Origin of the sequence: Cumulibacter soli (assembly GCF_004382795.1) — a bacterium.
In the GTDB taxonomy this organism is placed as follows: Bacteria; Actinomycetota; Actinomycetes; order Mycobacteriales; family Antricoccaceae; genus Cumulibacter; species Cumulibacter soli.
Genome location: NZ_SMSG01000006.1, coordinates 1 through 227,394 on the forward strand (window position 1 = coordinate 1; position 227,394 = coordinate 227,394).

A 227,394-nucleotide genomic window follows, 5' to 3' on the forward strand; every position below is an offset into this window, starting at 1 on the left:
TAACCCACGACTATTTGTGAGTGGGGCCCCGGCCTGCAACCCTCAGGAGCCCTGAGCGGTCACTCCATACCGTCTAGGTCGAGGTCAACCTCGCCCTGACGCACACCGCGCTGCAGGGCTACCCCTGAAACCCGTCGCGGGTCACGCGGATGCCGGCAGCTTCGCGGTCCCAGGTCTGCTCGGTGACCCCTTCGGTACGAAGCATGTGCTTCTGAATCTTCTGGGTCGGCGTACGCGGCAAGGAATCGGCGAGTTGGATGTATCGCGGCACCATGAAGTACGGCATCCGTTCGGCAAGGAACTTCGTCAGTTCGACGAGGTCGATCTGCTCGCCCTCGCGCGCGATGATGACCGCCTTGATCTCGTCTTCGGCGAACTCGGACGGCGCAGCGACGACAGCGCTCTCCAACACTTGCGGGTGCGCGTTGATCGCCTTCTCTACCTCGAAACTCGAGATGTTCTCGCCGCGACGGCGCAGTGCATCCTTCATCCGATCCACGAAGTAGTAATGCCCGTCCTCGTCCTGCCGGAACGCATCTCCGGTATGTACCCAGCCATCGACGATGGTCTCGGCCGTCTTCTGCGGCAGGCCGTGGTAGCCGCGCATCATCATCCGCGGGTCCGCCGAACGCACCCACAACTCCCCCACCTCGTTGGTGGCGACCGCTGAGCCGTCGGGTCGGGCGATTCGCAGTTCGTACCCGGGGCGCGCGGTACCAGCGCCGCCCGGCTTGATCTCGCTCCAATTCGCCCGCATCACCGCACCGATCTCGCTCATCCCGTACGCCGTCCCGATCTCAATTCCGAATCGCTCGGCGAAGGTATACACGTCGGAGGCCAACGGGCTCATCCCAGCCACGCGAAGCGGGTTGTCCGCGTCATCATCACGGCGCGGTTGCTGCTGCAGGATCTCTGCCATAGCGCCCAACAACGACGTGCTGGTGATGCCGTACTCACGTACCTGGGGCCAGAAACCGGACGCCGAAAAGCCCGGTTCGATATAGCAGGCGCACTGATGGATGATCGCGCCATAGCAGCCAGCCCACTGGCCGGCGAGATGGAACATCGGCAGGGTCACCAGGACCCGGTCCTCGGGTGTCAGCGTGTCCGCAGAGTCTTCACGCGAGGAATAGGTGTACGCGTGCACATGCGTTACCTCGACACCTTTCGAGGGCCCGGTAGTACCCGAGGTGTACATGTATGCCATCAGGCTCGCGGGATCGTTCGGCTGGAAGTTAACCGCATCGGAGGCGAGCACGTCCTGCAGCGAGACGACGTTCAGACGCGAACGCAGCCCATCGGCCGCGCGCACATCGCCACGCACCACGAGCGTCCGCAGGTGCTGCAGATCGTCGGCCACGAGTTCATAGCGCTCGACGTACCTGTCCTCCGCGATCGCGATCTTCGCCCCGGAATCGTTGAGCACGTGGCTCAGAAAGTCGCCTCGATGCGCCGTGTTGACCGGCACCTGGATCGCCCCACCGAGGCCTAATCCGATCCAGGCATGCTGCATGTCGGCCGAGTTGTCCAACTGCAGCGCGATCGGTTCTGCCGAGCCTGCGCCAAGGTTGCGCATCCCGCCGTAGAGTCTGGCGGCTTCGTCGTAGGACTGGCGAAAGGTCCATTCTCGTCCGGCGAACACGGTCGAGACCGCATCGGGGCGATCGGCCAACGCCCGCTCGAATGCGAAACTCAACGTCCGGTGGTCGTAGTTCGGCATAGCACTCAAGAGCGACTCCTTGGTTCGGATCCGGACGGGCGAAACACACACAAGTGTGGAGCAGCGCGCCGCTTTCCATACGTGGTTGATATCTAGCCTATCGGGTTGCGGGTTGACTGGAGTGTAAAGTGACGTGTTCGACGGCAAAACTATTCGCGATCATCGAACGCGGAGGTGGTTACGGGCCGTCCATTCGAACCCCTGGAGGTCCTTAATGTTCCGTCGATCGCTGGCGCGTGCCGCCGCGTTGTCGACCAGCCTGTTGCTGCTGGCAGCCTGCGGCAACACCCCTGACCGGGCTGACGGCACTTCGGCCGCGGACGGTCTCGAGTCATCCATCGACCTGGACGACTCATTCGATCCGGCAGCGCATTTCACCTACGGCGGTACTGCTTTCGGGGTCAGTTGGGACCCGGTCGAGAGCGTCGACGGCAACGACCTCACGTTCTACGCACCCGTGTACGACCGGCTTCTGCGCCAGGCCGCCAATGGCGAGATCCAACCGATGCTCGCCGAGAAGTTCACGCCGTCAGAGGACAACACTTCGCTGACGCTGACGCTACGAAGCGACCTGACCTTCGCCGATGGCACGGCGTTCGACGCTGACGCGGTCAAATTCAATCTCGATCGAGCCCGCGGTACAGACAGCAAGGTCAACGGCGAGCTCTACCAGGTCACTGGGGTGGAGGTCGTCGATGACCTCACCGTTCGCATCGACGTGGACGGCGGACTCGGCTCGCTCGCGGTCGTCCTAGCCTCGCGCCCGGGAATCATGGTTTCGCCCACCGCTGCGAAATCCGGAACGCTCACCGAGAAGCCGGTAGGGATCGGGCCCTACACCGCAACCCAGATCTTGCCCGGTGACCGGGTCGAGTTCGAGAAGTCGGCTGACTACTGGGATCCAGATGCGCAACGCGTGGCGAGCATGACTTACCGGCTCATGCTCGATGACCAAACGCGGTACAACGCCCTTATGGCCGGAGAGGTGGACGCCGCCGACCTCAGCGCCGACCAACTCAACACCGCCATCGGTTCGGACATCACCGTCCTGTCCGAACCCAGTGCTCAGTTCGCCTATTTTGCCGTCAACGGTGGCCAGGAACCCTTCGATGACCCCGAAGTTCGCAAAGCCCTGAACATGTCGCTGGACCGTGAGGCGATCGCCGAAGGTCTATACGAAGGCGCGTGCACTCCGCAAATTCAGCCGTTCCCCGAATCAAGCCCGGGTTACAGCAAGAAGATCGGCGACGGACTCGACATCTACGGCTACGACCCCGAGGCCGCGAAGCAGATTCTCACCGACCACGACGCCGACGGGCTGGAGATCACGTCCGTGAATGCCAACTCGACCAGCCTGCAGCAGCTGTCCGAGGTCGTACAGAGCCAACTGGCCAAGGTCGGGATCACGGTGCACGTGAAGTCGCTACCGTCCCTACAGGTCGTCCAGGAGTACGCGATCGACAAGACCGCTGAGGCGATTACCACGCAGTTCACCGGCATCAACGATCCCGATGCATTGCTCGGCCGATATCTAGCCCCGGACGCCCTGATCAATCCCGGTGGTCAGGATTACGGCGTCATGCTCGATTACGCGGCCAAAGCCTCGGCGACCCTGGACCCCGCCGAGCGCGCCACCGAGTACGAGAAGTTCATGGACGAGTGGGTGGCGAACCCGCCGCACATCATCCCGATCTGCGTTCAACACCACTCCGCTGGATTCGCCCCCAACGTCTCAGGGGTAAGCCAATCCTCCAACGGGCTCACCGATCTGCGTGGGGTTGCACTCACCGCCGAATAGCGACGTGGCCCGCCGCCAACTCAGCGCGTCTTGGCGGCGGGCGCGAGCAGCCGACCGAGCGGGATCGCCCGCAGATCAACGAGGGCGTGTACCAGGATCGGCGCCAGCAATGAGCCGGTGAGCAGATACAGAACCCCAAGAATGAACCCGACTAGCAATGTGGTGCTCACCCCCACAGCCCCCTGGTAGGCATGTGCCAAACCGAATACCACCGCGGCGATCAGCACGCATATCCACAGCGGGGCGGCGGGCAGAACAGCGGCGAGAAACGCGATCAAGAAGCCGCGGTAGATCAGTTCTTCGCAGATTCCGGCCGACACTGACACGATCGAAAACAGGCGTCGTTCCACCGGCGATCGCGGCAACATGGCGAGCACTGACTGGCCGGCAGGCAACTGAGTCACGCCATCGGTGCGCACGACGAAACGCACCGTCAACGCGAGCATGACGGCCGCGGCGCCCACTGCGAGCACCGTGACCGAGATGGCCACTGGCCCCTCGGGCAGTCGGAGGCCGATGGTCGCCAGATCGACATCCGTTGCGATAACCACGACCGCCACGCAAAAGGCAGCCAGGACCCACTCGAGCAGCAGGAGTCGCCGGTACAGCCAGCGACGCGCGTCGGAGAATCGTCGAGCGGCGGCCTCGAACCGACGATGCAGCACGAAACCGACGTACGGCTCGGCCATGACCAGATACGCCACGATAATCGCCGCGGCAATCGCGGCATCGCCAAAGTCGGCCAACGCCGTCGGCAACTGGATACGTTCGATCATTTACTCCCCGCGCAACCGGTCCAACGCGTGCTGCAGGTCGTTCGGGTACGGACTCTCGAACGTCACCCACCGTCCGTCGGCGGGGTGCGCGAAGGATAACTGACGCGCATGCAGCCACTGCCGCGACAACTCGAGTCGCGTGGACAACGTGGGATCCGCCCCGTACATCGCATCTCCGACACAGGGGTGACGCAGCGCGGAAAAGTGCACCCGGATCTGGTGAGTACGTCCGGTCTCCAGGTGAATGTGCACCAGGCTCGCCGCCGGAAAAGCCTCAATCACTTCATAGTGCGTAATGGAATCCCGACCACCAGCAAGTACCGCGAACTTCCAGTCGTGCCGAGGATGGCGTCCGATCGGTGCATCGATCGTGCCCTTCGTCGGATCGGGGTGCCCTTGCACGATCGCGTGATACACCTTCTCAACGGTTCGTTCCCGGAAGGCCTGTTTCAGCACGGTGTACGCCCGCTCGGACTTCGCCACCACCATGAGCCCGGTCGTCCCAGCATCCAGGCGATGCACGATGCCGCGACGCTCTTCGGCGCCGCTGGTCGATACCCGATGCCCCATCGCCAGCACTCCGCCGATGACCGTGGGACCTTCCCAACCGGGGCTCGGGTGCGCGGCCACCCCGACCGGCTTGTCGATGACGACGATGTCGTCATCGGAGTAGATCGCACTCATCCCGGCGACTGGCCGCTCGTCGAGGCGATGTTCAACTGCGGCGTCCGGCATGGTGACGTCCAGCAGCCCACCAGCGGTCAACCGGTCAGACTTTCCGACGACCGCACCGTCAAGGAGGACGTCACCGCTGGCGCACAACTCGGCTGCCACGGTGCGCGAAACGCCCAATAGGCGCGCCAACGCTGCATCGACCCGCATACCGTCCAAGCCGTCCGGTACCGGCAAGAAACGCGAGCTCATGCGCGCTCCTGCCCGTCCGGGTGCGTCGAGTGGCCCTCCGCACGCGAATCATCCGGCTCAATTTGCGTTGCTTCGCTCTCCGGCGACTCACTTGCCGACGACGTCTTCTCGTTCGAGGAAGCGGAATTCTCGTCCTTCGTACGCGTCCCGTCGAGTTCGCGACCAGTTAGTGCCAGCAGAGCAGCAAAAATCCCGCCACCGACGATGCAGATATCTGCGACATTGAAGATCGCAAAGAATCCGCCGTACGGATCGAACACGCTGAAGAAGTCAACCACGGCACCGCGAAACGGTCCCGGGTGCCGGAACAATCGATCGACCAGGTTGCCGCACGCGCCGCCGAGTACCAGACCGAGGGCCAACGCCCATGGTGTCGACAGCACTTTGCGGGAGATGACCAGAATTCCGACCACCACCGTCATCATCACGATGGTGATGATGACGGTGAAATCTGTGCCGAGCGAAAACGCCGCTCCGGTGTTGCGCGCCAGCGTCAGATAGAGGGCGCCTCCGAACAGTTTCAGCGGCTCGCGACCGGTCAATGCATCGACCGCCCAGAGCTTCGTACCGAGATCGATCAGGAAAGCGACAAGCGCGACGGAGCCCAATAGCACCGTACGACGGCGCACGCGGGTGGACGGGTTAGCGGTATCGGGTGAAGGCACGCGATGATTATCGCAGGCCGGGCCTAGCGGCGCTCCTCGCGCGACTTGCATTCCACGCACAGCGTCGCCTGCGGGAAGGCCTTGAGTCGCGCCTTGGGGATCATCTTCCCGCAGCTCTCGCAGACGCCGTAGCTGCCCTCCTCCACCCGGCGCAACGCTCGTTCCATCTGCGCTATCAGGTCGAGGCGATTGTTCGCCAGGGACATCTCATGTTCGCGCTCGAACGTCTTCGCGCCGGCGTCAGCCACGTCGTCGCCCGCGGAATCCTGACCGGCCTTCTTCAGGTCATCCAGCGCGGCCATCGAAGAGTCGTACTCCGCACGCACCCGCGCGAGTTCGGTCGTGATCAGCGCGGTGAACTCGGCGCGGTCATCAGCGCTCAGCCGCGAACGCACCGGCTTGGGCGCTGCTTTCGCGGATGCGGCCTTCGTAGGAGTCGCCTTCTTAGCCGAAGAGGTCTTCTTCGCGACCGCCGCTTTCTTTGCCGGCGTCGCCTTCTTGGCGGCCTTACGAGCTGGCTTGGTGACGTCGCCAGATGACTGTGCTGTTCGGATCCGTGCTGCCACATTGACCCCCGCTCAGGTACGCGAACATCCCGCGTACCAGCCGCGGGATGCCCTTTACTGTGTCGCAGGATACGCACGTGAGAAGAATTGTCAATGACCAACTATCGGCGTCAACGCTGTCCGCCTGGACGATCTTCTTCTCCGTCGTCATCGAACCACCGCGCGAGGCGACCGGTGCGGGCTAACGCCCGGACCCGCCTTTCTGTGGCTTCTCGCTGTTCGCTGGCCACCACCACCAACAACTGGTCGCCGCCATGAATCCGAGTCTGCTGATCCGGTACGAAGCGGACCTCGCCGCGCACCACAAGACTCACCGCGCTCGCCGGCGGTAGTCGCAGGTCAGCGATATATAGGCCGCCCAGGCGCGAGTCATCGGGCACGGACACGGTCATCAGGTCGGCGGCCATCTCGTCCAGCACGGCAACCTCGACCTCGACGTCCTGCGTGTGGGACTGCCCCGTCAGCCGTAGCCGACGAGCGATGAACGGCAGTGTGGTGCCCTGCAGCAGGGTGAACACGACCACCAGGATGAAGACAATGTGCAGGATCTCCCACCCACCGCTGAGACCGTTGGAGATGGGGATAGTGGCGAGCACGATCGGCACCGCCCCGCGCAACCCCGCCCAGGAGAAGAAGACTTGCTCGGCCAGCGGGACCTTACGGCCAATCGAGGCAGCGGCAACAGAGAGCGGCCGAGCGACGAACAGCAACACCGCGCCGATCAGCAACGCGGGCAGTATGGCCTGCGGGATCTGCGCCGGGAACACCAGCAGACCGAGCATGACGAACAGGCAGATCTGCGCCAGCCACGCCAACGCTTCGGCGAAGCCGATCACCGCGCGCTGATACGGCAGATTCGAATTACCCAGCACGACACCCGCGACATATACCGCGAGGAAGCCGCTGGTTCCGGCTACGGTGGCGAGTTCGTACGACAGCAGCAATACGGCCAATGCCATCAACGCATAAAGACCGGATGACGGCAGCGATCCGTGCCGCATCAGGGCAACCCCACCAAATCCGACCGCCAAGCCGATCAGCAGGCCGCCAACCAGTTCGTAGGCAATCAGCAGCACGATCTGCCACCAGGAGTGGATCTCATCAATCGGTACGGACAGAAACGTCACCAGCAGGATGACCGGCGCATCGTTGAGCCCCGACTCCAACTCCAACGCGGCAGTGATCCGGGACGGCAATCCCAGCCCACGCAGCACCGAGAAGACGGCTGCCGCGTCAGTCGACGAGATGATCGCACCGGTGACGACGGCGACCTGCCAGCTTGTCCCCAGCACCAGCATCATGAAACCAGCCATGATCAATACGCTGACGGCAACAGCGATCGTGGACAGCGCGATACCCAAGCCGGTGAACGGCTTGACGTCGCGCCAGCGCGTGGTCAGGCCACCCTCGGCGAGAATCACCACCAAAGCCAGCGTGCCGAGGTCCTTGGCAAGATCGACTTCATGCCAGTTTGTGGCGACCCCGAGCAGCACACCAAACGCGAGGTAAAGCAGGAGGGACGGAAGGCCGATTCGGGTGGTCGCACGGACCGCAACGATCCCGACGAGTACGACAACGGTGGCTATGAGTAGCGTCACCGTGAGTCCCATTTGCGAATTATCTGGTATCGATTACCGGTACCGCCAAGCGGGTCGCGCGTTGGAGTATTCTGTGTCCCGAAGTGCGACAGCGTTGACGGGACCAGTACGGGTGCCCCGGCCGATGAGCGACCAGGGTTGGTGCGAGCCTGGCGACCGGACACCCCGAACCATCACCCCCGAGCTGCCGGAAGAACGCCATCACGGCGCGTAGAACCGGCCACTTCGACTTCGAGTGGGCCTGCGCTGCAGGCCAACGAGGGTGGTACCGCGGCCACTGTCGCCAACCGGCGAAGGTCGTCCCTCTCATCACGTAACTCTGATCGACGAGGACCGCCACCGATGGCCAAAGCCACGCCACTCCCGCATAAGGTCGACCTACCCGCGCTCGACCACGAAGTCCTGCAGTTCTGGCAGCAGCAGAACGTCTTCGAACGAAGCATCGAACGCACTGCCGACGGTGAGCCATGGGTGTTCTACGAGGGCCCACCGACTGCTAACGGCCAGCCCGGGGTGCACCACGTCGAGGCGCGCGTGTTCAAGGACCTTTACCCCCGCTACCGGACGATGAAGGGCTACTCCGTACCGCGGCGCGCAGGATGGGACTGTCACGGACTGCCCGTCGAAATCGCAGTGGAGAAGGAACTGGGCTTCTCCGGTAAACCCGATATCGAGAAATACGGCATCGAGGCGTTCAACGCCAAGTGCCGCGAATCGGTGCAGCGGCACGTCGGCGCCTTCACCGAGCTGACGAACCGGATGGGTTACTGGATCAACCTGGACGACGCGTACTGGACGATGAACGCCTCGTACGTCGAATCGGTGTGGTGGTCGCTGAAGCAGATCTTCGACGGTGGCCTGCTGGTGAAGGACCACCGGATCACGCCATACTGCCCACGCTGCGGCACCGGCCTGTCCGATCACGAAGTCTCGCAAGGGTACGAAACGATCACCGACCCCTCGGTGACCGTCCGGTTTGCGCTGATCGACGGCCCGAGTGAAATCGAGGACGCCGATCTACTGGTGTGGACGACGACGCCGTGGACGTTGGTGTCGAACACAGCGGTCGCCGTACATCCCGATGTCGAGTACGTCGTGGCCCGCGGCGCAGATTTCGCCGCGGAGGACCGCTCGGTGATCGTGGCTAAGCCTTTGCTGGAATCCGTGCTTGGCGCGGACGCCGAAGTGCTGTCCTCACTGCCGGGGCGAGACCTCGAACGTGCGCGGTACCAGCGACCGTTCGACCTGCTCGAGTGGCCTGAGGGCGCCGACGGCCATTACGTCGTACTGGCCGATTACGTCACCACCGAGGACGGCACCGGTTTGGTGCACCAGGCGCCCGCATTCGGCGCCGACGATATGGCCGTATGCAAGAGTTACGGACTTCCAGTGATCAACCCGGTGCGCGCCGACGGTACGTTCACGCCCGAGTTGCCGCTGATCGGCGGCGAGTTCTTCAAAACAGCCGACAAACCGTTGGTGCGTGACCTGCGCGAGCGAGGTCTGCTGTTTGCTTTCAAGCAGTACGAGCACTCCTACCCGCACTGCTGGCGCTGCCACACGCCCTTGATGTACTACGCGTTGCCGTCCTGGTACATCCGCACCACGCAGAAGAAGAACGAACTGCTTCGCGAGAACGAACGCACCACCTGGCATCCGCAGACGGTCAAGCACGGTCGGTACGGCGACTGGCTGAACAACAACATCGACTGGGCGCTCTCGCGCGATCGCTATTGGGGCACTCCCCTGCCAATCTGGGTCAACGACACGGATCCGACCAAACTGGTGTGTATCGGATCGCGTGCCGAACTTTCGCAGCGCACCGGCCGCGACCTGTCCGAACTCGACCCGCACCGCCCCTTCATCGACGACATCACGTTCACCGTCGACGGCGAGGAAGGCACCTACCGCCGGGTGCCGCAGGTCATCGATGCCTGGTACGACTCCGGTTCGATGCCGTTCGCCCAGTTGGGCTACCCGCACGTGGCGGGCTCCGAGCAAGAGTTTGCACGCACCTACCCCGCCGATTACATCTGCGAGGCGATCGACCAGACCCGCGGCTGGTTCTACTCGTTGATGGCCGTCGGTACGACGGTCTTCGACCAGTCCTCGTACAAGAACGTCGTCTGCCTGGGACACATTGTCGATCAGGACGGCAAGAAGATGAGCAAGCACCTCGGCAACATCATGCTGCCGGTGCCGCTGATGGACCAGCATGGCGCCGATGGGCTGCGTTGGCTGATGCTGTGCGTCGGTAACCCGTGGGCGACCCGCCGTGTGGGCGATGAGTTGATCGGCGAGGTCGTACGCAAGGTACTGCTGACCTATTGGAATACCGCTTCGTTCCTGACGCTGTACGCCGATGCGAACAACGTTGATCTCGCCGAGGTGCAGCAGGTCGCTCCCGCGGTTACCGAACGTCCCTCGCTGGATCGCTGGCTGCTCTCCGAGCTCAACGACACCATCAAGGTCGTCGACGAAGCCCTACAGGAGTTCGATTCGACCCGCGCCGGGCGTCGAATCACTCAGTTCATCGACGATATGTCGAATTGGTACGTGCGCCGTTCGCGCCGGCGTTTCTGGGACGGCGATCCCAGCGCCCTAGCCACGCTGACCGAGGCGGTCAGCAAGTTGACCGCGATCATGGCCCCGTTCGTACCGTTCATCACCGAGAAGGTGTGGGGCACGATCGTGCGTGCTGCCGATCAGGATGCGCCCGAGTCGGTGCACCTGGCCGAATGGCCCGCGCACGACGAATCGTTGATCGATGCGGAATTGTCGGGTGACATCGCGCAGGTCCGCCGGCTCGTGGACCTCGGACGCTCGGCGCGTACGGCGTCGAAGGTGCGTACGCGGCAGCCGCTGGGTCGCGCCTTGATCGGCGCGAGCGGTTTCGCGCGGCTCTCGGACGAGTTGCGCACGGAGGTCGCCGACGAACTCAACGTGCTGTCTGTGCAACCGTTGGGTGAGGCGTCCGGGGAACTCGTGCACGTCAGCGCGAAGGCAAGTTTCCGCGATCTCGCCAAGCGGCTGGGCGGCAAAGTGCAGGATGCCGCCAAGCAGATCGCGGCCGCTGACGCTGCGCAACTGGCTGCCGACCTACGCGCCGGTACCGCGTCGATCGAGATCGACGGCGCACCGTTCGCCCTGGACGTCGCCGACGTGATCATCACCGAAACCCCGCAGGAGGGTTGGGCGGTGCACACCGAGGCCGGCGAAAGCGTGGCGCTGGACCTAGAGATCACCGACGAACTGCGTGCCGCAGGCGTGGCTCGGGAGGCGATCCGACTGATTCAGGACGCGCGTAAGAACGCTGGCCTGGACGTGTCGGACCGCATCGCCCTGGCGTGGGCGTCCTCGGACGCGGACGTTGCGGCGGCAGTGGCTGCGCACTCTGATCGCATTGCCGACGAGGTTCTGGCGACCGACGTGTCCGAGGGTGCGCTCGAGCGCCCCGAGGACGGCGCTGATGACTCGCTCCGAGTGTGGGTGACGAAGGCTCAGTAGCCGCGCCCTGTGCGTCTCCGTTGGTCGTCGTCTCCGTTGCGCTCGTACCGCGCTCCGGGGCGACAGCCCGTACGAGGCGGCGACAGGTCGGCCCCATTCGGTCAGCGACTGAGGAGCGGTCAGGAAACGCGAACACCCGCCACATAATGTGGCGGGCGTTCAGCGTCGTGTTAGTCGTTTGATCCGACGAAGCCGGATACCTTAGTGCCGCCGCCTTCGGCGTCACCGTCCGGAGCGAGCTGCGGCATGGAATCGATCTCTTTGAGCTGATTCGACAGGTAGCCGTGCATCCGCGTGCGGTACGACGATTCGAACTCGCGTAGGCCTTCGATACGGCGCTCCAACGCGCTCTTGCGCTCATCCAGCGCACGCAAGATGTCGGCCTGCTTGCGTTCGGCGGCGGCGGTGAGCTCCTGGGCACGCTCCTGCGCGGCCTTCTCGGTCGCGGCGGCCTTGGTCTGCGAGTCGCTCAGCAGTGCTGCAGCGTTGGTGCGAACCTCGGTGAGGTGGCGCTCCGCTTCGGACTTCGCCTTGGTCACAGTCTCATCGTGCTGGCGCTGGGCCTCTTCGCGAAGAGTCTTGGCCTTCTCCTCGGCGTCCGCCAGGTCCTTGCCGGCCTTCTCCTTCGCCTCGCTGACGTGGCGGTCTGCGGTCTCCGTGGCGAGGGCGAGTATCCGGGAGGCATGCAGGTGCTCATCGATCGCGGATGGCTGCGCGGCCGGCTCAGCCTGTGCCGCGGCGGCCTCTGGCGCAGCGACGGGAGCCTGCCGCTCGACGACCGGCTCGGGCTGCGGTTCGGCGGGGGCGGTCTGCGCCTCGGATTCCGCCGCGTTGTCGGCCAATACCGAGTAGTGACCGCTGGCGCTCGAAGGCGCCTCGCTGGCGGTCGGCCGTCCACCCAGCTGACCTTCGAGGTCGGCTACCTGCGAGCGGAGGTCGGCATTCTCCTCGATGAGCCTGGCGAGCTCGGCCTCGACGAGGTCGAGAAACGCGTCGACCTCTTCGTCGTCGTATCCGCGCTTGCCAATCGGTGGCTTCTTGAACGCCACATTGTGGACGTCGGCGGGAGTCAGCGGCATTGTTTGTCCTTTTTCCTTCACTCAGTGCGGATCTGCAGGCAGAGCACGCCAGCCGGGACCGGCGCAACCCCACGTGGGCCTGCTCAGGGGGTGAACCTCAGGACCAGACTGAGGACTAATACTAGAACCATAAACCCTAAGTCGACCCTTGCACCCCCGATTGCGATAGGAGGGATTAATCTCCGCACCAACTTCACGGGCGGGTCGGTCACGGTGTAGACGCCATCAATCGCGATCGCGGCGGGCCCGGAGGGCACCCAGCGGCGTGCATAGATCCGCACCCATTCGATCACCATGCGCACCCAGAGCAGCACGACGAGAATGAAAAGCAGCAGGTGCAGCGCATCCAGGAAAACGTTCACCTGTCTATTGTGCGCGTGCTAGCCGCGAGCCGGGTAGCGGCCGTCCGCGATACGAGCCTTTTCCTCGGCCGTGACCTTGACTTTCTGCGGCGACAGCAGGAAGACCTTCGCGGTGATTCGCTCGAATGAACCGCGCAATGCGAACGTGAGACCGGCCGCGAAGTCGACGATGCGCTTCGCGTCGGCGTCGTCCATCTCGGTGAGGTTCATGATCACCGGGTTACCGTCGCGGAACTGCTCACCCAATGTGCGAGCCTCGGTGTAGGTGCGCGGATGCAGCGTCGTAATCCGCTGCGGGGCCGCAGGCGCCGGGACCTCGCGCGCTGCGAGACGCGGTTCGGGCACGGCGCGCTCCGGAACGCTCACCGGCGCGCTGTAACGGGGCTCTGGCGGGAGGTCGTCGATGTCGGCGTCGTCGTAATCGAAGCGATCGTCCTCGCTGATCGCATCTGCGTGAGCGTCGGACTCCCGGCGGTCGTAGGCGCGGGCACGAGGGGACGAATCACGTACGTCGGCCTCGTGCGCATCATCCTCGACGAGGCCGAGGTAGACGCCCATCTTCCGCATGGCTCCGGTCATCTGGCCACCTTCTTGGGTTGAGGACGCGCGCATAAATGCTGCGCGGTGGTTTCGTTTTCGTGCTCGCCCTAGGCTAATCGGCGCTCACCGAAGATCGCTGTTCCGACACGCACGTGCGTGGCTCCGTGCGCGATCGCAGCCGGGTAGTCACCGGACATTCCTGCGGAGATGACCTCCGCTGCGGGGAACTCGACTCGCAACTCGAGGCTGAGTCGATAGAGGCGCGCGAAACACACGTCGGGGTCCTGCCCCAGGGGCGCAATTGCCATGAGTCCGCGAATCCGCAACAACTCGTGTCCGGCGACATCGTTGGCCAACCGCAGGATGTCTGCCGGATGCGCCCCGCCGCGAGCGGCGGCAGAATCCTGCTCACCACGTGGCGCATCAGGGTCCAGATTGACCTGAAGCAATACCGGCAGCGGCGCGTACGCCGACCATCGATCGTCATCTTGCGCGGCTTTCGCCAACGCAGCGCCTAGCGCGGACCGATCGACCGAGTGCACCATATCGGCGTTCGCGACCACCTGCTTCGCCTTGTTGCGCTGCAGTCGTCCGATGAAATGCCACGTGGCACGCTGGCCCAGGTCGTGGTCGACCTCGCCGACGCCGGCCCGTTTCGCGGCTAATTCCTGCGGTTTGTTCTCCCCGAGGTCGAACAGTCCACTCGCCAAAGCGCGCGCCGCGTACTGCGGGGGATGGTTCTTGGTGACCGCGACGAGATTGACCTCACCGGGCGAGCGACCTGCAGAGCGACACGCGTCATCCAGTCGCTGGCGAAACTCCGCGGCACGTGCGGCGACGGCGTCCAGTTCCGCCGCGCTGACCTCGCTCATCTACGCTCCTCAATCCAGATGACGGCAGTCTGCCGCCCGGTCCGCCCATCGCGTCGGTAGCTGAACAACCCGTCGTCCTCAGCGGTGCAGCGATGATCGCGCTGCACCCTACTCACCCCAACGGCAGTGAGCTGCGCCACAACACCGGCTGGTAGGTCAAGTCCAGTCGTCCCGCGTCTCGTGGCGCACGCGCTTCCGGGTGCGGCAGCCTCGACATCCGCCTGCATCGCCGCTGGCACTTCATAGCAGGATCCGCAGATGGCAGGGCCCAGCAGTGCGTCGATTCGCTCTGGGCGCGCGCCGAGCTCACGCATCCGCTCAACGGTCGCCTTCACCACGCCGAGCCGCACACCGTGTCGACCCGCATGAGCAGCACCGATGACGCCGGATTCGTCGTCCCATAGCAAGACCGGCACGCAGTCAGCGGTCAGCACGTTGAGCGCGATACCTGGCGTGTCGCTGACCAACGCATCCACCATCGGTACGGGTTCTTGTTGCGGAGTCGAGACGACCGCAACCCCCCGCCCGTGCACCTGTTCCATCCACACCAGGTTCGGTCCCGGTACACCGATGGCGTCCGCCAGGCGCGCTCGATTCTGGGCCACCGCATCGGCGTCGTCACCGACGTGCGTGCCGAGGTTGAACGAGTTGTAGGGCGCGCGACTGGCTCCCGGTGAACGCGTAGACAGCACCCGTCGAATCCGACGGGTGCTGTCTGGCGCTGTCGAAGGCATGCCCAGCAGGCTAGTCCTTCATGAAATCGGGGATGTCGAGGTCATCGTCGAAATCGTCCATCGGCAGCGGACGACGGGCGGTCGGGCGCGGCGCGGGCGCGGACCTCGGCACATCGCGACGCTCGGCCGGAGCGCCTTGGCGCGGGTGCAGCGTTGGGCGATCCTCGCGCGGAGCCGAACGCTCCGCCGACGGGGGCGTCGCTGCGAACCGGTCACCGCGAGCGGCAGGCGGTTCGCTCGCGACATCGTCCTGACGAGCGGCTGGCGCAGGCGCGGGGCGTGCCGCCGAGCGAGACGCAGCCGCTGATGCCGGCAGGCCCCCGTTTCCACTGTTCCCGTTGCCCTGCGTTTGCGATACCGGTCGTGCGTTCGCGCGACCAGCGGCCACCGGCTCCTCTTCGAACCCTGCCGCGATGACGGTAATCCGCACCTCGTCTCCGAGCGCATCGTCGATCACCGCACCAAAGATGATGTTCGCATCGGGGTGAGCCGCGTCGGAAATTACCGTCGCCGCCTCGTTGACCTCGAACAGCCCGAGGTCGCTCCCACCGCACAGCGACAGGATGACGCCCTGCGCACCGTCCATCGACGCTTCGAGCAACGGACTCGCGATCGCCTGTTGCGCAGCGGTGACCGCGCGGTTCTCCCCTCGCGCCGACCCAATCCCCATCAGGGCCGAGCCAGCTCCCGACATGACCGACTTGACGTCGGCGAAGTCCAGGTTGATCAGGCCGGGGGTCGTGATCAGGTCGGTGATGCCCTGAACGCCCTGCAGCAGCACCTGATCGGCCAGTCGGAACGCATCCATCATGGTGATATTGCGATCGCCGAGCTGCAGCAGCCGCTCGTTCGGAATCACAATGAGCGTGTCGCATTCGTTGCGCAGTTCCTGGATCCCGGCCTCCGCCTGGGTGGAACGACGCTTCCCCTCGAACGCGAATGGGCGCGTGACCACACCGATGGTCAGCGCACCGAGTTTGCGCGCGATGCTGGCGACTACCGGCGCGCCACCGGTGCCGGTACCGCCACCCTCGCCCGCGGTCACGAAGACCATGTCGGATCCCTTGAGGACCTCTTCGATCTCCTCGCGGTGATCCTCGGCAGCGGTACGACCGACCTCGGGATTGGCGCCGGCACCGAGTCCCTTGGTGGCCTCGCGACCGACATCCAGTTTGACGTCGGCATCGGACATCAACAACGCTTGCGCGTCGGTGTTGATCGCGATGAACTCGACGCCCTTGAGCCCCACCTCGATCATTCGGTTGACGGCGTTGACGCCACCGCCGCCGACACCGACGACCTTGATGACGGCAAGATAATTAGGGGAGGTCATTACGACCTTCCTTCCTGCGTTTCGTACGGACTCTGGCAGTTCGACAGCACCGAAGCCGACCGACCTCTTCAGTAGAACCAACCGTAAACCTCAAGTAGAGGTTTATAGTTATGTCAACCTAGCGCTATCTGAAAGGTAGGCCAGCAGCGCCACCGATGTATGCAGGCACGCCATGACACGCCAAAATTCGTGCATATCGATGCGCCATTCTGTGCACTGATGGCCGGGACGGCGCGGGCGCTGCGATGCTGCGTATCAGTAACCGCCGACACCTACTTCTGCCGCGGGGTCCGCCCCATCAGGAAAAACTCCGGGTTGGGCTGCATTCCGCCCCAGTGCGCGAGTCGGTTACTCATCGCGAAGAAGGCCACGATTGAACCAACGTCCATGACATCCTCATCGGTCAAGCCCGCATCGCGCAGCCGCTGCTGGTCACCGTCCGTGACCTCTGCGGGCGTCATCGCCAGCTTCACCGCGACCTCGATGATCACCTTCTGACGATCATCGAGATCGGCCTTGCGCCAGTCAATGGCCAGCTGATCAGAAATGAGCGGGTTCTTGGTCCGAATCCGCGCTATCGCGCCGTGGGCGACCACGCAGTACATGCAGCTGTTCTCGGCGCTAGTGGCGACCACGATCAACTCACGGTCCGCCTTCGTTAAACCAGGCGTGTCGCGATCCATCAACGAATCGTGCATCGACATAAACGCCCGCCACTCATCAGGGCGAGAGGCAACTGCCCGAAACACGTTCGGGGTAAAACCGGACTTCTCGGTCACCTCGTCGATCTTCTGCCGGATGTCCTCCGGGAAGTCCTCGACATCCGGGACGAGCGCCCGGGTCGCGATCGACGGATCTTTGTGCAGCGCCATCGGCAGCTCCTCACCTCAGGACGGGAGCGAACTGTCGGCGCTCCCCCAACGCCCCATATGTACCACGTCGGATTCTGGGCGCCTGCCGCGGCGTAACGACACCGAGCGCCGGTCGCGTTCGGCGTCGGCATACCCCAGCGCGATGACCGCTACGGGGAGCCAGTCGGCCGGTACGCCGAACTGGTCGCGAATCTGATCGACACGTTGCGGAGGCATCCCGAACAGACATGCCCCGAGCCCTTCATCGACCGCCGTTTGCAGAATCAACATCGCCGCCGCGCCCGCATCGACGTACCAGTACGGCGCCGCGAACCCGCGCGCCTCGCTCTTGTCGGCCTCGGCGTACCGCTGCTGGTACAGGTTCTCGCTACACCAGCACAGCACGAGCACGGGCGCCTGCTGCATCCTGCTGAGCCAATCATTGGCGGCACGGGTTTCGGCGCTAGTCCGCCAGAACCGCTCGCGGTCCGCGGCGTTCGTCAGTACGACGTACGCGTTGCCCTGACTGAATCCGGCGCTCGGTCCACGTTGTGCATTGCGCAGGATCCGCCGCACGCTCGCCTCGGGCACCACCCGATCGGGCTGGAACGCCCGCACCATGCGGCGAGCGCCGACCACCCGTTGGAATTCCACGACGCTACTTGATCACGATCGCCGTCGGGCTGGAGATATCCAGCACCGATCCTTCGTGGCTGAGCACCGCCGGCAGCATGGTCAATTTATCGTTCATCCTGGACGAATCGCCCCAGATCACCTCTCGCCCGTCCTTAAGCACGAGCGTCACCTGCGCGGCCGAGGGTGCCGTCACCTTCGCAACAAGCTCCCGGGTCTGCCCGTCCAGACCGTCGATGACCGCCACTGCCTCCCGGGTCGCCAGGCTCTCCGGTCCCGGATCTTCTATCTCCAGCGGCAACAGGCCCTTCGCGGCCTCCGGCGCCTTCGTGGCCGCCGCGTACGCGACACCTTCCAGATCAATCAGCCAGGGTTCATCACCGACCGTCACGGTGGCCACGGGCTGACGCTCGGTGATCGTCACCTGCAACGTGCTCGGCCAGGAACGTGAGACGGTGACGTCGGCGACCGGCGGCAGTTGCCTGATCTGCGCGGCGACCTCATCAGAATCGACCGTCGCCAGCGCGTCGTTCTCGCTCAACGCAACCGCGCTCTGCACTTCCTCGTCACTGAGGACCGTGTTGCCGTCGACAGTGATCTCACGTACGCCGAACAGCGAGGAAGAGAAGACGATCCAGCCGCCGCTGACGAGCACGACGGCCGCGACGAGCGCGATAATCGCCCATCGCGGAAAACCGGGGTTGAGTACCGAGCCACGGTTACCCTTCGCCCGTGTCGGCCCTCGCTGACCTTTGGAACTCTTCGCACTCGTCGAGCGGGTCCGCCGTGGACGATCGGCAGGTCGCACCCGGGAACTGGTGCGTGCTCGTCGTTCACTCATCGGTCAGTCCATCTAGTTCCGCCAGTACCTGCGGACCCAACTCGGTAACGTCCCCGGCCCCGATCGTCAGCACCACATCGCCGGCTCGCGCCGCAGCCGCCAACGCCGGTGCAACTTCGGCCCGGTTGGCGATGAACCGCACCGGGGCACTGACATATCGCGAAATGCTCTCGCCGGTCACGCCAGGGAAATCGGCGGCGCTCTCGCGCGCCGGATACACGTCCATCACCACGACCTCATCGGCCAAGCTCAGAGCCTCGCCGAACTGTCGCGCGAATTCAGCGGTGCGCGAGAACAGGTGCGGCTGGAAACACGCCACGATTCGCCCGTCGCCGACGACCCGACGCGCGGCGCTTAACTGCGCGCGAACCTCCGTGGGATGGTGTGCGTAATCGTCGTACACCCGCACCGCCTTGGTCTCACCGCGCAGCTGCATCCGTCGCTCGACCCCGCCGTAATTGGCCAGGCCGGCCGCGGCGGACGCCAGGGACAGATCTAAGGCCAGGCACACTCCGAGCACGGCGGCTGAATTCATCGCCATGTGCTCCCCGGCCGCGGCAACCCGGACCTCCAACTCGCCCGGTACGCCCTCGCCGGTGAGCGTGTAGGTCGTGTGCTCGGCGGCGACGTCAATATCGCGCAGTCGCAATTGCGCGGCGTCTGCCTGCCCGTAATCGATCACGCGCAGCCCACGGCGAGCTGCCCGCTCGGCGAGGCCAGCCGCATGGGCGTCGTCGGCGCACAGCACCAGGGCTCCAGCCGCGTCAATGGTGTCGACGAAGGTGTCGAAGGCGCTCAGCACGCTCTGAAAGTCACCGTAGTTATCCAGGTGGTCGGCCTCGATATTCGTGACAACCCCGATGTGCGGGGCAAACAACAAGAACGATCCATCGCTCTCGTCCGCCTCGACGGCGAACGCCTCGCCCGAGCCGAGGTGCGCATTGCGTCCGGTCGCGTTCAGTTCGGCACCAACGGCGTACGAAGCGTCGACGCCGCAGCCCAGCAGCGCGGCGACCAACATCGACGTCGTTGACGTCTTGCCGTGCGTCCCGGCGACCGCAATCGGCTTGCGGCCGCGCATGACCGCAGACAGCGCCTGCGCGCGTGGCAGCACACGTCGTCCGCTGCTTAACGCCGCGGCGAGTTCTGGGTTCTGCACCTTGATCGCTGAGGACACCACCACGGTGTCGGCGTCACCGATATTCTCCGCGCGCTGTCCCACGTGTACGACCGCTCCGGCCGCCCTCAGATCATCGAGCACCTTGGACGCCTTGGCGTCGCTCCCACTGACCGTGACACCCAGTTCGAGCATGATGCGGGCGATACCGCTCATCCCCACACCGCCGATGCCGATGAAGTGCACGGCTCCAAGGTCGGCGACATCGAAGAGCCGGCCTTCTTCGGCGTACGCCGGTAGCACCCGCTCAGTCACGACGTGCAACCTCCAACACCTTCGCTGCCAGTACCTGCGCCGCCTCGGCGTGACCAGCGCCGCGCGCAGCACCAGCCATCTGGTTCACCACCGACTCGTCGGTCAGGATCGGCAGCAGATGTTCAATCAGATACTGACCGTCCAGGTCCGCATCATCGACGAGCACGCCGCCGCCGGCAGCCACTACCGGCTCGGCATTCAGTCGCTGCTCGCCGTTACCGTGCGGAAGCGGGACGTACATCGCGGGCAGACCGACGGCCGACACCTCGGCGACCGTACCCATCCCGGAACGACACAGCACGAAGTCGGTGGCTGCGTACGCGAGGTCCATTCGATCGATGTAGGGCAACGCGACGTAGGAGGGACCACCGTCAAAGTGGGGCTCCTCGACGGTGTTCTTCTTCCCGTACGAATGCAGGACGCCGATGCCCGCCTCATGCAACTGCGGAGCCGCTGCGAGAATCGCCGTGTTCAAACGGCGCGCTCCCTGCGAGCCGCCGTACACCAGCAAGGTGCGCGTCGATGGGCGCATGCCGAAATGTTCGAGCGCCTCACCGCGCAGCGCTGAGCGATCCAACGTCGCGAGCGCGGCGCGAATTGGCATACCGACGATGCTCGCGCCATCGAGCCCATTGGTCTTGGCTGCGGTGCCGACGAATGCGGCCCATCGAGCGCCAATCTTGTTGGCGATGCCGGCGGTCGCATTGGCCTCGTGGACGACCACGGGGATGCCGAGACTCTTGGCCGCGAGATACGCCGGCAAAGACGCATAACCACCGAAACCCACCACGGCAGCGGCCTCAGTGTCTTTCAGGATCGCCTTGGCCTGTGCGCGCGCCCGCAGCAGTCGGGCCGGCAACTTCACCAGGTCCGCCGACGGTTTGCGCGGCAGGGGCACTGCAGGGACGGCGCGCAGGGTGAATCCGCGTTGCGGGACCAGGCTGGTCTCCAGCCCGCCAACTGAGCCGATACAGGTGATCTGCAGGCCGGGCTCGGCTTCCTGCAACGCGACCGCAGTGGCGAGCATCGGCTCGATGTGACCGGCGGTGCCTCCCCCGGTCAGCACGATATGGCGGCTCATCTGGTGCGTCGTCCTCTCGAATGATTCTCAGTACGGTTCCGACCGCGATCCGGCGACGCGCGGCGTGCCCCAGTTCCCGTCCGGCCCGCGGGCGGCGTCCGGCCGGTGTCACCTCGTGAGCGCTTGGCCTGCGGTGACCGTTTCGTGGGCGGGTTCGTCGCCGACCTCGCTCGCTTCGCGGGTTCCGCCTTCGCAGTCCGAGGATTCGCGGATGTCCGAGCCTTCGGCGCGGCCGCCGTCTTCGTCTTGGGCGCCCGCTTCTTGGTCGAACCACCGGTCGCCGAAGCCCGCGTGCCACCGCGAGCACGACCGGATGGTGGCTTGCCGACGTCCACCGTCACGCTCGCCGGGACCGGCAGCGACAGCCATCGACCGAATCGGCGTTCTCGCGACTGCAGGTAACGGATCGCGGGGGGCTCGTGTCGGGCGCAACTGGCCAATATCCCCATCGCGAACATCGTGACCACCAGCGACGTGCCACCGGAGGAGATCAGCGGCAGGGTGATGCCGGTGACCGGCAACAGGCCGACGACGTACCCGACGTTGATCAGCGCCTGCGCCACCATCCACACCGCGGTCGTCGCCGAAACCAGACGGATGTACACGTCCCCGGTGCGCCTAGCGATCCGTATCCCGGCGTAGGCCACTCCACCGAACAGGATCAACACGAGTGCGCAACCCAGGAAGCCGAGTTCCTCGCCGATGATCGCGAAGATGTAGTCGGAATGCGCGTTCGGTAGCGCACCCCACTTCGTGCGGCTATTACCCAAGCCGACGCCGAACATCCCACCGGTGCTCAGTGCGTAGAAGCCCTGAATTGCTTGATGGCCCGAGCCGTCCGCATCGGCCCAGGGGTCCAGGAACGACAGCACTCGGCTCATTCGGAAGCCCTGCGTCGCGATTGCGGCAACGCCGACGGCCGCTCCCGCGATCAGCATCAACCCGAACATCCGCATCGGCGCTCCGGCGATCCACAGCAGCGACAGGAAGATCACGATGTACGTCACTGTGGTGTGCAGGTCGGGCTCGATCACCACCAGACCGCACAGCACGATCAAACCTGGCAGCAGTGGCTTGAGCATCCCGCCCCAGGTATTGAGGATTTTGCGCCGCTGGGTCAGCACGTGTGCACCCCAGAGCAGGAAAGCGATCTTGCCGACCTCAGACGGCTGGAACAGCATGATCCCGGCGATATCGAACCAGCGGCGGGCACCGCCGAGTTCCTGGCCGATACCCGGCACGAGCACCAGCGCGAGCAGCATGAGCGCGGCGAGCATCATCATCGGCGATAGCCGCCGCCAGGCACCTAGCGGCACCCGCAACGCTGCGATCATCGCGATGAGTCCGAGTGCGACGAAGATCAACTGGCGATTGAACAGGTAGTACGCCGACCCATAAAGCTGTAATGAATCGACAGCGGACGCGGACGCCATCATGACTAGCCCGAAACTCACCAACGCGAGGGTGAGCACCAGCACCAGATAGAACGAGGTCATTGGCTTGGTCAGGAACGCGCCGATGCTGTTGCGATAGCGGCGCGCGACTTGCCCGGACTCGTAGACCACGCTCCCGCGTGCGGACCGTTCGACGGACTCGGTGCTGACCACCGCTACCTCCTGCCCTCTCCCGATCTGAGTTACTGCGCGTGGATTCCCTCCTGCGCGCGGGCCGCTTCGGTGAAGACGCGTCCGCGCTCGGCATAGTCGACGAACATGTCCATCGACGCGGCCGCGGGCGCCATCAGCACCACAACCTCGTCCCCCGTACGTGCCGCTTCGGTGCGCGCGAGTTCGGTCGCGACGCGCACCGCCTCGGCCATACCTATATGTTCGGCGCTCGGTATGTCGATTGCGTGCACCTCGGGCGCGTGTCGCCGAAGTGCCTCCGTGATCACTGCCCGGTCGCGACCGAGCAGCACCACCGCCGCCAATCGCTCACGCACCTGCTCGATGAGTCCGGCGAAGTCGCCGGCGACGGCGCCCTTCAGCAGACCGCCGGCGATCCACACCACGCGCGGGTATGAGGTGAGCGAGGCGGTCGCCGCGTGCGCGTTCGTGGCCTTGCTGTCGTTCACCAACCGCACCGAGCCGCCCGCGAACTGCCCAACGCCGACGGTGACATTGCGGTGGTCGCCCGGGCGGTACGCGCGTAATCCATCGGCTACCTGCTGGGCGTTGACCCCAACCGTGCGGGCGAGCGCCGCCGCGGCGAGCGCGTTGGCGGCATTGTGCCCTCCGGGCGGGCGGATGTCCGCGGCCGCGATCAGCACCTCGCCGTCCGGATCGACACTGCGATCGATCAGCATGCCGTCGCGGATGCCGAGTTGGCCCGCGGCCGGTTCGGATTGGGTGAACTCAATCCGGCGGGTGGCTTCGGGCAGTGCCGCCGCCAGTTCAACGACGTGCGGGTCATCGGCGTTCAGCACGACCTGGGAGCGCCCACCCGCCCAGATCCGCGACTTATCCGCGGCGTACGCCTCCAGGGAGCCGTGCCAGTCGAGATGGTCGGCCGCGATATTCAGCAACGCCCCGGCCGCCGGGGTGACCGACGGGGCCCAGTGCAACTGGAAACTGGACAACTCCACGGTCAGCACATCGTACGAGCGATCGGCGGCCACGACGGCGTCGATCACCGGCGGGCCCACGTTGCCGACCTCGGCAACGTGGCGATCGGCAGCGCGCAGGATCGCGGTGAGCATGCCCACCGTCGTGGTCTTGCCGTTCGTTCCGGTGACCGCCAGCCACGGCACGGTGGCATCTCGCAGATGCCACGCGATTTCTACCTCGCCGACTACGGGAATGCCGCGGCGAGCGGCGTCCGCCAACAGCGGGTGGGACGGCGGCCATCCTGGTGAGGTGACGACAAGGTCGACGTCCGCCGGCACGACGTCGAGGTCTCCGGCGTACCGCACGCCCAGCGTGGCTAACTCATCGTCAACCGCTGCCGCTCGCCGATCGACGAGGCGGACATCGTCGCCGCGCACAGCCAAGGCGCGCGCGACGGCGGCACCCGACACGCCGCCACCGGCAACCAGCACACGCCTCACTGAATCGTCGCCGTCGCGAGCCAGTCGGCGTAGAAGATGCCCAGGCCGAGCGCCACGCACATCCCGGTGACGATCCAGAACCGCACGACGACAGTCATCTCGGTCCAGCCGGATAACTCGAAGTGATGATGCAGGGGTGCCATTCTGAATAGCCGTTTACCGGTGATCTTGAAGTAGCCGATCTGCAAGATCACGGATGCGGTCACAGCGACGAACAGTGCGCCGAGGACGAACAGCAGTAGCTCGGTGCGGGTAGTGATCGCGAGCCCGGCAATTCCGCCGCCGAGCGCCAGCGAACCGGTATCGCCCATGTAGATGCGGGCAGGATTGGCGTTCCACCACAAGAATCCGATACACGCGCCCATCATCACCGCAGCCAACAGCGCCAGGTCCATCGGATCTCGCACCGTGTAGCAGCCGGCGACCTGCGCGCGCGAACACTGATGGCTGAACTGCCAGAACGAGATGACGACGTACGCGCCGAACACCATCGTCGCGGCGCCGGCGGCGAGTCCGTCGAGTCCGTCGGTGAGGTTCGTAGCGTTGGAGAACCCGGAGATGAACAGGACCGCGAACACCACGAAACCGATGGCACCCAGCCCCAGCATCGAGATATCTCGCACGAAGGAAATGTCGGTCGATGCGGGCGTCACGCCGCCCTGTTTGAACTGCAGCGCCATAACGGCAAAGCTGATCGAGACGAACAATTGACCGAGCAGTTTGGCGGTCTTATTCAGCCCGAGGCTGCGCTGCTTCGCGATCTTGATGTAGTCATCGAGGAATCCGACTAACCCGAGTCCAACGAATAGGTACAGCACCAACAATCCGGACGGCGTCACATCGCGTCCGAAGTCGTTGACCATGATCAGGTGGGCGCCGAAGTATCCAACAATCGTCGCGATGATGATTGCGATACCGCCCATGGTGGGCGTCCCCTGCTTGACCAGGTGAGTTTGCGGGCCGTCATCGCGTACCTGCTGGCCGTACGCGCGGCGCTTGAGCTGGCGAATCAACAGCGGGGTGAGGATCAGCGAGGTCATCAGCGCCAACACCGCGCCGAGCAAGATCGACCTCATTGTTGCGCGCCCTTCCACAGCCGTGATTCTCGTGCCTGACCACGGTAGCGCGTGCGCGTTGCCCAATTGGACAGCCCGCGCCGGTGCGTCACGAGGTCCGCTCCGCGATGGCCGCTCGCAACTGCGCACGATCGTCGAACGGGTGCACAACGGTACCGACGTACTGTCCGGTCTCGTGCCCCTTGCCCGCGACTAGGACAACGTCGTCGGTCCGAGCCAGCTCGACCGCCGCCCGAATCGCTGCGGCGCGGTCGGAGACCTCCAGGATCTGCGCTCGTTCGGGTGCATCGACGCTGTGCGCGCCTCGCAGCATCGCAGCCCGGATCGCGGCCGGGTCCTCGCTGCGCGGATTGTCGTCGGTGATCACCAGCACGTCGGCGCCCCGCGCTGCGACCTCGCCCATGATCGGTCGCTTGGACGCGTCGCGGTCGCCACCGCACCCGAGCACGATCAGCACGCGCCCGCGCGCCTGCTGACGCACCGACTGTAAGGCGGCCTCCACCGCGGCAGGCTTGTGCGAATAGTCCACGACGGCCAGGTAATCCTGGCCGGCCTCGATGCGTTCCATCCGGCCCGGCACACGTACATCGGCCAGCGCTGCGGCCGCGAGTTCAGAATCGACGCCGACCTCGGCGGCCATCGCCGCGGCCATCGCGGCATTCGCGACGTTGAACGCGCCGGGAAGGCTCAGGTTCACGTTGAGGTTTACCGATTCCGGACCGACGAGAGTGAAGGCGCCGGGCGCACCGCCCGGGCGAACTGACCAGTCCGCCGCCGCGCCCGATGGCGATAACGTCACCGTGCGCTGCGGCCGATCGACCAGCGTGGCGCCGTACGGGTCGTCAATATTCAGCACGTGTACGGCGGCACGTCCGTCGAACAGCGCAGCCTTCGCCTGGAAGTACTCCTCCATCGTGTGATGGAAGTCAAGGTGATCCTGCGAGAGATTGTTGAAGCCGGCCACCGCGAACTCGATCCCACTGACGCGGCCGAGTTGCAGCGCGTGGCTGGAGACCTCCATCACCACGTGCGTGACTGAGCGCTCGACCATCACCGCCAGCAGCGCCTGCAGGTCCGGCGCCTCGGGCGTGGTGAACGAAGCGCCCGGGGTGTGCTCGAAACGTTCGTCGGCGATCAAGGTCTCGACGGTGCCCAGCAGCCCACTGCGGATGCCCGCGGCGTCAAGAATCGCGCGCAGCAAGTAGGCGGTGGTCGTCTTCCCGCTCGTCCCGGTGATGCCTAGCAGTTTCAGCGAACGCGATGGGTCGCCGTACACCTGCGCGGCTGCGGCGCCGATCACCGCCCGCACATCGTCGACCACGAGCACCGGTACCTCTAGGGGTCCGGCGACATCCACTCCCTGCTGGTCGGTGAGCACTGCTACGGCGCCTGCGGCCACGGCGTCAGCGGCGAACCGCGCGCCGTGTGCCCGCGAACCGGGAACACCAACGAACAGGTCGCCGGCGCGGACCTCGGCCGAGCGGTTGGTGATACCGCTGACCTGCACCTCGGCGCCCTGATGTTGCGCGGAGATGCGCTGCGCAATAGCGGTCGTGCGCACCATCGGACGGTTCGTGGGGCGAAGTTGAGAACTGGATGTCACGGCTGAATCCTACGTGGCCATCGGCCGGCTACTGGCCGGCGATGAGGGTGTACGACGGCGACGCCTCGGTCGACGGCGGAACTCCCTCAGACTGCAGAATCTGCCCCATCACGGTCGAGAACAGGCCCGCGGCGCCGGAGCCGCCGACCGACGCGGTCGGGTCGGTAATCGCGATTGCGACGACGTACTGCGGGTCCTCGATCGGCGCCATACCGACGAACGTGTGGTTATAGCCACCGCCCTCGTAGCATCCGCAATCCGGGTTGGCGCGCTGTGCCGTACCGGTCTTGCCACCGACCCGGTATCCGGGAACCGTCGCCTTGGTACCGGTACCACCTTCACCGGTGACCGCCTCGAGCATGCCGCGCAACTCGGCCGCTGCTTTCGAGCTGATCACCTCAACAGGCTTCGCCGGCGTACTGGGCGTCTGGCTACCGTCCGCACCGATCACTGATTTCACGATCCGCGGCGGAATCCGGGTGCCATCGTTGGCGATGGCTTGGTACGCCGAGGCCATCTGCAATGGCGTCATCGATACGCCCTGCCCGATCGGCACATTGCCGACCTGACTACCGGACCAGGTGTCCCGCGGCGCGAGCAGACCGGGTGACTCGGCCGGCAACTCGATCCCCGTTTCCTCGCCTTCACCGAACTTTTGCAGCATCTCGAAGTAGTCGTTGGGATCCAACTCTTTGTTGATCATCAACGTGCCGACGTTGGAAGACTGGGCCAAGATCCCGGTCGCGGTGAACGGCACCGTGTCGTGCACCCACGCGTCGTTGACCACCACATCGGCCACAGGAATCGACCCTGGCACGTCCAACACTGAATCCGGCGTGATGAGCCCCTGATCGAGCGCGGGCCCCATCGTGGTGACCTTGTTGATCGAACCGGGCTCCAGCACCGAGGACACCGTCGGGTTGCCGATATCGTCCCCGTCGCTGGCGCCCAAATTACCCGGGTCATACCCCGGGGTGCCGTACATCGAGACCACCTGCCCGGTGTTCGCGTCCAGGGCCACGGCCGACACGGCAGCCGCAGCCGGGTTCTTCTTCTGGTACTCGTCTACCGCACTCTGCAGCAGGTACTGCAGATCCGCGTCGATGGTGAGTTGCACAGTCGATCCTGGCACCGCCGGGGTCTCCTCCTGCACACCGGCCGGAATCATGTACCCGCTGGGGCTCGCCTCGTAGGTGAGCTTCCCCTCCTTGCCGGCAAGAACGGCGTCCATCGACTGCTCGACACCCGCCGAGCCGACGGGCTTGTCCCCGTCGCCGCTGCCCTGAGAGATGAACCCGACGAGCTGCCCACCGGTGGTTCCGGCCGGGTAGATGCGCTTCTGGGTGTACTCGTCTCCGATCTTTTCGTACAACGGCTCACCGTTGAGCTCGGAGGTACGAATCTCGTTCGCCTTCGCCGGATCAACGTCCTTGGCGATGACCGCGTAGCGACCCTTGGAGCTGACCGCAGAGAGCACCTTGGCGTACGGCACACCGAGTTTCTTGCTGACGAACACTGCGAGGTCGGCTCGTTCATCGGGGTCGATGTTCTTCGGGTCGGCAAATACCGTTCGAGTTTCAACGCTATAGGCCAGGCGCGTCCCATCGGTATCGGTGATCGCGCCGCGCTGCGCGGTGATCACCTTGCTCTTGAGACGGTCCCCTTCTGCGGTGGCGGCGTACGCCGCGGCGTCGACACCCTGCAACTGCAGCAATCGGCCCCCGATGATGAGCATCAGTGCGGTGAGGACGACGAAGATCCCGGTCGTACGCCGTTCGGGCCGACCAAGCGGGAAACCCCGGACGCGTCGACGCCGGGTGGCACGCCCCCGCGACGCTGCGCCGGAGGTAGATCGGGAGGACGCCGGGCGCCGGGTAGCGCGCTCGGTCGGGGTACGGCGGTTGCCTGCCCCAGGTCGGCTGCCGGCGGGGCGGCGTGAGCGCTCGGACATCAGTCTCCTGCGGTCGCGGACTGGTCGGTGGGCATCGTCGGCGGGTGCTCGGGGTGAGGTGGTGGCGCCTCGTCTTGCTCGGGCTCGGTGGGTTCGATCCACGTCGCGGAGCCGTCCGCGCCTACCACCAGGTTCCCGGGGTTGGCGCCGGGCTCCATCCCGAGTTCGGTCGCCCGCTTCGCGAGTTCTTCGGGTGCCTGCTTACCGGCGACCTGCTGCTGTAGCTGCTGTTCGGTCAATGTGAGCGAGTACAACTCGTCATTGAGCTTCTGCTCGGTGAACGACGTCTGGGCGGTGGCAGTGTTCACCATGAGCATGGTGACCACCGCGATACCGACGATCAGGGCGAACACAATCACGAACGGCCATTGCGACTCCTGCTGACGAACAGCGAGCCGAATAAGGCTGCGGCTCTTGACCAGTTGCGCGCGCAACGACCGATCCGCCGCCGCGCGGCGGGCCGCGCGACGCTGTTCAGTAAAACTGCGGCGGCGCGTCTCGCTCGGACGGTTCTTGACGGACGCGGAATCGCGGGTGCGGGTGGGCGTGGCGAAAGCAGTGCTCATGAAGCTTCCCGTACTCGTTCGACGGCGCGCAGGCGCACCGAGGCGCTGCGCGGGTTTATCTGTTGTTCGGATGCCGGAGCCTTCTCCGCGCCGCGGACCAGCAGCTTCATCTCGGGCTGCTGGGACTCCAGGCTCACCGGCAGGTCCAGCGGGGTGTGATCGGTAGCGGCGTCGGCGAAGGCCTTCTTCACGATCCGGTCCTCCAGCGAGTGATACGACAGCACCACCAGCCGGCCGCCGAGCGCCAACTGATCGAGCGCTGCGCGTACTGCTCGACTCAGTACGGTGAGTTCGTCGTTCACCTCGATCCGCAAGGCCTGAAACGTGCGCTTGGCGGGATGCCCGGTGCTGCGCTGACGCACGGCCGCCGGCAATGCGTCCTGAACCAGGGCCGCGAGTTGTCCCGTCGTGCGCAACTCGCCGCGAGCGCGCACGATCGCGGCGGCGATACGGGGCGCTAGACGCTCCTCGCCGTACTGCGACAGGACGCGCTTCAACTCGGACTCGCTGTAGGTGTCCACCACGTCCTGCGCGGTGCGACCACTGCTGCGGTCCATTCGCATGTCCAGCGGCGCGTCCTGCATGTATGAGAATCCGCGATCGGGCTGATCGATCTGCATCGAGGAGACGCCAAGGTCGAGCAGGACTCCGTCGGCGGCTGCCAGGCCGAGGTCGCTGAGCACCCGCAGAATGTCGTCGTACACCGCGTGTACGAGGCTGAGGCGGTCGGCGTACGGCGCGAGTCGCACGCGACTGAGCTCCAGTGCCGTTTCATCGCGATCGATTCCGACGACGCGCGCCTGCGGAAACGCCCGCAGCACGGCCTCGCTGTGCCCACCGTGACCGAGCGTGCCATCGACGTAGATTGCGCCGGGGCGCTGCAAAGCAGGTGCCAGCAGTTCGAGAGTGCGTTCGAGTAGGACTGGGGTGTGCTGTGCGGCGTCGCTCATCACTGCCCTTCCCACTCGAAGCCGATTGCCGTCTGCTCGTACAGCGCGCCGTACGACGTGGTCCCCTCCCGGCAACCCACCTGGCACCGGGGAAGGTGCGCCAGGGTGGATGCCCGGGCGAGGGCCGCACCGTGCGGTGCGCCATCGTCGCTACTCCGGGAGGACAAAGTCCTCGGAGAAGTCGACGAACCCCTGCTCCTGTTCCGAACTGAACCGTCGCCATGCCTCGGCGTCCCAGATCTCGACCTTGTCGTTGACTCCGACCACAGCGCATTCGCGGGACAGGCCGGCGTACTCGCGTAGGGCGGCTTTGACCACGATGCGTCCCTGCTTGTCGGCCAGTTGATCGTCGGCCGACCCGAACAGGGCACGGGCGTAGTTGCGGACTGCGGCGTTGGTTGATGGGGCTTTGTTGAGGCGGGCAGCGATCCGCTCGAACTCCGACCGTGGGTACACGAACAGGCAGCGGTCCTGCCCCTTGGTGATCACCATGCCGTCGCTGAGCTTGTCGCGGAACTTCGCCGGTAACGCCAGACGACCCTTCTCGTCCATGCGCGGATAGAAGTCACCGAAGAACATCCGGCTTCCCCTCCCCACGCGGCGCGACCGACATGCCCCACTCTACCCCACTACCCACCACTCTGAACCGAAAATCGGCCCTTTATGCCCGTCACGGCAAATTTTCCGGTCGTTACGACAGATCACAGGCAGACAGCGATAGCCAGCTGGCCTCCGCTGACCAGGGATTTTGCGGATTGGTGGATGCGTGGGGGCGCTGGTGGGGAGTTTTGGGGGATGTGACGCTACGGAAATCTCATCTAGTCATCGTTCACAGCGCCGCTACACGATTAGGCTCATTGCAGGCGCACTGCCGTTGCCCCCCACCGGAGGATCAGTGACCGAATCCGCAACACAGCCCCATCGGAGCCGACGTCGTGCCGTACCCACGACGTTGAGCGGCGATGAGGTTCGCAATAGCACGCTCGCGATCGCTGCCGAGGTCGAAAAAGTCATCTCCGGCAAGAGCGAGGTCATCCACACGGCCATCGTGTGCTTGCTGTGCGACGGCCATCTGCTCATCGAGGACGTGCCCGGAGTCGGAAAGACGAAGCTGGCCAAGGCACTCGCTGCGGCTATCGACGGCAGCGTGCAGCGAATCCAGTTCACGCCGGACCTGCTGCCCAGCGACCTCACCGGAGTCTCGGTCTTCAATCAGCGCCAGCGTGCGTTCGAGTTCACCGCCGGGCCGCTTTTCGGAAACATCGTGATCGGCGACGAGATCAACCGGGCCACCCCAAAGACCCAGTCTGCGCTCCTGGAAGCGATGGAGGAACGCCAAGTCACCGTCGACGGTGAGACCCACGATTTACCCCGCCCCTTTATGGTCGTCGCCACGCAGAATCCGATCGAGATGGAGGGCACGTTCATCCTGCCGGAGGCGCAGCGCGATCGATTCATGGCGCAAGTCGAGATGGGTTACCCCGACCAGGACGCCGAGGTTCGGATGCTCGCCGAACACGGACCGAGCGATCCGCTCGACGTCGTCCAGCCGGTCTGCACCGCAGAGGACGTCGCCGCGATGATCCGCACGGTACGGGCTAGCCACGTCGCCGAGTCCATTCACCGCTACGTCGTCCGCCTGGCAGATTTCACGCGGCAGCACACCTCGGTACGCCTCGGCGCATCGCCGCGCGCCGCACTTCAACTGCTGCGCGCGGCCAAGACGGCGGCAGTGCTATCGGGGCGCGACTATGTCACGCCGGACGACGTACAGCGCCTCGCACCCACGGTGTGGTCGCACCGGCTACTGATGGGCGGGCATGATATGCGCACCCGTCACGCAGCCAGCGACATCATCGACGAGGCGATCAGCAGCGTTGGCATCCCGAACTAAACGTCGTAGCCGGCGCCGATGGGCAGGCACGACGTTCACCACCCGAGGCAGCAGTGTGCTCGCTGCAGCGCTCGCCGCTGGCGCAGGATCGTTCGCGCTCGGCGAGACGGATCTATTGCGGGTGGCGATCGTGCTGGTCATCGTCTGCGTGCTGACGTGGTTGTGCGCCTTGCTGCTGCGCGCGAGGATCCGCACCAGGTACTTCCTCGATCCCGCCGAGGCCGCAGTCGACACGTCGGTCAATGTCGCCGTCAACGCCCAGGTCACGCGATTCATGCAACCCGCTGCGCTGGTGTGCCACGCACGCACCGACACCGGGCTCACCAGCACGGCGCACCTGTCGGTCCCCGGCGCGGCGGCTGACGGCGGCGTCCGCCTGGATTTCTCCACCAAGGTCACCGCACGCGGATCACACAAGTTCGGTCCGCTAGAAGTCACGATCCGCGACCCGCTCGGTCTGGTCAGTACGCGTTACAGCGGCACCACTCACGCCACGATCCTGGGCTTGCCGCGGCACCACCGGGTACACCCCGGGTGGCTTCGTTCGATCGGTGCGGTCCCCCGCACTGCGAACACTGCTCTCGAGGAGGGCCTGGCCGGCCAACCCGACGTAGGTATCCGCGACTACCACCCCGAAGACGGGATGCGGCGGATCCACTGGCGCAGCAGCGCACGCACCGGCCGTCTCATGACCCGCCTTGAGCGGCCGGAATCCGAGACCGCGGCGACCATCGCGTTCGAGTCCCGAGCGCAACTCCACGACGAGCGGACGTTCGAACGAACGCTGGAAATAATCGCTTCGCTCGGCGTGGCACTGCTGGAGCATGGCTGGGGGTTGCGGGTGATCGACTCGACCGGGCCCCGCCGTCCACCCACCGGCGCCTGGCACCGGGATTCGCTGCTGCGCTTTCTCGCGCTCGCGCATCCCATTAGCGATGGCGGCGCACCACCGTTGCCGCCGGTGGCGACACCGATGATCCTGGTAACGACCGACCCGCAGCAGCACCGCCCGCAACAGCGCGCGCAGACGTTCATCGTTCCGCTGGGCGCGAGCAAAGCCGAGCCCACGCCCGGGCTGACGATGATGCCCCGCGGCGGCTCGATCGCTGCGGTGCTGGCCGAAGCACCGACCGAGGGAGCGCTCGCGTGAGCGCCGCCGCCGTGTCGCGCATTGCCGCACCCATGATCGCCGGTGTTGCCACCCTGGCAACCCTGGCGACTATTGGCCCCGTCTTCTCCGGCCAGAATTGGCTGTGGACCAGCGTGGCCGTGATCGCCGCCGTCGTGCTGAGCGGTATCGCGCTGCGCAAACTGAACCTCGCGCACGCGTACGTGTGCATTCTGCAGTTGCTGGTCGGGCTATACGCCTTGTTACTGCTGACGTGCCAGCCCACGTTGCTCGCCGGGTTCATCCCGTCCGGCGATACCTTCGAACACTTCTTCGCGCTGTTGAATGAGGGCGCCAACACGGCGCGAACCCAGGTAGCACCGATCGATCCGACCCCAGGCACCGCAGCACTACTGGCTCTGCTCGTGCTCCCCGTCGGCGTACTCGTCGACGATTTCACTGTCACCGGCCGCCCGGCGCTCACCGGGATTCCCCTCCTGACACTCTTCGCCATCTGCGCCGCGATCGTCCGCGAACCGATCTCGATGTGGCTGGTGGCGATCCCGCTGATCGCGTTCTTGCTGTTGTTATGGGTTGCCGATGGTGATCGTCCGGCTACCGCGCGGTTCCGTGGAGCGGCCAACCTGCTCAGCACCGGTCTGATTCTGATCCTCGCGATCAGTGTCGCCGCCGCCGTCACCGTCGTCGTACGGCTGCAGGACGGCGGTATCTTCGCCGTCGCCGGAACTAAGCGAGCACCGAACGAGACGGTCGCGCGCACGACCGATCTGGTCGGCCAACTCTCTCGCGATGAGCCGATTCCGCTGTTCACCCTCACCACCGACGATCCCACGCCCTTCTATCTGCGCACCCTGGTACTGGAAAATTGGGGCCTCGCAGGGTGGAGTTTCGCGAACACTCAGGACGACGATGTCGACCTTTCGGATATCCCGACCGGCGAGATCAGTGATTCAACGGCAACGACCCACACAACGATCACGGTCGAGCAGTACAACGACATCTTCGTGCCGACCTACTACTCGCCGACGTCAGTCGAGTTGTCCGGTGCGCGGTATGACCGCGATATGGGCGTCGTCTTCACCGATGACAAGGGCGACGTCAACGGGCGCACTTACGAGATCACCTCGCAGGTGCCGCGACCGACCCAGGAGGAACTCGCTGCGGTCACTAGCTCCGTGCCTCCCGAGGTCACCAAGAACCTCGTCGTGCCGAATGACGTTGATCCTTCCGTCGTCGAGCTGACCAACTCGATCGTGGGTTCAGCCAATACGCCGTGGACCGTCGCCACCGCGCTCGATGAGTTCTTCAGCGACCCAGCACAGGGGTTCACCTATGACCTGCAGGTGCCCGATCCCGAAGGCGCCGACCCACTCGCCAGCTTCCTGGACAAACGTGTCGGCTTCTGCGAGCAGTATGCCTCCGCGATGGCCAGCATGTTCCGGATCTCAGGAGTGCCCGCACGGGTCGTGGTCGGCTACACCAACGGCGAGCAGAACGACGATGGCGAATTCGAGATCACTACCGATGACGCACATGCCTGGGTCGAGGCTTATTTTGGCGAGTCGGGGTGGATCCCGTTCGACCCGACGCCCATTGGTGACCGATCCGAGCCGCTTTCGTACGCCCCGAGCGATCAGCTCGACGGTGACGATGAAGATCCGTCGACCAGTTCCAGCGAATCGACAGCGACCTCATCTGCTCCGGACACGTCGTCCGCTGCCGAGTCCGTCGACCCGTCCGCGCAGGCGGAGGCAGACGCGGCTGAGGCCGATCAAGGTCTGCCGATCGCGGCCATCCTGCGTTGGGTCCTCATCGCCGTGCTCGGCGTGGCGTTACTGGCACTGCCAGGTGTCCTCAGGCTTGCGCGATGGCGCCGGCGACTGGCGACTGCGGGCTCTGGGGGCGCCGACGGCGCCGCGGCAGCATGGGCAGAACTCGTCGAACTCACCGATGCGCTCGGCGCGCCAGCGGTCGCAACACGCGGGTACCGAGCGCAAGTCGACGTATGGGCGGACTCGTTCGGTATCGATCGGGCCGAGCTCGCAGATTTCGGCGAGGCTGTCGAGCGGGCGCGCTACAGCGCGCATGGATCTGACTCGTTGGCCAGTGAGTTGCGCGGCGCTCGGGACCGGATCCGCGTTGCGGTCGGTCGCCTCCGCTGGTGGGCAGCGATAGCCGTGCCCCGAGCGGTACGCGGATTACTAGGTCGCTAAGCCTTATTGCGTCTTTCGCTAGGACGCCGTCGCACAATCCGGGCTTAATCCCGACGGGCCAATGCGGACGTGTGAGTCGCTGCATATGGCGTTCGCCGGCAGAACCGTGAGGGTTACTGGCCGCCCTCAAAGCGGCGACGCATCCGCTCCTGCGCCTTGTCCGCTACGCCGCCCCCACCCGAGGAACGCTTGCCACTCGAGCCACCACGGTCTTTGCCAGCGCTCTTGCCGTCCTTGTTCTTAGGCGGCGGATTCTGGGTTACGCGCACGCCGATGACACCACCGATCAGCATGATCAAGAAACCGAGCACGCCGACGATGACGTTCTGTAGCCACACACCCCCGACGAGTACGACGAGGCCAAGCACGCCGCATCCGATCGCGAGCTTGAGGCTCCCGATACGGGCTGGTTTATGACTGGATTTCTTGACGGCGGCCCGAAATTTCGGGTCCTCTGCGTACAGGGATCGCTCGATCTGCTCGAGTACCCGCTGCTCATGCTCGGAGAGTGGCACGACATCTCCTCGTAGGTCGTTGCGGTGGGTCGCTCCACCGCGCACCTCCTAGGATACGAGCGTTCTGGGAAGTTAGGAACCCAGACTCGAATTCTCGTGGTCAGAGCGTCCCTGAGACGGCGGTCTACGTAGGCTGGACGCCGGTCGCAACGCGGATCCGCCAAATCGCGCCACCACTTCATCGAGCGCGCGTTCGGCCCCCTCCCACCGCTGCTGGGGCTGATCTTCTTCAGCGTCATCGAAGGTCAATTGCACCGGTTCGCTGTCCTGCTCGATCAGTGCCGACGCACGCACCCCCAATAGACGCACCGGCCGTCCGCCCAACACTGTGCGCTCGATGTCCTGCCACAGCGTTCGAAGATGCGGCAGCATGGCGGCCGCGGTGTGCGTCGGACGCTCTAACGTGAGTTCGCGGGTGTACGTCGTAAAGTCACCGGCCCGCAACTTCACCCCGATCGTCCGTGCTTGAAGCTGCTTACTGCGAAGGCGAGCGGCGACCTTCATCGTCAGCCGATTCAGCTCTGCCTCGATCTGCGGATGAGCGGTCAGCGGCCGGAAATAGGTGTTCTCCGCCGAGATGGACTTATCGACTCGTTCTGGGGTGACGCTACGTGGGTCGCGCCCCGCGGCCAGCGCGAGAATGTGCTCGGCACGACCGCGACCGATATTCGAGTACAACGTCTGCGGCCTACTCGCCGCGATGTCACCGATCGTGAACAAGCCGAGCGCCTGTAACTTCGCGGCCGCTTTGGGACCCACGCCCCACAACGCCGAAATCGGTAGGGGGTGCAGAAAACGCAGCGTGTCCGCGGCCGGGACGACCAGGAGGCCGTCGGGTTTACATCGGGTGCTCGCGATCTTCGATACAAAGAGTCGACTCGCTATGCCCACCGAACACGTCAGTGACAATTCGTCGGCGGTGCGCCGGCGAATCATTTGCCCGATCTCGCGTGGGCTGCCAAGTACTCGCACGGCACCGGAGACGTCCAGGAACGCTTCGTCCAGCGACAGCGGCTGCACGAGCGGCGTCACGTCACGCAGGATCGCCATGACATCGGCCGAGGCAGCGGCGTACTCGTCGTGGTCACCGCCGACAACTATCGCGTGCGGGCACAGCCGCAGCGCTTTGGACATCGGCATCGCGCTGCGGACGCCGTACCGCCTGGCCTCATAACTCGCCGTCGAGACCACTCCGAAACCGCCAGCGCCGCCGACGATGACTGGCTTACCGGCGAGGGCCGGGTTCTTACGCACCTCGACACTGACAAAGAACGCGTCCATGTCGACGTGCAGGTAGTGACAGCCGCTGTCATCGACCTCTCCCTGGTCGCCAACGGCTATCCGCTCCTGATCGGCGCTACGCCCCATTGCCCCGTACGGCGACAATGTGCAACAGGGGTGCTGCCCGCGCCAAGAACGGGTCGGCAGCCACGCGCTGCGCCAATTCTCGCGCACCCGATGCCTCGGCCTCAGCCGGGTTCAGTTCACCGAGCAGGCCGACGCCACGCACATGGGTGACCTGCAGGTCGAGGGACTCTAGGAGCTCGGTCAACTCATCGGCGTCGAACCGGCGTCCAGCGGGTCCGGGTACCGAATCGTCCAGAATCGCATCGGCCTCCTCCAGACGCCCGCTGATGATCCGACTCAGCGCTGCTCCCGGGCGATTCGCCGCCACGACACTCAGCGTTCCGCCGGCCGGTAAAGCCGCGGCCGCGGCCGACAGGATGTCCTGTGGTGACCCGACGAATTCGAGCACGCGGTGGCACAGCACGATGTCGGCGCTATCGACCTCAATCGGCTCCCGGACATTGTCGAGGTCGACGTTCCGGCCGGTAACTCGATCGCCGACACCGGCCGACTCGGCGCGACGCGCGAGGGTCGCCAACGCGTCATTACTGTGGTCGAGGACCTGCACCGTGTGACCGTCAGCAGCGATCGCTACGGCGTACACACCACTCCCACCGCCAAGGTCGAGCACCCGCACCTTACGGTCGCCGACCAGACCCCGGATTAGTCCGAGCACCGCATCGTTATTGGGCAGGGCGCTGGTCGCAGTGGACATCGAGACTCCCGTCGTGCGTTGTGTCATCACGTCTGCATCGATCATCCCTCATGATTCGGCCGCGCGGGAGAGGCCCTCAGTGCGGCGGCGCATCAATAGTGCCCGCACCTCGTGCGTGAACCTGTCGGCGTCACGCAACAGGTCATCGGCTAGTCGCTGCGTCACACCGCCGCCTTCGACCCCACGGCTACGAAGCAGCGTGGTGGTACGCGTGGTTGCCGCGAAAAAATCCGCCCACTCACGCAGCTGAGGCGCGCACCGCACCAATAGCGTCCACACCGACTGCGCACGCGCGCCACGGACCTGTCGAGAACACCCAGCGATCACCGCCGAGGCCGCCCGGACCGCGGCCACCGACGCGCGCTCGAAGCGAACATGTGCCCGATCGGCGGCCTGCGCCTCGGCGATCGCCCGCCACGCCTGCGTCAGCAACTCCGCCGAACTCGCACCCTCCTGGGACATCGCGATCGCCTCCATTTAGTAGCCCCCACGCAGTCGAACATACGTTCGATGACCGGCAAGGTCAAGTGCACCCCACTGAATCCATCCTCCACTCGGCGCCGACAATTTTCGTGCGGCACACCGCCGCGCATACGGAGGACCTCAAGAGGTCAACTCTGGGCCCCCACGTCGGTCCCGAGACGCGAGCGCAAACGCGGCAGCGGACAGCGCAATCAGCGCGGAAATAGCGAAAGCCCACTCGAATCCGGCCTGATCCACGACAAAGTTGATCAACACCGGCCCTACCACGACGCCGACGTCCCCGGCCATCTGATAAGTCGCGAGCACGGAGCCTCGGCGCCCTCGGGCCATATCCCCGGCCACCGCAGCCGGGCCTACTACCTGCATCGATGCGCCCAGCCCACCGAGCACCATCGACGCGAAGAACAGCCACAGTGAGTCGGTAAACGTCAGTACGCCGAGCGACACTGCGGTCAGAGTTGCGCCCAGGATCATCGCCGGACGGCGACCCCAGTTATCGGACAGTTTGCCCGCGGCCGTTAAGAACACACCGTTCGCGATCGCGTACACGGCGAGTCCGTAGCCGGTCATCGACTCCCCCTGCAGCAACACCTCGACTACGAACAACGGCACCGTGGCGTTGCGCACTGCGTTCGACCACATGGCAGAGAAGTTCGCGACTGTTGCCGCGCGGAACAGTCGGTCCCGCAGTGCCTCTCGGGCGCCTTCCATCTTGGGCGGTGTGTCATCAGTGGCCGGCGCTGAACCGTCGGCGGTCGCCCCCTGCGGCGCCGTCGTGCGCGACAGGTGGAAGAAGGTGATGTACGCGGCGACCCCCAACGTGGCGGCGTAGAAGAAGAACGGCAGCCGCAGACTGGCCTCAGTCAGCGGCCCGCCGATTGCCGGGCCGCTAATGCCGCCGAGCAAGAACCCGCCGGAATAGACACTCATCGCCCGGCCACGGATCTGCGAGGGAACCCGCTCGGCGAGCACCTTCGCCGAGGCGATCGTGAACATCGCCGACCCGATGCCGCCTGCGCCACGTAACGCGAGCAACTGCCAGTAATCGCCCGACAGGCCGGCGAGCGCGCTGGAAACCGCGACGATGATCAGTCCGATGCCGAGAATGCTTCGCGCGCCGAACCTATCGACCAGTCGACCGCCGCCCAGCGCAGCCGTGAGTCGAGCCAGCGCGAACATGCTGATCACCAACGCGGCAAGCGTCCGCGAAACCCCGAATTCTCGGGCGAATCCAGGTATTGCCGGCGCCACTATGCCGTAGCCGATCGCGACGCAAAACGCCACCGCAGCGAGAATATAGACTTCGCGGGGCAACTTCATCGTCGTGCCTGCACCGCTCGATCCGCGCGCAGCCACCGGCGCCCCCTCGTATCCACAATGATCCCGATCGGCAAAGATAGCCCTATGCCATCAGCCGCGCTGCATCCCCCGCCTCATCATGCGCACCCGTCGTAGACGACCGGCGCGGGTACGCGCGCTGACAGCGGAGCAGTTCCATGCCGTGCTGCCCGAGGCATTCGCAATCTTCGCCGAGGCAATGGGCTACCCCGAAGCCTTCATCGCACCACGAATCCGACTCGCCCAAAGCCAACTGAATTACCCCGATCTGCGGGCGTTCGGGGCGTTCCACCGCAATCGGCTGGTGGGCTTCGCGTACGGGTACCGAGTACTCGACGGGCAGTGGTGGGGCGCTGAAGTCGCCCGGGCGCTGACGCTGCCGGCTGCCGACGCATCGCGCGACTGGCTCGACGATGCGTTCGAGTTATGCGAGATCCATGTCTCCCCCGCCTGGCAGGGGGCCGGGATCGGCCGTGCGCTGCTACGCGAGATCACCGCAGTACAACCGTGCTCGACAATGGTGCTCTCCACGCCAACCGGACCGACCACGGCTGCTGCGCTGTACGCCGACGAGGGGTATCGGCCACTGGTATCACGCTTCCGCTTCTCCGGTGATCCGCGTGATTTCGAAATTCTCGGAAAGGTCGTCGCCAATGGTTGATCGCGATGTCACCGTCATCGGCTCAGGTCATAACGGGCTGGTCGCGGCGTGCTATCTCGCTCGCGCCGGGCTGGACGTCGAGGTGATCGAACGCGACGAGGTAATCGGCGGTGCCGTCTCGACGGTCGAACGATTCCCCGGGGTGCGCATGGACCGCGGATCCAGTGCGCACATCATGATCCGTCACACCGGCATCATCGAGGACCTCGGCCTACGCGCACACGGCCTGCGGTACGTCGATATGGATCCGTGGGGATTCGTACCGGCGACTGAGCACGGTGATGCGATCACGTTCTGGCACGACACCGAACGCACGTGCGCCTCGATCGCCGCGGCATGTGGCGCGGCGGACGCCGACGCGTATCGCCGCTTCGTGCGGGATTGGCTGCCCCGCAACCGGGTCATTTTCTCGTTCTTTCAAACCGCGCCGACGCCCGGAGCCCTGGCGCGGGCGATGCGTGACCTCGCACGGCTGCCCGGCGTTCGAACCCCACGGATGGTCCGCGAGTTCGTGGGTTCGGCCGACGCCGTCCTCGATGCATATTTCACCGACGAGCGGCTGAAGTCGGGGCTTGCCTGGATGGCCGCGCAATCCGGTCCGGCCAGCCATGAGGTCGGCAGCGCCGACATGGTCGGCTGGTTGACGATGATGCACTCGATCCCGCCGGGGCGGCCGATAGGCGGCAGCGGCGCTCTAACCCAGGCGCTCGCCGATCGACTGCAAGCCGATGGCGGCGCACTCAGCGTCGGCGATGCGGCGCGGAGCATCGAGCGAACCGGTGACGGGTTCACGCTCACCCTCGCGTCCGGGCGCCGGATCACCTGCGCCAGAGTGCTCAGTGCAGCGCACGCCTGGACGACGGCGGAGTTAGTCGCGGGGACCGCCACGGAAGCCGCCGACCGCTTACGCAGCACAACGCGCACCGGAAATGGGATCGGAATGGTGCTGCGGGCATGGACCGACCGCCCGCCGGCGTACGCAGGAGACACTGACGGTGTGGCCCATCGTGCGATGGCGCTGCTGTGCGCGGACCGGAACGAACTGCGCCGCAACCATGGTGAGTTCCTGTCGCATCGCACACCATCACATCCCGCCGCGCTGGTGATGTGCCCGACGGTGGACGATCCGTCACTGGCACCGCGCGGCACACATACCGTCACGATCTGGGGTCAGTGGCATCCGCACCACGTGATCGACGAGCCGTGGTCTGCTATCGGCCAGCGCGAGGCCGACAAACTCCTCGACGTCGTCGAGCGGCACGCGCCAGGGTTTCGATCGTCGATCAAAGATGTGCACATTCAAACGCCGGTCGACCTCGAGGAAGAAATCGGGCTGCATCAAGCGAATGTCATGCACCTGGAGATGACCCTCGACCAGATGTTCAGCCTGCGACCCACCCCCGAAGACTCTGGGTACCGTCTGGCTGGAGTGGACGGCTTCTATCTCGCCGGAGCCTCCACTCATCCCGGCGGTGGGGTGTTCGGTGCCAGTGGGCGCAGTGCCGCCACGGTGCTGCTGAACGACTTGCGCCATCCCAAACGTCAGGAGCTACGTACCTGGTGGGCTAGGAAGCGAGGTTGAGCGAACGCAAGTTCGCGTAGATCTCCTCGGTCGCTTTCGAGCGATTCATCGTGATGAAGTGGATGCCTGGCGCGCCCTCGTTCAGCAAGGTGTCGCACAACTGCGTCGCTCGTTCGATCCCCAATGCGCGCACTGCTGCTGGATCAGTACGTATGGCGTCGAACTGAGTACCCAGAGCCGCCGGGAACGGCGCGCCCGACAGTTTCGGGGCTCGCTCAATGGTCCCCATCGACAGCACCGGCAGCACACCAGGGATGATCGGCACATCGCAGCCGAGCGCGACGATCCGATCGCGCAGCCGCAGGTAATCCTCGGCATCGAAGAACAACTGGGTGATCGCATAGTCCGCGCCCGCGTTGGCCTTCTCGACGAAGTAACGCGCATCGGAGTCGATATCGATCGAACGCGGGTGTTTGTACGGGAATGCCGCCACGCCGACGCTGAAGTCGCCGGTCGCGCGCACCAGGCGCACGAGTTCCGCGGCGTACTCCAGGCCTTCGGGGTGCTTGATCCATTCGCCCTCCGGATCACCGGGCGGATCCCCACGCACGGCCAGAATGTTGTGTACGCCGCCGGCGATGAACTTGCCGAGCAAGGACCGCAACTCATCGACCGAGTGGTTCACTGCGGTCAGATGCGCGAGCGGCAACATCGTGGTCTCGGCCGCGATCCGGTCTGTGATGCGCAAGGTGCCCTCTCGCGTCGTACCGCCCGCTCCATAGGTCACCGATACGAAAGCCGGATGGAGTTTCTCCAGTTGCCTGATCGTGTTCCACAGCTGCGTCTCGGAGGCGTCATCCCGAGGCGGGAAAAACTCGAAGGAGAACGTTCGACCGGCGTCCAGGGCAGCACGCACCGAGCGTTCACGAGGGGGGTTGAGCATGCCCTCCAGGATAGCCGTCGGCCACGACGGGCCGACGACAAGGAATACTGGTCAACCGTGAGCGGTATGTTTCCTTCCCCTATCGACCTCGACGCGATTCGTCGACGCATCGATAGCGCGCTATCTGAACACCTGTCCGAGCGCGCTGAGCATCTCGCCTCGCTCAGCGAGGACTTGCGACCGGTCGCGCATGCGTTGATCGACTTCTGCGCAGACGGCAAACGTATCCGGCCGCTGTTCGCATACTGCGGGTGGCGCGCAGCGGGCGGCGGGAGCGCCGATCAGCACGTCATCGACGCGGTTTCCGGGTTGGAGCTGATTCAGGCCGCGGCGCTGGTGCACGATGACATCATCGACGAGTCGGACTCGCGACGCGGCCGCCCGAGCGCTCATCGCACCTTCGAACACTTACACCTCGAGGGTGGATTTGCCGGTAGCGCTGAAAAGTACGGCGTCGCCGTCGCGATCCTGCTCGGCGACCTTGCATTGATCTGGGCGGACGCCGTCGTGCAGGGTTCACAACTCAGCGACGCAGCGTTATTGCGTGTGCGCAGCGAGTTGGATCTGATGCGGATCGAAGTCATGGCCGGGCAGTTCCTCGACGTACTCGAACAGGCGCGCCCCGCCCCGCCCGAGCTCGCGGTGCAGTCGGCGCTGAAGGTGGCGGCGTTGAAGTCCGCGTCGTACACGGTCGCGCGGCCGCTGTTGATCGGTGCCGCGATCGCCGGCGCGGGCGAGGATGTGCGCTCGACGTACGCCACTTTCGGTCAGCACATCGGAATCGCGTTTCAATTACGCGATGACCTACTTGGGGTCTATGGCGATCCAGCCGTGACCGGCAAACCGGCGGGTGACGATCTTCGCGAGGGCAAACGCACGGCGTTGATCGCCCGCGCCCTCGATCACCTCGGCGACCGTACCGAGCTGACCGAGGCACTCGGTGACCCCGACCTGACCGAGACCGATATCGAACGCGTGCGCGGGCTCATCTCCGATTCCGGAGCGACGGCCGACGTCGAGCAAATCATCGAGGAGCGCACGGCCACCGCGCTCGACGCCCTCGATCGCGTCGATCTCGACCCCGTTGGACGTGATGCTTTACGTTCACTCGCCGCGGCGGCGACCAGCCGATCTCGATGAGAGCGCCGTGCGCACCATGAATCCCGCACCGCGCCGGGTGGTGGTCGTCGGTGCCGGACTGTCGGGCCTGAGCGCCGCGATGCATCTGCGCGGCGCGGGGTGCGATGTCATCGTGCTCGAGCAATCGTCGTATGTCGGCGGGCTCTGTCATGACCTGGTGTTGGACGGCGTACGGCACGAGTCCGGACCGACCGTTCTGACGATGCCCGAGATCCTGGAAGCCGCCTTCGCAGCACTGGGATCTACTATGACGTCGCGATTGCAGCTGAATCGCCTTGATCCGGCATACCGCGCCACTTACGCCGACGGGTCGGTCATTGAGGTGCGCGACTCCATCGCAAAGACCGCGGCGTCCATCGAGGCGGCGTGTGGCTCGGTCGAAGCGGACCGGTTCGTCAAGTTCGCCGACTACTGCGCTCGACTGTATGACGTCACCTTCGAGCCATTCATGCGAAAGAGTTTCGACTCCCCGTTCGATCTGCTGTCGCGGCCTTTGCTAGACCTACTGCGGCTACGGGGGTTTTCGTCCATGGGCGCGCAGGTCGACCGTCGCCTCGGCGATCCGCGCACCCGACGTCTGGTGTCTTTTCAGGCGCTGTACGCCGGGTTGGCCCCAGCCAAGGCTCGCGCGCTGTACAACGTCATCACTTACATGGACGTCATCGCAGGGGTCTACTCCCCTGTCGGGGGCATGGCCGCGATCACCGAAGCAATGTCAGCGGCACTACGCGATTGCGATGTCGAGGTCCGCACCGGCACGCGTGTGACCAACGTCGTGCGCCAAGGCGACCGCGTCACCGGCGTACGCGTCATCGGTAACGAGATCGTGGCTGCGGACGCCATAGTGCTGACCTGCGATCCAGAACGCGCACGTGAGTTGCTTGGCATACGCCCGATCCGGCGTCACCTGCGTCGTTCGCCGTCCTGCGTACTGCTGCATCTGAACGCACCGAGTTCCCTCGCCGGAGTTGACGCACACCACACCATCCACTTCGGCGAGAACTGGGATGAGACGTTCAGCGAGCTCATCGATCAGGCCCGGCCGATGAGCGACCCGAGCGTGCTGGTGTCGGCCGCCGCACATTCCGATCCATCTCGGCAGTCCGCCGGTACCCAACCGCTGTATGTACTGCTGCCGTGTCCGAATGAACAGCGCCGCGCACTAAGCGCTCATGTCGTCGATGACATCGTGCGTACCGGATTGGCGCGGCTCCGCGAGCGCGGACTAGCGCTCGAGGAGTCGATGATTCGTCGCGTAGTTTCGCCGGCTCACTGGCGACACGCCGGCATGCGCGCAGGGACGCCGTTCTCGCTCGCGCATACCTTCGCCCAGACGGGACCGTTCCGCCCGAATAACCGCATTCGCGGCCTGAATCAGATCGCACTCGCGGGCGCCGGCACGGTACCGGGGGTCGGCGTACCGACCTCGATCCTGTCCGGCGAGCTCGCGGCCGAACGGTTGGTCGGGGCTGCGCGATGACCCCCGAATTGGCGCAGTCATACCGATCCTGCCGCGCGCTGCTGGCCGAGCACGGCCGGACCTACCACCTCGCGTCCCGCCTGTTACCTCCGGCGACACGCCCGGCTGTCTGGGCGCTCTACGGATTCGCCCGATATGTCGACGATTTAGCGGATGTGGACATCTCGCAAACTCCGCATCCCGCCGTACTTGATGGCCTACAGGAGGAACTCATAGCCGGCATCGAGGCCGGTTACAGCAACCATCCACTGCTGGCCGCAACGGTCGACACCGTTCTGCGATATGAACTCGATCCGCAGTGGCTGTGCGATTTCCTGGACGCTATGCGGATGGACCTGAGTCCGCGCGAGTTTGCGAACTGGTCGGAACTTCACGAATATACTTGGGGAAGCGCCGCGGTCATCGGACTCCAGATGGCACGCGTCATTGGGGTATCCGATGAAGATTGGGATCGCGCCGCCCCGAGCGCCGCGGCTCTCGGGGAAGCATTCCAGATCACCAACTTCTGCCGCGACTACGATGAGGATCTCAGCCGTGGGCGAATCTATCTTCCGACCGAGCTATTCACTCGGATCGGTGCGGACCCAGGAACCCGCGAGCGCACAGCCGTGCGGTCAGTGGTCGCCGACGCCGCTGATTACGCACGCACGTTGTATGCCAAAGCCGAACCTGGCATCGCGCTGTTGAACCCCGACGGGCAACCGTGTATTCGAGCTGCTTTCGTGCTGTATAAGGGAATTCTAGACAAGATCGAGGCTGCGGACTACGCCGTACTCGGCACGCGGCACCGCGTGAGCGAACTGAACCGGGTGCGAGTCGCGATGCCGCTGTTGGCACGTGCAATCCTCTCGCGCACCCGCGTCAGACTCGGTCATTCCGACACGCGATCTCATCGAGGATGACTCGTTCGAGCCCGAATTACTGCTTCGGTCGGGACGTCCCAGTCTTGCTCCACAGGCTCAGCACCGACAGCACCAACCCGAACCCAAAGCCGATATCTTCGATCGGCGCGTACACAATTCGCGGGCCCCAGTGCACCGCCGGATCGTAGCTGACGATGGGCAAGCCGGTGAGGAACCCGTTCATGATCAGTTGAAAGAACAGGATGATCGCGTAGGCAAGCCAGAACCGGCCGCGCAAGGTGAGGCGCTGACGAGTGACGAACGCGTCGAAAAGTACTGCTGCGAGGATCGCAACGATAGCGCCGATCGTGTACGTCATGAGCGCCGCTCGCGTAGCCGATCCAGCGTTGCACTCACCGCTTCGTACCCGAGAATCGCGCACGTGGGTACGACCAAGAAGAACGCGATCTCCTCGAGCGGCAACCCCCACATCTGCGGACCCAGGGTCAAGTCATCGCTGAACGACCACCAACCTCGCTCTGCGACGACGATGTCCCACAGCAGAAACACGATGCCAGGCAGTAACGCCACGCCCAGCCTTCGCGGGTTTCGCAGCACCCGTACCCCTGGCCACGCCTCCAACCATGCTGCCGCCGCGAAGGTCGCCAGCAAGATGACGAGATAGGTCCACTCGCCCATAGTGGCCTACTAGAAGGCCATCGCTTGCGCGCGGCGGGTGACCTCGCGATGCAGGTCGTGATGCAGCGCCCACGCCGGCGTCCCGCCCATCGATTCGTCCTGTTCCAACAGCCAACGCAGGGCTTCATCGTCGGAGAACCCACCGTCACGCAACACACTGATCACGCCGCGCAGATACTTCGAGATCACACCGCCGGGCAGTAGATCAGCCGGGATGCGCTGTGGGTCGTCTCCCCCGCGAGCCAACAGTCCGCCGTCTCGGACCAATTGGCGGACCATTTTTACCTCGATGCCCAATCGTTCTGCGACCTGCGCGTAGGTCAACCATTCACACGAGGGCCAAGTGCTCTTCAGATCGCTCACCCCTCAACCCTGCCACGATCCGATTCCGGCGCGCCACGCACCCGGCGGCTGCCGCCGGAACTGCCATAACACCAGTAAAATAACGCGTCGTGAGTTCGACCACGCCTGATCAGATGGTCGGCGTGCTGCTCGACGGTCGATACCGAGTCGTACGCCGACTCGCCAGCGGTGGCATGTCCCTGGTGTACGTCGGACATGACGAGCGCCTGGACCGACCGGTCGCGATCAAAATCATGAACGCCGACCTCGCTGCCGACCCGCCGTTCCTCGACCGGTTCACTCGCGAAGCGCGCGCCGCGGCGCGCATCCTGCATCCCAACATCGTCACCGTGCACGACCAAGGCACCGATGAGAAGCACTCCGCGGTGTACCTGGTCATGGAACTCGTCAGCGGCGGCACCTTGCGAGACCTACTGCGCGAACGCGGCACGCTATCGCCGGGTGCGGCGCTGGCCGTCATGGAACCGCTGCTGCGCGGCCTGGGCGCCGCACACGCCGAAGGTCTCGTACACCGGGACGTCAAACCGGAAAACATCCTGATCGACCGCAACGGTCGGGTGTTGGTCGCCGACTTCGGTCTAGCCCGAGCCGTGGCCGAAAGCAGCCACACCACCCATTCCGGCAAGACCGGCGCGGTGTTCGGCACCATCGCCTACCTGTCGCCTGAGCAGGTGACTACCGGGCGCGCCGATGCGCGCAGCGACGTGTACGCGGCCGGCATCATGTTGTACGAGATGCTTACCGGCTCGCCGCCGTACGTCGGAGACAACGCGGTGTCCGTTGCGTACCGTCACGTCAACGACGATGTACCTCCTCCATCGGAGTCCGATTCGGACATACCCGGCGAACTCGACGACCTCGTGATTTCCGCGACCACCCGCGATCCCCTGAAGCGTCCCGCTGATGCCCGGCGAATGCTGGAAATGACGCACGCGGCCCGCGATTCGTTGGCACTGAGCGACGTCGACGCACCGACGATAGAACCACCTGCCGCGTTGCAGACATCGGCGACGGGCGGTACCGGCGCGACCGAGTACGTCGGCGCGACGCCAGCCGACGGGAATCCCCCCGATGCCCGCGACACTCGTGACACTCGCGAACAGGGCGATCCGCAGGCCGACGACGACACCGCCGAGGACGCGGGCGATTCCGGCGGCGGCGCGACCGCCCAACAGCCCGCCGCGATCATGACCAGCTCGGACCGACAACAAACCGACGACGAGCATCTGGATGAGGATGACGACGACCCGCCCCGGCATCGACGCCAGCGCCGCTGGGTCGTGCCCGTCATCGTGTTAGTTACGGTGGCGGCGCTGCTGGCCGGTGCCGGCTTCTGGTGGATGCAGTGGGGTCGTTGGACGACGGTCCCAGATTTCTCTACCGCCAGTTCTCAACAGGACCTGTCCGACCTTGCCGGTGAAGCCGGCGTGGACATCCGTCTGGGTGAGTCGGAGTTTTCCGAAACGGTCGCGGAGGGTAGCCCGATCAGCGTCGATCCGGCGGCCGGGACCAAAGTCACCAGGGGCACCGACGTCGACGTCGTGCTCTCCAAGGGCCCCGAGCGGTACGTCGTCAGCGAAGCATTGATCGGACAGGAGTCGACGACGGCGATGTCCAGCATCACCTCGCTGGTGGGCGACCGGATCGAGATTGAGGTCGTCGCCGAGTACGACGAGGACGTCGCGGCCGATGCTGTCGTCGGTTTCAAGCCACCGGCTGGTACTGAGATGAAACCATCCTCGACGTTGCAGGTCATCATCAGCAAAGGCCGAACTCCGGTGCCGTTACCCGACGTCCACGGTGTCTCCGCCGATGAGGCAATGCAGACGCTGACCGAGGCTGGCTTCTCGCCGTCAGTCAGTGACGAGAAGGTGTTCTCGGACGAAGAGATCGACACCGTCGCCAAAACCGAACCGGCGGCCGGTACGAAGGCGCAGCCGGGCGCCGATGTTCAAGTAACTGTCGTGCTCTCCAAGGGCCCCGATCTCGTCGAGGTGCCCAAGGTTATTGGGAGTTCAACCGACTCTGCGACCGCGACGTTGGAGGAGGCAGGCTTTGTCGTCGACATCAGCACGGTATTCACCACGCTAGGACTCGTGGCTGTGCAGTCTCCGGAGGCCGGCACTATGGCCAAGCGCGGCTCGACGGTGACTATTCAGGTGGTCTGATCGATCACAGCGCGATCGGCTGCCCGTGTGGCGTACGTGCCGCCGCGGCATGCCACGCCTCGGTCAGTTTCCTCAGGCTGCCGGCAGCTACCACGTCCCGCTCGACGAGTAGTTCGGACAGCGCGTCGGCCCACCGCTCGTAGTAGTCCGATCCATCGGCTTCGGCGCCGGCGACATGAGCGCCGAGCTTTCGGGCCCATTCACTCCAGGTAAACACTCCACGTTCGTGCAGCGCCACGGTCATCGCGAACACCTGCGCCTGCCATGGGGCATCGAAGACCTGTTCGTCCCCGCGCGGTGGCAGCGGCATCTCGTCACCACAGGCCGCGGCGATGTGCCGCAACGTCGCGGCCGCGCTCTCGGCACTCATCCGGACACCGCCTGCAGGTACGGTTGCCAAGCGTCGATGGAGACCGTCAGGGTCGGATCGCTGCCCTCACCCCAGAGTTCGGTGCCGGCAAAGTCGACAGTGTACAGCCACTCAGGTGTCTTGTCGGGTCGATCACCGAGAGGCACCGCGTTGCGGTCGGGAAAAACGTGTGCGCCCCGAATCGCGGCGATCGTGCCGATTCGACCGCGGGCGTACCGCGGCAAGCGGGTGTGCCCGGTGGGGTTCTCCCGGCGAGTGAGCACACGCTGGCCGACGGCGAATGCCGGTTCGGTATCAGTGGGGCGCTCGTAGCTCGCCCGCGCCGAAAACGCACCTACCAGTTCCTCGGCAGTGCGCGCCGTGAGGTCGGTGCGCTCGAGCAGGTTGAGCGCATCCAGCGAATTCTGCAGCGCCAGGATCCAAATTCGGTAGTAGCTGCTGGTGAGGTACGTCGCCGGCGGCAGCTTCTCGCGTTCATGCCTGCTCTGATCGATATTCCACACCCCGAGCGCACCGATAGCCAGCGTCATCGCCATCGCCCGGCGTTCCCAGTCGTGATGGAACGCCGGCTCATCGGGTTCGGGAACGACCGGGCCGAAATTCTGGCCGCCGCCAAGGTCCTGCGCGCCGTTCATACCCGTCCTCCCGAAACGGGCACCGATACGACCCCGGTGCCGATCATGCTGTCGCGCGTGACCAATTCGGCAAGCTGCTGTTCGGTCATCCCGTCGGTTCCGTCCGGACGCATCGGAATCACCAGATACCGAATCTCCGCGGTCGAGTCCCAAACCTTGATCCGCACCGAATCGTCGAGCGTGACACCGAAGTCGGCCAGCACTCCCCTCGGGTCGATCACGGCGCGTGAGCGGTACGCCGGCGATTTGTACCAGACCGGAGGTAGGCCGAGCACCGGCCAGGGATAGCAGGAGCACAGCGTGCAGACGACCATGTTGTGCTGCTGCGGCGTGTTCTGCACGGCGACCATGTGCTCGCCTTGACGGCCGATGTATCCCAATGACGCGATAGCCTCGTCGGCATCGCGGAGCAGCCACTCACGGTAGGCGTCATCGCTCCACGCCTTGGCCACGACCGCGGCACCGTTGTGCGGACCGACCTCGGTCTCATATCGCTCGATCACGGCGTCCAACGCGCGCGGGTCAATCAGACCCTTCTGGGTCAACAGGGTCTCCAGGGCACGCACCCGCGCATCCATCTCAGACAACTCGCTGTACTCGGGATGATCAAGGTGGTCCATCAGCCCACCATACCGACATTCGCCAGTACCAAGAACGCGTCCGGCACCCTCGTGGGTGCCGGACGCGGTGGAGTGGCTGTGTGCCGACCTAGACGTGCTCGGCTACCTCGCCGCGGTGGTGCTCCTTGTTCTGACCGGTGTAGAACTCGAAGGTCATTCCGCACACCATGCCGAGGATCGCGACGGCGCCGACGACCATGACCCACGGGTACCAGAACGCGACCCCAATACCGAGGATCACGATCACCGCGGCCAGACCGATCGGGTAGTACGACGCGGGCGCGAAGAAGCCTAGGTCCCCGGCGCCCTCGATGATCTCGCCGTCCTCCCGGTCCTCAGGGCGTTCGTCGATCCGGCGGCGGATAAACCAGAAGTAACCGCCGACGAACAGGCAGAGCCCGCCAGAGAGCACCAGCGCGACAGATCCGGCCGGTTCGAAGTCGGTGGCGAGGATGTACCCGATCGCAGCCAGTTCGAGGAAGAGGCCACAGAGCAGGAAGACGACGGATTCAAGCTTCATCGTGCGGTCCCCTTACCAGTTGTTGTTCGCGGTGCGCGACGGATCGAACGGGTGGGTAGAGGTAGCGAGCGGCTCTTCACCGATCGACTCCAGCGCGTCGGCGTTTGACATTCCCGACTCCCGCGCGTCGATGTAGTCCTCGTACTGCTCGGGGGTAACGACGCGAAGTTCGAAGTTCATCTGCGCGTGGTAGACGCCGCACAACTCGGCGCAGCGGCCGACGTATGCACCTTCGGTGCCTTCCTTGATGTCGACGATGAACTCGTTCGAGCCCTCCATCGGCGGATCCTTCAGCGTGCCGTCCTCATTGATGCCGTGCGGCACGACGTCCAACTTGTACAGGAACTCGGGGATCCAGAACGAGTGGATGACGTCCTGCGAGTGCAGGTTGAAGCCGACACTCGACCCCGACGGCAGCACCAGGACAGGGATCTCGTCGGTGGTCCCGACGGTCGAGATCATCGAGTCGGTTTCGGAATCCGTCGTGTCTTCGTACTCGAATTCCCAGTTCCACTTGAACGCGGTCACCGAGATGTTGTGGTCGGGTTCTCGGTCGAGGTCCGTGACGTCGTTCTGCACGACGACGGTGTAGTAGAACATGACGGCCACGGCGACGAACGGGAACGCGGTGTAGGTGACCTCGAGCGGCAGGTTGTACGCCGTCTGACGGGGCAGTTCGTCGTTCTTCTTGCGATGGAACGCGCACGCCCAGAACGTCAGGCCCCACACCAGCACACCGACAGCGAGAGCAGCCACACACGACCACGACCACAGAATGCGCATCTTCTCGGCCTGATCTGTAATTCCGACCGGCCAACCAAACCGCAGATTGTCCTCGATCTCGGCGCGCGAGCAGCCCGCGAGGATGAGCGTGCTGACGAGCGCCAGTGCTGCTGTGCGCCAAGCGCGCTTCTGTCCGATGCGGGGCACGTGGGTCCTCCCTGTACGCGTGACTGACCGCGGGCGTGGCCCGCCGCAAATCAAACGGCTCCAGATGTACGGCCTTAGCGTAGTAGACCGATCCGCCGATGTGTGCTTTGGGTCAGGCCAGCGGTCCCGGCGCGTCACGCGTCACGAGGTGTGCCCCCGGACAGCCCTTCGAATTCGACTATTCATCGTGCTCAGTCAGGTATTCGCGTCCCACCCAGTCGGCGACTCGCGTGCGTAATTCGAGTGCGCTCAGGCCGCGATCCGCAGGCTCGGGAACGGGGGTCAGCAGTCGTTCTATCCCCGCGCTCAGGATGCCGGCCTCCACGCCGCCACCGCTGAGCGAAAGCAAATCGGCCCCTTGCATCAGCGCGAACACCATCGCACCGACGTCGGCGGCTGATAGAGAGTCGTCATCGGCGCGTTCTGAAGCGAGTGCCCCGGAGTACGCGCGAACCGCGTCGTCCATGCGTTCACGCAGTGACTCACGCAAGGAGTCATCGCGCGCGGCGCTGGCGATGAATTCGAGCGTTGCAAGCCCGAATCCCCTTACAGCTGCGGCGATGTCGGCGCTGGTCTGCAGGTCGTGCTCGGTAGGCGGTCGCTGCGAGTCAGCCTCGGCGACGCTGAGGCGAATGTTCTCGTCGAACACGGCCAGGAACAACTCCGCCTTGTTCTGAAAGTTCGAGTACACCGCCCCTTTGGAGTAGCCGGCCTCTCGCGCAATCTGCTCGAGCGTCGCTCCGTGGTAACCGACCTCCGCGAACACGGGGCGCGCGGCGTGCATCAGCGCACGTCGCGTCTGACGCCGACGCTGCGCGCGAGACAACGGTTCGGGGCGCGGCACGGCCGATTCGGAAGAGGCAGACATTCTCCGGATGCTAGTCGAGTACGCACGCCTCCAACGGTCTTGACGTACCAACGGAATCCAAATACCGTTGGTATTTACATACCGATGGTATTTGAAGGCGATATGAACGACATCCTGGACATTCGAGGGCTCAGCCGACGGTTTGGCGACACCCTCGCGAACGACGACATCACGCTGAGTGTGGCCCGCGGGACCGTGCTCGGACTTCTCGGGCACAACGGTGCGGGCAAAACCACGCTCGTCTCCCAGATCGCAGGTCTGCTGCGTCCCCATAGCGGATCTATCCGGGTAGCCGGTATCGACGCCCTCGCCGCCCCGGCGCGAGCTCGACGGCACCTCGCCCTGCAACCACAGGGCCAAGCCCCGATCGACGGACTGACCGTGCGCACCGCTATCGAACTAAGTGCGCGAGTGCGCGGGGCGCCGCCTGCGGCGGCACGCGCCGCGGCCGATCAACTCGGTGAGGAGTTGGACATCACGCAGTGGCTCGATCAGCGCGCGCTACCCGACGGACGCGGAATCTCCGGAGGTATCCGTCGGCTGACCACATTCGCGATGACCATCGCCTCGCCCACGGCATTACTCATCCTCGATGAGCCCAGCAATGACGTAGACGCAGCGCGGCGCAGCCTGCTGTGGGAAGCAGTTCGGCGCCGCGCTGATGCAGGTGCCGCCGTCCTGCTCGTCACGCACAACGTCTCGGAAGCCGAACGGATCGTTGACGACCTGGCTGTACTGCAGGCCGGGCGTCTGGTTGCTCAAGGGTCGCCAATCGCGCTGCGGGGCACCCAGGGGACGGACCTGCGCCTGGACCTCCAGTTCGCACCGCATGCCACCGACGTCGACGTACTCGCCGTCGCGGGGCCCCCGGACGCCGAGGATCATCCGACGCGCCCGTTCGGCTGCCGCCGCACCGTACGCAGTGGACGGCGCATATTGCTGCAGATCGGCGCAGCTGATGCCGCCGCGGCCGTCAGCTGGGCCTGCGATCTGCGCGCGGCAAAAACGATCGACGGATTCTCCCTCGGTCCGGCAACGCTCGAGGAGTCCTATCTCGCACTGACCGCCACGGAACAACACGCTGAGGAGCCGGTATGAGCACGACCACCGCGTCACCAACCCCGCCGGCGGGTTTGGTAGCCACGTACCGCACGATGCTGCGCTGGAATCTGGCCGGTGTCGGCGGAATGCTGCCGCTGATTATTGTGGTGCAGGCGGTCATCGCCGCCGGCATCATCCTCGGATTCGGATTTCTGATACCCGAATCGGACGTCGAAACGGTGCTGCTGCTGTGCACCGGGGCGCCGGTGATCCTGCTGCTGACCGTCGGGTTTGTCATGGTGCCGCAGAGCATCGCCCGATCGCGCGCGGACGGGACCTACGACTACGTGCGTTCCTTGCCGGTGGCTCGAGGACTCATCCTCGCTGCCGACCTCACCGTGTGGCTGCTGGTCGCGCTGCCAGGAGTAGCGGTCGGGGTCCTCACTGCCCTGTGGCGCTACGACCTCACGCTGTCGATCGATTGGCCCCTACTAGTTCTGGCCTGCTTACTGGTCACGATCATGGCCACCGCGGTCGGCAACGCCATAGCGGTCAGCGTCCCACCGCTGATGGCGCAACTGCTGAGCCAGGTGCTCGTGTTCTTCGTCATGCTCTTCTCTCCCATCACCTTCCCACCCGATCGCTTGCCGAATTGGCTCGAGACGCTGCACTCCTACTTGCCGATCCAGTCCAGCGCCGACCTGATCCGGGCGGGCCTGGCATCGACCTCCTTCGACGCTCAGGGGCGCGATCTGATCGTGGTGGCGCTGTGGTGCATAGCCGGACTCGTCCTCACGACCCGTGCCCTGATGCGCCGAAACTGAACCGCTGAGGGTCGGTCGCCCGGAGGGATGTCAGGATTCAGGCGATGAAACATGTGCTCCTCGACTGCGACCCGGGAATCGACGACGCCTTGGCCCTTGCGCTGCTCAGTGGCCGCGACGACGTCGAGATCGTCGCCGTGACCAGCGTTGCGGGAAACGTGCCACTGGAAGTGACGACCACCAACGCACTGCGGCTACTGGATTTCTACGGTCGAAGCGACATTCGGGTGACCGCTGGTGCCGCGCGGCCACTGGCGCGTCCGAACGTATTCGCAAACCATGTGCACGGCGAGGACGGTCTTGGCGGAGCACAGTTGCCGTTCGCTGACGCGCCGGTAGCCGAAGGGTCCGGCGCAGACGCCATCATCGAGCACCTAGCCGCGCGGCCGGGCGAGATCACCCTCCTTGCCACCGGCCCGATGACGAACGTTGCCCTGGCCCTGCAGCGCGAACCGCGCATCGCGACGTGGGCCAAGGAAGTGGTGCTGATGGGCGGAGCGTGGACTCGCGGCAACATCACCCCCGCCGCTGAGTTCAACTTCTATGCCGATCCGGAGGCGGCGGCCGTCGTACTCGAAGCGGAGTGGCGCCCGGTGCTGACCACCTTGGACCTCACCCTTCAGGCGCGGATCGACGCAGCACGAATGGACCGCTGGCGCACGTTTGGGCGCCTATCTGATGCGCTGCTGGGCCCCGCGGTGGCCGGATACTTCGACAGTCGATCGGCATCCGGCACCATCAGCGCGCCTGCCTCGTACGTCTCGTCCGGCACCGGGCCCGCGGTGCACGACGCGGTGGCGGCCGCGTACGTCGTCGCACCCGAGTTGTTCACCTCACTCGAGGCGATGACGCAGGTGGAAACTCAAGGTGAGCTCACCGCGGGGATGAGCGTTATCGACTTCGGCGCAACGCGGCACAACAGTGAGGTGCTGACCGGACTCGACCTGGGTGGGTTCTGGCAAGTGTTGGAGGACTCTTTCGCGACCCTGGCGCGACGTATGCAACAGCGTTGATTGCGACGTCGCGGCCTCCTTGCGAAGTAGGCTTAACGCTCGCCGTGACCCCTGGAGCAAGGAGCTAGCTGTGTGCGGAATTCTCGGCATGTATTGCCCCGGGCACACCGCCTCGAGCAGCACCGCGGCCATGCGCGCCGCGCTACCGCAAATGCACCATCGAGGCCCCGATGACACCCAGGTGTGGCATGACCAGGATGTCGTCCTGGGGTTCGCCAGACTGTCGATCATCGATATCGAGAAATCTGCCCAGCCGCTGTCCTACGACGACGGCCGCTACCAGATCATCTTCAACGGCGAGATCTACAACTACGTCGAATTGCGCGAACAACTCACCGAGGAGTTCGGCGCAGAGTTCGCCACCGATGGTGATACCGAGGCGATCGTTGCGGCGTACAAATACTACGGCGACGCCTGCGTGAGCAAATTGCGTGGCATGTTCGCGTTCGCGATCTGGGACACGCACCAGAAACGGGTGTTCGGCGCCCGCGACTACTTCGGCATCAAACCGCTGTACTACGCCGAAACCGACGGTCGCGTGATATTCGGATCAGAGAAGAAATGCCTACTGGAGTTGCTGGAATCGACTCCTGGCGCCGATCCGCTCCCGGTCGATACTGAAGCGCTGCAGGATTACCTGGTGTTGCAGTATGTTCCGGAGCCGGCGTCGATGCAGACGAAAGTCCGCCGGCTGGAAAGCGGCTGCACGTTCACCATTATCGATGGAAAGCTGAGTATCCAGCGGTACTTCCATCCCACCTTCCCGATTACACCGGTGCCCTCCGATGCCGCTGCCGGGAGCCTGTATGACCGGATCGCCGACAAGATGGACGAATCGGTTCGGATGCATATGCGCGCCGACGTCACCGTCGGTTCGTTCCTCTCCGGCGGGATCGACTCGACCGCGATCGCCGCGCTGGCCAAGCGCTACAACCCGGATCTGCTCACCTTCACGGTTGGGTTCGAACGTGACGGGTTCAGCGAAATCGATGTCGCCGCCGAATCGGCCGAAGCCATCGGCGTCACGCACATTACGCGGCTGGTGACTCCCCAGGAGTTCATGGACGCCGTACCGCTGATTATCTGGTATCTCGACGATCCCGTCGCTGACCCGGCGCTGGTGCCGCTGTGGTTCATCGCGCGCGAAGCCCGCAAACACGTCAAGGTGGTGCTGTCAGGAGAAGGCGCCGACGAGTTGTTCGGCGGATACACCATCTATCGCGAGCCGATATCGCTCAAGGCGTTCGAGCGGGTGCCTCGAGGGCTGAAGAAGGTACTCGCACAGGTATCACGCAAACTCCCCGATGGCATGCGTGGCAAGGATTTGCTGCGCCGTGGATCGATTCCTCTCTCGGAGCGGTACTACGGAAACGCGCGACTGTTCCGTGACGATGAACTCGGCTTCCTGCGGACCCACAACCCGGATCGCAGGATCTCCGACATCACCCGGGACATCTACGCGCGCGCCACTGACCTCGGTCTCGACCCGGTAACGACCATGCAGTACGTTGACCTGTTCACCTGGCTACGCGGCGACATTCTGGTGAAGGCTGACAAGGTGACCATGGCGAACTCGCTGGAGTTGCGCGTCCCGTTCCTGGACAAGGAACTGTTCACTGTTGCAGGTTCGATCCCGGTTGAGCAGAAGGTACCGCGCGAGACCACGAAGTACGCCTTGCGACAGGCACTCAAGCAGATCGTGCCAGCGCACATCTTCAATCGCCGCAAACTCGGCTTCCCGGTGCCGACGCGGCACTGGCTGAAGGATGAGATGTACGACTGGGCCCTCGATATCCTGCGCCGATCCGGGGCCGGTGCCCTCATCGATCTGAAGGCCATCGAACGCATGCTGGCCGAGCATCGAGTCGGACCTCACGACTACAGTCGCAAGATTTGGACCGTGCTGGTGTTCCTGCTGTGGCACGAGATCTTCATCGAAGGCACGCTGAAGCCCGAAGTGCCCGACGTCCACTACCCCGTACGCCTCTAACTCTCGTTTGCAGTCGGGAGCGCACCCCGCGACCGCGACCACCGCTGCCATGACACGTTCCCATGCAGAAAGATCTGCGGATCGCGCGTGACCTCACAATCCAGGGCGGGCGTACCAATCCAGGGCGGGCCTAGCGAGCCGGGCCGGACCTACCGATCCACAGCGGGCTTACCGATCCACAGCGGGCTTATCGATCCGGCGTGGGCCTACCGATCCACAGTGGGGAACGTTCCCCACTCTCGACACACATCCCCGCCGCCGGCGCACATCCCAACCCCGAACGCGCCCAAGCAACCGCCACCTCCCAAGCCGACCTCACGCCCCAGGGCGGACCTACCGATCCACAGCGGGCCTACCGAACCAGAACGGGGAACATTCCCCACTCTCGACACACATCCCCGCCGTCGACGCACTTTTCCTGTTGGGCCATCCTTCGGTGGTCTGGACTGTCGTCTCCGTTGCGACGTACTTCCCACTAGGGACAGGGATTGTTCCACTGCCGGCCGGTGTTATCCACAAGCCGAGCGGTTTTCCACCTACCCGGGAGTCGACCAGACAGATGCGGTGATGTCAGCGATGCTGCGCGCATGCAACTGTCACACCAACTACGCGGCTTGCTGGATGCCCAACGCGACTACGTCACGCGAAGTCAGCTCAACGACTGTGGAATGACCAAAGAAGACACCGACACGCTGCTGCGGGCTGGCCAACTGCGGAAGGTCTGGCGCGGGATCTACGCACGTACAGCCCGACCGGACTCCGATGCCGCACGGAGTCTGGACCGAGCCAGGGCGATCGCGATCACGTACGGCGGTAATGCGTTGGTCAGCCACGAGATCGCGTTGCTGGCTCACGAACTACCGACGTACGCCACCGGGCTCCGGCAGGCAACGCTGGTGCGCCTCACTAGTGGCGATACGGTGCGCACCCGCGACCTACACATACGTCGTACGAGCCGCGCCCTACCGTCAACGTATATCGACGCGGCTCCCGTCGTCACCGAAGCGATCGCGTTCGCGCAGGTCGGCTGTGCACTAGGCACGGACGCCGCAGTGGTCGCCGCGGATGCAATCTTGCATCGCGGTTCATCGTCCGTCGAGGACCTTCACGCGGCGATTCGTACGTTGAGCCCTACACGTGGCATCGCTCGTGCGCGGGTAGCCATCGACTTGCTCGACCAGAACGCTGAGTCACCTGGTGAGTCGCAGTTGCGCCTCCTCGTCCGGGGCGCCGGAATACCGATACAGTCGCAATTCGTCGTTCGTAATGCCGGCGGCAGATTCGTTGCCCGCGTCGATTTCCTCGTCAAGGGCACACGGATTGCCCTGGAGTACGACGGCTACGAGAAATATGACGCCCGTGAGCAAGACCGCGATGAGAGCGCCCAGCGGCTGTATGACGAGAAACTGCGCCAGGAAGCGGTTGCACGTCAGGGATACGTGGTCATCCGCGCGATAGCCGCCGACCTCCGCGACCCAGGCCCGCTGCTGCACCGCCTGCATCGCGTGATCGCCGAACACACAGCACAATGCCGCGTCAGTTAGCCGACCGGACACCGCGACGCACCTACTTCCCGAGTCGACAGCCCAAGTTGACCGGATGCGCGAAGCCCGGTGCGGTGAGGCGGACGCGGGGTTCTGAGGCCATCCCACGGATCGAGCACGGGCTTCGCGATCGGCGGCAGACCTAAGTGCCCAAGGCGAATCTCCTCATCGAGAGTGGGGATCTTTCCCCGCTCACAGACAACTTCCCCGCCCACGAGCCGCTAACCCGCGCCCGACATACCTCCCCACCGACTGCACCCGGCACCCGCCGTACCTCGCTACCGCCCACGCCCGACATACCTCGCCCCGCCCGGCGCCGGCGTACGCCGCCACAGCCAAGTCGCTTCCTCGCTCACGGCCTGCTTTCCCGCTGTCACAGGAGATCGCGCGACTCAGACGTGATAGAAACGGCGAACCGCCGGTCGCCATGACTGGCGACCGGCGGTTCACTACAACAACTCTCGCGTTAGGCGCTGACGCCCTTGGGAGCCTGCTGCTTCATGTAACCGAACATGTAACCGGCCACGCGACGCATCTGAATCTCCTCCGCGCCCTCGGTGATCCGGTAACGACGGTGGTGACGGTAGATGTGCTCGAACGGCTTGTACCGCGAGTACCCCATACCTCCGTGCACCTGCATCGCACGATCGGCAGCCTCACAGCACAGACGGTTCGCGAAGTAGTTACACATCGACACCTTGTCCGACACCGAGAACGCGCCGTACTTGTCCATCGCCCACGCGGTCTTGTGGATCAGCGCGCGCAGCATCTCCGCCTGCGTCTGCAACTCCACCAGTGGGAACTGAATCCCCTGGTTCGTCGACAACGGCTTACCGAACGGCTTACGCTCTTGCGCGTACTTCACCGATTCGTTGATGCAGTACTGAGCAGCTCCCAGACTCGAGGCCGCCTGACGGATCCGGTTCTCGTTGAAGAAGTGCTGCACGACCTGCAGGCCCTTACCTTCGCCACCAAAGATGGCCGAGTTCGGCACCCGAATGTCCTTGAACGACACGTGCGCGTGATCAGTAGGCATGTTGAAGGTCCACAAGAACTCTTCAATCTTGAACCCCGGTGCATCCGTCGGCGTGAGGAAGCAGGTAATACCGTCACCGTCGCCAGCCTTACCGCTGGTCCGCGCGAAGATCAGGTCGTACGCCGCCGAGTGCATCCCGGTGTTCCAGGTCTTCTCACCGTTGATGATCCACTCATCGCCATCACGCACTGCCGTGGTTTCCATGTGCGTGGCATCCGAGCCATGGTTCGGCTCGGTGATACCGAACGCGAATCCACGCTTACCGGTGGCGAGCTTCTCGACCCACTCTTCCTTCTGCTCGTCCGTGCCGTATTCCAGCATCAGCAGCAGACCGACGTTGTTACCGACGATCGCATGCTCGTTCTGCAGATCGCAGTGCAAACCCAGACCCTTGGATGCAAGGTGCTCGCGGATGACCGCCATGCCTAGGTTCGTGCCATCGCGGCCGCCGTACTCCTTCGGGAACGGGTACCGCAGGTGCCCGGCAGCGTCTGCGCGGCGCTTCGCCTCCTGCAGCAACGCCTCCCACTCGGCGTTCGGCAACCCGTCACGATCCCAATCGGTACGGGCGTCCTCACGACGGTGGTCAAAGAACCGGTTGTTGTCATCCTGCTCCTGAAGCGGCTTGATTTCCTTCTCAATGAAGTCATCAAGCACACCCAGGTAATCCTGCAAATCCTGAGGAATGTCGAAATCCATGTATTGCTCCTGTACTCGTGGGTGTCCTACGTGAGCAGCTCGTTGCAGTGAACATTAGTTCAGCAACGAGGCTTGCACCCACCCTAACGCCTGTATGGGCACCTCAGTCAACGGCACACACCGAACCGGCACTCAAGCAAAATTCGCTGAACGTTTGGTCAGACACGACCGGTCTACGTCGCAGAGGACGACGTCTACTGCGGCACAGCCGAGGCTCCCGGCGTGTCGCGACCGGTGTCATGGGACAGTTGGGCGCATGGAATCAGTCGTTATCTGTAACCCCGTTCGTACCGCAATCGGCGGCTTCAAAGGCGTATTCAGCCCGCTGCAAGCGCCGGACCTCGCCACCCAGGCGCTCAAGGGCCTCATGGCCCGCACCGGACTCAAGGAAGGCCAGGTTGACGACGTCATCCTCGGCCAGTGCTACCCCAACGGCGAAAGCCCCGCGATCGGCCGCATCGCCGCACTCGATGCCGGCCTCGGCATCCTCACCGGTGGCTGGCAGCTCGACCGCCGCTGCGGGTCGGGTCTGCAAGCCGTTCTCAACGCCGTCATGCAGGTGGCGACCGGCGTCGACGAGACCATCGTCGCTGGTGGCGCCGAGTCGATGACCAACGCCGAGTTCTACGCGCTCGGGCTACGCCAGGGCGTCAAGGGCGAGCAGGTTCAGCTCGTCGACCGTCTGATGCGCGGCCGCGTCACCGCCGGTGGCCACTCCTTCCCGGTCGAGGGCGGGATGATCGAGACCGCCGAGAATCTGCGCGCCGAATACAAGATCGGCCGCGAAGAGCAGGACCAGCTCGCCTACCACTCCCAGATGAAGGCGGCCAAGGCGATCGCCGACGGCAAGTTCGCCGACGAGATCGTGCCGATCACGCTGCCGGCGACGCGTAAGGATCCCGAGCGGCAGATCGTCGACGATGAGCACCCGCGTCCCGAGACAACCGTCGAAACGCTGGCGAAGTTGCGCCCGATCCGCGGTAAGTCCGACGCCGAGTCGACGGTCACCGCGGGTAATTCCAGCGGCCAGAACGACGCCGCATCCATGTGCGTGGTCACCACTGAGGCGAAGGCGAAAGAACTCGGCTTGACTCCCATGGTCAAGCTCGTGGGCTGGGCACACGCCGGCGTACAGCCCAAGACGATGGGAATTGGTCCGGTCCCCGCAGTCGCGAAACTGTTCGAGCGCACCGGTTTGTCCTGGAAGGACATCGACCTGATCGAACTCAACGAGGCGTTCGCTTCGCAGGCCCTGGCGTGCCTGCGCGAGTGGGACATCCCGCAGGATGACGAGCGCCTGAACGTCAATGGTTCGGGGATCTCCCTGGGTCACCCGGTCGGCGCGACTGGCACCCGCATCCTGACGACGATGGCGTACGAGATGAAGCGTCGCGGTTCGAAGTACGGTCTGGAGACCATGTGCATCGGCGGCGGCCAGGGACTAGCGGCGATCTTCGAGAACGTCAGCGCGTAACCACGCCATACAGTTCTGCGGGGCTGTGCGTAACGCTACTAATCAATTAGCGTTACGCACAGCCCCGCAGTTCGTGTGGGCCGAAACCTATCTAGCTGAAGCTGTCGCCGCAGGCGCAGGAGCCGGTCGCGTTCGGGTTGTCGATCGTGAAGCCCTGCTTCTCAATCGTGTCGACGAAGTCGACGACCGCCCCACCCAGGTACGGCACGCTCATCCGGTCAACGACGACCTCTACGCCGCCGAAGTCCTGGACCGCGTCACCATCAAGCTGACGCTCGTCGAAGAACAACTGGTACCGAAGTCCGGAGCAGCCACCCGGCTGGACGGCGACGCGCAACCGAAGATCGTCGCGCCCCTCCTGCTGCAGCAGCGACTTGACCTTGCTCGCCGCTGCCTCGGACAACTGGATTCCGCTGGTGGCCTCAGTCGTAGCACTCATGTTCTACCTCTATCTGTCTGCCGAGATGGGATTGGCTCAATAGCACAACCCACATTCGCTTCGATCCATTCCCGCGCTGCCATCGTACGCCGTCGTGATCTATCTGACTGCTCACGCGCCGTACTTCATCTGCCTTACCGCACCCAATGCCGCGCCGTACGATAGGCGACATCCTGCAGTACGACGTCCGCAGCTTCCATCGCGCGCTGCTCGCCGACCGCGTCGACCAACGCGTACGTCTCATCGACGCCGTACGCCGACGCTTGCCGTCGCCCGAGTGAACTCCGGCCGGCGAGTACGACGCACGGCCTACCCGCCGAGCGGGCCAAGTCGGCTACGCTGCCGGTGACTTTGCCGCGCACAGATTGCTCGTCGAACGATCCTTCACCGGTGATCACCAGGTCAGCGCTCGCCACCGCGTCAGCGAGGCCGAGCGCCTCCGCGACCACCTCGAACCCGCTGCGACGGCGCGCCCGCAGCGCATACAGCGCCGCCCCCATCCCGCCCGCAGCGCCGGCGCCCGGTAGGTTCGCCAGGCCCGCCGGTGCCGGGCGATCGCGCTGCAGCACCTCGCCCCAGCGGCTCAGCGCCGCATCTAGCACCCGCACGTCCTGCGGTGAGGCGCCCTTCTGCGGACCGAACACCGCTGACGCGCCCTCTGGGCCGGTGAGCGGATTGTCCACATCGGTGGCAGCCACGATCGACGCCGTGCGCAACGCCGGCGTACCGCTTAGATGGTCAACGCCCAGCAGCGGCAGCGCGCCGGGCTGCAGCGCCACACCGTCCTCATCAAACGCGACGACTCCGATGGCGGCGAGCAGCCCAGCACCGCCGTCATTGGTCGCCGACCCACCCAGGCCGACGGTGATGGTGTGCGCACCTGCCTCGACCGCGGCCAGCAGCAGCGCTCCGACGCCGTATGAGGACGCCCACAGCGGCTCCCGACGTTCAGTTGCCTCAAGCCCGGCGGCCTGCGCGGATTCGACGTACGCTGCACCGCCGCTCGCGATCAGCACTTGCCCGCGAACCTGCTCACCGTGCGGGCCAGTGGTGACCACGTCAATCGTCCGGGCGGAAGTCTCGGCCAATCCGGCACGCAGCGATTCGATGAACCCGGGGCCGCCGTCTGACATCGGCAGCGCGATAACCTCCACCTTCGTGCTGATTTCGCCGAGGCGTCGTTGGAGTCCAGCCGTGATCGCCGCACTCGCCTCAGCAGCGGTCAGCGTTTGACCGAAACTGTCGGTCGCGATCACAATCCTCATGCGCCTCACCTGCTGCCCTCACCGATACGTTTGCGAGAATCAGATGTTCCGGACGACGCCGAACCCATCGCCTGTCATCCATTTCCACGTTGCTGATTGGGCTCTATGAAATCACCGCAGGGAAACCTTGTCCGCCAGATGACCTCGGACGACCTCGGGCGCGTGGTCAAGATCGCTCGACGGGCGTACGACGAGGACATCACCGATCTGCCTGATGTTCGCGGTATCGAGCCGTGGGCCGACCCGAAACAACCGGCGGAACCGTTCGCCGATCGCATCACGGCGCATGACTTGGCGGCGCACATTCTGCGCACCGATCCGGACCTGTGTCTCGTCGTTGAGGACGAGGGCAAGATCCGTGGTGCCAGTATGGCGATCAACCGCGAGGGAACCATCGTGATGGCGATGACGGCCGTCCCACCAAAGCACCAAGGCCAGGGCTATGCGACGGCGCTCGCCGCCTATCTGCGCGACCTGCTCGATAATCACATGCGCGCGATGGCGGTCGTGCGGGCTCAGGAGACCATCAATACCGTCTTTCCGTGGAATTTCGACGTTCACCCGGCGATGCGCGCCGAGGGCCTCGTCGACCGTGCCGCGCTCCCGAAATTGAAGTTCGTACGCGAGGGCACCGCCGACGACCTGGAGCTGGCGATCGCGGTCGACCAACGTCTGCGCGGCGCGTCCCGCGGACGTGACCACGAACTGCTGCTGGCCGGGTCGCAGCTGTTCGTCGCCGAGGACGGCAAGAAGGGCCGCGGCTACGCCTACGCTCACCCGGACGGTTCGGCGATGACCGTAGGCGCGACGACGACCGCGATCGCCCGCGAGTTGTTGTTCGCCTGCTTGGCCTCCGGCGACCCGGAGACTCGCGCTACCGTGCGCAACATCACCGGCGAACAGCGGTGGGCCTTCGATGTGGCACGACAGGCAGGGCTCCGACTCACCATCGCCGGTCCGGTCGCCGTGCGAGGTATGTCGCTACCTAATCCGTACCTGCCGCACGACACCCTCGGCTGACCCCGAGTAGACCCACGTATCCTGGGGGCATCATGAAGATGCCCTGGTCGAAGTCTGCCCCCGTCACGAGTGAGGCGCCTGCGCCTGCGCCGAAGGCTCCAGAGCCGCCGCGCGATCCCACCGCACCCAAGGGCCGCCCGACACCGCGCCAGACGCAGCGACGCGGGCCTGTCGAACCCCCGCCGCAGACCAGCAAGGAAGCTCGCGCACGGATGCGCGAGCAGAACCGCGAGCGCAAGGCGGCGGGCCTGCAGAAAGAGCGGCCGCTGTCGGCGCGTGAAGAACGGATGCAGGCGCGAGACGCCGGACCGGAACGCGAGTTGGTGCGCAATCTCGTCGATACTCGGCGCAGTATCTCCTCGGCCTTTCCGCTGTTTGCGATCTTGATCCTGGTCGCCATGTTCTCCGGACTGCCCAGCAGCAATCCCGAGGTGTACAACTACATCTCGTACGCGTGGTTGGCGTTCTTCGCGGTCATCATTTTCGAGTCGATCTTCCTCGGCCGGGTGATCGGGCGAGAGGTTCGCGCTCGGTTCCCGAAGACAACGATCCGGATGGGTTCGCTGAAGTATTACGGCATCATCCGCGGCCTGATGTTCCGGCGGCTGCGCTTTCCCAAGCCGGTCCTGCGCCCCGGCGACGAGGTCTAGAGAAGCGCGGACGCCGCAGTCAGAAATGACGTGTGGCGTCCGCGCGAACAACATTGGGGGCTTTCGAGCCGGTCACTCCTCCGGCGGATGAAGGCTCATCCCGTCATAGATGACGTCGTCGTCCTCCATCAAGGTCACCGAATCGACGCCTGCCGCCAGCAGGCTCTGCCACTCGTCGCCGACCCATGTTTCGGCGTCCACCTGGCTGTCGAAGGCAGGCACGGTCGGCTCGGTGAGCACAGTGCCGTCATTGCGTTCCAGCCGCCATGTCCAAGTCATCGCTATCTCCCTATCCGGTGCTTCAGCGTACGTGCGAGGGCACGAACGGCGGTTTGACGATCCGCATCACCGACGTGCGCCCGCGTACGTCGACCCGTACTTCGTCCCCCTCGCCCAAGCCGGACGCCCGGTCGATCAGGGCCAGCCCAATCCCCTTGCGCAGGGTCGGCGAGAACGTGCCGCTGGTGACCTCCCCGACGGGGGTGTCAGCGGCTCCGATGACTTGCATATGCGGGCGCGGAATGCCGCGGTCAGTCGATTCCAGTCCCCACAGCAACCGTGCTGCCTTTGCGGCTCGTTCGGCGCTCAGCGGCTCGCGTCCCCAAAATGCTGGCTTCTGCCACCCCACCGCCCAGCCGGACCGCGCCTGGTTCGGGGTGATCTGCAGGGACAGGTCCTGCCCATGCAGTGGGTAACCCATCTCGGTGCGAAGTGTGTCGCGCGCGCCGAGCCCGCACGCGCGTGCCCCCAGTCCAGAGCCACGCTCCAATAACGCATCCCACAGCAGTTCGCTGGAATCCCAATCGACGACGAGTTCGTAGCCCAACTCGCCGGTGTAGCCGGTGCGACACACAGTCAGCTCGGCACCTGAGTACGTGGCGGGTACGAACGCCATGTAGTCCATGTCCGTGGGCAGACCGAGTTCGCGCAGCAGTTCGGCAGAACTGGGTCCCTGCACCGCGATCACGCCGTACTGTTCGTGCTGATCGGTGATCGTTACGCCGGCCGGCACCACGGCGTTCATCCGCCGGACGACTTCGGCGGAGTTGGCGGCGTTCGGCACCAGGAACACGTCATCTGGGCCGTTCAGATAGAGGATCAGATCGTCGACTACGCCGCCACTGCTGTCGTCACAGCACAGTGTGTACTGCGCAGACCCGGGCTCGATCCGACCGATATCGTTACTCAGCACCGAATTGATGAAGTAACTAGCGCCGGCACCGGTCACCGATACCTTGCCGAGGTGCGATACGTCGAAGATTCCTACGCCGTCCCGGACGGCCTTGTGCTCGGCCAGTACACCGCCTCCGGCGTACTCGATCGGCATCAGCCATCCGCCGAAGTCGGCCATCTTGGCACCCAGCACTTCGTGGCGCCCTTGCAGCGGTGAATTCTTGAGATCGTTCGCGCTCATGAAGGCAAGGTAGCGCGCTGTCGGCAGCAGTCGCCAGACGGCTCCGCACCTTCCGCGTAGGCTCGCTGCAGATACATCCCAACTTGGAGAAGCCAGTGACTGATCTTGCCCTGTCCGACCGCCGACTCAGCTCCCTCAAGCTCGACGCCGTAATCGTCGGCACCGCTGTTGAGGACGACGCACTCGTGCTGCTGCCCGGGGCGGACGACCTCGATAGTCAGCGGCTCGTCGACACGCTCGCCCGTCTCGGTGCGACCGGCGCCGCGGGTGAGGTGCTCAAGGTGGCGCTCGACGAGCAGACTCCGCTGGTGATCGCGGTCGGTCTGGGCTCGGCCGGCGACGACGGCTTCGACGCGAATGACCTGCGTAAAGCCGCCGGTGCCGCGATCCGAGCGACGACTGGTCTGAGCAAGGTCGCCACAACCCTCGCTCAGGTGGGCGGGGAGAGTTCGGACGAACTCGTGCAGGCGGTCGGCGAAGGTCTGGTACTCGGCGCGTATCGATTCGATGAGTACCGTAGCGAGCGGCCGGCGGCCGATGACCTGCCGGCGTCGAAGGTCACGCTGCTGGTCGACAAAGCGCGCACCGCATCGACAAAGGCCGCGCTGAGCCGCGCCGAGAAGATCGGCGCCGCCGTCTCGCTCGCGCGGGACTTCGTGAACACTCCGCCTAACGACCTTTACCCGGATTCCTTTGCCAAGCGCGCGAAGGCCCTGGCGACGGCAGCGGGGGTAAAAGCCGAGATCCTGGACGAGCGTCGGCTCACCGCCGGCGGATTCGGCGGCATCCTCGCCGTCGGAGGTGGCAGCGACCGTAAGCCGCGGCTACTGCGCCTGACGTACGCCCCGACCGGCATCAAGCGCGGTACCGCGTCCGTTGCGCTCGTTGGTAAAGGAATCACGTTCGATTCGGGCGGTATTTCGCTCAAGCCCGGGCCGAAGATGGACCTGATGAAGACGGATATGTCGGGTGCGGCCGCCGTCATCGCCACAACGTTGCTCATCGCCGCGCTCGAACTTCCGATCAAGGTCATCGCGACGGTGCCGCTGGCCGAGAACCTGCCGAGCGGGTCGGCGTACCGGCCGGCAGACGTCATCACGCACCGCGGCGGCAAACGTTCGGAGATCCTCAACACCGACGCCGAGGGCCGTGTCGTGCTGGCCGACGCCATTGCGCGCGCGTGCGAAGACAACCCGACCTACCTGATCGAGACCTCCACCCTGACCGGTGCTCAGGTCGTGGCTCTGGGCGATCGCACCGCAGGCGTGATGGGCACCGACGAATTCCGCGATCGCGTGACCGACGCCGCCAACTGCGTCGGCGAGGCGGCCTGGGCGATGCCGCTGCCGCAGGATGTGCGCGACGGGATGAAGTCGAAGACCGCCGATATCGCGAATATCGGAGCCGGTCCGGGCGGCATGCTCGCCGGCGGTCACTACCTCAAGGAGTTCGTCGGCGAAGGCGTTGAGTGGGCGCACATCGACATCGCGGGGCCGTCGTACAACTCCGGTGGCGCGTACGGGTTCATCGCCGAAGGCGCAACGGGTACGCCGGTGCGCACCATGCTGCACGTGATCGAGGACATCCTCGCCGAAGGCTAGAACTGGCGAGTTATGCGGCCGGTTGTTGACGCATCTCGTCAACGACCGGTCGCAGATGAACGGCACGCGCACGGCTTATGTCATGGCTTATTTCTGTCATGGCTTATTTCGCGCGGACCAGTCACGCATGCGTTGCGGATATCCGGTGCGTTGCACGTCGTACACCGGGATCTTCAGGTCGGCGGCGAGTTGTTTCGCCGCCTTCTCGGTCGTACGTCGCCGCGTCCACTCGCCGTCGGCGGCGACCAGCAATACGCTCATCTGAGTGACGTTGGTACGCGGTTCGACATACGCCTCGACGCTACGGCGGCTGCGCGCGAACTCGCGCAGGTGCTCGATATCGGCCTTTGTGGCCGCGCGGTCCATGCTGCCGTCACGGCCGCCAGATGAGCCCTTTCGGCGGCGGTGTAACCGGTCTCGCAGACCCATCCTTCAACTCCCTCATGACCGGGCGCACAACGCGAAGTGGAAAGTGACAAGATGAGACGGTACGTGTTTGGCACGCGCCGCGCTGCGAATGCCCTCACTGAAGGACTGCTGACCCGAAGGAGAAACCGCACATGTCGGTCTCGGTAACCATGCCCGCGCTCGGGGAGAGCGTGACCGAAGGCACCGTCACCCGCTGGCTGAAGGCCGAGGGCGACCAGGTGACCGCGGACGAGCCGTTGCTGGAGGTCTCGACCGACAAGGTCGACACCGAGATTCCGGCACCCGCGTCCGGAATACTGCAGAAGATCATTGTCGGTGAGGACGAGACCGTCGATGTGGGTACTGAGTTGGCGATCCTGGGTGACGGTTCGGCCGAGCCTGCGGCACCTGCCGAGGAGCCCGCGGCACCTGCTGAGGAGCCCGCAGCGCCGGCCGAGGAGCCGGCCGCCCCTGCCCAGGCGGAAGCGCCAACGCCGGCAGAGGAGCCCGCACCTGCTGCGGCAGCGCCGGCCGAGCCCGCTGCGCAAGGTGGCGCCGAAGGCACCGAGGTCGAGATGCCGGCGCTCGGAGAGAGCGTGACCGAAGGCACCGTCACTCGCTGGCTGAAGCAGGTCGGCGAGTCGGTCGCGGTGGACGAACCGCTGCTGGAGGTCTCCACCGACAAGGTCGACACCGAGATCCCCTCCCCCGTCGCGGGAACCGTCCTGGAGATCCGGGTCGCTGAGGATGAGACCGTCGACGTCGGCGCGGTGCTCGCCGTTATCGGCGCTGAAGGCGCGGCACCATCGAGGCCCGCGGCACCTGAGCCCGCACCGAGCGAACCTGCCCCCGCAGCCGCCGCGCCCGCTCCAGCTCCTGCCGCCCCTGCTCCAGCTCCCGCAGCCCCTGCGCCGGCGGCTGCCCCCGCGGCACCAGCGCCCGCACCCGCGGCACCCGCACCCGCGGCACCCGCACCCGCACCCGCTGCCGCTGCACCTGCTGCGGCCAAGAGCGATGACAGCAACGCATACGTCACCCCGCTGGTACGCAAACTCGCCGCCGAGAACGACGTCGACTTGTCGACTCTGACCGGTACCGGCGTCGGCGGACGAATCCGCAAGCAGGACGTGCTCGCTGCCGCAGAGGCCGCGAAGGCGCCCGCACCGGCCCCGGCCCCCGCCGCGGCCGCTCCCGCACCGGCGGCAGCTCAGGCGACCTCGGGCCTTGGCGCCGAGACCTCGAACCTGCGTGGAACTACTGAGAAGCTCAGCCGGCTTCGTCGCCTGATCGCCGATCGGATGGTCGAATCGCTGCGCAACTCGGCCCAGTTGACGACGGTCGTCGAAGTGGACGTCACTCGCGTCGCGCAGCTACGCGACCGCGTCAAGGCCGATTTCCAGGCCCGTGAGGGCGTGAAGTTGTCCTTCATGCCGTTCTTCGCGCTCGCCGCCGTCGAAGCGCTGAAGACGCACCCCGTGGTCAATAGCGAGCTCGACCTCGAAGCCGGCACGATCACGTACCCCGATGCCGAGCACCTCGGCATCGCGGTCGACAGCCACCGCGGTCTGATCGTTCCGGTGATTCACCACGCGAGCGATCTGAACCTGGCGGGACTCGCCCGCAAGATCCACGATCTGGCCGAACGCACCCGCAACCAGACGATCGGCCCGGACGAGTTGACCGGCGGCACATTCACGCTGACCAACACCGGCAGTCGCGGCGCACTGTTCGATACGCCGATCATTAACCAGCCGCAGAGCGCGATCCTCGGCACTGGCGCGGTCGTCAAGCGCCCCGCAGTCATCGACGACCCTGATCTCGGCGAAATCATCGTCGTGCGGTCGTTCGCGCACCTGGCGTTGTCCTACGACCACCGCGTCGTTGACGGTGCCGACGCGGCTCGATTCCTGAGCACCATGAAGGAGCGTCTGGAAGCCGGAAACTTCGAAGCAGACCTCGGCATCTAATTAGTTCACGACAATCCGGTCCACACCGCATTCCGCGGTCTGGGCCGGATTCGTCTATTCAGCCCGACGGCTGACCTCGGCGATCAGCCACTGCCCCGCTTCCTGCTCGAGCGTGAATTCGACCTCGCTCGATGCTCGCCCGGCGACAGGCATCTCGGTGCCGCCGGCGTCAACGATGGTGAACGGCGCAATCTCATCCCGGACAACAAGCACGACACTGTCGGACTCGTGAGTCACCGACAGGACCTCGCTCAGCGTGGGCGCGAACCCGACAACGGATCGGTCCTGCGAGCGCAGAGATTCGATCGTGCCCAGGTCAACGCGCAGTTGGCGGCTGCCCGCTGTGTACACCTCGCTCAGTAACTCGACCTGTCGAGTCGCAAATGCGTCACTACGCAACTCATACAACTGCTCGAGTTGCTCGTACCACGCCGAATCGCCGTCGGTAACGGGCGCGGCGTCTGCCGCACCATCGGCACCAGACTTCCCTTCCGCGCCCGGCCACAAGACAACCCCGAGTAGCACCGCGAGCCCAACCAGCGCGGCAAGGACCACGTTCGTCCGATGATCAACCGACCGCTGTGCAGCGGCGTGTCGCGGTCGTGAGCGCCGCAGCGAGCCCTCTTCGATTCGGAACCTCATGGGGCCAGGCTAGGCCGCGCCGAATCCCCGATCCGAGTTATCCACAGGCGACCACTCAGCCGACGACGAAGTTGACCAACTTGCCTGGCACGACGACGATCTTGCGTTCGGTCTTGCCCTCGATCAGCGCCGCGATCTTCTCGCTGCCGCGGGCTGCGGCCTCCATGGCCTCGCGATCGGCGTCCGAGGCTATCTGCACGGTGTCGCGGACCTTGCCGTTGACCTGCACCGGAATCTCAATCGTCTCGTCAGCAAGCAACGAAGTGTCCGCGACCGGGTACGGGTGCCATACGAGCGACGACTCGTGACCGAGTCGACTCCACAATTCCTCGCTCAGATGCGGGGCCAGCGGTGCCAGCATGAGCACCAGCGGCTCGACGAGCGCACGCGGCGCGCCGTGCGGGTACGTGGCGGTGATGTGATTGTTGAGTTCGGTGATCTTGGCGATCGCGATGTTGAACCGCAGTGTGTCCATACCCTCACGAGCGGCCAGCACCATCTTGTGCAGCGTGCGCACCGACTCCTCGGTCGGCGCCTCATCGGTGACGGTGACGGCCCCCGTCTCCTCGTCGATGACATTGCGCCACACCCGCTGCAACAGCCGCTGGCTACCGACGACATCCTTGGTCTCCCAGGGACGCGATTGGTCCATCGGACCGGTGAACATCTCGTACACGCGCAGCGTGTCCGCGCCGAACAGGGCGTACATCTCATCCGGGCTGACCGAGTTCTTCAGCGACTTGCCCATCTTGCCGTGCTGCCTGCTCACTTCGGCTCCCTGGAAGAACCAGTGCCCGTCCTGCTCAGTGACCTCGGCGGCAGGGACGTACATCCCGCGGTCGTCGGTGTACGACGCAGCGGTGACCATGCCCTGGTTGAACAGCCGTCGGAATGGCTCCTCACTGGTGACGTGGCCCAGATCAAAAAGGACCTTGTGCCAGAACCGCGCATACAACAGGTGCAGCACGGCATGCTCGACGCCGCCGACGTACAGGTCCACCCCACCGGTGTCACCGGCTGATCGCGGACCCATCCAGTACTTCTCGTTCTCCGCGCCGACGAATCGTTCCGAGTTCGTGGGGTCGAGGTAGCGCAATTCGTACCAGCAGGATCCAGCCCACTGCGGCATGGTGTTCAACTCGCGGCGGTATCGCTTCGGTCCGTCGCCGAGGTCCAGGGTGACGTTCGCCCACTCGGCGTTGCGCCCCAGCGGCGGCTCCGGTTCGCTCATCGCGTCGTTCGGATCGCCGGTTCGCGGCGAGAAGTCGTCAACCTCGGGCAGTTCGACGGGCAGCATCGACTCCGGCAGCGCGTGTGGCATACCCGACTCGTCGTACACGATCGGGAACGGCTCGCCCCAGTAACGCTGGCGGCTAAACAGCCAATCGCGCAGTTTGTAGGTGACCGTGGGCTTGCCGAGTCCACGCTCATCCAACCAATCAATGACGGTGCGCTTAGCGTCGACGATGGCCATCCCATTGATGTCCAGCGCCCCGTCCTCGCGGGCGGAGTTGATCGCCGGCCCATCGCCGGTATAGGCCTCGCCGTCGAAGCCATCGCTCGGCTGCACGGTGCGCACGATCGGCAGGTCGTACTTCGCGGCGAAGTCCCAGTCGCGTTGATCCTGCCCTGGCACCGCCATGATCGCGCCGGTGCCATAACCCATCAGCACATAGTCGGCGACAAATATTGGCAACTTCTTACCCGTCAGCGGGTTGGTGGCGTACCCGCCGGTGAAGACGCCCGTCTTCGCCTTGTCGTCGGCCTGCCGGTCAGCGTCGCTCTGCGCCGCTGCGGCCGCTTGGTACTGGCCAACCGCGTCGCGGGGATTGGCCGCGCCGCCTGTCCACGCCGACGGGGTCTGCTCGGGCCAGGCATTAGCGGTCAGGGCCGATACAAACGGGTGCTCGGGTGAGATCGCCACGAACGTCGCGCCGAACAGCGTGTCAGGGCGGGTGGTGAACACCTCGAGGTCCCCCGCGACGGTGGCGAACCGCACGTTCGCCCCCTCGGAGCGTCCGATCCAGTTGCGTTGCATGGTGCGGACCTTGTCCGGCCAGTCCAGCCGGTCCAAGTCGGCCAGGAGCCGATCGGCGTACGAGGTAATCCGCATCATCCACTGCTTGAGCGGCCGCTTGAACACCGGGAAATTGCCACGTTCGCTACGGCCATCCGCAGTGACCTCTTCATTGGCGAGCACGGTGCCCAGTCCGGGACACCAGTTCACCGGCGCTTCGGAGATGTACGCCAGCCGATGGTCATCGATGACGCGCCGCTGCTCGGCATCCGTGAGTTCTGCCCATACGCGGCCCTCCGGCAGACCGTCTGTGCGGGTACCCGCAGCGAACTCACCGATCAACTCATCAATCGGTCGGGCCTTCTGAGCGACGTCGTCGTACCACGAGTTGAAGACTTGCAAGAAGATCCACTGCGTCCACTTGTAATAGTCGACGTCCGTGGTTGACACAGATCGTCGCGGATCGTGGCCCAATCCAAGGCGGCGCAATTGACGGCGGTACGTCGCGATGTTCGCTTCGGTGGTGATCCGCGGATGCTGACCGGTTTCCACGGCGTACTGCTCGGCGGGCAGGCCAAACGCGTCGAAGCCCATCGTGTGCAGCACGTTGTAACCGTTCATCCGCTGGAAGCGAGCGAATACATCGGTGCCGATAAAGCCGAGCGGATGGCCGACGTGCAGACCGGCGCCGGACGGGTACGGGAACATGTCGTTCACGTACAGATGATCACGCTGCGCGACCTGCTCGAACCCATCGGCGAGCGCACCTGCAGGGTTCGGCGTGTGGAAGGTGCCCTCCGACTCCCATCGGTCCTGCCAGCCGAGCTCAATCTGCTCGGCCACCGCAGCGTTATACCGGTGTGCTGGGACGTCGCTGGTCTGGCTCACGTATCTTCCTCTGCTCTTCTGTGACTACTCACCTGACGCGGGTTGGGCACTCGACGGGCACAAAAAATCCCCACGCCGATGAGCGTAGGGACGCCCTGCACGCCGAAACCCGAACGACCGCGGTCCGGTGCGGCTCACGACGGGTCCGCGGCCGCGGACCACACATCGCTCAGCCATCGAACTCAGCATACCGCCGAGGCAAAGTGATTCCCCCTTCGCGGCCAGGTGAGGTTAGATGGGCTGAGTACCAACCGTGCAACCAACCTGTGGAGGTACGTCACCTATGAAGGGCACGACCAGCGGGCTCCAGGATCTCGCCGCCGAGGTATCCGATAAAGCCTCCGACGCCGCCGAGTCGGTCAAGGATCTCGTCGAAGACGGAGCCAAGACGGCCAAACGCGCGCAACGGAAGGTCGCAAAAAAGTCCGCTAAGGCGCAGCAAAAGCTGACGAAGAAGTCCGATAAGGCAGCTAAGAAGGTCAAGCAGGTCAAGATCGACAAGAAGACCCGCAAGGCCATCGAGCGCACCGAAGCAGCGCTCGCGCATTTCACTGCCCGCACCGGCGAATCACTTGCTCCGGTGATCGAAGACGCTCGTGAGCAGTTGGCACGCTCCCGCCGTAGCGCGGCCGCAATCAAGACCTCCTCGCGCGCCAAGGCGAAGGCAGCACGCATCGAGGCCCACGAGCAGTTGATGGCTGCCGCGGCCGGACTCGCCGAGGCCAAGGCCGCCGCCAAACAGGAGGCAAAGGCCGCTGGGCGCAAGGGTAAGAAGGGTTCGAAGAAGGCGGCCCGCGCGCTCGCCGCGGAGGCTCCTGACCTCGAGTCGAACGGCACGCAGAAGAAGAAGCGTCGTAAGTGGCCGCTGTTGCTCGCCGTCGCCGGTGCCGGCGCTGTCGTCGTACGCAAAATGAAGGCCGACGAGGGTGTCGTCTGGCAGCAGCCGGCACCACGTCCAACCCCCTCGGAGGTTCCCGATACCGCCGCCGGGACGGACGCGCCCACTGACGTTTCGTCCGATTCGCCGCGCACTGAGGAAGGCGGCCGGCACAGCCGTCCCGACGAGGACTGATCGACGTACGCCGCCGGCCCTAGCCGTCTGCGGTGATTCTGCGGGGCACTGAGTAACACTGTCGTTCGATAGCGTTACTCAGTGCCCCGCAGATCGTTGGTGCGTCGAGGACGGCGCCAAATCTGGGGACGCATCACAGCCCGTCCCCATCAAGCCCGCGTGAGCACCAACTAGACTTGAAGTCCTTATGGCGAAAAAGACAGCAGACTCCAGCAGCGCGAAGCGCGGGTTGAAGTTATTCAAGCGCGGCTCGCGCAAGTCGGATGATGCTCCGAAGAAGAAGCGGTTTGCGCGCACGCGCGAGCTGTGGCAGGCGTACAAACTCCTGAAGCCCAACGATCCGAAACTGGGGATCTGGATCCTGGGCACGGCCATCCTCGGCTTCCTGATCGGTTTCTGGGGAATGCTTCTGCTCGCGGGAACCGGGATCCTCGGCGTCATCCTGGCCATCGTCGCCGGTCTGCTGCTGGGACTGCTGGGCGGCATGATCGTGTTCGGCATGCGAGCGCGCAAAACGACGTACCGGCAAGCGGAGGGTCGTCCAGGCGCAGCTTCCTGGGCCCTGGATCAGATGCGCGGTGATTGGCGCATCACCCAGGCGGTCAGCGTGTCCGCCACGCAAGACTTGGTGCACCGAGTCATCGGCCGCCCGGGAATCATCCTCGTGGGCGAGGGCGAGAACAAACATCGAATCGGCAGCCTGATCGGCCAGGAGAAGAAGCGCATCGCGCGTGTCGTCGGCGAGACGCCGATCTACACGGTGGTCGTCGGCGATGACGCCGACGCCGGCGAGGTCACGTTGAAAAAGTTGAATAAGCACGTGATGAAGTTGCCGCGGAATATCCAAGGCGCACAGATTCGCGCATTGGAGAAGCGCCTGCAGGCTGTCGCGTCGCCGAAGATGCCGCTGCCCAAGGGCCCGATGCCCGGCGGACGCAAGATGGAAGTCACCAACCGTCAGATGCGTCGTCGCGGTATGGGTCAGTAGCGAACTGACATGGCTGAAGTCGAGTACCCCGGCGCGGATCTGGGGCTGCCGCGCACCGGGATGGCATCGGTAGCGACCATCGGCTCACGTGTCGGTGCGCTCGTCATCGACTGTCTCCTCGCCGGCGCTATTACCTGGGTTTTCACCGCACCCGAATTCCCGCGCAACTGGTCGCTGCTCTCGCTGTTCTTGATCTATACCCTCACCACCGCATTCTTCGGCCGCACGCCGGGGATGACGATGGTGGGCATCGGCTTGGCGAGCGAATTCGAAGGCCAGCGTCTCGGGCTGGTCAAGGCGGCAATACGCACCGTCCTGTTGATGCTGCTGATTCCAGGGATCCTTATGGATCAGAACCGGCGAGGATTGCACGACAAAGCAGCGGGCACAGTCGTCGTGAACGCACGATAGCTGTAACAGGCCCGAAACATTCGAGTCATGGGTGAGCAATGCTCACTCGATAAGGTCGAGGAACCGACCCACCACGGAGGATCAATGTTTCAGTCCAAGGAAGAGCTGGTCTCGTACATCGAGGCGAACGACGTAAAGTTCATCGACGTCCGCTTCTGCGACCTGCCCGGCATCATGCAGCACTTCACCATCCCGGCATCGGGTGTTGAGGAGATGTTCGAGGACGGGCTGGCGTTCGACGGCTCCTCCGTGCGTGGATTCCAGGAAATTCACGAGTCGGACATGCTACTGCTGCCTGACGTCAAGACCGCAACCGTCGACCAGTTCCGTGCCGCGAAGACAGTCATCATCAACTTCTTCGTGCACGACCCGATCACCCGCGAGCCCTACAGCCGTGACCCACGCAACGTGGCACGCAAGGCCGAGGAGTACCTCACCTCGTCGGGAATTGCCGACGGCGCCTTCTTCGGCGCCGAGGCGGAGTTCTACGTCTTCGACTCGGTCCGTTACTCGACCGACAACATGAACGAATCGTTCTACCATGTCGATTCTGACTCCGGCTACTGGAACACCGGCCGCGAGGAAGAAGGCGGCAACAAGGGATACAAGGTCCGCCCGAAGGGCGGCTACTTCCCCGTCGCGCCGTACGACCACTATGGCGACCTGCGCGACACGATGACGCTGAACCTGCAGGAAGCGGGCTTCGAGATCGAGCGCGCGCACCACGAGGTGGGCACCGGCGGTCAGGCCGAAATCAACTACAAGTTCAATTCGCTGCTGCACGCCGGCGACGACATGATGCTGTTCAAGTACATCATCAAGAACACCGCGGCAGCGGCTGGTAAGACTGTCACCTTTATGCCGAAGCCGCTGTACGGCGACAACGGTTCCGGGATGCACACCCACCAGTCGCTGTGGAAGGACGGCAAGCCGCTGTTCCACAGCGAGACCGGGTACGCCGGGCTCTCGGATGAGGCTCGCTGGTACATCGGTGGCCTACTGCACCACGCCCCGTCGCTGCTGGCGTTCACTAACCCGACGCTGAACAGCTTCCACCGCTTGGTGCCCGGCTACGAGGCTCCGGTCAACCTGGTCTACTCGCAGCGCAACCGTTCGGCGTGCATCCGCATCCCGATCACCGGTAACAACCCGAAGGCCAAGCGCGTCGAATTCCGGGTGCCAGACCCGTCCTGCAACCCGTACCTCGCGTTCGCTGCCCAGATGATGGCCGGCCTGGACGGTATTCGTAACCGGATCGAACCGGCCGAGCCGATCGACAAGGACCTCTACGAGCTCCCGCCGGACGAGGCCGCCAACATCCCGCAGGTTCCCGACAGCCTGCCCGGCGTCCTGGATGCGCTCGAAGAGGACCACGACTACCTGCTTGAGGGTGGAGTGTTCACCGAGGACCTGATCGAGACCTGGATCCGCTACAAGCGCGAGAACGAGATCGACCCGGTCCGGCTGCGTCCGCACCCGCACGAGTTCGCGATGTACTTCGACATCTAAGTCGGTTCCGGGCTAGTCGCCTCCGCAAAGCGGGGTTGTCTTGCCACGGCGGCTTGAGTTGCGACGGCGCGGTTGAGTCGCCACGGCGGAATTTTTGTTCCACAGCGGGGTTGTCTTGCCAGAGCGGGGTTATAAGCCCGCTCTGGCAAGACAACCCCGCTTTCGTTGTAGCAATCCCGCTTTGGCGCAGCACCCCCCGCTTGGCTGAGAGGAATCCACCCGCGTAGCGAGGGTGTCTCAGGCGCGGGGCGGCCGGTTCAGTCGGCGTCGTAATGGCAGACCGCTTCCAGCATGAACCCGAACGGGTCGAGCCAGAAGGCGGCGAAGTACGGCGGCGGATATTGCTCGAACTCCTGCGGGTCATGAACGACGGTCCCGCCCCGTTCCAGGACGTGCTGGTGGACTGCGTGCACCGAGGATCGCGTCCTGACCATGAACGCTAGGTGCTGTAAACCGGTCGCCTCCTTCGAGTAGTCCGACGGCTCCGCAGATGGATAGAGGAAGACGAAGGTGCCAGGCTTCCCACCTGCAGGCCGATAGGCAACTTCATCATCGGCAACCAGGAAGGTCGTGAACCCGAGGAGCGGCATCAGGTCGTCGTAGTAAGCCTTGGCCGCAGCCAAGTCCGACACGTTGATTCCGAGATGACCAAGCATTTCCCCAGTCTCGCACCTCGCACAACGATCGACTCCGCGTCTGGCGGATGATGCACGGCTTGCGCGCCGTCGTCACCGGCTGGTCGCCTCCGCAAAGCGGCGCGTACGCCGTCCTGGGAGTACTTCGACAGCGGCATGCGCGATGTCAGACCGACAGTTCGTCGTCATCGATGCGCAGCAAGCGTAGTTTGCGATACAGGGTTGTACGACCGATGCCGAGGATCCGTGCTGCCTCGGCGCGATTACCCTGCGATTCACGCAGGGCGGCGACGATCACCTTCCGCTCGGCATACTCGATCGGCGACAACCGGCGCCCCGTTGGCTCGTCGTCGTCCGGGATGTCGCTGGCGCGTACGACCTCCCCCGGGTGCCGTACGACGAGGTCGTGAATCACCTGCCGCAGTTCTCGGATATTCGACGGCCAGGAGCGTTGCGCCAACGCTTGCATAGCGGCCGCGGATAGTTTGCACCGCTGCTCTGGCGCGTATTGCGCTAGGAAGTGATGCGCGAGCACTGGTACGACCGAACGCATCTGAGACAGTTCCGGTAACCGCACGAGGCTCGCGGCCGACCGCACGAGCGCGAGCAACTCGTCCGATGCCCGCTCCGGGTCAAACGTGAGAACTACGCGCGCGGGCCCGCCGGCTGAATCATCTGCGGCCTCCAGCAGTGCACCTAACCGGGGAAGTTCAGGCGCGCCCAAGCCGTCAACATTGCGCAACAACAGCTGCCGACCGGCCACGACAGCGGCGAATGCTACCTCCGACCAGGGCGCCGCCCGCGGCCCGTGCGACACAGCAATGTCCAACTCGTCGAACCCTGCGTTGCCAAGTACGCGACGTGCCACGTAAGCCCGACCCACTCCGGGCGCGCCCGCGAGCGCCACTACCGCACTGGCGCGCACCACCGCACGCAGCTCGGCGTGCACGCTCGCCAGCGAATGCCACGACGAGCGTAGACCTCGCTGCGACGGCCGCGGACGCGCCGGCGCGAAGGACACCTCGAACGCGACGTCCTCGTCGCTGACGTGTACCCGCTGAGCGCGGACGTCGACCTCTCCCTCAAGTAACTCCAAGCGCATCAGCGCCAGGTGCTCCACTCGCTCACGAACCAATCGATCCCAGATCACGGCATGATTTGCCGGGCTGACATACGACAGTCCGGCGGTATTTGCCAGCACGGTGTTCGGCGTGAGCAGCGCGACAGCCGCATTCCCGCGACTCGTCGCCCGCGCGAATGCTGACGCGATATCCATCAGGCCTCGAGATCGTCCGTCCATCAGGCGCTGTTCGATGTCCCGCGCTGCAGTATGCGCCAGAGTGAGCATCAGCGGGTTAGCAATTGCCGCGGTGCACGTCAGCGACACCGATCCGCGTACCCGCCTCGTGCTGGGGTCAAAGATCGGCACGCCCGCACAAGCGACTTCCTCAAGCGCCTCGATGAAATGCTCCGCACCGCGCACAAAGATCGGTGCGCGCTCCTCAACGACCGAGCCGAGTCCGTTCGTGCCCACTGTGCGTTCAGCGAAATCTGAACCCACGAGTACGCCGAGCCGGTCGAGGTAACTGCGTTGCGGCGCATTGAAGATGTAGCGATCAATGATCACCCCGTCGACGTCGCTGAGCACGACACCAACACACATGTCGGCGACATCGCGAGCAAGTCGGTTCAGTACCGGGCGCGCCGCGCGAATAAGTTCGTCATCCAGTTCGGCGTCCGCTGGCTCGGCTAAATCGGCCCGCCCTGGAGACACGCCCAACGAAATTGATCGGCGCCAACTGCGTTCGATCGGGTCCGGCACTGCCCCGGTACGTGGACCGCGCGAGAGCAGGCCCGCGCTCGCCAGGTCAACCTTGACTGCGCGCAGTACGTCTCGCTCTGCCATGCCCATCACTCCCACGTCGAAACCTTCGGCGTGCATACAAGGTGCTCTACGTGAACCCCGTTGGGGTGTTCCAGATCGGAACACCTCAGCGCTCACACCAGCGCACATAGTGATGAATACCACCGTAGATCGCCGCACGGCGAATTTCCACAAGGAGCACGGAGATGGCACACCGAGACGAACCCGACTGTTTACGTCAGCTGTACCTGGACTGGACCGAACGGATGGCAGCCAATCCTCAGATGTCGATCGCCGATATGCGCGCACTGTTCGACGAATGGCACCAAGCGAGCGGCGAACCAACGGACGTCACCTACGAAGATGGGGAGGTAGGCGGCGTATCCGGTATTTGGTGCAAGCCGCTGGGTGCTGACGAGTCCTCGGTCGTGCTCTACACCCATGGCGGCGGATTCGCTGTCGGCTCCGCAGCCAGTCACCGTAAGCTCGCCGCGCACCTGGCCAAGGCGCTGGGTACACAGGCTTTCGTACTCGACTACCGCCGCTCCCCCGAACACCCGTTCCCGGCGCAGATCGAGGACGCCACGGCCGTCTACCGCGCACTGCTCGCCGACGGGTATGCCGCCAGCAACATAGTCACCGCCGGTGATTCCGCCGGCGGAAACCTGGCCATCGCGAGCGTGCTGCAACTGCGCGCAGATGGCACCGAACTGCCAGGCGCGATCATAGGCTTCTCGCCGTGGCTCGATATGGAACACACACGCCCGACTCTTCAGACCAACGCCGCGACCGATGGCCTGGTCCAGAAGGCGGTTCTGGAGGGCATGTCGGGCATGTTCCTCGGTGAGGACGCCGATACGAAACGCGCCAACCCGCTGGCCAACCCGTTGTACGCCGATCTCTCCGGCATGCCGCGGATGTACCTGAATTCAGGCACGCACGAGACCTTGCAGGACAACGCCGAAGGGCTCGCTGCGAACGCCGAGCGGGACGGTGTCGACGTCACGTTGCACGTCGTCGACGGGCAGCAGCACGTATTCCCATTCATGGCCGGCCGAGCGAAGGTCGCCGACGACGAGATGGCGGCCGTCGCCGCTTGGTACACGGGAGGTAAGTAGCAATGGGGAACACCATCGAACGCCGCGACGCGGTCGTCGTAGGCGCAGGATTCGGCGGGCTATATAGCCTCAAGCGGCTTCGCGACGACGTTGGAATCAACACCGTCCTTCTGGAGAAGGGGTCGGGCGTCGGCGGAACTTGGTTCTGGAATCGCTATCCCGGCGCAATGTCCGACACCGAGAGTTTCGTCTACCGCTACTCCTTCGATCGCGAGTTGCTACAGGAAGCCGAATACAAGAACACCTACCTGCTACAGCCCCAGGTATTGGAGTACTTGCAGCAGGTGGTTGAGCGTTACGACCTCGCCAAGGACATTCGGCTGTCAACGGAGATGACGGCAGCGACCTTCGATGAGGACGCTGCCGAGTGGGTTATCGAGACCGACACCGGCACGACGTACCGCGCGAAGTTCCTGATCACCGGACTCGGATTACTCTCGGCGACGAATTGGCCCGACATCACCGGACTCGACGACTTCGCTGGCGAGCGTTACCACACCGGCTCGTTCCCGAACGACGTCACGTTCGAGGGCAAGCGGGTCGGAGTCATCGGGACGGGTTCGACCGGTGTCCAGGTGATTACCGCTATCGCCTCGAAGGTTGGCCACTTGAGTGTGTTCCAGCGTTCAGCGCAGTACAGCGTGCCCAGCGGTTTCAAGCCCGTGGACGAGCAGTACCTCAGCGACGTTCGCGCGCGATACGACGACATCTGGGACCAGGTGAAGAGCTCGGTCGTCGCGTTCGGTTTTCAGGAGAGCACGGTGCCGGCGATGAGCGTGTCCGCTGAGGAACGTCAGCGGGTGTTCCAGGAGAACTGGGATAAGGGCAACGGCTTCCGATTCATGTTCGGAACCTTCAGCGATATCGCGACCGACCCCGATGCAAACAAAGCTGCGCAGGACTTTATCAAGGGCAAGATCGCCGAGATCGTTGAGGATCCCCAGACGGCGCAGAAACTGATGCCAACCGATATCTATGCCAAGCGGCCCCTATGCGACTCCGGCTACTACCAGGTCTATAACCGCGACAACGTGGAACTCATCGACATCAAGGCAAACCCGATCGAGCGATTCACCGAAAGCGGCATCGTGACCGCGGACGGCGTGCAGCACGAGCTCGACATGGTCATCCTCGCGACCGGGTTCGATGCGGTCGATGGAAACTACACCCGACTTCGGATCAAAGGTAAGAACGATGTCTCACTTCGAGATCATTGGACGAGCGGACCCACCAGCTATCTCGGCGTCACGGTGACCGGGTTCCCGAATATGTTTATGATCCTCGGCCCGAATGGCCCGTTTACCAACCTACCGCCGTCGATCGAGACGCAGGTCGAGTTCATCACCGACACAATCGCTGACCTCGTCAAGACTGGGAGGGAACAGATCGAGCCCACCGCCGACGCGGAGGAGCAATGGACATCGACCTGCCGGGAGATCGCAGATATGACGCTGTTTCCGAAAGCAGAGTCATGGATCTTCGGCGCCAACATTCCCGGCAAGCCCAACACGGTCATGTTCTATATGGCGGGGCTCGGCGCCTACCGAGGGGTGCTTTCGGACGTCCGCGAACGTGACTACGAAGGATTCGCACTGACTTGATCGGGTGTTGCATAGATCTCATGTGACCTGACGTACAGTCTCCGTTGTGTGGCCGGCCGTCTGATCGGCCGGCCACGCAGGAACCCTCGACATACGGAGACGCGATGAAACCCACGTCCACTGCCTGCCTCGGCCTCGGCCTCGCTACCGCTCTCGTACTCACCGGATGTTCGACGAAGGCGAGCGATTCTTCAGCAGACGGCGAAGACGGCGCTTTAGCGACCGATTTCGGTGTGACCGACGACGAAATCACCCTCGGTGTACTCACCGACACCTCGGGTGTGTTCAAGGCCGTCGGATTGAACCTGACGCAGGGAAACCAGTTGTGGGCCGACGAAGTCAACGCCGACGGCGGTATTTGCGGGCGACAGATCGTCCTCGACGTGCAGGACCACGGATATAAACCTGATACCGCGGTTCCGTTGTACGAGCAAGCAAAGGAGTCGATCGCCGGTTACATCCAGTTGCTCGGCTCGCCCATCGTCGCCGCGCTCAAGGGCAAGGTGACCACGGATCAGGTGCTGTCGGTCATCGGCACCAACTCGTCGATTCTGCTGGACAACGATTACCTGATCATTCCAGGCAGCGGGTACGACCTGGAGATGATCAACGGTCTGGCCTGGGCCGCCGAGCAAGGTGAGCTGTCGGACGGCGACAAGATTGCGCACATCTACGCCGACTCCGAGTACGGCCAGAACGGCCTGATGGGCTCGAAGGCGTACGCCGCCGAACACGACATTGAGGTCGTGGAGGTGCCGGTCGGCGCTGCCGACACCGATATGACCTCGACGATCACCAAGCTCAAGGGCCAGGGCATCTCCGTGATCGCGCTGTCGCTGGCACCGGCCGGCGCCGCTTCGGTCGCGCTCCAGAACGAGTCCCAGGGCCTGAATCTTCCGATGATCGGCAACAACCCGAACTTCGCGACGACGCTGCTCGCGGACGATGCCGTGGTCGAGGCGATGCAGGACCTGCACATCGTGCAGGGATTCGAACCGTACGCCGGTGACAGCCCGAAGAGTGAAGAGTTGCGCACCAGCTTCGACGAGACGTTCCCTGATGAGGAGCCCGGCTACGGCGTTCCGCCGGGGTACCTCGCGGGGCTGATGTGGGGCGCGATCTTGGAGAAGGCCTGCGACAACGGCGATATGACTCGCCAAGGATTGGTCGACGCTCGGCTATCGCTGGACGCCGTTGACGGCGCTGGACTCTCGGACACGATGGACCTGACCGACCCGGGCGTGCCGGCCGTGCGCTCCGGTTATGTGTTGCAGATCGACGCCGACGCGATTGGCGGCGAGTCGGTCGTCGAGGGACCGTACCTATCCACGGAGGCCGAGGAGTACAAGACGCCACACCAGGCATAGCTACCTTGCGAGGCCGCACCACGAGCGGGGAGCACGCCGAGCGCGCGCTCCCCGCTCGCTCGATTCTGGCCGATGCTAGATATGGCGAGGATGCAGCCGCACCGCCGGAATTCCGAGGAATGTGACATCCTGGGCATCGTCGCAGCCCTGATCGCGTCATCGACACCGCCGGAGATTCCACGTGACTGTCTCGCCCACCACGTCCCCCGTTCGGATCGGCGTCCTCACCAGCGGCGGTGATGCGCCGGGAATGAACGCTGCTGTCCGCGCGGTGGTCAGGTCAGGTTTGAACTCGGGCGCCGAGGTGTACGCCGTCCGTGAGGGCTGGCTCGGCGCGGTTACCGGCGCCGACCTCATAGAACCATTGGGCTGGGACGACGTCTCCGGCATCCTGCATCGCGGCGGCACAATTATCGGCACGGCCCGCTGCTCGGAGTTCCGCGAGTACGACGGACGCCAACGCGCAGTACACAACCTCGTGCTGGCGGGGATCGACCGACTGGCGGTGATCGGCGGAGACGGTACGCTCACCGGCGCGAACGAACTCAGGGCCGAGTGGCCCGAACATGTCGCCGAGTTGCTCGCCACCGGCGCCATCACGACCGAACAGGCGCAACGACACCCGGCGCTCCTGCTCGCCGGCATCGTCGGTTCGATCGACAACGATCTAGTCGGCACCGACATGACGATCGGGACCGATAGCGCCTTGCATCGCATCACCGGTGCCATCGACGCGATCGTGTCCACTGCCGCCAGCCATCAGCGTGCGTTCATCATTGAGGTCATGGGTCGCCACTGCGGTTACCTCGCGCTGATGGGTGCGCTCGCCGGTGGTGCGGACTACGCCTTTCTTCCTGAGGCCCCGCCGCCGGTCGACTGGCCACAGCGGTTATGTTCGCTCATCCGCCGCACTCGCCACGCCGGCCGACGAGACTCGATCATCGTGGTCGCGGAGGGCGCCATCGACCACACCGGTGCCCCGATCACCTGCGAGAGCGTCCGCGAGGCACTACGCGAGCATCTCGGGCAGGACGCCCGCACCACCCGTCTGGGCCATGTGCAGCGCGGCGGGACGCCGAGCGCCTACGACCGCTGGATGGCCTCCATGGTCGCTGTAGCGGCAACCGACGAACTGCTCGCGGCCGGAGTAGATACCGAACCCGTCGTCATCGGCGTACGGCGTAACGCCATCGTTCGCGAGCCGCTGATGCGTGCGGTTGAGCAGACCCGGCACGTCGGCGCACTGCTGGACGACCGGAAGTTCGGCGAGGCCCGCGCGGCCCGCGGAGCCGGATTTCAACGATCGCTTGACCTGTTCCGGACCGTTTCCGAAGCCGACCCGACGGTGGCACCCACGCCGGCGTCGCGGCGGATCGCGGTGTTGCACTGCGGTGGGCTGGCCCCAGGCATGAACACCGCGGTCTGGGCAGCGTGTCGGCTGGGCATCGACCGCGGCCACGTGATGCTCGGCGTACGTGATGGGTTCACGGGTCTGCTGGCTGGAGACATCGAACCGCTGAACTGGGGTGATGTGGATGGCTGGAACGGGCGCGGGGGCGCCGCACTGGGCACGAACCACCACATCCCCAGCGTCGATGAGCTGCCGCGTCTGGCCGGCGCGATCCGCGATCAGCGCATCGACGGCCTGATCGTGATCGGCGGATTCGACGCATACGAAGCCATCCAGCGAATTCAAGACCACCGCGGCGAACATCGGGACCTGCAGATCCCGATCGCGCTGCTGCCGGCCAGTATCGACAACGACTTGCCCGGCTGGAAAATGTCGATCGGCGCCGACTCCGCGCTGAATGTCACGACCGGCGCATTAGATCGCATCAAGCAGGCCGCCTCAGCGCATCGGAGTTGCGTAGTCGTGGAAACGATGGGACGCGGCAGCGGCTTCTTGGCAGTGCTCGCGGGTCTGGCCGCGGGCGCCGAGCGGGTCTACCTGAACGAGGACAACCTCAAACTGGGTGAGCTGTCTCGTGACGTCGACGCGATGCGCGCGGCGTTCGCCGCAGGTCGTCGTTTCTACCTGGTCGTGCGCAACGAGGCTGTGCACGCGCCGTACCCGACTCAGGTCCTCGCACGACTGTTCGCGTCCGAGAGCGCAGGACAGTACGGCGTCGACTCGGTCATCATCGGGCCGGTGCAGCAAGGTCCGGACCCCACGCCCTTCGATCGCATGAGCGCAACGCGGTTGGCCGGGCGCGCGATCGACTTCCTCACCGAGCAGTTTGCCGCTGGTGACGCACAATGCACGATGCCCGGAGATGAGATCTCAGGGCGGAAGATGCGACCGCTAGCCGAGTTCACCGCGCTGGTCGACACCGCGCACCGCCGCCCGGTCGATCCCTGGTGGCGACACCTGCGCACGACGGCGCGCAAGATCAATGACCGGCAGCGATCGTGATGTTCCTCAGAACACCCTTCCCCTGGCGCCACGAAGTGTGCGCCGATCGCTAGGCTGAGCACATGGCTGACTTTGATGTGGTAGTCCTGGGTGCTGGTCCCGGAGGGTACGTCGCAGCGATCCGCGCGTCGCAGCTCGGCTTGAAGGCCGCGGTCGTCGAGCTTAAGTACTGGGGTGGCGTGTGTCTGAACGTGGGCTGTATTCCTTCCAAAGCGCTGCTGCGCAACGCTGAACTGTCGCACCTGTTGCAGCACGATAAGGACAAGTACGGCATCACCGGTGACGCGACGATGTCATTCGGCCCCACACACGCGCGCTCGCGCAAGGTCTCCGACGAGATCGTCAAGGGCGTGCACTTCCTGATGAAGAAGAACAAGATCACCGAGATCGACGGCTGGGGCACCATCAGCGGCCCGAACTCGATCAGCGTCAAGGGCAACGACGGCTCCAGCAGCGAGGTCACCTTCGACAACCTGATCATCGCTACCGGCGCCACCACCCGCCTCATCCCCGGCACGCAGCTCTCTGAGCGCGTCGTGACGTATGAAGAGCAGATCCTCACCGATGAGTTGCCCGGGTCGATCGTGATTGCTGGCTCCGGAGCGATCGGCGTCGAGTTCGCCTACGTGATGAAGAACTTCGGTGTCGATGTGACCATCGTCGAGTTCCTGGACCGGATGGTGCCCACCGAGGACGCCGAGGTGTCCAAGGAATTGCTCAAGCATTACAAGAAGCTCGGCATCAAGGTCATGCTGTCGACCAAGGTGGAGTCGATCGACGATTCGGGCGACAAGGTCCGCGTCACCGTCTCCCCTGCGGCCGGTGGAGAGCAGCAGGTCATCGAGACCGACAAGGTGCTCCAGGCGATCGGCTTCGCGCCCCGGCTGGAGGGATACGGCCTGGAGTCGATCGGCGTCGAGATCACCGACCGCAAGGCGATCGCGGTGGACGAGCGCGGCCGCACGAACGTGCCAAACGTGTATGCGATCGGCGATGTGACCGGCAAACTGATGCTCGCGCATACCGCGGAGGCTATGGGCGTGGTCGCCGCCGAGACGATCGCCGGTGCTGAGACCATCGAGATCGATTTCGACATGATCCCGCGCGCGACGTACTGCCAGCCGCAGATCGCGTCGTTCGGCCACAGTGAGCAGCAGGCAAAGGATCTCGGATTCGACGTCAAAACGGCGAAGTTCCCGTTCTCCGCGAACGGCAAGGCGAAGGGCCTCGGTGAGACCGCCGGGTTCGTGAAGATCGTCGCCGATGCCAAGCACAACGAGATCCTCGGTGCGCACCTGATCGGCCCGGATGTCACCGAACTATTGCCGGCGCTCACGCTCGCGCAGAAGTGGGACCTCACCGCCGACGAAGTCGCGCGCAACGTGTTCGCTCACCCGACGCTGTCGGAAGCCGTCAAGGAAGCCGTGGAAGGCATCGCCGGCCACATGATCAATCTGTAGCGATCCTCAGCCTTCATCCAGACCAACTCGCCGCGCCTTTCGTACCAGGGCGGCGAGTTGTTCTGTAGTGATGTGTTCGTCGTACTGCTGAATTCCTCGGTCGGCCAACGCCTCAGCCAGCAGTCGGATGTCGTCCGGCTCAATTCCATCGGCGATCCAGAGAACGTCCTCGCCGCCTAGGAACAGGATGAGCTCAGCGCCGCCATCGACGCGGTAACCCACATTCGAGGCATAAATCCCGGCGCGGATATCGTCGAGTCGGATCGTGCGCGTCATCCCACGACGGATCTTCCGGGTCAGACTGTCCGCGCCGAGGGTGACGCTGATGCCAGAAGCCAACAGCAGCGGGAACACCGCTATCAGCACACCGAGCGGCTCTCCCACCGCCAGGGCAACCACCAAGGGCGCAGGTACCAGCGGGCTCGCACCGAGCAGCAGCCGGCCGAGCAGCCACACCAGCGGTGCGACCGCGACAATGAGCGCCAAGACAAGCAACGAGCGGTTCGCGCGCCACGGATGTTCGGTGACATGAAGCGGCGCAGCGTCGGTGTAAGGGTTCGACGACGCGGAGTCTGCGTTACGTCCCGGATCACTCATGCAGTAAACCTATCGGCCTTCACTACGATGATGCGCATGACTGACACCGCGACGTCTGGCCTGGAGTGGCTCATTGACGAGGTCGGCAACGGCGGGGTGGCCGTGCTGTGCGGCGCGGGCCTATCGACCGACAGCGGGATTCCCGATTACCGCGGTCCGAATGCTCGCCCCAGACGGCAGATCACCGTACAGGAATTCGCACGATCGGAATCCTTCCGGCAGCGGTACTGGGCACGTTCGTTCGTCGGATTCGCCAAGTTCACCGGCGCCGAGGTGAACGCCGGACATCGAGCGCTCGCGCGACTGTCGGCTCATGGGTACCTGAGCGGGATCATCACGCAGAACGTCGACGGTTTGCAGCAAGAGGCCGGCACGACGGGCGTGATCGACCTGCATGGACGCATCGATGAGGTCATTTGTATGGACTGCCGATCGCTGAGCCCACGCGTGCTGCTGCAGGACCGCTTAGCCGCAGTGAATCCGGGGTATCTCGATGCGCACGATGGCGTGATCGCGCCGGACGGCGACGCCGACATCGAGGACACCGCAACCTTCGTGATCGTTGACTGTCTGGTCTGCGGTGGACGGCTGAAACCGAACGTGGTGATGTTCGGCGACACCGTCGCACCGGAGATCGTCTCCGCGTGCTTCGGCATCGTTGATGCCGCCGAGATGCTGCTCGTCGTCGGCTCCAGCTTGCAAGTGCAGTCGGGACTGCGGTTCGTACGGCGCGCCCACGGTCACAAACCAATCGCCATTATCAACCGCGGCGCGACCCGTGGCGATGCCATGGCCGACGTACGACTGGAGCGCGGTACGTCGGAAACGCTGAGCGCGATCGCCAGCGGTTTGGGTATCTAGCGCGCGATCCTGACCTCGCCTGCGTTCGTGGCCTCGTCGGCGTCCCTGTCCTCGCTCAGGTTGCCGTCGCATCCGAGCGAAGCGTCCGCCTGCCCTACGCCTCGCCGTAGAAGAGCCGCTCGGCGACGTTACGCGCTCGTCGAGTCGTCCGCGAATAATCGTCCAGGAACTGCTCCGAGGTGACGTCGTCGGGATATCCGATCAGCCGGGCCACCGCCACCAAGTCCTTCGGCAACCGCGGCAGTTCGTCCGAGGCCTTCGCCTTGGCCAGCATGATCGCATCACGGCACTTCGAGACGAGTCGCCACGATTCGGCTAACGCGTGCGCGTCGTCGCTACCGATCAGGTCGGCGTCCACTGCCCCGCGAAGTGCGTTCAGGGTCGAGGGCGTACGCAGCGCCGGATGCTCATTTCCGTGCTGTAGCTGGAAAAGCTGCACGGTCCATTCGACATCTGATAGCCCGCCGCGACCCAGTTTGAGATGCCGATTGGGGTCGGCGCCACGTGGTAGCCGTTCGGCGTCCACGCGAGCCTTGATTCGGCGGATTTCGTACAGTTGCTCGTCGCTGAGGCCGCCCTCGGGATATCGCACTTTGTCGATGAGCTGATCGAATCGAGCGCCGAGAACCACATCGCCGGCGGCCGGACGCGCCCGCAGCAGCGCCTGCGCTTCCCACGGCTGACTCCAGCGCTCGTAATAGGAGGCGTACCCGTCCAGCGAGCGCACCAGAACGCCGTTACGACCCTCCGGCCGCAGGTCGGCGTCCAACCCGACCGCCGGATCCGCACCCGGCTTGGCGAGCAACTTGATCATGAGCTCGATCGTCTGCAGCGCCACCTTGCGTGCGTCGTCCGGATCGGCGTCCGGACGGGGTTCGTAAACATACATGACATCGGCGTCCGAACCGTAGCCCAGTTCGGCGCCACCGTACCGACCCATTCCGATCACGGCTAGATCGCACGGGAAGTCACCCATGCCGATGTCGCGGGTCGAGCCGATCTCCTTGGCGGCAACGGATAGCGCCGAGCGAATCGTCGCATCGTTGAGCGCACTGAGAGCCACCCCGGAGTCGATCACATCAACTTGATGCAGGATGTCGGCCGAGGCGATCCGAACGAGCTCGTGGCGACGAATCGACCGAATCGCCGACACCGCATCCTGCTGGCTCTGCGCACGCCCGGCTGCGGCGAACATCTTCATCTCGATCGCGGTGACCATCCTCGGCTCGAGTTGGGATGACTCCGCGAACATCTGGATCGCCTCAGGGGCACGCCCCAATAGGTCGGCAACATACTTGCTTGAGCCCAGCACGCGAGCCAGCCTGTCGCTCACGGCACCTTCGTCGCGCAATAGCCGCAGGTACCACGGTGTACGGCCGAGTTGTTCGGACACACGCCGGTACGCCAGCACGCCACCGTCCGGGTCCGGGGCATCGGCGAACATCGATAGGATCGCTGGCAGCACGATTCGCTGCAACGCCGCGGTGCGACTGGTGCCCGCGGTAAGTGCCTCGACGTGCTTGAGCACGCCTTCGGGACGCTCGAAGCCAAGCGCGCGCAGTCGCTGCGCCGCGGATTCGGTCGTCAACGTCAGCGCATCGCCGGGAACAGCGGCGACCGCGGTCAGCAGCGGACGGTAGAACACCTTCTCGTGCAGCCGCCGGACCTCGCGGGCATGTGCTTCACGGTCGGCTAGCAGCCCCGCAACCCCGCTGTAGCCGAGAGAGCGCGCGAGGGCGCGTAGCTCGTCCTCATCGTCAGGCAGCAGATGCGTTCGCCGCAGCCCCGTCAGCATCACTCGGTGCTCGAGGGTGCGCAGGAACCGATACGAGTCGGCGAGGGTGCGGCCGTCCTCGCGACCGACGTACCCGGCCGCTGTGAGCGCACCGAGCGCTTCGAGGGTCGCTGCGTAGTGAATCGACTCGTCAGCACGTCCGTGCACCATCTGCAGCAGCTGGACGGAGAACTCGATATCGCGCAGCCCACCTGGGCCCAGTTTAAGTTCGCGGGCGGCGACCTTATCGGGGATGTTGTCCTCGACGCGGCGACGCATCGACTGGACATCCTCGACGAACCCTTCGCGGTCGGCGGCCTGCCAGCACAACGATGCTATATCGGACATGTAGTCAGCGCCGAGCTCGGCGTCACCGGCGATCGGTCGCGCCTTCAGCAACGCCTGAAACTCCCAAGTACGCGCCCATCGGCTGTAATAAGAGCGGTGTCCTTCCAGCGTGCGGACCAGCGCGCCGGCCTTGCCCTCGGGTCGCAGTGCCGGATCGACCTCCCAGGCGACGTCCTTGCAAATCCGCATCAGCGCCGATGCCCAGGACGCGCCATTGCGCATCGCATCGTCCTCCGACGTCGCACCAATCGGCTCGCCGACGAAGATGACGTCGACATCGGAGATGTAGTTGAGCTCGTGCGCACCGCATTTGCCCATTCCGATGACTGACAGCCGTACGCCGTGGGCTCGTTCGCCCAGTTCGGCCGCGGAGACCGCGAGGGCTGTCTGCACCAGCGCCCCGGCGAGGTCTGAGAGCCGGTCGGCGACACTCTCCAGCGGGAGTTCGCCGGATAGGTCCCGCCCGGCGATGTCGAGCAGCGCGCGGCGGTAAGCGATGCGCAGCAGGCGAATAGCCTCCGAGCCCGTCGTACTCGCAATCTGGCCTGAGGCGCCGGTGTACGGCGAAGCAAGATCGGCGCCGACCTCGCTCGCGATCTCGTCCAACAGGTCGGTGAAATCCTCCGGACGCTCGTCCAGTAGCCGCCACTGATTGACGTTGGCGCACAACCACTCACCTAGCGCGCGCGAACAACCGAGCACGGCAATGAGCCGTTCGGCAAAACCGGCGTCGTCCTTCATCCGGTCGATCAGGTCCTCGTGTCCAGCGACCTCGGCGAGCCGAGCCAGCAAGAGTGCTGCCTGGTCGGGGTCTGCGGCATTACCAAGGGCGCGTACGACGCTCTCGGCCGCTGCGTCAGCGAGCTCCCCCTCGGCGGTCGTCAGCCCGATCGGGGTCAAGAATCGAATTGCGCGATCGGCGTCCACGAAGTCGATCCGTGCGACCGGCTTACGACGCTGACGACTGGTATCGACTGCACGCGGCAGCTCGCGCTCGCTCATGCTTGGTCGACGCGGTGCGCGATCTCGACGAACTTGCGCACGAACGGTTCCCAGGTCTCGGCGAGATCGGGGTGTACGACGGCGTACCGCTCGATGAGGAGGTCGGTATCGAAGCCGCGCTTACGCAGGCCCTCCTCGTTATCGCGCATCCAGGCGTTGAAGATCTCGGGGGTCGTCTCGATGTGGAACTGCGTCGCCCACATCCGCTCCCCTACCCGGAAGGCCTGGTGCTCGTACAGCGGTCCGCCCATCAACCAGGCGGCGCCGGGCGGCAGTTGGGTAATCGCGTCGCCGTGGAACTCGATCACGTCAGGTGCCATCGGGAGCGTGTCGAAAAGTTCGTCGCTGTACGAAACATCCTTGCGTCCGGCCTGCATCGGGCCGATCTCCATCCCGAGGTCACCCCGTTCGACGACGCCGCCGAACGCGTGCGCAACCAACTGCGCACCCAGGCACATCGCGTACGTCGGGGTGTTCGATGCGGCGGCCTGCTGCAGCAGGTCGATCGTCGCGGAGCGCCATTCGAACCGCTTATCGGAGTAGGCACTACGCCCGCCCCCGAGCATCACCATTGCGCTGTAACCGCTCAGATCCGCGGGCAGTTCGTCACCAGCGTGCGGGCGGCAGTGCTGCACGGTGGCGCCAGCGTTCTCCAACCATCCGGTCAGGGTGCCCGGCGGTGAGTTCGGATCGTGTTCGACAAGGAGGATCGGTGAGCTCATTTACAGGACTCCCAGGTAGGACTCGATCTCGAACGGTGTGACCCGAGCGCGGTAGTTCACCCATTCTTGCCGCTTATTCTGCAGGAAGTAGTCGAATAGGTGTTCGCCGAGAATCTCCGGCATCACCTCAGACTCTTCCAAACAGGTGATGGCCTCGTACAGGTTGTGCGGCAGGTCCGCGATGCCCATCGCGCGGCGTTCGCGCGAGGTGAGCAACGAAACGTCCTCCTCCGCACCTGGCGGCAGCGTGTATTCCTCCTCGATTCCCTTCAGGCCGGCGCCGATCAGCACCGCGAGCGCGAGATACGGGTTCGCGGACGGGTCCGGTGAGCGCACTTCCAGCCGCGTCGAGGAAGACTTACCCGGGCTGTATTGCGGGACTCGGATCAGTGCCGAGCGGTTCGCGTGCCCCCAGCAGACCCAGGCGGGCGCCTCGGACATTTCCCCTTCACCTTCGAACGCGTAAAGGCGTTTGTACGAGTTGACCCACTGGTTGGTGACCGCGGTCAATTCGCGAGCGTGGTGCAGGATGCCGGCTATGAAGTGCCGCGCCGTCTTCGATAGCGACAGTTCATCGGTGGGGTCGTGGAACGCGTTGTTCTCGCCCTCGAAAAGTGAGAGGTGGGTATGCATGCCGGAGCCGGGGTGCTCGGTAAACGGCTTGGGCATGAACGTCGCGTAGACATTTTCCTCCAGCGCGACCTCTTTCATCAGGTGGCGGAAGGTCATGATGTTGTCGGCGGTGGTCAGCGCGTCGGCGTACCGCAGGTCAATTTCCTGCTGGCCGGGACCGACCTCGTGATGACTGAACTCGACCGAGATGCCCATCGCCTCGAGCGCGCTGACGGCGCGACGACGGAAGTCACGCGCCGACGCATGGGTCGGCATGTCGAAGTATCCGCCGTTGTCGACCGGCCGCGGCGGTTTGCCGGTGGCGGGGTCGTCTTCCAGCAGGAAGAACTCCATCTCCGGGTGGGTATAGCAGCTGAATCCCATGTCTGAGGCCTTCGCCAGCACCCGGCGTAGCACGTGACGGGGGTCCGACCAGGAGGGCTGCCCATCCGGCATCCGGATATCGCAGAACATCCGCGCGGTATCCGAGGGCTGACCGTTGCCTTCGGGGATGACCTGGAACGTAGTGGGATCGGGATGGGCGACCATATCGGCCTCGGTCACGCGAGCAAATCCCTGAATCGCCGAGCCGTCGAAGCCGATGCCCTCCTCGAAGGCGGACTCCAACTCAGCTGGCGCGATCGCGACAGCCTTGAGGAACCCGAGCACATCGGTGAACCACAACCGGACGAAGGTGATGTCGCGCTCTTCGATGGTGCGCAGGACAAACTGCTGCTGACGGTCCACTCTGCTCTCCCTACGACGCCTACCGCGAGACCTCCAGTCTGCCTGGGGTGTGTTTCGCCGAGGTTACCGGAGGTGCGAGTTCGACGAGCCGGTTACTTGTTACCGGCCTTCCAGGTATCCCACGGGATGTTCCAGTCGCCCCAGCCGTCCTCGGGTTTCAAATCAACCTCGGTACCGGTGATCACGACGATATCGCCGTAGGTCGAGTTCTCGTAGAACCAGATGCCGTCGTCCAGGCTGACGTTGATACAGCCATGTGAGACGTTTCGGACGCCTTGATCAGGCACCGACCATGGGGCGGCATGCACGAACTCACCGGACATCGAGATACGAGTCGCGTATGGCACCTTCTCGTAATAGCCGTCCGGGTCATCGGTGGGTAGGCCCCACGTCGATGAGTCCATGATCAGACTCTTGTGTTTCTCCTGGACGACGTGAATGCCGCTTTGCGACGGGTACTTGGCCATGCCGAGCGAGGCGGGCATGGTGCGGACCAGTTCGCCGTTCTTGTAGACGCGCAACTGCTTGTCCGAATTGCTGATCTCCGAGACCATCGAGTCACCGACGACGAAATTGGTGGAGACGTCACCCTGCCCGTAGAGGCCGCCGCCGAGGTCTCGGCCATAGACGTCAACCTTCAGATCAACCTTCGTACCGGGCTCGTAATAGTCCTTGGGACGCCAGTGCGCCTCCATATCGCTGAACCAGTACCACGCGCCCTCGACCTTCGGCGAGGTCGTGACCTTCATGTACCCCTCGGCCTTGTCCTTATCGGTAATCGGTTCATCGAACCGGACGATGAGCGGCATGCCGACACCGAACGTGTCGCCGGGCTCACTCGGAATGGTGCTGACGGCGGTCTGGTTCTTCGGCGTGACGGTCTGTATAGAACCGTTGAACTGGCTGGTAATTCCCTTATCGCTCAGCGTCTTCACGAGGGCCGAGTAGGTGCGCCCGTAGCCCAGCGGCTCAGCGGACTTCCACACTTTCTTGTCCTTGGACAGCGTGCCCTCGACCTCGCCGCCCTCGTTGTTGGTCACCGAAACCGAGGTCATCGTGCCGTCATTGGCGGTTAGTTCCAAGGGGGTCAATGGATTGACATCAGTCGCGCCGTCCGGCGGGTTCATGCTCACCGCGGTCTGTACCGGCGCCTCGGTCTTCTCGGCCTCCGCCGAGGGGCCAGAGTCCGCCTTGTTGTTACCGTCCTCGTCGGGAGAATTGGAGTCGACGGTGCACGCGCTCGCTAGCAGCAACGCGAGGAGCGACATGAGGGCGACGACCAATTTGGCGGTTTTCGCGTGACGATTCATCGACTTCCTGATAGGAACAGAGCCACGGCGCGGTGCGTGACGCAATCTTGTGCCCAATTGTCTACGGGTGTCCCCCATTGTCACACAGGATGTATGCACGCACCGTTATTGCACCGTGAGCCGCTGCTCAATCATCCGCTGCGGATGCGGGCGAACCGCGCGGTGGGGCGCTAGACGGCCGTGATTGGGGCGCGGATCGCGGCGGCGATCACGGTGCGCGCCGACACCAAGGACGGTCCGTACCAGGTGAGGAAACGACCGTCGAACAATGCACATCGCCGTCCCGGGAACGCCTCGGGACCGTCAGTTGCGCTGAATGGGTACGGCTCGTCCGGCAGCAGGATCACGTCCGCCGGCACCGAGGGCGCCGTTTTTGGATAGCGCGGATCGGTCACCACGTTCTGCAGACCAAGACGGTGCAGCAGGTCGCCGGAAAACGTGTTCGACCCGACAGCCATCCACGGTTTGCGCCAGATGAAGCAGGCGACCCGCGTACCCATCAGATCGGGCTCGGGTTCGGCCCAGATACGTTCGGCGGTATCCAACCATCCCGAGCGTGGCAAGTTCAGTGCGGCCACCATCCGAGCGATCGACGTCAGCGAGTCCTCGAGAGTGTCGGGGCTGGTGACATAGACGGGGATCCCGGCTTCCTGAAGTGCTTCGACGTGCTCGCGCTGGTTCTCTTCCTTGTTGGCCAGGACGACGTCCGGACGAAGCGCGACGATGCGCGCTATATCCGGCTTCTTCGTGCCCCCGATGCGCGCCGCGCTCAGGTCGGCCGGGTGTGTGCACCAGTCGGTGACGCCCACGAGCAATTTCGCCCCGTCGTACGCGACAGACTCGGTCAAGGACGGCACCAGACTGACTACCCGGCGAACATCGCCGAGTCTCAGTTCGCGGCCAAGATCGTCAGTGACCGTCCGCATCGCCCACCACATCGAGTCGCAGTTCCGGTAATTGAGGGTCGGCCTTGACGACCCGAACATCGACGTGCGCGCCCAGTTCCGCCAGCCCTTCCGCGCGCGCACGAACGGCCGGCTCATCCAGCACCACCGTGACGCTCTGCTTATTACGGTCCACGACCGTCGCTCCGAAGGTCGTTCCCACCGAGTCCTGCAGTAACAGCGCTTCGAGGGAGCTGATGATCGCGTTTTCCAGCCGACCCTCCAGGCCACTGGTCTTACTCATGATCTCGGGAAGTTCTGCCAACGAATCGCGCACCCAAGCCGGCACCGGCTGACCTGCACAATGCGCGAGACACACCTCGGTGCCGAAGCGGTCAACCAGCCGGCGAACCGGTGCCGTGACATGTGCGTAGGTCGAGCCGATCGCGGCGTGCACGGCGGCTTCAGGCCGCTCGTCGACGAAGGCGAGGTAACCCGCGCCGCGGAGCAATTGTGCAGACTGCTCGATGAACGCAACGTTACGAGCGCTACCGCGATCCAGACCGTCCAGAACCTCCGATACGTGAGCGCCGTCCGGCCACTCAATCCCGAGCCGGCGGGCGGTTTGGGCCACCTCCCGTAACGTGTCCTCGGACGCAGGCGGCAGCGTGCGCAGGATTCCGACGCCAGCGGCCAGCATCATCTCGCTGGCCGCCATACCGGTCAGCAACGAGATCTCCGCGTTCCACAACTCGCACGGAAGCTGGCGGCGATAGCCGAGCTCCCAGCCGTGCTCACCCTTCTCGACGACCTGCTCAGGCAAGTTCAGGTTGATCGCGTTGCGCTCAGCCGCGATCTTCAGCCGCAATGGACCGACCTCGGCCAGCAGCCCTAAGGATGGGTGCGCCGATGCATCGTCAAAGGCCCGTTGCGCGCTCTCGTAATCAAGTTGCGCCGTACTGCGGACCTTCGTACGCCGTACCGACGCTTCGATGAGTTCGCCCTCAGCATCCAGTCGCAACTGCCAGAGGGCCGCCGGGCGGATCTGCTCCGGCAGCAAACTGGCGGCGCCCTCGGACAACACGTCAGGGTGCAAGCCGACTCGTTTGTCGGGGCAGTACATGGTCTGACCACGCAGCCGCGTCTCAGCGTCCAGCGCGCCGCCGGGTTCGACGAACGCGGCGAGATCAGCGATTGCGTAACTCACGAGGTAACCATCACCGTCCGCGGCGATGTGTACTGCTTGGTCGAGATCGCGAGAACCCGGCGGATCGAGCGTTACCAGCGGAATATCGGTATCATCGCTTTCGGGTAGCCGCGGCGCGGCGGCGGCCCGCTCAGCCTCCGCTTGCGCCTCGGCCCCGAAGGCGTCGCGCACGTGCAGATCGTCGCGGACACGCTGAAAGTCGATCCCGGCCGCGATGCGACGAGGATTCACTCGGACGCCCCGCTGCGGTCATCCCCGTCGCGCCATTCGCGGTCCTCCTCGGACAGCCGCTCCTCACGCGAATGCAGCGCCGCCAGGCCGTTCGCGGCCTCCTCCGGGGTGTCGTACGGGCCGAGGCGCTCGCTGGCTTTCGCCTCGTGCGCACGGATCACTTTGCCGTCGGCGACTCGCAGCCACCACTTCTCGTCATACGCATCGACCATGTTCCCTCCCTTAACGAGACCCATGAATCGGACCTCTCCACCCTAACCGGGCGCGGCCTCGAACGTCGCTCGTTCGTCGAGGTCGATGATTGCCAACCCTCCTGCTCGCCGAAGCCCCGTATTCGTCGGCGGCTAGCATGCAGCTGAGAAGAACAAAACGAACTCGCCTGGAGTCCTACGTGAGCGCAGAGCCGTCAGCCACCGCCACCGCGCGGTCCTTCGACAAATTGTCACAGTTTCTCGGAGCTCGGGTGACGCTTCAACCGGACTACTCGACTGAGATCATCATCCCCGCGACCGACCATCTGCTCGACGAGACCGGTCGCCACGGTGACCTCGCGCTCATGTGCGCGATCGATGTCGCCACGGGGATGGCCAGCAGCATGTCGAAAGAGACGACGACCGCGACGCTGACCAGTGACCTGTCGGTCGACATGATCGCGCCGCCGGCACCTGGCCCGCTGCGCACCACCGGACGGGTGGTCAACGTCGGCAAACGGATCATCATGAACCAGGCGATCGTCACCGACAGCACCTCGGCGACGGTCGCGTTCGCGACGGCAGGTTACGCCCCGATCGGTGAGGCCAAGTTCAACGGCGCCGCCCACAGCCTGCTCGGCGAAACCCAGGACCTCGCCGCGCCGGAGTATGCGCAGACGTCGATTGCCGAGTACTACAGCACCGCACCGAGCCTCGAGGTTCCCGACGCGATCGCGTCGATCGAACTGAACGAGATGACCGCGAACCCCTTCGGGTTCTTGCACGGGGCGGTCGGCGCGCACCTGTTCCTGTCGGGCGCGCGCCGTCACGGCATCGTCCGCCCGAACACGTTCACGGTGCGATATCTGCGTCCGGTCACCCAGGGACCCGCCGACGTCCTCGTCGAGGATCGCTTTGAGAACGGCGATGTCCTCGGAATGCGGCTGAGTCTGATCGACCGCGGCACCGACAAGATCGCCTCCATCGCGCACGTCGCCGGACGCACGTCCTGACCTACGACCGGCACATCGGTCTGCGGAGCGCCGGTGACGACGAGATAGTTCGGATCCGAAAAGTCAGAGAACGGCCGATGTGCCGTACGACGGTTATGCCCGGCGCGATCCGGGGTTGAGTGAGAGGCCCTCGTGCAGGTTCGGCCGGCGAATCTTCCGATACTCGCCCACTACTGTCCGCAACTGCTCCGGCGAGGCGCCGTGCATGATGACGCCGTCCACCCCGAGATCGAACTGCCGATCGACAGCGGCGGCGCACTGCGCCGCCGTGCCGATAGCCGCCGGTTCCATCCACGCGGCCGGCAATAGATCGCCAATTTCCCGCAACTGCGCAGGTGTAGCGATCGTGTCGACCGGTCCACGCAGCGAGCGCACTACCGCTGACTCGCGGAAATCCGCAATCGGCTGCTCATCCCAGCCGTTGGTGCGCACCAGCAGTTCGGCGTACCCCTGCATATAACCAGCAAGGCGACCGACAGTCTTGCGCAGAATGACGTCCTCGTCCATTCCGTCCGTGCAGATCGTCGCGTAGCAGGACCAGATCCGGACCTCAGCGGGATCGCGACCGATCCGCTCGCATTCCTCGCGCACCGTATCCACGCATCGCTTCGTCGTCTCGTCCGTGAAGAAGGTGTGCAGTACGACGGCGTCGTATTCGCGAGCGGCCAGCCGAAGCGTCTGCGGGCCGAACGCGGTAATCAGCAACGGCGTCGGTGCGACCGGCGGCGGGTTCAGCATCAACCGAGGCCACGAGCCGGCCGGGCCGACGTGCCCTTCGACGAGTTCACCGTCGAGCAGACGCCGAAAGAGCCGCGCATAGTCCTCAAGCTCGGCGGTCGTGGACATATCCAGCCCCGAGCCCAACAACGACGGGCGTACGCCGCGCCCTACGCCCAGCGTGTATCGACCACCAGTCAGCGCCTGCATGGTGCTGGCATGCCCAGCGAGCGCCATCGGCGTACGGGTGTGGAAGTTCGTCACCCCCGTGGCGATGCCCAAGCGCTCGGACGCCGCACCGATCGCGCCGCAGATCGTGGCGGCTTCCTTGGTGGCGAACCGTTCGGATTCGAACGCCGAGCCGATCCCGATGTCCTCGGCATCACGGGCTTCCTGCACGACGGCCCTGATGTCGGTCGCACCACCCGCGAGCGCGTAGAACCCCAACTCCGGCAGCATGTGTTCGGCACTCACGTCTGATCCACCTCTTTATGCAAGTCAGTACCCGGCAGCGCCGAGTGTGGGTTGATCTGGATCCACTGGCTCCCAGTGCACCACGTTGCACCCGGATTCCTTGTACCGCGCGGCATTAGATGCCGACTTCGCGCAATGCGGCGCGCGCAGATTCGGCCAGTGCATCGGTCGAGGCACGCGCCTTAGAGATCTGCTCGGCATAACCGTCGTCCGCCATCACGCCCGCCGCGTACCGTGCACGGACGCCGACGCCGATGCACGCCGAACGCCACTTGGCGAAGCCGATCCAGTACGGCAGGTTGGATACGTCCCTACCGGACGTCGACGCGTATCGCTCGATGAGTTCCTTGCGGGTCAGGTATCCCTCGACGCTGCTCGGGCCGGGGGTGGTGAACGTGCCGTCTTCGCCGGGCTCCTGCCACGAAGCCATCATCCAGGACAGGTCCGCCAGCGGGTCACCCGTGGTCGCCAGTTCCCAGTCGAATACCGCTACTGCGGTGCCATCGGGTGCATATGAGATATTGCCGGGACGGAAGTCGCCGTGCACGATGCCGTTGCCCTGAGCGGGGATATGAGCGGCGAGCAGGTCGTGCACCTCGTTCATCAGCGGATCGTCGACCCCGTTCGCTTCGAGTTGGCGTTTCCACCGGCGCAGTTGCCGCTCGACGAATCCGGTATTGCGGATCAGTTCGCCCAGGCCGGCGGCTGCCGGATCGATGTCATGCAAGGCAACCATCACGTCGATCGTCTGCTCGGCAGCACGGCGACGCGCCTCGAGATTTAGCTGTGCGCCTTCCTCGGCATCGGCCAGCACGCGGCCATCCACGAACTCCATCACGTAGAAGTCGGCACCGGTGACCGAGGCGTCGTCACAGTACGCGACCGGCGGCGGCACGGGCACCGCGGAGGACTTCAACGCCGAGATGAACTGCCACTCGCGCTTGACATCATGGGCCGTGGACAGCACACCGCCGGTCGGTGGACGACGTAACGCGTAGCGCTTCCCCGCCGCATCAGTGACGCCGTAGGTGAGGTTCGACCGACCACCGGACACCAGTGAGAAATTTACCGGTGCCTGCAGTCCGTCGATGTTGTCCGACAGCCACGCCCGCACCTTGTTTTCCTCGATGCCGACGAGTTCGTCTTGCGCCATTCGCCCTCCAAGCTCATGATCCAGCCGCGTAGTTATCGCTCGTTCAAATGGACACTACCGTGACGCGTGTTGGCTCGTAAGTCCCAACCTGGTCCGCCGTGGCTATGCTTGCGCGATGAATCCGGCCTCCGATGACGCCCGTTCCCGACGCGGCGACGGGTACAGCGCAATCACCAACGCTGCTCGCGAAATCTTCTCTGAACACGGGTACTCAGGAACCTCGATCCGGGACATTGCGCGAAAGGCCGGGCTCAGCCTGTCCGCGCTGTATTACTGGTATCCCAGCAAACAGGCGTTGCTCGCGGCGATCATCGACGACGCCGACCGCGACTACCGCACCCGATACGACGAGGCGTTGGAGGACGCCGGGGACGATCCGGCAGCGCGGCTGGCTGCGCTGGTCCGCGCGACCATCGAGTTCCGAGTGGATCGCCGCATCGACAGCGCGATCACCGCTAGCGAACTACGCAACCTCGACCAAACGCACCACGCTGATCTACGAGCGCTCAACCGCCGCGCCACCGGCGTGTGGAAGGAAATCATCGAGTCGGGCATCGCTGCGGGCGTCTTCACCTGCCAGTACCCGGACGAGGCCAGGCGCACCGTGATCGCCGCCTGCAACGCCGTTGCTCAGTGGTACCGCACGGGCGGCGATGTCAGCCGCGAGCAACTCGTTGAGCGGTACATCAATATCGCGTACCGCGTGGTGCAGTATCAGCCCGCGACCTAACCGGGTTCTTGGTCGATCGTTCGGTACGGCGGTATCGTCGGCACTCAACCGACCTGCCGATACCTAAGGACTGCGTGATGACGACGACGCCGACCCGAATCGACCTGTGGAGTTCAGCGTCTTTTCTGCAGGGGCAGCCGATCGACCAGTACCGCTGGCTGCACGAGAACGCACCGGTGTACTGGCACGACGCACCGGACGAGATCGGCGGCGGATTCTGGGTCGTCTCACCCTTGGACTTGGTCAAACAGGTCAGCTCCGACAACAAATTGTTCTCCAGTTACGCCAACGGAACGATGCTCTACGACCTGCCCGAAGACAGTCTGCGGGCCAGTCGCGCCATGATGCTGAACATGGACCCCCCACAACACAATCGCTATCGCAAACTGGTGGGCCCACAGTTCATCCCGAAGAGTGCGCGCAAATGGGAAGTCGACATCGACGAGTTGGCCTCGCAGATCATCGACGAGGTCTGCGAGGCCGGCGAATGCGACCTCGTCGCCGACATCGCCGGCAAACTCCCCTCGTACGTCGTGGCGAGACTGTTGGGCATTCCGCCGGAGGTTGGCGTCCGCCTGTACGACCTGACCGAGATCATGCACACCGCCCTCGACAGCGTCACGCCTGAACAGCGGGCCAAGGTGGCGGTGGAGTACGCGGAGTTCACCGCGAACCTGCACAAGGAGAAGACGGAGAACCCGACCGCTGATCTCGCCTCGCGGCTGGCGCACGCAGAGGTTGATGGGCACAAACTCACCAGTCAGGAGTACCAAGCCTTCATCACCCTGCTGGTCAACGCCGGCGGCGACACCACCCGTGGGCTGGTCGGCGGTGGCGTGCTCACACTGATCCAGCACCCGGACATCCTGGCCGACTTCCGGGCGCGCACCGATGAATTGATGCCGACGGCGATCGAGGAATTACTGCGTTACCAGAGTCCGGTCGTCCACTTTCGACGTACCGCAACCGAGGACACGATGCTCGGTGACACCGCGATCAAGAAGGGCGAGAAGGTCGCGATCTTCTATGCGGCAGCCAACCGCGACCCCGCGGTGTTCGAGAACCCGGACGAACTCGATCTCGAGCGCGACCCGAACCCGCACGTGGCCTTCGGCGGCGGCGGACCGCACTTCTGCCTGGGGTCGCACTTCGCGCGGATCGAGATCGAGTCGATGTTTCGGCAGATCCTCTCCCGGCTGCACAACCTCGAACTCGTTGACGAACCCGTCTGGGTTCCGTCCAATTTCACCTCGGGACCGCAACGAGCACGGATCCGGTTCACGCCGTCGGCTAAGGCAAACGCGTAGATCAAGCGGATGAGCCGGGCTGTACGCCGGATCCTGTCCACGGGCACCTCGCGGTGCACCGCTGGGCGACCATCCATCTGGGCCTGCCGTTGCCGACAGGCTCTAGCGGCCAACCCGCCAGCTCGGGCGAGCAGCCCTCAAACACTGGCGCAGTACGACGGTTTCCCGTCGTACCTCTTGGCCTTGCTCCGAGTGGGGTTTACCTAGCCGCCCCGGTCACCCGGAGCGCTGGTGGTCTCTTACACCACCGTTTCACCCTTACCTGCACTCGGCAGGCGGTCTGTTCTCTGTGGCACTGTCCCGCGGGTCGCCCCGGGTTGCCGTTAACAACCACCCTGCTCTGTGGAGTCCGGACGTTCCTCGGGCGGCGTACGCCGCCCGCGATCGCCCACCCGGCTCATCCGCGAGATGCAGTGTAGGCCACCTCGGTGCCGTGCGCCGCGCCGAGTACCGTCGAGTCATGGTTGAGAATGCCTACGATGCGCGCCCGTGGCTGGCGCAGTACGACGACGCAATGCCGCACGACCTCGACGTGTCATGGAACTCGATGCTGGAGGTCATCGCGCACAATGCCGCGAACCACCCCGATCACCGGCTGATCAAGTACTTCGACGGCGTACTGACGTATCGGCAGTTCGACGAACTCACCGATGCCCTCGCCTGCGCGTTGGCCGCGCGCGGCATCGCGCCCACCGACCGAGTCGCGGTGATGACGCAGAACAACCCGCAGTTCATGCTCGCCATGGCCGGCATCTGGAAAGCCGGCGCGACGATGGTGTCGGTGAACCCGATGAACCGCGAACGCGAAGTTACGTATATCGCCAATGACTCCGGCGCGAAGGCAATCATCTGCCTGGAGGACATCTACCGTGACGTCATCGAGGGCATCGTCGATGACACTCCCTTCGAGGTACTGATTACCACGAGCGAACTGGCGTATCAGACGCGCAATGACGATCGGGTATTCACCGGCTCCGCGCAGGAGACTCCAGACGGAACGGTGAACCTGGAACAGATCATCGCCGAGCACCACGCCGAGAAGCCGCCACGGCACGAGCTGACGCGGGACGATATCGCGATTCTGACCTACACCTCCGGCACGACCGGTGAGCCGAAGGGCGCGACCAACACGCACGGCAACGTCCTACATAACTCGGAGGTCTATCTTCGCTGGATCGGGCTGGAGGGTGCGGTGATCTTCGCCGTCGCTCCGCTGTTCCACATCACCGGCACGATCGGGCATGCGACTGTGGCGATGTATGGACCGGTCACGGTCGCTCTGAATCACCGCTTCGAGCCGCACGCCGCAGTCGATCTCATCGCCGAGCACGGCTGCACCTTCACCGTCGGCTCGATCACGGTCTTCATTGCGCTGATGAACACCGACGGAATCGACTCGTCGAAGCTGGCGACACTACAGAAGGTGTATTCCGGTGGAGCGCCCATCCCTGCGGCAGTACTTAACCGGTTCCGCGAATTCTCTGGCGGCAGGTACATCCACAATGCGTACGGGCTGACCGAGTCGACCTCTCCTACGCACCTGGTCCCGTTCGGCACCGACGCGCCGATTGATGATGAATCAGGTGCAGTGAGCGTCGGCGTGCCGATCCCCGGCACGGTCGTACGAGTGCTCGATGATGCCGGCGATCCGGTGCCGGTGGGCCAGGTCGGCGAGTTCGAGTCAGCCGGTCCGGGCATCGTGCCGGCGTACTGGGGCAAGCCTGCCGAGACCGCACGGTCGATCCCGGGCGGCGCACTGCGCACCGGGGACGTCGGTTTCATGAATGCCGAGGGCTGGTACTTCCTCGTTGACCGCAAGAAGGACATGATCAATGCGTCCGGCTACAAGGTTTGGCCACGCGAGGTCGAGGACGTGCTGTACACGCACCCGGCGGTCCGCGAAGCCGCCGTCGTCGGCGTCGCCGACGAGTACCGGGGTGAGACCGTGAAGGCGGTCATCTCGCTGAACCCGACCTTCGAGTCGACTCCCGCCGAGATCACGGCGTACTGCAAGGAGCGGATGGCTGCGTACAAGTACCCGCGGATCGTCGAGATTGTTGCGGAGTTGCCGAAGAACGCGTCCGGCAAGATCCTGCGTCGCGAGTTACGAGGTTAACGACACTCCGTGGGCATCTGGGAAATCCTGCTGCTGGCCGTCGCCGGGATCCTCGGCGGATCGATCAACGCGATCGCCGGCGGCGGGTCACTCGTGACCTTTCCGGCGCTGATGGCGGCGGGAATGCCGCCGCTGCAGGCCAACGTCACCAACTCGGTCGGTCAATGGCCGGGGTACGTCGGCGGCGTGGTGGGCTTCCGCGAGGAGCTGCGCCCGCAGCAGCACCGCCTCCGTCAAGTCATCGTCGCCGCCATCATCGGGTCGATCACCGGCACGGTGTTGCTGTTGTCATTGCCGCCGGGGGCATTCGATGCGGTAGTTCCCGTACTTGTCCTCCTGGCCGCCGTACTGACGTTCTTTCAGCCGCGACTGAAGGAGTACGCGAAAGCTCGACAAGCCGCGCGATCCGGTCCGCAGTGGGAACTACCGGTCGCGGTCGGCATCGTCACGGCGTACGGCGGGTACTTCCTCGGTGGGCTCGGCGTGATCCTGCTGGGCGTACTGGCCGCGGTCTCCCCCGACACGCTGCGGCGCAGCAACGCGCTCAAGAGCGCGATCTCGCTCGTCACCGCGACGGTGGCCTTGGTGACCTACTCGCTGTTTGCTCCGGTGAATTGGACTGCGGTCGCGATCACCGCGCCGACGGCACTCATCGGCGGATTGCTCGGAGCGCGACTCGCGACCAAGATCAGCGAAACTCTGCTGCGCTGGGTCGTGATTGTGCTCAGCCTCGGTGTCTCGATCTGGCTGTTCATTCAACTTTTCGTCTGAGCCGGTACGCCGCATTTCCGCCTCGGCACCCTCCGCCCGCTGGTTGCGCAATCCGACTCGACCGACGTTGGTCCCCTGACAACGAGAGCTTCACGCGGCTCAAACATGTCGGCAATGGTTCTCACTTCCTCGTTACAGCGGCGAAAACGCTCAAGCGGGCGCACTATCGAGCGGATGCAGGTGGGGCGCGAGACCGCGGCGATCCCTGAAATGTCCCAGTTCTAACCCAATCCCCACCACATCATTGTGTACCGATTGATCCATATGTTAAACACTGTGTATTCAATCACAGCGCGGGGGTTTCGATGGTGTATGACTTCAACCGACGACAGTTCCTATCCATCACTGCCGGGGCGATTTTCCTCAGCACCGTAGCCGCAGCCTGCGGTGGAACTGCTGGGCCCGATACCGGTTCTGAGGGTAACGAGGTCAGCGGCCGAAGCAGCGATGAGCCAAAGCGCGGCGGGACGCTGAAGATCGGTCTGGAGTCAGACTTCAACAGTTTCGCCCCGCCGACCGGACAATTCGACCCGGCTGGGCTCATTTACGCCAGCACGGTGTTCGACACACTCATGGCCCTCGACGCCGAAGGGAAGGCGCAGCCGAACCTGGCCGAGTCGATGACCCCGAATGATGACCACACCGAGTTCACCATGAAGCTGCGCTCGGGAATCAAGTTCCATGACGGAACGCCACTGACCTCGGCGGAGGCGGTCAACGCCCTGACCGCGGTACAGACCGCCGCACTGACCGGTACCTCCCTGCTCAATCTGGATACCGTCAAGGCCACCGACGACCTCACCATCGTGATGACGACGAAAACATCCTGGCCGGCTTTCCCGACGTACCTGTGCGGCCAACTCGGGTATGTCCCGCACCCGGACACCATCGCCACCCCGGAGGGCGGCCTCGCACCGATCGGCACGGGACCATTCGTGTTCGAAGAGTGGGTTCAGGGCTCGCACTTCTACGCCACGGCCAACGCGGAGTACTGGCAAGAAGGCCTGCCGTACGTCGACCGCGTCGAGTACACCACGATCTCCGATTCCACGAGCCGCGAGAACTCGCTGCTGGCCGGAACGATCGACCTCATGCACTCCAGTGACTCGATCAACCAGCGCAACCTCAAGGGAAACGATCAGGTGCAGTACCTCACCGATCAGGACAATCAGGTCGGCGAGCCGAGCATGAACATGATCATGATCAACTGCAAGGCGCCGGTCGTCAGTGATCTACGTATCCGCCAGGCACTCGCCTATGGTTTCGACAACGCGACGTACCAAGAGGTGCAGAACTTCGGCCTGTACGAACCGGCTTATGGCCTATTCCCAGGCAATCCGGACTACGCCGAGAGTGAGAAACTCTACCCTCGATATGACCCCGAGAAGGCCAAGAGTCTGGTCAAGGAGTACGAGGCGGAGCACGGTAAGGCCTCGATCTCGTACTCCACCACGAACACCGCGCGCCAGGGCCAGGTCGCGCAATTGCTGCAACAGCAGTTCGAGGCCATCGGCATCAGCCTGGAAATCAAGCAAATGGAGCAAGTCCAGCTCATCACCGAAGCACTCATGGGCAACTATCAACTAGCCGGATGGCGTTCCTTCAACGCCCCGGATCCGGACGCCAATTACGTGTGGTGGAGTTCCCACACCTCCGCCCCGATCGGCGAGTCGGCCGTCAACTTCGCCCGGCACGAAGACCCAGAGACGCAGGCTGCGCTGGATAAGGGCCGAACCAGCCTGGACGAGGCCGATCGGCTCGCTGCCTACCAGAAGGTCAATGAGCGCTTTGCTCTCGACCTGCCGTACATATTCACCAGCCGCACGGTGTGGGGACTCTATGCAGCGAAGAAGGTAGAGAATTTCAACGGGAGGAACCTGCCCGACGGTGCGGAGGCCCTGAGCTACTTCGGCGGCACATTCTCCGCGGCGTCAACATGGCTCAACGCGTAAGGGACCGGGCTTAATCAATGCGGTTCCTCCTCAAGCGCTTCCTGATGCTCATCCCGGTGCTGCTGGTCGTCACCTTTGCCTCGTTCTATCTCACGAGCCTGTTGCCGGGCGATCCAGCCGTCGCTGTGCTCGGCCCCGGTGCTACCGAGGAGGCAATCCAGCAGGAACGTGATCGGCAAGGCCTGGACGACAACATCCTCGTTCGTTACGGCAGTTATTTGGGAAACGTCGTACAAGGCGACCTCGGCACTTCGTCAACGACGAAGGAGGACGTCTCCACGATGCTCGGCCAACGGCTTCCGGTGACCTTGGAGCTGCTCGTCCTATCGCAGGTGATCGCGTTCGCGCTGTCGATACCTCTCGCGGCGTTCGCCGCGCGAAGACCCGGGTCACTGCTCGACCGCTTCAGCACCGGCGGGGCCTTCGCGATGCTGGCCATACCCCCCTTCATGCTGGGTGTGCTGTTCGTCTACCTCTTCGCGGTGCAATGGCAAATTTTCCCCGCGACCGGGTACGTCCCGTTCACCACAGATCCAATGCAGAACCTCAAGACGATTGCCCTACCAGCCCTCACCCTCGGCTTAGGGTCCGTGGCGGTCTACCTTCGGGTTCTTCGCAGCGACATGATCAGCACGCTGCAACAGGACTTCATCACGATGGCTCGGGCCAAGGGGATGTCGCAGCGATGGATTCTGCTGCGACATGCCTTGAGACCGTCAACCTTCAGTTTGATCACCGTCGCCGGCCTCAACATCGGCGCGTTGATCGGCGGAGCACTGATCGTGGAATCTGTCTTCGCGCTACCGGGTATCGGCACCCTCATCGTGACCGCCATCGGTCAGCGCGACTTCCTCACCGTCCAGGGCGTGGTCCTTGTTGCCGCAGCCGGGTACGTCCTCGTCAACTTCCTAGTAGATGTGCTGTACGGCATCGTCGATCCTCGAGTGCGGGTGGAACGTGAAGCCTAATGAAACGCAGGCTGGCGGCCTGGAAGATCTAGCGGGCACGTCGACTGCCGTCGTACCGGCAACGGTTGCGGCAGGCGCGCCCGCAGTAGTCCCGGCCGGGCCCCCGAAACGCAAATTGGGCTGGGTGTTCTGGATTTCCGCCACGTGGCTCATTCTGATCACACTCGCCGCGATCTTCGCGCCACTGTTGCCCCTTCATCCGCCGAACTCCACGGTCCCCGGCTCCGTCCCGTTCGAGCTTCCGAGCATCAACCATCTGCTCGGCACCGACACGCTCGGACGGGATCTGCTCTCGCGCGTCATCTACGGCGCCCGAGTCTCCTTGGTCGTCGGATTCGGCTCGATCCTGATCGGCGTACTGATCGGCGGTTTGATGGGGCTTGTGGCGGGGTACGTCCGCGGCACAACTGACACGGTTCTGTCTGCGATAGGAAACGTAGCTCTGGCATTCCCAGCCCTCATCCTGTTGCTTGCCGTCGTAGCTTTCCTCGGTCAGAGCCTGCTCAATATCACCCTCGCGATCGGCGTACTGTCCATCGCGCCGATATTCCGGGTGGTGCGCGGGACGACCGTGTCCTTTGCTGACCGTGAATTCGTCACCGCCGCCAAAGCCCTGGGCGCGAGTCGGTGGCGAGTGCTGTTCCGAGAGATCATGCCGAACGTCGTACCGATCGTCGTGTCGTACTCCTTCGTGTTCGTGGCGGTCTCGATCTTGGCGGAGTCCGGACTGGCATTCCTCGGCCTGTCCGTCCCGCTACCGACGGCGACATGGGGCGGGATCGTCGCCGAAGGCAAGACCTACTTGGCGAACGACCCACTGATCTGTCTGTGGCCGTCCCTCGCTCTGTTCTTCACCGTCCTCGCGCTCAACTTCGTCGGCGACCGACTGCGCGATCTATTCGACATCCGAGAGGCCAACCTATGACCAAGAGCAACGCAGAGACTGCGTCGGATTTCCACGGCCCACTGCTCGAGGTCGAGGACCTGTCGATCGGATTCCAGACCCGCCGCGGATTGTTGCATGCGGTCGACCATGTGTCGTTCACACTCGAGCGCGGCCGGACGCTCGGCGTGGTTGGTGAATCAGGTTCAGGCAAGACCGTGCTGTCGCGCGCGGTGATGAGTCTGCTGCCCAGTGGCCCGGTAGAGCGATCCGGAAGTGTGCGATTCGGCGGCCGCGACCTGACCGAACTGAACCCCAGTCAACTCGAGCACGTCTGGGGACCCGAGATCGCCATGGTCATGCAGGATCCGATGACGTCGCTGAACCCCGTATTGCGGATCGGTCGGCAGATCACCGAATCGGTACGCAAGCACCTCGGTCACAGTCGCCACCAAGCGAACGAGACGGCCGTGGAGCTATTGCGTTCGGTCGGTATTCCCGAGCCGGCCAAGCGGATGCGCGACTATCCGCATCAACTCTCCGGCGGCATGCGTCAACGGATCACGATCGCCGTGGCGCTGGCATGCAACCCCGAGCTGCTGCTCGCTGACGAGCCGACCACTGCCCTCGACGTCACCGTCCAGGCACAAATCCTCGACCTGTTGGGCTCTGCCCAACGTGAGCGGGACATGGCCATGATCCTGGTGACCCATGATCTCGGCGTAGTCGCCGGTCGCACCGACGACATACTCGTGATGTACGCCGGACAGGTAGTCGAACAGGCTTCGACCGAGGCACTTTTCGGGGACGTGCAGATGCCGTACACCGAGGCGCTGCTGAGTTCGATACCGCGCCTGGCGTCGGCCAGTCACACCCGGCTCTCGGCCATTCCCGGGCGCCCGCCAGACCTCGTGCACCCGCCGCAGGGCTGCCGTTTCGCGGCCCGCTGCGCATACGCTCGGGACGAATGTCGGCAGGAGGCACCACCACTGCGCGAATCCACGCCAGGGCACCTGTATCGCTGCTGGTTCCCCGTGGGTAGCGTCAGCGCCGGCAGTCCAGTGGCGCACACCGCCGCGCCACGCGTCGAAGCGTCGCCGTCTACCGGTGCGGACGCCATCAGCAACCAGATGCCCTCGGGCGATTCCCTACTGCAGGTGAAGAACCTCGTAGTGGAGTTCCCGGCAGGTCGAGGCAGGAAAGTCCACGCGGTCTCCGATATCAGTTTCGACTTGGGCCGAGGCGAGACGCTGGGGTTGGTCGGCGAGTCGGGCTGCGGCAAGTCCACAACCGGACGAGCGATCATGGCTCTCCCCCGCCCGACGTCGGGCCAAGTGAGTTTCGAGGGCACCGACCTGAGCACGCTGACGGCCGAACAACTGCGCGAGATCCGGCCGCGGATGCAGATGATCTTCCAGGATCCGATCTCGTCCTTGAATCCTCGCCGTACGGTCGGCGAGATCATCACTGAACCGCTAAAAATCTGGGGAAAGGCGCTCGGCCTGACCGATCCGCGGGCTCAAAGCGCCAAACTCGAGGAGGTCATGACTGCCGTCGGGCTCGACTACGAGACCCATGCCGATCGTCGCCCGCACGAGTTTTCCGGGGGCCAATGCCAGCGCATCTCCATCGCTCGAGCGCTCATGCTGGATCCAGAGCTCATCATTTGCGATGAGCCTGTCTCCGCGCTGGACGTGTCGGTACAAGCGCAGATCCTGAACCTGCTCGAGGACATGAAGGGACGATACGGGCTGACCTTGCTGTTTATCGCGCACGATCTGGCCGTGGTGAAGAACGTCAGCGACCGTGTGGCAGTGATGTATCTCGGCAAGTTGTGCGAACTCGCGAGCCCGGACGTGCTCTACGAGAATCCCGCGCATCCGTACACGGCCGCATTGCTGTCATCGGTGCCGGTGCCCGACCCGTCACATTCGCTGAAGAGTCATGCCGGTCGGATAACGGGCGATCTGCCGTCCCCCATGGACCCGCCGTCGGGATGCCGATTCCGCACCCGCTGCTCGAAAGCACAGGACATCTGCGCGCAGGCCGAGCCGGAGTTGCAGGACATCGGCGCAGGACAGTACGTCGCATGTCACTTCCCGAACCTGCCCACGGTGATCGCCGAGTCCCCACGGGCATCGGCAACGACGGCGTCCTAATCCGGCGCGGCGTTCGGTTGCCGCGCCGTGTTGAAAACACCGGACGCTGCACCCGGACGCGGCTGCTCAGCACGTGCCTTCTCAGCACGTGAGGCGTGCCTAGATGTCGCCGAGGTGGCTAATCTCGTTCACGAGTTTCACCACGGTGCGGCCGCGGTGGTAGTCGATGCGGGACAGCGAGCACAGATCGAGATTGATTCGACTGGCGATCTTCAATCCGCCGAGTGCCTCGCCCAGCAGCGATTTGATCGGCGTTACGTGCGTGACGATCAGAATCCGCTCGTATTTGTGCCGCTCCAGCAATTCATTGCGAAAGGCGGCGACACGCTCGAGGCATTTCGCCTGGCTCTCCCCACCTGGAGGCGCGACATCGGTGTGTTCGCGCCAGCGATCGAACTCGGCTCCGCCGATTCGCTGCGCCTCTGCGAAGGTAAGCCCTTCCCAGTCGCCGAAGTCGATCTCACGTAGCTGAGCCTCGATCGTAACCGGCACGCCGATCACGCTGCTCACAGCCTCGGCGGTCTGCCGCGCTCGCTGTAACGGGGAGGCGTAGATGGCCGCGATCGGCGGTGTACCGGCGATCCGCTGCGCCACCGCGCCCGCCTGTGCCTCGCCTTTGTCGGTCAGCGGCAGGTCGCTGGATCCGGAGAATCTGCGCTGCAGCGATTGTTCGGTCTCACCGTGCCGAAGCAGGATAAGGCTCAACGACGGGGGTGGTCCCGGGTGCGAGGTCACGAGCGTTTCGGGGGTGTTGTCGGCCGGCTCGTCGCGTTGCTCAGGTGGGGCGGCCCGACGCACGTCGCCCTTGCCGCCGCCGTCCATTGCCTCGTTCGCCAGTCGATCGGCGTGACTGTTCTGCGCACGCGGGATCCAGACGTACTCGACACGGTCGAGTTGGTCCGCAAGCCGCTTTGCCTGCAGCGCAAGGGTTTGCATACCCGGGTGCTTGATTTTCCAGCGGCCGGACATCTGCTCGACGACGAGCTTGGAGTCCATTCGGACCTCGAGCTCCTCCACGCCTAATTCGAGGGCCGCTTCAAGCGCCGCGATCAGCCCGCGGTACTCGGCAACGTTGTTGGATTCGATTCCGATGTATTCAGCGCGCTCGGCGAGCACCAACTCCGCCTGGGTATCCACTAGGACCGCGCCGTAGCCGGCAGGACCCGGGTTGCCGCGAGAACCGCCATCGGTCATCGCGACGTACCGTGGTCCGTCGTTCACAGCCCGGACTCCGCGGTGCGGACCATGATGCTTCGGCACGATTCACAGCGGATGATCTCGGCGGGGTCTGCAGCACGTACGGCAGCCAGTTCGGAGCCAGCCAGTTCGATCCGGCAGGCGCCGCAACGGCGCTGGGTCATCACCGCAGCGCCAGGTACGCCGCTCTCGCGAACCTTGTCGTACAGCGCCAGCAACGCGGCGTCAAATGTGTCCGCGAGCGCGGAACGCTGGGTTTCGGTCATCCGGATCTGCTGATCCAGTTCGGTCCACGCCGCATCACGGTCAGCGACGGCGCCGGCGCGGATCTCCTCGACAGACGCTCGGGCCTTGCCGACTTCCTCCAGCTGCGCGTCGAGTTCCTCGGCGCGTTCCATCAACTCGAGTTCCTGGTCCTCCAGGGTGCTTTGGCGGCGAGCCAGCGTGTCCATCTCGTGCTCGAGCGCGCTGACATCCTTGGCCGAGCTCACTGCGCCTGATTCAAGACGTTGCTGATTACGTTCAATTCGCGCCCGCACGCTGTCGATGTCCGATTCGAGTCGGGCCATCTCGCGGCCAAGGTCATTGCGGGCCGTCTGCGTGTCGATAACATCCGCGCGGGTGCCCGCCAATTGAGCGTCGGCGTCCGCGATGATCGTCAGCTGGGGCACCGCGCCGCGTTCATGCCGAAGGCGATTGAGGTTCTTGTCGACGTCGGCGAGGTCGAGCAGTCGAAGCTGCTCCGCTGGTTGAATCTGCACCCGGCCTACCCTACCGGCGCACGCAGCGACCAGGGGTCGGTGCACACGCTAGAGACGGTGCACCGCACCGAGTCGCCGAAGCGCTCGCGTAGCAGTCGAGCGGCCAACGGCAGCCAGGTCGACTCAGTTGCCCAGTGCCCAGCGTCGATGAGCGCCGGGCCTCCCTCGTCCAGGTGCTCGGCTGCGGGGTGGTGCCTGAGGTCCGCAGTGAGGTACACATCGACCCCGGCCCGAGCTGCGTCGCTCAAGTGGGAGTCCCCCGATCCGCCGAGGACGGCGACCCGGCGCACCACTCGATCAGGATCACCGCCGGCGCGGATGCCGGCCGGCGCCGACGGTAGCGCCGCCGCTACCCGGGCGACGTACTCGCGCAGCGTGCACCCCTCGGCGAGATCGCCAACCCGGCCCAGGCCCTGATCGCTGGGCAGCGGCACCATCGCCAGCAGATCGAAGGCGGGCTCCTCGTAGGTATGCGCAGCCCGCAACGCATGGACTACTGCTCGCCGGTCACGCGGCGCAAGCACCATCTCGATGCGGGACTCGCGAACTTCTTCCACGACGCGGCGCTGTCCGATCGCCGGGTGCGCATCCTCGCCAGGGATGAACGTGCCGGTGCCGGTGGTAATGAACGCGCAGCGGGTATAGTCGCCCAGCGCTCCGGCACCCGCTGCCGCGAGCGCGTCGATCACGCGTTGTGCGTCGTCCTCGGGCACAAACGTGATGATCTTTTCCAGTCGTACGTCGTCCGCAGGGACCAGCGGCGTCGTGTTCACGAGCCCGACAGCGTCGGCGAGCGCATCATTGACGCCGTGGCGGGCGCGATCAGCGTTCGTGTGCGCGTTGAACAACGCGCAATCGGCCTTGATCGCGGCACGCAGAACCCGCCCCTTCGCTGTCGTGGCGGGGATCTGGCTGGCTCCGCGCAGCAACAGCGGATGGTGGGTCAGCAGCAGATCGGCACCGGCGTCGACGGCCTCGCCGACGGTGGCCTCGGTCGGGTCCAACGCCAGGTGTATCCGCTGAACGGGCTGCGTCGGGTCGCCGCTGATCAGGCCGACGCTGTCCCAGGGCTCCGCCAAGGACGGCGGGTAGATGTCGTCGAGAAATCCGGTGACGTCGGCGAGCGTGAGCATCGCTTAGCTGGCCGGCGTCTGCACGTAGGACAGCCACGGCGCGCGCTGCAGCAGGTCGTCCGCGGGCGTCAGTGCCGTGTCATGCCGGAGCGCATCCAAGCGGGCGCGGATTTCTTCGGCGGCGGTACCCGCGGCGGCAGCAACATGCTCGGGCGGGAATCCGCGGCTAGCAAGTTCGCAAAGGGCATTCAGCGCGTGCAGGCGACTGACGATGACGCCCAGGTCCACTATCCGTCGTTGGGCGGGGCGTTCACCGATGGTGACGTCGAGTTCGCTGCCGAGCTTGGCGATATCGGCGCCCGCGGCGTACTCCGCACGCAGCCATCCGCCGAGGTCGTTCGTCTTCTTCTTGCGCAACGTCTCGACGATCTTGGCGCCGATCTGGGTGTAGAGAACGTCGTTAGGGCCTTCGAAGATCTCGAAGGGCCTGGCGTCCACAACGCTGCGACCGGCGATGTGGTCGGTGGCGTACCCCTTCGCGCCGACGAGTTGTAGCAGCGACTGGGACGACGAGTGCATGTAGTCGGCGCACAGTGCCTTGGTGGAGTTCGCCGCAATGGCTTCGCGGGATAGGTCCTTCGTCGCCGAGGCGTGTTCGGCGGCGTACAGGCTCAGCGCGCTGATCAGTGCGAGTTGGCCTTGGATACGCGCGACTCTCGCTTGCACCTGGTCGTACTCGATCAGCGTCGCGCCGGAGACGACTCGGCTACGTACGTGCGCGACGGCCTCGTCGGCCATCCGGCGTACGAAGCCGATTGCCATTCCGGAGAATTGCATTCGAGAGCGGTGCAGGACGTCGAGCATCATCCGGACGCCGCCGCGTCCGCCGTTGAGCCGGTGATCGGCCGGAACACGAACGTCGACTTTGTTCTTGCCGTAGGGCAGCATGAACAGGCCGAGGTTCTTGTAGCGCTCGATGACCTCGATGCGCTGCTCCGGGTGATCCTGTTCGCAGATGAACAGGTCGATGCCCTGGCTGAGGGCGCCCTTGTCGTTTTGCTGGCGTGCCATGACCAGCCAGTAGTCGGCCCAGCCGGTCAGTCCGGCCCAATGCTTGGTGCCGCGGATGGCGTAGCCATCATCGGTCGCGCGCCATGCGGTCTGCATCGATAACGCATCGGTGCCGAACTCAGGTTCGGTGATCATCAAACCCCCCATGGCATGCCCGCCGGCCATCTTGGTCAGGATGCGGTCCCCCACCTCCCGGTCGGCGTACTTCGAGACCGGCTGAATGAACAGCGCACCGTTGATGCCCATCATCAAGCCAAGCGACATGGACTGATACGACATCACGTCGAGCATTCCCTGAATCGCTAGCGGTGAGTCGCCGTACCCGCCGACGCGGCCCGGCAAGAAGGCTGCGAGGGGACGCGCCGCGGTGATGTCGCGCAGCACGAACGGTGGCATGCCGCGGTTGCTGCCCATGACGTCAGCATCGATTCGTCCCGAGAAGACCCTCTTGGCAGTCTCCTCCAGGTTGGCGAGATAGGCGTCTATCTCGCGTTTGTGCCCGTCCGCGTTCAGTGCGGCAGCAGCCGAATCGATGGCCATGGACATAAGCGCCTCCGTCAGAGCAAGTGTCAAACCTACGGTTCCGTAAGCGTAAACTACGGTTCCGTAGGTTGCACGGATTCGGCAACGGCCGCGCCATCGCGAGCATCACACGCGCTAGCGTGGATTCATTAACACTGGACCTACCGCCTGGGAGTTATGCCGTGGCTTTGACCCCTGCTGATCGCGGACATCTTGATCGCTGCGTTGAGTTAGCCCGAGAGGCGTTGGACGACGGTGACGAGCCGTTCGGATCGCTGTTGGTCGGGCCCGATGGCGCGGTCCTCTTCGAGGATCGCAACCGCGTGAAGGACGGCGATCTCACCCGGCATCCGGAGTTCGAGATCGCACGGTGGGCCGCCGCTCATGTACCGCCGTCCGAGCGCGCCTCCTGCGTCGTGTACACCTCCGGCGAGCACTGCGCGATGTGCAGCGCGGCGCACGCGTGGGTCGGACTGGGCAAGATCGTGTACGCGACAAGTACGACCCAACTGGGCTCCTGGCTAAGCGAGTGGGGACTGCCTGCCGGACTCGTCGCCGCCTTGTCGATCAACGACGTCGCACCGGGCGTGCAGGTAGCGGGGCCGTGCGACGAGTTGGTTCCGGTGGTGAAATCTCTGCACGGCCGCCTGCACGGCCTCACGTGAGCCCCCGGTCATCGATCGAGGCAGCGTCGACGGGCGATCGAGCGGAGAGGCCGAGGGCCGCCAACGTCAGCGCAGCGACGCCGACTCATGCTGCACCGGAGGGCGCTCGCCCCCTGGCTCGCCCAACTGACGCCGCCGCAGCAGAACTACGAGTAGCAAGCTGAGCCCGAGCGTCAGGATGTACGCAGGGAACAGCCAGGTCGCCAGCGTCCACGCCTGGATCGTCATCAGCGTGATCGCGCCGTTACCGGCGACGAGCGCATAGAAGATCGGTTCCTCGGTCATGGGCGCGCGCCACGCCTTCACCACCGTCGGCACGGCACCCAGCAGATCTGCGAGGACGGCGAACGCGACGGCCAAGGTGGGATTACTGAGCGCGAGCCACACGACCAACGCCGCGACGGCGGCTGCGCCGCATAGCAGGTCGAATCGCGATATCCGCCATGGCGCGGACCTACCGAAGAACGACGCGAGAAACACGAGTCCCGGACCGACTCCGGCCACCAGAGTGAGCACCGCAGGCAGACCGACGCCTTCATCGAGTTGAGCGAAGAATCCGATCAGCGAGGCCGCTGACCATAGGAAGAATGAGACTCGGTTAGGAGCGGACTTTCCTATTATGGTCCGGATCGCGTAGCGAACACTGCCGGCGATACCCAGCAGCGCACCCAGGAAGACGAAACGAGGGTCGAGCACACCTACGCTCCACTCAGACGTCGATTGAACGACCGCGCAGCATCGGTGGCCGCGTCGGCGAAGTCCCGTCCGGACGACGCGTAGAGGATCGCGCGCGAAGAGTTCGGAATCAGGCCGAAGTTCCTGCGGGCTCGACCCACGCGAAGGCATTCGTCTAGATCGCCGCCTTGCGCGCCGAGTCCGAGCAGCAGGATCGGCATATCTGCGACCGTCGCTCGCAGCCGTGCGAGTTTGTCCGGTTCAGTGGCGCCGGCGGTGACAGAGCAGTTGGCCGCGCGGTTCCAGTTCTCGGCGACTGTACGGCCAATGTGCTCGTACATCGCGCGCGGAGGCTCACCAACCATCAGGCCCTGGAACTCCTCGGCACCGGGAGTCGAGTTGGCCGCCATGACGATGACTCCCTTGTCGGCACGTTCCAGAAACGGCCGCAATGACTCGTACCCCATGTACGGGTGCACCGTGACGACGTCCGCGCCGAGCACGTCGAACACCGCTCGAGCGTAGTACCGATTGGTGTTGTCGATATCCCCCCGCTTGGCGTCGAGTATGACGAGGCGGTCAGGCTGGCGATCCTTGATATAGGCGATGAGTTCCTCGAGTAGTCGGGCGCCCGGCACGCCGTACTGCTCAAAGAATGCACTGTTGATCTTGAACGCTGACGCGACCGATTCGGTCGCGTCGACAATGGTTCGACAAAATTCGCCGATACGACGCTCGACCGTGCCGACGATGCAGTCGGGAATCAGCACATTGTCCGGATCAAGTCCCACACACACGTACCGGCCGTCACCCCAGGCGCGGTGCAGGCTTGCGTAAAAGGTTCGTTCGGCCACCGATCGAGTCTGACACGGCGCTACGCCCGCGGCTACCGATGATGGCCACTCGAATCTCACCCATCCGACGAATATGCACAGTCGACGATCGCGTGCTCGCTGGCCGGATCAACGTTCGAGGTTTGGCGCATGCGTCGCTAATGTGGGATACACCCAACCTTGGAGTGACGATGACGAATCCGGTGATTATTGAGGTCGCCCTCAATGGATCGACCACGCCGCGGATCAACCCAACAGTCCCCCGAGCCCCGGAGGACATCGCCCGTCAAGGTCTTGAATGCATGGCCGCAGGCGCAGCGATCGTGCACAGCCACCCGAACGCCGACAATGCCCCCGATGACCTTCAGGAGTACGTCGACGCGTGGACGCCCATCATCGCCGAGCGCCCGGACGCGCTGCTCTACCCCACCGCCCGATTCGGTGCGTTGCACGAGCCCGTCGAACAGAGTTGGGCGCACAATCTCGAGCTCGGCGAACGTGGCCTGATGCGGATGAGCCTGATCGATCCGGGATCAGTGAGTTTGGGAATGCGGCCCGATGGCTCACTCGCGCTCGGGCAATGGGACGGCGTCTACCGTAATTCGCTGCCAGATAGCCGATATAAGTTAGAACAAAGCGCCGCTGCGGGCCTCATGCCGAGCATCTCCATCTTCGATCCAAGCTTTCTGCGCGCCGCGGTCGGCTTCCACACCGCAGGCCTCTTGCCGCCCGGTTCGATGATCAAGATCTTCTTCGGGCAGGACGCGATGTTCGGGCTACCGCCTACGGAGAAAGCGCTCGAGGCCTACCTAGAGCTATTGGAAGGCACTGGCCTGCCGTGGTCAGCCGGGGTCCTGGGAGGGGACGTCTTCGCCGACGGATTCGCCGAACTCGTGGTACGCCGCGGCGGCCATCTACGTGTCGGCCTGGAGGACCTGTCGACTCCTGGCGAGCGCACCAACCTGCAGATGACCGAGCAGGCCGCCGCGCTCCTCGATGAACTCGGATCACGCCCCGCTACCCCCACCGAGACGGTCCGCATTCTCGGTGGCTCGACCGCTTAGTGGGACGCGGTTTAGTGGGGCGCAGTGAATCGACCGCCTAGTGGACGGTGACTGCACCGCCTAGTCGGATGGCCAACGAGGCTCCGCGCCTGCGTCGATACCCAGGGCCGCCTTTCCGATCGTCTCGATCGCCACGTCATTGGACGGCGGGTGAAACTGACCCGCGCGTACGTCTCGGTAGTACCGCTCCAGCGGTAGTTTACGAAATATGCCGTGCCCACCAACCATGCGCACACATCGGTCGACGGCAGCGTTAGCCGCATTGACCGCGGTGTACTTCAGCGCTTGGATATCCGAAGGTTCGAGCAATTCACCGTCGGCTCGCCTACGAATCGCGTCGCGCAGCATTGCCTCTGCCGGGCGCAACGTGAGTTCGATGTCCGCTGCACTGGCAATCTGGGCAGGTTGGCGCGACATCGGTAAGGACGCGCCGGTGACAGTGCGATTACTGACGTAGTCGTACGCGAACGCAGAAGCCGCCCGGGCGATGCCCAGGTAGACCGCGGCGACAGATGTGGAGAACCAGGAGAAAATACGTTCCTGAGCCGAATCCCATACAGGAGGCAGGTTTGGGTCCAGCCCACGTTGCACGGCAGTGGCCGGCACGAAGACGTCCTCGAAGATGACGTCCCACGAGCCGGTTCCTCTCATCGCCATCGTGTCCCACGTGTCTTTGAAGTTGAGACCCTCGGTGTCGCGCGGGAGACCGAACAGCAGTAGTTGGCCGGTTTCGGTGTCCGCCGCCGTCCCCCAGAAGAACTGCAGCACCGGCGCCAGCGAGCAGAACGACTTGCGCCCCGAGATCACGTACCCACCCTCGACCGGGCGCGCCGGAGTGGAAGAACTCCGCACGTTGAGTCCCGTCGCGGCATCGGTCAAGCTACCGCCCACGACGACACCCGACGCGACCATCTGCAGGATCGGTTCGGAGGCTCGATCGCCCATATGCCAGCCTTCCGCGGCTGCGCCGACGCCGAAGAGGTGCATGTTGGTCGCGAGGGCGGTCGATGCACACCCGGCGGCGATGATCTGCTGGCACTCGGCGAAGGTGGCGAGGTCCGCTCCCCCGCCGCCGAGTTCGGTCGGTACGACTGACGTCAGGTACCCGACCTCCTTCATACGTTCGATGTTTTCGACCGGGAAACGACCCTCACGATCGATGTCAGACGCGCGCGTCGCGAATTCCTCGGCAAGGTCGGTGGCAACAGCAGCCCAGTCGGTCATGGTCACGGCTCCACGATGATCTTGCAGTGCTCTTCAGGGTTTCCGAGTGCTTCGAACGCCCACGGCACATCGTCCAGCCCGACTCGGGCGGTGACCAGCGGTGCGACGTCGATATCTCCCTCGGCAATCGAACGCAGCGATGCCGCGAACTCCTCAGGTGTGTAGCCGAGGACGAACTGCAGCGATAGTTCTTTGCTGATCCCGAAGTAAGGGTTGACCGTATCCGCGTTCATACACACGCCGACCACGACAGCGCGCGATTGCGCGGGGGCGTACCGCAGGATCTCGTCAAGGATTCCTGGTACGCCTATGGCCTCGAACACGACGAGGGGTGCTGCCGAGCCGGCACGTGCCCACGCGGTCTCCTCGCGAGGGTCGACCACGTCGGTCGCACCCAACTTCGCGGCGAGCGCACGACGCGCTGGCGAGTAATCGGCGGCGATGATGGTGTCGACTCCCCGAATCTTCAGCGCCCCGATCACCGCCAGCCCGACCGGCCCGCAGCCGAGTACCACCGCCTTTTCGGCCTGCTCGATCTTGGACCGGTTCACCGCGTGCAAACCGACCGCCATCGGTTCGGTCAGCGCCGCGAGATGGGTCAGCAGCCCGTTCGGCACCGGTAGCAGCAGCGGAGCGGACAGCAGCAGCCGCTCGCCGTACCCGCCGGCAACCCTGTTCGAGTAAACGATGGGGTCGACGCCGCCGTCCGATCGCAGCAGTATGGGGAATGCCGTGACCGGCGTGCCCGCTGGCGGCGCTTCGGCGTCCGGTCCGGCCTCGAGTACTTCACCGGCGAACTCATGCCCCATGAAGACGTCCTGGCTCAGGTCGAGCGGCTCGCCGCTGCGCGCCGGCACGCCTTCCATTTGCTGGCCGAGGGCCAGCATGTCTGCGCCGTGCTTGGCGAAGTGTAGGTCTGACCCGCAGATCCCGCAGGCCTTGACCTGCACGAGTACTTGGCCCGGACCGGGCACCGGCTCGGCAACATCGTCGCGAACCAGAAGTTCGCCGTCCCGCAGGACCGCTGCGCGCATTACCGCACCGCCTTCTGGTTCGTTTCTTGGGCGTGGCTCTTGATCGCGTTGACGATCGCTTCGCCGGCGCGGCCGAGCAGCTCGTCTTTCTTCGCCACTGCCCAGTCGTGCGAGGCCCGCGGTGGCGCCAGGCGACCCTTGAAATGCGGGATCACGTGGCGGGCGAATAGCCGATACGACTCAATGGTGGCGGCGGGCGAGGCCCAATCGTGGCCAAGCATCAGAAACGCGCCGAACCCACCGGACTGCTCTAGCAGCCCTTCGATGTACTCGATGGCATCGTCCGGCGTACCGATCATGGCGCGGCCGCTTTCGGCATACTGTTGGATAAACGCCTCGTCCGAAACCGATCCGTCATCGCCGTCGGCCAGTGGCACGAATCCCGCACCACCCCCGCCGAAGTACGCAGCGAAGTCACGCAGTCCGTACTTGCAGTCGTCGATCGCCTGCTCACGTGTGGCCGCGAGATGCATCTGTCCGAGCACACGCCACGTCGAGCGGTCCGGAGCAGGCTGCCCGGCTTTGGCCGCCTGCTCTTCGACCACACCCCATGCGTTTCCGATCGCGGCGAATCCCTCTGCAGCCGCGGACATCGACAGCGAAAGCAGTGAGACGCCGTACTGCCCGGCCAGCCGCGGACCGGACGGCGAAACCATCGCTGCGACGGCGATCTCGGGATGCGGCCACTGATACGGGCGTACCTGCAGGCGCGCATCACGCATCGTGAACCAGTCGGTCTCCCGCGTCACCGGCTCATCGCTGGTGAACAGTGCGATCACCGCTTCCAAGGCCTCCTCGTGCATCCGCCGCTGATTGACCGGGTCGATACCGAGGATGTGCGCGTCCGTGGGTAACGCGCCGGGTCCGGTACCGAAGATGACACGTCCCCGGGTCAGGTGGTCGAGCAGGCTGATCCGGTCGGCCAGCAGCCACGGGTGGTGGTACGGCATCGACACGACACCGGTGCCGAGCTTGATGTGCTTGGTGCGCTGCGCGGCCGCCGCGATCATGATTTCGGGGTTGCCGATGAGTTCGTAACCACCGGAGTGGTGCTCCCCCAGCCAGGCTTCGTCAAATCCGAATCGGTCGAGGGCTTCGATCCGCTCGAGGTCGTACTCCAACGCGAGCGTTGGGTCCTGCCCTACAGGATGGAATGGAGCGTAGAAGACTCCGAAGTTCAATGGACGGCCCACGTTAGTTCTCCCCTGCGTTGTCGCGCGCGTTGTCGGTTGTGTCGTCGTTTGTGATGTCACGCAGCCAGGACAGCAATGCGGCGTTGACCTCGTTCGCCTTCTCTTGCTGGACCCAGTGGCCGGCGTCCTCGATCAGGACGTTGCCGCGGAAGTCGGTCAACCACTGTGCCTGGTTATCCGGTGGTGCCATGAGGAGCACGGGATCAAGTTTTCCGCCGATGAATAGGCTTGGCACGTCGATGGTGGCCCCATCCAACTGCGGGGTCAGCTCCCAGTTGCGGTCGAAGTTCCGGTACCAATTGATGCCACCGCCGAATCCGGTCCGCGCGAACTCGGCGCTGTAGAAGTCGAGTTCTTCCTGCGAGAGCCAATCGGGCAGGTTCTCCGGCTCGGCAAAACGGTCGGCGAAACCTCGACCATCATCAGCATTCGCTTCGATCGAACCGCCACGGTCAGTTCGCGTTCCCGACAGCAGGCGCCGCATGACCTTCGCCGCATCGGCGTCCAGTTCGGCCTCGGCGACGCCGGGCTCCTGGAAATAGAGGATATAGAAGAACTTTCCGGCAAAGACCTGCCGCCATATCTGGGTGGGCGGGACCGGTCCGCGAGGACTGAACGGCACGCTCATCCCACACACGCCGCGTACGCGCTCCGGATGCAACAACGTGGTCTGCCAGACCGCCATCGATCCCCAGTCATGACCCACGAGGACGGCTTTCTGCGCGCCCACGTCGTCGATGAGCCCGATCAGGTCGGCGCTGAGGTGCTCGATGTCGTAGTCGGCGATATGTTCCGGTCGCGAACTGCGGCCGTAGCCACGTTGATCAGGTGCCAGCACGCGGTAACCGGCCCCCGCCAGGGCAGGAATTTGATGCCGCCACGAGTAGGCAAGTTCGGGAAATCCGTGGGCGAGAATCACGAGCGGGCCATCCTTCGGGCCCTCGTCGATGACATTCAGTTCGACACCGTTTACTGCGACTGTGCGCTGATTGGGCACGACACCACCTCCTGGTAACGAGCGTTACCAGGAGGTTAGAGTACGGTAACGCTCGTTGCCAAGAGTTCCCGATCAATCCAGATCAACCCGGTGGGCAGGGGTGCCCGTTGCCGACCGGGTCGCTCAACGCCGCTCTTTGCTGCTTGACGCGGGACTTGAACTCATCGGCAGGCGTGGCCTATCAGGCACCACCGTTCGCGGGGTGTGCGCCGAAGCCCAACTCAACGCGCGCTACTTCTATGAGAGTTTTCCCGACCTGGATGCGCTCGTCCTGGCCGTTTTCGACGAGGCCGTGACCCAATTGCGGGCCTGTGTCAGCGAAGCAGTCGAGGCAGCAGGGTCGCAGCGCGCTGACCGCATCCGCGCAATGATCGCCAGCACCGTGGCGTACGTCGATTCTGATCGACGACGCGCCCGCGTGCTCTACGTCGAGGGTCGCGAACTGGCCAAACTCCAGCACCGTCGATCCGAATCCTCCTCACTGATCGTCGAGCTGGTCGCCGACGCGGCTGCCGGCCATCAGCCGGGCGCAGCCACGCATCGCGCGGTCGCTTCGTTCCTGGTCGGCGGGTTCGGCGAGTTGCTGGTGCGCTGGCTTGATGAGCAGATCCCGCTGGAACGCGACCAGTTCGTCGCGACTGCGACCGAACTCTTTCTCGCCGTGGGACGCGTCGGCGCCCGGCTCTCCTCGGCCCACGACGCCGATACCTGATGTCACAGGCACAACCAACATGGGCGCGTGGTGCGCCATCGCTGCAACACAGCACACTTCGCAAGCAAAGCGCGAAAACATTCGCGCTTTCGGCTATGACCACGCTTCCGCGCTGAGTGACGGCGAAAGCGGGTTGTCGCAACGGGTCCAACGTCATGCTGCTGAGGTCCCGCTGACGTCGCCGACCATTGAGAATCGGCCGCCGGGCCGTTACCCTCGCCACACGCGGTCATTACGCGACCGCGGCCACGGGGAGGGCGAAGGATGCACCGGCGTACTCGAGTTTCCGTCACAGCGGCGATAGCAGTCTTGCTGATCAGCGCATGCGGCGGCGCCCCCGAGTCGCGAGGATCCGGACCAGAAAAAGGCACGCTACCCACGAGCGTCGAATTGAGCGACGAGTACGACGACGGCGCAGAGTTCAACTTCGGATTCTCCGTCTACGCGACAAGTTGGGATCCGCTCATGGGATTGTCGGACTACGACATGACCCTCCTCTATCCCGTGTACGACCGCCTCCTTACCTTCGACGCCGCGGGCGAATTGCAGCCGATGCTCGCCACCGAGTGGGAACTCGCCGAAGACGGTTCTTCGGTCACGCTCACGTTGCGTGAGGGCGTGACGTTCTCCGATGGCGAGCCTTTCAACGCGGACGCCGTCAAAGAGAACCTCGAGCGCGCCAGGGTAGCTCCCAGCAAGATCACTGAGCAGGTCTCCTCGATCACCGATGTCGAAGTTGTCGACGACTACACCGTGCGCATCGATGTCGACGGGCGGATCAACCTCGTGCTCGGCTTACTGGCCCAGCGGGCGGGCATGATGGTGTCGCCGGCAGCGATTGCCGACGGAAACCTCGAGACGATGCCCGTCGGCATCGGACCATACGTCGCAACCGATCTCGACCCCGGAAACGTCGCCAGGTTCGAGAAAACGCCTGACTATTGGGATCCCGACGCTCAGCGGGTCGCGAAGATGAACTACTTTCACATGCCCGACGCCCAGACTCGCTTGAACGCGCTACTGAGCGGCGAACTGACCGTCGCCGACATTCAGGCAAATCAGATCAGTAGTGCGCAGAACGACGACATGACGGTAATTGCCGGTCCGATGTCCTCGCTCACCTACCTTGTCGTCAATAACAGCATTGAGCCGTTCAACGACCCCCAAGTTCGCCTCGCGATGAACCTGGCGATCGACCGCGAGACCATCGGCGAAGGTCTCGGCGAGGGATACTGCGATCCCACGATCCAGCCATGGCCAAGTTCGAGTCTCGCCTACAACTCTGATGTGGGCGACGGTTCAGAGGCATGGCCGTACGACCCGGAGAAAGCGAAGGAGCTTCTCGCGGATGCCGGCTATGCCGACGGATTCGAAATGGACATAGCGACGACCAACATCACGTTCTACACATCTCTCACCGAAATCGTTCAGGACCAGTTCAAGGACATCGGCATTACGGTGAAGATCTTCCCGTCTACCCGCCCCGAAGTCGTCGAGAAGTTCCAGGTACAGAAGTCAGTAGAGGGCGCCGTACAAGCGATGCCCGCAGCCGTCGACCCCGATCAGTCTTCCGAGTTGCTGTACGCCACCGGCACATTCAACAACCCGGGGGACCCACTTCCGGAGGAGAAGCTGACGCTGCTCGAGGAGGCCGGCAACGAGACAGACCCGGACGCGCGTAACGCGTTGTATTCGCAGTTCATCGACCTCACGATCGACGAACCGACGCCCTTCATGCCGATCTGCATCACGCAGACTGTGCTTGCGATGCAGCCGGGCGTGAGCGGCGTCGACGTGTTCAGTACGTCGGTGCGCGACTTCCGGGGCGTTGCCGTCGACCCGGCGTAGAACTAGCACCGCGGGTACCCATCTCGCGGACAATTCGGCCCATTGGGTCGATTCAAATACCGAGCGGTACCCACAACACCAATACGCCGGCCCGAACATCGATCACTTGACTTGTGGGCCAGTCGGGAGGACTCCACGATGCGTCGTCGTACTCAGTTCACCGCCGTCGTCGCGGCCGCCGTGCTGCTATTGAGCGGATGTGGGGATTCGCCTGATAAGGGCGAATCCGGTCCGGAAAAAGGCTCACTCCCCACGAGCGTCGACCTCGTGGAGGGGTACGACGAGGACGCCGAGTTGAACTTCGGCTTCGCGGTCTTCGCGACGAGTTGGGACCCGCTGATGGGCGTCTCAGATTTCGACATGACGCTGCTCTATCCCGTCTACGACCGACTCATCGCCTTCGATTCCGCTGGCGCTATGCAACCCATGCTCGCGACCGACTGGGAACTGGCCGAAGACGGTTCCTCGATCACGCTCACGTTGCGCGAGGGCGTGACGTTCTCGGACGGAGAGCCGTTCAATGCGGACGCCGTCAAGGAGAACCTGGACCGGGCCCGGGTCGCGCCGAGCAAGATTGCCGAGCAGGTCTCCTCTATCACCAATGTCGAGGCGGTCGACGAACACACCGTTCGCATCGACCTCGATGGACACCCCAACCTCGTGCTTGGACTGTTGGCTCAGCGCGCAGGAATGATGGTGTCCCCTGCCGCGATCGCTGGTGGCACTCTCGAGACCATGCCCGTGGGCATCGGGCCGTACGTCGCAACCGAACTCGATCCAGGGAACGTCGCCAGGTTCGAAAAAACGCCTGACTATTGGGATCCCGACGCTCAACGGGTCGCGAAGATGAACTACTTCCACATGCCCGACGCGCAGACGCGCTTGAACGCACTGCTGAGCGGCGAACTGTCGATCGCAGACATCGAAGCCGATCAGATTAGTGGGGCGCAAGGTGGCGGTATGAACGTGATTGCCGGCGGAATGTCATCGCTGAACTACCTCGTGGTGAACAACAGCATCGATCCGTTCGGCGATCCGAAGGTACGTCTAGCCCTGAACCTCGCTATCGATCGCAACACCATCAACGAAGGGCTCAGCAACGGATACTGCGACCCGATCATCCAGCCATGGCCGAGTTCGAGCATCGCCTATAACTCTGATGTGGGCGACGGCTCAGAGGCGTGGCCGTACGACCCGGAGAAGGCCAAACAATTACTAGCGGACGCCGGTTATCCCGACGGATTCGAGATGGACATCGCGACCTCGAACATCACCTTCTACACCACACTCACCGAAATCGTTCAAGACCAGTTCGCCGATATCGGCATCACGGTCAATATCTTCCCGTCGACGCGGCCCGAGGTCGTCGAGAAGTTCATGACACAAGAGTCGGTCGACGGCGCCGTACAAGCGATGCCCGCCGCGGTCGATCCGGACCAGTCCACGGCGCTGCTGTACGCGACCGGAACGTTCAACAATCCCGGCGATCCGTTGCCCGACAACATGATGGCGCCGTTGGAGCAGGCCGGGGACGAAACCGACCCGGACGTGCGCAATGAGTTGTACTCGGAGTTCATCGACCTCACCATTGAGGAGCCGACTCCCTTCATACCGATCTGCATCACCCAAACAGCGCTGGCGATGCAACCGGGTGTGAGCGGTGTGGAGGTGTTCGACACGTCGGTGCGCGACTTCCGCGGCACAGCGGTCGATCCGACCAAGAATTAGTGACGCGCCTCCTGGGGCCGCGCCCAAACCGCCCGCGCTTCGGATCGGCATCATCGCCTAGTTTCGCAATAGCGTCCTGATTGCGCTTGAACGTCTTGGTTGCGCATTAACGTGCGCGCTTATGCTCCGTACTCGGGTCACAACCGCGCCACTAAATGCGCAACATAACTAGACTGAAGCAACCACCCACCTCGGCAGTACCCGATCCAGTGCCTGGGGTGCGAACGGTGGTGCGATCGCTCAGGGGCAACGAGGGCAGCGGCGTAGGCCGGCGAACGCGATGATGGACGCGACCATCCGTGCGACGGCGCACGGATCCAGATCAACACGTCCCCACGAGAGGCGCTCCGTACGTAGTCCGTGCGTTCCGTGCAGGATGTCGAGGGCCTCGTCCGCCGCCTTGTCGTGATAGCGAACGCCGTCCAACTCGATCAGCAGCCCGTGCTCCGCATAGGCACCGTCAGCATCGTGCCCGCTGACCGGAACGGTGTACTGCCGAACCATCGGCGGCAAACCGTGCGCCCTTTCGACGTTCTCTAAGTACAGATGCTCAAAGGCGCTGTGCGCACCCGCGGCGCTATCCCCGATAGCCGTCAACAACAACGTTCGGTGTCGAACTCGTCCGCGTCGCTCGATTGCGTCATAGAGCCGTTCTGGCGTCGTTCGCTGCTCCTGCAGCGCGCGCGACACGAGCGCGAGCGCATCGAAGCGGCTCGCGCAGGCGGCATTGTCGATGACGGCGTCCTCCAGCGCGACACGCGGCGGGTCGACGTCAACGATCCGTCGTAGCCGATGCTCATCTCGGCGCCACCGCAACCAAGGCAACGGCGCTGGACGCCGCTTATTGCTGAGAATCTCGATGCGGTTGCGCCGCTCGCCGAGCCCCCACAGGGCGAGCGCCGTCCCGCCGTACGCCGCTGCGCCACGACCGCCTAACTCGAGTCCGGCGTACACCCGTTGAAGCCAGGCGTCGTGGTTTCCGGGGACCGCGAACACCCCACGAGCGACTACCCGCCAATCGCGTGTCATCCGCGAAATCACATTCGGGCCTAGGCCGGAATCGGTGAGATCGGAGCGGCAAACGATCCCCTCGCGCCGATTCGCAAGTCGGACAATCTCGTCAGGAAGTGGAGTTCGCGCGTACATGCGCACAACATGCCGCGCAGCGGACGTGTTCGCGACTCGGTCAACAACCACTGGGAAAACGCGCTCACCTGTGGATAGGTCGGCGCCCTTTCTTGCGCATTCCCATCCGACGACGTAACGCGACTATCTCTCAGACCAGTTGCGGGTTGCCCGCCGCGAGTCGCGCGGTGCCCGGGGCGGAGCGAGCCACGTACTGCGGTGCGATTCGAGGTGCGTTCTGTGCGCGAGTCCGTGTTGCGCATTAACGAGCGCGCTAATGCCCCGTACTCAGGTTGCAACCGCGCCACTAAATGCGCACCACTGATCTCAACGCATCGCGGACCCGCGCGATGCGTTGACGCCCCGTTTCCAGCTTTACCCGAGAACGCGCGCGTCTCAACACACCGCGCTCGCGCGGCGACGCCGGCTCAGAGCCGCGATTGTCCGGTCCTTGGCGCGGCTTACGCGCGCCGGCGCCGACCGATCAGCATCAACGCGGCTCCACCGATCAGCAGACCGCCCCCGAGCATCGCCATCGGAGCGGCGTCCGCGCCGGTCGCTGCTAGTGGTTCGCCCGATGCTGGCGCCTCGTGGCCCGCGTCGGGCAAGGCGGACGGCGAGTCGGCAGACGACGGATCGACGGCAGGCCCGGCAGGATCATCAGTAGACCCGACAAGATCGTCGTCGGTTGGCAGCGCCTGATTATCCGGGTCGTCTGGGACCGCGGCCGGATCGACCACGGTCAAGGTGAACTCGCGACTGATGCCGGACCCACTGGTGACGACGACAACGAAGCTATATGTGCCAGTCTCGGTAGGCACGCCGGTGAGTTTCCCGTCGAAGTCGAGCGTGAGCCCGGGCGGCAATTGCGAATCCGGCGGGATCGACCACCAGTACTGCCCCAACGGGCCGGCGACAGCCGTGAACGTCGCCTCGTACTCCTCACCCACCACCGCGGTGGGCAGGCTCGGCGTCGTGATCAAGATGTCCTGGTGCACGGCCACCGTCGTGGTGATCACCTCGTCGCCGTGGGTCGCGGTAATCGTTACTTCGATCGTTTCCGTCACGACGGACGTCGTCATTGGCATTGTGACGCTGATGCTCCCTGCCGGGAGCGTCACGGTCGCCGGAAGTACGGCCACGTCACTGGACGTCGACAATGTCCACACAGTGTCGGACTCGCGCGCAGGCACGGTCAGGGTCACCTGGGCATCCCGCCCGCCCGGGATGCTCGGCCAATCGATGCTGATCGCGGGGTGGATGATGCTCGGATCGGCGAATTCGATCACGACCTGAGCAACCATGCCTTCGGTGGCATCGGACGTCGTTCCTTCGTCGCCGCCGTCCGAGTCGTCATCGCCAGCCTTACTTGAACCGCCACCACCGCCGGAGCCAGGCGATCCGACTGGCACGGGGGTGCTGCCGACCAGTGATCCGCCTCCTCCGCCGAATGCGCCTCCGCCGCCACCACCACCGCCGGCTTGATCGCTGCTGGCGCCGTCGCCGCCGCGGCTCCCGGACCCATCGTCCGCGTCCGGGCCGCCGCGCCACCCAGCGCCGTAGTTGACTGGGCCGTATCCCGGCGCGGCACCAGTTCCTGTGGCACCGGATCCGCCGCCGGCGCCACCAGGCTGATCGGTGCTGCCGCCACCGCCGCCGCCACCGCTGGCGACAAGAACTGTTAATGCGTCCGCGCCGACCGAGTCATGGACGGATGAGGCCCCGCCGCCACCACCTCCGCCGCCACCGGCGATTCCGGATCCGCCGTCGCCGCCGCCGTTGTAGCCGCCCGCACCGCCGGGGGCGCCAGCTGCGTTGGGCGCGGCTCCGTCGCCACCGACACCGCCGACCTCGATAGCGAACTCCGCGCCGGAGTACACGGACTCGCTCTGGATCTGCGCAACGCCCGCGAGCCCGCCCGCGCCGCCAGTTTCACCACCGCCAGAGCCGCCGCGCGCGCCGACCGCCAGGATGCTCATTTCATGGACGCGTTCCGGCACGGTGAATGTCTGCGTTGCGCCGGTGTAGAGGTAGACGCATCTGACCGTTTCGGTCTCGGATTGCTGCGTGCATTCGGACGGAAGCTCAGCCGAGGCTGGGCTAGCGCCCGGTCCGGCGGCGACGCCCACGAATGCCATCGCGCCCGCTCCCGCTAACAGAGCTACGTTTCGCCGCCACAGACCCATCGAGACCCTCGCATCACATAGATTTCAGGTTGCACTAACACTGAACCTACACAGGGGTCTGGTTTACACGAAGGCCCGGTCGCGCCTCCAACAGGCCTACCGATCGCACACCGCCCGTTTATGTACCGAAGTCGGTACATAAACAAGCGCCGCGATATGCCCGATCGGCTCGTTGAGTCGCCGTACATCGATCATGTCCGACCGGACCCCAAGATATCTTCGGCGATGAGGTTGTCGACGCGCTCCTTGAAACCCTGCACCGCATCAACGACGCCGCCGTCTCCACCGAGGTTGCCTGATCCCGACGGAGGCCCGCGGTTCGGCGCACTGTCGAGCATCTTGCGCAGTAACCCGCGCGGTTATGCCCCGACTACGGGGCGGAAGTGCGCTACTTAATGCGCGAACAAGGATCCACATGCGAACTTCGACGCTGTACATGACCATTTATGCCGTCTGACCTGCGGTTTTGTGGTGGGCGTAACAGGACTCGAACCTGTGACCACTCGCTTGTAAGGCGAGCGCTCTACCAACTGAGCTATACGCCCGCTGTGCGGCTTGTCGATACTACTCGACCAGCCGCACGCGGCTCATCTAGGGCTGTCACGAACAGGAATTCACTCAGACGGCCGTACTCGTACGATGACCTGCGGAGGATTCGCCCACGGTATCGACCGAAAACGTAGGCAAACCCGCCGCATACCGGAACACCGAACGCGAATCCGCCGCAGAACCCTAAAGCCCGAAACTGAGGGCTACGCCAACGAAGCGATCGCCGACTTCCACTCGCCCTGGTCACGCGCGTCGCCAGGTCCGTTCACCGAGGTGTACTGGACCTTGCCTTCCTTGTCGATCAGGAAGGTGCCGCGCAGCGCGAAGCCGGCCGCGTCGTTGAACACGCCGTACTGCTGGGCGATGCCGCCGTGCGGCCAGAAGTCGGCCAGCAGCGGAAAGTTGTAACCTTCCTTCTCCGCGAACGCCTTGAGCGTGAAGGGGTGATCAACCGAGATCGGCAGCACCTGCACCTTGTCGTTCTGGAACGAGGCGAGGTCGTCGCGGACCGCGCACAGCTCCCCGGTGCAAACACCGGAGAAGGCGAACGGGTAGAAGACGAGCAGCACGTTCTGCTTGCCCTGGAAGTCGCTGAGTTTGACCTCCTGGTTGTGCTGGTCCTTGGTGGTGAAATCCGGGGCCTGGTCACCGACGTTGATGGTGGTCATCCGTACTCCTTTAACTCATCAGGACCGGCGACTAGCGTCACTGGCCGTTTCGCTCCGATCGGTGACGGTCGCCGCCGATCGCTACTTCACTTGCAGTATTCAGTGGTGGAGTTGACTGCCGCGCTGTACGCCGACAGTTCGACTGCGATGCCGGACTGCAGGCCGATCACGATCGAGTTCATCTCGGACACGATTTGCTGCACGTGCGACACGAGGCCATCATCGCTGATCGTCGGCATCTGGGCATTTAGTTCGTCAACGTAGCCCTGGACTTCTTTCGCAAGTTCCTGGCGCTGTTCAGCCGTCGGCGGCGCGGATCCGGTCGCTACGTCTTTCCAGCTCTCGATGAATCCCTTGGCGCTGGTCAAGGCGTCGGCGCACTGCTGCTGCGCCTCCTCGGTGAGGCCATCGGCCTTGGCGCTCTCCGAGGGCGGACTGACCACGGTTCCAGGCGCGTGACCAGCGGTTCCCGGCAACGTCGTGACGCATCCAGCGACGCCAAGCACACCGGCGGCGCACAGGACAGCCGTGGCTGTTCGTCTGGCCAGAGTGGAAGTCACCTACATCGCTTTCGTCCTGGGGTGCCGGGCAGAGTCCAAGCACCAGCCTAGACGACGCCAGAGCCCGAAACCGACCGATGGATGTGACCATCGCGACGCCGAGAATCGGCGCCGTCTCGCATCGTGCCGGTTATTCGATCACGTGACGAATAAGGAATAGATTAGGTCCAACGGGTGCCCTCGCCCACCTCATCGATGGCACCGGATTCCGCCAGAAGCGAAGGAGAACCCATCGTGGCACGAAATCCACATGACATCGCGGACGAGCTTCAGCCCTCCGCCGATCCGCACACCGATGACACATCGGAGCATCTCATCGGTACCGACCCGAAGGATCGCACCCAGGTCATCACCGACGGTATGACCGCCCAGATTTTCGACGCAGACCCGGACGAAACGACCGAATGGCTCGATTCGATCGACGCCGTCGTCGAGAACAACGGCACTCGCCGCGCCCGACACCTCCTGCTCCGCGTCAACGAACGCGCCCGCCACCTGGGCGTCGGCCTACCCGCGCTGCGCTCGACCGACTACATCAACACGATCTCCCCGGCTGAGGAGCCCACGTACCCCGGCGACGAGGACATCGAGCACCGCTTCCGCCAGTATCTGCGCTGGAACGCGGCAATAATGGTGCACCGCGCGCAACGCCCCGGCGTCGGCGTCGGCGGACACATCTCGACCTACGCCTCCTCCGCCGTGCTGTATGAAGTCGGGTTCAATCACTTCTTCCGCGGCCCGGACGCGCCTGGCGGCGGCGACCAGATCTACTTCCAGGGGCACGGCTCGCCCGGCATCTACGCGCGCGCCTTCCTCGAGGGACGCCTCGAGGAGTCCCGCCTCGACGGGTTCCGGCAGGAACTCACCGCGAAGCCCGGCCTGCCCTCGTACCCGCACCCGCGGCTGATGCCCGACTTCTGGCAGTTCCCGACCGTCTCGATGGGGCTCGGCCCGCTGAACGCTGTCTACCAGGCCCGATTCAATCGCTATCTGCACAATCGCGGCATCAAAGACACCAGCGACCAGCATGTATGGGCGTTCCTCGGCGACGGCGAGATGGACGAGCCCGAGTCGGTCTCCGGTCTCGCGCTCGCGGCACGCGAAGAACTCGACAACCTCACCTTCGTGGTCAACTGCAACCTGCAGCGCCTGGACGGTCCGGTCCGCGGTAACGGCAAGATCATTCAGGAACTCGAGTCGCTGTTCACCGGCGCCGGGTGGAACGTGATCAAGGTTGTGTGGGGCCGTGGCTGGGACGACCTGCTCGCGCGGGACACCGAGAACGCGCTACTGCACATCATGAACACGACGCCGGACGGCGATTACCAGACCTACAAGGCGAACAACGGCGCGTTCGTTCGCGAGCACTTCTTCGGTCGCGATCCGCGAGCGCTCAAGATGGTCGAGCACATGAGCGACGATGCGATTTGGCGTCTGCAGCGCGGCGGGCACGATTACCACAAGGTGTATGCGGCGTACGCCCGCGCGGTGGCCCACAACGGCCAGCCAACCGTGATCCTGGCAAAGACCATCAAGGGCTGGACGCTCGGTCGCTCATTCGAGGGCCGTAACGCCACCCATCAGATGAAGAAGCTGTCCAAGGACGACTTGAAGGTCTTCCGCGACCGGATGAACATCCCGATTCCGGACGACCAACTCGACCCGTACCTACCGCCGTACTACAAGCCGAGCGATGACTCCGAGGAGATGCAGTACCTGCTGCAGCGCCGCCGCGATCTCGGCGGAAGTCTGCCCAAACGGCGCACTCAGCACAAGGCACTGCCGACTCCCCCGGATAAGACGTTCGAGGTCATGGCACGCGGGTCCGGCAAACAACCGGTAGCGACCACGATGGCATTCGTGCGGCTCATCCGGGACCTGTTTAAAGACGAAGGTATCGGCCACCGTATTGTGCCGATCATCCCCGACGAAGCCCGCACCTTCGGTATGGACGCGTTCTTCCCCACGCAGATGATCTACTCCCCGCACGGGCAGCATTACACGTCCGTCGACAGCGATCTCATCCTCGCTTACAAGGAGTCGGTCAAGGGCCAACTGCTGCACGAAGGTATCGACGAGGCCGGGTCGGTCGCGTCCTTCACCGCGGTCGGCTCGTCGTACGACACGCACGATGAGCCGATGATCCCTATCTATATCTTCTATTCGATGTTCGGGTTCCAACGCACCGGCGACGGTATTTGGGCAGCCGCCGACCAGATGAGCCGCGGGTTCATGTTGGGCGCCACCGCGGGGCGTACGACGCTCAATGGCGAGGGGTTGCAGCACGAGGACGGGCATTCGCTGCTGCTCGCGGCCTCGAACCCCGCGGTCGTGGCGTACGACGCGGCCTACGCGTTCGAACTGGGCCACATCGCCAAGGACGCGCTCAAGCGGATGTACGGCGACGGGTCGGACGGGCGCGACCAGAACGTCATTTACTACCTGACGATGTACAACGAGCCATACCCGCAGCCGGCTGAACCAGAGGACACCGATGTGGAAGGAATTCTGCGCGGTATCCATCTCTATAGCCCCGGCCACGAAGACACCGGGCGCCCTCGGGTGCAACTACTCGCATCCGGCGTCGCGATCAACGCGGCGCTGAAGGCGCAACACATCCTCGGCGAAAACTTCGGTGTCGACGCAGACGTGTGGTCTGTGACGTCCTGGAACGAGCTGCGTCGCGACGGCCTGGAATCCGACCGACACAACCTGATGAATCCCAATGAGACGCCGCGCGTGCCGTTCGTGACCAGCAAACTCGCCGATAGGCAGGGGCCGGTCGTCGCCGTTAGCGACTACATGCGGGCCGTGCAGGACCAGATCAGGCAGTGGGTTCCGGGGCGGTTCGACTCGTTGGGCACCGACGGATTCGGCCTGTCGGACACTCGTCCGGCGCTGCGTCGGCACTTCGGAGTCGACGCGGAGTCGATCGTGTTGCGTGCGCTGACGTCGTTGACTGAGGAGGGTCAGTACGACCGCTCGCAGTTGCAGTTGGTGATCGATACGTACCACGTGGATGACCCCAGCGCGGTTGAGGAGGACCATTCCGGCGGCCTCACCTAACCCGCCCATACCGAGGGCGCTCGCGCTTCTGGCCACTGGTTCTGATCGCGAGCGCCCCGGACATCGAACCGCATGAACATCGAACCGCCTCGGCATCGAACCGCATGAACATCGAACCGCCTCGGCATCGAACCGCATGAGCATCGAACCGTTGGGCACCGCAGCGCGAGCGCTTCACACCGCGCGCGAATAGATTCGCGTTGCGCCACGCGGCATCTGACGCCGCAGTGTGGCGACACGCACCGCCGGTATCCTGGCATTACCTGTAGGTAACGACGAAAGTGGACTCGTGATCGCGATAGTTGCGCCCGGTCAGGGCTCGCAGACCCCCGGAATGCTCGCTCCCTGGCTCGAGTTGGAGTACGCTCGCGAAACTGTCGCGGCAATGTCCGAACTAAGCGGGATCAACCTGGAGCGCCTCGGCACTACCGCGGACGCCGAAGAAATCAAGGACACGGCCGTCACCCAGCCGCTGGTCGTCTCACTGGCCCTGCTGGCGTACGGCGCACTCGCTCCGACCAGCAGTGACCTGGTCGTGGCCGGGCACAGCATCGGTGAGGTCGCAGCGGCGGCTATGGCCGGTGTCATCGCGCCGGATGCTGCAGTCAAACTCGCCGCCGTCCGCGGCCGCGCCATGGCCGACGCATGCGCGCTCGAGCCGACGTCGATGGCCGCTGTACTCGGCGGAGACGAACAAGACGTGATCGACACGCTCAGCGGCTTCGGCCTGGACCCGGCGAACCGCAACGGAGCCGGACAGATCGTCGCGGCCGGTCCGGCCGGTGCGATCGCCAAGCTGAAGGAGAACCCGCCGGCGAAGGCTCGCGTCATGCCGTTGTCGGTCGCCGGCGCCTTCCACACCCGCTTCATGCAGCCCGCGCAGGACCGCGTAGCCGAACAGCGCGCGTCACTGCAAGCCGCTGATCCCAGCGTCACCCTGCTCTCGAACGCCGACGGCAAACCTGCGGCCTCAGGAGCCGCGTTCCTGGACAGCCTGGTCACCCAGGTCACCAATCCGGTTCGCTGGGACCTGTGCATGTCGCAGATGCTGGAGTTGGGTGTCGAAGCCATCGTCGAGTTGCCACCGGCCGGTGCACTCAGTGGTCTGGCCCGCCGCGGCATGAAGGGCGTAAAGAATGTCGCGGTAAAGACTCCCGACGACCTCGACGCCGTACGCGACTTGCTCACCTGAAATGTCACTGAACATCGACCGCCGCAGCGCCGCGATCCTTGGATTCGGCGCCTACCGGCCGAGCACTGTGGTCACCAACGACGACCTCGCGCAGCGGGTCGACACCGACGACGACTGGATCACGAGCCGAGTCGGAATCAAGGAGCGTCGGTTCGCCGACGAGTCCGAGACCATCGTGTCGATGGCGGTCGAAGCCAGTCGCGACGCGCTCGCCAATGCGGGTATCACCGCCGAGGACCTTGATCTAGTAATCCTGGCGACGTGCACCGCCGTGTCGCAACTACCCTCGGCGGCACCCCAAGTCGCGCACATCCTCGGCGCGAAAGCCCCCGGCGCGTACGACGTGAATGCCGCGTGCGCCGGATTCTGCTACGCGCTTTCGCAGGCCTCTAACGCGATCCAGGTCGGCGATGCGACCACGGCGCTGGTCGTCGGCGTGGAGAAGCTCACCGACTGGGTCGATCCGCAGGACCGTTCGACCTGCATTATCTTCGCCGACGGCGCTGGCGCCGCCATCGTCGGACGCTCGGAGACGCAGCAGATCGGGCCGGCGGTGTGGGGATCGGCCGGCGATCGTCCCGAGGCCATCATCGTGCGCGACCGCGACAGCCTGATGGAGATGGACGGTCGAGCCGTATTCCGGTGGGCGACCACCGAAGTACGCCCGCAAATCGAGAAGATTTGCACCGCCGCTGGTATCACGATGCGCGATATCGACGTCTTCGTCCCCCATCAAGCCAACCTGCGAATCACCACTAACATGCTTCGCGCACTCGACTTCCGCGAGGATGTCGTCGTCGCAAAGGACATCGAGTACTCCGGGAACACGTCGGCTGCGTCAATCCCACTCGCCATACAACGGCTGGTTGCCGACGGTCTGGCCCGCTCCGGAGATAAAGTGCTCACGATCGGTTTCGGCGCGGGGCTCACCTACGCCGGGCAGATCTTCGTGATGCCCTGACCGGCACCGTCTCCCGTCCGCGGGAGGTAACCAGCAACCGCTGGCGGCGACCGCCGCCCGCACCCCGAGAAAGGAACACCACATCGTGGCTACCACCCAGGAAATTCAGGACGGTCTCGCCGAGATCCTCGAAGAGGTTGCCGGCGTTCTGCCTGAGGACGTCGCTCCGGAGAAGTCGTTCACCGATGACCTCGACGTCGACTCGCTGTCGATGGTGGAGATCGCCACCGCCGTTGAGGACAAGTGGGGCGTTGCCATCCCCGACGAGGAGCTCGCCAACATCAAGACCGTCGGCGATGCGATGAAGTACGTCGAGGATCACCAGTAGTCTTCCGCGCATACGCGCACGTGACGCGGGTGCCCGCCGACGGCGAGCGCCCGCGTCTACCCAGCAGCACATCAGCGAGAGAAGGACGTTCGTGACCGACGTAGTGATCACCGGACTCGGTGCAACGACGCCCCTAGGCGGTGACGTCGAGAGCTCCTGGGCCGCACTACTGGCCGGTCGCACGGGAATCGCACCCATCACCGATGAGCAGTACGCCGACGTCCCGTGCCGACTCGCGGCTCCGTTCGCTGACTCGCCCACCAATCACATTCCACGTCCGAAGGCTCGCCGCCTCGACGTATCACAGCACGCCGCGATCGTCGCCGCGCGTGAAGCATGGGAGTCCGCCGGCACCCCGGACGTCGACCCCGAGCGCATCGCGGTCGTCGTCGGCACCGGGATCGGCGGCGCAGTCACCCTGCTGGCGCAGGACGACATCCGCGAACAGCGCGGCGCCAAGCGCGTCTCTCCGCACATGATCCCGATGCTGATGCCCAACGGCCCCGCAGCAGCTGCCGGTCTCGAACTCGGCGCGAAGGGCGGCGTCCACACCGTTGTCTCCGCCTGCGCCTCGGGCGCTGAGGCTATGCAACTCGGTCGCGACCTGATCCGGGCCGGGCGCGTGGACGTCGTCGTCGCCGGCGGCGCCGAGGCCTGCCTGCATCCCACGCCGTACGCCGGGTTCGGTATGGCCCGTGCGATGTCCACCCGCAATGACGATCCCCAGGGCGCGGTCCGCCCATTCGACACTGGTCGCGACGGTTTCGTGATGGGCGAGGGTGCGGCCCTGGTCGTACTGGAGACCGCCGAGCACGCTGCGGCCCGCGGGGCGCGCGCGATCGCGCTGCTCGCCGGTGCCGGCACCACCTCGGACGGGTACGACATGGTGGCCCCCGACCCGACCGGCGGTGGCGCAGCCCGGGCCATCAAGCTCGCGCTGCGCGACAGCGGACTGGAGCCCACCGCCGTCCAACACGTGAATGCGCACGCCACCTCGACTCCGGTCGGCGATATCGCCGAGGCGGCCGCGATCCGTGCCGCGCTCGGCGATCACCCCGCCATCACCGCCACCAAGGGGGCGACCGGACACATGATGGGTGCCTCCGGGGCGGTTGAGGCTCTGTTCACGATCCTGTCGATACGTGACCAGATGGTGCCGCCGATCTTGAACCTGCACGACATTGACCCGGACGAGAACGTCCAGGCGCTGGACCTAGTACGCGGCGACGCGCGTGCGATGAAGATTGACGCCGCCGTGAACGACTCGTTCGGATTCGGTGGCCACAACACTGCCCTGCTGTTCACCACGATCTAAGGAGCACCTTCGTGTCGACGACGACCACCGAGCCAGCTGTTGATCCCCGAGATCCAGTCACCCGGCTGGCCACGCTGTTCGATGCGGACACGCTGGAGTTGGCAAACCGTCGCGACGAAGGCACCGGTGTCGTGTGGGGGCGCGGGAAGATCGACGGTTCGCCGACCGTCGCATTCTGCACGGATGCCACGAAGATGGGCGGCGCGATGGGCTCGGCGGGTTGCGCCAATATCGTCGACGCCATCGACACGGCGAATCGCGAGCGAGTCGCATGCGTCGGTATCTGGCACTCCGGCGGAGCCAGGCTTGCCGAGGGCGTTGAAGCGCTCGACGCTGTGGGGCAGGTATTCGCCGCGATGGTGCATGCCTCGGGCCGGATTCCGCAGATTTCTGTCGTACTCGGCCCGGCTGCGGGCGGTGCGGCGTACGGTCCGGCACTGACCGACGTGGTGATCATGTCGTCGTCCGGTCGGGTATTCGTCACCGGGCCGGAGGTCGTCCGGTCGGTCACCGGTGAACAGGTCGACATGGAGGCTCTCGGCGGCCCCGATACGCACGGCAAGAAGAGCGGCGTCGTCCACATCACGACCGACGACGACGAGTCCGCACTGAACACCGCCCGGGAACTGGCCACGCTGTTGAGCGAACAGGGCAAGTTCGACCTCACCCAACTCAAGGAAAAACCGGCGCTCGAGACGGCACTGCCGGAGTCGGCACGCCGGGCGTACGACGTCCGACCGCTGCTGCGTGAACTACTGGACGGCGACCTGCTGGAGATCCAGCCGAAGTGGGCGCCGAACATCGTCTGCGGCCTCGGCCGAATGGCCGGACGCACGGTCGGCGTTGTCGCGAACAACCCGATCCGGCTCGGTGGTTGCCTGGATTCGCACAGCGCCGAGAAGTCCTCGCGCTTCGTGCGGATGTGCGACGCGCTCGGCGTTCCGCTGGTTGTCGTCGTCGACGTCCCCGGTTACTTGCCGGGCGTCGGTCAGGAGTGGGACGGCGTCGTACGCCGCGGCGCGAAGTTGCTGCACGCGTTCGCTGAGTGCGTGGTGCCGCGAGTCACTCTGGTCACTCGAAAGGTGTACGGCGGGGCCTACATCGCGATGAACTCGAAGTCGCTCGGCGCGACCAAGGTGTTCGCCTGGCCGACCGCAGAGGTCGCCGTTATGGGGGCGAAGGCAGCGGTGGGCATTCTGCACCGCAAGACCCTCGCTGCCACCCCGATCGAGGAGCGCGAGGCGCTGCACGACAAGTTGGCCGCCGAGCACGAGAAGATCGCCGGTGACGTCAACCGTGCCGTCGAATTGGGTGTGGTGGACAGCGTGATTGAGCCCGTACAGACTCAGATCGAACTGGTCACGGCGTTGGCGAGCCGCCCAAGCGGCCGGGGTATGCACGGCAACATCCCCTTGTAGCGCCACCGCCCAGCACCCACCGAATCGTCACGGGCACCGCGACAACCGGCCGTTCCTCATTGCGAGCGACCGATACGTACCGAATCGGTGCCCCCACTGGTCCTCCATCGAGGCGGCCGTACACGGTCGCCAGCCAAAGCGCGGCCACACCCGGTCACCCGCCGAAGCTCGGCCGCCCGGTCAGCGATCGGGGCGGCGGCGCGGGGCGGGAGGGTACTGCAGCGGTGCTAGCCGCCGCGGCGCGGTGATGGCGGAACTAACCGGCGCGGTGCAGCCAGGTCACGGGAGCGCCGTCCCCGCCCTCGCGGTAGATTTCGAGCGCATCGTCGATACTTTGGCCGGTCAACTGGTCCAGTCCATGCCGGAACTCCTCGACCGTGCGGGCCGAGTCGCGTAATGCTCGCAGCTGATTCTCGGAGACGACGATGTCGCCGTTCACGCCGACCTGAGCACGGAAGATTCCGCGTCCCGGAATGTGCGCGATTCGTTCACCGTCAGTGCCTGCGGTCGGCTCTTCGGTAACCTCGAAGACCAACATCGGCCACGCCTTAAGCGCCGAGGCGATTCGGTGCGCCGAGCCGGACGGTCCGGAGAACACCACCTCACCACGCAACTCGCCCTCGGCGGCCGGCTGTGCGGTCCACTGGATACGCACGGGAAGTCCAAGGGTCGACGAAATGGCCCACTCGGCATGCGGCGTTAACGCCGGCGGGGCGGAGTGGACAAACACAACACCACGCGTCTGCATAGCGGCACCTCCAGGTCGATCGGTCGCCTTCCCCAACGGCCGTGACTGAAGTGACGTATGTTGCGCGTGTTCGTGACGTTCCTATTGTTACGTAAACCGCCGCATTGCTCAACCCCGCCGATTCACTGCTGTTCGGGCGTCGACTTCGACCAGCCTCGAACGACCACGCTGGGGCTGAAGTGACCAACACGGCAACGCCTGGCATACACCGAGCGGTTGAGCACTAAACAATCCGTGTAGGCTGAAGGGCGCTTATTTTCCGGTTCGAAGGACACAGCACATGGGCTCGATCAAGGTCGCAATCGTCGGCGTAGGAAACTGCGCCTCCTCGCTTGTGCAGGGTGTGCACTATTACCGTGACACCCCTGCTACGGAGACCGTTCCGGGCCTGATGCACGTGCAATTCGGTGACTACCACGTCGGCGACATCGAATTTGTCGCCGCGTTCGACGTCGATGACCTGAAGGTCGGCAAGGATCTCGCCGAGGCGATCAATGCCAGCCAGAACAACACCATCAAGATCTGCGATGTGCCGACCCTCGGCGTCGAGGTCAGCCGCGGCCACACCTTTGACGGACTCGGCTCGTACTACCGCGACATCATCGACGAGTCCGCTGCCGAACCGGTCGACGTCGTACAGATTCTCAAGGATCGCGAGGTCGACGTCCTCATCTCGTACCTTCCGGTGGGCTCCGAAGAAGCCGATCGCTTCTACGCACAGTGCGCCATCGACGCCAAGGTCGCGTTCGTAAACGCGCTGCCGGTGTTCATCGCAACCGACCCCGTGTGGGCGAAGAAGTTCGCCGATGCTGGCGTGCCGATCGTCGGCGACGACATCAAGTCTCAGGTCGGCGCAACCATCACGCACCGCGTGCTGACCAAATTGTTCGAAGACCGTGGCGTCAAGGTTGACCGCACCTACCAGCTGAACTTCGGCGGCAACATGGACTTCATGAACATGCTCGAGCGTAAGCGCCTCGAGTCGAAGAAGATTTCCAAGACCCAGGCCGTCACTTCGCAGATCGACCGCGAGCTGCCCAGCCGCGACGTACACGTCGGCCCCTCCGACCACGTGCCGTGGCTCGATGACCGTAAGTTCGCGTACGTGCGGATCGAAGGCAGTGGCTTCGGCGACGTCCCAACCTCGCTTGAGTACAAGCTTGAGGTGTGGGACTCCCCCAACTCCGCCGGCGTCATCATCGACGCGCTGCGCGCCGCGAAGATCGCGAAGGACCGCGGCATCGGCGGCCCGATCCTTTCGGCGTCCTCCTACTTCATGAAGTCCCCGCCCGAGCAGTACGACGACTCCACCGCCCGCGACGCGGTCGAGAAGTTCATCCAGGGCGAGTCGTAACAGGCGACAGCAAAATGCCCGCCGGGACCGTTCGGTCCCGGCGGGCATTTTGGTTTCCCGACGCTTTACAACTTCGCGAACGCCTCTTCGAGCCGTTCCAGCAGATCACCCGTCAGCCCCGCGCCCACGTGCACCCACAGCACGGCGCGAATGACGCCCATCGCCTGAAACGCCGGCATCACCACGTCAAGCCCATCGTGTCCGGCCCGCTCAACGGCCACCGCGACAACCGCACGTTCCATCCGCGCTGTCGAACCGAACATCGCATTCGCCAACTCCGGGGCCGTGCCTGCCAGTTCCATGCGCAGTCGCCACGACTCGACGTCCTCGGCCAATACGGCGAGGCGCGCTGCAAACACGGCGTGCACACTGTCAGTGATGCTTTCATCATCCGGCCGCTCATGTAGCGCTGCGGACACCTCCGCAGCCAGATCCGGGCCGAGCCCGACAAACGCCTGCTCCTTCGTAGCGAAGTAGTTGAAGAAGGTCCGCGGTGAGATCCCGACTGACTCAGCGATGTCGTCAATCGTCACCCTGTTCGGCCCGCGCGCGATCGCCAGCTCCAGAGCGGCCCGATGAATACTCCGCCGAGTCTCCAGCTTCTTTCGCTCACGCAGCGACGTTGCAACGTCGGCGTCAGGCGCCATGAAACGTCCCCTCCCCGCCAGCCGCCACGTGTGTGACGCAGGCACAATTATTGCAGTACGTGCAATAATATGCTTCACCGCACGACGGCGGCTGCCCATCAAACCTACGTGCCACTGGGAAGGATCGCATGTCGAAACGCACTGAGCGCAATCACGACGCGGTCGCGGCATATCGACTTTCTCCAGAGCACCGCAAGATCTTCCTCGGTTTGATGCTCGGCATGTTCGTCGCATCGGTGAGCCAAACCATCGTCGGACCGGCAATGCCCCGCATCGTTGCCGAACTCGGCGGTATGGAGTACTACAGCTGGGTCGCCACCGCGGCCATGTTGGTGTCGGCCGTGACGGTCCCGATCGTCGGAAAATTCTCCGACCTCTACGGCCGTCGCGTGTTCTATCTGGCCGGAATCGTCGTGTTCATGATCGGCTCCCTGGTCTGCGGGTTCGCCGAGGACTTCTGGGTGCTGGTCACCGGTCGCGCGATTCAAGGCATCGGCATGGGCACCCTGATGCCGCTGTCTCAAACCATCATCGGAGACATGATTCCGTCGCGCCAACGCGGCAAGTATCAGGGATTAATGGGTTCAGTCTTCGGCGTGACCTCGGTCGCCGGCCCGATCGCCGGCGGCGTCATCACCGACCACTGGGGTTGGCGTTGGCTCTTCTTCGCCGCCGTCCCGATCGGTTTCGTGGCGCTTTTCTTCATCGCTCGCTTCCTACGCCTGGACTTCGAGAAGCGGAAGGCAAAGATCGACTACGGGGGCATCATCACCCTGACGATCGGGCTGGTCGCGATCTTGCTCACCTCATCGCTCGGCGGGGTGACCTATGACTGGACGTCCCCGCAGATCATCACCTTGATCGCGATCGGCGTCGTGTTCCTGGGGGCCTTCATCGTCATCGAGCAGCGCGCCGAGGAGCCATTGCTCCCGCTGCGGTTGTTCTCCAGCAGCATCTTCAGTTGGTCGATCGTGGGCGCGTTCACCGTGACCATGGTGATGTTCGGCGCCATCATTTACATCCCGGTGTACGCACAAGCGGTGATCGGCGTGAACGCGACCAATTCCGGGCTGATCCTGATGCCGCTCATGCTGGGCTTCATCCTGCTCGGCGTCGGTACCGGGGCGTTGATCACGCGTACGGGCCGCTACAAGCCGTTCATGCTCGTCGGCATCGTCTTGATGGGCGTCGGCATCTGGATGATCACGCGACTCGGTTTCGGATCGACAGCCGAAGAGTTGACCTTCGCCATGGTCGTGCTCGGTGTTGGTCTCGGCATGTGCATGCAGCAGTACACCATCGTGGTGCAAAACCAGGTTTCCCAGCGGGATATCGGCGTGGGTACGGCGGCTACTCAGTTCTTCCGCAATGTCGGCTCGACGATCGGCATCGCGGTGTTTGGTACGGCGATGACGCTCGGTCTTCCCCAGGCGATCACCTCGCACATGCCCGAAGGTGCCGAGTCGCAGATACCGCCGGGAGGTTTCGACGCTGCGTCCGTCCTCGACCCCGCACAGCTCGCTGGTCTACCTACTGCTGTGGAGGACGCCGTACGCGCTGGGATGGCGGATCGGTTGCATGTCGTGTTCCTGCTGGCACTGCCGATCCTCGCCGTCGCGTTCATCGCCACGGCGCTGATCAAGGCGGTGCCGCTACGCGAGACACTCGACGACTCGCCGTCCGAGCAAGGCCCCGACCTAGCTCCCGGTATCGCTGATGCCACTGTGATCCCGACTTCTGCGCCGCCCGCGAGCACCCCGTCCGCCACCGCCCAGAACGCGGTACGAAGCGCCCCGGGCAGCCGGTCTTAACCGGCACAGAGGCGGCGCATAGGATCGGGATCATGCCCGAGGATTCTGTAGAACACCTGAGCCTGCGGGGCGGATCTGAAGCGACGCTGCAGCAGTGGCAGGACGCCGTCGCCGGCGTACTGCGCAAGAGCGGCCGGCTCGCCGAGGACGCCGACCCAGCGCAGGCACCCGACAAGCTCACCAAGCGGACGACGGACGGCCTGACGATCCCGCCGCTCGCCGGTACCGAAGTGGCCCGCGGACTGGCCGATGGCCCCAGCGGCGCCGACGCCGTACGCGGCGCTGCCCAAGGGCAGCGTGAGCCCGGCGACGTACCGACTTGGGATCTGCGCGCACACGTCACCAACACCGATGAGTCGATCACCAGCCAGCTCGAAGGTGGCGCTGGCTCGGTGTGGATCGCGACCCGTCCCGGCGCGGTGACTGACCTGGCCAAGGCGTTGGATGGCGTCTTGTTGGACGTCGCCCCTGTCGTACTCGACTCCGCCCAGCCGCTCGCCGACGCTGAGACGCTGGTTTCGCTCAGCGGCGGGAAGTTGCACCCAACCACGAACTTCGGCATCGACCCATCCGGTGAACGACTGCTGACCGGTGCGGCCCTCGATGTCGATCTGGCTGCCGCCGCCCGTCTGGCGCAGCAGCACGGGGTCCGCGCGTTCGTCGTGGACGCCAGCATCGTGCACGACGCCGGCGCCGGTGAGGTGCTGGAACTCGCGTACGCGGCAGCAGCCGGCATCGATCTGCTGCGCCAGTTGGATTCCGCCGGCGTCGCCGCGGCCGAGGCCGTCGGCTTGATCGAGTTCCGGTACGCCGCCACCGACCAACAGTTCACAACCATCTCGAAGCTGCGCGCGGCTCGGGCGATCTGGGCCCGCATCTGCCAGGTGCTTGATGTCGTGGATGACGTTCAGCACCAGCACGTCGTCACCTCCGCGCGGATGCTCACCCAGTTCGACCCGTTCACCAACCTGCTCCGCACGACCATCGCGACGTTCGCGTCCGCGGTCGGCGGCGCAGAATCCATCACCGTGCGCGCGTACGACGACTCCCTCGGACAGACCGACGAGTTCGGCAGCCGGATGGCGCGCAATATCTCCAATCTGCTGGTGCACGAGTCACATATCGGCCAGGTCACCGACCCGGCCGGTGGCGCAGGCAGCATGGAGGCGCTCACCGATAGCCTCGCGCGAGCCGCATGGGAGAAGTTCACCGGCATCGATGCCGAGGGCCTGCAGGCCTTCATCGACGGCCAGCTCACCGACGAGATCGCGAGCTCAGTTCAGTCGCGGGCGGAGGCCATCGCCAAGCGCAAGCAGGCGATCACCGGCGTCAGTGAGTTCCCGCAGTCCAACGAGCAACTGTTGGAGCGGTCTGCGGGGTACTCCCGGTTCACCGATTCGGCGTTACTGCGTCCGGTGCATGACGCCGATGAATTCGAGGCCCTGCGGCACAATCCGGTTTCCGCACCGATCTTCCTGTGGCCCGTCGGCGACCTCGCCTCGACCACGGCGCGCGCGACGTTCGTCAGTAACCTGCTGGCCGCCGGCGGCATCACCGTCGTCAGCGGTACTGCCGGCCGTAGCTTTGACGAGTTGAAGGGCGAGTACGACGCTGCTGGCGCTGGCGCAGCGTGCCTCGTCGGCAGCGACCCCGGATACTCCGCCGAGGGCGCCGCACTCGTCGATCAACTGCACGCCGCCGGGATCGCGCACGTCGCGGTCGCCGGGAAGCCGGTCGCTGAACTCGATGGCAAAGTCGATGATTCTGTCGCGGTCGGACAGAACGTGCTCGACTTCCTCAACCGCACGCGTTCCGCTCTGGAGGCAACACGATGAGCATCCCCAGTTTCGGCGATACGCCGTTTGATGCGGCGCCCGCGCGCCGGGGTGGGCTGTCGGCTCAGCCCGGTAACGAGTGGGAATCACCCGAGGGCATCGCGATCAAGAGTCTGTACACCGAGGACGACCTCGACGGCCTCGACGGCCTCGACACGTTCCCGGGCCTGGCCCCGTTCATCCGCGGCCCCTACCCCACCATGTACAACTCGCAGCCCTGGACGGTCCGGCAGTACGCCGGATTCTCCACCGCTGAGGAGTCCAACGCTTTCTATCGGCGCAACCTGGCCGCCGGCCAGAAGGGTCTGTCGGTTGCGTTCGACTTGGCCACGCACCGTGGCTACGACTCGGACAACCCTCGCGTGGTCGGCGACGTCGGCATGGCCGGTGTCGCGATCGACTCGATCCTGGATATGCGCCAGTTGTTCGACGGGATCCCGCTGGACAAGATGTCGGTCTCGATGACGATGAATGGCGCCGTACTGCCGATCCTGGCGTTGTACGTCGTCGCCGCGGAGGAGCAGGGCGTCGCCCCGGAGCAACTCGCGGGCACCATTCAGAACGACATTCTCAAAGAGTTCATGGTGCGCAACACCTACATCTATCCGCCGCAGCCATCGATGCGCATCATCAGCGACATCTTTGCCTACACGGCATCCCGGATGCCGCGATTCAACTCGATTTCGATTTCCGGGTACCACATCCAGGAGGCCGGAGCGACCGCCGATTTGGAGCTCGCGTACACCCTGGCCGACGGCCTAGAGTACCTGCGTGCCGGAATCGACGCCGGCCTGGATGTCGACAAGTTCGCTCCCCGACTGTCATTCTTCTGGGCGATTGGCATGAACTACTTCATGGAAGTAGCGAAGATGCGCGCGGCACGCGCCCTGTGGTCGCGGATCGTGGGTGAGTTCGGACCGAAGAACCCGAAGTCGCAGTCGCTGCGTACTCACTCGCAGACCTCCGGCTGGTCGCTGACCGCGCAGGACGTGTTCAACAATGTCGCGCGCACCTGCATCGAGGCGATGGCGGCATCGGCCGGGCATACCCAGTCGTTGCACACCAACGCTCTCGACGAGGCTCTGGCGCTCCCCACCGACTTCTCGGCTCGGATCGCTCGCAATACTCAGTTGCTGTTGCAGCAGGAGGCTGGCGCCGCCGACATCATCGACCCATGGGGCGGCTCGTACTACGTCGAGCGACTCACCCAGGAGCTCGCTGAGAAGGCGTGGGCGCACATCCAGGAGGTCGAAGAAGCCGGCGGTATGGCGAAGGCCATCGATGCCGGTATTCCGAAGATGCGCATTGAGGAGGCCGCGGCCCGCACTCAGGCCCGGATCGACTCAGGCAAGCAGGTCGTCGTCGGCGTGAACACCTTCGTGCCAGAGCGTGACCAGGGTGTCGACGTATTGAAGATCGACAACGAGACGGTGCGCAATGCGCAGCTGGCCAAGTTGGAGCGGTTGCGCGCCGATCGCGATGAGGCCGAGGTGCAGCGCACCCTCGACGCGCTGACGAAGGCCGCGGGGACGCAGGCGAAGTCCACCGATATGGACTCCAACCTGCTCGCCCGGGCGATCGACGCGGCACGCGCCAAGGCGACCGTCGGCGAGATCAGCGATGCGATCGAGAAGGTCTTCGGTCGACACACGGCGACCATCCGTACCATTTCTGGTGTGTATCGCCAAGAAGCCGCAGGAGACCGCAACGTCGACGCCGTACTCGCCGCGACCGACCAGTTCGCGGCTGAGGAAGGCCGCCGTCCGCGCATCCTCGTCGCGAAGATGGGTCAGGACGGTCACGACCGAGGTCAGAAGGTGATCGTTTCCGCCTTCGCCGATATGGGATTCGACGTCGACGTCGGCCCGCTGTTCTCCACCCCCGAGGAGGTCGCCCGACAGGCGATCGACGCCGACGTGCACATCGTCGGGGTGTCCTCCTTGGCCGCCGGTCACCTCACGTTGGTGCCGGCACTGCGGGATGAGCTCAAGAAGCAGGGTCGTGAGGACATCATGATCGTGGTCGGCGGCGTCATTCCTCCCGCGGACATTCCCACGCTGCTGGAAATGGGCGCCAAGGCGGTCTTCCCGCCCGGCACCGTCATCGCCAACAGCGCGTTGGGGCTGGTCAATGACCTGGCCAAGTCGCTCGGCCACGAAGCGGCGTAAATGGCGCACTGGCGTCAAGATCCAGAAGCGGTCGCCCAGGCTGTCAGCCAGGGCGACCGCTCCGCTGTTGCCCAAGCGATCACCGCGGTCGAGTCGACGAATCCCAAGCACCAAGCGCTGGCTCGCCGGCTGCTGAGTGCGTTGACCGAGCCCGAGTCACCCACCGTGCGCGTGGGTATTTCGGGCGTGCCCGGGGTCGGTAAATCGACGTTCATCGAATCGTTCGGTCGGATGCTCACCGACAACGGACATCGCGTCGGCGTACTGGCCATCGACCCCTCCAGCGTGCGAACCGGCGGATCGGTGCTGGGCGACAAGACCCGGATGCCCGAGCTGTCGGTAAACCCGTCTGCGTTCGTTCGCCCGTCCCCGTCGTCCGGCACTCTTGGCGGCGTCGCAAAGTCGACGTCCCAGGCAATGCGGATTCTGGAGGCTGCCGGGTACGACGTGATCCTGGTGGAAACCGTCGGTGTCGGGCAGTCAGAGACGACGGTCGCAACGATGGTCGACACGTTCCTGTTTCTCGGGTTGGCGCGCACCGGCGATCAGCTGCAGGGAATCAAGAAGGGCGTGCTAGAGATCGCCGATGTGGTGGCGATCAATAAGGCGGACGGCGAGTTCGAGAAGGCCGCGATGTCAGCGGCGCGCGAGCTGCAAGCTGCGCTACGAATGGTGAACACGGGTCAGTCGGGTTGGCTCCCACCGGTGCTCACCTGCGCCGGATTGACCGGGCTGCGGCTGGACGAGGTGTGGGAGGCCATCGGCTCGCACCGCGAGTTCCTGGGTACGGACGGCCTGTTAGCCAAACGGCACTCGCAGGAATGGGAGTTGACCGAGAAGCTGGTGATTGCCGAACTGGAGGCACGGCTTCAGCGCTCCTCCGCCGTACAGGCGGTTCGGGCTGACCTGCGACGCCAGGTGTTCGATGGCGCACTCGCGGCAGCCACTGCCGCCGACGAGATCCTCCGCGCATTCGACTCGTCTGATTGAGATCCCGACGGCGACCGCCCGCCAGACTTTGTGGTCATGGCTCGCTTTTCTTGGCGCTGAGCCTGGCTCGCTTACTTTGACTGGCTGCTATGGCTCGCTTGTTGTCGCTTGGCCTTCGCGAGGGAGCGGACTCGACTTGATGCCTTTCCCTGCAGCGGCGGTGTTTGCCCGGATTGGCACTGTGGATAACTTGGTTACCACTGTTAAATACCGATAGGCTATCCGCCACAAACATGAAGTCCCGGCTGTTGGAGCCGTGACTCGCTGAGTCGGGAGTGTGGATGGGTCAGAAGCGGCGAGGCGTGACGCTGCTGAGTGCGGGAATCCTCGCATTAGCGCTCGCCGGATGTGGCGATGACCCCGACACGAAGCCGACCGAACTGAGCGCCACCTCAAGCTCCAGCGCGAGCGCATCCCCGAGTGACACACCGCCGCCGAGCGAATCGTCGACGTCGTCCGCACCGGATGTCGATCCCGAGGAACAAGCCGTGATCGACGCCTACAAGGGCTTCTATACGACACTTAATTCGCTGACGGATCTCTCCGAAGCGGCAGTGACAGAGGCCATGTCCCCCTACGCGAAGGATGGTGCACTGCAGCAGGTGATTGCAGCGGCCGCGAATTTCGCGTCTCACGGATATATCCCAGGCGGATCCATCGAATATGCGCAAATTGAGGTGGCGTTCACCGGTGACTCGGAGGCCACCGTCAAAGAATGCAGAGACACGTCGAACGAAACGATCCTGGATGCTGACACGGGCGCTGAGATTTCCAAGGGCGGTCCAGGAACATCGATTCAGGCGTTCGTCGACAAGGACGAGGGTGGATGGCGCGTCAGTGGGTTCTTGGCGAAGGAGGATCAGTGCTGACGAGGCGGTGGAGCCGATCCGTCACGTCCGCCCTGATGTTGACAACCCTCAGTTTCGCCATGCCCGCCTACGCCGAGCCTCAAGGCCCTGCCGCAGGCGCATTGCCTGAGGCACCCATCGGTACCACATTCGGCACGACGACTGGCGGCGATGCCTACTACGAGGCTTTCGCGCAGTACTCCGAGCAATCTTCCACGCCCGGGAAACCGTCTACACCCGAAGCCAGCGGGCAGGCTGGATCATCGGCACCTGCGGCGGCGGATCCTTGCACGTATACGGCGCGGAACGCAGAGACCGTGGGGTGGGTGTCGGCGGCTCGCGCGATCAGCGACCTGACGGAGACAACGGCGTCAACGGGATCGTGGTACGAGCAGTCCTGCCCGGGGCGCGCTGTCGACCTCGTCGGATGGGCACCACCAGCGGAGGACACGGCGGAGGCTGACGCTCCGTTGCCGTCACCGGTGTCGCTGGCAGAGCAGGCGGTGACGTCCGTAACGGTGACCACCCCAGATATCGTCCTGGACCCGTTCTACCTACTCGACGACGGTCGACACGCAACGTTGAAGAATGCCCAGACCTGGATCTGGATCGATCCGGCACAGTGGAAGACCCTGACGCCGAAGGTAGAGGTCGGCCCGGTATGGGTTGAGGCCACGATTACACCGCAAACGATTCACGTGGACCCGAATGACGGCGTCACACCGCCGTACTCCTGCTCGGGTCCGGGGACGACAATACCGGCGAGCACGCCGATCGACGAAGCCTCACCGACCTGCTCGATCCAACTCACCGAACCGACCGACGGCGACACGTGGCCGGTAGAAGTCTGGGTGTCGTATTCGGCGTCGTGGGAAGGTTTCGACGGGACTCAGATGGTCTCAGGCACCCTCGACGATTTGGTGAGTGCGCCGACCACGATCCCGTTGGCCGTGCTGACCGCGAAGACAGAACTGGTCGACCCGAACCTCGACTAACTCCAGTTCGACCTCGAGGAGCCCCCTTGCACGGGCTACAACCGCGCGGCGTCCTCAGACAGGGCAACGCTCTTGAGCCGACGGCCCCATCTCGATGCCGGCGTAGCTAGGCACCAGGGGCCGCTTCCGGTCGGCATGGACGGTGAGAATCTACGACGTCCTCGCGGCTGGGGCTCGCCACATGCCGGTCAGTTCGATCGTGCCGTACGCCGGGATAACACTGCGCTCGACGAAACCGAACCGGCTGTAGTAGCCCACGTTCGCGCGCGACGACGATTCGAGATAGACCCCGACTCTCTGCTCGTCAGCCACACTCAGCCGATGCGTCAACAGCGCCGTGCCCACGCCTCGACCCCGGCCTGCCGTTGCCGTCCCGATGTCCTTGAGATACCAGTGCGGAACGCCCGGGCGATGCGCCTCGCACGAACGATCCGTGCGGTGTGCGTCAAACGCTCGCTTACCAAAGATATGTAGAAACTGAGGAGCGTTGATGACCGTTCGCCAGGTTGGGACATGCGCGCCAGGGGCCTCCCACAACGCCGCACCGAGTGCAGAACGATCGGTCGCGTCAACAGCGAGCCACGCGTTTCCGCCGGAGGCGAAGGTGTCTGCGACGGCGACGTTGAAGAGGCGCCGTAACCGTGCCGAACGATTATCTGTGGGCAGGAGACCGGTGGTGTGCTCGTCCGCGGCGAATGCATCTGCCAGGACGTCGGCCACTGCCCCGCTGTCGGAGCGGGCGGCCGGTATGACTAAAAACTCCTCGGACGAGCGATTCTTCATGCTGTCGATCCTATGCGCAGCGAACGGTCGCGCTCCCTGCCCGCTTGCTACGGTCCACTCGGGACGGAGACAACATGACAATCATTGGGCTCGATCACGTTCAGGTAGCTATCCCGTCGTCTGGGGAGGAGGATGCTCGCGTTTTCTATGGCGTGCTTCTCGGTATGGATGAAATCCAGAAACCGCCGGTTCTCGCGACCCGCGGCGGGTGCTGGTTCCAATCCGGATCTGCTGTCCTGCACCTCGACGTGGAAGAACCATTCGCGCCAGCGAGGAAGGCTCACCCGGCGTTTCTGGTCGACGAACTCGACGCGTTAGCAGCGCAGCTCGTTGCCGCCGGCTATGAATGCATCCGCGCTGACGACCAGATCCCCGGCGTACGACGCTTTCACACGTTCGACCCATGCGGCAATCGAATTGAGTTCCAGCAGGTTTGAGCAGTCAACAGCGCACGTTGACGGCCGCTCGGTTCGTGGGCTGCGCCGTGAACCGTGTAGCACGATCCCTGAGCGGTGGCGTACGCCACGTCGGCTACGGTGAGAAAAACGACCGTCCGCGACAGCGCGGACGCAGAATGCAGCGGAGGCGCGATGAGCGAGGACTTCCGGAGCACCGTACGTGCGTTCCTGGAAACCAACCTGCCCGATGACTGGCGCGGGATCGGGGCACTGACCGAAGAAGAGCGGGCCGAGTTTGCCCCGCAATGGCGCAAGAAGATATTCGATGGTGGCTACCTGGCCTATGAGTTCCCGAAGGAGGTCGGCGGCAGCGGTTACGGCGTCCGCGAGGCCGCGATTATCCAAGAGGAGTTCCTGCGGTACGGCGCCCCACTGACCACGCACCCGAACGATAGCTTCTTCCTGAAGATGTGTGGGCCGACTCTGCTGCATTGGGGCACCGAAAAGCAGAAGGAATTCTTCTTCCCGAAGGCGTTCAGCGGCGAGCACAAATGGTGCCAGGGTTACTCCGAGCCGGGCGCTGGTTCCGACCTCTTCGCGCTGCGTACCCGCGCGACTCGGGATGCGAACGGCGACTTCATCATCAACGGCCAGAAGATCTGGACCACTCAGGCCTTCAGCGCCAACTGGATCTTTGCCCTCGTGCGCACCGATCCGGACGCTCCGAAGGCCAAGGGGATCTCCTTCTTGCTCGTACCGCTGGACCAGCCGGGTGTCGAAGTTCGACCGATCCGCACTATGTCTGGAAAGTCGGAGTTCTGCGAAGTGTTCTTCACCGACGCTCGCACCTCGGCCGACATGCTCGTTGGACCCGAGAACGGAGGCGCGAAGGTCGCGCTGACCCTGCTCGGCTTTGAGCGGGGGTCCGGTGCCGCCGGCACAGCTATGCAGCACAAGATGACCCTTGAGCGTCTCGCCCGACTGATCAATGAACGCGGGCTGGCTGATGACCCATCGGTGCGCCAGCGGTTCGGCTGGTGCGTCGAACGCGTCGACGCCCTTGATGCGATGGCTCGGCAGATCGTCGACACCGCCGCGGAAGGCGCCGAGCTCGGCCCTGAATCCTCGTTCATCAAGCTATACGCGACCGAATTCGACAAGATCATGCTCGAGTTCGCGCTCGACGTGTTGGGTCCAGATGCACTCGAGTACCAGGGCGCACGCTCAAGCGTCGAGGTCGGCTTGGAGCCGAAGGGATCCCCGCTGGATTCCGGAGTATGGATCGACAACTACCACCTGTCGCGCGCTGCAACCATCTACGGCGGATCCAGCCAGGTGCAGCGCACGACCATCGGCGAACGAATCATGGGGTTGCCACGATGACGATGACCGAAGCACCGAACACCGTGAGCCTGGTCCTCGCCGAGGAACAGCGCGATCTACAGAAAGCCGTACGCCGCTTCCTCGAGGAGCGGGCACCGCTGGCACGCGCAGCCGAGATGCTCGAGCCACGCGTCGCGCGCGATGATGCCGTGTGGCAGACGCTGACCAGCGAACTCGGCCTTGCGGCACTCGCGATCCCGGAGGAAAGCGGAGGCGCCGGCGCGAGTGTGATCGAACTTGGCCTCGTCCTGGAGGAGACCGGGAAAGTTCTGCTGGTCTCGCCGTTCTTTGCCACCGCGGCGCTCGCAACTCCCGCGCTACTCGCCTCGAATGCGGAGGTTGCCGCTGCTTTGCTGGAGGCCATCGCCGCTGGCGAAACCACCGCGACATTCGCACTGCCGGCGATCACTGGCGAGGCGTCGTCGCTGAGTGTTGCCGATGCGCGCATCAGCGGCACGGCTCGCTTCGTCATCAACGGCGCGGACGTCGATCAGATCCTGGTGACGACCACCGATGGTGGCGTGTACGCCGTCGCTCGAGATGCCGACGGCGTCTCCATCAGCGAATGCGACTCGACGGATCCGACGCGGCCACTCGCGCACGTTACGTTCGCCAACTCCCCCGCAACCGAACTTGGCACCGGACAGGACGGTGCCCGGATCATCGCGCATGCAACGAATACTGCTCGGGTCATGCTCGCCGCGGAAAGCGCGGGCGCCGCACGCGCCGCGCTCGAGATGGTCGTGGAGTACGCGAAGACCCGTGAGCAGGGCGGCAAGGTGATCGGCTCGCACCAAGGGCTCAAGCACATGCTCGCTGACACTCGGCTCGAGGTGGAAGCCGCCGCCGCGGCGGCGCGCCGTGCTGCCGCGGAATTATCGGTAGCACCCGTCGGCGCCGAACTGCGCTGCTATCTATCGGCGAAGTCGTTCGCTGCCGAGGCCCTGCACCTGGCTGCGGCAACGAATATCCAGGCGCACGGGGCGATCGGCTTCACCTGGGAGCACAACGCGCACCTGTACTTCAAGCGCGCAACCAGCGGCCGCCGGATGCTCGGTACCACCAGCAATATCCGCGATGCACTCGCCGCTGACCTGCTGGCCCAGGTAGCAGGCTAATCGCGATCGAGGTAGTCCAGTACGGCGCTTGGCCCGATGGGTCGGGCGCCGTACTGCGTGACACGCTCCCGCAGCACTCGATCGGCAGTGACCACCACGACGTCAGCGTCGGGTCGTTTCATCACCTCGTCCACGATCGCCGAGTCGCCGTCCTGATCGGCGCGCACGACACTTAACCGGTTGGATTCGGTGGCCTTAGCGGCGGTTGCTTGTCCTTCGATAACGACCAGGACCTCCGGCCAGAGGTGCCATCGTTCGTCGAGCCCGAACCACGCACCCGGGGTTCCGTCGGCTTCGATTCCTTGCAGATTGGCGATCAGTCGCTCAGCAGCACCGACGCGATCGCGCCACCACCCATTCGGACGCGAGCCGACCACGTTCGCCGCGTCGATCACCAGCAGCGGCGGCGATTCCAGTCGCTGCCGTAGCCCCGGCCACGCGTCTCCGAATCCGGAATGCAGCGGCATGTCCGCGATCTCGGCCGGAGGCACCCACCGCAACTCTTCACTCTCCGGGTCGGTGATCTCGGCTTCGAACGGCTTAGTCACCTCAACGTGCACCGTGGTGTAGGACCAGTACCCGACATCAAATGTGAACGTCGCGCGCAGGCTCAACCCGTCGCGGACGACGCCCGCTTCCTCACCGGCTTCGCGTAGTGCACCATCGATCGCGCTCTCGCCAACGTGCCGTGCGCCACCGGGCAGACCCCAGGTTCCGCCCTGATGACTCCACGCAACGCGGTGCTGCAGCAGTACACCGCGGTTCGGATCGTGCGCGAGCAACCCGGCCGCACCGCCGCGTCCCCAGAACCGCCCGGCGGGGCCATCTGCCCAGCCATCATTGGGATCACGCACGATCTATCTCCCGGTTGTCGAGAACTGCACCGCCTCAACCCTACGTGTGGGTCTGGGCAGCGACGAACCCGCCAGATCGCTCACCAGGAGCGACGCGCGCCTTCGCTACCCGATCCTCTTCCTTGGCGTGTCTGCATTCAGCGCCGACACCACATGACGCGTGTACGCATTGACTTCCGTATGTAGCGGTCGTTAGATACATTGACGACCGTAATCCAGATCACAGGAGGACTCTCGATGAGGCGACTACGTACTTGGGCCGCGATGGGCACGGTTGCCGGGTTACTCCTGGCCGGCTGCGGAGACGCACCCGAGAGCACCAGCAAAGAGACCGCCGAGTACCCCAGCATCATCGAGCAGAGCGACGACTACGACCCGGACGCCACGTTCACGTTCGGTTACACCGCGTTCCCGCCCAGCTGGGATCCGACAGAGAGCACGAGTTCGGCAGACCGGATCCCGTACTCCATCGTGTATGACGGGCTATTCATCGAGAAGGCGGACGACTCGAGTTTCGTACCCGGTCTGGCCACCGGGTACGAACCCGCTGAGGACGGGAAGTCCGTCACGCTCACGCTGCGTGAAGGCCTGAAGTTCTCCGACGGCACCGAGTTCGATGCCGAGGCAGTCAAGTTCAACCTCGACCGCAACCGTGCTGAAGGCAGTCGTCTCGCCGGCGAGTTGTATCAGGTGGAGTCTGTTGAGGTCGTCGACCCGTTGACCGTAAAGATCAACGTCAGCGGCGGGATCAAGCCCCTGCTAACCAGCCTCATTGGTCGCGCAGGTCTGGTCGTCTCCCCCAAAGCCGTTGCTGACGGCGTCCTCAAGGACAAGCCGGTCGGCATCGGACCTTACGTCTCCACCGATATCGAGCCAGGCGTAGAGGCTACGTTCGAACGCACGCCAGACTACTGGGAGCCAGAGGCGCAGAAGGTGAAGACTCGCGTCCACCGGTTCATTGCCGACGACCAATCCCGGTACAACGCATTGATCTCCGGCGAGATCGACGGCGCCCAGATCAATCCGGACCAACTCAACGCTGCTGAAGACGCGGGTATCCAGACGCTCGCCAAGCCCAGCACCCTATTCCTGAACTTCGGGATGAACATCAGTGTTGAACCGTTCGACAACGTCGAGGTGCGCAAGGCCCTGAACATGGCGATCGACCGCGAAGGCATCGCGAAGGGTCTGTACGACGGCCACTGCACCCCTCAGGTCCAACCGTTCCCCGAGGGCGGCGTGGGCTACAACGAGGAAGTCGGTGACGGCCTCGATGTGTACCCATTCGATCCCGAGCAGGCCAAAGAAATCCTCGCCGAACAGGGTGTAACGGACCTGGAGTTCGACACGGTCGCACCGAACGTCACGATCTACACGAAGTTCGCCGAGATCGTCCAGGAGAACTTCGCGCAGGCGGGCATCACGGTGACCGTCAAGTCGATTCCCAGCCAGCAGTTGGTTCAGGACTACATCATCGACAAGACGGTGTACACGAGCAGTTCGGTCACGACCGGGATCATCGATCCGGACTTCGTTTGGGGCTCGTTCGTATCGCCCACCGCTTCGTCCAACCCCGGTGGGACGACCGACCCGGATATCACCAAGTACGCGACCGAGGGTGCGAACGCCCTTGAGGACGCCGACCGTACGGCGGCCTACGCAAAGATGGTCGACGCCTGGATGGCCAATCCGCCGCACATCATTCCGGTCTGCATGATTCACCTCGCCGCCGGCTACGCGCCCGGCGTAGCAGGTGCCGCGCAGAACCTCAGCGGGATGAACGACCTGCGCTACGTCTCGGTCGCCCCCGAGGAGTGAGCGTAGCGACCCAGAGTCGCGGCGGTGATCCCGCCGGGATGATGGACAGGTTTGAACCGCTCGGTCCGAGGCCCCTAGACTCGGGCGATGAGCGAGATTCAGACGATCGCACAGTTAGAAGAGTTGTATCCACACCAGCCCTCGAAAGGCGCGATCGGTAAAGAGTGTGACCACCTCACCCCGGCCTACCAGGAGTTGATCCAGGCGTCGCCGTTCATGGTGATCGCCACCGCTCGCGAAGGCGCGCTCGACTGCAGTCCCCGTGGCGACGGCGCCGGGTTCGTCGACGTCCGTGACGAGCGCACTCTCGTGATCCCCGACCGCAACGGCAACAACCGGCTCGACACGCTTCGCAACATCGTCCGTGACCCACGCGTGGGACTCATCTTCCTGATTCCGGGCGTGGGCGAATGCATCCGGGTGCGCGGGACCGCCAAGGTGACTGCCGATCCGGATGAACTCGCGACCTATGCGGTCAAAGGTCGGCTGCCCACGAGTCTGCTTCAGGTCGATGTGCAGCGAGTCTTCTTCCAGTGCTCGCGAGCAATCATGCGCTCTAAGCTCTGGGACCCGGAGAGCGTCGTCGACCGCGGGGACCTGCCGAGTTCGGGGCGGCTCCTCGAGGAGGCCAAGACGATCACGCACGAGCAGGCGGAGGCCTACGACAAGACCGCGTACGAACAACTGGCCGCGCACCTGTACTAGCAGCGGTCGCAGCGGGTTCCGTGAGCAAAACGCGAACGCTTTTCGCGCTTTGTGTTCGCAGAACCTCGCTTCGCGCAGTACGCCGCCATCGCGCAGGACCTACTCAGCACCTGCCGCTCTGTATCCCAGCTATTCCTGGGTGTACGCCAGAACGTCACGAGAGTGGGGCGGGCGGGGCTCGAACCCGCGACCGGCAGATTATGAGTCCGCTGCTCTAACCAGCTGAGCTACCGCCCCACGCGGCGGTCACCGCCAGATCATCTTAGTGGTGGCCTAAAAGGCGGCGTACCCCGCCTGCCGAGCAGGATTCGGCAGAAAGTCCGACGCTACCGGCGATGCGCACGCAAACAGCCATCCGGCAGTTGACAGAATCGGCGCATGGCCGACATCGATCTTGACCTCGACTCCGCAACCGCTTGGCTCGCCCCCGATGAACTGCGCAGTGCCCGCGAGCGCCTACCCATCTTGTACGTCGACGTCGTACCGGTGCGCGCCGATGAGCGCGGGCAGATCGAGTCGGTCGGGATCCTGCTTCGGGCCACCACAGATGGGCAAATCACTCGCGAATTGGTGTCGGGTCGAGTGCTCTATCACGAGCGGATCCGGGACGCGCTGATGCGTAACCTCGAGAAGGACCTCGGCGCGCTCGCTCTGCCGGAAATCCCGCCGTCGCCGGTGCCATTCACCGTCGCGGAGTACTTCCCTACCCCGGGCGTCACACCATTCCACGATCCTCGTCAGCACGCGGTCTCGCTAGCGTTCATCGTGCCCGTTCGCGGAGAGTGCGAGCCGCAGCAGGACACCCTTGACTTGACCTGGTTGACGCCCGAGGACGCGCTGGCGGACGGCGTACTAGCCGATATGGACCGAGGCCATGGCGTGCTGTTACGCCAGGCGCTCAGCCATCTCGGTTATGCCCTCTGACCATCCGCCTACTCGACGCCGGCTAACCCGCCCAGTGCCGCCAGATCGACGCCAACAAACACGAGGCGTAGCCGCCAGGTCATCATGCCCATTGCCGCCAGGGCTCAGTGGCACCGACGTTTGGCCTGCACCAGTTCCAGGGTCATAGGCGCCGCAACAGCCAGTAGTCGGCGCCGCCGTTCTCCAGGTATGGCGCGTTGATCAGTTCGCTGATGATCTCGACGCTCTTCTCGGCCGCTAATTCGGCGATCCGGTCTGGATATCCCGCATCCAACGAATGGGTACGGCGTACGCTGAACGCGATATGACCGCCACGCTGCGTCAGCGACAGCAATGCATCGACACCTTCGATGCCGATATGTCCCAGCGTCAAGGTGCCCGAACAGAGCACCAGATCGAACAGCGGACGCTGGTCGGGTTTGGCGTATTCGAGCAGGTCGACATTGCCAAACACTTCGGCGTACGCCCCGGATTCGCGAGCCTTCTGCGCCATGTCTTCGGTCAGGTCGACTCCGGTGATGACCGCACCCGGCCGTCGCTGTTTGAACGCTCGACCGACCAACCCTGTGCCGCACCCGGCGTCGAGGGTGACGGGGGTCGCGTTCGGCTGTGTCACCATCGCGGCGAGACCAGCGACGATCACCGGCGAGGTGAAGCCCTCGGCGGCCATATCGCCGTCGTAATCTGACGCCCAGTCGCGGTAGTAACTGGCGATCTTGTCATGGTCACCGTTCAGTTGCAGTGCACCATCGGCGTGTGCGGACGAGTCACTCATCGTTGACTACCTTCCGGTCGACATCCTTCGATGGTCTCGACCGTACCGTCTCGCGCGGCGCGTTGTTCTGCTGAAGACGCAGGCCTGGAGGCCGCTCATCTGCTATAGATCGATAAATAGCCGGTCACGCTGCGTCTTCAGCAGAAGCCGCGACGAACGAGTGATGCCCTGACCGCGTCTCCGCAGGTCAGGGCATCATTTCTGGCTCCCCCGGCTGGACTCGAACCAGCAACCGTTCGAGTTACAGGCACGCGATTCTGCTAGTTTCCGTTGGACTTCATTTACGCCCTCTGACCTGGGTAAATGTCGGGAGGTACCGTGGTATTGGTTCCTATAGTTGTCATTGGATTCTGTCGTTTTCGTTGGGTTAACGTTGGATCGGCAACCCCCGCGACATCCGACGAAATACTGTCCGTCCACCCTGTCATTCTGTCTGCGTGATGGTGACTGAGAAGCCCCCGCCGACGTGCCACCCAGGTGAGTAATAGGTACTCACCTGAAACGCAAAATCGGCCCCACACCCTCAAGCGAGAGTGTGGGGCCGGTTGGCGCTTGGCGCGGATCTAATCGTCGGTTCCTCTGTAAGTCGCCGGTAAGAACGCCTCGATTATCCCGTGGTTCGTCCGGTAGCCGCCTTTACCGCGGACTAGTAAGCCCCGTCTTACTAGTTCGTTCAAGTCACGAGTGAGCGTCTTATCGCCAGTCTTGGCGTACTCGCGTGCGATTCGCACCGAAACGTCGGGGATTTTCGCCCGAGCGACAGTCTCGCCTGCCGGGAAGTCCAGTACTAGTAGGCGTTGACGTAGTTTAGCGGGCGTCTCTTCGTTGTGGAAGCGGTCATGTACGTAGTTGATCCACGTGATGTGCCGCTGCTGCTCCTTAATTGTCTCGATTTGATCGACCAACTCATCTACGAAACCGCGCAGCGCGTACTGGATGAACCCCTCGATGGGGAACCCCGGCTCGCGTGAGGTGCGGTCAAGTTCGACCAGGTACGCATCTCGTGTGCGGTTGTAGTGGTCCGACAGGAGGTGTGCCGCGGGGACCGGGGCGCCCGCCTCAATCATTAGTTGAAACTCAACCAATCTTGCTGTTCGACCGTTACCATCCCCGAACGGGTGAATCCACGCGATATATAGGTGCGCGAGTATCGATTTCAGGACTGCTAGAGGGAACGCGAGTTCGGGACAATCGCGGGGAGCCTGGAGGCTATTCAGCCAGTCGACGAGTTTCTCGAGGAGCATTTCGCAGTCTGCGGCAGGAGCGCCGCGATACGAGCTGAGGCCGACCGTAACGCTGTGCTTCCTAATCTGGCCGGGGGTCACGTCCGGCTTGAGTGGCAAGCCTTCAAGGATCGATCGGTTGTACTCCTTGATAACGCCGACGCTGATTCCAGCCTTGTCGTCCGCGATTACGCGTTCAACGACTCGGTTGCATACCTCGACAATGTTGTCGATCTCCTTCCCGAGGTACGCCTGCGACTGCGGCAGTGGTAGGTCGCCACCGATCCGCTTTTGGACCTCCTCCTCCGAAAGCGTGTTGCCTTCGATGCTCGCAGTCCCGTGTATCCCTTTGGAGAGGTATACCTCATGCAGGGTCTTCGCCACCGAGGGCGTAAGAGGGACTCCTGCGACGTGCTCACACTTTGACCCAGCCTCACCTAGCAAGAGCCAGGTCTTGTAGTTCAGGCGGTTCAGGTCAAGCTCAAAGGTGAGCCATGGATGTGTTTCAAGGAAGCGATGGGCGGTCACGTTGTCGATTATGGCATACGTTTTTGTCCATGAACGCTGTCCCTTAGATCCGTCCTCGCTCCCGTCCGTCAGATCGCGCTGACTGCTGGTCAGACGAGGTCGCGGGATTACGTCGTCCCCAGCAGGGTACGGAGATGGTCGCGTTCTGCCTCCGCCGCAGCGCGCGCCGTATTCGCAGCATCGAGTTCGGTCGTGAGGTCATGGACCTTGGTTTCCAGCGCCGCAATATGCAGCTCTAGCCGGCCGATGCGGTCACGCAGTGGCTGCAGCATTTCCAGCGCGGCGCCTTGGATCACGCGCGCGGCCTGCGCCGTGTCAAGGCTGGTCGCTGCGGACTCTCGGCGGCGGCCGAAGATCCAGTTCACGAGTGCGACGAGCGCGCCACCGAGCGGCGCCGATATCACGGTGGCCAGCCACGCCGAACTCATTCGGCATCCGCCAGCGCCGTGGTGAGTTGCATCGCGGCCGCGGCACGGACCACGCGCCGCCGGTCCCGCATCGCGGTCACCGACCGCGTGAGAGACCCTAGCGCGACAGCCGAAAACATCGTGATGCTCGCCCACGGCCGGCCATCGAGCGCCGACCACATCACGACGGCGTAGACGCCGAGTTCGACGCCGACGATCATTGCGCCGAGGGCTTCGAGCGCGAGGCCGTGCAGGAGGTGCCGCGCTGGTACGGCGACACCGACGAGTGCGAGCCCTGACCCGACGAGGAGCGCGACCTGCCACACGACCGCGATAACGCCGCTGGTCTCGTCTGTCAGGCTCGCCGCGGCTGCGACGTCTGTCAGGTACAGGACAGCGAGTATCGCGACACCGAGATAGCAGGCGACCGCTACCGGGTGGTGTCGTGACGTGATCGCGAGGGCGCGGGCAGGCATGGGGGTTAGTCGCTTCCGGTGATCTGCTCGGTGTTGGTGGCGGACGGTCCGCCGCCCATCGCGCCGGACCCGACCGACGTCAGCACGGACACGATCGCGGCCGTGGCGGCGATCCCGAGCGCCTCGCCCCAGGTCTGGTCGAGGACGCTGGTGCCGACGACGATGAGTGCGACGAGCGCCTGCGCGAATGTCTTTACGGCGCGTTCGGTGGTTGCTTTCCAGAATGCGGCGGTGGTCATTCGTTGGCCTCCATGATGTCGAGGATTGCGGGCACGAGCCACAGCAGCGCGGATAGCGCCACGGATGCGATGCCCGCCAGGATTAGGACGGGTGCGGGCAGCCTCATTGCTTCAGTCGTTTCGCGAGTTCGTTCGCGACCTGCCCGGCGATCTCATCCGGGATCGCAGCGGCAAGCGCTTTCGCGTCGATGACGTGCGGATCGCGACCGACGAGGGTCGCCACACCCTTACTGATCGACAGCGTGGAGCGGCGCATCTTGTCGAGCACGGTCCGCATCGACTCTGCGCCGCTGCCGCCGTTCACGTTGAATGCCAGTTTGTCGATTTTCTCCAGCCGGTCCTTGATCGCCATAAGCGCGGCGCGCTCGTCTGCCTTCATGTCGTCCTCCTGGATTGCTCCGCCAGCGAGGATCGCGGCGGCCTGTCTGCGTAGCGTCGGCGCGTATGAGCCGATATCGATTTTTTGATTGGTCCACTCCGAGTGCCCGCACGCGTGTGTGAGCGGACTCGTCTTAGTCAGGTAGTGGTACGCGGCGACGATCTTCGGGTACGCGACGCGCTGCGCGTCCGTGAAATCCGTCCCGTCACGGCCGCCGATCGTGCCCTCGCACTCGGTGCCGAACACCGAATCGTTCCCGCTCATGCCGTTGTATCCGCCCGGACCGGCGTGGTTCGCCATTCCCGCAGCGACCACGATCGCGACACCGTTACGGTCCAGGAACACATTGCACAGCGGCCCATCGAGGTCGGGTCGACCGTAGATGCAGATGCCGAGCGAGGGACGCGGCCCGCCGGGGCTCGCGGTCCAGTGCGACACCGACCCGGTTGGATTGAGTCCGGACCAGCCGCGCGTGCCCCAACCGTCCACGACCTCGACCGTGAGCCCGAAGCGACGCAGTGCGTTCGGTATGCCTAGTTGGTACGGCATTACTCGACCCGCCCGTCACTGTCTACATTCCGGCCCTGTCGGGAATCCGCCGCGGTCCGCGCCGGGACCGATCCAAGAATGCGGAATCCGTCGCGGTCGCGCGGGGTCCAGCCGTCTACAACCTTCGCCCGCACGCCGAGCCGCCGCAGCGCATCAGGCAAACCTGGATGATTTGTCATTACTCGACCCGCCCGTCTGGATCGGTAAGGCCCTTCGCTACTGGGTCCTTGTCGGGGTCGTAGGGCTCGATCGCGACGTCGATCGGCGTATTGGCGTAGTCAGCCATGCGGCTGTCACGCTCCACATCCCAGCCCTGCCGGGTATCCATAACCATCACTCCTAGACGTGGATGCGGGGGAACAGCGCGCTACACGAGATCCAGCCCGTGCCGCTTCCCGCGGTTAACTCGATCTGGCCATTCGTGCGGATACGCAGCCCGGTCACGCCGTTCTGCCCGTGCACGGGTACCCACGAGTCCGCGACCTGCAGAGCGCCGATATGGTCGCCAACATTGCCGATCGGGTTAGTCGTGGAGGACGACGCGACGATCATTCCGTCCGTGACCAGGCCCGCCGAGGTCATGCGCCAGCGCAACCCCGGATATGACTGGGAACCAGCGAATGTTCCCCAGGGCGAGTTGTAGGTGACGGTCTTCCAGTCACCGATCATGACCCGCTTGTCGATGATCTGCGTCGCGGTCTGTGTCTGTGTTGACGGCGGCAACACGAACGTCGCCACGAGCAGTTGATAGTTGCCGGTTGGCGATTGTGTGGGCGATGTATCCACGCACTTAGCCGCGATGATGTTCGTCGTCGGGTTCAACTCGATGACGACGTACATCGTGCGGCTAGTCGCCAGACTGTTCGGGGTGAACGTGACAGCGAGCGAGGTCGTGTTCTCGTACATGTGGCCGTCGACCCACGCGCTACCCGCGGACACGTTGATCGTGTTCACCGGCCCGACGCTGACCGCGAGGCCGGACACGACACCGGGCGGAGACCACAGCCGGCCCATGCGCCGCCATTGGGTCTCGGTCGCGTTGTCGCCGTTGCCGTCGTCGAACGGGTAATACAACTCTGCCATGCGGCTACAGTGACCGCGGGCGTGTCAGTTAGGCGGCGCCCTCGATCTGCTGCAGCCGCCGCGACGTCTCACGCTGCCCATTCACCAGCGACACCGACCCGTCCTCACCCACTACCGGTGAGAACACGACACCGCTAGGCGTCGCCTCCCACTGGACCTGTTGCACGCGGTCCACGATTTCCCGCAGGACGATCGGGCGGCCGTCCCATCGCTGCCCGTCGACCACGACCCTGACCTTGTCCCCGAGCGCGTAATGCTCTCCGTAGGTCAATGCGGGCGTGGCCTCGACGCGGATCGTTTCCCGCGCCCCGTTCTTCGCCAGTTCGGCCTTGTTGTCGGCGTGCATCTGCGTCTTATCCGACTCCGACCGCTGGTCACGGAACAACTCGATGTGGCGGTGGTAGCGGAACTCGTCCGCTTTCGCGTCCTGCGCGATGATCCGCGCCGTCAATTCACCCGTGCCGGCCGCGATCACCTGCGTCGCTGTCGGCGCCGACTTCCGCCACGTCAAGTCACTGACCGTTCCCCGCCCAACACTGAACACGGCCCACATCGAGCGGTCCTTTGGCTGGTATACCTCGAATGTAGGGTGGCCGCTCATCTCACGCGTGATGCGGAAACCGACGCCACCCTTCAACGCGGCGCGTTGCAGCGTGTCCAGCAGCCCAGACCAACGCTCACGCATACTGATCGTTGACCCGGCGACCGGGTCCGGCCCCATCTGCAGGTTGCCGTAGGCGCGGCTCCACGTCCCGAGCACCGGATCACCCATGCGGGTGTGGTCCAGCGCGTACCCCATCATCACGGTCGACGCGGTACCGCTGCGGCGGTCGTGTGACTGCGTGGTCTGGATCTCCGGCCACCGCTGCGGGTCCGGGTAGATGACGCGGTCCTGCAAGATCACTTCCTCCGTGACGCCCCACACCTCACACATGAGTTTCCCGGTTGCGTCCGGGCTGATCTCGTAGTCCTCCATCGGGCCGCTCGTGAACACCGTCCCGCCGGCCGTGAACATAAAGATCGCGTCCTCAGTGGGGATGTCCTGCGAGTCGTACAGCGGGAAACGCGTGTGCCACGCGCCCACGTCGCACCACGTCATCGTGCCGCTCGCTGACGCCGGCGTATGCACATGCCGGTTCACGACAGCATCCGCGTCCGCGTCCGAACCGTTGCGGCGCATCCACCACACGCCCAGCGGCTGCGCCAGACGCGGCGCCGGGATCGCCCCGGCCCAGTCGATCCCGCGCGTGACCGTCACGTTCCCGTGAGTGACGTCCTCAGCCATTTACTCGTCCCCCGTACCCGATACCGCTTGCGGGCCGGTGGACCGCCACGACAACCACCGCGTCCGGTACTCCAGCACGATCCGGCTCGTTGGCCCGGTGCCCGACATGGACGCGCCGATCTCCTGACCGTCCGCGGTGATCGGCCACAGCTGCGACGGCCAGATAACGCCGTCCCACACGTCGACGCCGAGCGCGGGGTTGTCGCCGTACCCGCCGACACCGATCGTGGTCGCGAGCGGATCAAAGTCCACGTTGAACCGCGCGCCGGTCGGCATCGCACGCCCGTACCGGAACGAGTCGCCGGTGCTGCTGTAGAACTCCAGTTCGTCGAACGGGCCGTATGCGGTCCATGACGGCCACGACGGCGCGTCCCCGGTAGTGCCTGGAACGAACGATCCGAACGTCGCGTTGGGGTTCAGTTTGATAGGGAAGATCGGGAAGAATTTCCGCTTGGTGTTCTCGCTGAACGTGACGCTCGTCAGGGCGCTGTCGGACCAGAACGGGTCATGCGCGCGGAACCGCAACTCGCCTAGCCACCACGTATCGCCTTCGCGGTCCCTCGACAAGTCGCCTTCCATACCGCCCACGAACGAACACGTGAGGAACCGGTCGAACCCTTCGGACGTGATCCGCAGTAGCCCGGTGCCGCGTTGCGGCGTCAAATGCTGCAACAGCCGCGCCCACTTGTCGAGGTATTCGCCGCGGCTGCGTGCCCGGATCATGACCGCGAGGGTCACGTCCCGCGGTTCGTACCGCCAGCCGCGGAGCCGTTCACCGTGCACGCCGAGGCCCGTGATCGCGTCGAGGGTGTGCGGTGGCGCGTCGAGGCCAGTCGTCCCGTTTTTCAGGACGCGGATGGACCGGGCACTGTCGCCGTGCAGCGTGATCGAATCCCACGTGGTCCCGATCTGGTGTTGCCACTGGATCGTGGTGGTCATCGGTCGCCCCTTGAGTCGAGGTAGTCCATGAGCTCGAGTTCGCGGCGGATCGCTTTAGCGGTCTCGCGCGGGTCCCCGCCCGCTTGGGTGATCGCGAAGTTATAGGTCTTCGTGTCTCCCCCACGGGTCGTCTGCGGCGCCACCACCGTCACGCTCCCGCCCTGCTGCCCCGGATCAGCAAGCACCTTCCCGCTCGCGCGCGCCGCGTAATCGAGGACGTCCATCGACCGCGCCGACATGTCCAGCGGGATGAACGCCTCCTCCACGTCCATGCGGTCACCGCTCACGATCTGGTTCGTGCCGGGCTGCAGCATCCGCGCCCCGGCAGCAAGCGACAGCGACGGGCGTCGCCCACTGACACGGTGCCCATCGACCACGCTCGGCACACCGCCGCCAGCCATGAACCGATAACCACCCTGGTACACGCCGCCGGCGGCAGCGCCACCCCCGCCCAGCAGGCCGGCCCCCAGGCCTTTCACCACGCGGTACTCGGTGACGGTGTAGCTCTTGTCGTTGACCTGTTTCTGGTTCAGCGTTTCCAGGTTCGCTATCACGTTGCCTGCGTTGTCGGTGATCTTGACCGATCCATCGCTCAGCGTGGTCGTGTTCAGGTCGATGTCATCTAGGTTGCTGATGACCGTGCCGCTGTTATCGGTCACAACGACCGTGCCGTCATCCAGCGTCACCGTCTTCAGGTTCAGTTTCGACAGTTTGTTGATGGTCTCCGGGCTGTTGTCGCTGATCGTGATGACGCCGTTCGGCAGCGTCGTCGTTTTCACGCCCACGCCCTCCAGCGAGATCACGGTGGCGGCGCTGTTCGTCGAAATCTTCACGTTCGGGTCCGTCAGGTCAACGATCCCGGCCTTCTCGATCACCGCGTCCAGGTCGGCCTGGGCCACTTCGTCGCCTTCGACCGCGACCAGCACCTGGGTCCCGTCCTCCAACGTCTCCAGTTGCAGGCCGAGCGCGTTAAGTTGCTCCTCGACTTCCGGGAGCAGCGGTGCCTCGACCGTCACCCCGTAGGTGCCGTCACTCAGCAGAGTCGCTTTGCCGTCGATGGCATCGATCGCGCCCTCGACCGACTGCACCCCGGTCAGGGTTAGTTCGGTGACGATTTCTTCGGGCATTCCGCTGTTGATCATGTCGACGACGGACCCGATCCGGGCCTCGGCTTCGGGGCCGTTGTCGGAGATCTTCAGCATTTTCGTGCCGGGGATCTGTTCGACCTCGAACCCTAGGTCTTTGAATTGCTGGACCGTGTCCGCGGTAAGTGCCGTAGTGACGATCGTTTTTTCGTCGGGAGCGTCGATGATGCTGGAGGCGAGCAGGTCGGCTTGCGCTGTCGCGTCGAGTACGCCCGGCATTGTGACGAGCGTGGTCGAGTAGTCGGGGATGCTGATGACCTGGTCCGCGTAGGCCTTCGCTTCGTCCGCGGTCATCCCGAACGAGATGGCTGTGTCGATCAGTGCCGCGCGGGCGTCTTTCTGCGACGCCGTGACTTCCGTGATCGATGACCCGTTAGCCGCCATCGCCGCTGCAGTGTCGTTCGCGCTCTTCGCGATGTCGTCCAGCGCGGCCTGGTTCGCGCGTCCCGCCTCGGTATCGATGTCGAGTGTCGCTCCGTGCTCGGCCAGAGACGCGTTAGCATCGTCCAACGCCGACTGGTACGACCGCTGCGCGGCCGACAAGTCCAGTGCAGCGGCAGCAGCGTCGTCGGCGGCCTTCTGCGCCGCAGCGATCGCTTCCGCTTGCGCGTTGAATGCATCCGCGGCTAGTTGAGCCTCACCAGCGGCGTCGGACGTTGCCCCGGACAGTTCACCTTGCGCATCGGAGAGCGCGTCACTGTGCCCCTTGGTGGCTTCCATCTCGCTGCCCATGCCCGCGAGTTGTTTGATGTTGGCCTCGATCGCCTCGCCCTCATCGGTGAGGACCGAGTGGAAGTTTCCGCCCTTGTCCGCGACAAGCATCGAGTTCTTCGCTTTGTTCGCGGACAGCATCTTGCTTGCGTAGTCGTCGAGTTGTTTCCCGCCCTGCGCGTAGGCAACGATCAGGTCCGACTCGTTCAGGCCAAGTTTGTTGTTCGCCTCGATCAGCGAGTAGGTGGCGTCTTCACGCTTCTTCAGCAACTGCGTCTGCGCGACCTTAGCCACGTTCGCGTCAAGAACGCCGTTGCTCTGGTCCAACGCATCAGCGAGTTCCCGCGCCGCGTCCGCGTTCGCCTGTTGCGCCGCCGCCGCGTCCTGGTTCGACTCCTGGAATAGCGACAGGAGCGTGATCCCCGCAGTCACCGCGAGACCGAGCGGGCCGCCGAACGCTCCCGTGAGGCCACGCATCGCGCCCTTCATGATGCCCGCAGCACGCGTCGTGCCCGTCGCGGCACTCATCACCGACTTCGTGATGCCCTCACCGCCAGCACGCGCGTACCCGTAGGCCTGCATGAACGCCGGGCCAACATCGCGCGCGTTCGTCGCTATGGTCTTGATCCCGGTTGCCGCACCCGTGCCCATCTTCGCGATTGCGTCGCCGCGACGGGACAGCAGTAGCGCAGCTGCGGCGGCTGCCTGCAGCGGCTCGGGTAAGTCGCTGAATAGATCGGCTAGGGTGCCGACGACGCTGATCAACGGCGACGCGGCCTGCAACAGACTCACGAACCCGTTGAGGCCGACAAGGCCCACGGAAGCGGCAGCCGACGCGATCTCGACAAGCCCGTCCACGAGGTCCGGCACAATGTCCGTCAGTCGACGAATAACGTCCTCAGCCTGCCCACCGGTCTGGGTGAAGATCTCCAGCTGCGCGGTCTCGAACGCGGACTGCAGCGACGCGAGCGCACCCGACAGGCCTTTGCTCTTCGCTTCCGCGAGGGCCTGAGCGTTCCCCGCTTTCGTGACTTTGTCCGCGAGTTCGTCGAACCCGTCCGCGCCCTGCCCCGCCATCGCGACCGCGGCACGCATCGCGTCCGTACCGAACGCCGTGCTAGCTGCAGCGTTGAACTGTTCCCGCGTCAGGCGGCCCTGAGCCGACGCGAGTTGCCCTGACAGTTTCTCCATGCCGACGAACTCGCCCGACGCGTCATACGCCGACACGCCTAACTGTTCGAGCGCGGCGGCCTGCTGCTTCGTTGGAGACGCGAGAGCGAGGAGCATCGATTTGAGCGAGGTGCCGGCGTCACTGCCTTTGATGCCGGCCTGGGCCATCGCCGCCAGCGAGGTGACCGTGTCATCGACGCTGATACCGAATGAGTGCGCGACCGAACCGACCTGCGCGAGGCCCTGCCCGAAGTCGCTGATCTCGCCCGTGGCGGCGTTCGCGGCGCCGGCGAGCGTGTTCGCGACCTTGGACGCCTGATCGCCGGACAAGCCGAAAGCGTTCAGGCTGTCGGCCGTTAATTCGGCGGCGGACGCCGCATCTGTTCCGGCGGCGGCAGCGAGTAAGAGCGTGCCCTCGGCGGCGGCCATGCTGTCGCTAGCGGACAGGCCACCTTTCGCGAGAATCTCCATCGCCGTTCCCGCGTCTTTCGCAGACGCGGCAGGTAGGAGCGTGGAGTTGCCGAGCGCCAGGGCCGACTTCGCGGCCTGGTCCATTTCCTTAGCGGTCGCCCCCGACGCCGCCTGAAACTGGTTCATCGACTGCTGGTACTGAGCCCCAGCAGTGAACGTGTCTTTGACGAACCCGACGATCGCGGCAGCGCTGAACGCCTTTGCCAGGCCGGATCGGAGTTTCGAACCCTGTGTTTCCGCGCGTCCGGTGGTCTGCGCGATGGCCTGGTCTGACTGCTGCAGTTTCGTGAGCAGTTCGCCGTTATCAGCGGTCAGAATGTAGGCGAGGGTCCCGACAGTCGCCACAGCGCGGCCGCTCAGTCGTCGAATAACTCCAGGCCCGTGTCGGGATCAGGCTTGTCGTTTGCTTGGATAGTGGGGTTCTCGGTGTCAACCCGCTTGCGTTGATGCTGTTTCGTGGCGCTCGTGGGCGGCAGGTACAGGTACCGGACGCGGAACCACCGCCACGACCGTTTCTGGATCTCGTCAACGAGGTCCAGGCCGTAATGCTGCTGGAAATCGGACTCGACCAGTGGCCACGCCACCAGCAGTTCCGTGTACGGGTTGAACCGCGGCGCGGCTAGCCGATCGAGGTCGACCGAAGGGTCGATCCAGTCAGGCCCGTCAGGATCTAGGAGTTCTCCGTCTGGGCCAATGTTTCCCCCAGGCTCTCAGTGGCCTGTTCCAGCTTCCCTTCCCAATGCATGGCGGCTACCTCACTGCCGTACATGTAGTGGATGAGGAGGGTTTGTTGCAGGTGCCGGATTTGCCGCAGCGTGCAGCCGTTCTCGGCCATCTGGTCGCGGACCTGTTTCGGTATGAGGCCGCGGGAGACGCGTTCTTCGATGTCGGCTTGCAGCAGGGGGTCGTTGACGGCGGACGCGTCACCGGCCTGGATGCGTTTGCGGAGGTCTTCGAGGCGTAGCCGGTGTTCCACGATCCGCATTCCCAGCAGCGCCGGGAGGTCGTCAGCGCTCGACGGGAATCCGTAGGTGTGGCCGTTGAGCGTGAACGCGACCGGTTCGGACTCGTGCTCGGCCATGAAGTCGCGGACTTCGGTGTAGAGCATGGTTGTTTCCTTGTCGGGTAGGAATGGCCCGGTCCGTGTAGGGCGTCGCTGGAACCCAGAAGGGCGGCGCCCTACGCGGACCGGTTCGTCACGGGGTCTCGGGCTCGGTGGCGGGGATCAGGACCATCTCGCCGTCACCCGACAACTCCAGGTTGAACGGGTTCAGGCTGGCCTTATCAGCGCCGCGCGTGCGGAGGTGAACGTTCGCCCAGCCCATGAATCCGGCTCCGGTGACCCGGTTTGTGCGGCGCACGAGGATCTGCGCCTCGTCACCGATCGCGTTGGCCTTCTCCTCCAGGAGCGCCTGAGCAGCGTTGTAGGTGCGGGACCCGTCCGCGGCCTTGGTGAACGTCTTCGTGCCGTCGCAGGCGATCGCCCAAGCGCGGCCAACAATGAACTTCGAGTCCCAGCCTTCACTGTCCATGTCGGTCGCGTCGACTTCGGTGCCGTCGACGGTGAGCGTGTTGGACTGTAGGCCCGGGACGGCCGCCCACACTGGCGTTTCGGCGTCCCCGGTGTTGATCTCTAGTTTGTATTCGCGGGCCAGTTCCTTGCCGGTCTGCTGAGGAAGCGGTGCGGTCATTGGATTCCCAATCTCTAGGCGCTGTAAGTCACTCGGAGGACGAGGGACCACTCGTGTGCGTTGCCGCTTTCGTCGGGGCCTAGCGGTGTCGGCATGTCTGATAGTGGGAGTGCCTGTGTCAACAGGTAGGTGGTCCCGGTGTCGGGGTCGGTGATGGTGGTGTCGGCGCTTCGGGTGTCGTCGCCGAGCGCGCGTAGCAGGTTCTCGGCTAGTGCGCGGCCGGGTTCGGTCAGGTCGCTTTCGGTCCCTGCGTGGCGGACGACGCCGCGAATGTCAGCGGTGACGACGGTGTCGAGGGACGCGGGTTGGCCGGTCGGCTCGAGCCACCACGTGACACAGTCGACCGGCGCGTGGGGTTGGCGGCCCCAAAATGATTGGATGCCGGGTTGGCCGGCGTCAGTGACGAGGCCGGTCTGTGTGGCGTGCTGCGTCCACGCTCGGAGGAAACTCACGCCCGCAGGGTGCGCTGCTGCGTGTCACCTGACGGCTTTGCGGACCTCGGCGGCGATGATGTCCCGGTATTTCGCTTCGTTCTCTTCCGCGGTCAGCGCGAGCCACTTGTACCGTCCGGCGCCCTGGTACGTGAGCCCTGGTTTTTCGTGGACTATCAGGGCATACGGGGTGTTGTACGAGACAGTGGCTTGGACGTGGCGCGAGTTGGTGCCCGCGAACGTCACGGCGGCACTGTTCCGGAGGGTGCCGGTGTCGAGGGGGCAGGTCGCGCCAGCGTCACGCCGCAGCATCTGCCCGGCGACCTTCACACCCGCGTTCAGGCCGCCCTGCGCTTTGCCGCGGTAGTCGCCGTACTTCCGCCCGCTGATGCGCGTGTACGTCGCCATCTAAGTAACTTTCACTTCGTGGTGGTACACGGTGCCGTCGATCATGACGAGTTCGTCGACCGCGACCACGGTGTGCGTCTCGCCGCGGTACGTGACCGTGTCGTCGAGGCCGGGGGCTGGCGACGCTGGCCAGAACAACAGGCCGCTGTAGGTGCGGGTTCGGCCGTCCTTCCCCACGACGGAACCGGTTTTACGTTCGTACCGGACGCGGACAGTGTCGGCGGGTCCGTACACCGGGCCGCCGCCGCCCATACCTGTCAGCGCGCGGTGCTCGACCTTGTGCGGGCGTAGGAACATCGGGATACCCATTAGTAGGCCCTCGCTCGCGCGACGTTCAGTACGCCAGCGCTGCGCAGAAACGCCCACACGCTCGACGACAACGGGACTGCGCCGCTCTCGCTCGCGTTGCCGCTGCTAATGCTGACGTGCCCGATAGAGATCGAATCGGAGGAGCTGCCTCCGGTGTCCGCTTGCCACTCGATCCAAGCGACTAGCGCGTCTTCGAGGAACATGATCTGTCGCTCGGTCGGGTCGGTGGGGATCGTCGCTATAGCAGCGAACGCGCGTAATGCCCGTCCGAGCGACCATTCGATGTCGTCGGGGCGTTTATCCGGCGCGATGAGGCCGCTGATCGTGGTCGGGCGTACCCATTCTGGTAGCGGCATGTCGTCACCTTCTGCTATGGCGTGTCTGTGAGGACGCGGAGAATGTCGGCTAGGGATTGACCGACGGGTCCAGGGATTGCTTCCACGGTGGGGATTGCGTCCGCCAAGTTCGCTAGTTGCGCGGCGCGTTCGGCCGCGCGTTCTTCGTCCTGGGCGCGGCGCGTGGCGTCGATGACACGGACAGGCCACTCCCCCACGCGGACACCGCTGCTCATGATCGCGACGCTGGAGCGTTGTGGTAGCCAGTCGGCAGTGACGTCCGCAGGCACGTGGACGGTGGTTGTGCCGTCCGGGTTGCTGGTGCAGTCGAGTGCGTCGGTGGTGCCCGCGACGACGGCGATCGTGCCGCCGGTGGTGGTCGCGGGCACCGTGACGTCGGTGGTGACGCCGGCGTCGATCACGGCCTCGTTGTCATTCACCGGCGGGTTCCTCGCTGGTCTCGCTGGCTGCGGGCTTGGCGCGTGGCTCGCGGGGTTTGCGCGGCTTGCGCGGGGCGCGGCGTGGTTTCGGTTCGTCGACGCGTCGCCATCCGTGGCGGGTCATGTCGGCGTCGCTGTCAACGTTGGCGCCTGACAGCGTGATCCATCGCGCCATTACTGTGCCTTCTTCGGGCCGCGGCGAGCAGTAGCCTTCTTCGGCGGGATCACGTCGTCCACGATGTCGGCATCGACAGCGTCATCCTTGTTCGAGTCGTTCTCGACCGGGACAGCGTCAACAACCGCCGACGCTGCCGCTTCTTCACGCATACGTCGCGTGCCTAGTCCCATAACGAGTTCCCTCCAGATAGTTATGGACCTGCCCGTGGGCAGCACCCCGACAGTGCCGCCCACGGGCAGGAGAATCAGCCCTCGGGCTCTGGCTCCGGCTCCGCGTCGGCGCCGAACTTCACGATGCCATCCGGACGCTGCGCGAACGTCGCGTAATGCACGTCCGCAGTCAACAGAGTCGACTTGTTGCGGGTATCGCGCTCGGTCTCAAGCATGATGTTCCGCTTCATCGCGAGCGTCATCGCGTCCTTCTCCAGCAGCAGCGCGCCAGCCTTCGCCTTCGACGTCACCACCACGGGAATGTTCCAGATGAAACCGACCGTGCCGCGGAGCAGCGTGGAACCCTGACCGGACTTCGACGCGTCCGTGAACCGGTCGTCGCGGCGGATGTTCTGGAACGCGGCGTTGCTGATGAACCACGCCGCGAACATGTCGTCCTCGGGCTCGTCGTACAGGTCCAATGCGCCCAGCGCGGCGTCGATCGACCACGGGTCCGTGATCGACTTACCGGCGGCGGTGCGTGCAGTGGTAGCGACGTCGCTGTCCATCTTGAACCGGCACGCGTCCGCGATCTGGGACGCGGCCTGTTGCTGCGGGTTGCCCATCGCGCGCAGGATCGACTCATCCGACAGGATGGCGCCCTTGCCGACCTTCGCGATCGTGACGGACGAGGTCCCGGTGTCCAACTTCTCGATGGGGATGTCGCCGTACTCTGCGACGGTCTCAGCGTCGCCGATGCGGTTCCACTGCCCGTAGTTGATGGTCTCGCCGGGCTGGCCGACGAGCGTGTCGTCGACGGTCACGTAGGGCATGAACTTGACCTTGGCGCGGATCGCGGCCTCGATCACCGGAGCGTAAACCTCGGGGACGATCAGGTCAGTGGCGGTAGTTGCGCCAGTGGGTGCAGCCATGAGCAGTACTCACTTTCCATCCAGGAATCGGTTGTGGTTCCCGGATGACCTGGTCCGGTGCGCCCTCGGTGAGTGGCCGTGGGGTGATTCCTCGGTGGTGCCTGCCCGCTGCTTGCCCGCGCGGTCCGGGTTCGGTTCACATGTTGTGGTGGTGCGTGTCAGCCTGCGGCTTGTTCCTCGGCCGTGAGGCGCTGGAACTCGCCGGGGTGTTCGCGGTAGACCTTGGTGCGGGCGTCGATGCCCATGCCGCGCCATTGCGCGAGGGTGAGTCCGGTCTGCGGTGCGGGCGTCGGTCCCCCGGCGGTACCTGGAACGCTGGTCTGTTTCCATTCCGGGTACTCGTCGAGGACGGCAGCGATGCGAGCCGTTACCTGCTCGGCCTGCTCGGGGCCGGTGAGTGCGTCGAGGCCTTCGCGGTCGACGAGGCGGGCGACAGCATCGCGGCGGTCTTTCCGCGTGTCTGATCCGGCGATCGCCGCGTAAACGCGCGCGTTCAGGATCTCCGCGCGGGCTTCGGTGCGGGCCTGCTCGGCGAGTTGCTGGTACTTCTCGACGTCCAGTTTCGCGGCGTCCAACTCGGACTTGCCTGCGCGTTCCGCGGCTTCGGCGATTTCGGCGTCATGCTTACGCTGCTGCTCAGCGAGACGGTCCTGAACGATCTGGTTCACCTTCGCCTGCTGCGCTTCGCTGAACCGCTCGGTACTGCCTGCGGAGTGGGCGTCGATCGCGGACGGCGCGGCGGCTGCCTGCGGTGGTTCGGTGGGTGCCTGCTGTTCAGTGGCCTGCTGCTGCGGGGCTTCTGCTGCGGGTGCCTGGTCGGTCACGGCGATTGTCTCCCTGGTCGGGTCCGGGTTGCTGTCCGGTGCGGACCGTGACACGCCGCGTGTCAGTACGGGGCGTCGCCGGGGCGCGGTACTTCCCGCCACCGGTTCCGTTTCAGGGTGTCGTTCGCTTTCCAGATATTCACGTGATCTGCGAGCGCTGCGCGGGCGTCCTTCAACCGCTGCGCCCGCGCTGGCGATATGCCGCCGGTCGATGCTTCGACGTCCGCGAGGAGTCGTTCACGGCGCACGCGGCGTTCGAGTGCGCGTTGCTGCTGCGACGCGCGGTACCCGTCTGGGTCCGGTTGACCTGGCGCCGGTAGGTCGTCGTACTCCGCCCACCAGCCGTACACGGCGTGGCGGCAGTTCGGATGCATGAGGCCGGCGGCGCGCGCCTCGTCCAGGGTCGCGCCGGCGACGTCGTCCGTAGCCCCGTCGACGCGGAGTACGCGTCCCTCCCACGGTCGGCACGCCGGGCATTCTCGGTGCGCGTCAGACACGACCACGTAAGGCGTGCCAGCGTCGGCCGCAGCTGCGAGGGAGGACCGCGTGTGCGCTGCTTGTGCTTCGGTCCGTAGCACGGTTTCCGTGTAGGTCGCGGGCTGCCAGCGTCGGCCGCGTTTGTCGTGGAGGACGTGGACGCCGTCGTCGATCATGCGTTTAGCGGCGCTGCGGGTTGCCTGCTCGAGTGTCGCCTCCCCCGCGGCCATTGCGGCGTGCGCGTCGCGGAGTGCGCGGCGCGCGTTGTCGGTGAGGCCTTGGATGCCGTACCGCCACTGTTCTCGTGCGGTACGCACGTTCGGCAGGTCGCCGGGGTCGGGCATGCCGGAGTCGATACCGGCCCGCCGCACTACGTCAGCGAGACCAGCCATGGCGTCGTCCCCGATGACGGCTGCTGCGGCGATCGCGGGCGCGGCGTCGTTGAGGCGTTGCTGCGCGGCCCATTGCCACGTCAGTGTGGTCTCGCCGCGCCTCGGCAGCAGCGCCTCGACCACGACGCGGACGACAGCGTCTTGCGCCCACCACACGACACTCATCAGTTCAACGATAAGTACGTCGATGCGGTGCGCGAAGTCCCGGCCCGCGCGGCGGATGGCTGCGGCGATGCGCCGCGTCAATCCCCGGTCAGCCATGGGTTATCCGATGAGGTCGAGCGGGCTGGTCGTCTTGTTCTCGTCCATGATCCGCCGGACCTCGTCGTCGACCTGGTCCGGGGATAGGTCGGGTTGGGCCATGCGGACGCTGGTTTCGATGCTGATTGCGCGGGCGTCCCGTAGCGCCTGGATCGTCGACGCGGTCTCAGCAGCGTCGCCTAGGTTGTCATCGGACCATTCCAGGTTCAGGCCGTCGACCATGCCTGCGTCGGGCAGCCCCAACTGTTTGTCGATGGCGAGCATCCACTGCGCGGCGCGGAGGACGGCGGGTTCCCACGCCCGCTGTTTTCGGCCGAGAGTGCGGTACGTGCGGCGTTCGCGGAGTTTGTGACTGGTGCCGCTGATCGCGCCCTCGACATGCAGGCCGAATGTTTGCGGCGCGTACCCGCATGAGGTGATGATTCGTTCGGTTTGCGCGAGCGCGGTCGCGGCGAAGTCTTGGACGCGGAGGTCGAAGTGCACTTGCTCGACCGGTAGGCGGCTGCTGGCGGTGCCCTGGTCGAGGCCTTTCAGTTCGGTGAACACTTCGTCGTCGAGGTCGAGTGCGCCGTCAGGGCCGAGTGCGCCCTCAGCGACGAGGATGCGGGCCTGACCGACGCGGATCTCCCGGTCCCACGCGGACAGGGTCTGTGACAGGGAGTCGATGTCGGGGAGGCTGCTGGCGTGGTCGGGTGCGCCGTATTCGCCGCCGCGGTACCGGCGCCAGAATCCGTTACTGACGTAGGACGGCAGCATGCCTTTCACGCCGAAACCGGTGAGGTCGATTCCGCCGTCCTGCTGGACGATGTCGCCTAGCGCGGCCGTGGAGGGGTGGTCAGCGAGCGGGCGTACAGCGCCCAATTCGTTGGGGTTGGTGGCTTCGCGGAGCGCGTGCCACACGCGGCCGTCCTCGTGACGTTCGATGTGCCTCCATGTCGAGGTGTCTGCTTCGGTTTTCGCGGGCAGCGTGACCACGAACGACACCGCCGTCAACACGCCGAGCGTGTACTCGGGGACCGCCTGGTCCTGCCCGATCGCCTGCAACGTGGACCGGTCCGACAGGGTCGTGTTCCAGCGAGGTACGAGCCACGCCCCGCCGGTCCCTGACGCGATGTCAGCACCGGCCTGCAGCGCGGCGGCGACCCGGTCGCTGAGTTCTTCGAGGCGCGTCTGCTGTTGGCCGCTGCCGGGTGCGGTCAGGATCGCGGGCGACCCGAACAGCAGGTCGCTGGCGACGGCGGCGACGTCACCGGCGATAGCGGCCGGGATGAACGACCGGGCTCGGTGCGTGTCCACTTGGTCGGTTGCGCGGCGTTGCCACCACTTCCCGCGGGCCTTCGCCGGGGTCGAGGGGGTCTGCGTGAGGACGTCCCGTTCGTCGCTGGTCCACGCCGCGACTAGCCCGGTGAGGTCCCGGATTTGTGGTTGGTATGCGAGGGGCGGCCAGGGAGTGTTAGCGGGGGCGTCAAGCGGCAGGACCATAACCGGAATCGTTCGGTTATGAATGTCAGCGCGCGACGCTATGGTTCCAGGCAAAGGAAACATCGCAGTGATGTGCCCACAACCTGGAGAGCTTTCATGCCCGACGATGACGACAACGCCACGTGGACACCACAGACCGACCCGGACGGGTACACGAGGGCCGAGTTAAGACCGCGCGATAATCTGCTGAACTCGTTGCTGAGCATCATCTTCGATAGCGAAGCCATCCCTGATGAGGCGTCATTTTCAATGACAGTGGTGACGGGTGGAGCCCTTGTAAGTGGAATCGTCGTTAGCCAAGCTGTATTCGCCCGACGCGTCTCTGATGGACTTCGTCAGGCGAACGGTGGCGATAACTTCGCGTTCATCGTTGACGAGATCGTGAACGCCCAGAGCGAACTAGACGCCGAGATTAAAGCGGGTCGCGATGGGATTGCGCCGGCAATCCCCGTTCGGTATCTGCATATGCGCGATGTGACCGTAATGTCAGGGGGCGGGCCACTTCAGTTCAGCAATTGGCGATGCCGGCTAGAGTCCATCGACGGGTGGACGTTTGGCAGTCTGGGCTAACTGACCGAGCGAGTTAGTCCACGGATGCGGCGGCGGGAGTCCGACACGAACTCGCCGTCACCCTCGGGCACCGGGGCAGGCGCGAGCCACGATCGCCACTGCGACCGGAGCGCCATCACCCCATACCTGAGCGCGTCCACGCCGTGATCGTTCAACTTCACCGGCCGATCCTCGCCATCGTCCGCGGCCTTCTCATCCCACACGTACCCCAACAGTTCGTCCCACAACGCGGACGCATCCGCGCGATGCACAACGAGGTGCTGGTTCTTGAACAGCGCGGCGACGGACCGGATGCCGTCGAGGACGGTGTTGTCTGCCGAGCGGACTGTCCAGCCGTCGCGTCGGAGTTGCTGTCGGAACGACGCAGCCGAGGGGTCGACAACGATCGGGAGGCTGCTGGTCGCGTGGCCGAGGCCCTTCACCCACTCGCCCAACTTCGCGCTGGTCTCGCCGTCCGTGAGTTGGCCGTCATTCCTGCCGTCATGCCGCCACTCACTCGCGGCAGTGATCCGACGCCGCGACTTGTCAACGTGAAGGAGGACGGCATGGGTCGGGTTCAAGGTGCCGTAGTCGAGCGCGATCAAAGCGGGCGCGCCCGTCACCTCACTGGTGGTGTTCGCTTCCTCTGACAGGGCCTCGAAGATCGCGCCCTCGGCAGCGACCCAAAGGCCGTCGATGAACCGCTTATAGAACAACCCCGCGAGGGAGCGTTTGAGGCGCGCTTTCTCCTGCTCGTCAAGGGCCGGGTTGTCGTCGAGGGTGAAATGCCAGGTCCGCATCCCGATCTCTCGGGCCTTGTCGATTTTCTTCCGTTTCAGCCAGTGCGCGGGGCTGTCTGGGTTTGTGGTCGCGAAGATCTTCGCGCCCTGGCTGAACGTCGTGATGTGCCGCGTCTCCAGCATCGACCAGTAAGACTCGTTCGGTAGCAGCGTGGCCTCGTCCACGTATGCCCCGGCCAGGGTCAGGCCGCGGATTCGGGACTCGGCTTTGGCGTCGTTCGCGCCGACCATGTGCACGCGCCGCCCGAACAACCGTCCTTCGTTGGCGCCGGCCGTGTGGGCTAGCGGTGACGCGTCACCGAAGTACGCGTCGATCTCGTCGAGAACGTTCCGGCGGATCGTGTCTTTCGTTTTCCCGATCATGATCAGCGGGCCGGGTGGCGCTAGTGCGTCGACGTAGGCGCACCACGCGAGGACGCTCGCTGTTGTTTTCCCGCTACGGACGGCGCCTTCCCATAGGTGCAGTGGGTCGGGTGATCGGAGCGTGTCCCGGATCGATACTCGCTGCTTCCGGCTCAGCTTCGCGGGTTTCATTCGTCACCGTCGTCGTCGAGGCCAGCGACCAGCCGCTGAATCAACGCGGACGCTTCACCGCTCGTCGCCCGTTCCGCTTCAAGCCGAGCGAGATCATTCGCCGTCTTCACCAACGTCGCCGCCGACGTAACGAGATTCCGAATGTCGCCAGTCGGCGGGCGGTCGAGCGTGTGCTCGGTGTAGGTGTTGTCTTTACCGCCGATGTTGAACACGAGATGCGGACGGCCGAGCTGCTGCAGGAACTCGCCCGCCCGACGCAACGATTCTTCCTGCAGGTTCTCACGCCGCGCCGCGTTCCGTTCACGCGCGGACTCATGCGCCGCAGACACCTTCGACAACGCCGCATCATTCGTAACGCCATAACGCTTGCACGCGTCACGCACCGTCGACCTCGAACACGCGAACCGCTCGGCAACCTCACGCAGCGAATAACCGGCAGCGCGCGCGTCGGCCATCGCTTGACGCTCCTCAGCGGTGAACCGAGGACGACCACCACCGGCCACGGGCAGCCCTCTCTATCGCGCGCGCAAGACACGGCACTGCCTGTGCAGTGCTTGGGGTGTCAGTGTGGTGTGGGTGGTGTTTGTGGACCTATGGGGAGTCGAACCCCAGTCCAGCGTGGTTCCGCGTGCGGCTTTCCTCGCTGTCGATACCTTCTAGGCCCTGCGTTGGGCGGCCCGTGTAGTGGACAGGCAACCCAACGCGTCAAGGTTCTGGCGCCGGGTGTCAGCGTGGCGCGTTCGGTATCCGCTTATTGAACTCGGCGTTGCTCTTGTCGCCCGCGCAGAGCGACGTTGAACTTGGCCACTATGTCTTGTCGCTTCTCGATGTCTTGTCGCTTCTTGCTGTTCTCGTCGATCGCCTGGCCGAATGCCTTGTAATAGCGAGCGATCAGGGGCTCATAGTCGAGGTCGGCGCCGGTCATCCCGGCGACGACGGTTGCTTGCCCTTCTTCATCGTTCTCAACGTTGAGGGAATTGGCCTCAAGGTAGCGTTCTTCGGACGGCGTGATGGGTCGAGTGGTGTGGAATCGGACAGAGACACCGATCAGATGGTCGCCCTCGTCGGTTTCGAGGATCTTCACGTCATCGGTGGTTATCTCATCGGGGCCAGTGATCCCTGGGATTTCGGTCATGTTTGGTCCTTTCGTCGGGAGGGCCGCTTTGTGCGCGTCCATTGTGAATAGGCCGGTCGGGATTTCGTACCGCGTTTATGCGGTTGCGCGACCAGCTTTGCGGCGTGCCCGTGCTTCCTGTTCGTATTTTGCGTGCGCGTCCCGACATTTCCCGCAACGACACCCCGGCCAGCGGCTGCTGCCCATGTACCGGGATCGGGAGCCATGGACGGGCCGCAGGTCGCGGTTCGTGATCGCGAACAGCTCGCCGCGTTTGCGGGCGGGGAGTCCGGCGATGATGCCCATGTCGGGGTCGCGGCCATGTTCGAGGAGGCATTCGAGCGCGACGGGGCACGTGTTGCAGACGAGGATCGCTTCGGCGTTGATGTGCGGAGGTTGGTCGGCGTCCCAGGATTGGACGGGTAGATCGGATTGGGCGCAGGCTGCTTGTTCGGTCCAGGCGCTGGGTCGGCCGATGGGTGGCGAGGTCATGCTGCGTCCTTGCGGTGTTGGGGTTGGCTCGTTAAATGCCACGCGGTGCACCGGCAGCGGTATGCGGCGGTGGGCGGGTGGCCGGCGGGTAGGCCTTGCGCGGTGAGGTGGCCGGTGATGGTGCGGGAGTAGGCGAGGGCGCGGGTGGCGTCGCGTTTGTTGCGGAAGGCCCGTTTTTCGGGGTGTGGGCAGCCCGGCCGCGGGGCGGCTAGAACGCGGGGCCGCATACGGGGTCCTCTTTGATCTGGTTTAGGTAGGTGCCGAACGGCGTCCAGCCGTCGCCATGGTTGACCTTTACCGGGCGGCCTTCGGGGTTGCCGTCGGGGCCGTCGGTCATGTGGAAGATGACGGCGATGTGGTCGTCGGTAGGTCGATGGCTTCGATCAGGTGTCTCATTGGTCCCTCCAGATGAACGGCTGAGTGACAGGTAGCGGATCAGTCATGACATGGCCTCCGGATCGAGCAGGGACGCCTGCCGCATGTCCATGTCGTACTTCTCCGCGTAGCGGTGCATCGCGACGGCGCATCGCCCGCGGCCGACATGCCACGACGGCGCGGGGAACCCAGGGATCTCGGCATGCTCGGTGCCGACGCGTCCCGCTTTCATGCGGCGCGTGATCGGCTCACCGCACGCATAGCAGACTCCTGGCTGCGACCACGCCATTTTGCGGTCGAGGGCTTCGCCGGCTCGTTCGGCCCGCTTGTCGTCCACGGCGGCTTTGCACGGGTACGGGTGGCCGCAGCAGGAGCACAAGGGAATCCGCTCCGACTTGTAGAACCACCAGAACCCGCCGCCGTGTGACGGGTCGATGGTGAGGCCGAGGTCGCCTCGGCTGTTCTCGTGCCTGTTTTTCGGTCCGTGCAGCCGGGTCAGGGTCACGCTGTACGGCAGGCGTCGATCCCGGAACGGCTCGCTATATGCGTTGATCCGAGCGGCTTGCTCTTCGGTGGGGTCGTTGGTGCGGACGTGGGCGACTCGCCAGGCGGCGTAGTTCCACGCGACGAGGTCCCCTTCTTCGGGTCGCCTCGAGTAGGCGATGCGTGCCCCGGATGGCGTCATGCCGAGTTCTATCGCCCATCCCCTCAAGTCGCTCATGGCGTTGGTCCTTCTGGTTGGCGTAGTACCGGCCGACCGTCCGAGTACGCGGATAGGTGGTGGCGTAGGCGATCGTTCTCAGCGGTGAGATTCCATACCTGGGCGAGTAGGTGTTCGGCGTCGTGGTCGCTTTCACTGAGGCGTCGCTTGAGGTCGGCGACCACGGCGCGAAGGGCCTTGATTTCTGCCTTGCCGCGCGTCATCCCTGGTCCTCCTCTACTGGTAGCCACGGCGTGCAGCGGCGCGACACGACAAAGTCATACGGAGACTCTGCATGAATCGGCGGCACATACTGAGCCACATCCTCGTAATCGCGAAACGCGCCATTGTCGTCATCTACGAATAGTTTTCTTTCTCCGCACTCGGTAGTCCAAAATGCTCGGCCCCATTCCTCAGTCATCTCGGCGCGTTCTGCTTCCAGGGCGTCAATGTGCGCGAGCAGCAGTTCCACGTCGCGGCGTTGGTCGGCCATAACGACATAGGGCCGGTTGGCTTGCGCCGTGCGCCTGATCGCGTCGAGCCTCTCGCTAGATAGACGCGTCATCGCTGGACCTCCTCGATTTCGTAGCCGCAACTGCGCCGTGCGACTATGACGGGCATGTCTGTCATGATCGGCATCCTCGGTGGTGTCCTCGGCTCGCTCATCACACTGGCCGCTGGGCATGTGTACCGCCGTATCGATGACCGAAAAGACGGCCCCGATTTCGTCGTCGTGATGACCGATGACGACGAAGGCTCGCACCCGACGGCGGGCAGGTTGCACCTGGTGAACGTAGGGCTCGGAAGAGCGGCGCGACTCCACCTGCGACCCGTGCGGTTCGCGCGGCTCCGCGGTGTCCAGGCGGTCCCCAAAGGCGCCATGGTGGACAGCTGGAAAACACTCTCGTTGGCGCCCCGGGAGTGCGTCGAACTTTTCGTATTCGTGGGCGCCACCCACATGTTCATGGAGACGGGTAAGCCGTGGGCTATCGCTGTCACTTGGCGCTCCTCTCGCCGGTGGCGTCACCGAACGACGGTGCGGATTGAGCCGGTCGGCACAGGTATACAGGTGACTCCTCTGATCGCAGCGAAGCTTCGTGGGCTGCTCGAACATCCGGATGCATGAGTCCGCGGACCTTCGCGTATATCTCAGGCGTAAGCGGCTTGCCATGGACTGTTCCTGGCGGGTCGGGTGGTTCGGGTCGACGCGGTCGGCGTTTCTCTAGGCGTCGTAGCCACTCGCCCGCTACGACGATGGGCGCGCTTCCCGCTATGCCCGCTGCTAGGCCGATCCAGAGCACGTCCCAGTATCCGCTCATGGTTTTGCCTCCTCGGTAGTGGACAGCAGAGCGCGAAGTTGTGCGGCTACGCTCTTCTCGTCGTGTATCCGAGTCGAGTGGTATCCGTCCAAGGCAAGGAACCGCTCGTACACGAACACCCGCTTGCTCTCTAGGGCCTCGGCTGCTTCACTGAGTGCGTCACGGCGGCCAGCCTCGAACCCGGCTCGCACAGCAGAGCCCACGGCGTAGCACTCGTCGCGCTTAACGTCCCAGTCGTCGTGATACATGCACCGCGTCACGTCCGCACCATCTAGGTGATGGACAGTGATTCGCTGGCACACATGCAATGTCATCTCATCCCGTATCGCGGCGTCCAGAGCATCACTCATCGCTGGTCTCCCTTGCTGTCTGAGCGCAGCGAGCGGACGACCGATATGCCTAGCGACGTCAAAACGGCATCCGTAATCGCGTTCGTGAGATCCCGCGTTGCGAGGGTGTGACCGTCGCCTTCGATGTATGCGAGGTCGGCCGCGTGGCTAGCCTGCGACCACTGCACTTCGGTCAACCCGGCCAGGCCTCGATCAGGTACCCACCCCATACCGTGATCCAGTTGCCCGCAGGACGGATGCAATAACCCGTCGTTGTGCCAAGCACTCCCGTGTGACGGGGACGGGCACCATGCGCAAATGTCCGCGCCGATTGCGTAAGCCACCTCGTCCAGCGTCTCGTTGCGGATCGCTGGGCGTGCCACTGCGAGAGCAGCACGAGCCACATCCACATGCACCGGCATCACGCCGGGCACCGTCTGCCCACCGGGACCGCTATACGGCAGGGATGCCGTCAGAATCGCTTCGGCTATGCGCTCGATCAACTCGTCGTCGCCGGTCATGACTCACCGCCCGGCACGTAGACGATGCGGGCGCCCCTCACAACCATGCGCTCCAGCGGAAAGCCCTCGGTAAATCCGGTAGTCACCCACCTGCCCGCGCTCGCTATGTACTGCGACGCCTCGCCATCGCGGTCGACCACGACCACACCGTCCACCAGCCGCGTGCGCTCGGTCAGAAACGCACCAACGACCGGGTCGACAGGTTCGGGCGCTACCGGCATTCCGTGCTCGATCGCGTAATCGATAGCGATCTCGGCGTCCGGCAGATCTAGGACGATGCCGCACTCCCGCTGATGGTCGATCAAATCCCGCACGTGTTCTTCCCTGGTCCTCATACCTGGTTCCTTTCCATAGCGAGCAAATCGAGCTGCAGATCGTCATCCGCCCATTCGAGGCGCTCCACCTCGACCCACTCCTCACGGTCACGAGTGACGATCAGAGCGTCACCGTCCAGTACGACGTCGGCACGGCCGTCACGTAGCCGCGAGAGACGTTCGCGGCGGGCTTCGGCTGCCGTGTAACCGGACCAGTCGATGACGCTGGTCTCGGTCCATTCGATGTCGGGGTACTTGATCGTCCGGGTCACGGTCAGGGTGCTCACGCCGTCGCCTCCCCAGAAGTAGCAGCGGGCCGGATCTCGACCCAGATGCCCGCCGTAGCGCCTTTCTCGATCCGCACACCACCCGACACGTTGCGCCAGTGATCGGGAAAACCGAGAACGTCGCAGACCCCATCGACTAGCGGTTTCCTGGTGAGGACGGGATTGTCTGTATCGCGGTGGCGATTGTCGGTCACGACCCACACGAGGTCGATCACGACCGGCGGCATGACGCGGACACGTCGAGCGCGGGTCTCCTGCCGCGTCAACGTCGCGGCGATCGCGCGGAGCGTCTGCGTGGTCCTGTGCCGCGGCGCCCAATGCCCGCGGCGATCATTCAAGGACAGCGGGGGCCGGATGTAGCCGGGGATCTGGAACCGCACCGTATCGGTCACGCTACGGCCTTCTCGGTGAGGCCGATCATGTCCAGGAGGACGGCGGCGTCAGCATCGTGTCGTTGCGCGTAGGCGTGGACCTGCCGCGTGGCGGCGTCACGGTCACGCTCGGTGATCGGCCGCGTTTTCAGCGTGGTGAGCGCGTCGGCGAGGTAGTTGAATCCGCGTTGGTTCCCGGCTGGTAGCGGGACACGCGTGGTGGTAGTTTGCGTGGTTGCCATCATGCTTCTCCTTTGTCTTGGTGGCCATGCCCCCGGTGTTCCCGCACGCGGGGGCTTCCTCATATCTTGCCGCATTGCGTCTCAAATCTCTACACCGTGAGACATGAACTTCAAGCCGAATAGCGACAGGTCGACTTCGAGACCTCCGACGTTGCCGGCAAAGTCGATCCATCGCAGGTCAGGTACACGCGGCCGTACCACAGCTGCACCGATACGGCGGCGGGGTCACCCCAGGAACGGACGAGGGTGCCGACCTGTTCGGCGGCGTTGGGGTGGGCGTGCTGCCACGCATGACAGTCGTGACAGGCATGCACGATCGAGCACGGGCACCAAGGCGTGATGTTGCGTCGCCTGCGGCGCGCCATGTCGGTAGCGTCTCGACGTCCGCAGACCTCACACTTGCCGCGCGATCGGGCGGCGACGAGCGCCCTGCACGCCGTTTCAGCCTTTGCCGTGAAACCGCTTCTAAGGCGTCGAGAATTCTTCCCCGCCCGATCAACCCCAAGGGGCATGTGAACGGCGTTCTCTGGCGCGTTGGCATGAGCCACGCACCATCGCTACGCGCTTCAACGGCGTCTTTCTTTCCAACATTTGCTGATTTCCTTCGTTCCGGGACTCGCGCGTTACGTTTCGTAACGCTTCATACGAGAAGTAGTCCAAGAAGGTTTGGGTTACGGGTCAGGTTCAGGATCAGGAGAATCCCTCGGAACGCCTAACGCCGTCAGGACATCACGGGGATAGGCTATCCCTCGCAACGACTTTCACCCTGGGGATAGGGCATCCAATAGGCATTCCCTGACATCGTCTGGCATGTCGAGGATGGCCATTTCCTGCGCGATGACGTCGAGCAGGTGTTCCGAATCGACAGCGCGGATTGCCGCGACGATCGCAGGAACCCGCTTCTTGTTCCTGTACCCCTTGTCGTGCTTAATGAACGACCGCACGAGCAACTCGCCGGTGGCCTGGTCGAGCACGACGAACCGGGCCGACTCCAGCACGATCAACGCGCCGCCGATCTTGCCCGGTGTTTGGTCTTCGGCGTACCCGGCCCAACGGCGCTCGGCAAGCGTCAGGACGCCGCACGATGAGATGTCGGGTTGGGTGACGAGGGCGAGATATAGCCATTGAGGATCTGTCGGCATCTTGCGGAACTCTCTATCTCGCCAGATCGCCGACAGGATCTGTCCGTACTCCCGCATTTGTTAGAACGGTGGCTCGTCGGTGGTGTCTTGAGTGCCCCAGGGGTCCGGCTGCGCGCCGCCCCCGAACCCGCCCTGCGTACCCGCATGGCTGCTACGGCTGGCCTTCTGGACCTTCGCCGTCGCGTACTTCAACGACGGCCCGATCTCGTCAACCTCAAGTTCGGTCACGGTCCGCTTCTCACCCTCACGGGTCTCATACGAACGCTGCTTCAACCGGCCCGTCACGATGACGCGGGACCCCTTATCGAGAGACTCCGCCGCGTGCTCGGCCATCTCCCGCCAGCACGAGCAGCGCATGAACAACGGCTCGCCGTCCTCCCACCCGTTCGACTGACGGTTGAACGAACGCGGAGTCGAGGCGACCGTGAAGTTAGCTACCGCCAAACCCGCCGGCGTGAACTTCAACTCCGGTAGAGCGGTCAGGTTTCCGATGATCGTGATGAGTGTTTCGCCTGCCATGACTTCACGCTGCTTTCTGGTTATCGGTGGTAAGTAGGTCGGTTGCGTTAATGCGGGTGCGGCCGGGTGACACTGCCGGGAGCGACGCGGTCCACGCCGGGCCAACGCTGACCAGGCACCGGTCGTTGGTGGCGGAATGCTGCCGCATCCACTCGCCGCGGCGCGCCGCTACCTGGCCACAACGCACTACCCATTCCCCCGCGATAGCGAGAGTCGACGGCGCCTGCGACGGGTCCAGGTGGCCCATGATTGCGTCACTGACCGCACCGATCGGCCAGTCGCCCGGATCAACGGTCGGCTTGATGACGACGTCAGCCGTGGACGGGAACAGCCCGCCGGCCTCCAGAACCTGCAGCGCTCCCCCGCTCGTGACGATGAGTTGTATTTCGTGGGGAGGTTGCCCTTCGGGACGCCTGCACGCACCCGAGAACGCGTTCAGGTGTTTCAGGCCGTCGCGGGTGAGGACGAACTGGTCGTCTCCCCAGCCCGGCCCGTCACCGGCGACGCTCGCCGTCGCGGCCACGGTCGCTTTACTGTCCGTTGTCGCGGTGACGCCGAGCCACCCATCGGTGGTGTGCAGCAGAATCGACGCTTCGGGCGTGAGCGTGTCGCGTGCCGTGAACGCGTTCGTGTCGCGGACGGCAGCGAGCAGGTCAAGTGTCGGGATCGTGATCATCATGCGGTCTCCTTCATGCTTTCCATGAACGCGACCAGGTCGGCCACGTCGAACCGGAGGTGTTTCCCGACGCGTGCCGCGCGCGGGGACGGTTTCCCCAGGCACCGCCACTGCAGCAGAGTCTGTTTCGGGATGCCCATGTAGTCGGCGGCTTCCTGGGTGGTGAGGTACCGCGGGATCTCGTTGGTCATGCCGCTTGCCTTCCTGTGAGTGCGCGGAGCATCGGCGTGACGCCCCACTTGTTGATGTGTTTGCCGTGCGTGCCTTTGTCGCTGGATGCCGTGTATCCCTCGAAAGTGAGCAGTCCCTCGCGGCGCATGCGGTTGAATACGGACCCGATGACGGCGGTGTTGACGTCGGGCGGGAGGAGTGGCCGGACGTCGTTCGCGGTCAACACGTCCCGGCCCGAAGCTGCGCGGACGATCGCGGCGCGTACCGCGTCCCGGTCGGGCTGGTTCGCCGTGTACGTCTGCTGCATTCCCGCGTCTGCGCGGGTCCGTGCTTCCCGTACCGCTTCCGCGTCGGTGCGTTCCGGCATCGGCGGGACCGGGTCACGGTTCGGGTCAGCATGGACCGCGTTGGGTTCGGGGCGTCCGCACAGCCCACCAGCGCCAACCCGGGCGCAGTATTCGGGCGGGTCACCCGGCACGAACCCATGCCCGGGCGTCTTGCGGCGCGTCATGCTGCACGCCCCGCATCGGCGCACCGTTCCCGCCGCATCGCCGCGGTGAGCCTCGCCGCGAGGTCGGTCAGGCCTCGTCGACGCGCTGCGGTCTGCACGGTCGCGAGCAGTACGCCGTTGCGTCGCGCCCACGCGACGAGGTCCCCGCCGAGGTCAACGACTTCCTGCGCCTCGTCAACGGGGCGGCGTGGCGCGGTGCGTAGGCGGCGCGGGAGCGGGTGAGCGATCGACTGGCCTCGGAGCATCCGCCGATGATGTGGCTCGCACAGCCCGTCGCAATGGTGGCGGCGCGCGCATTGCAGGTGTGAGCAGTATTCGCGGCCGGTGATCCACGGTTCGCGGCGCGTCATAGGTCGTCACCGGCGAGGTGGATCGTGTGCGCAGCGTCGGCTAGGAACCGGCTTGCTCCGGCTAGCGCGTCCGCGTCGCCGCCGAGGTACACGGGCTCGTCGAGGCCCGGGGCGTGGAACCACACGCTCTCCGAGTTGTATTCGATGCCCCACGTGCCTTCACCGCTGTCGCGGGTGATCATGTCGCCGTTCTGAAGCGTTGCGCGGTCGCCCATGATGTCGACGGTCTGCGGTGACTGGAGCGCGCCCGCGATCGCTAACAGTGCGTGCACGGTCGCGGGCTGCGCATCGACCAACGCGAGCTCCTGCGCTTTCTGGTAGTGGTCCGTCATTTCGTGTCCTCAATTCGGATCGTCGTGGTGGGTGCGATCCATCGCAGGTCGACACCGGGCGCGGGCTGGTCAATCGCGACACTCGCCGCGTGCGCCAGGGCGTACTCGACGCGGGATGGTTCGTAGTCGCGTTGCCGGACGTGCGGGCCCGCGTCGTAGTCGTGGTGCGTGTCGCTCATGCCGCATCACGATCCGGTGTGACGTCCAACGACGGTTCGTCTTCCGCGGCGTTAGCCGCTTCGCTGGCGTTCTTCATCTGCAGCGCGCGGGAATTGATCGCGGCCTGGACATCCGGGAGCCCCCTCGCTTTACGCCACAGGTCCTGGAGAGCCTCCACGCTCTCGGCGGCGTCAATGAGCGCTTCCCACGTCGCCATGTCTTCGTCGCTCTGCGGTTCCGCCTGCTCGACGCCGGCCGGGCGCGCCGGCGCTGTCTCCTCGGCGGTGACGTCAGCGTGACGGCGCTCGGACACATCACCGTCAAGGACGCCCAGCCACCGCCACAACTGCTCGACCGTGAACTCGCCGCCGAGCGGTTTCGACACGTCCGGCGTGATCTTCAAGGACTTCACCCCGGTCAGGTAAGCGTCCCCGAACGCCCGGAACTCGACGATCGCGGCGACGTCGAACGGCAACGACTTATGGGCCTGGACCTTGCGGTCCTTGTCCTTGGTCGGCTTCCCGTCATCGCCAATCACAGTCACGACGTCCTGCCGCGCGGTAATCAGAACAGGGCCGTGGTGTGCGCGGAGCGCGTCCATGATGTGGGTCCACCGCTGCGCGGCGAGGTTCCACAGATCCATGCTGATGTCGGCGCCGTCCGGGCCGACTTTGCGTTGTTTCCGTTTCGCACGTTCGTCGGCTTCGTTCTGCGCCATGTCGCACAGCAGATTCCACAGGCGTGTCGCGGAGTCGAGCACGATCACATTCGGGGCGCCGTCCGCGGGCTCGGCGGCTGCCGCGTCGACGGCGTTCAGGATGCCGCGGTACGTGCCGTCGTGTTCGACGATTTCGAACCGCGCGCCAGGGATCGCGCCGTACTCGTCGGGATCATCTTCACCGATCCCGATCCAGAAAGTGCGGCCGACATGCTCGCTTGCGGACGCGGCTGCAGCGCTGTAGGACTTGCCGACCTTTTCGCCTCCGGTGAGAAGAATGATCGGCCAGGAGGGTTTGCCGGTTGGCTTACGGGTTTTGATCGCCATGGCTAGGCCGCCTTGTCGGTGGTGAGGGCGTTCTTGATCGGGGTCAGGCGCCGGGACACGCTCGGTCGCCGGTACTCAGCGACCAGGTCCGGGTGCGCGGCCTCGAGTGCTTTCGTGTCGAGGCGGCTGCTGGTGACGGACTGCCACCGAAACAACGGCCGGCCGGACGCGGCGAGGTATTCGCGGTCACCGATCGCGGCTTTGATCTGCTTGTCGATTTCCGCTAGCCGGTCCTTCGTGGCTTTCGCTTCGACCTGCAGCGCGTCACGCTCCGAGTAGAGCGCCTCGAAAGCTTCGGGTATCGCGGCCTCAGCGACCGACTCCGGCGCAACCACGTCAGGGAACCGGGCCCGTAGTTCGTCGTCGGTCGTGTGTAGCGGGTCAATCGGCGGAGCCGTCCCGGTTTCCACGTACCGCCAGAACTTTTCACTCTCATAAGCGATCCGCTCCTGCGCGTTCGCCTCGCGCTCTACCCGCTCAACCCAGAAACCCACGCCGGGAACGAGCGCAGCGAACCACACATGCGACCGGCCGGTCACGAGCAATTGCTGCTGGCCTTGCCACCAGAACTTTTCCGGCACGCGGCCGTCTGCCCACTCGGCACCGGCTTTCGCCCACTGCGTGTGCACCTTGCACTCCAGCACGCCGCCGTCAGCAGTAAGACGGTCGACGCTGGCGAGGAGGTGAGGGAATCGGCGGGAACGCGCAAGCCCATGGCGGCGTACCACGATGCCGGTCTGCTCAGCGAACCGAGCGGCGACTACGTCTTCGATGTCGCGGCCCATCCGCAACAACTCGTCGTCGGATTCCTCGGGGGCCTCCGCGCTGGTCTTCTCTGCCCAGATCCCATAGGGCGTGTCGTAGGCGCCGTCGACATTCAGTACCGAGGCGATCTCGCTCGCGCCGATCCCGGTGCGGCGGTGGGCGAGCCAATCGGCGCGCGAAGCGTCAGCGCCGAGTACCCGGATCGATCCGGGGCAACGCCAGTCATTAGTGGTGGTCATTTCTTGGTCCTTTCGTGGTGGCCTAACGGCCGAAGATTTGTGCGATGACGTGACCGGCCAGGTACAGCACAGTCAGCACCGGAGCCGTGAGGAACACGGCGACAGGCCACACGGGCTCGTCCCCCGTAGTGATCGGGTCGACGCGGTCGGCGGGGTTCATCACGCGGCCCGCTTCCCCATCAGCCAGTTGTCGAGCCATTCGCGGCGGATCCGCCACAGCCCGCCTTTGCGGCGCTGCACGCCCTGCAGTTCGCGGGACTCGCACGCGACACGGATCGTGTACGCGCTGTAGCCGGTGTATTCGGCGGCTTCGGCGGTGTTGAGCCAGATTTTGGGTTCGTTCATCGGGGGCCTCCGATCGTGACGGCGAGACGTGCGCCGTGGGTGTGGATGGTGGTGGTGCCGGCGGTGTTGACCGCGAATGTCCGCCGCATTACGCCACCGCCGGAACGATGGACGGCTCAGAGACGTGCACCACGGACGCCTCGAAAAGCGCGCTTGTGGCGATCCCAAGTGCGCCCGCGATCTTCTGCGCCGATACCAACGAGCACGTGTTTCGCTGCGACTTGCCCGTGGTCGTCAAGAACGACACGAGCTGCACGGAGCAGCAAGCCTCCCGGGCCAAGTCCGAAGTATTCATGCCCTTCACGCGCATCTGGGCGACGAGCAGTGACCGCTCTCGTAAACGCACTATGACCCTCCATGCGGGTAGCGCCATTTCGGTTTCTCCTTTGTGGTTTCGGGGTTCCCGCCCCGGCCTGTTTGACGGTCTCAGTATGTCTCAGTTGTTTGAGCCATGCAATGCGTTGTAGACACTTTTTTCTACAAGGTGCTGGCTGTAGAGCCCGGCACGGCGGGCTGAAGCGAACTACACCGTTGTTTTTTGTAGAAACCGCGTCTACACGGATGCTTGCCAGTTCGTTGGGTTGACCTGCGAGACTGAGACAGTGACCCGACTAAGCGAGCGCCTACAGCAGGCCAACGCCGAACGCCAACTCACGGTGAGACAGATCGCCGATATTGGCGGCGACGGCGTGGACAAAAGCACCATCAGCCGGTACCTGCGAGGGCAGCATCCAGCCAGCCCACGCGACGACGTATTACAGACTTTCAGTAAGGCGCTCGGGGTACCGGTTCAGGAGTTGCGGGAACTCGCTGGTCGACCGGGCGGCGAGGCGGCACCGTATAAGCCGCCGCCAGAGGTCAACCAGCTGACAGCGGTGCAGCGGCGAGCCCTCGACGGGATCATCCGGGCGATGGCTCAGCCACACGAGACCAATACCGAAGTATCGACGGTTGACGAACTCGCCAGCGAGCGTAAAACTCCTGTCAGCAAACCCACCCGTTCCCATCGATCCGCAGCCGCACCTTCGCCGTACAGCGATGACGCCGGCAAACGCATACGACGTCAGCAGGACGCCGACGCCGAAGACTCGCAGGAGTAAGAACCCGCACCAACCTGGAAAGCTCGCGCTAAGGCAGCGGCGCGCCCGCGTCGCCTGCTTCGTCGCGCCTAGAACGCCCGGGAGGGCACCATGACTGCACCCACCACGCCCCCGCCGTCCACCGCCGAGGCGAAGCAGGGAAGCACCCCTAATCCGGGCGGGTTCATCCTGATCGCGCTGGCGGCACTGCTCATTCTCGTCGGATTACTCGTCGGCTCGTCCGACGCCGGCCCAGAGTCCTTCTGCGGCTCGCACTTCGACCCGTCGACGAACGAGATATGCGGGACGCCTTCCGGCACAGCGGGAGTGTTCGCATTTATGCTGATCGGCGCCGGCGCCCTGTCGGCCATCATGTCCATAGTCGTCTTCTCGCTGACACCTCGCCGTCGGTGACGATCACTCCAGGTCCCAGGCAGGTCGCGCAAGGAGAACATGAGGTTGAGCGGGTCGAGCGGGGATTCGACCACTTCCTCCTCACGCACAACGGGGCGTTGACGCTGCACGACGCACACCGGACCGTCGCCTACCCGCTACCGCTGGACCGCGCGCGACTCGGTGACCTGACGATCGCCCGCGGCTATTACCGCACCAGCCATGGCAGCGAGTACGAGTTGCGGTGGCCGTTCGGGTACGACGAGTCTCACGATGGGCCGGTGCTGCCGACTCCGACGCGGGGTCTGGCGCGGGGGCATCACCATATGGACTGGCTGGGCGTGGTGAACGCGCTCCGCGCCGCACGTGAGGACGACGAAGGTTTGGCGTTGCTGTTGGAGATGCTGCATGCCGCGAAAGACGACGGGAGCGTGCTAGCGGCGACGTGGGCCGAACGGGTCTGCGTCATTCTGCGGCGGCAGAAGCGGTACAGCGACGAGCTCGGGGTTATCGAGTCCACGCTGCATTGCGTTCCGGCTCGTCATGGCGAGATACTCGCTGGCAGACTCCCGCGAGCACGCGACCTCGCCGGTCGAGTGCGATCTATCGCGCCTGTCAAGTCGACACGCCGAGACTTGTCCGAGTAGATCTGTACGGTCGATCGCATGACGCACTGGCACCCGTGGCGCGCACTCCGCAACCGCGCCGACATCGACATCGTGTGGACCCGCGGCGAGGGGTCCCGCACGATCTGGCACGACCAGGGCGTCACCATCGAGATCGACACCACCGCACTGCAAGCCACCCGCCGATGCGTCGCCGCGCACGAACTCATCCACATCGAACGCGGCATCCCCACGAACGGTGGAGGCGTGCTGGCGGCGCGAGAGGAACGCCGCGTCGACGCTGAAGCAGCCCGCCGCCTGATCCCCATCGACCGGCTCGCGCATGCCCTCGCCTGGTCCACCAACCCACACGAAGCCGCCGAGGAACTATGGGTACATCCGCACGTCCTGTCAGTGCGGCTCGCTACCTTGACCGACGACGAGCGAGACCACCTCGCCGGAAGGGGCGCGATCCTCGACCTGTTCGACATGTCCGCTGTCCGGTACTACCAGCGGCTCCTCGCGCTCGTGACGACGCGTGAAGCGATCGAGCACGACCCGATGCTGTGCTCGCGAGTGCGGCGACAAGCAGCGCACCGGCAACGCGCCCGGAACCCAGAACGCGTCGGCCTCGGCCGTGGCTAGACCACCGCTCACGATCGGCACCTGGGGCACCATCACCACCACTACCCGCGGCACACGGCGCGTGGCGAAAGCACGGTTCCGCGACTACGACGGCCGGACACGACTCGTCGAAGCATCAGGCCGAAGCGCAGCCGAAGCAGAACGACGCCTCAAAGCCCGACTGATCGAACGCGCCGCGCCCAGTGACGCCGACATCACCGCGGACAGCCGCGTGAGCGTGCTCCTCACCTACTGGGCGCGGGAGATCGAGGAATCAGACCTGGCCCCCGACACAAAGCGCCTATACCTGGGAACGCTGCGCCGCGAGATCACGCCCGCCCTCGGGAACCTCGTGATCCGCGAGGTCACGGTCGCGCGGGTCGAGGCGTTCCTGCGCGCCGTCAAAGCAACCAAGACCGTGCACGTTGCGCGGACTGCGCAGAAAGTCCTGTCCAGCGTGTGGGCTGTCGCTGCGCGGCTCGGCGCGACCGACCGCAACATCGTCAAAGACACGAGTCCGGTAGCGGTCCCGGCGAAGGCGGTGCAGGCTCTCACGGCGCAGGACGTGCGGGCTATCCGCGACGGCCTACGTACCGACAAGAAAGCGCGCGCCGCGGACCTGCCCGACGTCGTCGATATGTTCGCTGCCACCGGCCTGCGGATCAGTGAGGTTCTCGGCGTGCGGTGGGACGACGTCGACCTGGACGCGGGCACGGTGACGCCGCGGATGCGGGTGCAGCGGATCAAAGGCCAGGGCCTGCACCTCACGGACCGGCTCAAGACGAAAGGCAAGCGAGCGACGCTGCAACTGCCCTCATTCGCGCTGGACATGCTGCTGCGGCGCCGAATAGAGCAGTCGGCGCCGAACCCCCACAACGTCGTGTTCCCGTCGCTGAGGGGCACGCTGCGGGACGTGTCAAACATGGAGCGGCAGTGGCGCGACGCGCGGACGCGTCTCGGGTACGGGTGGGTCACGCCGCACACGTTCCGTAAGACGGTGGCGACGATCGTCGCGAACGCACTGGATGCTCGCGCTGCCGCTAGCCAGCTGGGTCATACGACGTCGGCCACGACGGAGCGGCACTACATCGAGCGGTCGGTGACGGGGCCTGATGCGCGGGCGCAGTTGCAGGCGTTGGCCGGCGGTGATTCCGATTCGAATTCGTTGGGTTAACGTTGGATCGGCGCCTGTAACCAGTATTTATAGATGATGCCCTGACCGCGTCTCCGCAGGTCAGGGCATCAATTCTGGCTCCCCCGGCTGGACTCGAACCAGCAACCGTTCGATTAACAGTCGAATGCTCTGCCAATTGAGCTACAGGGGACCGTTGTCATCTGGCGACCGACAAACAGTACCTCACCTCGCTAGACTAGGCCCAGCCACCCCCTCATTAATGGCGGAAGCCACCACGGAAGGTCCCTGGAATGCGAAAGCTGCTCATCATTGCCGCGTTCGGCGTCGGCTACGTAGTCGGCACGAAGGCCGGCCGCCAGCGTTACGAGCAGATCAAACGGCTCTCGCGTCAGGTCGCCGACAATCCCAAGGTTCAGGGTGTCGCGGGTCTATTGGAGGCTCAGGCGGAGGGCGTGGTGGACACGGTCCGCGCGAAGGTTCTTCGTGATCCTGCTGGCGACCTCTAGGCGCGTCGGCACACGCCAACCGCACTCGATAGTGTCCTCGCGAGGTAGTTGACCGCGTGGGCGTTCAGAGGTCGGTCGGCTTATGCCGTATCGCTTCGGACTCGACCACGCCCTCCAATTGGGCGCGTTCCTCCTCGTGGAGCTCACGGTCGTGATCCAAACGGTATTGCCACAACAGGCCGTCCTGCGCCGTGACCTTGCGGGCGACGATGAGCACGCCCCCGGCAATGGAGTACCGAGTGCTGGATACCACGGCCGACGTCACCCGCTCGCGTAATACCGGCGGAACCCCGCCGGGCTCGTCGAACTGCAACCGCCACGGCGACGCGTCCCTAATCTGCGAACCCTGCACGACTTCGGACTCGATGACACTCAGCCAGCGGTCCGCCCAGGTCGCTTTCGAGATCTCATGCCAGGGAACCAGGCGATGCTCGCTTTGGTCAACGACATGCAGGCCGCGCGGTGTCGTGACCACGATCTGACCAGTGACCGCCTCCGCCCAGCCGAGCACTCGCTCGTCCTGCTCCAGGTATTTCCGAGCCGAGGGCGGCACCGGTGGCCGGCGCCGGAACAGTCGCTGTAAAAAACCCATCAGGTACCTCCTGCAGCTTGCTCACGGAGCCCGCGGGCAAGTTGCTCCATCGTCACCAGTTCACCGAACGTCCGCCGGTAGGTCGCGTCGTCCTCGATCGGGTTGATTCGCTGCAGCCGTGATTTGATCTGCGCGATCCGCGCGTGCGCCCGCGGCAACTGCAACGCCGCGAGGATTGAGGTCACGTACCTCGAATCCGGCCCATCACCGGGAACGTTCACCGGCTCGACGGCCAATTCGTGCAGCAGCCGCTTTAGTACGTCCGCATCGTCGCCCTTGATCAGCTCGGCCACCTGCGGAACCCACTCCTGCGGACTGGAGGCGTTGTTCACTCCACCCGCTTCCTCGATATACCGGCGAAGTGCCGCGTACGCCGGAACGCGATAGATATCCTCACTCGCTACGTCGAACGCCGGCCCGACAAGCGTCGGCGACTGGAGCGCCAGCTTCAACGACTCACGCTCGGCCCAGGTATTCGGGTCGTCCGGTTTCGGACGCGCGATGCGGTCGGCATTCGGCTCCACGCGCTGATCCGCGACCTCGGCCGTGGCCGCCCGCCGACCCGTGCGGGGCTGCGCCTCTGGTCGCCAGGACCGCACTCGTGCCACGATCCGGTTCGGGTCGTCCACGCCGACCAGCCCAGCCAACCGGCGCGCATACTCGGTTCGCAGCGCAATATCTTTTATCTGCGCGACGAGCGGAATGGTCTCATCGAGCGCGGCCACTCGCCCCTCGACGGTGTCGAGATTGTGCAACCGCAACCGCGAGGTAATCGCAAACTCGACCAGCGGCTGGCGGCGTGCGATCAGGTCGCGCACCGCGGCATCTCCTGAGTCCTGGCGTAACTCGCACGGATCACGACCGTCCGGCTCGACAGCCACGAACGTCTGCGCGGTGAACTTTTGATCGTCGGAGAATGCTTTGAGAGCAGCCTTCTGGCCCGCTTCGTCGCCGTCGAAAACGAAGATGACCTCCCCGCGGAACACATCACTGTCCATCAGCAATTGGCGGATCACCGCAATATGCTCGGACCCGAACGCCGTACCGCAGGATGCCACCGCGGTGGGTATGCCGGCGAGGTGGCAGGCCATCACGTCCGTGTAGCCCTCGACCACGACGACCTGGCGGCTCTTCGCGATCTCGCGCCGCGCCTTCTCCAACCCGAATAACACCGTGCTTTTCTTGTACAGCGGCGTTTCCGACGTATTGAGATACTTGGCCTCACTGGAGTCATCGTCGAACAACCGGCGCGCACCGAAACCGATGGGGTCACCGTGGCGATCGAAGATCGGCCAAATCAATCGCTTGCGGAACCGATCAATTAGCGTGCCGCGCGAGGATCTGCGCGCGAGATCCGCGGTCAGCAGTTCCTTCTCGGTGAATCCCAGGCCGCGCAAATGGCGCACCAACATATCCCACGAGTCAGGAGCAAACCCGCAGGAAAAGTCCAGTGCCGCTTGTTGCGTGAACCCCCGCTCAGCAAGGAAAGCACGCGCGGTCGAAGCCGCTCCAGGCGCGCCGAGCTGCGCGACGAAGAACTCGACAGCGGCCTTGTTCGCGGCCACCAGTCGTTGCCGCTGTCCCGGTTGGCGCTGGCCTCCGGCAGGGCCGCCGGTTTGTTCGTATCGCAGTTGAAGACCAGCGCGATCCGCCAGCTGTTCGACGGCCTCGGCGAAGCCGACATGCTCCATCTTCTGTACGAAGGAGATAACGTCACCGGACTCGCCGCATCCGAAGCAGTAGAACAATCCGCGGCCCGGCGACACGCTGAACGACGGCGTCTTCTCGTCGTGGAATGGGCACAAGCCCTTCATGTTCCCGCCGCCCGCGTTGCGCAGGGTTACGTACTCTCCGATCACATCGGCGATCGAGGCGCGCTCACGGACCTCGCGTATGTCCTCGTTCTTGATCAGTCCCGCCACCTCGTCACCCGCCCCCGCACAGACGCTTCCACCACGTGATCGCGGCGTTGTCCGTTAACTCAGCGACTTGATCGATGATCGCCCGCAGCCGGTCGGCGTCGCTAGCTGCGTGCTGGTAACTCTCGACGTGCTGATCACGCAACTGGGATGGTTGCTCGCGTAACGCCGCAACGAGTTCGCGAAGTAGTCGCCGTTGCCAAGCCTGCAACGTTGCGGCGCCCTCTCGCTGCATCACATATCGATAGGCGGTTGCTTTCAATAGCGCACATTCGGCCTGCACACGCTCGGGCACCTGCAGATCCGCGGCATACCTGCTCAGCTCGCCCGTGCCGTACTTCTCGCGGGTCGCTCGGATCGCCGCTGTGGAGAACCGGCCGAGCAGTTCGCTGGTGGCTCGCTTCAATGCCACCCGACCGCGACGTGATGATCCGATGGATGCGCCGTACGCCGCGACCTCATCCAGCACCGGCAACCGAAGCAGCCCGCCGAGCACGTCGGCGAGGGCAGACGTGTCAATAGCCAGGTACTCCTGGCTGGCGATCCGGCAGACCTCGGTAACCTCGCGTGCGTCCGTGAGTCGCGACAGGTCGATCAGACCCGTCATCACACCATCTTCGACATCATGCACGGAATACGCGACATCGTCGGACCAGTCCATCACCTGCGCTTCCATGCAGGCACGTTCGCCGAGATCTGCGGACCGGGCCCAGGTGAACTGGGGCAGATCGTCGGCGTACACGCCGAACTTCCGGCGTCCGGCCTGGCGCGCCCAGGGGTACTTACAGGTCGCGTCCAGCGATGCGCGCGTCAGGTTCAAGCCGACACTGGCCTCACCATCAAGCACCTTGGATTCCAGCCGACACACCACGCGCAGCGTCTGCGCGTTGCCCTCGAAACCGCCGCACTCTTGTGACACGTCGTCCAACGCGCTTTCGCCGTTGTGGCCGAACGGCGGGTGGCCCAAATCGTGCGCGAGCCCTGCAGCGTCGGCGATGTCGGGATCGACTCCGAGCGCAGCACCCATCTCACGGGCGATCTGTGCGACCTCGAGCGAGTGGGTCAATCGAGTCCTCGGGAAGTCGTCCTCCCCGGGCACGACGACCTGAGTCTTACCAGCCAAACGCCGGAACGCCGCCGAATGCAGGATCCGGGCTCGGTCGCGGGCAAACTCCGAGCGCGTGCCCGGATCCTCCCCAGCGAAATAGCTGGTCTTGGGCTGTTCGGTAACGAAACGCTGCACGTCGGCGGCCGTGTAACTCACCTACACCGCCATCCCGGTCTCCGGTGAACCGCCGAACAACCCGTAATACAGCAGCGCGCCGGTTTCCCGGACGATGTACTTCAGCTGCGTCTCGCGAGTCTGTACGGCGGGCCCTGCTCGGGTCGGCGAACCGTAGGTGGTGATGCCCTGATCCGAGATCATGGTCATCGCCCGCAATGTGTGCGGCGGATCAGTCACCACGATCGCGTCGTCGAGACCGTGCTCTTCGTAAACCGGCACGAGCGCTTCGGCGCTGGTGAGCGTATTCGTGCCCGACTCCACCGCAATGACCGCGTCCTCGGGGACGCCGCCCTCCTCGACCAGCCATTTCTTACCGGCGCTCGCCTCCGTATAGACGTCGCCAGCTTGATTTCCGCCCACGGTGACGATCGTATCTGCGTAACCGTCGCGCCACAGGTCGAGCGCATGCTGCAGCCGCCATTGGAACACCGGTGAGGGTTCGCCGTCGTATTGCGCCGCGCCAAGCACGACGATGGAGTCGGCGTGATGTGTATCGGTGTCTCGCGCTACTTTCCAGACGGCGAACGCCACACCGAACGTCCCCAACACACACCCGACCAGCAGCCCGGCAAGAATACGGGCGAAGAACCTGCCGATCACGCTGCTACTCCGATCCCGCAGTGGTGTGCCGAGTTCCAGTCTATGGCGAGTGTCTGGCGCGTCGATGAAGGTACGTCAGCCACCAGAAACGTCGATCTCAGCACCGAACGGCACCGCGCAGCTGTCCCGGTCCGCCAACCATCCCTCCGGCAGCGTCACCTTGCGGGTCCCGGTCGAGCGGCCCCTGGCCAGTCCCAGGATGCTTAGCGGATAAGGCTGGTCGCCATGCGCCTGGAGGAGTCCGTCCAGCAGGTCGTCGAGGTCACGCAGACTTCCGATCAGTCCGAGCTTCTGGCGGACCTCCGAACCCGCGCGAAACCCCTTCAGGTACCACGAGACGTGTTTGCGGAAGTCGCGCGTGCCACGAGGCTCGCCCAGATCCTCCACCATGTACGAGGCATGTTCACGCATCGTGTCAGCGACCTCGGACAACGACGGGCGTACCCGTTCACTCGACCCGGCGAAGGCATTCGCGAGGTCGGCGAACAACCACGGCCGACCGAGGCAGCCACGGCCGACTACGACGCCTGCGCAGCCGGTCTGTTCCACCATCGCCAACGCGTCATCGGCCTCCCAAATGTCACCGTTGCCGAGCACCGGCACGTCGAGTTCGTTGACGAGCATGGTGATCGCGTTCCAGTCGGCCGTCCCGCCGTACATCTGCGCGGCGGTCCGCCCATGCAGCGCGACCGCCTGTACGCCCTCCTCCTGCGCGGTACGACCTGCCTCCAGGAAGGTGAGGTGCTCGTGATCAATGCCCATCCGCATTTTCACCGTGACCGGCACCCGACCGTCCGCGGCGTGTACGGCCGCGCCCACGATGGCGCGAAACAGATTGCGCCGCCACGGCAGGGCCGCGCCGCCACCCTTGCGGGTCACCTTCGGAACCGGGCACCCCATGTTGAGGTCGATGTGATCGGCGCGGTCCTCCTCAACAAGGATGCGTACGGCGGTCGCAACGATCGCTGGGTCTGTGGCATACAACTGCACCGATCGCGGCGTTTCGCTGGGGTGGAACCGCAACATGTCCATCGTCAACGGCGTGCGTTCGACCAGTGCGCGAGTCGTGATCATTTCCGATACGTATAACCCGGCACCGTACTGCCGACAGACCCGTCGGTACGCGCTCGTGGTGATCCCGGCCATCGGCGCGAGCACGACGGGAGGATCCACTGGAATCGCGCCGAAACTGAGCGTCTTCATCGCATCCACGTCAACGTGTCCGAACCGTCGCGCCATTGAACTCCGCGCACATCGAGTTCGGTGGCGATGAGGTAGAACATGTGCCCAGCCACCGTCTCTTCGGGCATGACCGCGCCATCGCGAAAACCTGGATGGCTCGCGACTTCAGCGGGAGCTGCCAGATGCACGCCGCCGTCGCTGTCGATCACGCACAATCCACGCGAAGGAACAATCTCCACCGGCTCATTGCCTTTATTCGTGAAAAGCGCTCCGACGACAGCCGATGAGAACCCTTCGGGAATCTGCAGCCCCGCCTCGATGAAGACCTCATCGGCCGGGTATTGCACAGCCAACACGCGCCACCCGGCACGCAAACCGAAACTCCCGTCACCCTCCAGCAGGTCGCCGATCTTGCCCGAGCGAGGCTCTAAGAGTTCGTCTTGGCTCAACGTCCCGCTGGACTCAGGGGCCGCCGGTACCGACTGTTCTGTCCGTGGCTCGCTCGGTGGCGGGGGCGGTGGTGCGCCCTGATAGCCCGGAGGTGGACCCTGCGGCCTCCGCGGCCCCGGTGGCGGATACTGAGGCCTGCCGTACCCCGGCGGCGGGCCCTGCGGCGGGTAAGGCTGCGGACGGTATCCGGGCGGCGGTCCCTGCGGCGGGTACCCCGGGGGCCTACCTGGTGGAGGCCCCTGAGGTGGGTATCCCGGCGGGGGGCCGTAGCCCGGTGGGGGGCCGTAGCCCGGTGGCGGACCGTAGGTCATTGGCACTCCCCTCCATTGCGTATGTGCGTCTACGTGTCGATCTCGGATTCCGTTACGAGCCAATCAGCTTCGGCGCCAGGTATCCCAGCAATGCATCGATGCCGACGCGCTCCTGCTGCATCGTGTCTCGCTCACGCACAGTCACCGCATTGTCGTCCAGCGAATCGAAGTCGACGGTGATGCAGAACGGCGTACCGATCTCGTCCTGACGACGGTACCGGCGTCCGATCGCTCCTGCATCGTCGAAATCAATGTTCCAGTTCTGGCGCAGCAGCGACGCGACGTCCTTTGCTTTAGGCGAAAGGTCAGCGTTGCGCGACAGCGGCAGTACGGCGGCCTTGACCGGCGCGAGCCGAGGATCAAGGCGCAGCACCGTGCGTCGATCCACACCGCCCTTCGTGTTGGGCGCCTCGTCTTCGGCATACGCGTCCACGAGGAACGTCATGATCGAACGGGACAAGCCCGCCGCGGGCTCGATGACGTACGGCGTGTAACGCTCACCCGAGTTTGGATCGTGGAACTCCAGCGTGTTACCCGAGTGCTTGCTGTGGCTGCTGAGGTCAAAATCGGTACGGTTCGCGACACCTTCGAGCTCGCCCCATTCGCTGCCGCTGAATCCGAACCGATACTCGATGTCGACAGTCCGCTTCGAGTAGTGCGACAACTTCTCCTTGGGGTGCTCAAAGTGCCGCAAGTTGTCGGGGTTGATTCCGAGGTCGGTGTACCACTTCGTGCGCTCATCGATCCAGTACTGGTGCCACTGCTCGTCTTCACCGGGCTTGACGAAGAACTCCATCTCCATCTGCTCGAATTCACGAGTGCGGAAGATGAAGTTGCCCGGGGTGATCTCGTTGCGGAACGACTTGCCGGTCTGCGCGATACCGAACGGCGGCTTCTTACGCGAGGCCTGCATGACGTTAGCGAAGTTGACGAAGATGCCCTGGGCGGTCTCCGGGCGCAGATAGTGCAGACCGGACTCGTCCTCGATGACGCCCAGGTAAGTCTTGAGCATCATCTGGAAATCGCGCGGCTCCGTCCACTGGCCCTTAGTGCCGCAGTCAGGACAGGCGATCTCGCTCATCGGAACAGCGTCCGGATCGTCGAGGCCCTTCTTCTCCGCGTACGCCTCTTGTAGGTGGTCCTGGCGGTGCCGCTTGTGGCATTGCAGGCACTCGATCAGCGGATCGGTGAACGTGCCGACGTGCCCCGAGGCGACCCAGGTTTCGCGCGGCAGAATGATCGACGAGTCCAGACCGACTACGTCATCACGACCGTGCACCATGGAACGCCACCACTGGCGACGGATGTTCTCCTTCAACTCCGCACCCAGTGGACCGTAGTCCCAGGCGGACCGGGTGCCGCCGTAGATCTCGCCGCTGGGGAATACGAAACCCCGGCGCTTGCATAGGCTGACGACCTGGTCGATCTTCGAAGGTGCGGGCTTGGCCACGGTGCTGATACTCCATCCGGCTGGCGGTCGGCGGTGATGAGAAATGGGATTGCCTCGACGAACCTAGCGAGGCCAACCTCTCCATCCTACGCGGTGACTTGAGTGCACCGTGTCTGGCTTCAGTGCTCGGCCGCGGCCCTCACGGTCGCGGTGCTTACGGTGCTCGCCAGGTGCCAGGATTGTCGCGGCACGTCAGATGTACCGCCGCGTCTTAATTAGGGCTCGGCGGCGGCACCGCGCCGGTGGGGCTCGCGGGCTCGTCGGGCTCGAAGTTGCAGACCTCGAAGTCGCCTTCGTCGTTCTTCTCGAGCGTGAAGTTGATCTGCATTTCGTCACCGTTCACGGTGACCGCGACGACCGCCGTACCAGTGTCGCCCTCCTCCTGCGCATCCTTGATCTCGTAGGCCATGTCGGACGGGAAACCCGCGCTGTCTGCATCGCCGAACATCTCGTCCACCAGCGGGCACGATACGTCCTTCGCGGCGGCCAAATCACCGTCCGCGACTTCGGCCATCCACACGTCGACGGTCTCCTCGACGCCACGGCCGCCACCGCTGAGCACCAGAAACAAGGTGACGCCTATCGCCGCGAGCAGCACGATCCCGCCCGCCAGGAACCCGAGAACCTTCCCATTGCCGGCCTTGGTCGGCGGTGCGCCCCACTGCTGCTGGGGTTGCCCGTACTGCTGAGGTTGCCCGTACTGCTGCTGGCCATATGGCGCCTGCTGACCAAACGTCGGCGCGCCCTGCCCGTATGGCTGCGAGTAGCCATACGGCTGCCCCTGCCCGTGGGACTGCTGACGGTCGTTCGGCTGCCCCTGCCCGTGGGACTGCTGACGGTCGTTCGGCTGCGCCAGCCCGTGGGGTTGCTGAGGGTCGTTCGGCTGCGTCGGCCCGGGTGGTTGCGTCATCGTTTCCTCGCCAGTAGTCACATTAGTCAAGTCGCGCTAGGCGGTGACCCTACTCCGGCGTGGCCGCTGTACGCGGCGACCTTTCGGTGAAGATTTACCTCACCGAGGCCCCCACGATGCGGGTGGCTCCGGACGCGTACCGAAGTCGCCGATTCCCGTGCCGTGCGCGTCATCAGCGAGGTCTCCGGCGATTCGGCTAACGCCCTCATCGTCGGCGGCAAGCACAGGCTCGAAACCCGTGACCTCATCGCGCGCAAGGTACATGAACGGCGTGGCATGGACCTTCACGTCGTAATCGGACAACGCGCGACGGTAGCTGCCGACGTTCAGCCACCGGGTACTCAGCACCCACGTCTGTGGCTCGTCGGTGCTGCGCGCTAGTTCACCGCCGCGGAATCCGGCGCACCTGCTGAGGGCACCAAGCGCCAGTTCCCCCTGCGCGATGAACGCCCCGCGGTCGTCGGGTCGATCGAACCGAATTATCGCCTGCATCGTCCCCACCCGCCGGATCACGTCGTATGCATTCATGCAACTTTGACAATAAGTATGCCGCTGGAGCAACGTAGACCAGTGCCTCGCTCCCCCTCCACCGACCAGGACGTCGTCGTGCAGACACGTGGCCTGCGTGCGGCGTACGGCTCCCACACGGTGTTGTCCGACATCAACCTCACGGTACGACGCGGCGAGGTGCTCGCCATCATCGGCTCGAACGGCTCGGGTAAGTCGACGCTCATGCGCTCGCTCATCGGCCTCATACCCGATCGAACCGGCACCGTCACTCTGTTCGGTCGAGACCGGATCACCCCCGCTGAGCGCAAACGAATCGGCTATGTCCCACAGCGGGTGAGTGCGGCGTCCGGCGTACCGTCGACGGTCGTCGAAGTCGTGGAGTCCGGCCTGCTGTCAGGTATCTTCCACCGCACTGGCGGCGCGCGTCGTCGCGCCGCAGTGGACGCCGCGCTCGAGGCCACCGCGATCACTGACCTGCGCTCGCGTCCGGTCGCAGCGTTGTCCGGCGGCCAGCAGCAACGCGTGTTGATCGCGCGCGCCCTGGTCCGCGAACCCGAACTCCTGTTGCTCGACGAACCGCTCGCCGGCGTCGACCTCGAGCAACAGGCGGCGTTCGCGACGACCCTGCGCACCATCGCGGCTGCCGACCGCACGATCATTCTCGTGCTGCACGAGTTCGGCCCGATCGCTCCCTTATTGACGCGTGTGATCTCGCTGGACGGCGGCAAGGTGCAGTACGACGCTTCACCGCAGGACGCGCCAACCCACTGTGAAAGTAACGACAAGCCCAGTTGGGTGCACGCGGCACACGACCACGTACACCCGCACGAGGCGCCCGAGCCAGGCGGCGCCGAGTGGGTCCCTGAGGTCCTGTCGATGCGAGGTTCCGAACGGTGACGGTTCTGCTCGCAGACAGCATTCTGAGCATTCCGTTCATGCAAAAGGCGCTCATCGCCGCCGTGCTCGTCGGGATATGTGCGCCGGCAGTAGGCATTTACATCGTGCAGCGGAAGCTGTCGCTGATGGGAGACGGGATCGGGCACATCGCTTTCGCCGGCGTGGGCCTCGGCGTGCTGACCGGAACCTCACCGGTGATCACCGCCGTGATCGTCTCGGTCGTCGGCGCCGTCGTCACCGAACTGGTCCGCTCGAAAGCGAAAACCAGCGGCGATCTCGCGCTGGCGATCCTGTTCTACGGCGGTATCGCGGCCGGCGCGCTCATGATGTCCATGCAGAACTCCGGCGGCGCGACCGTACAGTCATTCCTCTTCGGTTCGATCCTGACGGTGAACGATGAAGATCTCACCGTGATCGCGATCCTGGCGGCTGTCGTTCTCCTGATCACGATTGGCCTACGGAAGGTGCTCTACGCGGTCAGCAACGACGAGGAATTCGCCCGGGTCGGCGGGCTTCCGGTCAATCTGCTGAACATCATGATCGCGGTGACGACCGCGCTCACGGTGTCGGTATCGATGCGGGTGGTTGGCCTTCTACTGATTAGCGCGCTGATGGTGTTGCCGGTCGCCGCATCGTCCCAACTCGCGAAATCGTTTTCAACCACACTGTTTGGCGCGATCGCAATCGGATTGCTCGTGGCAGTCGTCGGCGTCCTGCTGTCGTACCCGCTGGACGTGGGGCCCGGCGCGCTTATCGTCATCCTCGCGATCGCGATGTTCTTCGTCTCGGCACTGCTCGGTAAGGTGGTACGACGCACATGACAATCCATCAGCTGCACGAAAAGTCCCCGGTAGGAGACCCGATGAACGATGAGGCACCGATCCACGACGGCGCCCTCAGCGACGTCACCCCGAAAGTCTCCTCGCGCGGCGGCACCTCCGCGTTCATGGCCGCGGGAGAGTTGCTGAAGGCATTGTCGGCGCCGCTGCGCGCCCACCTGATCTCACTGCTCGACGAGCACGGTCCGATGTGCGTACACGAGTTGGTCGAGTCCTTGGACGTCGCACAACCGCTGGTGTCCCAGCACCTTCGGATCCTGCGCTCAGCCGGGGTCGTCGTCGGCGATCGTCACGGGCGCGAAGTGGTGTACCGGCTCGCCGACGACCACATTGCACACATCGTGGCCGACGCCGTCAGCCACGCCAAGGAGCACCACAACTCCCACGTCGGCTAGTCCGGGCCGGCCTACACCGCGCCGACAGCGGCCGGACTACGCGGTGCCGAAGCGGCGTTCGCGTCCGGCGTACGCCAGGCAGGCATCCCACAAATCCAATCGATCAAAATCCGGCCAAAGCCGATCGACGAACATCAACTCGGCGTACGCCGATTGCCACGGCAAGAAGTTGCTGGTGCGCTGCTCGCCGGACGAACGCAGGAATAGGTCAACGTCCGGCATATCGGGTTCGTCCAGGTAGCGCGCGAACACCTCCTCGGTGACCTTATCCGGATTCACGCGGCCGGCTTGCACATCGCGGGCCAGCGCGGCGGCAGCGTCGGCGATCTCCGCTCGCCCCCCATAATTGACACACATCGTCAACGTGCAGGTCGTGTTGTCTTTGGTCAGTTCCTCGGCAATCTCGAGTTCCTTGATCACCGATCGCCACAAGCGCGGACGCCGCCCGGCCCATCGCACCCGAACACCGAGTTCGTGCATCTCATCGCGACGCCGACGGATCACGTCGCGGTTGAAGCCCATCAGGAATCGAACCTCGTCCGGCGAACGCTTCCAGTTCTCTGTCGAGAACGCGTACGCGGACACCCACTTGACGCCGACCTCGATCGCGCCCTCGACCACGTCGAACAGCGACGACTCCCCCGCCTCATGTCCTTTAGTGCGAGCCAGCCCCCGCGATTTGGCCCAGCGACCGTTACCGTCCATCACGATCGCGACATGATTCGGCACCTTGTCCGATGGCAAGTCGGGCGCGATGGCGCCCGACGGATGCGGGGTGGGCCGGCGCGGCGGCATCAACGAGGCACCTCACTCTCTCGTGCCCCTAGGGGCAGTCCATCAAACAGATCTGGGTCGATGTCGTCGTACGGCGAGGCCGTCAAGGTGGCCGGCCGGTCTCGCTCCACCAGCGGCAGCGAACGCAACGCGCGCTCCAGGTGCCACTGCAGGTGGGCGGCGAGTACCCCGCTGGATTCGCGTTGCACCCTACGTTCGCTGGATTCGGCCAGTTCCCAATCACCGCACAGCAACGCGTTCAGGTGCGCAGGGGTCTCACGTTGGATCGTGACCGCGCGCGGTACGGCGCAGGACGTACACGTTGTTCCCCCGGATTCCACCGAATAACGGCGATGCGGCCCGGGGTCCGCGCACCGCGCGCATTCGTTCAGCGCAGGCTCCCACCCGGCGACAGACATCGCACGGACCAAGAATGCATCCAGCACCAGTTGCGCGGACCTCTCCTTTTGGCCAAGTGAACGCAGGGCGCCAACCAGCAGCAGGTACAACCGCAGCGATGCGGCTCCCTCCTCGCCAGCGAGTCGCTCACTGGCTTCGAGTATTGCCTGCATCGTCGTATAACGCGGGTAGTCATCGACTACCTGCGCTCCGAAATGGTGCAAACTTTCTGCCTGGGTCACGATGCCCAGCGACCTACCGGCGTAGAGCTGCAGATCGACGTGACTACCTGGCTCCAACCGCGCGCCGAACTTCGAACCCGTGCGTCGTACGCCCTTGGCGACAGCGCGTACAACACCGCCACGGCGGGTCAGCAGGGTGACGATGCGGTCAGCCTCCCCTAGCTTGTGCAGCCGCAGGACGACGCCCTCGTCGCGAACGGTGGTCATTCGCTAGATCATCCCACCTACTCGCCTCGCGCGGCGGTAAGTCGACGTTCGATCTCGGCCTGCGCCTCGATTGCGCCTCGCTCGTACCCGGCTTTTCCCACGCCGAGGTACACCAACAGATCGCGCACGTGGCCGTTATTCAGCAGGATGCGCAAACCTTGATTGTGCTGCAGTCGAGTACGCATTTCGCGGCCACCGACTCCTTTAACGTCGCTCCACGGCCACGAATCACGGGAGCCGGTTTTCGTCTCCGCGATCGCGATACCGTCCTCGTCGACGATCAGTAGTCGTTTGACCGTCGGCGAGGTCGCATCCAGGCACGGTGCACTCCAGGTCCCGGAGGGTAGTTGGTCAACGACCTTCTGTTGCCGAGTCCGTTCACGCTTGGCGACGAGTACGGCGATCGCGAGGATGACCACGAGGGCGGCCAACGCCCACGCCCCCGGGTAGTACGCCGCTGCGCCGTCGGCTGCCAGCACCATTTAGAAACCCAGCCGGGTGAGTTTTTTGGGATCGCGCTGCCACTCGGCCAGCACGCTGACGTGCAGATGCAGGTAGATCCGGATACCCAGCCGCTCTTCGATCTGTTTGCGCGCGATGGTGCCGATCTGCTTGATCCGTGAACCGCGCGGGCCAAGCATGATGGGTTTCTGGCTCGACCGCTCGACATACAGGAACGCGTGCACGTCCAGGACGTCGGAGTCCTCGCGCGGCAGGATTTCTTCGACGGCACAAGCGATCGAGTGCGGCAACTCGTCGCGGGCCTCGGCGAGCGCGGCCTCACGGATGAACTCCGCGATCAGCTTTTCGGTGCTCTCGTCGGTCTTTTCATCGTCCAGGAACAGTTTCGGTCCTTCGGGCAGCTGCCTCTCGATGAGTTCGAGCAACAACTCCGTCTGTTCACCGGCCACCGCAGAGATCGGGATGATCTCGGCGAAGTCGCGACCGAGTTCGGCCTGCAGTTCGTTCACCTGCAGCAGCGCCTCCGCGATGCGGCGCGGCGCGGCGATATCGGTCTTCGTAACGATGCCGATCACCGGTGCCTTCGTGTTCTCGCGCAGCATTCGCGCGATGTACTTGTCGCCCGGCCCGACCTTTTCTCCTGCCGGGAGGCAGAAACCGATCACATCCACCTCGGACAGTGTCGCGGTGACGACGTCGTTCAACCGCTCGCCGAGCAGCGTCCGCGGGCGGTGTAGCCCAGGGGTGTCCACGATGACGATCTGCGCGTCAGGTCGGTCGACGATCCCGCGGATCGCGTGCCGGGTCGTCTGCGGCTTATCGCTGGTGATCGCGATCTTCTCCCCCACCAACGCATTGGTGAGCGTGGATTTCCCCGCATTGGGTCGCCCCACGAAGCTGACGAATCCACTGCGATGTGCTGCTTCGCTCATCGTTCCACCTCCTGGTCGCGATACGGGTAATCCCGTTCATCGTGCTGATTCTCCCCGGAGGGGGCCGAACTCGGCAAAGACTCGCGTACGACGCGCACTGACGAGATCCGATTTCGCCGCCCGATGGTGTCCTCGGCCTCCAGGCGCAACCCGGCAACCCGGACGACCGCGCCGGGAATCGGCACCAACCCAAGTTGCTGCGCCATCAGACCGCCAACGGTCTCCACGTCGTCGTTGATCTCGATATCGACGTCGAATTTCTCGGCTAGGTCCTCCACGGTGACCCGCGACTGGATCCGGACGCTACCGTCTTCGAGATCTTCGATCGGCGCGACCTCGTTCGTGTCGTACTCGTCCGCGATCTCGCCGACGATTTCCTCCAGGATGTCCTCGATCGTCAACAGACCAGCCGTACCGCCGTACTCGTCGATCACGATCGCGATGTGGATCCGGTTGATCTGCATCTCGCGCAGCAGGTCGTCAACCGGTTTCGATTCGGGGACGAAACTTGCCGGTCGCATCACCTCGGCGATGGGGGTTTTCCGAGCGGTATCGGCATCCGATCCCTGGGTGCGCCGTACCAGATCTTTCAGGTAGACGACGCCGATGATGTCGTCAACGTTCTCGCCGACGACCGGGATGCGAGAGAAACCGCTGCGTAGCGCGAGGGCGAGTGCCTGCCCGACCCGTTTGGAGCCCTCGATCCACACCATCTCCGGCCGCGGGACCATCACCTCCCGGGCAATGGTGTCGCCGAGGCCGAATACCGCATGAACCATCTCGCGCTCTTCATGCTCAACAACGCCGCGCTGTTCGGCCAGATCAACCAGCTCGCGCAGTTCTACTTCAGTGGCAAACGGACCTTCCCGGAAACCGCGGCCCGGGGTAATCGCGTTGCCAATCACGATCAGTAAGCCGGCGATCGGTCCGAGCACGATCCCTAGCGTGCGCACCAGGACGGCCGTACGCAGCGCCGTAGCGTATGGGTGTTGGCGGCCGAGCGTGCGCGGGCCCACACCGACGATGACGTAACTGATCACGGTCATACCGGCCGCCGCGGTCAATACCTGCACCCAGGTGGCATCGATGTAGTTGGTGATCACGACGGTAGCCATCACCACCGCCGTCATCTCACATGCGAGGCGCAGCAGCAACAGGAGGTTGGTGTGGCGCGGCAGGTCAGCGACGACATCCGCGAGCGCTTTCGCTCCGCGCACACCTTCCTTGCAGAACTCAGATACGCGCGCCTTGCTGACTCGAAGCAGTGCCGCGTCGACCATGGCAAAGACGCCGCCGAGGACGACGAGGACCAGGGCGACGATCAGCAGCGTCAGATCCGAACTAGCCACGCGCTCGTTCGGTCTCCGCTCGCCACTTCTTCAACAGTTGCCCCTGCAGCCCGAACATCTCACGCTCCTCCTCGGGCTCCATATGGTCATAGCCCAGCAGATGCAGAATGCCGTGCGTGGTGAGCATATGTAACTCATCCTCGAACGTGTGCCCGGCGGCCGCGGCCTGCGAGATCGCCACCGCGGGACACAGCACGATGTCGCCGACGATGCCTGGCTCTTCGTCCTCATCGTCGGCGATATCCGCCGGCGCGACGCCGGGTCGAGTGGCCGGGCTGAGCTCGTCCATCGGGAAGGCCAGCACGTCGGTCGCGCCTTCCTCGCCCATCCAGCGCTCGTTCAGTGCGGCCATGTGCGGGACGTCGACGATCAGAATCGAGAGCTCTGCTTGCGGATGGATGCCGAGCTGGCCGAGCATGAAGTCAGCGATCGCGGCCAACCGGATCTCGCCGACCGGGATCGAGGACTCGTTGGTGATCTCAACGCTCATGCCTGACGCCTTCCGCGGTCTTCACGCTGGCCACGCTGATCCTGTCGACCACGGGCGTCATGCCGCGCGTAGGCGTCGACGATTTCTCCGACCAGACGGTGCCGAACGACGTCCTGACTGGTGAGTTCACGGAACCCGATGTCGTCCACGCCATCGAGAATGTCACGCACAATCCGCAAGCCCGACTGTTGCCCGCCGGGAAGATCAACCTGGGTCGTGTCGCCGGTGACCACGATTTTGGAGCCGAACCCGAGTCGGGTGAGGAACATCTTCATCTGCTCGGCGGTGGTGTTCTGCGCCTCGTCCAGAATGATGAACGCATCGTTGAGGCTCCGACCGCGCATATAGGCAAGCGGAGCGACCTCGATGGTTCCGGCCTCCATCAGGCGCGGGATCGACTCGGGGTCGATCATGTCGTGCAGCGCGTCATACAGCGGCCGCAAGTACGGATCGATCTTCTCCGACAATGAGCCGGGAAGGAATCCGAGGCGCTCGCCGGCCTCCACCGCGGGACGCGTCAGGATGATTCGGTTGACCTGCTTGGACTGCAAAGCCTGCACGGCCTTGGCCATCGCCAGGTAAGTCTTTCCGGTGCCCGCCGGTCCGATACCGAACACGATCGTGTGTGCGTCGATCGCATCGACGTATTCTTTCTGCCCGATCGTCTTGGGTCGAATCGAGCGACCGCGGCGACTCAAAATGTTGATGCTGAGCACGTCGGCCGGGCGCTGATGGCGATCCTGACGCATCATGCCAATACTGCGCCGTACGACGTCCGTGCTCAATTCGTGCCCGGACTGCAGCAGGGCCAGCAACTCGTCGAACACCCGCTGGGTGAACGCGACTTCGCCGTGATGGCCGGTGATCGTGATGGATGTGCCACGAACGTCGATCTGAGTGGTGACGCTCGACTCGATGAGCCGGAGGTACTCGTCTCGGACGCCGAGCAACGTCACCATCGGCGTACTCGACGGGACCTCGAACGTGGTGCTGACAGGCTGCGCATCGCCCGAGTCGGCCGCCACTGCGGGAGGCGCGGTATTCGTGTGGGATTGGTTCCTGGTTTCGCCGGTGCTCGACACGAGGAGCGTGTACCTGGCCTTTCACGCGGGGCTGGAATACCCCAAGTCTAGTTGAGTGCCGCGACAGGAACCATGGCATTTGTTTTCGACGACCAATTGCTGGTTCCTCAGCCCGCCCAGCGGTTCAGGGCGACACTTGCCCAGGTGGCTCCGACCAGCCCCGCCGTCGAAGTCCGCAACACCTCCGGACCAAGCCTGATTATCGACGCGCCGGCGGCGCGTAGCGCGTCCAATTCATCGGGCGAGACACCGCCTTCGGGGCCAACCACAAGGACGACGTCGCTACCGCCACGATCCAGATTCAATGCCGTGATCGGCTCGGTCGCCGACTCGTGCAGCACGATCGACTGCGCATCACCGCAGAGGTCGGCGACTGCGGCAGCATGCACCACCGGGCCGATTCGGGGGATGCGAGCGCGCCGCGACTGCTTGGCTGCTTCGCGTGCGACCTGAGCCCATCGCGCGCGGGACTTATCTTCCTTACCGTCCCATTTCGCGACGCTGTGGGTGGCCTGCCAGGGGATGATCTCGTCGACGCCGATCTCGGTCAGCATTTCGACCGCGAGTGTGCCCCGGTCGCCTTTCGCCAGCGCCTGTACGACGATCAGCCGCGGTAGCCGCTCAACCTCGGTGCCCCTGGCGATGACCTGCGCGCGCAGCGATCGCTGCGCCAACTCGATGACCTCGCAGTCGGCGTAGCACCCATTACCGTCGGCGATCCGTATCGCTTCCCCGGTCCGGATCCGGCGCACCCGCACCGCGTGCGCGCCGTCCTCACCGCCGAGTTCAATGATGTCCGCGTCGTCCGGCAGTTCACCAAAAAAGACCGGCGGGTACGCCGAGGCGCGTGCCATCAGCGGCCGTGAAAGGCGTCGCGCATCCGGCTGAACAGGCCACCGGCGGGGTTGGCCTTCGTCGAGGCCTCTCCCTCTTCGCCGCGAGCCGCGGCGAGTTCGGTTAGCAGCCGGGTCTGCTCGGCATCCAGTTTGGTCGGCGTACGAACCTCCAGGTGCACGATCAGGTCACCTCGGGTACTCGATCGCAGCCGCGGGACGCCCTTCTCGCGCACCGTCAGTTTGTCGCCGGATTGAGTGCCTGCCTTGATCTCGATACTTTCGTTCGATTCGTCCAGGTTCGTCAGTTCCAGGGTGGTGCCCAGCGCGGCGGATGTCATCGGCAGCGTGACGCGGCAGTGCAGGTCCTCACCCTCGCGGGTGAAGATGTCGTGGGCCTGCTCGTGGACCTCGATGTACAGGTCGCCCGCCGGCCCGCCGCCCGGCCCGACCTCTCCTTGACTGGCCAACCGAATCCGCATCCCGTCTTCGACACCGGCGGGGATCCGCGCCGAGACCGTACGCCGGGCGCGAACCCGCCCGTCGCCGGCGCACTTCGCGCACGGCGAGGGAATGATGACGCCAGTACCGCGGCACGCGTGGCACTCGCGGGTCACCATCATCTGGCCCAGCAGGGTGCGCTGTACGGCCTGGATCTCACCGCGGCCCCCGCAGGTCCCACACTCGCTGATCGACGTGCCCTCGCTAGTGCCTTCGCCCTGGCAGGTATCGCACAGAATCGCGGTTTCGACCGCAAACTCTTTGGTCACGCCGAACGCGGTCTCCTCGAGCGTCAGTTCGACCGGAAGCAACGCGTCGGCGCCGGGGCGCACGCGACTCTTGGGTTGGCGGGTGGCGCCACTGCCGCCGAAGAACGCGTCCATGATGTCGCTGAACCCGCCGAATCCGGCCGCGCCGAACCCTCCGGCGCCACCACCGCGCGATCCGCCGTTGGTGTCGTAAGGGTCGCCGCCCAGGTCGACGATGCGCCGCTTCTCCGGGTCGGTGAGCACCTCATACGCGCGCGAGACCTCACCGAAACGCTCCTGCGCCTCCGGCGAGGAGTTCACGTCCGGGTGGTAGTCACGGGCAAGTTTGCGGTAGGCCTTCTTGATATCGGACGTCGAGGCGTCCTTCTCCAGGCCCAGTACGGCAAAGTAATCCGTTGGCACAGTGCTCCAGTCGAGTTTTGAGTACGTAGGTCAAGTGCGGGGGTTCAGCCGCCGTGTATCAGGCGGCTGACATATCGGGCGACGGTCATCACCGCGCCCATATTGGCGGCGTAGTCCATCCGCGTCGGGCCGACCACCGCAAGCCCGCCGAGGTGGCGCAACTCGTCGCCGTACGACGTGGATACGACGGAGGTAGACCACAGACCCGGGGTCGGGTTCTCTTCGCCGATGGACACACGGACACCGGCCGAGGCCGATTCGTCGATCAGTTTCAGCAGTATGACGTGCTCTTCGAGCGCGTCCAGGACCTCACCGAGTGAGGAATGGAAATCAGAGGTTTGACGGGTCAGGTTCGCCGCGCCGCCGACCATCACCCGGCCGTCGTCGGGCTCGACGAGAGCGTCCAGCAGCAACGTGCACACCACGGCCATGGCCGCACTCAGCTCGGCGCTCACCGCAACCGGCAACCCAGCCACGAGCGCGGCTGCGTCGGACAGTTCCTGCCCGGCCAGCGAGGAGTTCACCGCGTTCCGCAGGTCGACAACGTCGTCCGGGCTGAGTTCAGCCGGAATATCGGCGCTGCGCTGTTCGACGCGCCCGGACTCGGTAATCAGCACCACCATCACGCGGGTGCTCGCGACGGGGACGATTTCGATATGTCGAACAACGGAGCGCAGCAGGCTCGGGTAGCTGATCACAGCAGCCTGCCTGGTCAGTTGCGACAGCAGCCGCACGCTACGGCGCAGGACGTCGTCCAGATCGACGGCACCTTCGATGAAGCGCTCGATCGCGCGTCGCTCGGCGCCGGACATCGGACGCAGTTCGTCGAGTTCGTCGACGAACAGGCGGTACCCCTTGCCCGTGGGGATCCGCCCGGCGCTGGTGTGCGGATGGGTGATGTACCCCTCCTCCTCCAACGCCGCCATATCGTTGCGGATCGTTGCGGCCGACACGCCGAGATTGTGGCGCTCAACGATGGCCTTGCTGCCGACCGGTTCATTCGTGGAGACGAAGTCGGCGACAACGGCTCGCAATACATCCAGTCGTCGTTGCTGCGTGGACATCCGTCACCTCCTCGTCTCGATTGGCACTCCGGGCCGCAGAGTGCCAGGTCAAGTTTACGTCTCGCTCGGCAGTATGGGCGAGGGTATGCGGGTGTGCCGACCTACACTCTCCTCGAGCGTCACCGACCAATATCAGCGAATAGAACGGTAAGCATCGTGATCTTCAAGGCGATCGGCAACGGCCGCCCGTATCCCGAGCATGGGTTGACCCAGCGCGAATGGTCGACGATTCCACCGCAACAGATCCGGCTGGATGAGTTGACGACGACCAAGCGCGAACTCGCATTGGACGCATTGCTGGACGAGGCGAGCACCTTTTACGGCGACCTGTTCACTCATGTGGTCCGCTGGCGCGGCGAGTCTTACCTCGAGGATGGGCTGCACCGCGCGTTACGCTCCGCGCTGCATCAGCGCACCGCAATTCATGCCAGAGTGCTTGACCTCGATAAACCGTCGGGTGAGTTCGCTCGCCGCCTCAAAGGAGAGCACTCATGAGTACTTCGGGGCAGCGAGGCAAGGTCTTCACTGCGCCGATCCTCGTCGCCTTGGTGGCAGTGGTGGTGCTCGCGGTGGTCACCGTGATCGTCGTGATATCCGGCGAGGACGACGATCCCAATGCAGCGCCGGGCGAGACGAGCGGCAATTCGGCGTCCGCTTCCAGCGAGCAGTCCAGTTCTAGTTCTGCCTCGACGAGCGAGCCGACCGAAATCGTCAACGACGAGTTCGACGTCTCGTACAGCTATCCAACTGACGGATACGAGCCGAGCATGTGGGCTGGTCCGCTCGATATGCCCGCCGGTTCGATGTCGTTGCACTCCGCCACGAGCTACGAGGCGTGCACTCCCGAGGCCGGCGCGGACGTGTTGTTCGCATTCGTGACCAGCGACCAGAGCGACCTCGCTGAGGCGGCGCAGAGCACGGCCGATGAGTGGGCTAACACGGTGTGGTCGCCAGCAGCGACATTGACCGATCCCAGTAGCCCGACGGAGAAGTCCACCGCCGGTGGGGTTACGGGGATGCTGGTGGAGCTCGAGTCGACGCGCGACGGAGGCGGGGACGACTGCGGTACGACAACCGCACACGTCGGCGCCTTCGCATTTGAGAACGACGCCGGTGACGTCGTCGTCTTCGTATCCTCGCACCGCGTCGACGGAGACACGATCAAGAACGACGACGAGTTCCTCGACGATGTCGCGGCGACCTACGACTCCATCGCGCTCGCCGGGAACTGATCTTCGTAGTTGCGCTCAGTCCACGAGGTCGCGGATCACGGCGTCCGCGAGCAACCGTCCGCGAAGGGTCAATACGACCCGCTCGTGAGCCAGCGCGGCGCCGTCCAGCAGGCCATAGGTCACCATCTGCTTGGTCTCACCGATCGCGCGCGCGGATAGGTCGCCGACGTCGATGCCCTCGCGCATCCGGATACCGAGCATGACTCGCTCCATCGCCCGTTGCTGTTCAGTCAGCGTCTCGCGCCCATGCGCCGGACTCAGTCCGGCGCCAATCCGGGCGGCGTACGCCGCAGGGTGCTTCACGTTCCACCAGCGCACCCCGCCAGCGTGACTATGCGCGCCGGGCCCTGCGCCCCACCAACCGCCGCCGCGCCAGTAAATCTCGTTGTGTCGGCACCGCGCATCCTGCCCCCGCGCCCAGTTCGACACCTCGTACCACTCGAACCCAGCCGCACCAAGGATCTCCTCGGCGATCTCGTACCGATCGGCGTGCACGTCGTCGTCAGGTTCGCCGATCTCGCCGCGCGCGATCCGGCGCGCGAGCGCGGTGCCCTCCTCAACGATCAGCGCGTACGCCGATACATGATCGACCGGTGCCTCTAGGACGGCGTCGAGGCTGGCGCGCCAATCATCGTCGGTTTCTCCCGGCGCGCCGTAGATCAAGTCCAGGTTGATGTGCTCGAACCCGGCGTCGGCCGCCTCCTGAGCGGCGGCCCGCGCGCGACCTGGTGAATGGGTGCGATCAAGCACCTGCAGCACGTGCGGCGCCGCCGATTGCATGCCGAGCGAGACGCGGGTGAAACCGCCCGCGCGCAGATTCTCCAGCAGTTGCGGAGACACTGACTCGGGGTTCGCCTCTGTCGTGACCTCCGCGCCAGGCGCCAGCGTGAACTCATCGCTGATAGTGCGCACGATCGCGCTGAGTTCACCAACCGGCAGCAGACTCGGCGTCCCCCCGCCGACAAAGATCGATTCGACCGGCAGATCGGCATCGCCGAGCACTCGCCGGGCCAGACGGATCTCGTTGCGCACGAGTTCGCCGTAACTCTCGCGGCTGACGATCGCCGATCCGTCGCGCGCGGTGAGTTCGCGCGCCGTGTAGGTGTTGAAATCGCAGTAGCCGCACCGCGTCGCGCAGAACGGCACGTGCACATAGAAGCCGAATGGCGCCCGACGAGTCTGCTCGAGCGCCTCGGCCGAAAGTCGCCCGTCCATCGGCACGATCTCGTCTGAATCCAGCTCTACCGAAGGCACGGCGCCGAGTGTAATCCGCGTTGGGGCCGGGAACATCACGCGGCCAAAGTGCGTTGTGATCAGTAACGCCCCGGCGACTTCCTCGGCCGCGGCGGAGGAACCTCGAAGGGATGCAGGAGTCAGCACAGTGCGTGATCCGCAGAGCAAGCCCACCATCATCGACGAACAAGGCGAGTACGTCGCACCCGAAGCGACGGGCACGTCCGGCGCTCGTACCCAGAATCCGTTTCAGGCAGGCGCTGGCGGCCTCGGCGGTGCGATCCCACCGATTCCCGAGCACTTGCTGAACAAGAAGGGCAAGCCGTCCCTGTTCAAGATGATCGGTTGGAAGGGCACCGCCGTACTGGTGCTCGTTGCGGCTGGGATCATCGCGCTCGCGGCTGCGTCGCTCGTCGTGTTGGCGTTCGCCATTCCAATCTTGCTGCTGCTCGCCGTGATTGGCTGGGTGGTGGGCAAGGTCCGTGGGCCGTCGCGGTCAGCTTCGCCAAGACGTGAATCATCCCGATCGGTGATCGTCGTCCGCGGCGGATTTCCCAACGGGCGCTAGCGGGTCGTCCGCGCGTAGCGCTTGTTGAACTTCTCCACCCGCCCCTCGGTGTCCATGATCCGACCTTTCCCGGTCGAGAAGGGGTGACTGGCCGAGGAGGTCTCCACCTGAATAAGCGGATAGGTGTTGCCGTCTTCCCACACGGTGCTCTGTTGGCTTGTAGCGGTCGTACGGGTCAGGATCCGCGTACCGACGGCCATGTCCTCGAACACGACCGGGTGGTAGTCGGGGTGAATATCCTTGCGCATCGCTAGTTTCCTTCTGTTTCGTCAATGTCGGACTCGCTGATGTCGACAGCGAACGGGTCCTCGTAGTCATGCCACGCGCTCGGTCCGGCGTTGTACTCCTCGTCGGTCAGTACGCACGAGTCAAGCAGGCCGCGAATGCTGTGCACGTCCAGTTCTCGGCCTAGGAACGTCAGTCTGCTGATTGCGGTATCGCCATCTCGTGGACCCAGGTCGCCGAGGCTCAGCGACTCGCCGGCACTGTCCCAGCGGGTCCAACGATCCGAGGTCGAAGCGATCACGATGCGCCCCGCGGAGCGGATGACGCGATCAGCGAGCGCTTCCAACGCGTCGCTCAACCGTGCGGCATGCAGTGGCCGTTCGGACTTCCACCGCACGACCTGAAGGCTCGAGCCTGCTCGCGGCACGTCTGCGGACCAATCGAGCAGCCCGTCCCGCTCGAATGCGCCGAGGCATCGCGGCTGGTGGCGGCCGGTGCGGGCCAGCGTGAGCATCGGTAGCGCGAGCAAGTCGGCGCCGAGCAGCAGCGGGGTGCCGGGCGCGAGCGCGCTGAGTGCTGCGAGTTCATCCTCCGAGCAACTTCCCTCGGTCAGCACCAACAGGTCGCAGGAGCTGACTTGCGCGGCGATGATGGTTGCCACGGGTCGGTCGTCCTCGGCTTGGACGCCGATCCCCCGCTCTCCGAGGATGTCGCCGCCGGAGAGATCATCGAGCCAAGCGCCTGCTTTCAGGACGCCGACGACAGTGTCGAGTCGGGCATGCTCGGGATCGAGCGTGGCGCACAGTGACTCCAGCACTGCGTCGGCCTCGACGCTCGGGGCGAGGCGTAACGCCAGCAGATCGTGCCTGCCAAGTCGGACCACTCTCTCGATGCAGACCCGCAGTGCGTTCAGGTAGCTGCAGGTGAGGCAGTCCTGGGCGTCGATCTCCAGTGAGTCCTGCCAGCCCACGCCGTCGCTGATCAGCGCGCTCATCCGGCCGAGGAATGCCGTGGATGGGTCGACCCAGATCGTGGCGCACCGACTATCGCGCAGCACCATCGAAGATGCGAGGAGCCCGGTGTCGGCTTGGTCGATTCCGCACAGCGCGGTAATTTCCAGCATGTTCACCAACTCGACTTCGTCACGCCGGGCAGCTCGCCGGCGTGCGCCATCGCGCGCAGCCGCACGCGCGATACGCCGAACTTGCGCAGATAG

At 64.6% G+C, this 227,394-nt stretch carries 231 protein-coding genes, 3 tRNA genes and 2 other RNA genes (1 of these 236 only partly in view); 78 read left to right on the forward strand and 158 right to left on the reverse strand.

Going from position 1 to position 227,394, the window contains the following annotated elements; translation table 11 throughout:
* Positions 1-118: 118 nt before the first annotated feature.
* Positions 119-1,720 carry an AMP-binding protein gene (locus E1H16_RS13215; RefSeq protein ID WP_134324769.1) on the reverse strand — a complete coding sequence of 534 codons (1,602 nt, stop codon included), beginning with the start codon at positions 1,718-1,720 and terminating at the stop codon, positions 119-121.
* A 214-nt stretch (positions 1,721-1,934) separates the two neighbouring features.
* Between E1H16_RS13215 and E1H16_RS13220 the strand changes: the two genes are divergently transcribed.
* Entirely contained in the window at positions 1,935-3,518 is a 1,584-nt protein-coding gene (locus tag E1H16_RS13220) for an ABC transporter substrate-binding protein (protein WP_134324370.1), read from the forward strand.
* A gap of 20 nt (positions 3,519-3,538) precedes the next feature.
* Here the strand turns inward: E1H16_RS13220 and E1H16_RS13225 are convergent, their stop codons facing one another.
* From E1H16_RS13225 to E1H16_RS13245, 5 genes are all read right to left on the reverse strand, one after another.
* Complete coding sequence (locus E1H16_RS13225) at positions 3,539-4,294, reverse strand: CPBP family intramembrane glutamic endopeptidase (protein ID WP_134324371.1); 756 nt, start codon at positions 4,292-4,294, stop codon at positions 3,539-3,541.
* Positions 4,295-5,218: an RluA family pseudouridine synthase gene (locus E1H16_RS13230; protein ID WP_134324372.1), complete on the reverse strand. Its 924-nt coding sequence runs from the start codon at positions 5,216-5,218 to the stop codon at positions 4,295-4,297.
* Complete coding sequence (gene lspA, locus E1H16_RS13235; RefSeq protein WP_243837854.1) at positions 5,215-5,883, reverse strand: signal peptidase II; 669 nt, start codon at positions 5,881-5,883, stop codon at positions 5,215-5,217. The genes E1H16_RS13230 and lspA overlap by 4 nt, the downstream gene beginning before the upstream one ends.
* Before the next feature lie 23 nt (positions 5,884-5,906).
* Positions 5,907-6,449, reverse strand: a complete 543-nt coding sequence (locus E1H16_RS13240) for a TraR/DksA family transcriptional regulator (RefSeq protein ID WP_208379056.1) — start codon at positions 6,447-6,449, stop codon at positions 5,907-5,909.
* Positions 6,450-6,559: 110 nt separating this feature from the next.
* On the reverse strand, positions 6,560-8,059 hold the full coding sequence (locus tag E1H16_RS13245; RefSeq protein ID WP_134324373.1) for a potassium/proton antiporter: 1,500 nt from the start codon (positions 8,057-8,059) through the stop codon (positions 6,560-6,562).
* 330 nt (positions 8,060-8,389) lie between these two features.
* Between E1H16_RS13245 and ileS the strand changes: the two genes are divergently transcribed.
* Positions 8,390-11,554, forward strand: coding sequence for an isoleucine--tRNA ligase (ileS, locus tag E1H16_RS13250; RefSeq protein ID WP_134324374.1), 3,165 nt, complete (start codon positions 8,390-8,392; stop codon positions 11,552-11,554).
* A gap of 170 nt (positions 11,555-11,724) precedes the next feature.
* On the opposite strand, the gene E1H16_RS18920 is transcribed toward ileS, so the two are convergent.
* The 19 genes from E1H16_RS18920 to mraZ form a co-directional block, all read right to left on the reverse strand.
* Positions 11,725-12,633, reverse strand: a complete 909-nt coding sequence (locus E1H16_RS18920; protein WP_134324375.1) for a DivIVA domain-containing protein — start codon at positions 12,631-12,633, stop codon at positions 11,725-11,727.
* A gap of 83 nt (positions 12,634-12,716) precedes the next feature.
* The gene (locus E1H16_RS13260) at positions 12,717-12,995 is read right to left on the reverse strand and encodes a YggT family protein (protein ID WP_134324376.1); all 279 of its coding nucleotides are present in this window, start codon (positions 12,993-12,995) and stop codon (positions 12,717-12,719) included.
* Between the two features lie 18 nt (positions 12,996-13,013).
* On the reverse strand, positions 13,014-13,574 hold the full coding sequence (locus E1H16_RS18925) for a cell division protein SepF (protein WP_134324377.1): 561 nt from the start codon (positions 13,572-13,574) through the stop codon (positions 13,014-13,016).
* Between the two features lie 68 nt (positions 13,575-13,642).
* Complete coding sequence (locus E1H16_RS13270; protein ID WP_134324378.1) at positions 13,643-14,407, reverse strand: YggS family pyridoxal phosphate-dependent enzyme; 765 nt, start codon at positions 14,405-14,407, stop codon at positions 13,643-13,645.
* Complete coding sequence (gene pgeF, locus E1H16_RS13275; RefSeq protein ID WP_134324379.1) at positions 14,404-15,141, reverse strand: peptidoglycan editing factor PgeF; 738 nt, start codon at positions 15,139-15,141, stop codon at positions 14,404-14,406. Before pgeF ends, E1H16_RS13270 begins: the two co-directional genes overlap by 4 nt.
* Before the next feature lie 10 nt (positions 15,142-15,151).
* Positions 15,152-16,474 (reverse strand): cell division protein FtsZ, encoded by a 1,323-nt coding sequence (gene ftsZ, locus E1H16_RS13280; protein WP_134324380.1) that lies wholly within the window; start codon positions 16,472-16,474, stop codon positions 15,152-15,154.
* 272 nt (positions 16,475-16,746) lie between these two features.
* Positions 16,747-17,346: a peroxidase-related enzyme gene (locus E1H16_RS13285; protein ID WP_134324381.1), complete on the reverse strand. Its 600-nt coding sequence runs from the start codon at positions 17,344-17,346 to the stop codon at positions 16,747-16,749.
* Between the two features lie 15 nt (positions 17,347-17,361).
* Positions 17,362-17,979, reverse strand: a complete 618-nt coding sequence (locus E1H16_RS13290; protein ID WP_134324382.1) for a nitroreductase family protein — start codon at positions 17,977-17,979, stop codon at positions 17,362-17,364.
* Positions 17,980-17,983: 4 nt separating this feature from the next.
* Positions 17,984-18,799 (reverse strand): cell division protein FtsQ/DivIB, encoded by an 816-nt coding sequence (locus tag E1H16_RS13295; protein ID WP_134324383.1) that lies wholly within the window; start codon positions 18,797-18,799, stop codon positions 17,984-17,986.
* The gene (murC, locus tag E1H16_RS13300) at positions 18,792-20,231 is read right to left on the reverse strand and encodes a UDP-N-acetylmuramate--L-alanine ligase (RefSeq protein ID WP_243837855.1); all 1,440 of its coding nucleotides are present in this window, start codon (positions 20,229-20,231) and stop codon (positions 18,792-18,794) included. Before murC ends, E1H16_RS13295 begins: the two co-directional genes overlap by 8 nt.
* Positions 20,224-21,312, reverse strand: coding sequence for an undecaprenyldiphospho-muramoylpentapeptide beta-N-acetylglucosaminyltransferase (murG, locus tag E1H16_RS13305; RefSeq protein WP_134324384.1), 1,089 nt, complete (start codon positions 21,310-21,312; stop codon positions 20,224-20,226). The genes murC and murG overlap by 8 nt, the downstream gene beginning before the upstream one ends.
* The gene (gene ftsW, locus E1H16_RS13310; protein ID WP_134324385.1) at positions 21,309-22,919 is read right to left on the reverse strand and encodes a putative lipid II flippase FtsW; all 1,611 of its coding nucleotides are present in this window, start codon (positions 22,917-22,919) and stop codon (positions 21,309-21,311) included. The genes murG and ftsW overlap by 4 nt, the downstream gene beginning before the upstream one ends.
* A gap of 29 nt (positions 22,920-22,948) precedes the next feature.
* A complete protein-coding gene (gene murD / locus E1H16_RS13315) occupies positions 22,949-24,358 on the reverse strand; it encodes a UDP-N-acetylmuramoyl-L-alanine--D-glutamate ligase (protein ID WP_243837856.1) in 1,410 nt (469 codons plus the stop codon).
* The gene (gene mraY, locus E1H16_RS13320; protein WP_134324387.1) at positions 24,355-25,434 is read right to left on the reverse strand and encodes a phospho-N-acetylmuramoyl-pentapeptide-transferase; all 1,080 of its coding nucleotides are present in this window, start codon (positions 25,432-25,434) and stop codon (positions 24,355-24,357) included. Before mraY ends, murD begins: the two co-directional genes overlap by 4 nt.
* A gap of 88 nt (positions 25,435-25,522) precedes the next feature.
* Positions 25,523-27,037: a UDP-N-acetylmuramoyl-L-alanyl-D-glutamate--2,6-diaminopimelate ligase gene (locus E1H16_RS13325; RefSeq protein WP_243837857.1), complete on the reverse strand. Its 1,515-nt coding sequence runs from the start codon at positions 27,035-27,037 to the stop codon at positions 25,523-25,525.
* Between the two features lie 28 nt (positions 27,038-27,065).
* Positions 27,066-28,988 (reverse strand): peptidoglycan D,D-transpeptidase FtsI family protein, encoded by a 1,923-nt coding sequence (locus tag E1H16_RS13330; RefSeq protein WP_134324388.1) that lies wholly within the window; start codon positions 28,986-28,988, stop codon positions 27,066-27,068.
* Positions 28,988-29,554 carry a cell division protein FtsL gene (gene ftsL, locus E1H16_RS13335; protein WP_134324389.1) on the reverse strand — a complete coding sequence of 189 codons (567 nt, stop codon included), beginning with the start codon at positions 29,552-29,554 and terminating at the stop codon, positions 28,988-28,990. The genes E1H16_RS13330 and ftsL overlap by 1 nt, the downstream gene beginning before the upstream one ends.
* Positions 29,551-30,504 carry a 16S rRNA (cytosine(1402)-N(4))-methyltransferase RsmH gene (gene rsmH / locus E1H16_RS13340; protein ID WP_134324390.1) on the reverse strand — a complete coding sequence of 318 codons (954 nt, stop codon included), beginning with the start codon at positions 30,502-30,504 and terminating at the stop codon, positions 29,551-29,553. Before rsmH ends, ftsL begins: the two co-directional genes overlap by 4 nt.
* Before the next feature lie 150 nt (positions 30,505-30,654).
* The gene (gene mraZ / locus E1H16_RS13345) at positions 30,655-31,083 is read right to left on the reverse strand and encodes a division/cell wall cluster transcriptional repressor MraZ (protein WP_134324391.1); all 429 of its coding nucleotides are present in this window, start codon (positions 31,081-31,083) and stop codon (positions 30,655-30,657) included.
* A 316-nt stretch (positions 31,084-31,399) separates the two neighbouring features.
* On the opposite strand from mraZ, the gene E1H16_RS13350 reads away from it, so the two are divergent.
* Genes E1H16_RS13350 through E1H16_RS13360 form a run of 3 tightly spaced genes read left to right on the forward strand, consistent with a single transcriptional unit; the run spans position 31,400 to position 35,740 of the window.
* Positions 31,400-32,398, forward strand: a complete 999-nt coding sequence (locus E1H16_RS13350) for an AAA family ATPase (protein ID WP_243837859.1) — start codon at positions 31,400-31,402, stop codon at positions 32,396-32,398.
* A 55-nt stretch (positions 32,399-32,453) separates the two neighbouring features.
* Complete coding sequence (locus tag E1H16_RS13355) at positions 32,454-33,548, forward strand: DUF58 domain-containing protein (RefSeq protein ID WP_166741763.1); 1,095 nt, start codon at positions 32,454-32,456, stop codon at positions 33,546-33,548.
* The gene (locus tag E1H16_RS13360) at positions 33,545-35,740 is read left to right on the forward strand and encodes a transglutaminase TgpA family protein (RefSeq protein ID WP_134324393.1); all 2,196 of its coding nucleotides are present in this window, start codon (positions 33,545-33,547) and stop codon (positions 35,738-35,740) included. The genes E1H16_RS13355 and E1H16_RS13360 overlap by 4 nt, the downstream gene beginning before the upstream one ends.
* Before the next feature lie 113 nt (positions 35,741-35,853).
* On the opposite strand, the gene E1H16_RS13365 is transcribed toward E1H16_RS13360, so the two are convergent.
* The 5 genes from E1H16_RS13365 to E1H16_RS13385 form a co-directional block, all read right to left on the reverse strand.
* On the reverse strand, positions 35,854-36,255 hold the full coding sequence (locus E1H16_RS13365) for a DUF3040 domain-containing protein (protein ID WP_166741764.1): 402 nt from the start codon (positions 36,253-36,255) through the stop codon (positions 35,854-35,856).
* 72 nt (positions 36,256-36,327) lie between these two features.
* Complete coding sequence (dinB, locus tag E1H16_RS13370; protein ID WP_134324395.1) at positions 36,328-37,623, reverse strand: DNA polymerase IV; 1,296 nt, start codon at positions 37,621-37,623, stop codon at positions 36,328-36,330.
* Positions 37,613-38,317: a methyltransferase gene (locus tag E1H16_RS13375; RefSeq protein WP_166741765.1), complete on the reverse strand. Its 705-nt coding sequence runs from the start codon at positions 38,315-38,317 to the stop codon at positions 37,613-37,615. Before E1H16_RS13375 ends, dinB begins: the two co-directional genes overlap by 11 nt.
* 48 nt (positions 38,318-38,365) lie before the next feature.
* Positions 38,366-38,779, reverse strand: a complete 414-nt coding sequence (locus E1H16_RS13380) for an SAV_6107 family HEPN domain-containing protein (protein ID WP_134324397.1) — start codon at positions 38,777-38,779, stop codon at positions 38,366-38,368.
* Between the two features lie 141 nt (positions 38,780-38,920).
* Entirely contained in the window at positions 38,921-40,120 is a 1,200-nt protein-coding gene (locus tag E1H16_RS13385; RefSeq protein WP_134324398.1) for an MFS transporter, read from the reverse strand.
* A gap of 118 nt (positions 40,121-40,238) precedes the next feature.
* Here E1H16_RS13385 and E1H16_RS13390 point away from each other — a divergent pair, with 118 nt between their 5' ends.
* Both E1H16_RS13390 and E1H16_RS13395 read left to right on the forward strand, forming a co-directional pair.
* Positions 40,239-40,799 (forward strand): GNAT family N-acetyltransferase, encoded by a 561-nt coding sequence (locus tag E1H16_RS13390; protein ID WP_134324399.1) that lies wholly within the window; start codon positions 40,239-40,241, stop codon positions 40,797-40,799.
* The gene (locus tag E1H16_RS13395) at positions 40,792-42,381 is read left to right on the forward strand and encodes a phytoene desaturase family protein (RefSeq protein WP_134324400.1); all 1,590 of its coding nucleotides are present in this window, start codon (positions 40,792-40,794) and stop codon (positions 42,379-42,381) included. The genes E1H16_RS13390 and E1H16_RS13395 overlap by 8 nt, the downstream gene beginning before the upstream one ends.
* Here the strand turns inward: E1H16_RS13395 and metF are convergent.
* Positions 42,365-43,264 carry a methylenetetrahydrofolate reductase [NAD(P)H] gene (gene metF / locus E1H16_RS13400; protein WP_134324401.1) on the reverse strand — a complete coding sequence of 300 codons (900 nt, stop codon included), beginning with the start codon at positions 43,262-43,264 and terminating at the stop codon, positions 42,365-42,367. The two genes, E1H16_RS13395 and metF, sit on opposite strands and share 17 nt — an antisense overlap.
* A gap of 66 nt (positions 43,265-43,330) precedes the next feature.
* Between metF and E1H16_RS13405 the strand changes: the two genes are divergently transcribed.
* The 3 genes from E1H16_RS13405 to E1H16_RS13415 are packed head-to-tail and all read left to right on the forward strand — an operon-like array spanning position 43,331 to position 46,786.
* Entirely contained in the window at positions 43,331-44,404 is a 1,074-nt protein-coding gene (locus E1H16_RS13405; protein WP_208379057.1) for a polyprenyl synthetase family protein, read from the forward strand.
* 16 nt (positions 44,405-44,420) lie between these two features.
* Positions 44,421-45,884 carry a phytoene desaturase family protein gene (locus E1H16_RS13410; RefSeq protein ID WP_243837870.1) on the forward strand — a complete coding sequence of 488 codons (1,464 nt, stop codon included), beginning with the start codon at positions 44,421-44,423 and terminating at the stop codon, positions 45,882-45,884.
* A complete protein-coding gene (locus E1H16_RS13415) occupies positions 45,881-46,786 on the forward strand; it encodes a phytoene/squalene synthase family protein (RefSeq protein ID WP_134324404.1) in 906 nt (301 codons plus the stop codon). Before E1H16_RS13410 ends, E1H16_RS13415 begins: the two co-directional genes overlap by 4 nt.
* Before the next feature lie 16 nt (positions 46,787-46,802).
* Here the strand turns inward: E1H16_RS13415 and E1H16_RS13420 are convergent, their stop codons facing one another.
* Genes E1H16_RS13420 through E1H16_RS13430 form a run of 3 tightly spaced genes read right to left on the reverse strand, consistent with a single transcriptional unit; the run spans position 46,803 to position 47,788 of the window.
* Complete coding sequence (locus E1H16_RS13420; RefSeq protein WP_134324405.1) at positions 46,803-47,105, reverse strand: lycopene cyclase domain-containing protein; 303 nt, start codon at positions 47,103-47,105, stop codon at positions 46,803-46,805.
* Positions 47,102-47,425: a lycopene cyclase domain-containing protein gene (locus tag E1H16_RS13425; protein WP_134324406.1), complete on the reverse strand. Its 324-nt coding sequence runs from the start codon at positions 47,423-47,425 to the stop codon at positions 47,102-47,104. The genes E1H16_RS13420 and E1H16_RS13425 overlap by 4 nt, the downstream gene beginning before the upstream one ends.
* A gap of 9 nt (positions 47,426-47,434) precedes the next feature.
* A complete protein-coding gene (locus tag E1H16_RS13430; protein ID WP_134324407.1) occupies positions 47,435-47,788 on the reverse strand; it encodes an Rv2175c family DNA-binding protein in 354 nt (117 codons plus the stop codon).
* An 89-nt stretch (positions 47,789-47,877) separates the two neighbouring features.
* On the opposite strand from E1H16_RS13430, the gene E1H16_RS13435 reads away from it, so the two are divergent.
* Positions 47,878-49,956 carry a Stk1 family PASTA domain-containing Ser/Thr kinase gene (locus tag E1H16_RS13435; protein ID WP_134324408.1) on the forward strand — a complete coding sequence of 693 codons (2,079 nt, stop codon included), beginning with the start codon at positions 47,878-47,880 and terminating at the stop codon, positions 49,954-49,956.
* 4 nt (positions 49,957-49,960) lie between these two features.
* Here the strand turns inward: E1H16_RS13435 and E1H16_RS13440 are convergent, their stop codons facing one another.
* From E1H16_RS13440 to E1H16_RS13465, 6 genes are all read right to left on the reverse strand, one after another.
* Positions 49,961-50,326 (reverse strand): nitrile hydratase accessory protein, encoded by a 366-nt coding sequence (locus E1H16_RS13440; RefSeq protein WP_134324409.1) that lies wholly within the window; start codon positions 50,324-50,326, stop codon positions 49,961-49,963.
* Entirely contained in the window at positions 50,323-50,961 is a 639-nt protein-coding gene (gene nthB, locus E1H16_RS13445) for a nitrile hydratase subunit beta (RefSeq protein ID WP_134324411.1), read from the reverse strand. Before nthB ends, E1H16_RS13440 begins: the two co-directional genes overlap by 4 nt.
* Positions 50,958-51,581 (reverse strand): nitrile hydratase subunit alpha, encoded by a 624-nt coding sequence (gene nthA / locus E1H16_RS13450; protein WP_134324413.1) that lies wholly within the window; start codon positions 51,579-51,581, stop codon positions 50,958-50,960. Before nthA ends, nthB begins: the two co-directional genes overlap by 4 nt.
* 88 nt (positions 51,582-51,669) lie before the next feature.
* Positions 51,670-52,101, reverse strand: a complete 432-nt coding sequence (locus tag E1H16_RS13455) for a cytochrome c oxidase subunit 4 (RefSeq protein WP_134324415.1) — start codon at positions 52,099-52,101, stop codon at positions 51,670-51,672.
* Positions 52,102-52,113: 12 nt separating this feature from the next.
* Positions 52,114-53,031 carry an aa3-type cytochrome oxidase subunit II gene (gene ctaC / locus E1H16_RS13460; RefSeq protein WP_243837860.1) on the reverse strand — a complete coding sequence of 306 codons (918 nt, stop codon included), beginning with the start codon at positions 53,029-53,031 and terminating at the stop codon, positions 52,114-52,116.
* 178 nt (positions 53,032-53,209) lie between these two features.
* The gene (locus tag E1H16_RS13465; protein WP_134324417.1) at positions 53,210-53,899 is read right to left on the reverse strand and encodes a TetR/AcrR family transcriptional regulator; all 690 of its coding nucleotides are present in this window, start codon (positions 53,897-53,899) and stop codon (positions 53,210-53,212) included.
* 102 nt (positions 53,900-54,001) lie between these two features.
* Between E1H16_RS13465 and E1H16_RS13470 the strand changes: the two genes are divergently transcribed.
* The 5 genes from E1H16_RS13470 (at position 54,002) to E1H16_RS13490 (ending at position 60,311) form a co-directional block, all read left to right on the forward strand.
* The gene (locus E1H16_RS13470) at positions 54,002-54,997 is read left to right on the forward strand and encodes an ABC transporter ATP-binding protein (RefSeq protein WP_134324418.1); all 996 of its coding nucleotides are present in this window, start codon (positions 54,002-54,004) and stop codon (positions 54,995-54,997) included.
* Positions 54,994-55,764 (forward strand): ABC transporter permease, encoded by a 771-nt coding sequence (locus E1H16_RS13475; protein ID WP_134324419.1) that lies wholly within the window; start codon positions 54,994-54,996, stop codon positions 55,762-55,764. Before E1H16_RS13470 ends, E1H16_RS13475 begins: the two co-directional genes overlap by 4 nt.
* Positions 55,765-55,808: 44 nt before the next feature.
* Positions 55,809-56,777: a nucleoside hydrolase gene (locus E1H16_RS13480; protein WP_134324420.1), complete on the forward strand. Its 969-nt coding sequence runs from the start codon at positions 55,809-55,811 to the stop codon at positions 56,775-56,777.
* Between the two features lie 70 nt (positions 56,778-56,847).
* A complete protein-coding gene (gene asnB / locus E1H16_RS13485) occupies positions 56,848-58,767 on the forward strand; it encodes an asparagine synthase (glutamine-hydrolyzing) (protein ID WP_134324421.1) in 1,920 nt (639 codons plus the stop codon).
* A 587-nt stretch (positions 58,768-59,354) separates the two neighbouring features.
* Entirely contained in the window at positions 59,355-60,311 is a 957-nt protein-coding gene (locus E1H16_RS13490; RefSeq protein ID WP_134324422.1) for a hypothetical protein, read from the forward strand.
* 466 nt (positions 60,312-60,777) lie between these two features.
* Here E1H16_RS13490 and E1H16_RS13495 read toward each other — a convergent pair whose 3' ends face one another.
* Positions 60,778-62,046 carry an acyl-CoA dehydrogenase family protein gene (locus E1H16_RS13495; protein ID WP_134324423.1) on the reverse strand — a complete coding sequence of 423 codons (1,269 nt, stop codon included), beginning with the start codon at positions 62,044-62,046 and terminating at the stop codon, positions 60,778-60,780.
* Between the two features lie 256 nt (positions 62,047-62,302).
* On the opposite strand from E1H16_RS13495, the gene E1H16_RS13500 reads away from it, so the two are divergent.
* Entirely contained in the window at positions 62,303-63,520 is a 1,218-nt protein-coding gene (locus E1H16_RS13500; RefSeq protein ID WP_134324425.1) for an acetyl-CoA C-acetyltransferase, read from the forward strand.
* Between the two features lie 91 nt (positions 63,521-63,611).
* Here the strand turns inward: E1H16_RS13500 and erpA are convergent, their stop codons facing one another.
* Together erpA and E1H16_RS13510 are read right to left on the reverse strand one after the other, a co-directional pair.
* On the reverse strand, positions 63,612-63,959 hold the full coding sequence (gene erpA / locus E1H16_RS13505) for an iron-sulfur cluster insertion protein ErpA (protein WP_134324426.1): 348 nt from the start codon (positions 63,957-63,959) through the stop codon (positions 63,612-63,614).
* 134 nt (positions 63,960-64,093) lie between these two features.
* Positions 64,094-65,224, reverse strand: coding sequence for a glycerate kinase family protein (locus E1H16_RS13510; RefSeq protein ID WP_134324427.1), 1,131 nt, complete (start codon positions 65,222-65,224; stop codon positions 64,094-64,096).
* A 105-nt stretch (positions 65,225-65,329) separates the two neighbouring features.
* Here E1H16_RS13510 and E1H16_RS13515 point away from each other — a divergent pair, with 105 nt between their 5' ends.
* Positions 65,330-66,244 (forward strand): GNAT family N-acetyltransferase, encoded by a 915-nt coding sequence (locus E1H16_RS13515; RefSeq protein WP_134324428.1) that lies wholly within the window; start codon positions 65,330-65,332, stop codon positions 66,242-66,244.
* A gap of 32 nt (positions 66,245-66,276) precedes the next feature.
* Complete coding sequence (locus tag E1H16_RS13520) at positions 66,277-66,894, forward strand: DUF3043 domain-containing protein (protein ID WP_134324429.1); 618 nt, start codon at positions 66,277-66,279, stop codon at positions 66,892-66,894.
* A gap of 72 nt (positions 66,895-66,966) precedes the next feature.
* On the opposite strand, the gene E1H16_RS13525 is transcribed toward E1H16_RS13520, so the two are convergent.
* Positions 66,967-67,173 (reverse strand): hypothetical protein, encoded by a 207-nt coding sequence (locus tag E1H16_RS13525; RefSeq protein WP_134324431.1) that lies wholly within the window; start codon positions 67,171-67,173, stop codon positions 66,967-66,969.
* Between the two features lie 22 nt (positions 67,174-67,195).
* Positions 67,196-68,308 (reverse strand): glycine cleavage system aminomethyltransferase GcvT, encoded by a 1,113-nt coding sequence (gene gcvT / locus E1H16_RS13530; RefSeq protein ID WP_134324433.1) that lies wholly within the window; start codon positions 68,306-68,308, stop codon positions 67,196-67,198.
* 95 nt (positions 68,309-68,403) lie between these two features.
* Between gcvT and E1H16_RS13535 the strand changes: the two genes are divergently transcribed.
* The gene (locus tag E1H16_RS13535) at positions 68,404-69,909 is read left to right on the forward strand and encodes a leucyl aminopeptidase (RefSeq protein ID WP_134324434.1); all 1,506 of its coding nucleotides are present in this window, start codon (positions 68,404-68,406) and stop codon (positions 69,907-69,909) included.
* 96 nt (positions 69,910-70,005) lie between these two features.
* Here E1H16_RS13535 and E1H16_RS13540 read toward each other — a convergent pair whose 3' ends face one another.
* Complete coding sequence (locus E1H16_RS13540) at positions 70,006-70,338, reverse strand: oxidoreductase (RefSeq protein ID WP_134324435.1); 333 nt, start codon at positions 70,336-70,338, stop codon at positions 70,006-70,008.
* A 131-nt stretch (positions 70,339-70,469) separates the two neighbouring features.
* Here E1H16_RS13540 and sucB point away from each other — a divergent pair, with 131 nt between their 5' ends.
* Positions 70,470-72,284: a 2-oxoglutarate dehydrogenase, E2 component, dihydrolipoamide succinyltransferase gene (gene sucB, locus E1H16_RS13545; protein ID WP_134324436.1), complete on the forward strand. Its 1,815-nt coding sequence runs from the start codon at positions 70,470-70,472 to the stop codon at positions 72,282-72,284.
* Positions 72,285-72,338: 54 nt separating this feature from the next.
* Here sucB and E1H16_RS13550 read toward each other — a convergent pair whose 3' ends face one another.
* Both E1H16_RS13550 and leuS read right to left on the reverse strand, forming a co-directional pair.
* Positions 72,339-72,926, reverse strand: a complete 588-nt coding sequence (locus tag E1H16_RS13550) for a hypothetical protein (protein WP_134324437.1) — start codon at positions 72,924-72,926, stop codon at positions 72,339-72,341.
* A 55-nt stretch (positions 72,927-72,981) separates the two neighbouring features.
* A complete protein-coding gene (leuS, locus tag E1H16_RS13555) occupies positions 72,982-75,831 on the reverse strand; it encodes a leucine--tRNA ligase (RefSeq protein WP_134324439.1) in 2,850 nt (949 codons plus the stop codon).
* 283 nt (positions 75,832-76,114) lie between these two features.
* On the opposite strand from leuS, the gene E1H16_RS13560 reads away from it, so the two are divergent.
* From E1H16_RS13560 to glnA (E1H16_RS13575), 4 genes are all read left to right on the forward strand, one after another.
* Positions 76,115-76,903 (forward strand): hypothetical protein, encoded by a 789-nt coding sequence (locus E1H16_RS13560; RefSeq protein WP_134324441.1) that lies wholly within the window; start codon positions 76,115-76,117, stop codon positions 76,901-76,903.
* Positions 76,904-77,090: 187 nt separating this feature from the next.
* Positions 77,091-77,891, forward strand: a complete 801-nt coding sequence (locus tag E1H16_RS13565; RefSeq protein WP_134324442.1) for a DUF4191 domain-containing protein — start codon at positions 77,091-77,093, stop codon at positions 77,889-77,891.
* A 9-nt stretch (positions 77,892-77,900) separates the two neighbouring features.
* On the forward strand, positions 77,901-78,302 hold the full coding sequence (locus E1H16_RS13570; protein ID WP_134324444.1) for an RDD family protein: 402 nt from the start codon (positions 77,901-77,903) through the stop codon (positions 78,300-78,302).
* A gap of 84 nt (positions 78,303-78,386) precedes the next feature.
* The gene (glnA, locus tag E1H16_RS13575) at positions 78,387-79,811 is read left to right on the forward strand and encodes a type I glutamate--ammonia ligase (protein ID WP_134324445.1); all 1,425 of its coding nucleotides are present in this window, start codon (positions 78,387-78,389) and stop codon (positions 79,809-79,811) included.
* Positions 79,812-80,068: 257 nt separating this feature from the next.
* On the opposite strand, the gene E1H16_RS13580 is transcribed toward glnA (E1H16_RS13575), so the two are convergent.
* Together E1H16_RS13580 and E1H16_RS13585 are read right to left on the reverse strand one after the other, a co-directional pair.
* Positions 80,069-80,467, reverse strand: coding sequence for a VOC family protein (locus E1H16_RS13580; RefSeq protein ID WP_134324447.1), 399 nt, complete (start codon positions 80,465-80,467; stop codon positions 80,069-80,071).
* A 145-nt stretch (positions 80,468-80,612) separates the two neighbouring features.
* On the reverse strand, positions 80,613-82,352 hold the full coding sequence (locus E1H16_RS13585) for a sigma-54-dependent Fis family transcriptional regulator (protein WP_208379059.1): 1,740 nt from the start codon (positions 82,350-82,352) through the stop codon (positions 80,613-80,615).
* Between the two features lie 164 nt (positions 82,353-82,516).
* On the opposite strand from E1H16_RS13585, the gene E1H16_RS13590 reads away from it, so the two are divergent.
* The 5 genes from E1H16_RS13590 (at position 82,517) to lpdA (ending at position 90,269) form a co-directional block, all read left to right on the forward strand.
* Positions 82,517-83,428 carry an alpha/beta hydrolase gene (locus tag E1H16_RS13590; protein ID WP_134324451.1) on the forward strand — a complete coding sequence of 304 codons (912 nt, stop codon included), beginning with the start codon at positions 82,517-82,519 and terminating at the stop codon, positions 83,426-83,428.
* Between the two features lie 2 nt (positions 83,429-83,430).
* Positions 83,431-85,029 (forward strand): flavin-containing monooxygenase, encoded by a 1,599-nt coding sequence (locus E1H16_RS13595; RefSeq protein ID WP_134324453.1) that lies wholly within the window; start codon positions 83,431-83,433, stop codon positions 85,027-85,029.
* A 104-nt stretch (positions 85,030-85,133) separates the two neighbouring features.
* Positions 85,134-86,396 carry an ABC transporter substrate-binding protein gene (locus tag E1H16_RS13600; protein WP_134324454.1) on the forward strand — a complete coding sequence of 421 codons (1,263 nt, stop codon included), beginning with the start codon at positions 85,134-85,136 and terminating at the stop codon, positions 86,394-86,396.
* Positions 86,397-86,577: 181 nt separating this feature from the next.
* The gene (locus E1H16_RS13605; protein ID WP_208379060.1) at positions 86,578-88,809 is read left to right on the forward strand and encodes a 6-phosphofructokinase; all 2,232 of its coding nucleotides are present in this window, start codon (positions 86,578-86,580) and stop codon (positions 88,807-88,809) included.
* Positions 88,810-88,871: 62 nt separating this feature from the next.
* Positions 88,872-90,269, forward strand: a complete 1,398-nt coding sequence (gene lpdA / locus E1H16_RS13610; RefSeq protein ID WP_134324456.1) for a dihydrolipoyl dehydrogenase — start codon at positions 88,872-88,874, stop codon at positions 90,267-90,269.
* Between the two features lie 6 nt (positions 90,270-90,275).
* Here lpdA and E1H16_RS13615 read toward each other — a convergent pair whose 3' ends face one another.
* Positions 90,276-90,866 carry a hypothetical protein gene (locus E1H16_RS13615; protein ID WP_134324457.1) on the reverse strand — a complete coding sequence of 197 codons (591 nt, stop codon included), beginning with the start codon at positions 90,864-90,866 and terminating at the stop codon, positions 90,276-90,278.
* 36 nt (positions 90,867-90,902) lie between these two features.
* Here E1H16_RS13615 and E1H16_RS13620 point away from each other — a divergent pair, with 36 nt between their 5' ends.
* Positions 90,903-91,727, forward strand: coding sequence for a Sir2 family NAD-dependent protein deacetylase (locus E1H16_RS13620; protein WP_134324458.1), 825 nt, complete (start codon positions 90,903-90,905; stop codon positions 91,725-91,727).
* 94 nt (positions 91,728-91,821) lie between these two features.
* Here the strand turns inward: E1H16_RS13620 and E1H16_RS13625 are convergent, their stop codons facing one another.
* The 7 genes from E1H16_RS13625 to E1H16_RS13655 form a co-directional block, all read right to left on the reverse strand.
* Positions 91,822-94,851: a bifunctional [glutamine synthetase] adenylyltransferase/[glutamine synthetase]-adenylyl-L-tyrosine phosphorylase gene (locus tag E1H16_RS13625; protein ID WP_134324460.1), complete on the reverse strand. Its 3,030-nt coding sequence runs from the start codon at positions 94,849-94,851 to the stop codon at positions 91,822-91,824.
* A complete protein-coding gene (locus tag E1H16_RS13630) occupies positions 94,848-95,573 on the reverse strand; it encodes a type 1 glutamine amidotransferase (protein WP_134324461.1) in 726 nt (241 codons plus the stop codon). Before E1H16_RS13630 ends, E1H16_RS13625 begins: the two co-directional genes overlap by 4 nt.
* Positions 95,574-96,932 carry a type I glutamate--ammonia ligase gene (gene glnA / locus E1H16_RS13635; protein ID WP_134324463.1) on the reverse strand — a complete coding sequence of 453 codons (1,359 nt, stop codon included), beginning with the start codon at positions 96,930-96,932 and terminating at the stop codon, positions 95,574-95,576.
* A 92-nt stretch (positions 96,933-97,024) separates the two neighbouring features.
* A complete protein-coding gene (locus E1H16_RS13640) occupies positions 97,025-98,242 on the reverse strand; it encodes a L,D-transpeptidase (RefSeq protein WP_166741769.1) in 1,218 nt (405 codons plus the stop codon).
* 170 nt (positions 98,243-98,412) lie between these two features.
* Positions 98,413-99,168, reverse strand: coding sequence for a helical backbone metal receptor (locus E1H16_RS13645; RefSeq protein WP_134324467.1), 756 nt, complete (start codon positions 99,166-99,168; stop codon positions 98,413-98,415).
* Complete coding sequence (locus E1H16_RS13650; protein WP_208379061.1) at positions 99,152-100,564, reverse strand: RNB domain-containing ribonuclease; 1,413 nt, start codon at positions 100,562-100,564, stop codon at positions 99,152-99,154. Before E1H16_RS13650 ends, E1H16_RS13645 begins: the two co-directional genes overlap by 17 nt.
* Positions 100,561-100,800, reverse strand: a complete 240-nt coding sequence (locus tag E1H16_RS13655; protein ID WP_134324469.1) for a hypothetical protein — start codon at positions 100,798-100,800, stop codon at positions 100,561-100,563. The genes E1H16_RS13650 and E1H16_RS13655 overlap by 4 nt, the downstream gene beginning before the upstream one ends.
* 113 nt (positions 100,801-100,913) lie before the next feature.
* On the opposite strand from E1H16_RS13655, the gene E1H16_RS13660 reads away from it, so the two are divergent.
* Positions 100,914-101,768 (forward strand): PaaI family thioesterase, encoded by an 855-nt coding sequence (locus tag E1H16_RS13660; RefSeq protein WP_134324471.1) that lies wholly within the window; start codon positions 100,914-100,916, stop codon positions 101,766-101,768.
* A gap of 93 nt (positions 101,769-101,861) precedes the next feature.
* On the opposite strand, the gene E1H16_RS13665 is transcribed toward E1H16_RS13660, so the two are convergent.
* Together E1H16_RS13665 and E1H16_RS13670 are read right to left on the reverse strand one after the other, a co-directional pair.
* Positions 101,862-102,959: a TIGR03857 family LLM class F420-dependent oxidoreductase gene (locus E1H16_RS13665; RefSeq protein ID WP_208379062.1), complete on the reverse strand. Its 1,098-nt coding sequence runs from the start codon at positions 102,957-102,959 to the stop codon at positions 101,862-101,864.
* A 115-nt stretch (positions 102,960-103,074) separates the two neighbouring features.
* Positions 103,075-104,112: a phosphotransferase family protein gene (locus tag E1H16_RS13670; RefSeq protein WP_134324473.1), complete on the reverse strand. Its 1,038-nt coding sequence runs from the start codon at positions 104,110-104,112 to the stop codon at positions 103,075-103,077.
* A gap of 115 nt (positions 104,113-104,227) precedes the next feature.
* Here E1H16_RS13670 and E1H16_RS13675 point away from each other — a divergent pair, with 115 nt between their 5' ends.
* Together E1H16_RS13675 and E1H16_RS13680 are read left to right on the forward strand one after the other, a co-directional pair.
* Positions 104,228-104,842, forward strand: coding sequence for a TetR/AcrR family transcriptional regulator (locus E1H16_RS13675; RefSeq protein ID WP_134324475.1), 615 nt, complete (start codon positions 104,228-104,230; stop codon positions 104,840-104,842).
* Between the two features lie 77 nt (positions 104,843-104,919).
* Positions 104,920-106,149 carry a cytochrome P450 gene (locus E1H16_RS13680; RefSeq protein WP_134324477.1) on the forward strand — a complete coding sequence of 410 codons (1,230 nt, stop codon included), beginning with the start codon at positions 104,920-104,922 and terminating at the stop codon, positions 106,147-106,149.
* Positions 106,150-106,155: 6 nt separating this feature from the next.
* Here E1H16_RS13680 and rnpB read toward each other — a convergent pair.
* Positions 106,156-106,549, reverse strand: an RNA gene (gene rnpB / locus E1H16_RS13685) — RNase P RNA component class A.
* 60 nt (positions 106,550-106,609) lie between these two features.
* On the opposite strand from rnpB, the gene E1H16_RS13690 reads away from it, so the two are divergent.
* The 6 genes from E1H16_RS13690 (at position 106,610) to E1H16_RS19110 (ending at position 114,998) form a co-directional block, all read left to right on the forward strand.
* On the forward strand, positions 106,610-108,265 hold the full coding sequence (locus E1H16_RS13690; protein ID WP_134324478.1) for a class I adenylate-forming enzyme family protein: 1,656 nt from the start codon (positions 106,610-106,612) through the stop codon (positions 108,263-108,265).
* Positions 108,266-108,274: 9 nt separating this feature from the next.
* Positions 108,275-109,036, forward strand: coding sequence for a sulfite exporter TauE/SafE family protein (locus E1H16_RS13695; protein ID WP_134324479.1), 762 nt, complete (start codon positions 108,275-108,277; stop codon positions 109,034-109,036).
* A gap of 305 nt (positions 109,037-109,341) precedes the next feature.
* A complete protein-coding gene (locus E1H16_RS13700; RefSeq protein ID WP_134324480.1) occupies positions 109,342-110,988 on the forward strand; it encodes an ABC transporter substrate-binding protein in 1,647 nt (548 codons plus the stop codon).
* Between the two features lie 17 nt (positions 110,989-111,005).
* The gene (locus E1H16_RS13705; RefSeq protein WP_134324481.1) at positions 111,006-111,956 is read left to right on the forward strand and encodes an ABC transporter permease; all 951 of its coding nucleotides are present in this window, start codon (positions 111,006-111,008) and stop codon (positions 111,954-111,956) included.
* The gene (locus E1H16_RS13710; RefSeq protein ID WP_208379063.1) at positions 111,946-112,881 is read left to right on the forward strand and encodes an ABC transporter permease; all 936 of its coding nucleotides are present in this window, start codon (positions 111,946-111,948) and stop codon (positions 112,879-112,881) included. Before E1H16_RS13705 ends, E1H16_RS13710 begins: the two co-directional genes overlap by 11 nt.
* Positions 112,878-114,998, forward strand: a complete 2,121-nt coding sequence (locus E1H16_RS19110) for a dipeptide ABC transporter ATP-binding protein (protein WP_134324483.1) — start codon at positions 112,878-112,880, stop codon at positions 114,996-114,998. The genes E1H16_RS13710 and E1H16_RS19110 overlap by 4 nt, the downstream gene beginning before the upstream one ends.
* Positions 114,999-115,097: 99 nt before the next feature.
* Here E1H16_RS19110 and E1H16_RS13720 read toward each other — a convergent pair whose 3' ends face one another.
* The 4 genes from E1H16_RS13720 to E1H16_RS13735 are packed head-to-tail and all read right to left on the reverse strand — an operon-like array spanning position 115,098 to position 119,640.
* Complete coding sequence (locus tag E1H16_RS13720) at positions 115,098-116,219, reverse strand: bifunctional RNase H/acid phosphatase (RefSeq protein ID WP_243837861.1); 1,122 nt, start codon at positions 116,217-116,219, stop codon at positions 115,098-115,100.
* Positions 116,216-116,956 carry a zinc ribbon domain-containing protein gene (locus tag E1H16_RS13725; RefSeq protein ID WP_134324484.1) on the reverse strand — a complete coding sequence of 247 codons (741 nt, stop codon included), beginning with the start codon at positions 116,954-116,956 and terminating at the stop codon, positions 116,216-116,218. The genes E1H16_RS13720 and E1H16_RS13725 overlap by 4 nt, the downstream gene beginning before the upstream one ends.
* Before the next feature lie 5 nt (positions 116,957-116,961).
* Entirely contained in the window at positions 116,962-118,089 is a 1,128-nt protein-coding gene (locus E1H16_RS13730) for a Nif3-like dinuclear metal center hexameric protein (protein ID WP_134324485.1), read from the reverse strand.
* Positions 118,090-118,092: 3 nt separating this feature from the next.
* Entirely contained in the window at positions 118,093-119,640 is a 1,548-nt protein-coding gene (locus E1H16_RS13735; protein ID WP_166741772.1) for an acyl-CoA dehydrogenase family protein, read from the reverse strand.
* A 164-nt stretch (positions 119,641-119,804) separates the two neighbouring features.
* On the opposite strand from E1H16_RS13735, the gene E1H16_RS13740 reads away from it, so the two are divergent.
* On the forward strand, positions 119,805-120,287 hold the full coding sequence (locus E1H16_RS13740) for a nucleoside deaminase (protein ID WP_134324487.1): 483 nt from the start codon (positions 119,805-119,807) through the stop codon (positions 120,285-120,287).
* Positions 120,288-120,353: 66 nt separating this feature from the next.
* On the opposite strand, the gene E1H16_RS13745 is transcribed toward E1H16_RS13740, so the two are convergent.
* Positions 120,354-120,983 carry a hypothetical protein gene (locus E1H16_RS13745; RefSeq protein ID WP_134324488.1) on the reverse strand — a complete coding sequence of 210 codons (630 nt, stop codon included), beginning with the start codon at positions 120,981-120,983 and terminating at the stop codon, positions 120,354-120,356.
* A gap of 2 nt (positions 120,984-120,985) precedes the next feature.
* Complete coding sequence (pyrF, locus tag E1H16_RS13750; protein WP_166741773.1) at positions 120,986-121,816, reverse strand: orotidine-5'-phosphate decarboxylase; 831 nt, start codon at positions 121,814-121,816, stop codon at positions 120,986-120,988.
* A 170-nt stretch (positions 121,817-121,986) separates the two neighbouring features.
* On the opposite strand from pyrF, the gene E1H16_RS13755 reads away from it, so the two are divergent.
* Positions 121,987-122,859: a beta-keto acid cleavage family enzyme gene (locus E1H16_RS13755; RefSeq protein ID WP_208379064.1), complete on the forward strand. Its 873-nt coding sequence runs from the start codon at positions 121,987-121,989 to the stop codon at positions 122,857-122,859.
* A 60-nt stretch (positions 122,860-122,919) separates the two neighbouring features.
* Here E1H16_RS13755 and E1H16_RS13760 read toward each other — a convergent pair whose 3' ends face one another.
* The 4 genes from E1H16_RS13760 to E1H16_RS13775 are packed head-to-tail and all read right to left on the reverse strand — an operon-like array spanning position 122,920 to position 127,307.
* Positions 122,920-124,083 carry an acyl-CoA dehydrogenase family protein gene (locus E1H16_RS13760; RefSeq protein WP_243837871.1) on the reverse strand — a complete coding sequence of 388 codons (1,164 nt, stop codon included), beginning with the start codon at positions 124,081-124,083 and terminating at the stop codon, positions 122,920-122,922.
* A 2-nt stretch (positions 124,084-124,085) separates the two neighbouring features.
* Positions 124,086-125,117, reverse strand: coding sequence for a zinc-binding dehydrogenase (locus E1H16_RS13765; protein ID WP_134324491.1), 1,032 nt, complete (start codon positions 125,115-125,117; stop codon positions 124,086-124,088).
* Positions 125,117-126,310, reverse strand: coding sequence for an LLM class flavin-dependent oxidoreductase (locus E1H16_RS13770; RefSeq protein WP_134324492.1), 1,194 nt, complete (start codon positions 126,308-126,310; stop codon positions 125,117-125,119). The genes E1H16_RS13765 and E1H16_RS13770 overlap by 1 nt, the downstream gene beginning before the upstream one ends.
* A 1-nt stretch (position 126,311) precedes the next feature.
* Positions 126,312-127,307: an alpha/beta fold hydrolase gene (locus tag E1H16_RS13775; protein ID WP_134324493.1), complete on the reverse strand. Its 996-nt coding sequence runs from the start codon at positions 127,305-127,307 to the stop codon at positions 126,312-126,314.
* 100 nt (positions 127,308-127,407) lie between these two features.
* Between E1H16_RS13775 and E1H16_RS13780 the strand changes: the two genes are divergently transcribed.
* From E1H16_RS13780 to E1H16_RS13790, 3 genes are all read left to right on the forward strand, one after another.
* Positions 127,408-128,019: a TetR/AcrR family transcriptional regulator gene (locus E1H16_RS13780; RefSeq protein ID WP_166741774.1), complete on the forward strand. Its 612-nt coding sequence runs from the start codon at positions 127,408-127,410 to the stop codon at positions 128,017-128,019.
* Between the two features lie 390 nt (positions 128,020-128,409).
* Positions 128,410-129,867, forward strand: a complete 1,458-nt coding sequence (locus E1H16_RS13785) for an ABC transporter substrate-binding protein (RefSeq protein ID WP_166741775.1) — start codon at positions 128,410-128,412, stop codon at positions 129,865-129,867.
* 138 nt (positions 129,868-130,005) lie between these two features.
* Entirely contained in the window at positions 130,006-131,595 is a 1,590-nt protein-coding gene (locus E1H16_RS13790) for an ABC transporter substrate-binding protein (protein WP_134324496.1), read from the forward strand.
* 240 nt (positions 131,596-131,835) lie between these two features.
* Here the strand turns inward: E1H16_RS13790 and E1H16_RS13795 are convergent, their stop codons facing one another.
* The 5 genes from E1H16_RS13795 to E1H16_RS13815 all read right to left on the reverse strand — a co-directional run bounded on the left by E1H16_RS13795 (position 131,836) and on the right by E1H16_RS13815 (position 136,683).
* Positions 131,836-132,624 (reverse strand): hypothetical protein, encoded by a 789-nt coding sequence (locus tag E1H16_RS13795; RefSeq protein WP_134324497.1) that lies wholly within the window; start codon positions 132,622-132,624, stop codon positions 131,836-131,838.
* 557 nt (positions 132,625-133,181) lie between these two features.
* Complete coding sequence (locus tag E1H16_RS18450) at positions 133,182-134,858, reverse strand: Ig domain-containing protein (protein ID WP_166741776.1); 1,677 nt, start codon at positions 134,856-134,858, stop codon at positions 133,182-133,184.
* Positions 134,859-135,375: 517 nt separating this feature from the next.
* Positions 135,376-135,451: transfer RNA gene (locus E1H16_RS13805), tRNA-Val, on the reverse strand.
* A gap of 207 nt (positions 135,452-135,658) precedes the next feature.
* Positions 135,659-136,123 carry a peroxiredoxin gene (locus tag E1H16_RS13810; protein ID WP_134324499.1) on the reverse strand — a complete coding sequence of 155 codons (465 nt, stop codon included), beginning with the start codon at positions 136,121-136,123 and terminating at the stop codon, positions 135,659-135,661.
* Between the two features lie 86 nt (positions 136,124-136,209).
* Positions 136,210-136,683: a hypothetical protein gene (locus tag E1H16_RS13815; RefSeq protein WP_134324500.1), complete on the reverse strand. Its 474-nt coding sequence runs from the start codon at positions 136,681-136,683 to the stop codon at positions 136,210-136,212.
* Between the two features lie 234 nt (positions 136,684-136,917).
* On the opposite strand from E1H16_RS13815, the gene aceE reads away from it, so the two are divergent.
* The 6 genes from aceE (at position 136,918) to E1H16_RS13845 (ending at position 144,963) form a co-directional block, all read left to right on the forward strand.
* Complete coding sequence (aceE, locus tag E1H16_RS13820) at positions 136,918-139,749, forward strand: pyruvate dehydrogenase (acetyl-transferring), homodimeric type (RefSeq protein ID WP_243837862.1); 2,832 nt, start codon at positions 136,918-136,920, stop codon at positions 139,747-139,749.
* 289 nt (positions 139,750-140,038) lie between these two features.
* Positions 140,039-140,941: an ACP S-malonyltransferase gene (locus E1H16_RS13825; protein WP_134324501.1), complete on the forward strand. Its 903-nt coding sequence runs from the start codon at positions 140,039-140,041 to the stop codon at positions 140,939-140,941.
* A gap of 1 nt (position 140,942) precedes the next feature.
* Positions 140,943-141,902 carry a beta-ketoacyl-ACP synthase III gene (locus E1H16_RS13830; protein WP_134324502.1) on the forward strand — a complete coding sequence of 320 codons (960 nt, stop codon included), beginning with the start codon at positions 140,943-140,945 and terminating at the stop codon, positions 141,900-141,902.
* An 85-nt stretch (positions 141,903-141,987) separates the two neighbouring features.
* Entirely contained in the window at positions 141,988-142,230 is a 243-nt protein-coding gene (locus tag E1H16_RS13835) for an acyl carrier protein (RefSeq protein ID WP_166741777.1), read from the forward strand.
* 91 nt (positions 142,231-142,321) lie between these two features.
* A complete protein-coding gene (locus tag E1H16_RS13840; RefSeq protein ID WP_134324504.1) occupies positions 142,322-143,545 on the forward strand; it encodes a beta-ketoacyl-[acyl-carrier-protein] synthase family protein in 1,224 nt (407 codons plus the stop codon).
* A gap of 11 nt (positions 143,546-143,556) precedes the next feature.
* Positions 143,557-144,963 (forward strand): acyl-CoA carboxylase subunit beta, encoded by a 1,407-nt coding sequence (locus tag E1H16_RS13845; protein WP_134324505.1) that lies wholly within the window; start codon positions 143,557-143,559, stop codon positions 144,961-144,963.
* A gap of 256 nt (positions 144,964-145,219) precedes the next feature.
* On the opposite strand, the gene E1H16_RS13850 is transcribed toward E1H16_RS13845, so the two are convergent.
* Complete coding sequence (locus E1H16_RS13850) at positions 145,220-145,711, reverse strand: DUF3145 domain-containing protein (protein ID WP_134324506.1); 492 nt, start codon at positions 145,709-145,711, stop codon at positions 145,220-145,222.
* Between the two features lie 280 nt (positions 145,712-145,991).
* Between E1H16_RS13850 and E1H16_RS13855 the strand changes: the two genes are divergently transcribed.
* Positions 145,992-147,065, forward strand: a complete 1,074-nt coding sequence (locus tag E1H16_RS13855) for an inositol-3-phosphate synthase (RefSeq protein WP_134324507.1) — start codon at positions 145,992-145,994, stop codon at positions 147,063-147,065.
* A gap of 65 nt (positions 147,066-147,130) precedes the next feature.
* Here E1H16_RS13855 and E1H16_RS13860 read toward each other — a convergent pair whose 3' ends face one another.
* Entirely contained in the window at positions 147,131-147,712 is a 582-nt protein-coding gene (locus E1H16_RS13860) for a TetR/AcrR family transcriptional regulator (RefSeq protein WP_166741778.1), read from the reverse strand.
* A 128-nt stretch (positions 147,713-147,840) separates the two neighbouring features.
* Here E1H16_RS13860 and E1H16_RS13865 point away from each other — a divergent pair, with 128 nt between their 5' ends.
* From E1H16_RS13865 to E1H16_RS13890, 6 genes are all read left to right on the forward strand, one after another.
* A complete protein-coding gene (locus tag E1H16_RS13865; RefSeq protein ID WP_134324509.1) occupies positions 147,841-149,523 on the forward strand; it encodes an MDR family MFS transporter in 1,683 nt (560 codons plus the stop codon).
* Between the two features lie 32 nt (positions 149,524-149,555).
* Positions 149,556-151,358 (forward strand): methylmalonyl-CoA mutase family protein, encoded by a 1,803-nt coding sequence (locus E1H16_RS13870; RefSeq protein ID WP_134324510.1) that lies wholly within the window; start codon positions 149,556-149,558, stop codon positions 151,356-151,358.
* Positions 151,355-153,526: a methylmalonyl-CoA mutase gene (scpA, locus tag E1H16_RS13875; RefSeq protein WP_134324511.1), complete on the forward strand. Its 2,172-nt coding sequence runs from the start codon at positions 151,355-151,357 to the stop codon at positions 153,524-153,526. The genes E1H16_RS13870 and scpA overlap by 4 nt, the downstream gene beginning before the upstream one ends.
* A complete protein-coding gene (gene meaB / locus E1H16_RS13880; RefSeq protein ID WP_134324512.1) occupies positions 153,527-154,516 on the forward strand; it encodes a methylmalonyl Co-A mutase-associated GTPase MeaB in 990 nt (329 codons plus the stop codon). It abuts the gene before it with no gap.
* 281 nt (positions 154,517-154,797) lie between these two features.
* Positions 154,798-155,385, forward strand: a complete 588-nt coding sequence (locus E1H16_RS13885) for a hypothetical protein (RefSeq protein WP_134324513.1) — start codon at positions 154,798-154,800, stop codon at positions 155,383-155,385.
* The gene (locus E1H16_RS13890; protein ID WP_134324514.1) at positions 155,379-156,359 is read left to right on the forward strand and encodes a hypothetical protein; all 981 of its coding nucleotides are present in this window, start codon (positions 155,379-155,381) and stop codon (positions 156,357-156,359) included. The genes E1H16_RS13885 and E1H16_RS13890 overlap by 7 nt, the downstream gene beginning before the upstream one ends.
* Before the next feature lie 150 nt (positions 156,360-156,509).
* Here the strand turns inward: E1H16_RS13890 and E1H16_RS13895 are convergent, their stop codons facing one another.
* On the reverse strand, positions 156,510-157,142 hold the full coding sequence (locus E1H16_RS13895; protein WP_134324515.1) for a GNAT family N-acetyltransferase: 633 nt from the start codon (positions 157,140-157,142) through the stop codon (positions 156,510-156,512).
* A gap of 74 nt (positions 157,143-157,216) precedes the next feature.
* On the opposite strand from E1H16_RS13895, the gene E1H16_RS13900 reads away from it, so the two are divergent.
* From E1H16_RS13900 to E1H16_RS13910, 3 genes are all read left to right on the forward strand, one after another.
* Positions 157,217-157,579 (forward strand): VOC family protein, encoded by a 363-nt coding sequence (locus E1H16_RS13900; RefSeq protein WP_134324516.1) that lies wholly within the window; start codon positions 157,217-157,219, stop codon positions 157,577-157,579.
* Between the two features lie 153 nt (positions 157,580-157,732).
* The gene (locus E1H16_RS13905) at positions 157,733-158,923 is read left to right on the forward strand and encodes an acyl-CoA dehydrogenase family protein (RefSeq protein ID WP_134324517.1); all 1,191 of its coding nucleotides are present in this window, start codon (positions 157,733-157,735) and stop codon (positions 158,921-158,923) included.
* Positions 158,920-160,041, forward strand: a complete 1,122-nt coding sequence (locus tag E1H16_RS13910; protein WP_166741779.1) for an acyl-CoA dehydrogenase family protein — start codon at positions 158,920-158,922, stop codon at positions 160,039-160,041. Before E1H16_RS13905 ends, E1H16_RS13910 begins: the two co-directional genes overlap by 4 nt.
* On the opposite strand, the gene E1H16_RS18825 is transcribed toward E1H16_RS13910, so the two are convergent.
* Positions 160,038-160,895 carry an NUDIX domain-containing protein gene (locus tag E1H16_RS18825; protein WP_134324519.1) on the reverse strand — a complete coding sequence of 286 codons (858 nt, stop codon included), beginning with the start codon at positions 160,893-160,895 and terminating at the stop codon, positions 160,038-160,040. The two genes, E1H16_RS13910 and E1H16_RS18825, sit on opposite strands and share 4 nt — an antisense overlap.
* A 237-nt stretch (positions 160,896-161,132) precedes the next feature.
* Here E1H16_RS18825 and E1H16_RS13920 point away from each other — a divergent pair, with 237 nt between their 5' ends.
* On the forward strand, positions 161,133-162,713 hold the full coding sequence (locus E1H16_RS13920) for an ABC transporter substrate-binding protein (protein ID WP_134324520.1): 1,581 nt from the start codon (positions 161,133-161,135) through the stop codon (positions 162,711-162,713).
* A gap of 87 nt (positions 162,714-162,800) precedes the next feature.
* On the forward strand, positions 162,801-163,418 hold the full coding sequence (locus E1H16_RS13925; RefSeq protein WP_134324521.1) for an MSMEG_1061 family FMN-dependent PPOX-type flavoprotein: 618 nt from the start codon (positions 162,801-162,803) through the stop codon (positions 163,416-163,418).
* Between the two features lie 163 nt (positions 163,419-163,581).
* Here the strand turns inward: E1H16_RS13925 and E1H16_RS13930 are convergent.
* Positions 163,582-163,655 (reverse strand) — tRNA-Ile (locus E1H16_RS13930).
* Between the two features lie 141 nt (positions 163,656-163,796).
* Between E1H16_RS13930 and E1H16_RS13935 the strand changes: the two genes are divergently transcribed.
* Positions 163,797-164,342 carry an NUDIX hydrolase family protein gene (locus tag E1H16_RS13935; protein WP_134324522.1) on the forward strand — a complete coding sequence of 182 codons (546 nt, stop codon included), beginning with the start codon at positions 163,797-163,799 and terminating at the stop codon, positions 164,340-164,342.
* Positions 164,343-164,484: 142 nt separating this feature from the next.
* Here E1H16_RS13935 and E1H16_RS13940 read toward each other — a convergent pair whose 3' ends face one another.
* The 25 genes from E1H16_RS13940 to E1H16_RS14050 form a co-directional block, all read right to left on the reverse strand.
* Entirely contained in the window at positions 164,485-165,117 is a 633-nt protein-coding gene (locus E1H16_RS13940; protein WP_134324523.1) for a class I SAM-dependent DNA methyltransferase, read from the reverse strand.
* Positions 165,118-165,680: 563 nt separating this feature from the next.
* Entirely contained in the window at positions 165,681-166,868 is a 1,188-nt protein-coding gene (locus E1H16_RS13945; RefSeq protein ID WP_166741780.1) for a Fic family protein, read from the reverse strand.
* A gap of 107 nt (positions 166,869-166,975) precedes the next feature.
* Positions 166,976-167,296, reverse strand: coding sequence for a hypothetical protein (locus tag E1H16_RS13950; RefSeq protein ID WP_134324525.1), 321 nt, complete (start codon positions 167,294-167,296; stop codon positions 166,976-166,978).
* Positions 167,293-167,751, reverse strand: coding sequence for a hypothetical protein (locus tag E1H16_RS13955; protein ID WP_134324526.1), 459 nt, complete (start codon positions 167,749-167,751; stop codon positions 167,293-167,295). The genes E1H16_RS13950 and E1H16_RS13955 overlap by 4 nt, the downstream gene beginning before the upstream one ends.
* A 5-nt stretch (positions 167,752-167,756) precedes the next feature.
* Positions 167,757-167,990, reverse strand: a complete 234-nt coding sequence (locus E1H16_RS13960; protein ID WP_134324527.1) for a holin — start codon at positions 167,988-167,990, stop codon at positions 167,757-167,759.
* A gap of 103 nt (positions 167,991-168,093) precedes the next feature.
* Entirely contained in the window at positions 168,094-168,918 is an 825-nt protein-coding gene (locus E1H16_RS13965; RefSeq protein WP_134324528.1) for a peptidoglycan recognition protein family protein, read from the reverse strand.
* A gap of 178 nt (positions 168,919-169,096) precedes the next feature.
* The gene (locus E1H16_RS18455) at positions 169,097-169,246 is read right to left on the reverse strand and encodes a hypothetical protein (protein ID WP_166741781.1); all 150 of its coding nucleotides are present in this window, start codon (positions 169,244-169,246) and stop codon (positions 169,097-169,099) included.
* Positions 169,247-169,257: 11 nt separating this feature from the next.
* Positions 169,258-170,001, reverse strand: coding sequence for a hypothetical protein (locus tag E1H16_RS13970; protein ID WP_134324529.1), 744 nt, complete (start codon positions 169,999-170,001; stop codon positions 169,258-169,260).
* A 28-nt stretch (positions 170,002-170,029) separates the two neighbouring features.
* Positions 170,030-171,286, reverse strand: a complete 1,257-nt coding sequence (locus E1H16_RS13975; protein WP_134324530.1) for a Gp37-like protein — start codon at positions 171,284-171,286, stop codon at positions 170,030-170,032.
* Positions 171,287-172,225: a phage tail family protein gene (locus E1H16_RS13980; RefSeq protein WP_134324531.1), complete on the reverse strand. Its 939-nt coding sequence runs from the start codon at positions 172,223-172,225 to the stop codon at positions 171,287-171,289.
* Positions 172,222-176,067, reverse strand: coding sequence for a phage tail tape measure protein (locus E1H16_RS13985; RefSeq protein WP_134324532.1), 3,846 nt, complete (start codon positions 176,065-176,067; stop codon positions 172,222-172,224). Before E1H16_RS13985 ends, E1H16_RS13980 begins: the two co-directional genes overlap by 4 nt.
* A gap of 11 nt (positions 176,068-176,078) precedes the next feature.
* Positions 176,079-176,306 carry a hypothetical protein gene (locus E1H16_RS13990; RefSeq protein WP_134324533.1) on the reverse strand — a complete coding sequence of 76 codons (228 nt, stop codon included), beginning with the start codon at positions 176,304-176,306 and terminating at the stop codon, positions 176,079-176,081.
* 86 nt (positions 176,307-176,392) lie between these two features.
* A complete protein-coding gene (locus E1H16_RS13995; protein WP_134324534.1) occupies positions 176,393-176,830 on the reverse strand; it encodes a DUF7426 family protein in 438 nt (145 codons plus the stop codon).
* An 88-nt stretch (positions 176,831-176,918) separates the two neighbouring features.
* The gene (locus E1H16_RS14000; protein WP_134324535.1) at positions 176,919-177,413 is read right to left on the reverse strand and encodes a phage tail tube protein; all 495 of its coding nucleotides are present in this window, start codon (positions 177,411-177,413) and stop codon (positions 176,919-176,921) included.
* 14 nt (positions 177,414-177,427) lie between these two features.
* Positions 177,428-177,865, reverse strand: a complete 438-nt coding sequence (locus E1H16_RS14005) for a heavy-metal-associated domain-containing protein (RefSeq protein WP_134324536.1) — start codon at positions 177,863-177,865, stop codon at positions 177,428-177,430.
* A gap of 24 nt (positions 177,866-177,889) precedes the next feature.
* Entirely contained in the window at positions 177,890-178,252 is a 363-nt protein-coding gene (locus tag E1H16_RS14010) for an HK97 gp10 family phage protein (RefSeq protein ID WP_134324537.1), read from the reverse strand.
* Positions 178,253-178,561 (reverse strand): hypothetical protein, encoded by a 309-nt coding sequence (locus tag E1H16_RS14015; protein WP_134324538.1) that lies wholly within the window; start codon positions 178,559-178,561, stop codon positions 178,253-178,255.
* On the reverse strand, positions 178,561-178,917 hold the full coding sequence (locus E1H16_RS14020; protein WP_134324539.1) for a hypothetical protein: 357 nt from the start codon (positions 178,915-178,917) through the stop codon (positions 178,561-178,563). The genes E1H16_RS14015 and E1H16_RS14020 overlap by 1 nt, the downstream gene beginning before the upstream one ends.
* A 14-nt stretch (positions 178,918-178,931) precedes the next feature.
* A complete protein-coding gene (locus E1H16_RS14025) occupies positions 178,932-179,336 on the reverse strand; it encodes a hypothetical protein (protein ID WP_134324540.1) in 405 nt (134 codons plus the stop codon).
* Positions 179,329-179,511 (reverse strand): hypothetical protein, encoded by a 183-nt coding sequence (locus tag E1H16_RS14030; protein ID WP_134324541.1) that lies wholly within the window; start codon positions 179,509-179,511, stop codon positions 179,329-179,331. The genes E1H16_RS14025 and E1H16_RS14030 overlap by 8 nt, the downstream gene beginning before the upstream one ends.
* Complete coding sequence (locus tag E1H16_RS18460) at positions 179,511-179,684, reverse strand: hypothetical protein (protein ID WP_166741782.1); 174 nt, start codon at positions 179,682-179,684, stop codon at positions 179,511-179,513. Before E1H16_RS18460 ends, E1H16_RS14030 begins: the two co-directional genes overlap by 1 nt.
* Before the next feature lie 74 nt (positions 179,685-179,758).
* Entirely contained in the window at positions 179,759-180,595 is an 837-nt protein-coding gene (locus E1H16_RS14035) for a N4-gp56 family major capsid protein (protein WP_134324542.1), read from the reverse strand.
* 158 nt (positions 180,596-180,753) lie between these two features.
* Entirely contained in the window at positions 180,754-181,419 is a 666-nt protein-coding gene (locus tag E1H16_RS14040) for a hypothetical protein (protein ID WP_134324543.1), read from the reverse strand.
* A 62-nt stretch (positions 181,420-181,481) separates the two neighbouring features.
* Positions 181,482-182,549 (reverse strand): phage minor capsid protein, encoded by a 1,068-nt coding sequence (locus E1H16_RS14045; protein WP_134324544.1) that lies wholly within the window; start codon positions 182,547-182,549, stop codon positions 181,482-181,484.
* Positions 182,550-182,552: 3 nt separating this feature from the next.
* Positions 182,553-184,031 carry a phage portal protein gene (locus tag E1H16_RS14050; RefSeq protein WP_166741783.1) on the reverse strand — a complete coding sequence of 493 codons (1,479 nt, stop codon included), beginning with the start codon at positions 184,029-184,031 and terminating at the stop codon, positions 182,553-182,555.
* A 96-nt stretch (positions 184,032-184,127) separates the two neighbouring features.
* Between E1H16_RS14050 and E1H16_RS14055 the strand changes: the two genes are divergently transcribed.
* Positions 184,128-184,601, forward strand: coding sequence for a hypothetical protein (locus E1H16_RS14055; RefSeq protein ID WP_134324546.1), 474 nt, complete (start codon positions 184,128-184,130; stop codon positions 184,599-184,601).
* Here the strand turns inward: E1H16_RS14055 and E1H16_RS14060 are convergent.
* The 9 genes from E1H16_RS14060 to E1H16_RS14095 form a co-directional block, all read right to left on the reverse strand.
* The gene (locus E1H16_RS14060) at positions 184,598-185,914 is read right to left on the reverse strand and encodes a PBSX family phage terminase large subunit (RefSeq protein WP_134324547.1); all 1,317 of its coding nucleotides are present in this window, start codon (positions 185,912-185,914) and stop codon (positions 184,598-184,600) included. The genes E1H16_RS14055 and E1H16_RS14060 overlap by 4 nt on opposite strands.
* Entirely contained in the window at positions 185,911-186,417 is a 507-nt protein-coding gene (locus tag E1H16_RS14065; RefSeq protein ID WP_279586371.1) for a helix-turn-helix domain-containing protein, read from the reverse strand. The genes E1H16_RS14060 and E1H16_RS14065 overlap by 4 nt, the downstream gene beginning before the upstream one ends.
* An 80-nt stretch (positions 186,418-186,497) precedes the next feature.
* Positions 186,498-186,578, reverse strand: a transfer-messenger RNA (tmRNA) gene (ssrA, locus tag E1H16_RS14070).
* 87 nt (positions 186,579-186,665) lie between these two features.
* Positions 186,666-187,049, reverse strand: a complete 384-nt coding sequence (locus tag E1H16_RS14075) for a hypothetical protein (protein ID WP_134324549.1) — start codon at positions 187,047-187,049, stop codon at positions 186,666-186,668.
* Positions 187,050-187,124: 75 nt separating this feature from the next.
* Positions 187,125-187,520, reverse strand: a complete 396-nt coding sequence (locus E1H16_RS19065) for a WhiB family transcriptional regulator (protein ID WP_134324550.1) — start codon at positions 187,518-187,520, stop codon at positions 187,125-187,127.
* A 208-nt stretch (positions 187,521-187,728) separates the two neighbouring features.
* Complete coding sequence (locus E1H16_RS18930; RefSeq protein ID WP_279586372.1) at positions 187,729-187,857, reverse strand: hypothetical protein; 129 nt, start codon at positions 187,855-187,857, stop codon at positions 187,729-187,731.
* Positions 187,858-187,959: 102 nt separating this feature from the next.
* Positions 187,960-188,616 (reverse strand): hypothetical protein, encoded by a 657-nt coding sequence (locus tag E1H16_RS14085; RefSeq protein WP_134324551.1) that lies wholly within the window; start codon positions 188,614-188,616, stop codon positions 187,960-187,962.
* On the reverse strand, positions 188,613-188,819 hold the full coding sequence (locus E1H16_RS14090) for a hypothetical protein (protein WP_134324552.1): 207 nt from the start codon (positions 188,817-188,819) through the stop codon (positions 188,613-188,615). The genes E1H16_RS14085 and E1H16_RS14090 overlap by 4 nt, the downstream gene beginning before the upstream one ends.
* Complete coding sequence (locus tag E1H16_RS14095; RefSeq protein WP_134324553.1) at positions 188,816-189,160, reverse strand: hypothetical protein; 345 nt, start codon at positions 189,158-189,160, stop codon at positions 188,816-188,818. Before E1H16_RS14095 ends, E1H16_RS14090 begins: the two co-directional genes overlap by 4 nt.
* Positions 189,161-189,214: 54 nt before the next feature.
* Here E1H16_RS14095 and E1H16_RS14100 point away from each other — a divergent pair, with 54 nt between their 5' ends.
* Positions 189,215-189,721: a hypothetical protein gene (locus E1H16_RS14100; protein WP_134324554.1), complete on the forward strand. Its 507-nt coding sequence runs from the start codon at positions 189,215-189,217 to the stop codon at positions 189,719-189,721.
* Between the two features lie 189 nt (positions 189,722-189,910).
* On the opposite strand, the gene E1H16_RS14105 is transcribed toward E1H16_RS14100, so the two are convergent.
* From E1H16_RS14105 to E1H16_RS14190, 19 genes are all read right to left on the reverse strand, one after another.
* Positions 189,911-190,264 carry a hypothetical protein gene (locus E1H16_RS14105; RefSeq protein ID WP_134324555.1) on the reverse strand — a complete coding sequence of 118 codons (354 nt, stop codon included), beginning with the start codon at positions 190,262-190,264 and terminating at the stop codon, positions 189,911-189,913.
* Complete coding sequence (locus E1H16_RS14110; RefSeq protein WP_134324556.1) at positions 190,261-190,764, reverse strand: hypothetical protein; 504 nt, start codon at positions 190,762-190,764, stop codon at positions 190,261-190,263. Before E1H16_RS14110 ends, E1H16_RS14105 begins: the two co-directional genes overlap by 4 nt.
* Positions 190,761-191,099 carry a hypothetical protein gene (locus E1H16_RS14115; RefSeq protein ID WP_134324557.1) on the reverse strand — a complete coding sequence of 113 codons (339 nt, stop codon included), beginning with the start codon at positions 191,097-191,099 and terminating at the stop codon, positions 190,761-190,763. The genes E1H16_RS14110 and E1H16_RS14115 overlap by 4 nt, the downstream gene beginning before the upstream one ends.
* The gene (locus E1H16_RS14120; protein ID WP_134324558.1) at positions 191,096-191,365 is read right to left on the reverse strand and encodes a hypothetical protein; all 270 of its coding nucleotides are present in this window, start codon (positions 191,363-191,365) and stop codon (positions 191,096-191,098) included. The genes E1H16_RS14115 and E1H16_RS14120 overlap by 4 nt, the downstream gene beginning before the upstream one ends.
* Positions 191,362-191,757: a hypothetical protein gene (locus E1H16_RS14125; protein ID WP_134324559.1), complete on the reverse strand. Its 396-nt coding sequence runs from the start codon at positions 191,755-191,757 to the stop codon at positions 191,362-191,364. Before E1H16_RS14125 ends, E1H16_RS14120 begins: the two co-directional genes overlap by 4 nt.
* On the reverse strand, positions 191,754-191,981 hold the full coding sequence (locus E1H16_RS14130; protein WP_134324560.1) for a hypothetical protein: 228 nt from the start codon (positions 191,979-191,981) through the stop codon (positions 191,754-191,756). Before E1H16_RS14130 ends, E1H16_RS14125 begins: the two co-directional genes overlap by 4 nt.
* A gap of 758 nt (positions 191,982-192,739) precedes the next feature.
* Entirely contained in the window at positions 192,740-193,177 is a 438-nt protein-coding gene (locus E1H16_RS14135) for a hypothetical protein (RefSeq protein WP_134324561.1), read from the reverse strand.
* Positions 193,178-193,180: 3 nt separating this feature from the next.
* Complete coding sequence (locus E1H16_RS14140) at positions 193,181-193,639, reverse strand: single-stranded DNA-binding protein (protein ID WP_134324562.1); 459 nt, start codon at positions 193,637-193,639, stop codon at positions 193,181-193,183.
* Positions 193,640-193,643: 4 nt separating this feature from the next.
* Positions 193,644-194,318, reverse strand: coding sequence for a hypothetical protein (locus tag E1H16_RS14145; RefSeq protein ID WP_134324563.1), 675 nt, complete (start codon positions 194,316-194,318; stop codon positions 193,644-193,646).
* On the reverse strand, positions 194,315-194,506 hold the full coding sequence (locus E1H16_RS14150; RefSeq protein ID WP_134324564.1) for a helix-turn-helix domain-containing protein: 192 nt from the start codon (positions 194,504-194,506) through the stop codon (positions 194,315-194,317). Before E1H16_RS14150 ends, E1H16_RS14145 begins: the two co-directional genes overlap by 4 nt.
* Positions 194,503-194,997 carry a hypothetical protein gene (locus E1H16_RS14155; RefSeq protein WP_134324565.1) on the reverse strand — a complete coding sequence of 165 codons (495 nt, stop codon included), beginning with the start codon at positions 194,995-194,997 and terminating at the stop codon, positions 194,503-194,505. The genes E1H16_RS14150 and E1H16_RS14155 overlap by 4 nt, the downstream gene beginning before the upstream one ends.
* The gene (locus E1H16_RS14160) at positions 194,994-195,242 is read right to left on the reverse strand and encodes a hypothetical protein (RefSeq protein ID WP_134324566.1); all 249 of its coding nucleotides are present in this window, start codon (positions 195,240-195,242) and stop codon (positions 194,994-194,996) included. The genes E1H16_RS14155 and E1H16_RS14160 overlap by 4 nt, the downstream gene beginning before the upstream one ends.
* Positions 195,243-195,343: 101 nt before the next feature.
* Positions 195,344-195,679 (reverse strand): hypothetical protein, encoded by a 336-nt coding sequence (locus E1H16_RS14165; RefSeq protein WP_134324567.1) that lies wholly within the window; start codon positions 195,677-195,679, stop codon positions 195,344-195,346.
* Positions 195,676-195,858 (reverse strand): hypothetical protein, encoded by a 183-nt coding sequence (locus E1H16_RS14170; RefSeq protein ID WP_134324568.1) that lies wholly within the window; start codon positions 195,856-195,858, stop codon positions 195,676-195,678. Before E1H16_RS14170 ends, E1H16_RS14165 begins: the two co-directional genes overlap by 4 nt.
* Positions 195,855-196,883, reverse strand: a complete 1,029-nt coding sequence (locus E1H16_RS14175; protein WP_134324569.1) for an AAA family ATPase — start codon at positions 196,881-196,883, stop codon at positions 195,855-195,857. Before E1H16_RS14175 ends, E1H16_RS14170 begins: the two co-directional genes overlap by 4 nt.
* A gap of 2 nt (positions 196,884-196,885) precedes the next feature.
* Positions 196,886-197,887: a YqaJ viral recombinase family nuclease gene (locus E1H16_RS14180; protein ID WP_134324570.1), complete on the reverse strand. Its 1,002-nt coding sequence runs from the start codon at positions 197,885-197,887 to the stop codon at positions 196,886-196,888.
* 22 nt (positions 197,888-197,909) lie between these two features.
* Positions 197,910-198,047: a hypothetical protein gene (locus E1H16_RS18465; protein ID WP_166741784.1), complete on the reverse strand. Its 138-nt coding sequence runs from the start codon at positions 198,045-198,047 to the stop codon at positions 197,910-197,912.
* Positions 198,047-198,232 (reverse strand): helix-turn-helix domain-containing protein, encoded by a 186-nt coding sequence (locus E1H16_RS14185; RefSeq protein WP_134324571.1) that lies wholly within the window; start codon positions 198,230-198,232, stop codon positions 198,047-198,049. The genes E1H16_RS18465 and E1H16_RS14185 overlap by 1 nt, the downstream gene beginning before the upstream one ends.
* An 88-nt stretch (positions 198,233-198,320) precedes the next feature.
* A complete protein-coding gene (locus E1H16_RS14190) occupies positions 198,321-198,578 on the reverse strand; it encodes a hypothetical protein (RefSeq protein ID WP_134324572.1) in 258 nt (85 codons plus the stop codon).
* A 256-nt stretch (positions 198,579-198,834) separates the two neighbouring features.
* On the opposite strand from E1H16_RS14190, the gene E1H16_RS14195 reads away from it, so the two are divergent.
* The 5 genes from E1H16_RS14195 to E1H16_RS14215 all read left to right on the forward strand — a co-directional run bounded on the left by E1H16_RS14195 (position 198,835) and on the right by E1H16_RS14215 (position 202,107).
* Positions 198,835-199,332, forward strand: coding sequence for a helix-turn-helix domain-containing protein (locus E1H16_RS14195; RefSeq protein ID WP_166741785.1), 498 nt, complete (start codon positions 198,835-198,837; stop codon positions 199,330-199,332).
* 90 nt (positions 199,333-199,422) lie between these two features.
* Entirely contained in the window at positions 199,423-199,725 is a 303-nt protein-coding gene (locus E1H16_RS14200; RefSeq protein WP_134324574.1) for a hypothetical protein, read from the forward strand.
* Positions 199,722-200,351 carry a hypothetical protein gene (locus tag E1H16_RS14205; protein WP_134324575.1) on the forward strand — a complete coding sequence of 210 codons (630 nt, stop codon included), beginning with the start codon at positions 199,722-199,724 and terminating at the stop codon, positions 200,349-200,351. The genes E1H16_RS14200 and E1H16_RS14205 overlap by 4 nt, the downstream gene beginning before the upstream one ends.
* Positions 200,352-200,369: 18 nt before the next feature.
* On the forward strand, positions 200,370-200,954 hold the full coding sequence (locus E1H16_RS14210) for a DUF3263 domain-containing protein (protein ID WP_134324576.1): 585 nt from the start codon (positions 200,370-200,372) through the stop codon (positions 200,952-200,954).
* A complete protein-coding gene (locus E1H16_RS14215) occupies positions 200,947-202,107 on the forward strand; it encodes a tyrosine-type recombinase/integrase (protein WP_166741786.1) in 1,161 nt (386 codons plus the stop codon). Before E1H16_RS14210 ends, E1H16_RS14215 begins: the two co-directional genes overlap by 8 nt.
* 75 nt (positions 202,108-202,182) lie before the next feature.
* Here the strand turns inward: E1H16_RS14215 and E1H16_RS14220 are convergent.
* A tRNA-Asn gene (locus E1H16_RS14220) sits at positions 202,183-202,258 on the reverse strand.
* A 100-nt stretch (positions 202,259-202,358) separates the two neighbouring features.
* On the opposite strand from E1H16_RS14220, the gene E1H16_RS14225 reads away from it, so the two are divergent.
* Positions 202,359-202,574 (forward strand): hypothetical protein, encoded by a 216-nt coding sequence (locus tag E1H16_RS14225; RefSeq protein ID WP_134324578.1) that lies wholly within the window; start codon positions 202,359-202,361, stop codon positions 202,572-202,574.
* Positions 202,575-202,638: 64 nt separating this feature from the next.
* On the opposite strand, the gene E1H16_RS14230 is transcribed toward E1H16_RS14225, so the two are convergent.
* The 9 genes from E1H16_RS14230 to E1H16_RS14275 all read right to left on the reverse strand — a co-directional run bounded on the left by E1H16_RS14230 (position 202,639) and on the right by E1H16_RS14275 (position 211,801).
* On the reverse strand, positions 202,639-203,166 hold the full coding sequence (locus E1H16_RS14230) for a hypothetical protein (RefSeq protein WP_134324579.1): 528 nt from the start codon (positions 203,164-203,166) through the stop codon (positions 202,639-202,641).
* On the reverse strand, positions 203,166-205,088 hold the full coding sequence (dnaG, locus tag E1H16_RS14235; RefSeq protein WP_134324580.1) for a DNA primase: 1,923 nt from the start codon (positions 205,086-205,088) through the stop codon (positions 203,166-203,168). Before dnaG ends, E1H16_RS14230 begins: the two co-directional genes overlap by 1 nt.
* A gap of 4 nt (positions 205,089-205,092) precedes the next feature.
* Entirely contained in the window at positions 205,093-206,349 is a 1,257-nt protein-coding gene (locus E1H16_RS14240; RefSeq protein ID WP_134324581.1) for a deoxyguanosinetriphosphate triphosphohydrolase, read from the reverse strand.
* The gene (locus E1H16_RS14245; RefSeq protein WP_208379065.1) at positions 206,350-206,970 is read right to left on the reverse strand and encodes a YdcF family protein; all 621 of its coding nucleotides are present in this window, start codon (positions 206,968-206,970) and stop codon (positions 206,350-206,352) included. It lies immediately after the preceding gene.
* A gap of 75 nt (positions 206,971-207,045) precedes the next feature.
* Positions 207,046-208,209, reverse strand: coding sequence for a tRNA dihydrouridine synthase DusB (gene dusB, locus E1H16_RS14250; RefSeq protein WP_243837864.1), 1,164 nt, complete (start codon positions 208,207-208,209; stop codon positions 207,046-207,048).
* Positions 208,170-208,601 (reverse strand): hypothetical protein, encoded by a 432-nt coding sequence (locus E1H16_RS14255; protein ID WP_134324583.1) that lies wholly within the window; start codon positions 208,599-208,601, stop codon positions 208,170-208,172. Before E1H16_RS14255 ends, dusB begins: the two co-directional genes overlap by 40 nt.
* Before the next feature lie 364 nt (positions 208,602-208,965).
* Complete coding sequence (locus E1H16_RS14265; RefSeq protein WP_134324584.1) at positions 208,966-210,363, reverse strand: glycine--tRNA ligase; 1,398 nt, start codon at positions 210,361-210,363, stop codon at positions 208,966-208,968.
* A 211-nt stretch (positions 210,364-210,574) separates the two neighbouring features.
* Positions 210,575-211,273, reverse strand: a complete 699-nt coding sequence (locus E1H16_RS14270) for a nuclear transport factor 2 family protein (RefSeq protein WP_134324585.1) — start codon at positions 211,271-211,273, stop codon at positions 210,575-210,577.
* Between the two features lie 99 nt (positions 211,274-211,372).
* Entirely contained in the window at positions 211,373-211,801 is a 429-nt protein-coding gene (locus tag E1H16_RS14275) for an antibiotic biosynthesis monooxygenase family protein (protein ID WP_134324586.1), read from the reverse strand.
* A gap of 42 nt (positions 211,802-211,843) precedes the next feature.
* Between E1H16_RS14275 and E1H16_RS14280 the strand changes: the two genes are divergently transcribed.
* The 3 genes from E1H16_RS14280 to E1H16_RS14290 are packed head-to-tail and all read left to right on the forward strand — an operon-like array spanning position 211,844 to position 213,914.
* On the forward strand, positions 211,844-212,680 hold the full coding sequence (locus E1H16_RS14280; protein WP_166741787.1) for a metal ABC transporter ATP-binding protein: 837 nt from the start codon (positions 211,844-211,846) through the stop codon (positions 212,678-212,680).
* A complete protein-coding gene (locus E1H16_RS14285; protein WP_208379066.1) occupies positions 212,677-213,501 on the forward strand; it encodes a metal ABC transporter permease in 825 nt (274 codons plus the stop codon). Before E1H16_RS14280 ends, E1H16_RS14285 begins: the two co-directional genes overlap by 4 nt.
* A 41-nt stretch (positions 213,502-213,542) precedes the next feature.
* Positions 213,543-213,914: an ArsR/SmtB family transcription factor gene (locus tag E1H16_RS14290; protein WP_134324588.1), complete on the forward strand. Its 372-nt coding sequence runs from the start codon at positions 213,543-213,545 to the stop codon at positions 213,912-213,914.
* A gap of 36 nt (positions 213,915-213,950) precedes the next feature.
* Here E1H16_RS14290 and E1H16_RS14295 read toward each other — a convergent pair whose 3' ends face one another.
* The 10 genes from E1H16_RS14295 to hrcA all read right to left on the reverse strand — a co-directional run bounded on the left by E1H16_RS14295 (position 213,951) and on the right by hrcA (position 222,920).
* Entirely contained in the window at positions 213,951-214,709 is a 759-nt protein-coding gene (locus E1H16_RS14295) for an isoprenyl transferase (RefSeq protein WP_134324589.1), read from the reverse strand.
* Positions 214,709-215,536 (reverse strand): DNA repair protein RecO, encoded by an 828-nt coding sequence (gene recO / locus E1H16_RS14300; protein WP_134324590.1) that lies wholly within the window; start codon positions 215,534-215,536, stop codon positions 214,709-214,711. Before recO ends, E1H16_RS14295 begins: the two co-directional genes overlap by 1 nt.
* Positions 215,537-215,553: 17 nt before the next feature.
* Positions 215,554-216,018: a hypothetical protein gene (locus E1H16_RS14305; protein ID WP_134324591.1), complete on the reverse strand. Its 465-nt coding sequence runs from the start codon at positions 216,016-216,018 to the stop codon at positions 215,554-215,556.
* On the reverse strand, positions 216,019-216,930 hold the full coding sequence (gene era / locus E1H16_RS14310) for a GTPase Era (RefSeq protein WP_134324592.1): 912 nt from the start codon (positions 216,928-216,930) through the stop codon (positions 216,019-216,021).
* The gene (locus tag E1H16_RS14315) at positions 216,927-218,279 is read right to left on the reverse strand and encodes a hemolysin family protein (RefSeq protein WP_134324593.1); all 1,353 of its coding nucleotides are present in this window, start codon (positions 218,277-218,279) and stop codon (positions 216,927-216,929) included. The genes era and E1H16_RS14315 overlap by 4 nt, the downstream gene beginning before the upstream one ends.
* Positions 218,272-218,769 carry an rRNA maturation RNase YbeY gene (ybeY, locus tag E1H16_RS14320; protein ID WP_134324594.1) on the reverse strand — a complete coding sequence of 166 codons (498 nt, stop codon included), beginning with the start codon at positions 218,767-218,769 and terminating at the stop codon, positions 218,272-218,274. Before ybeY ends, E1H16_RS14315 begins: the two co-directional genes overlap by 8 nt.
* Positions 218,766-219,794: a PhoH family protein gene (locus tag E1H16_RS14325; protein ID WP_243837865.1), complete on the reverse strand. Its 1,029-nt coding sequence runs from the start codon at positions 219,792-219,794 to the stop codon at positions 218,766-218,768. The genes ybeY and E1H16_RS14325 overlap by 4 nt, the downstream gene beginning before the upstream one ends.
* A gap of 164 nt (positions 219,795-219,958) precedes the next feature.
* Positions 219,959-220,705 (reverse strand): 16S rRNA (uracil(1498)-N(3))-methyltransferase, encoded by a 747-nt coding sequence (locus E1H16_RS14330; protein WP_134324595.1) that lies wholly within the window; start codon positions 220,703-220,705, stop codon positions 219,959-219,961.
* Positions 220,705-221,856 (reverse strand): molecular chaperone DnaJ, encoded by a 1,152-nt coding sequence (gene dnaJ, locus E1H16_RS14335; protein ID WP_134324596.1) that lies wholly within the window; start codon positions 221,854-221,856, stop codon positions 220,705-220,707. The genes E1H16_RS14330 and dnaJ overlap by 1 nt, the downstream gene beginning before the upstream one ends.
* 44 nt (positions 221,857-221,900) lie before the next feature.
* A complete protein-coding gene (gene hrcA / locus E1H16_RS14340; protein WP_134324597.1) occupies positions 221,901-222,920 on the reverse strand; it encodes a heat-inducible transcriptional repressor HrcA in 1,020 nt (339 codons plus the stop codon).
* Positions 222,921-223,076: 156 nt separating this feature from the next.
* On the opposite strand from hrcA, the gene E1H16_RS14345 reads away from it, so the two are divergent.
* Positions 223,077-223,415, forward strand: a complete 339-nt coding sequence (locus E1H16_RS14345) for a type II toxin-antitoxin system VapB family antitoxin (RefSeq protein ID WP_134324598.1) — start codon at positions 223,077-223,079, stop codon at positions 223,413-223,415.
* On the forward strand, positions 223,412-224,152 hold the full coding sequence (locus tag E1H16_RS14350) for a DUF8017 domain-containing protein (protein WP_134324599.1): 741 nt from the start codon (positions 223,412-223,414) through the stop codon (positions 224,150-224,152). Before E1H16_RS14345 ends, E1H16_RS14350 begins: the two co-directional genes overlap by 4 nt.
* A 15-nt stretch (positions 224,153-224,167) precedes the next feature.
* On the opposite strand, the gene hemW is transcribed toward E1H16_RS14350, so the two are convergent.
* On the reverse strand, positions 224,168-225,406 hold the full coding sequence (gene hemW / locus E1H16_RS14355) for a radical SAM family heme chaperone HemW (protein WP_243837866.1): 1,239 nt from the start codon (positions 225,404-225,406) through the stop codon (positions 224,168-224,170).
* Between the two features lie 127 nt (positions 225,407-225,533).
* Here hemW and E1H16_RS14360 point away from each other — a divergent pair, with 127 nt between their 5' ends.
* The gene (locus E1H16_RS14360) at positions 225,534-225,953 is read left to right on the forward strand and encodes a hypothetical protein (RefSeq protein WP_134324600.1); all 420 of its coding nucleotides are present in this window, start codon (positions 225,534-225,536) and stop codon (positions 225,951-225,953) included.
* Here E1H16_RS14360 and E1H16_RS14365 read toward each other — a convergent pair.
* The 3 genes in view from E1H16_RS14365 to rpsN are tightly spaced (at most 2 nt apart) and all read right to left on the reverse strand, a layout consistent with a single transcriptional unit that may run on beyond the window.
* Positions 225,950-226,201, reverse strand: a complete 252-nt coding sequence (locus E1H16_RS14365) for a type B 50S ribosomal protein L31 (RefSeq protein WP_134324601.1) — start codon at positions 226,199-226,201, stop codon at positions 225,950-225,952. The genes E1H16_RS14360 and E1H16_RS14365 overlap by 4 nt on opposite strands.
* Positions 226,202-226,203: 2 nt before the next feature.
* Positions 226,204-227,301, reverse strand: coding sequence for a GTP-binding protein (locus E1H16_RS14370; RefSeq protein ID WP_134324602.1), 1,098 nt, complete (start codon positions 227,299-227,301; stop codon positions 226,204-226,206).
* 2 nt (positions 227,302-227,303) lie between these two features.
* A protein-coding gene (rpsN, locus tag E1H16_RS14375; protein WP_134324603.1) for a 30S ribosomal protein S14 crosses the window boundary here: on the reverse strand, positions 227,304-227,394 show its final stretch. It continues 215 nt past the right edge of the window; 91 of the gene's 306 nt are visible here — the last part of the coding sequence; the start codon falls outside the window, past its right edge; it ends in the stop codon at positions 227,304-227,306.

Bases quoted from the DNA above. Each gene is read 5' to 3' on its own strand.
- E1H16_RS14150 (WP_134324564.1), bottom strand. From the start codon at position 194,506: ATGACCAACGAGATCCCGCGGTACCTCACCACCCAGGAAGCCGCCGAC.
- E1H16_RS19065 (WP_134324550.1), bottom strand. From the start codon at position 187,520: ATGACCTCGCCACCCATCGGCCGACCCAGCGCCTGGACCGAACAAGCA.
- mraZ (WP_134324391.1), bottom strand. From the start codon at position 31,083: ATGTTCTTCGGTGACTTCTATCCGCGCATGGACGAGAAGGGTCGTCTG.
- E1H16_RS14165 (WP_134324567.1), bottom strand. From the start codon at position 195,679: ATGACGGACCACTACCAGAAAGCGCAGGAGCTCGCGTTGGTCGATGCG.
- ileS (WP_134324374.1), top strand. From the start codon at position 8,390: ATGGCCAAAGCCACGCCACTCCCGCATAAGGTCGACCTACCCGCGCTC.
- E1H16_RS13870 (WP_134324510.1), top strand. From the start codon at position 149,556: ATGCCCGAGGATTCTGTAGAACACCTGAGCCTGCGGGGCGGATCTGAA.
- E1H16_RS14050 (WP_166741783.1), bottom strand. From the start codon at position 184,031: ATGGTCCTGCCGCTTGACGCCCCCGCTAACACTCCCTGGCCGCCCCTC.
- E1H16_RS13905 (WP_134324517.1), top strand. From the start codon at position 157,733: ATGAGCGAGGACTTCCGGAGCACCGTACGTGCGTTCCTGGAAACCAAC.
- E1H16_RS13425 (WP_134324406.1), bottom strand. From the start codon at position 47,425: ATGGGCGAGTGGACCTATCTCGTCATCTTGCTGGCGACCTTCGCGGCG.
- E1H16_RS13680 (WP_134324477.1), top strand. From the start codon at position 104,920: ATGACGACGACGCCGACCCGAATCGACCTGTGGAGTTCAGCGTCTTTT.
- E1H16_RS13980 (WP_134324531.1), bottom strand. From the start codon at position 172,225: ATGACCACCACGATCCAGTGGCAACACCAGATCGGGACCACGTGGGAT.
- E1H16_RS13965 (WP_134324528.1), bottom strand. From the start codon at position 168,918: ATGCCGTACCAACTAGGCATACCGAACGCACTGCGTCGCTTCGGGCTC.
- E1H16_RS13910 (WP_166741779.1), top strand. From the start codon at position 158,920: ATGACGATGACCGAAGCACCGAACACCGTGAGCCTGGTCCTCGCCGAG.
- E1H16_RS14060 (WP_134324547.1), bottom strand. From the start codon at position 185,914: ATGAAACCCGCGAAGCTGAGCCGGAAGCAGCGAGTATCGATCCGGGAC.
- E1H16_RS14045 (WP_134324544.1), bottom strand. From the start codon at position 182,549: ATGGCTGACCGGGGATTGACGCGGCGCATCGCCGCAGCCATCCGCCGC.
- dinB (WP_134324395.1), bottom strand. From the start codon at position 37,623: ATGGGGCGTAGCGCCGATCAGGAGCGGATAGCCGTTGGCGACCAGGGA.
- E1H16_RS13500 (WP_134324425.1), top strand. From the start codon at position 62,303: ATGGAATCAGTCGTTATCTGTAACCCCGTTCGTACCGCAATCGGCGGC.
- E1H16_RS18465 (WP_166741784.1), bottom strand. From the start codon at position 198,047: ATGAACCCCGCCGACCGCGTCGACCCGATCACTACGGGGGACGAGCCC.
- E1H16_RS18925 (WP_134324377.1), bottom strand. From the start codon at position 13,574: ATGACCGGAGCCATGCGGAAGATGGGCGTCTACCTCGGCCTCGTCGAG.
- E1H16_RS14370 (WP_134324602.1), bottom strand. From the start codon at position 227,301: ATGCTGGAAATTACCGCGCTGTGCGGAATCGACCAAGCCGACACCGGG.
- E1H16_RS18450 (WP_166741776.1), bottom strand. From the start codon at position 134,858: ATGGCATTCGTGGGCGTCGCCGCCGGACCGGGCGCTAGCCCAGCCTCG.
- E1H16_RS13790 (WP_134324496.1), top strand. From the start codon at position 130,006: ATGCGTCGTCGTACTCAGTTCACCGCCGTCGTCGCGGCCGCCGTGCTG.
- E1H16_RS13670 (WP_134324473.1), bottom strand. From the start codon at position 104,112: ATGGCGCAAGACGAACTCGTCGGCATCGAGGAAAACAAGGTGCGGGCG.
- E1H16_RS14115 (WP_134324557.1), bottom strand. From the start codon at position 191,099: ATGAGGACCAGGGAAGAACACGTGCGGGATTTGATCGACCATCAGCGG.
- E1H16_RS13330 (WP_134324388.1), bottom strand. From the start codon at position 28,988: ATGTCCGAGCGCTCACGCCGCCCCGCCGGCAGCCGACCTGGGGCAGGC.
- E1H16_RS14090 (WP_134324552.1), bottom strand. From the start codon at position 188,819: ATGACGCGCGGCAAGGCAGAAATCAAGGCCCTTCGCGCCGTGGTCGCC.
- E1H16_RS13390 (WP_134324399.1), top strand. From the start codon at position 40,239: ATGCGCACCCGTCGTAGACGACCGGCGCGGGTACGCGCGCTGACAGCG.
- E1H16_RS13415 (WP_134324404.1), top strand. From the start codon at position 45,881: ATGACCCCCGAATTGGCGCAGTCATACCGATCCTGCCGCGCGCTGCTG.
- E1H16_RS13215 (WP_134324769.1), bottom strand. From the start codon at position 1,720: ATGCCGAACTACGACCACCGGACGTTGAGTTTCGCATTCGAGCGGGCG.
- E1H16_RS13525 (WP_134324431.1), bottom strand. From the start codon at position 67,173: ATGACTTGGACATGGCGGCTGGAACGCAATGACGGCACTGTGCTCACC.
- E1H16_RS13850 (WP_134324506.1), bottom strand. From the start codon at position 145,711: ATGCAGACGCGTGGTGTTGTGTTTGTCCACTCCGCCCCGCCGGCGTTA.
- E1H16_RS14275 (WP_134324586.1), bottom strand. From the start codon at position 211,801: ATGAATGCATACGACGTGATCCGGCGGGTGGGGACGATGCAGGCGATA.
- E1H16_RS13640 (WP_166741769.1), bottom strand. From the start codon at position 98,242: ATGAATCGTCACGCGAAAACCGCCAAATTGGTCGTCGCCCTCATGTCG.
- nthB (WP_134324411.1), bottom strand. From the start codon at position 50,961: ATGAACGGCGCGCAGGACCTTGGCGGCGGCCAGAATTTCGGCCCGGTC.
- E1H16_RS13975 (WP_134324530.1), bottom strand. From the start codon at position 171,286: ATGGCTGAGGACGTCACTCACGGGAACGTGACGGTCACGCGCGGGATC.
- E1H16_RS13590 (WP_134324451.1), top strand. From the start codon at position 82,517: ATGGCACACCGAGACGAACCCGACTGTTTACGTCAGCTGTACCTGGAC.
- E1H16_RS13690 (WP_134324478.1), top strand. From the start codon at position 106,610: ATGGTTGAGAATGCCTACGATGCGCGCCCGTGGCTGGCGCAGTACGAC.
- E1H16_RS13935 (WP_134324522.1), top strand. From the start codon at position 163,797: ATGGCCGACATCGATCTTGACCTCGACTCCGCAACCGCTTGGCTCGCC.
- E1H16_RS14100 (WP_134324554.1), top strand. From the start codon at position 189,215: ATGTCTGTCATGATCGGCATCCTCGGTGGTGTCCTCGGCTCGCTCATC.
- E1H16_RS13755 (WP_208379064.1), top strand. From the start codon at position 121,987: ATGACGAATCCGGTGATTATTGAGGTCGCCCTCAATGGATCGACCACG.
- E1H16_RS13540 (WP_134324435.1), bottom strand. From the start codon at position 70,338: ATGGGTCTGCGAGACCGGTTACACCGCCGCCGAAAGGGCTCATCTGGC.
- E1H16_RS13655 (WP_134324469.1), bottom strand. From the start codon at position 100,800: ATGGGTCTCGTTAAGGGAGGGAACATGGTCGATGCGTATGACGAGAAG.
- E1H16_RS14160 (WP_134324566.1), bottom strand. From the start codon at position 195,242: ATGCTCCGAGGCCAGTCGATCGCTCACCCGCTCCCGCGCCGCCTACGC.
- era (WP_134324592.1), bottom strand. From the start codon at position 216,930: ATGAGCGAAGCAGCACATCGCAGTGGATTCGTCAGCTTCGTGGGGCGA.
- E1H16_RS13630 (WP_134324461.1), bottom strand. From the start codon at position 95,573: ATGAGCTCACCGATCCTCCTTGTCGAACACGATCCGAACTCACCGCCG.
- E1H16_RS13295 (WP_134324383.1), bottom strand. From the start codon at position 18,799: ATGAGTGAACGACGAGCACGCACCAGTTCCCGGGTGCGACCTGCCGAT.
- E1H16_RS14290 (WP_134324588.1), top strand. From the start codon at position 213,543: ATGAACGATGAGGCACCGATCCACGACGGCGCCCTCAGCGACGTCACC.
- E1H16_RS13440 (WP_134324409.1), bottom strand. From the start codon at position 50,326: ATGAGTGCCGAGAGCGCGGCCGCGACGTTGCGGCACATCGCCGCGGCC.
- mraY (WP_134324387.1), bottom strand. From the start codon at position 25,434: ATGAGGTCGATCTTGCTCGGCGCGGTGTTGGCGCTGATGACCTCGCTG.
- E1H16_RS14270 (WP_134324585.1), bottom strand. From the start codon at position 211,273: ATGACGCAACCACCCGGGCCGACGCAGCCGAACGACCCTCAGCAACCC.
- E1H16_RS13900 (WP_134324516.1), top strand. From the start codon at position 157,217: ATGACAATCATTGGGCTCGATCACGTTCAGGTAGCTATCCCGTCGTCT.
- E1H16_RS14225 (WP_134324578.1), top strand. From the start codon at position 202,359: ATGCGAAAGCTGCTCATCATTGCCGCGTTCGGCGTCGGCTACGTAGTC.
- E1H16_RS14000 (WP_134324535.1), bottom strand. From the start codon at position 177,413: ATGACCGCACCGCTTCCTCAGCAGACCGGCAAGGAACTGGCCCGCGAA.
- E1H16_RS13765 (WP_134324491.1), bottom strand. From the start codon at position 125,117: ATGCGCGCAGCGGTCCTGCGGGACGGCGAACTTCTGGTTCGCGACGAT.
- E1H16_RS13410 (WP_243837870.1), top strand. From the start codon at position 44,421: ATGAATCCCGCACCGCGCCGGGTGGTGGTCGTCGGTGCCGGACTGTCG.
- E1H16_RS13480 (WP_134324420.1), top strand. From the start codon at position 55,809: ATGAAACATGTGCTCCTCGACTGCGACCCGGGAATCGACGACGCCTTG.
- glnA (WP_134324445.1), top strand. From the start codon at position 78,387: ATGTTTCAGTCCAAGGAAGAGCTGGTCTCGTACATCGAGGCGAACGAC.
- murG (WP_134324384.1), bottom strand. From the start codon at position 21,312: ATGAGCCGCCATATCGTGCTGACCGGGGGAGGCACCGCCGGTCACATC.
- E1H16_RS14030 (WP_134324541.1), bottom strand. From the start codon at position 179,511: ATGGCGCGATGGATCACGCTGTCAGGCGCCAACGTTGACAGCGACGCC.
- E1H16_RS13625 (WP_134324460.1), bottom strand. From the start codon at position 94,851: ATGAGCGAGCGCGAGCTGCCGCGTGCAGTCGATACCAGTCGTCAGCGT.
- E1H16_RS13920 (WP_134324520.1), top strand. From the start codon at position 161,133: ATGAGGCGACTACGTACTTGGGCCGCGATGGGCACGGTTGCCGGGTTA.
- E1H16_RS13380 (WP_134324397.1), bottom strand. From the start codon at position 38,779: ATGTCCCAGGAGGGTGCGAGTTCGGCGGAGTTGCTGACGCAGGCGTGG.
- E1H16_RS13730 (WP_134324485.1), bottom strand. From the start codon at position 118,089: ATGCTCACGCTCGCCGACGTCACCGGATTTCTCGACGACATCTACCCG.
- E1H16_RS13405 (WP_208379057.1), top strand. From the start codon at position 43,331: ATGTTTCCTTCCCCTATCGACCTCGACGCGATTCGTCGACGCATCGAT.
- E1H16_RS13660 (WP_134324471.1), top strand. From the start codon at position 100,914: ATGCAGCTGAGAAGAACAAAACGAACTCGCCTGGAGTCCTACGTGAGC.
- E1H16_RS13270 (WP_134324378.1), bottom strand. From the start codon at position 14,407: ATGAGCGAGGTCAGCGCGGCGGAACTGGACGCCGTCGCCGCACGTGCC.
- E1H16_RS18930 (WP_279586372.1), bottom strand. From the start codon at position 187,857: ATGACCGACGGCCCCGACGGCAACCCCGAAGGCCGCCCGGTAAAGGTC.
- E1H16_RS13860 (WP_166741778.1), bottom strand. From the start codon at position 147,712: ATGGCGCCTGACGCCGACGTTGCAACGTCGCTGCGTGAGCGAAAGAAG.
- E1H16_RS13565 (WP_134324442.1), top strand. From the start codon at position 77,091: ATGGCGAAAAAGACAGCAGACTCCAGCAGCGCGAAGCGCGGGTTGAAG.
- E1H16_RS13810 (WP_134324499.1), bottom strand. From the start codon at position 136,123: ATGACCACCATCAACGTCGGTGACCAGGCCCCGGATTTCACCACCAAG.
- ybeY (WP_134324594.1), bottom strand. From the start codon at position 218,769: ATGAGCGTTGAGATCACCAACGAGTCCTCGATCCCGGTCGGCGAGATC.
- E1H16_RS13970 (WP_134324529.1), bottom strand. From the start codon at position 170,001: ATGGCAGAGTTGTATTACCCGTTCGACGACGGCAACGGCGACAACGCG.
- E1H16_RS13495 (WP_134324423.1), bottom strand. From the start codon at position 62,046: ATGGATTTCGACATTCCTCAGGATTTGCAGGATTACCTGGGTGTGCTT.
- E1H16_RS14350 (WP_134324599.1), top strand. From the start codon at position 223,412: ATGAGTACTTCGGGGCAGCGAGGCAAGGTCTTCACTGCGCCGATCCTC.
- E1H16_RS13895 (WP_134324515.1), bottom strand. From the start codon at position 157,142: ATGAAGAATCGCTCGTCCGAGGAGTTTTTAGTCATACCGGCCGCCCGC.
- E1H16_RS14185 (WP_134324571.1), bottom strand. From the start codon at position 198,232: ATGAACGAACCCAAAATCTGGCTCAACACCGCCGAAGCCGCCGAATAC.
- E1H16_RS19110 (WP_134324483.1), top strand. From the start codon at position 112,878: ATGACCAAGAGCAACGCAGAGACTGCGTCGGATTTCCACGGCCCACTG.
- E1H16_RS13385 (WP_134324398.1), bottom strand. From the start codon at position 40,120: ATGAAGTTGCCCCGCGAAGTCTATATTCTCGCTGCGGTGGCGTTTTGC.
- E1H16_RS14010 (WP_134324537.1), bottom strand. From the start codon at position 178,252: ATGGCGACGTACACGCGCATCAGCGGGCGGAAGTACGGCGACTACCGC.
- E1H16_RS13950 (WP_134324525.1), bottom strand. From the start codon at position 167,296: ATGAGTTCGGCGTGGCTGGCCACCGTGATATCGGCGCCGCTCGGTGGC.
- gcvT (WP_134324433.1), bottom strand. From the start codon at position 68,308: ATGAGCGCGAACGATCTCAAGAATTCACCGCTGCAAGGGCGCCACGAA.
- E1H16_RS13675 (WP_134324475.1), top strand. From the start codon at position 104,228: ATGAATCCGGCCTCCGATGACGCCCGTTCCCGACGCGGCGACGGGTAC.
- E1H16_RS13855 (WP_134324507.1), top strand. From the start codon at position 145,992: ATGGGCTCGATCAAGGTCGCAATCGTCGGCGTAGGAAACTGCGCCTCC.
- sucB (WP_134324436.1), top strand. From the start codon at position 70,470: ATGTCGGTCTCGGTAACCATGCCCGCGCTCGGGGAGAGCGTGACCGAA.
- rsmH (WP_134324390.1), bottom strand. From the start codon at position 30,504: ATGAGCGACGCCGCACAGCACACCCCAGTCCTACTCGAACGCACTCTC.
- E1H16_RS14020 (WP_134324539.1), bottom strand. From the start codon at position 178,917: ATGCCGCTACCAGAATGGGTACGCCCGACCACGATCAGCGGCCTCATC.
- E1H16_RS18455 (WP_166741781.1), bottom strand. From the start codon at position 169,246: ATGGATACCCGGCAGGGCTGGGATGTGGAGCGTGACAGCCGCATGGCT.
- E1H16_RS13220 (WP_134324370.1), top strand. From the start codon at position 1,935: ATGTTCCGTCGATCGCTGGCGCGTGCCGCCGCGTTGTCGACCAGCCTG.
- E1H16_RS13520 (WP_134324429.1), top strand. From the start codon at position 66,277: ATGAAGATGCCCTGGTCGAAGTCTGCCCCCGTCACGAGTGAGGCGCCT.
- E1H16_RS13955 (WP_134324526.1), bottom strand. From the start codon at position 167,751: ATGCCTGCCCGCGCCCTCGCGATCACGTCACGACACCACCCGGTAGCG.
- E1H16_RS13700 (WP_134324480.1), top strand. From the start codon at position 109,342: ATGGTGTATGACTTCAACCGACGACAGTTCCTATCCATCACTGCCGGG.
- E1H16_RS13960 (WP_134324527.1), bottom strand. From the start codon at position 167,990: ATGACCACCGCCGCATTCTGGAAAGCAACCACCGAACGCGCCGTAAAG.
- E1H16_RS14085 (WP_134324551.1), bottom strand. From the start codon at position 188,616: ATGAGCGACTTGAGGGGATGGGCGATAGAACTCGGCATGACGCCATCC.
- E1H16_RS13225 (WP_134324371.1), bottom strand. From the start codon at position 4,294: ATGATCGAACGTATCCAGTTGCCGACGGCGTTGGCCGACTTTGGCGAT.
- pgeF (WP_134324379.1), bottom strand. From the start codon at position 15,141: ATGCCTTCGACAGCGCCAGACAGCACCCGTCGGATTCGACGGGTGCTG.
- dusB (WP_243837864.1), bottom strand. From the start codon at position 208,209: ATGGCGCGACGGTTCGGACACGTTGACGTGGATGCGATGAAGACGCTC.
- E1H16_RS14155 (WP_134324565.1), bottom strand. From the start codon at position 194,997: ATGACGCGCCGCAAGACGCCCGGGCATGGGTTCGTGCCGGGTGACCCG.
- E1H16_RS13865 (WP_134324509.1), top strand. From the start codon at position 147,841: ATGTCGAAACGCACTGAGCGCAATCACGACGCGGTCGCGGCATATCGA.
- E1H16_RS13615 (WP_134324457.1), bottom strand. From the start codon at position 90,866: ATGAGTGATCCGGGACGTAACGCAGACTCCGCGTCGTCGAACCCTTAC.
- E1H16_RS14105 (WP_134324555.1), bottom strand. From the start codon at position 190,264: ATGAGTGATGCTCTGGACGCCGCGATACGGGATGAGATGACATTGCAT.
- ftsL (WP_134324389.1), bottom strand. From the start codon at position 29,554: ATGAGCACTGCTTTCGCCACGCCCACCCGCACCCGCGATTCCGCGTCC.
- ftsZ (WP_134324380.1), bottom strand. From the start codon at position 16,474: ATGACCTCCCCTAATTATCTTGCCGTCATCAAGGTCGTCGGTGTCGGC.
- E1H16_RS14140 (WP_134324562.1), bottom strand. From the start codon at position 193,639: ATGGCAGGCGAAACACTCATCACGATCATCGGAAACCTGACCGCTCTA.
- E1H16_RS14075 (WP_134324549.1), bottom strand. From the start codon at position 187,049: ATGACCGAAATCCCAGGGATCACTGGCCCCGATGAGATAACCACCGAT.
- lpdA (WP_134324456.1), top strand. From the start codon at position 88,872: ATGGCTGACTTTGATGTGGTAGTCCTGGGTGCTGGTCCCGGAGGGTAC.
- E1H16_RS14015 (WP_134324538.1), bottom strand. From the start codon at position 178,561: ATGGGTATCCCGATGTTCCTACGCCCGCACAAGGTCGAGCACCGCGCG.
- scpA (WP_134324511.1), top strand. From the start codon at position 151,355: ATGAGCATCCCCAGTTTCGGCGATACGCCGTTTGATGCGGCGCCCGCG.
- E1H16_RS14130 (WP_134324560.1), bottom strand. From the start codon at position 191,981: ATGATGGCAACCACGCAAACTACCACCACGCGTGTCCCGCTACCAGCC.
- E1H16_RS13455 (WP_134324415.1), bottom strand. From the start codon at position 52,101: ATGAAGCTTGAATCCGTCGTCTTCCTGCTCTGTGGCCTCTTCCTCGAA.
- nthA (WP_134324413.1), bottom strand. From the start codon at position 51,581: ATGGACCACCTTGATCATCCCGAGTACAGCGAGTTGTCTGAGATGGAT.
- E1H16_RS13230 (WP_134324372.1), bottom strand. From the start codon at position 5,218: ATGAGCTCGCGTTTCTTGCCGGTACCGGACGGCTTGGACGGTATGCGG.
- E1H16_RS13490 (WP_134324422.1), top strand. From the start codon at position 59,355: ATGCAACTGTCACACCAACTACGCGGCTTGCTGGATGCCCAACGCGAC.
- E1H16_RS13570 (WP_134324444.1), top strand. From the start codon at position 77,901: ATGGCTGAAGTCGAGTACCCCGGCGCGGATCTGGGGCTGCCGCGCACC.
- E1H16_RS14175 (WP_134324569.1), bottom strand. From the start codon at position 196,883: ATGGCGATCAAAACCCGTAAGCCAACCGGCAAACCCTCCTGGCCGATC.
- E1H16_RS13550 (WP_134324437.1), bottom strand. From the start codon at position 72,926: ATGAGGTTCCGAATCGAAGAGGGCTCGCTGCGGCGCTCACGACCGCGA.
- erpA (WP_134324426.1), bottom strand. From the start codon at position 63,959: ATGAGTGCTACGACTGAGGCCACCAGCGGAATCCAGTTGTCCGAGGCA.
- E1H16_RS13940 (WP_134324523.1), bottom strand. From the start codon at position 165,117: ATGAGTGACTCGTCCGCACACGCCGATGGTGCACTGCAACTGAACGGT.
- E1H16_RS13735 (WP_166741772.1), bottom strand. From the start codon at position 119,640: ATGGCCATCGATTCGGCTGCTGCCGCACTGAACGCGGACGGGCACAAA.
- E1H16_RS13595 (WP_134324453.1), top strand. From the start codon at position 83,431: ATGGGGAACACCATCGAACGCCGCGACGCGGTCGTCGTAGGCGCAGGA.
- E1H16_RS13600 (WP_134324454.1), top strand. From the start codon at position 85,134: ATGAAACCCACGTCCACTGCCTGCCTCGGCCTCGGCCTCGCTACCGCT.
- E1H16_RS14110 (WP_134324556.1), bottom strand. From the start codon at position 190,764: ATGACCGGCGACGACGAGTTGATCGAGCGCATAGCCGAAGCGATTCTG.
- E1H16_RS13760 (WP_243837871.1), bottom strand. From the start codon at position 124,083: ATGACCGACTGGGCTGCTGTTGCCACCGACCTTGCCGAGGAATTCGCG.
- E1H16_RS14330 (WP_134324595.1), bottom strand. From the start codon at position 220,705: ATGGCACGCGCCTCGGCGTACCCGCCGGTCTTTTTTGGTGAACTGCCG.
- E1H16_RS13470 (WP_134324418.1), top strand. From the start codon at position 54,002: ATGAACGACATCCTGGACATTCGAGGGCTCAGCCGACGGTTTGGCGAC.
- E1H16_RS13515 (WP_134324428.1), top strand. From the start codon at position 65,330: ATGAAATCACCGCAGGGAAACCTTGTCCGCCAGATGACCTCGGACGAC.
- E1H16_RS13465 (WP_134324417.1), bottom strand. From the start codon at position 53,899: ATGTCTGCCTCTTCCGAATCGGCCGTGCCGCGCCCCGAACCGTTGTCT.
- E1H16_RS13705 (WP_134324481.1), top strand. From the start codon at position 111,006: ATGCGGTTCCTCCTCAAGCGCTTCCTGATGCTCATCCCGGTGCTGCTG.
- E1H16_RS13420 (WP_134324405.1), bottom strand. From the start codon at position 47,105: ATGACGTACACGATCGGCGCTATCGTTGCGATCCTCGCAGCAGTACTT.
- metF (WP_134324401.1), bottom strand. From the start codon at position 43,264: ATGCTCAACCCCCCTCGTGAACGCTCGGTGCGTGCTGCCCTGGACGCC.
- E1H16_RS13620 (WP_134324458.1), top strand. From the start codon at position 90,903: ATGACTGACACCGCGACGTCTGGCCTGGAGTGGCTCATTGACGAGGTC.
- E1H16_RS14295 (WP_134324589.1), bottom strand. From the start codon at position 214,709: ATGCCGCCGCGCCGGCCCACCCCGCATCCGTCGGGCGCCATCGCGCCC.
- E1H16_RS14305 (WP_134324591.1), bottom strand. From the start codon at position 216,018: ATGGTGCTGGCAGCCGACGGCGCAGCGGCGTACTACCCGGGGGCGTGG.
- E1H16_RS13580 (WP_134324447.1), bottom strand. From the start codon at position 80,467: ATGCTTGGTCATCTCGGAATCAACGTGTCGGACTTGGCTGCGGCCAAG.
- E1H16_RS14365 (WP_134324601.1), bottom strand. From the start codon at position 226,201: ATGCGCAAGGATATTCACCCCGACTACCACCCGGTCGTGTTCGAGGAC.
- E1H16_RS14035 (WP_134324542.1), bottom strand. From the start codon at position 180,595: ATGGCTGCACCCACTGGCGCAACTACCGCCACTGACCTGATCGTCCCC.
- E1H16_RS13795 (WP_134324497.1), bottom strand. From the start codon at position 132,624: ATGACACGCGATTGGCGGGTAGTCGCTCGTGGGGTGTTCGCGGTCCCC.
- E1H16_RS14145 (WP_134324563.1), bottom strand. From the start codon at position 194,318: ATGATGATCACGATCCCGACACTTGACCTGCTCGCTGCCGTCCGCGAC.
- E1H16_RS13245 (WP_134324373.1), bottom strand. From the start codon at position 8,059: ATGGGACTCACGGTGACGCTACTCATAGCCACCGTTGTCGTACTCGTC.
- E1H16_RS13510 (WP_134324427.1), bottom strand. From the start codon at position 65,224: ATGAGGATTGTGATCGCGACCGACAGTTTCGGTCAAACGCTGACCGCT.
- E1H16_RS13830 (WP_134324502.1), top strand. From the start codon at position 140,943: ATGTCACTGAACATCGACCGCCGCAGCGCCGCGATCCTTGGATTCGGC.
- E1H16_RS13925 (WP_134324521.1), top strand. From the start codon at position 162,801: ATGAGCGAGATTCAGACGATCGCACAGTTAGAAGAGTTGTATCCACAC.
- E1H16_RS14200 (WP_134324574.1), top strand. From the start codon at position 199,423: ATGACTGCACCCACCACGCCCCCGCCGTCCACCGCCGAGGCGAAGCAG.
- E1H16_RS14230 (WP_134324579.1), bottom strand. From the start codon at position 203,166: ATGGGTTTTTTACAGCGACTGTTCCGGCGCCGGCCACCGGTGCCGCCC.
- E1H16_RS13560 (WP_134324441.1), top strand. From the start codon at position 76,115: ATGAAGGGCACGACCAGCGGGCTCCAGGATCTCGCCGCCGAGGTATCC.
- E1H16_RS13585 (WP_208379059.1), bottom strand. From the start codon at position 82,352: ATGGCAGAGCGAGACGTACTGCGCGCAGTCAAGGTTGACCTGGCGAGC.
- E1H16_RS13885 (WP_134324513.1), top strand. From the start codon at position 154,798: ATGGGTCAGAAGCGGCGAGGCGTGACGCTGCTGAGTGCGGGAATCCTC.
- E1H16_RS13395 (WP_134324400.1), top strand. From the start codon at position 40,792: ATGGTTGATCGCGATGTCACCGTCATCGGCTCAGGTCATAACGGGCTG.
- E1H16_RS14095 (WP_134324553.1), bottom strand. From the start codon at position 189,160: ATGACGCGTCTATCTAGCGAGAGGCTCGACGCGATCAGGCGCACGGCG.
- E1H16_RS13475 (WP_134324419.1), top strand. From the start codon at position 54,994: ATGAGCACGACCACCGCGTCACCAACCCCGCCGGCGGGTTTGGTAGCC.
- E1H16_RS14135 (WP_134324561.1), bottom strand. From the start codon at position 193,177: ATGCGGGAGTACGGACAGATCCTGTCGGCGATCTGGCGAGATAGAGAG.
- E1H16_RS14170 (WP_134324568.1), bottom strand. From the start codon at position 195,858: ATGAGCGACACGCACCACGACTACGACGCGGGCCCGCACGTCCGGCAA.
- E1H16_RS13285 (WP_134324381.1), bottom strand. From the start codon at position 17,346: ATGGCGCTGCACAAAGATCCGTCGATCGCGACCCGGGCGCTCGTCCCG.
- E1H16_RS13645 (WP_134324467.1), bottom strand. From the start codon at position 99,168: ATGCGGACGGTCACTGACGATCTTGGCCGCGAACTGAGACTCGGCGAT.
- E1H16_RS14210 (WP_134324576.1), top strand. From the start codon at position 200,370: ATGACGCACTGGCACCCGTGGCGCGCACTCCGCAACCGCGCCGACATC.
- E1H16_RS13995 (WP_134324534.1), bottom strand. From the start codon at position 176,830: ATGCTCTACACCGAAGTCCGCGACTTCATGGCCGAGCACGAGTCCGAA.
- E1H16_RS18920 (WP_134324375.1), bottom strand. From the start codon at position 12,633: ATGCCGCTGACTCCCGCCGACGTCCACAATGTGGCGTTCAAGAAGCCA.
- meaB (WP_134324512.1), top strand. From the start codon at position 153,527: ATGGCGCACTGGCGTCAAGATCCAGAAGCGGTCGCCCAGGCTGTCAGC.
- E1H16_RS14055 (WP_134324546.1), top strand. From the start codon at position 184,128: ATGCCCGACGATGACGACAACGCCACGTGGACACCACAGACCGACCCG.
- hrcA (WP_134324597.1), bottom strand. From the start codon at position 222,920: ATGTCCACGCAGCAACGACGACTGGATGTATTGCGAGCCGTTGTCGCC.
- E1H16_RS14180 (WP_134324570.1), bottom strand. From the start codon at position 197,887: ATGACCACCACTAATGACTGGCGTTGCCCCGGATCGATCCGGGTACTC.
- E1H16_RS13375 (WP_166741765.1), bottom strand. From the start codon at position 38,317: ATGTCCACTGCGACCAGCGCCCTGCCCAATAACGATGCGGTGCTCGGA.
- recO (WP_134324590.1), bottom strand. From the start codon at position 215,536: ATGACCACCGTTCGCGACGAGGGCGTCGTCCTGCGGCTGCACAAGCTA.
- E1H16_RS18460 (WP_166741782.1), bottom strand. From the start codon at position 179,684: ATGGGACTAGGCACGCGACGTATGCGTGAAGAAGCGGCAGCGTCGGCG.